Below are 227612 nucleotides of genomic sequence, written 5' to 3'. Positions count from 1 at the left end.
CGGCCTTCTCGACCACGCGAAGCATGGCTTCCTTCGAGCGGGCATACTCGGCAACCGAGCCGCCGAGGATGCCACCCGAGGATTTGACCTGCCGGGCGACGGTGTCGAGCTCGGCCGGGTTCACGAGCGTATCGGGCCCCACGATGGAGACGGCCTGGAGCTCGATGCGGTCGGCCCAGCGCTCCCGCATCTGTTCGAACAGCGTCCAGCTGATCTCATGTTGCGGCGGAGCAGAGTCGAGGTGCGTACGGATGGCCGCCGTACCGTGTGCAAAGGCGCAGCGTAACGCGAAGTCGAAGCGGCGCTCGACGTCGGATGCGGCCCAATTGTGCTCGCGATCGGCGCCGACGGCAAGAAGCGCGCCGAGCCAGGTGCCATCAGGGTTCTGCTTGCGCGGCCAGATGTGGCCCTTGTCGAGATGGGTGTGGATGTCGACGAAGGCGGGAAGGATGAGGCCGGAGTCGAGGTCATAGCTGGCGCCGTCGATGGGCGCTGAGCCGGCGGGACGGATGGCGGCAATGCGGCCGTCATTGATCTCGATGTCGACGGATGCGACGGTGCCGTCGCCGATTTTGCCCATGGCAGCGCTGGGGACGCTCGCGTTCCGGAGGGTAACGGTGCCGGTAGAGAGGGTTGGGGTGCCGTGCATCAGAGGTGCCGACCGCTGGCAGACGGCCCCCTTCCATCCTGCCCCATGAAGGGGGAGGTGAAGAGTCGAGACGGACGCTCGATGGTGCCAAACACTGGATACGGAGCCGCGCCCCTTGTGGGGGAGGATAGGAGCGGGCCGTCTCTCTCAGTCAGCACAATCAATTCTCCCGCTTGAGGGCGCTCTCGTGCCAGCGGTGTAGCAGCAGCCATGAGATGAAGCTGGTGAGGGCGAAGATGGCGACGCCGGTGGCCATCAGCAGGATCAGGGCCGCATAGAGCCGCGGATAGTTCAGGCGATAGCCGGATTCGAGCAGACGGAAGGCGAGTCCCGAGCCGCGCCCGGCCGAACCGACCGCGAATTCGGCCACCACGGCTGCGATCAGCGACAGGCCACCGCCGATGCGGAGTGCCGCGGCGAAATAGGGCAGGGAGGACGGGAGCTTAAGGTAGATCAGCGTCTGCCAGCGGCTCGCGCCATTGAGCTCGAACAGGTTGAGCAGGTTGTGGTCGACGCTCTTCAACCCGGCGACCATGTTCGAGAGGATCGGGAAGAATGCCACGATGAACGCGCAGGTCAGCAGCACCGTCTGCGGGTCCTTGATGTAGATGATCAGCAGCGGCGCGATGGCGATCATCGGCGTGACCTGCAGGATCACCGCGAACGGGAAGATGGCGAGCTCGATCCACTTGGACTGGACGAGGATGATCGCCAGCCCCACACCGCCGATGAGGGCAAGGGCCAGGGCGGTGAGGGTGACCCGCACCGTCACCAGCAGCGACGGATAGAGCGTCGGCCAGTCGGTGAACAGGGTGGTGATCACGTCGGCCGGCGCCGGCATAATATAGCGCGGCACCTGGTTGACGGTGATGTGGAGCTGCCAGAGCCCGATGGCGAGCAGTACCATCGCGATCGGGATCACGACGCGCAGCACTCTCTCGCTCAGGCTGGTCTTGCTGACGACGATGGCGACAGCGCTGTCAGTGCCCGCCTCGGCGGCTTTGGTGGCGGTTGCAGCGTCGGTCATTTGCCAGCCGCTCCGATCTCGATGGCTTCCTGCAGGGCACGCGACACCGTGTCGGTGGTCGAGCGGTATTCCTCGGAAGTCCGGTAGTGGGAGTCGCGCTGGAGCGACGTGTGGAGCGGTAGGTCGGTGTAGACCTGGCCCGGCCGGGCTCGCATCACGACAATGCGGTTGGAGAGGAAGGCGCTCTCGAACACCGAGTGGGTCACGAAGATCACCGTGATCCCGGTCTCGCGCCACAGGCGCAGCACGTCGTCATTCAACTTCTGGCGGGTGATTTCGTCGAGAGCCGCGAACGGCTCATCCATCAGCAGCAGCTTCGGCTTGGTTACGAGCGCGCGTGCGATGGAGACGCGCATCTTCATGCCACCCGACAGCTCGCGCGGATAGGCTTTGTGGAAGTCGGCGAGGCCAACTGCAGCCAGCGCTTCCATGATGAGTGGCCTGGCATCCGACTTCGAGACGCCGTTCAGCCGCAGCGGCAGGTACACGTTGCCGAACACCGTCGCCCACGGCATCAGCGTCGGCTCCTGGAAGACGAAGCCGATGTCGCCCTTGGGCTTACCGCGACTGTCCAGCTGGCTCGACGGCCAGTCGATCTGTCCCGTGCTCGGCTCGCCAAGGCCGGCGATGATACGGAGCGCTGTGGATTTGCCGCAGCCTGACGGGCCGAGCAGTGACAGGAATTCGCCGCGCCGGACGTCGAGCGACATGTCCTTGAGCGCGAGGGTGCCGTTCGAGAACAACTTGGAGACGTTGCGCATCGTCACCACGACTGGGCTCTTGCCCGCGGTGGCGGCTGGCTGCGCGGCAAATGAAGTGTCAGTCAAAATGCTTATGGCCCAGGTTAGGGTCGGAACGGCGCCGACGGAATCGCCGGCGCCGATTGGTCGAATAGCGCGCTTACTTCACGAGGTCTACGCCGAGGCCCTGGCAGACGAGCTCGGTAGTGTAGGCCTGGGTGTAGTCGATGCCGGCTTCATAGACGCCAGCCGCGACGCTCGAGTCGTAGTAGTCCTTCCAGCGTGCGTCGGTCATGCAGCCGATGCCCTTGGTCTCGGCTTCGCCCGAAGTCAGGATGCCGTATTCCTTCATCTTGGCGATGGAGTAGGCGATCTGCTCGTCGGTCATTTCCGGATTGTCGGCCTTGATCAGGTCGTTGCCGGCCTTGTTGTCGCCGTAGAGGTAGTTGTACCAGCCGATGATCGAGGCTTCGACGAAGCGCTTGGCCACATCCTTGTTGGCCTCGTACCAGGGCTTCATGACTTCGATGGTCGTCGAGTAGGGCGAGTAGCCCTGGTCGGCGAGCAGCCAGACGTCGGGCGAGAAACCGGCTTCCTTTTCGATCGAGTAGGGCTCCGAGGTCAGGTAGCCCTGCTGGATGGCGTTCTCGTCGGCGAGGAACGAGGCCGGGTTGAACTGGTACGGCTCGTACTTTTCCTCAACGAACGCCGGGAATGCGGCTTTCAGCCAAGAGAAGTAGGACGAGAGCGCATCCGCGGCGAGGATGTACTTGTCGGCATTGGCCAGTTCGGGGAACGTCTTGAACTTTCCCGGGTGCGAAATCAGGATCTGCGGATCCTTCTGGAAGATCGCCGCCAGCGTGATGGTCGGGATGCCTTCCTTGACGCTGTTGATCGCGCCGGTCGAGCCGCCCATGTAGAACTGCACCTGGCCGGCCACCAGCTGCGGCCGCATCGGGGCCTGCGGGCCACCCTGCGCAATGGTCACATCGAGGCCGTACTTGGCGTAAGTGCCGTCGGCGACGGCCTGATAGTACCCGCCGTGCTCGGCCTGTGCCAGCCAGTTGGTGGCAAAGGTCACTTTGTCCTGTGCCATGGCGCCCGTCACGCCCAGTGCCAGCGTTACCACGCCGGCTGCGACGAGCTTGGTGAAGTCCATCATCGTTAGTCTCCCTGTTAAGGTAGCCGCCAGGCATGTCCCCCGCCCGGCTGGTCGGCAAAATTCCGTGCCTCGCGGGCACACCTAGCCATTCATTCCGCGCCCCTCGGCAAAAGAAAAGCCCAAAAATGCGCCCATCCGGCGAGTTGCTTCCGGATTAGGCAATCGAGGCGAGATTGGGGCTTCCTTTCGCAGTCGTTTGACGCTTAGCTGAGCATACACACCGGGGGTCCTGTGCATAAGCCGCTTTCGCCAACCAGCATCCACCCGCCCTTCGCGCCCTACAGCCCCGGCGTCGAAGTCGCGTCCCGCTCGCGCTTCGTCTTTGTCTCGGGACAACTCGGCATCGCCAAGGACGGCACCATCCCTCCCGATTGCGCGGCGCAGGCGGAGCTCGCGTTCGGCAATATCTTGGCGATTCTGGGCGAGGCCGGCATGGGGCTGAAGGACATCGTCCGCATCAATGCCTATGTCACCGGCCGCGAGCACCTGCAGCCCTACATGCAGGTGCGCAACAAGCTGTTCAGGGAGCCGTTCCCGGCCTCGACACTGATGATTGTCGCCGGTTTCGCGCGGCCCGAATTCGTGGTCGAGATCGAGGCCATCGCCGCGACGCCCGGCTGATTCTTCAGGGACTTATCCATGACGTACCGCAAGATCTGGTGGAACGACTTCTCCGCCTTCGAATTCCACGACCTCGATCCGAACAAGACCATTGCGATCTTCCCGACGGCCGCCGTGGAGCAGCACGGCCCACATCTGCCGGTGGGGACGGATACGATCATCAACCAGGGGCATCTCGACCTCCTCGTGCAGCGCGCGCCCAAGGATCTGGATATCCGCATCCTGCCGGTACAGGCGATCGGCAAGTCCAACGAGCATATCTGGCAGACCGGGACCCTGAGCCACACGGCCACCAACCTTATCGACGCCTGGACGCAGATCGGGCTCGAGATCGCCCGGACCGGCATCAGGAAGGTCGTGTTCGTCAACTCGCACGGCGGGAACGTCTCGATCCTCGACATCGTCGCGCGCGAGTTGCGCGTGAGGGCTGGGATGCTGGCGGTGAAGACCGGCTGGAGCCAGTATTGGCCCAAGGACATCTACTCCGACATCGAGAACCGCCACGGCATCCATGGCGGCGACAGCGAGACGTCGGTGGTGATGCATTTGCGGCCCGAGCTGGTGAATACCGACAAGCTGCAGGACTACCCCTCGGTCGCCGCCCGCGACGAGCAGGGCTACAAGTACATGCGCCCGACAGGGCCGACGAGCTATGCGTGGATCGCGAGCGACATCAATCCGCTGGGAACGGCCGGTGAGGCGCACCTCGCAACGGCCGACAAGGGCCGGATCACGGTGGAAACGGCGGTGGGGGCGTTCATCGAGTTGCTGCGGGAAGTGGAGCGGTATCCGCTGCCGGGGCAGAAGTAGCACTGGAGCGCGGGGCCACCCCCACCCACCACGCTTCGCGTGGTACTCCCTCCCACAAGGGGGAGGGAGACCCGACTGAGATGTCCCGGCTCTGTCGTTTCCTTCCCTTGATGGGGAGGGTAGTGAAGCTTGGCAGCTTGCTGCCTAGCCTAGCTCGGAGGGGGGCGTGACGGCAGGATGCCGCCTTACTTCCCGCTCAAGTCATACCACTCGAGCCCCTTCTTCTCCGCCTCGTCCTTCGACTCCTCGTACCCGGCGTCGGCGTAGCGCATCACGCCCAGCCCGGTGTCGTTGGTGAGTGCGTGCGACAGCCGCTCGTCCGCTGCCGCGGTGCCATCCGCCACCAGCGTCACCCCCGCCGAAGTCATGAAGCCGGCATAGCCGCCGCCGCCCGAGTGGATGACCACTAGGTCCGCCATCGAGGCCGTCAGCAGCATGGCGTCGAGCAGCGGCCAGTCGGCGATGGCGTCGGAGCCGTCCTTCATGTTCTCGGTCATGATGTTGGGATGCGCCATGGCGCCGGCATCGAGGTGATCGCGGCTGAAGGCGACCGGGCCCTTAAGCGCGCCGTTGCGGACCAGTTCGTTGACCCGTAGCGCCAGTGCTGTCCGCTCGCCGTGGCCGAGCCAGGCGATACGGGCCGGCAGGCCCTCGAACGGGATGTACTGGCGGGCGAGCGAGATCCAGTTGGTGACGATCCTGTTTTCCGGGAACATCTCGAGGACGAGATCGTCGATGCGGCCGATATCCTCGGGCTCGCCCGACAGCGCCATCCAGCGGAAGGGGCCGATGGCGCGGGCGAAGAGGGGTCGCAGGTAGGCTTCGGTGAAGATCGGGATATCGAAGGCATTCTCGACGCCGGCTTGCTTTGCCTGCGTGCGGATCAGGTTGCCGTTGTCAAACACCTCGGCCCCCGCATGCTGGAATCCCAGCATGGCGCGGACGTGGGAGGCAATCGAGGCGCGGCTGGCGGCCATCAGCTGGCCCTGGCCATCGACGCGCAGGCGCTTTACCTCATCGAGGCTCATGCCGGCGGGGACGTAGCCATAGACGAGATCGTGCGCGCTGGTCTGGTCGGTGACGATATTGGGGATGATGCCGCGGCGGAGGATCTCGGGATAAACGTCGGCGGCGTTGGCGACGAGGCCGATCGAAGTCGCGCGCTTCTCCTGCACGGCGCTCTCGATCATCGCCAGCGCGGTATCGAGGTCGGGCGCGATGTGCTCGAGATAGCCGATCTCCTTACGCCTGATGGCGCGGGCGGGGTCGACATCGATATCGAGGATCGCGGCGCCGGCCATACGCCCGGCCAGCGGCTGCGCCCCACCCATGCCGCCCATGCCGGCGGTGAGGATGAAGCGCCCGGCGAGCGAGCCGCCGAAGCGCTTCTCGGCAATGCGCATGAAGATCTCGTAGGTGCCCTGGATGACTCCCTGGCTGCCGATATATTGCCAGGCGCCGGCAGTGAGTCCGCCCCAGGCGATCAGGCCCTTCTTCTCAAGCTCGTAGAACACCTCGGCCTTGGCCCACTGACCGACAATGTTGCAGTTCGCCATGATGACCAGCGGCGCCTGCGCATGGGTCTTGAACAGCCCGATCGGTTTGCCCGACTGGATGACGAGGGTCTGGTCCTCGTCCATCGTGGTCAGCGTTTTGACGATCTGCTCATGCGCCGCCCAGTTGCGAGCCGCCTTGCCCAAAGCGGCGTAGACGATGAGTTTTTCGGGGTCCTCGCCGACGCTGAGGACGTTTTCGAGCAAGCGGAGCAGCGCCTCCTGCCGCCAGCCTTTGGCGCGGAGGACAGGGCCGGAGGGAATGGGGAAATTCGGATGGCGGGGATTGGGCTTGGGCATGCGGTGTTTCTAGCGCACACCATTGGCCGAGACGACCCCCTCCCATCCTCCCCCCATAATGGGGGAGGTGCCGGCCAGTGTTCTTGGCACGATCGAAGTCCGAGCCCCGACTCTTCACCTCCCCCCTTTATGGGGAGGATGGGAGGGGGCCGTCTGTTTCAGTCGGGTACCGCTACTCCCAGCCCTTCACGCCGCCGTTCCTCTTCGGTTTCACCCCGTCCAGCGCGTATTTCGCGAGTTCGATGCCCAGCGCTTTTTCCACGGGCGGGAACACGGCTGGCTCGATGACAGAGGTCGAGAGCGGGATGATCTTCTTGCTCACGTGGAGGATGAAGATGAACATGCCGACGCGCAGCTGTCCGGCCGAGAGCGGGGTGCCGGAGGCGTCGAGCGTGGTGATCACGTCGGGAAAGGTGGCGAGGCGATTGCCGCCCGCATCGTCCACTGCCATGTACTCGTTCATGGTGTGGATGGTGATGGCCTTGTCGCCCTCGTTGAGGACGAACTTGCCGACGTCGAAGGCCTCCTTGGTGTAGACGAGGTCCTTCTGCGTCACGGTCCCCTTGGCGAGGATCGAGCCGCCCGTTGTCTTGACGATGGCGTCGATGACGGCCGAGCCGCCCTTCGCTTCCGCCGCGATGATCGCTTCGCCCAGTTCCAGCGCCAGCGAGATGCCGCCGAGCGCTGCGTTGCGGCGGACATACTTCGCACGGACCGGGTTGCGGCACGAGGCGATGAAGCCGCCCGACATGTCGGAGGCAGTGCGGAGGATCGGTGAGATTTTCGCCGTGGCGCCGCGCGTCACCAGCTCGATGTAGCGGTTCTCGGCGCGGTTTCCGCCGACGGCAGTCTGGATCGATTGTTCGGGCGAAGACGCCATGCCGATTGAGCCCATGTCGCCGGTGGGATGGGCGCGGATATCGCCGACGGCGTCGACGACCTTGGTGCCGAGGATGGCGCCAGGCAGCCAGGCATTGAGGGTGGAACTCTTGCCGTTCTGGCCGATCATCAGGCCGGCGAGCGGGGCGCCGAGCGCCTCCTGCAACAGCTCGACGGCTTTCACATAGTCGCGGCCCTGCATCTCCCACGCGGTGGTCGAAGCAGGTGCGCCGATCGCGGCGGAGGTGGCGACCCAGTCCTTGGGGCTCAGCTCTTCGATATCGACCAGTTCAGGCTTTCCGATCGAGGTGGCGGCATAGCCCAGCATGCGGCCATGGTCAGCCCAGCCACCGCCGCCAGCGGCGTAAACGGAGCCACCCTTCACGGCGGGCTCGACATCCTTCTCGGTCAATACGCGACCCATACTACAAGTCCTTGTCCAAGCGCTTCACCGCCTCCAGCAGCACGGCGGCGCCGAGCGCCACGTCTGCCGTTTCCGCATATTCTTCAGGCGTATGGCTGCGTCCGCCGAGGCAGGGGATGAAGATCATCGCTGCCCTGGTGATCCGCGCCATCCAGGCCGTGTCGTGTCCCGCGCCCGAAGCCATGCGGCGATGGCGCGCGCCCACGGTCACGGCTGCCGCGTCCAGTGTATTCAGCACGAAGTCGTCGCAAGGCGTTGGCAAATTGTCGGAAATGGTCAACGGCGGCTCTATCGCGACGCCGGTCTCGGCGGTGACCGCCGCGGTCAGCGCGGTGAGTTCGGCGATGAAGGTTTCCATGTCGGCCCGGCGCTCGGCCCGGGCATCGACGAGCAGGCGTGCGCGCGACGGGACGACGTTGGCTGCGCCGGGCTCGATCGAGAATTCACCGACGGTGGCGGCGAAGTGGAACGGGCCCTTGCTGAGCCGTGTGCCGAGTGCCTCGATGCCGATGACCAGCCGCGCCGCCGTCGCCAACGCGTCCTGGCGCGAGCCCATTGGGGTGGTGCCGGCGTGGTCGGCGCGGCCATCGACGATGATCTCGATGCGGGTAATGCCGGCGATGGCGGTGACGACGCCGATATCCAGGTGCCCGTCCTCGAGCACCGGGCCTTGCTCGATGTGGAGCTCGAGGAAGGCGGCGATGTCCTCGCGCTTCTCGGCCCTGCCCGGATTACCGCCGACTTCGGCGATGCCCTCGCGCAGCGTGAACTGATCCACTTCGCGATCGAGCCAGGCTTCGGGCCGCGCGCCAGCCATGCCACGACTGCCGACGCAGGAGACGCCGAAGATCGAGACCTCTTCGGCGAGGAAATCGACGATCTCAAGGTCGTGCCTGAGGGTGATGCCCTGATCGTGGAGGGCGCGGGCGACTTCGAGTGCGGCCGACACGCCGGCAATGCCGTCGAAGCGGCCACCGTCTGGAACGGTGTCGGAGTGGGAGCCCAGCATGATCGTGCTGCCGCCGACACTGCCGCGACGGCGCCCGATCAGGTTGCCGGAGGCGTCGATGCGGGTTTCGAGGCCGGCGGCCTCGAAACGGCGGATGAGCCATTCGCGGCCGCGCAGGAACATCGGGGTGAAGGCACGGCGGGTGTAGGCGTGGCCGGGGTCGGTGATCTCGGCGAGGGAGGTTATGTCCTCGGCGATGCGGGCGGCTTGGGTGGGGAGGTTGTGGGTCATGGGTGCAGGACCGATAGAGACGGCCCCCACCCATCCTCCTCCTTAGAGTAGGAGGTGAAGAGTTGAGGTTGTGGCTCGATGGTGCCCTGCACACCGGCAGGCACCTCCCCCTTTAAGGAGGAGGAGGGGAGGGGGCCGTCTGCCTCAGTCAGCACCCTCACGGCCGCACCCACCGCCCAAGCCCCGGCTCTACCACCACAGTCCCGTCGAACACCTGCTTGCCGCGCAGCCAGGTCCCCGCCACCGTCCAGGGCAACTCGATCCCGTTGTAGGGCGACCAGCCCACCACGTTGTGGCCGGACCTCGCCGCGTCATAGACTTGTGGCCGGTTCACCAGCACGGTGATATCCGCGTCCTTCCCCGCTTCCAGCGCACCCTTCTGCCCCAGTCGGAAATGCCGGGCCGGGTTGGCCGCCATGAGCTTCGCCGCCCAGGTCAGCGACACGCCGCGCTCCAGCGCGCCCTTGACGAACAGTGGCACCATCGCCTCCAGCCCGGGCACCCCGGAGGCGTTGGCGAGCATGTCGGGATTAGTCTTGCGGTCCTCAGACCAACTGACGTGGTCTGTGGAGACCAGCGTCACATTTCCGGCTGCGACCTGTTTCCAGAGTTTTTCGACTTCAGCGCGGGGCCGAATGGGTGGGTTGATCTTGGCTTTGCCGCCAAGGCGGCGGACATCGTTTTCCTCGTCGAGCGTGAGGTAGTGGATGCAGCATTCGATCGAGGCATGGAAACCGCGGGCTCGGTAGTCGGCCGCGATATCGTAACCCCGGCTGAGCGAGCAGTGCACAACATGCGCGTCTGCCCCGGTTTGCGCCCCGGTTTCGTAGATCTGGAGGGTCGCGAGGAGCTCGGTGAGGGGCGGGCGGCTCAGGCCGTGGGCGCGCCAATCGGTGATGCCGGAGGCCTTTACTTTTGCCATGGCGGCGCGGACGCTCTCGTCGTCCTCGTTATGAACGCCCCCAGTTAGCCCCGTCTTCGCCACCTCGATGAATGTTTCCTGAAGCAAGGGCGGCGAGATGCGCGGAAAGCGGACCGGGTCGGTGCCGAAGGTCGAGAACTTGAATGCGGCGACACCGGCAGCCGCCTGTTCGGCAATGCGGCTTGCACCTTCAGTGGGGTCGATGGTTCCGTAGAGCGCGAAATCGACGCGGGCCTGTGGCGAGGCGTGTTCGACCTTGATGCGGACTGCTTCGGCCGAGCAGACGAGGTTGCCCTCGTCATAGGGCATGTCGACGATGGTGGTGACGCCGCCCGCCGCCGCCGAGCGGGTCGACCAGATGAAATCTTCCTGGTTCTTCTGGCTGAGCGAATGGGTCTGCGCATCGATCGCGCCGGGGAGGATGAGCGCGTTGCCGAAATCGTGCCGCTCGTGAGCGTGCGGCGCTGCGCCTTCGCCGACATGCACCACCTTGCCGTCGCGCACCGCCACATAGCCACCCTCGATGATCATGGAGGGAAGGACGACGGTGCCGGCAATGACGAGATCGAAATCGGACATGTGACCTCCTACGCGCGGCGTTGTCCCGTGCGGCGCATCAGCATGCGCTCGACGGCCGACAGCCCATCATAGATCAGCACGGCCATCACGCCGACCACCAACCCGCCCTGCGCGATGAAAGCGATGTTGTTGCTGAGGAGCCCGGCGATGATGACTTCGCCCAGCGTCCACGCGGCGACGGTCGAGCCGATCGTGGCGGTGGCGACCGAGATCACAACGGAGAGGCGGATGCCGGCGAGAATCACCGACGTTGCGAGTGGCAGTTCCACCTGGGTGAGGCGCTGGCGGTCGGTCATACCGACGCCGCGGGCGGCTTCGGTCACGGATGGGGGCAGGGTGGTGAGGCCGGTGAGGGCGTTCTCGAAGATGGGCAGTAGCCCGTAGAGGAACAGCGCCACCAGCGTCGGCTGCCAGCCGAAGCCGAGGACTGGGACCGCCAGCGCCAGCACGGCGACGGGCGGGAAGGTCTGGCCGATATTGGCGAGCGAACGGCTCAGCGGCAGGAACTCGGCACCGAACGGGCGGGTGACAAGGACGGCGAGGCCGACCGCAATGGCGGTCGCCAGCACGGTCGCGGCGGCGACGATGGCGAGGTGGCTGATGGTCAGGGTGAGGAGCGTGTTCTGCGTGTAGATCGCGGGCTGGCCGTTCTTGGTCAGCGGCTGGAACACAAAGGCAAAAGTCTGCGGCGTGACGACGAAGGCCACGAGGAGGGCGAGGACGACCAGCCGGATGATCAGCCCTGGCCTCATTGCGGCTGCTCGGCCTTATGGGCGATATCGTCGCGGCGGATACGGCCGAGGCTGGCGCCGGTCTCGTCGACGACCGGCAGTAGCTCGCGGCCGCTCCACAGCAGCTCGGCATAGGCGTCGCGCAGCGTGGCATCGGCGGAAATCGGTTCGCCCTGCGCCGGACCGGGCTCGACGAGGTCGCGCACGGTGGTGAGCGACAGCAGCCGGAACGGGCGCTCGCCGGTGCCGATCAATTCGGCGACGAATGGCGTTGCGGGTCGGGCGATGATTTCGGCCGGCGGCGCGTATTGCAGCAGCTTGCCCTTGTCCATGACGGCGATCTTGTCGCCGAGATGGATGGCTTCCTCCATGTCGTGCGTGACGAGGACGATGGTGGTGCCGAAGCGCTTCTGGATGGCGAGCAGGTCCGATTGTGCCTTGGCGCGGATGATCGGATCGAGCGCGCCGAACGGCTCGTCCATCAGCAGGAGCTTCGGTTCGGCGGCGAGGGCACGGGCGACGCCGACACGCTGCTGCTGGCCGCCCGAAAGTCCGCTCGGCATGCGGTCGCGGAATTCCGCAGGTGGCATCTGAAACAGGTTGAGCAGTTCATCGACGCGTGTGGCGATGCGGGACTTGTCCCAGCCGAGCAGGGCGGGGACGGTGCCAATGTTCTGGCCGACGGTGCGGTGCGGGAAGAGGCCGTGACCCTGGATGGCATAGCCGATCTGGCGGCGGAGCTCGAAGGCGGGGACGGACTTGGTATCTTGCCCGTCGATGCGCACGCTGCCTGAGGTGGGCTCGATCAGCCGGTTGATCATACGGAGGAGGGTAGTCTTGCCGGAGCCGGAGGTGCCAACGATGACCGCGATCTCGCCGTCATCGACGGTGAGGCTCACGTGGTCGACCACGGTCAGCTCGAGATAGTCCTTGGTGAGGGACTCGATCTCAATCACGCGGGACCTCCCTTGGTGAAACCAGTTCGACGATGGCGTCGAGCACGACTGCGGCCGCAAACGCCAGTGCCACCGTGGGCACGGCACCGAGCAGCACCAGGTCCATCGCCGTCTGCGCCACGCCCTGGAACACGAACACACCGAACCCGCCGCCGCCGATCAGGGCGGCGATGGTGGCGAGGCCGATGTTCTGGACGAGGACGATGCGGATGCCCGTGAGGATCACCGGGAAGGCGAGGGGGAACTGCACGCCGACCAGCCGCTGCCAATCGGTCATGCCCATGCCCTTGGCGGCATCGTCGGCGGCTGGTGGCACGCTCTCGAGCCCGACTACGGTGTTGGCGACGACCGGCAGCAGCGAATAGCCGAACAGCGCGACCATCGCCGGAGCAGCGCCGATGCCGGAAATTCCGAGCGCCGATGCGCCGGGAATGTTGGCGGCGACCCAGGCGAGCGGCGCGATCAGGAGGCCGAACAGCGCGATCGACGGGATGGTCTGGATGATGTTGAGGACGTTCAGTACCGGCGCGCGCAACGTATCGGAGCGATGGCAGAGAATGCCGACGGGGACGCCGACGATGGTGGCGGCAAACAGCGAACCGAGCGCCAGCGCGACATGCGTCTCGGCCTCGCGCCAGAAGGTCTCGCCGCGGTTGAAATACTCGCGGAGGACCGAAACGTCGTTGAGTGTGCCAGAAGCGAGCAGGACGGCGAAGAAGGCCGCGACCCCGACGAGTACTGCGATACGGGTCCACGGCATCAACTTCAGCCGGGCGATGGCATCGGCAGCGAGCAGGGCGAAGGCGAAGACCAGCAGCCAGAAGCCGCCGCCGGGCGAGACGCGGGCGATCCGATCGCCGGGCGGAGTGAGATTGGTCGCGGCATGGCCGATGGCGACGAAGAGCAGCGCCAGCATCGCGAGGCTGGCGGCGAGGCGCCACAGCGTCGGGGTCTTGAGCAGGGCCAGGACGATACAGCCGACAAGGGCGAGGATGAGGATCGCCGCTTCCCAGCCGGGCAGGGCGCCGAGGATGGACTTGCTCTCGCCGAGCACGATCCGGTTCGCGCGGAAGGCGGCGAAGGGCATGAACGAGGCGACGAGCGCAATGGCGGCGATGAGCACGCCGAGCTTGTCGACGGCGACCGGTAGGCGGCGGGGGACTGTCGCGGTGAGGTCGGTCATGCGGAAAACACTAGGGGTGGGCAGTCGTCCTGCCCACCCCCAAAATGCATGCGCGTGGCGCGGCTTACTTCAGAAAGCCGTTCTGCTTCAGCCAGTCGATGGCGACGTCCTTGGCGGCTTCGCCGCCGACCTGGATGCGGCCGTTGAGCGTCTGCAGCGTGACGAGGTCCAGCTTGTCGAACACGGGCTTCAGCAGATCGGGGATCGTCGGGTTGGCCGTGAGAACCGCCTCGCGGATGATCGGGGCGGGCTCGTAGACCGGCTGTACGCCCTTGTCGTCCTGGAGCACGACGAGGCCAGAGGGAGCGATGCCGCCGTCGGTGCCATAGACCATGGCGGCGTTGACGCCGTTGGTCTGCTGTGCGGCTGCGGCGATCGTCGCGGCGGTATCACCGCCAGAGAGGGTGACGAGCTGCTCGGGCTTCAGGGTGAAGCCGTAGACTTCCTGGAACTTGGGCAGCGCTGCGGGCGAGGAGACGAACTCGGCAGAGGCCGCGAGCTTCACTTCGCCGCCACCGGCGACCCACTTGCCGAAATCGGTGAAGGTGACGAGCTTGTTGGCATCGGCCACGTCCTTGCGGAGCGCGACGGCCCAGGTGTTGTTGGCCGGAGCCGGCGACAGCCAGACGATCTTGTTGGCGTCGAAATCCAGTTTCTTGGCCTCTTCATAGGCCTTGGCCGCATCGTTCCAGAGCGGATCGTCGGCCTTCTCGAAGAAGAAGGCGGCGTTGCCGGTGTATTCCGGATAGATGTCGATCTCGCCGGCCGTAATCGCCTGGCGCACGACGGGGGTGCCGCCGAGCTGGATCTTTTCGGTCACGGCGATGCCGTTGGCCTGCAGCACCTGGCTGATGATGTTGCCGAGCAGCCCACCCTCGGTGTCAATCTTACTGGAGACGACGACCTGAGCGTTGGCAGCGGTCACCGTGAAGGCCAGCGCCGCGACGGCACCGAGCAGTTTCTTGGAAAGCATGATGGTCTCCTTGTCGTTCCGGCCGCTTTGGGATCCCTCGGCCGGAAATTGGCGCTAAACCTATACGGCAGCCGGCGAAAAGTCATACTCGGCAATACTAGGCGACCGGCCCCAGAGCGAAAAACTCGTCCAACGAAGGAATGGGTGCGAGCGAAATCAGTTCCGACATGCTGTGTTCGGAGCCGAGATCGCTTTCAATGATCTCGACTTCCACCGACAGCGGCCGGTCGATGTCGTAATAGGCGGCGTGCTGGCGGACTTTCGAATAGATGAGGCCGGGAACGCCGCTAGGGCGGTCGCCATGAATGTCCATCGCCTGCGCCGCGAGCAGCCCCTCGAGGGCGGCGAGACGGCGGAGCGCACGAACCTGGCGCTCGAACCGCTCGACCACCAGCGGCAGGAATGCGGCCTCGTCCTCGATGCCGGCTGCGACCACCATCGACTGCGCGGAAATCGCTCCGGACATCGAGAGGACGCGCGCGAACAGTTCGCCCGCGAGCTTGATGATTGGGCCGAAACCGGTGGCGATGGCGCCACGCGGCACGAGGTTGATCGGCAGGTCGCGGCGGGTGCCGTTCGAGAGCAACACGCAGCGGTTGAACGAGTTTCGCGCCACATGGGCCAGCGCGATCTGCGCGGCCTGCAGGTAGATGGTCACGTCGAGCGGCAGCGAGCCACCCGAGGTCAGCACCTGGCCTTCCACCACCACCGGATTGTCGTCGGTGCGGCCGGTGGCGGCGAGAATGGTTCGCCCGGCAATCAGCAGGGTGTCGAAGGTGGCGCCGAACACCTGCGCCATCATGCGGAGGCTCAAATTATCCTGGATGTGCGTCGCGTTGGGCCAATCCCAACCCATGCCGTTGCTATACATCCACGCGCCGATCTCGGCCTCGCGCTCGGTGCCGACATGGGCGACGGCCTTCCACGGATCGCGCGAGGCGCCGAGCGCGCCGGCGGTGGTGAGGCTCGTGGCGAGCAGCATGCGTACGGCCGACGCCGCGGAGCGCACGGCTTCCGCAGCGGCGGCAAAGCCGACGGCGTTGACGCTGATCGAGGCGAGGCTGTCGCGCGGCGCCATCCGGGTCGGCTTGAGCCCCGCTTCGGCGAGGGCCGCTTCGGCAGACATGCGCTTGTTCTGATAGACGGCCTCGCCGGCGCCGGTCAGCACCGCGCCGATCTGGCCCATGAGGCCGATATCGGCGGTGCCGATCGAGCCGGTGCGCCTCACCACCGGGATAACATCCTTGCTGAGCAGATCGAGATAGGCATCGACCAAGGTCCGCGAGCAGCCGACGCGGCCGGTGAGCGCGGTGTTGATGCGGATGGCGATGGCGTTGCGGACGACGGAGCTGGGGAAGGGCGCGCCGGTGCCGAAGTGGTGGGCGCGTACGAGACCGAGGTTGAACGTCTCGAGCTGTTCAGGCGACCATTCGACGTCCTTCATCGCGCCGACGCCGGTCGTGGCTCCGTAGACCTGTTCACCGCGGGCGATCTTGTCCTCGACGATCTTGCGCGCGGCGTCGACGCGCGTCATGGCGGCGCTGTCGGCGGCGAGCGATACGGAGCGCTGCCCGATGCGCGCGAGATTGGCGAAGGTGAGGGGCTTGCCGGAGAGCGTAAGGGGGTCGGAGAGCTGCATGAGCAGGGATTACCGGCTCGCGCAGCGGGGTGCAATGGCGCGGTTGTCCTCCCCTGCGGAGCGGGGGAGGGGGACCGCCGGAGGCGGTGGAGGGGGCGGCGGGAAGCGTCGGAGTTTGGGGTCGCCCCCTCCACCAGCTTCGCTGGTCCCCCTCCCCCGTAAAACGGGGGAGGATCAAGGAGAAGTCGGTGCTAGTTCTTGGCCGCGCCGGTCTTGGCGGCCTTGGCTTCGTCGTACCACCAGACGGTGGGGAACCCGATCGAGAACTCGGGCAACTCGTCGGGATGGCCGAAGCGGTCCCAGCGGGCGATGCGCGACTTGCGTAGCGTGTAGGTCGGGGTGACGTAGTGGTGTGCGAGGAGCACCCGGTCGAGCGCCCGTGTCGCCGCAACCAGAGTTTCGCGATCATCGGCGAAGATGATCTTGTCGATCAGCGCGTCCACGCCCGGATCCTTGATCCCGGCATAGTTGCGACTGTCCTCACCTTCGGCGGCAGCCGAGCCCCAGAAATCGCGCTGCTCGTTGCCGGGCGAAAGCGATTGGGCCCAGCCGGTGTAGATCATGTCGAAGTCGCGATTGCCGACCCGCTCGATGTACTGCGGGGAATCGACCGTACGGATCGTCGCATTGATGCCGAGCCGCTTGAGGTTGGTCTGGAAGGCCGTAGCGATCGGCTCGATGGTCGGGCCGTTGAGCAGGATCTCGAAGGCGACGGGCTGGCCGGCCGGGTCGAGCAACTGGCTGCCCTCCAGCTTGTAGCCGGCGCCGGTCAGCAGATCGACCGCGGCCTTGAGGTTGGCCCGGAGCTTGGTCTGATCGCCGCTCACCGGGTTCTTGTATTCGGTGGTGTAGACGCTCGGTGGTACCAGATCCTTGACCGAGTTCAGGATGTCGAGCTCTTCGCCTTGCGGCAGACCCGAAGAGGCGAACTCGGTGCCGTAGAAATAGCTGTTGATGCGGTCGTACTGACCGAAGAAGCGGAGCTTGTCGAGTTCCTCGAAATCAAAGGCGTAGAGGATGGCTGCCCGCAACGCCTCGTTCTGGAACATTGGTTTGCGAAGGTTGGGGACGAAGCCGACGAGGACGCCGGAGTCGCGGTAGTTGTTCTCGAACAGCTCCTTGATCACCTTGCCTTCGGCGACCGCCGGGAAGTCGTAGCCGCCCTGCCAGCGCAGCGCGAGGTTCTCGTCCCACCAGTCGAACTCGTCACCCTTGAAGCCTTCGAACTCGGCGGTGAGGTCGAGGAAATACTCGTACTTGATCGTCTGGATGTTGTTCTGCCCGATGTTGAACGGCTCCTTGATGCCCCAGTAATTCGGGTCGCGCTCGTAGGTGATAGAAGCGCCCGGGCTGAAGCCGGCGAGCTTGTAGGGGCCCGAACCCAGTGGCGGCTCGAGGCTGGGCTTACTGATGTCGCGGGGCTTGCCGTCGGCGCCGGTGCCCTCCCACCAATGCTGCGGCAGCACCATCAGTTGGCCCATGATCAGCGGCAGCTCGCGGTTGCCGGTTTGGTCGAAGCTGAACGTCACCTCGCCGGGGGCTGTCACTTCGGCCTTGGTGACATTGGCGTAGTAGTTCGCCTGGCTAGGATTGAGTTCCATGGTCTTGTTGAACGACCAGACGACGTCCTCGGCGGTAAGCGCTTCGCCATCGGCCCACCTGGCGCGCGGGTTCATGCGGAAGGTGACCGAGGAATAGTCCGCCGGGTAACTGAAGGCCTCGGCGAGGTGGCCGTATTGCGTCGAGACCTCGTCGAGCGATTGCTCGGTAAGCGTCTCGTAGATGAGGCCGATGCCCGCAGCGGGCTCGCCCTGTGGCAGGATGGCATTGAAGGTGTCGAAGCCGCCATCCGCTCCTAGCCGGACCAGGCCGCCGACCGGCGCGTCCGGCTTCACGTAGTCGAACTTCGCGAAGCCTGGGGGGTACTTGGGGTCACCGTGGAAGGCGCCGGCGTGGCGCCAGACCGGCTCTTGCGCGAGTGCCGGAGAGACGGCGAGGAGGGCGGCTGCGAGGGCGAGTGCGGCGAGCTTGGCGGGATGCATGAGGAGCTCCATTCGCGGGAGATGCTTGGGATGAGCTTAGGGACGATTGCGGCGGGAATCGAGTGCGCGGATCATTGCGCCTCGTCCGCGCCGTGGAGGGCCTTGACCTCGAAGGCCGCGGCCATCAGGGCGCGGGTGTAGTCGGTGCGTGGCGACGAGAAGATTTCGTTGGCGGGGCCGTGTTCGACCACCTTGCCGTTGCGCATCACCATCAGTTCGTTGGCGAGCGCGCGGACGACGCGTAGATCGTGCGAGATGAAGAGGTAGGTGAGGCCGTGCCGCCGCTGCAGGTCGCGCAGCAGGTCGACCACCTGGGCCTGGACGCTGACGTCGAGGGCGGAGGTTGGCTCGTCCAGCACGACGAATTTGGGCTCCAGCACCATGGCACGGGCGATGGCGACGCGCTGGCGCTGGCCGCCCGAGAACTCGTGCGGGTAGCGATGCCGGTCAGTCGGATCGAGCCCGACCTCGGTGAGCGCCCGCACGACGCGGTCGTCGCGCTCGGCCAGCGTGAGTTCACGTCGATGCACGCCGAGCCCCTCGGCGATGATCTCGGCAACCGACATGCGCGGGCTGAGCGAGCCGTATGGATCCTGGAAGACGATCTGCAGGTCCTTGCGCAGCGGGCGCATCGCCGACCACGACAGCTTTTCGATGTTGTTGCCGAGGTAAGCGATCTGACCTTCCGACGAGATCAGCCGGAGCAGGGCACGGCCGAGCGTGGTCTTGCCCGAACCGGATTCGCCGACGACCCCAAGGGTTTCGCCACGCCGGATGGAGAAGTAGATGTCATCCACCGCCTTGATGTGCCCGACCGTCCGTCGCAGCAACCCGCGCTTGATGGGGAACCAGACGCGTAGCTTGTCGGCGACGACGATGAGCTCGGCCGAGAGATCGGTGGAGGGTGGGTCGCCCTTGGGTTCGGCCGCCAGCAGCTTCTTCGTGTAGGGGTGCTGCGGGTTCGAGAAGATCTGCTCGGTCGGGCCGTGCTCGACGATCAGGCCCTCGGTCATCACATGGGTCACCGGCGCCATCTTCCGCACGATGCCGAGATCATGGGTGATGAACAGGATCGCCATACCGCGCTTTTTCTGCAGCGCCTGCAGCAGGGTGAGGATTTGTGCCTGCACCGTCACATCGATCGCGGTGGTTGGCTCGTCGGCGATGAGCAGCTCGGGTTCGTTGGCGAGCGCCATGGCGATCATTACCCGCTGGCGTTGGCCGCCCGATAGCTGGTGGGGATAATCGGCGAGGCGCGAGGCCGGGTTCGGGATGCCGACTTCCTCGAGCAGTTCGAGGGTGCGGGCCTTGGCGGCGGCACGGCTCATGCCGCGATGGAGGATCAGCGACTCGGTGACCTGCAGTTCGACCGTGTGCAGCGGATTGAGCGAGCTCATCGGCTCCTGGAAGATCATCGAGATCGCGTTACCGCGCACGGCGCGAATGCCGGCATCGTCGGTCGCCAGCAGGTCCTGGCCTTTGAACAGGATGCGGCCGGCTGGGTAGGTCGCAGTGGGGTGGGGCAGGAGCTTGAGGATCGACAGCGCGGTGACCGATTTGCCCGAGCCGCTCTCGCCCACGAGGGCGACGGTCTGGCCCGGCATGATGTCGAACGACACGCCGCGTACCGCATGGATGTCACGCCCGTCGGCGTGAAAGTCGATCTGCAGGTTTTCGACGCGGAGCAGGGGTTCGGTCATGTCCGCACCGCAAAAGTCTTGCGTGGATCGAAGGCGTCGCGAACCGCTTCGCCGATGAACACGAGGAGAATGAGGATCGCCGCGATCACGACAAAGCTGGTGATCGCGAGCCAGGGGGCGAACAGGTACTCCTTGCCCTGGCTCAGCAGCTCACCCAGCGACGGCGAACCGCTCGGCAGGCCAAAGCCGATGAAGTCGAGCGCGGTAAGCGTAGTGACCGAGCCGGCGACGATGAAGGGCGCGAAGGTCAGTGTCGCCACGGTGGCATTGGGCAGCAGGTGCCGCACCATCAGGGTGACGTTGGAGAGGCCGAGGGCACGCGCGGCGGCAACATATTCGAGATTGCGGGCGCGCAGGAACTCGGCGCGGACGATGCCGACCAGCGACGTCCATGAGAACAGCAGCAGGATGCCGAGCAGCACCCAGAAACTGGGAGCGATGACGCTGGAGATGATCAGCAGCAGGTAGAGCTGCGGGATGGCGCCGTAGATTTCGAGGAAGCGCTGGCCGGTGAGATCGACCCAGCCACCGAAAAAGCCCTGCACGGCTCCGACAGTGATGCCGATGGCCGAGGACAGGACGCTGAGGATCAGGCCGAACAAGACCGATATGCGGAAGCCGTAGAGCACTCGCGCCAGCACGTCGCGGCCCTGATCGTCGGTGCCGAGCCAGTGGAAATTGCCGATATTGCAGTTGGGATCGGTGACGCCGCCGGCGAACAGTCCGCAGCGCACTTCGGCACTCTGCAACCAGGAGGGAGCGGACGGCACCGGCACCGAGAGGGCCTCGTCGACGGTGCGGTAGGAGTAGCGGATCGGCGGCCAGATCATCCAGCCGTTGGCCGTTATCTCGTCGGCGATGAACGGGTCGCGATAGTTGGTTTCGGCGAAGAACCCACCGAACTTGGTCTCGGGGTAGTCGAAGATCACCGGGAACAGCAGCTCGCCCTTGTAGGAGGCGATCAGCGGCCGGTCGTTGGCGACGAATTCCGACATCGAGGTGATGATGAGGAGAACGAGGAAGATCCACAGGGACCAGACGCCGCGCTTGTTGGCCTGGAAGACCTTGAGCCGCCGCTTGTTGATGGGCGACAGAAGCGGGGCCGATCGCGGCGCATCGGCAGGAGCGAAGGCGAGGAACGGCGTGCCGAATCGCAGTGCAGCTGCGTGCATCACACCTTCCGGCTTTCGAAATCGATGCGCGGATCGATCCACATGTACATGAGGTCGGAGATGAGGCCGAGGACGAGCCCGACCAGCGAGAAGATGTAGAAGGTGGCGAAGACCACCGAATAGTCGCGGTTGATCACCGACTGGTAGCCCAGATAGCCCAGCCCATCGAGCGAGAAGACGGTCTCGATCAGCAGCGAGCCACCGAAGAAGGCGCCGACGAAGGCGGCCGGGAATCCGGCAATGACCAGCAGCATGGCGTTGCGGAACACGTGGCCGTAGAGCACGCGGTTTTCGGTCAGCCCCTTGGCGCGAGCGACCATCACATATTGCTTCCTGATCTCGTCGATAAACGAGTTCTTAATCAGCATGGTCGAGGTGGCGAAGGCGCCGAGCGCCATCGCAGTGATCGGCAGCACGATGTGCCAGAGGTAATCGAGGATCTGGCTGTACCAGGGGAGGCTGGCCCAGTTTTCCGACACCAACCCGCGCAAGGGGAATATGTCGAGGAAGTTGCCGCCTGCGAACAGGACGATCAGCAGCACACCGATGACGAAATCGGGCAGCGAGTAGCCGATGATGACTATGGTTGAAGTGGAGACGTCGAAGCGCGTCCCGTCCTTGACCGCCTTGGCGATGCCGAGCGGGATCGAGATGCCATAGCTGAGAATGGTCATCCACAGCCCCAGCGTGATCGAGACCGGCAGCTTCTGGATGATCAGGTCGATGACCGGCACGCCGCGCGAGTAGCTGTCGCCGAAATCGAAGCGCGCGTACTTCCACAGCATGGTGAAGAAGCGCTCGAGCGGCGGCTTGTCGAAGCCGAACTGCTTTTCGATGCGGGCGAGGATTTCGGGCCTGATGCCCTGTGCGCCGCGGTAGGTAGAGCTCTGGTTCTGGTCGCTCGACTTGACGACGTTCTGTCCGGCGAAATCACCCTCGGCATTTCCGATCACGCCTTCCGACACGCTGACCGACTGGCCGCTGATCTGAGCGATGTAGCTTTCGACTGGGCCGCCGGGCGCGAACTGGGTGATGAAGAAGGAGACGACCAGCATCCCGAACAGGGTCGGGATCATCAGCAGCAGGCGTCTCAGAATGTAGGCGCCCAATGGCGACTCCAGCGATCCGTGGTCAGGTCTTCGTTTTCTCGCGAGATCGAACCGGAAAAGTCTGCAACTATTCCTGATCCTGCTTGCAGCTAGCAACGCACCACTGTTGGCCGGAATGCGGCCAATCACCAAGCCTTGATCTCATGGGCGCACCGCGAATGCGATGCCGATCTCGTCGCCGACCGCGAAAATCCTGTCGCGCCCGGTGGCGTAGGCCGGGCCGTCGAGATGCTCGAGCATCAGCGGAACCTCGCGGGGCAACCGGTCCAGCTCGCCGAGGTAGGTGCGATAGTCGAGATTGCCTTCGCCAATCTGCACCTCGTCAAGATGGAGCGCTGCCTCGTCATGGAGGGTGATGTCCTTGGCGTGACACGAGACGATCCACGGCCCGAGCTTGTCGAAGCACTCGCGGATCAGCCGTCCGGTGTTGAAATAGGTGCGCGGCGTCATCACCAGGTTTACCGGGTCGATATGGGCGGCGAACATCGGGCGCGAGATCGCGTTGATGAGTTCGACATAGCTGTCGACGCTGTCGGGGATGGTTGCCTGCATCATTTCTAGCGCGAACTTGGCGCGCTTCGGTTTCACCGTGTCGATGAGGTAGCGCGCCGTCTCGACGGCAGCGTCGAACATCTCGGGGCCGAGATTGCGCGGATCGAGCCCGTAACGGGTGCCGGCGGCGAAGGAGCCGATGAAGCTGACGGCGCAGCCGGCACCGACCGCGTCGGCGATGGCGAGGCGTTCGGCGGCATAGGCGAGCTGGATCTTGCGCTCGGCCGGATCGGGGTCGATCAGGTTGCGCCAGATGCCGATCTCGGCAAGCACCACGTCCTCGGCCGCGAAGGCCTTCTCGATGTCACCGAGCCGCTGTGTGTCCGAGATCGAGACCTCGGGCACATAGGCGGCGCCATAGCCGAAGGCTCGATGGGCGCGGGCGAAGGCATAAGGGTCGTCGCTGCCAACGGGAAGGCCGTGTCCGCCGAGACGGATGGCCATCAGACGTGGTTCCGCCAGCTGTGCTGCGGGTTGTAGTCGAGCAGGCGGCGTGCCTTGTCGATGGAGAGCAGCGTGCCGTTCTGGCTGAGCTCGCGCTTGTGCGGCACGTTCGGGAACACTTCGGCCATCAGCGACATGTTCGAGCGGCTCATCACCGTGTCCTGGTTGGCGATGATGAAGGGTTCGAACCCTTTGAACTCGGCCTCGATGCCGCGACGGACCGCCTGCGCCCCGTCACGCGCATCGATATAGCCCCAGAGGTTCCATTTGCGTAGCTTGGGATCGGCGTCGAAGCTCGGGAAGGCCTTGTAGTCCTCGACATCCATGACGTTCGAGAAGCGCAGCCCGACGATCTTCAGCTCCGGGTCCCAGCGGCAATATTGCGCCGCCATGGTCTCGTCGAGGAGCTTCCCAAGCGAATAGGCAGTCTCGGGACGTGGGAAGTACTCCTCGTCGACCGGAACGTAGGGCGGGGGATTTTCGAACGGCAGGCCGAGCACGGTCTCGCTCGAGGCAAAGACGACGTTCTTGATGCCGGCGAGGCGGCAGGCCTCGAAGACGTTGTACGTGGTCGGTACGTTGTTGGCGACCGTGCGGCTGTTGGCGAAGAGGCCGGGGGCCGGGATGGCGGCGAGGTGGACGACGGCGTCGAACGGCCCCTTCTTTTCATCGATGCCGCCGAGGATCGCAGCGGCGACCTGGCCGAAATCGGTCAGGTCGATTCTGACGCTCGGGCAGATCGGATCACGCGGCAGCACCTGGTCGACATTGAGGACCGAATAGCCGTTGGCGACCAGGTCCTTCAGCACCGCCCTGCCGAGTTTGCCGCTGCCGCCCGTGACCAGAACCTTTGCCATTGCTGTCTCCTCAAGACTGATTTGCCTGAGCCTAGCATGGCTTGGCCCCATTCTGTCACGAGGGTGAACGAACCCGTCAGAGGCGGTTCAAGGCGATGGGCATATCCCGGTTTTCAGCGTCAGGGAGCTGAGGGCTCCCGTCAAAACCATAGGGCGCCCCGCGCCCCCGATATCAGGAGACTGAAATGAACAAGTTCGCATTGGCCGCACTTGCGGTCACCACCATCGCCGCTACCGTCGTCGTCCCCGCGTTCGCCCAGAGCCAGTGTCGCATTCGCTGCGGCTATGACGCCAATGTCGACAATTGCGGCGACCAGCTCGGCTACATGAAGCGCGTCTATCCCGAGCAGGTTCAGGGCGTGGACGACAGCTATCGCGTCTGGGTGACCGAGTTCTGCCAGGGGTCAGAGCTCCTGAGCTCGAACGGCAATGCCGCCTACCTGCGCCCCACCATCGCCCAGAACGACGTGCTCGTTGCTGTGCTCGGCGACAAGGGCTTCTTCCCCGAAGACGTCATCGCGGTTCGCATGATGGGCGACGACACGATCAACCTCTATGTCCACACTGGCTCAGACAGCACCGCCAGCCTGGTGTCGGGCGGTGGCGGCCCAGTGGCTATGGCGAAGTAACCACCCTAGTGTGTCTCTCACAAGGGCGGGAACCGCGGTTCCCGCCCTTGCGCATTCCGGTCACACCGTCGCCGCGGCGATGAATGCTTTCTGAATGGCGGGCTCAGAGGGGGTTCAATCGGGTAGCGGCATATTGGGGACAACAGATCGAGACACCCGGCCCCGAAAGGACGCCAAGCCATGAACAAGACACAGGAAAAGCTGCTGGTTGCGACCCTCGCGGGCCTGATCATCGCCAGCGCCGCCGCCTTCGCCGTCCAGCCCGCTTTCGCCGCCGGCTACGATGTCGAAAGCCCGGCCCATATCGTCGGCGTCAAGCAGTGGGACGTGCTGAACGCCCGCAAATGGCCGGCCTCGTATTCCCAGAAAGTCGGGGCCTTCGAGCCCAAGACCTCCGTTTGGGTGGAGCGCTGCATCGTCTCCCCCCAAGGCGGCTCCGACTGGTGCCTGGTCGAACAGCAGGACACCAAGGGCTGGGTGAACGCCAAGTTCCTCAAGATGGCCTACGACTGGGACATCTGAGTCTCTCTTTCTACCGACGACCCATGCAAACGTGCCTTTGACTGACCTCCGATAGATTGACTTGCCGGCCCGGACGCGTTCCCTAGGGAACCTCCGGGCCCTTTTTCTTTCCGAGACAGTCGTGATCACCGCTTTGGACGCCAACCCCATCCTCATCGAACAGACGCGCGGCACTTACGTGGAGAACCGCCATCGCGGCGCGTTCGTGATCGCGGATGCCGAGGGCAACATCATCGCTTCGGCTGGCGACATCGCGCGACCGGTGTTTCCGCGCTCGGCGATCAAGTCAATCCAGGCGCTGGCCATGGTGACCTCGGGCGCCATCGAGCGGTTCGATCTCACCGACGAGGAATTGGCGCTCGCCTGCGCCTCGCATCACGGCGAGGACGTGCACGTGCTGGGCGTTACCAGCTTTCTCGGTCATGTCGGGCTTAGCGCCACCGACCTAGAGTGCGGGGCGCACCAGCCGACCAACGCCCGGGCCCGCGAGGCCCTGCGTCGCGCCGGCGAGGAGCCGACGGCGCTGCACAACAATTGCTCGGGCAAGCACTCGGGGATGCTGAGCGTGGCGCGGGCGCTGGGTGTCGATACGCACGACTACGCCACGCGCAATCATCCGGTGCAGGTCGCGGTGCGTCGCGCCATCGAAAGGGTGGTTGGCGGACAACTGAGTGAAGATCGCTGTGGCACGGACGGGTGCTCGATGCCGACCTGGGCCGCGCCGCTCTCGGGCTTCGCGCAGGGCTTCGCCCGCATGGCGACGGGAGAGGGGTTGCCGGACGATCTGGCGCGTGCCGCGCACCGCATCTTCGACGCAGCGACCAGCCACCCGCTGCTCGTGGCCGGCACGGGGCATCTCGATACCTTGGTGATGGAAGCGTTCGGTGGGCGCGTCATGCAGAAGGGCGGCGCCGAAGGCGTGCAGTGCGGCGCCATCCGCGACAAGGGCTGGGGCTACGCGCTGAAGATCGACGACGGCAACATGCTGGCAAGCCAGACGCTGGTTGCCAACCTGCTGCTGCAGTTTGCCGATCCGGACGAGACACAACGCGCCGTGCTGGAGAAGTTCGCGCGGCAGACGATCAAGAATGTGCGCGGTCTCGATGTGGGCGAGATGCGGGCCGCGGCGCCTCTGGCCTGATCCTTTCGTTCCTTGTGGTGGAACATCGCGGCGTTGACCGCGCGAGGGGCGATTCCTACGCTCCGCTCCTCACAAGAGGGAGCCACACATGCGCCTGTTCATCGCCACCCTGGGGACCGAGACGAATACCTTCGCCTCGTTTCCCACAGGGATCGACGACTTCAAGGCCTGCATGTGGAACGAGGGCTCGGTGGAAACACTGCCGACCTCGCCCTGGTCGGCGCCTGGGCAGATCTGGTTGAAGCGCGGCCGAGAGCTGGGCTGGGAGGTGGTGCAGAGCCTCTTCGCCTTCGCCAACCCGGCCGGTCCGACGGTTAAGGGCGACTACGAGGCCATGCGGGCGCGCATTCTCGGCGATCTCGCCGCCGCGGGCCCGGTGGATGCGGTGCTGCTATACCTCCACGGTGCCATGGTTGCCGACGGTTATGATGACTGCGAGGGCGATCTGGTCTCGCGCATGCGTGCCCAGGTGGGCAATCGAACCAGGATCGGCATCGAGCTCGACCTTCACGGCCATATCGACAACACCATCGTCGACGCAGCCGACCTCATCGTCATCTACAAGACCTATCCGCATATCGACCACGCCGAGCGCGCCGAGGATCTGTTCGACCTGATGGTCCGGACGCTCAAGGGCGAAATCGAGCCGAAGATGGCGTTGTTCGACTGCAAGTCGATGGGCCTGTTCCCGACCACCATGGAAGGGCCGATGATCGAGTTTTCGGCCGCGATCATCGAGGGCGAGGGGAAGGACGGCGTGCTGTCGCTGTCGCTGAACCACGGTTTCCCCTGGGCCGACGTGCCGCTCGCCGGCGCGAAGATGCTGGCCATTGCCGATGGTGACGTGAAGATCGCCGAGGCAGCGGCCGAAAAGTACGGCAAGTGGTTCTATCGCTTCCGGCGCGAGGCGACGCTGCCCTTCACCTCGTTCGAGGAGGCTATTGCCGAGGCGAAGATCAAGGGCGACAGGCCGCTGCTGATCGCCGATACCGCCGACCAGATCGGCTCGGGCGCCCCGGGTGATACGACCTATGTGCTGAAGGCCTTCATCGACAACGGCATCCGCAATGCTGTGGTGGCGCCACTGTGGGATCCGCTGGCCGTGGGCATCTGCTTCCAGGTCGGAGTCGGGGCGAAACTGCGGCTGCGCATCGGCGGCAAGTTCGAGCCCTACTCAGGGCCGCCGCTCGACGCGGAGGCGGAGGTGCTGTTCCTCAAGCGCAACGCCTACCAGGACCACCTGCCGGGCGAGCGCATCGATATCGGCGATGTCGCAGTGGTGCGGGTCGAGGGCATCGAAGTGATGCTGACGACGCTGCGCACCAACCTCTTCTCGCTCAGCCTGTTCTCGCTGCACGGCATCACGTTCGACGACAAGCAGGTCGTCTCGATCAAGAACCTCTACAAGCACAAGGACCTGTTCGTGACGAACACGCGGAAGCAGTTGTTCGTGGCGACACCAGGGACCAGCAACCCCGACTGGAGCCAGTTGCCATTCAAACGCCTGGCGCGCCCGATGTGGCCGCTGGATGAGGATCCGCTGGGGTTGGAGGGGTAGCGCCACAACGCCAGCTACCGCTTTCATTTGGCACCCCATGCCCGCCTCGCTATAGAGTTGGCCTCAAAGGCGAACCCGAATCCAGCGAGGCGTGATGCTCCTTCCCGACAAGATTTATCTCGGCAACAGCACGCGCCCGGAATATCTCGCGCTTAAGTTCGGCAACCGGCATGGCCTGGTGACGGGTGCGACCGGTACCGGAAAGACCGTGACGCTGCAGTCGATTGCCGAGGGGTTCTCGGCGGCGGGCGTGCCGGTGTTTGCTGCCGACATCAAGGGTGACCTCTCTGGCATCGCCGCCATGGGCAAGATGCTGGATTGGCAGACCAAGCGGGCGACGGAGATCGGCTTCACCGACTACGCCGCGAGCAAGTCCCCGACCATCTTCTGGGATCTGTTCGGCAAGCAGGGCCATCCGATCCGCACCACGATCTCGGAGATGGGGCCGCTGCTCCTGAGCCGTATCCTCGATCTCAACGACACCCAGGAGGGCGTGCTCAACATCGCCTTCAAGTATGCCGACGACAACGGGCTACTGATCCTCGATCTGAAGGACCTGCGCGCACTGCTAGTCGAGATCGCCGGAAATTCGCAAGCGATTTCAACGCAGTATGGCAATGTCGCGACCGCGACCGTCGGCGCCGTGCAGCGGCAGTTGCTCGTGCTCGAGCAGCAGGGCGGGGACAAGTTCTTCGGCGAGAAGGCGCTCGATATCAAGGACTTCATGCGCACCACCTATGACGGCAAGGGCTTCGTCTCGGTCCTCGCCGCCGACGAGCTGATGCGGGCGCCGCGGCTCTACGCGACGTTCCTGCTCTGGCTGCTGTCGGAGCTGTTCGAGGTGCTGCCCGAAGTGGGCGATCCGGACAAGCCCAGGCTCGTGTTCTTCTTCGACGAAGCGCACCTCTTGTTCGATGATGCGCCCAAGGCGCTGGTCGACAAAGTCGAGCAGGTGGTGAAGCTGGTGCGCTCGAAGGGCGTCGGCGTCTATTTCGTGACGCAGAACCCGGTGGACATTCCCGACGCCGTACTGGCGCAGCTGTCGAACCGCGTGCAGCACGCTTTGCGCGCCTACACGCCCAAGGAGCAGAAGGCGGTGCGGATGGCGGCCAAGTCGTTCCGACCCAACCCCGACTTCTCGACCGAGGAAGTGATCACCCAGCTCGGCATCGGCGAGGCGTTAGTCTCAGTGCTGGAGGAGAAGGGTGTGCCCTCGATCGTGGGGCGTACGTTGATCCGCCCGCCATCGGGACAGGTGGGTCCGCTGACGCCCGAGGAGCGGCAGGCGGTCATCGCCAGCTCGCCAGTCACAGGTATGTATGACGAGATGGTCGATCGAGAGTCGGCCTACGAAGTGCTGACCAAGAAGTCCGAAGAGCGCCAGGCGGCGCAGGCGGCAGAGGACCAGGCGGCAGCTCAGGCGAAGGAAGCCGCGGCGCGCGAGAAGGCCGAGCGGGCGGCACTGCCGAGGCGCTCGACAAGGCAGACGCCGGTAGAGGCGGCGATCAACTCGTTCAGCCGCACTATGGCGTCGAGCCTTGGGCGGGCGCTGGTGCGCGGCATTCTCGGCGGGCTGACCCGTGGCCGGTAACGTCGTCTCCGCGCATCCCGCCCTCGCGGTGTTCGCCTCGGACAAGGGGCCGGGCGACGCCGAGCGGGCGCCAATCATGACCCAGGCGGGCACGATCCTCGCGCGGCATGGAGCGCGGCTGATCTGCCTTGCCGACGAAACGCTGGACGCCATCCCGCTGATCACGAGCGCCAGGGCGGCGGGCGGTGAGGTGCTGATCGTTGCCGATGCCGATTTCGTGGCGCCACCGGCGCTGAGCGACGTGCCGGTCGAGCGGATCGATGATCCCGAGGCGCGCATCCGCCGGGTGGGTGAACTGGCGCAGGTGTTCGTCGGGCTCCCCGGCTCGCTGGCTTCGGCGGCGGCGCTTTACCGGACCTGGGTACGCGCCGGGGCCGGTGCCAGCAACAAGCCGGTGGTGCTGCTCAACCATCACCGCGCGTTCGAGGCGATGCGCGGCATGGCGACGGACGTGCTGAGCCATTCGACCAGCCATGCGGATCGGGTCGTGGTGTTCACCGACAATGTCGATGATCTCTGGAACAAGGTGAGCTGGGCGCTGAGTGTGGCGGCCTGATCTGCCTGCCCGGTTTGACCCACCCACTGTTGTCATTCCCGCGAAAGCGGGAACCTAGTGGGATGCCGCCAAGCCCGTGCCTCCTGAGAGGTCGCACCGGGTCCCCGGTTTCGCGGGGATGACGCCGGTGGTTTGGGTAGAGTTCGTGGAGTGGCTATACGGGCCCTACGAGCAACCTCAGTGCTGCGGCAGAGGCCGCTCGCGCGTCCAGAGCGGGATCACGTTGCCATATTGCGCGAAGTCGGGGCGGCGTAGGGTGCTCGTGCGGAGCGGGCGCGGCAGGGCGGCGGCGCGCCGGGCGAGGCGGGACTGGACGCGCTCGACGAGGTACTTCGGCGACATCGGCTTGACGATGACTTCGTCGATGCCCGAGGCGATACAGAGGTCCTTGGTCTCGGGCGAGACTTCGCTGGCAAGCGCGATCACCTGATACTCGCGATTGACGATCGCCTCATCGGCCCGGAGGTCGCGTGTCACCCGGTCGGCGCGCGCATTGGCGCTGTCGAAATCGGTGACGACGACATCGACCGGGGCGAGGTGCATGTAGGTGACGAGGGCGAGTTCCGACTCAAAGGGCCGCACGCGATAGCTGGGCACCGAAGCGAGCACCATGCTGAGGATCGAGCTTAGCGCCGGATTGGCGACAAGGACGGCTATGGTGCGGGACGGCTCGGCCACGGTGTTTCCCCGGCGCTATGGTTAACCAATCGTTACCATTGTGTGACACCGCGGGGAAGCGGGTTTGGCAGGGTGCGCCGCACAAAAGAAAAGGCCCGCCGGAGCGGGCCTTTGAACTCGATGCACGGAAGCTTATTTCGCTTCGTCGAACAGGAACTCTACGTGTTCCCAGTTCACGAGATTGTCGAACCACGCCTCGAGGTACTTCGGACGCGCGTTGCGGTAGTCGATGTAATAGGAGTGCTCCCAGACGTCGACGCCGAGCAGCGGCTTGGCGTTGCCGTGGACCAGCGGCGACTCGCCATTGGCGGTCTTGGTGACCTGGAGCTTGCCGTCCTTCAGAGACAGCCATGCCCAGCCCGAACCGAACTGGGTGGTGCCGGCCGCGATGAAATCGGCGCGGAACTTGTCGAAACCGCCGAGATCGGAATCGATCGCTTTAAGCAGAGCTGCCGGGACCTTGGTGGCACCGCCGCCGCCATTGGGCTTCATCCAGTTCCAAAAATGCACGTGGTTGTAGTGCTGGCCGAGATTGTTGAAGAGCCCCGGATCCTTGCCGAACACTTCCTTGACCTGATCCTCGAGCGCGAGAACCTCAAGGCCTTTGCCCTCGGCCAGCTTGGTGGCGTTGGTGACATAGGCCTGGTGGTGCTTGTCGTGGTGGAACTCGAGCGTTTCCTTGCTCATGTACGGGCCAAGCGCATCATAGGCGTAGGGCAGGGGGGGAAGTTCGTATGCCATTCTGGATGCCTCCTTGAAGGACGGGTCTTAGGATGTGGGCCGCTGGGCTGCGTTCGATATAGGCCCTTTGGCTTTCCTCAACAATTCCCGCTTTTGGTGGATTTATGCCAATCCCACGCATGACAGCGCAAAGGCGTAGCTCAGCGCGGTCTCCTTGAGCTGGTCGAAGCGGCCCGACGCGCCGGCATGGCCGGCGTCCATATGGGTCTTGAGGTACAACGGATTTGTGTCGGTCTTGGTGACGCGGAGCTTGGCCACCCACTTGGCCGGTTCCCAGTAGGTGACGCGCGGATCGGTGAGGCCGGCAAGCGCGAAGATTGGCGGATAGTCGATCGCCGCGACCCGCTCGTAGGGCGCATAGCCGGCGATGCGGTCGTACGCGGCCTTGTCGGTGATCGGGTTGCCCCACTCCGGCCATTCGGGCGGGGTGAGCGGCAGGGTTTCGTCGAGCATGGTGTTGAGGACGTCGACGAACGGCACCTCGGCGATGACACCGGCCCAGAGGTCGGGGCGCATGTTGGTGACGGCGCCCATCAAGAGGCCACCGGCGGAGCCGCCTTCGGCAACGATGCGCTGCTTCGAAGTGTAGCCGAGCTCGATCAGCGTTTCGGCGGCGGCGATGAAGTCGGTGAAGGTGTTCGCCTTGTGCTCGCGACGGCCGTTCTTGTACCAGGCGTAGCCCTTGTCCATGCCGCCGCGGATATGTGCAGTGGCGTAGACGAAACCGCGATCGACGAGGCTGAGCTTCGACACCGAGAAACCGGCGGGCATGGCCATGCCATAGGCGCCGTAACCGTAGAGCAGGGCCGGGGCGGAGCCGTCGAGCTTAAGGCCCTTACGGTAAAGTAGCGTGACCGGCACGCGCTCGCCATCCTTGGCGGTGGCGAAGATGCGCTTGGTCTCGTAGTCGGCCGGGATGTGGCCGGAAGGGACTTCCTGCTCCTTGAGCAGGGTACGCTCGCGCGTGACGAGATCGAGATCGTAGGTGCGCGAGGGCGTGGTCGGCGAGGAATAGGTGAAGCGGATGGTCTTCGTGTCGAACTCGTAGCCGGCGGACATGCCGAGCGCATAGGCCTCCTCGTCGAATTTCACCGTCCACTCGTCGCCATCGTCGAGGTTGCGCACGACGATGCGCGGCAGGCCCTCGAAGCGCTCGAGGCGGACGAGGTGGTGCCGCAACAGGATGATGTCGAGGATGAGCACGCCCGGCCGATGCGGGACGAGATCGATCCAGTTCTCGGCGGCGGGACTATCAGCAGCCACGGTGACGATCTTGAAGTCCTCGGCGCCGTCGGCGTTGGTGAGGATGTAGAAGGTGCCGTCGCGATCCTCGAGGTCGTATTCGCGATCGGTGACGCGGGGGGCGACGAGGCGCGGGGCGCCACCCTTTTCTGCGTCTATCAGCCAGAATTCGGAGGTCTGGTGGTCGTGGGCGTCGATGACGATGTACTTGCGGTTCAGCGTTTCATCGACGCCAACGAAGAAGCCCGGATCCTTCTCCTCGAAGACGATCTCGTCCTCCGCCTGCGGCGTGCCGAGCTGATGGCGGCGCACCCGGAACGGGCGGTGGTTGTCGTCGTATTCGGAATAGTAGATGGCGCTGGAATCGGCGGACCAGACGCCGCCGCCGGCGATGTCCTCGATGAGTTCGCCAGTATCCTTGCCGGTCTCGAGGTCGCGGATGTGGAGCGTGTAGAACTCGCTGCCGGCGCGGTCGGCGCTCCAGGCGAGCCAGCGATGCGATGGGTCGTGATCGCCGCCGCCGAAGCCGAAATAGTCGTCCCCCGCCACGATGTTGCAATCGAGCAGGATCTGCTCGGCGCCACCGTCGCGCGGCGTGCGGATGAGGATCGGGTATTGCTTCCCCTCTTCCATGCGCGAGTTGTAGGCCCAGGGGCCATCGGGCGAGGCGATACCACTGTCGTCCTCTTTGATGCGGCCCTTGATCTCCTGGAAGATCTTCTCGCGCAGCGCCGCGTGCGGCTCCTCGAAGGCTTCGGCGAAATAGGCGTTCTCTGCCTCGATATAGGCGCGGATGTCGGCCGGGAGCGTCTCGGGCTCCTGCATCACCTGCTGCCAGTTATCGGCGCGCAGCCAGTGGTACGGGTCCTGGCGGGTGATGCCGTGATCGGTCGCGGCATGTTGGCGCCGCTCGGCGAGGGGAGGCGTGAGGGAGGGCTTGGTCATGTCGGGGTTCTAGCGGAGGGGTGTGGGGAAGTCATGCAGGGTGATCCTCCCCTGCGGAACGGGGGAGGGGGACCAGCCAAGCTGGTGGAGGGGGCGAGACTGGATTCGGTGCCTGTGGCCGCCCCTTCCACCGCCTACGGCGGTTCCCCTCCCCCGTGAACGGGGACTAAGAGGCCTTCGGCTCGAACTTGAGGCTGGTGCCGTTCATGCAGAAGCGGTTGCCGGTCGGGTTGGGACCGTCCGGGAAGATGTGGCCGAGATGGGCGCCGCAATTGGCGCAGTGAGCCTCGACGCGCACCATGCCATGCGTGCGGTCGATGGTCTGGCCAACCGAGCCCTTGATGGCATCGAAGAAGCTGGGCCAGCCCGAGCCCGACTCGTACTTGGTGTCGGCGGTGAAGAGCTCCGCACCGCAGGCGGCGCAGTGATAGACGCCATCCCGCTTCTCGGTATTGTAGATGTGCGACCACGGACGCTCGGTCGCGTGCTCGCGGGCAACGCGGAACAGCTCGGGGCTGAGCTCGGCGCGCCACTCGTCGTCGGTCTTTTGAACCTTGAAGGTCTCGCTCATGAGGGAATCTCCGTTATGCGCCAAGATATGGCGATTGACGGCGATGTTCGCAAATCCTGCAGCGCTCACAAAGCTGTGGTGCGCAGAGGCGCAACCACCGGTTTGACTTGCGGGGTGGGGCCCACCGGTTAAGGTTCCCAACAGAGCGAATCCCAGCGGGAGGCGGACCCGGGTTGGCGGCGACACCCGACATCGTGGTGTTGATCGTGGTGCTGCTGCCCTTCGTGGCCGCGGTGCTGGCGCCGTTCATTTATCGATATGCGCGGGACTGGACCGGCTGGATCGTCGCGTTCGTGCCGGCCGCTGGCTTTGTCGCGCTGCTGACGCTGGTGGATCAGATCTCGACCGGCGGGGCCATCCGCGTCGCCTGGCCCTGGGCCCCGTCGTGGGGGCTCGACCTGAGCTTCCTCGTCGATGGGCTGAGCCTCACCTTTGCTCTGACCATCGCAGGGATCGGGACGTTCATCCTGCTCTATTCCGGGGCTTATCTCAAAGGCCACAGGCAAGGGTTGTTCCTCGGTTACCTGCTGGCCTTCATGGGGGCGATGCAGGGGCTGGTGCTGGCCGACAATCTCGTGGCGCTCTACCTGTTCTGGGAACTAACCTCGGTCGCTTCCTTCCTGCTCATCGGCTTCGATCACACCCGGCAGGCGGCTCGGCGCGCGGCGATCCAGGCGCTGGTGGTGACTGCGTTGGGGGGATTGGCGCTGCTGGCGGCGGGTGTCGTGATCTACTCGGTGACCGGCAGCTGGAACCTCAGCGATGCCGGGGGGCTAAGGGGAGCGGGCTATCCCTTGCTGGTAGGGCTGGTGCTGCTCGCGGCCTTCACCAAATCGGCGCAGGTGCCGTTCCATTTCTGGCTGCCCAACGCCATGGAGGCACCGACGCCGGTGTCGGCCTATCTCCACTCGGCGACCATGGTGCAGGGCGGCGTCTATCTCGTAGCCCGCATGACGCCGCACCTCGGTGGTGAGCCGATCTGGAACACGACGCTGATGGTGTTCGGCGGCGTGACGCTGCTGTGGGGCGCAGTGCTGGCGCTGCGCCAGACCGACCTCAAGCAGATGCTGGCGCAGACGACGCTGGCGTCACTCGGGCTGCTGATGCTGCTACTGGGCGCAGGCACTGAAGTCGCGGTGACGGCGGCGGTGCTCTATTTTCTCGCCCACGCGCTTTACAAGGCGGCGCTGTTCCTCGTTGCAGGCGCTATCGATCATGGTACCGGCACGCGCGACATCACCGCGCTCGGCGGGCTGCGCGACACGATGACCGTGACTTTCATCGGCACCATCATGGCGACGGTGGCGATGGTCGGGCTGCCTCCATTGCTCGGCTTTTTCGCCAAGGAGGAGATGTACGCGGCGCTGGCGCTGGGGCAGATGCAGCCACTCATCGCGCTTGCCGCGCTGGTGATCGGCAACGCGCTGCTCGGCGCCATCGGGCTCGCCATCCTGATCAAGCCGTTCATGGGCGAGGTCCTGCCGACCCCGATCGAGGCGCATGAGGCGCCGGTGGCGATGCTGGCGGGGCCGATCGTCCTCGGCGCGCTGGGGATTGTGCTGGGGTTCGTACCGACCCTCGCTGGGGAACTGCTGGTGGCGCCGGCAACTTCGGCGATCCTCGCCAATGACGTGGCGACGCACCTCAAGTTCGGCATCGATCTTTTTGGGTGGCCGTTCTGGCTGTCGGTCGCGACTTGGGCACTGGCCCTGGGTGTGTTCCTGCGGCTCGATGTTGGCCGCGCGTTGCTGAGGCGGCTCGAGGGCAGGCTGGGCTGGAACTTCGACAAGGGATTCGACGCGGCCTATTTCGGCATCGTGCGGCTTGCCGGCCTCGTGACGCGGCTGCTGCACCATGGGCGGCTGGAGCTGTACCTGCTGGTGATATTCGTGCTGCTGGCCGCCGCGGTACTCGCGCCGCTTTGGCTGATGGACGGGCTGCCGGCCTGGCCGCGGAGAATGAATCTCACTTTCTACGAATGGGGTGTGCTGGGGCTGGCGGCGGTCGGTGTGGCGACGGTGGTCCTTGCACGGAACCGGCTGTTCGCTATCCTCGCGCTGGGCGTGCAGGGGCTGGCGGTGGCGCTGCTGTTCATCCTCGTCGGTGCGCCCGATCTCGGCTTCACCCAGTTCATGGTGGAGATCCTCTCCGTCGTGATCCTGGCGCTGGTGATGACGCGCCTCGATCTCGATACGACCGACAGGCGGCCGCTCGAGGACTGGGTGCGAGATGGGTCCGTCGCCTTGCTGTGCGGAGTGGCGGTGACCGGGCTGCTGTGGGCGGTGCTGGACTGGCCGCTCGACCTGCGGCTGTCGGACTTCTTCAACGCCAACTCGGTGCCGGTGGCGCATGGGCACAACGTCGTCAACGTCATCCTCGTCGACTTCCGCGGGCTTGATACGCTGGGCGAGATTGCCGTCGTGATGACGGCTGGCATTGCCGCGCTGGCTCTGATCCGCGGTGTGCGACGGAAAGCGTCCGAGCCCGTCGAACCGCCCGCTGCGCCCAAGCGCTCCAGGCGAAAGGCGGCGGCATGAATACGCTGATCTTCCGCACCGTTGCGCCGCTGCTGACCGCCGTGATGCTGGTGTTTTCGGTGTTCGTGCTACTGCGCGGACACAACGAGCCGGGCGGCGGCTTCATCGGCGGGCTGATCGCCGCGTCGGCGCTGGCGATCTACGGCATGGCGATGGGCGAGGAGGCGGCGCGCCGGGCGCTGCGGGTGCATCCGGTCTCGATCGCCGGGTTTGGCCTCGCGCTAGCGGCACTCGCAGGGATGCTGTCGATCGCCTTCGATTTGCCGTTCTTGACTGGGCTGTGGGCGACGCTGCCCATGGGCGACGCCGAGGTAACGCTGTCGACGCCCATGGTGTTCGATATCGGGGTGTACCTGGTGGTGTTCGGGACGATCAGCGCCATTGCGCTGGCGCTCGAGGCGGACGAGGAGGGCGACTGATGGACCATGTCGTTGCCGTTCTCGCCGGATTGCTGATCGCCGCCGGCATCTACATGCTGCTCTGTCGCGCGCTAATCCGCATGCTGCTGGGGCTGACGCTGCTGGGGAACGGCGTGAACCTCGTGATCCTCGTTGCCGGCCGGCTGGGACGGATCGTGCCGCCGATTGCCGAGGGCACGGGCGCGCCGCTCGTCGATGCCGCCAACCCGCTGCCGCAGGCACTGATCCTCACGGCCATCGTCATCGGCTTTGCCATGTTCGCGTTCCTCTTGGTGCTGGCCTATCGCGCCTACCAGTCGCTCGAGGCCGACGACACCGACCGGATGCGCCTCGCCGAGCCGCCGGGCCGGCCCAAGCCGCCGATGAGCTACTGATGCCCGGCGTGCTGCAGGACTTCGCGACTTACCCCATGGACTGGCTAGTGATCCTGCCGGTGATCCTGCCGCTCGCCGGAGCGGCGGTGCTGCTGATGCTGCGCGAGGCGCGAGAGGCGCAGTATGCGCTGGCGCTGGCCGTGGTGGGTGCAGTGCTCGTGTCGGGCATCGCGCTGGCCCTGCGCGTCGGCGAGACGGGGCCCGTGTCGATGACGATGGGGCGCTGGCTGCCGCCCTTCGGCATCAGCTTCACCGCCGATATCGTGAGCGCGGCCTTTGCGCTGGTCGCGGCCAGCGTGACGCTGGCGGTGCTGATCTACATCCGGCTCGACATGCCGGACCGGGCGCGGCGGGATGGCGTCTACCCACTGATCCTGCTGTTGCTCGCCGGTGTGAGCGGCGCTTTCCTCACGGGTGATCTGTTCAACCTCTACGTCTGGTTCGAGGTGATGTTGATCGCCAGCTTCGGGCTGCTGGTGCTGGGCGGGCGCAACATCCAGCTCGACGGCACGGTGAAGTACGGCTTCCTCAACTTCATAGCGACGACGATCTTCCTGCTGTCGCTGGGCCTGCTCTACGGGACACTGGGCACGCTCAACATGGCCGATATCGTGGCCCGCGCGGCGACGGCCGACGTGGCAGTGATGACGTCGATTGCCATGCTGCTGCTGCTCGCTTTCGGCATCAAGGCGGCGGCTTTCCCGGTCAATGCCTGGCTGCCGGCGAGCTACCACGCGCCGCCGGTGGCGATCTCGGCGCTGATGGCGGGGCTGCTCACCAAGGCCGGTGTTTACGCGCTGCTGCGCGTGCTGGCGATGCTGCTGCCGGCGAGCCGAGATATGCTCGAACCGGTGCTCGCGGTTGTCGCGGTGGCGACGCTGATCCTCGGCCCGCTTGGAGCGATTGCCGAGACCAACCTGCGGCGCGCACTGGGCTTTCTCGTCATCGGCGGGATCGGGGCGAGTGTCGCCGGTCTTGCTCTGGCGGACGAGGCGGGGCTGGCGGGTGCGGCAACCTATGTGCTGCACGCGATGCTGACCATGACGGCGCTCTACATGGTGGCGGGCCTCATCGAGGCAGTCACCGGGGAAATGGACACGCGCCGCATGGGCGGGCTCTATGCGGCAGCGCCGGGGCTTGCGGTACTGTTCTTCGTGCTGATGCTGGCCGTGTCGGGCGTTCCGCCCTTCCTTGGCTTCTGGCCCAAGCTGCTACTCGTTCAAGGCGGCATCTCGGCCTGGGGATTGGGGCGTGACGGCTGGGCGCTGGCCTTGTGGATCGCGGTGCTGGTCAATGCGCTGCTGACCCTGATCGCCGGCAGCCGGCTTTGGGCCCATATTTTCTGGCGGGCGGGACACGAGGGCGCGGTGACGGAGGCGCCCAATCCCAATCTGAAGCGGCTGGACCGCCGCGCGGTCTGGCTCGGTCTCGCGCCTGCCGGGGTGTTGACCGCTGCGGTGCTGGTGCTCGGCTTGTGGCCGGAGCCGCTGCTGGCGTTCGGCAAGGCCGCTTCTGCGGCGCTGATGCATCCGGCCGACTACATCGCTGCCACCGGCCTCGAGGGAGCGCGTCCATGAGCGTCATCCTGCTGACCATCGTCCTCGCCCTCGGCTGGGCCGCCGCCACCGGCAGCTTCAGCCTGCCGAACCTGCTACTCGGCGCGGCGGTGAGCGGGCTCAGCCTGTTCGTCGTCCGCCAGTTCGTGTCGTCGCCGCGGCTGTTGCCGCGCGCGGCGCGCTTCGTCGGGCTGGCCTGGACCTTTCTCGTCGAACTGGTGTTGAGCGCCCTGCGGGTGGCGCGGCTGGTGATCCGCCCGGACGTGAACGCGCATATCCGGCCGGCCATCGTGGCGTTTCCGCTGACGGCGAAGACCGATGCCGAGATCACACTGCTCGCCAACCTGATCACGCTAACCCCGGGGACGCTGAGCGTCGACGTGTCGAAGGACTGCCGGTTCCTCTACATCCACGTCATCCACCTGACCGACCGGGACGCCTTCATCCGCGAGCTAGCCTCAGGCTTCGAACGGCAGGTGACGGAGGCGTTGCGATGAGCGGGGCTGTGGCACTGCAAGTGGCGAGCCTCGTCGCCATCGGGCTGCTGGTGGTGGCGCTCTTCCTCACCGTGATTCGTCTGATCCGCGGACCGAACCTCGGCGACCGCATTCTGGCGCTGGATCTGATCACTGTGCTGGGCGCCGGCTTCATCGGCACCATCGCGGTGCTGACTGGCTTTTCGCTCTATATCGACATCGCCATCGCGCTGGCGCTCGTGAGCTTTCTCTCCACCGTGGCGTTGGCGCGTTATCTGTTCCTGCGGGCCAGCCGCAAGCAACAGGGGGAGGGCGGGGCACCATGATAGAGGAACTCGCGAGCTACCTCGCGGCGTTGCTGGTTGTCGCCGGCGCCGGATTCAGCCTGATCGCGGCGATCGGCGTGCTGCGATTGCCTGATCTCTACACGCGCCTCCACGCCGCATCCAAGGCCGGGGCGATCGGCGCCGGGCTGATATTCCTCGCTGTGGCGGTCGCTTCGCTCGATGGCGCGGTCATCCTGCGGTCGCTGCTCGGGATCATCTTCCTGCTGTTGTCCACGCCTGTTTCGGCTCATCTGCTGGCCCGTGCGGCATATCGAAGCGGCGAAGCGCCTACGGCCGCAACGACTGTTGACGATTTGCAGTGATGCCTTTGGCTAATTGCACATTATTGCCGCAAACGAATAGTTATACACAGATGTGGGCGTTGCTATTGCTTTTGCAGTGCAGCGGTTCTACAGAACCAGTCTCCGGCGAGGATGCCACCTCCTTTGCCCGAGTTACCGCAGAAAAGGACCCGAAATGAACGATATCACCAGCGGCAATGCCGTGGCTGACAACGATCTCATCGATCTCAGCGCGGACATCGTCTCCGCCTATGTTAGCCACAATGCCCTGAGCGTCACCGACCTGCCCAAGCTGATTGGCGACGTGCACACGGCGCTGAAGAATCTGCAGTCCAACGTCGTCGTCGAGCCGGCCGAAGAGCTGAAGCCTGCCGTGCCCGTCCGCAAGTCGGTCGCGCCGGACTTCATCATCTGCCTCGAGGACGGCAAGAAGTTCAAGTCGCTGAAGCGGCACCTGCGCACGCACTACAACCTCTCGCCGGAAGAATACCGCGAGAAGTGGGGCCTGCCGGCCGACTACCCGATGGTCGCCCCGAACTACTCGGCGACCCGGTCGCGCCTCGCCAAGGACAATGGTCTCGGCCGCAAGGCTGCCTGACCGATCCGGCATCGATTTTCCTTAAGTGGCCGTCCTAACAGGGGCGGCCACTTTGCTTTTAGCCAGACTTATCCCCGCACCCCCGATTGCCCGATATAGGAATATCGTCCTATGTTGAGGAGGCGGCGATGCGAAGCGTACTGGCACAGGCGGGCGAAGCCCCCGCACCGAGGCGGCGGCCGAATGGCAAGGTTCTGCGGTTCAATCCGCAGCGCGCCGATGCCCGTGGCTGGCGGCTGGTGGAACTGGTTGCGGCGGCGCGAGGGCTGAACGCCACCGCCCTGATGGGGCCGGACCGCGGTAAGGCCGATATCGCGCTGGCCCGGCAACTGGCCATGTACCTGATGCACACCCATTACAGCCGGATCTACTCCGAGGTTGGCCGCTTCTTCGGCCGCGACCGTACGACGGTGTCGCATGCCTGCGGGCTGATCGAGGAGATGCGCGAGGAGGTCGTCTTCGACGCCAGCGTGGCGCAGCTCGAAGCGGAGCTCTCCGGCGAGGCCATGGCGGAGCGGGAGGCCTCTCATGCCGCGCGCTAGCAAGGCGGCCCTGCGCTTCGTCCGCGCCCTGATCGGGGGCGAAGGCGCCGAGAGCGAGGGCGAGGTGTTCGCGACGGTTGCCAATGGTGCGCGGGTGACTCTGCCGGCGCCGGAGGTACGGGACCTCGTGGGTCATGGAGCGATCGACGGCGATGACCGGGCATGCCGCGCCAATACAGCAACGGCGCAATGGCTGAAGCGGCAGTTGCTCGATGCCGATGCCTTTGCGGCGCAGCACCGGGTGGAGGCTCCGGCACCGGACGGCGCCACGCTCAACCTCGCCGAAAGTCCGCTCGCGCGGCTTGCCGCAGCAGGGCCGGAAGGGGAAGCCTTCCTGCGCCCGCACCAGGTCGAGGCCGGCGAGCGCCTCCGCCGCCTCGTCGAACGAGCACAACTGCAACCGCGGCTGACCATGAGTTACTCGGGAGCGCACACGGCCGGCGGCACAGGCGCGAGCCACGCAGCGGAGATCGGCGATATGGCGGCAGAAGCTCGCAGGACGCTGGCCGACCTCTACCGCCAGTTGCCGCGCGATTGCGCCGAGGTCGTGCTGGACATCTGCGGCTTCGGCAAGGGCTTGCAGCAGGTCGAGACCGAGCGCGGCTGGCCGCGGCGCAGCGCAAAACTGGTGCTGCGCATCGGTCTCGACCGGCTGGCCGAGATCTACGGGCTGAGCGAGGCGGCGACCGGAGCGGAAATCACGCGGCGGCGGGCGTGGATGGATGGAGCGCGGGTGGCGATGTTCGGGTGAGGGAGCGGTGGTCGGTCGTTTGCCGGGTGCGCTTCTCGTCTGTGGGGGAGTGCCTGCCACGCGCGAGAAGCGGCCATTGCGCAAGTTCGCAAGGACCGCTTTGCCGGGTGACAGACAACCTCAGGATTAAGGTGGCAGGAACTCGCTGTGAAAGCGGGCGGCGTTGGTGAGTATTATGTTGCGCAGCTCGGCCATTCTCTCCGGGCTCGGTGGGGTCGGTGGCGTTGTGCGACCGGCAAGCGGCTCTCCGGCCAGCTTGAAGAACTCCTCCTGGCCGGCCGGCGTGCAGAAGCACAGGAAGCGGGCCGGGGTGGCTGAGGCGACGCGGAAGACGTGCGGGGCATTGGCGGGGATGTTGATCGACTGTCCGGGTCCGATGCGATGCGCCTCGCCCCGAAACGTAACGTCCAGCTCGCCTTCGAGGATGTAGAACATCTCCTCGAAGTCGTGCCGATGCGGCGGCGGACCGCCGGAGGGCACATACATGTCGATCAACGTGTAGCGTCCGCCCGACTGCTCACCCGAGATCAGGATGGTGTAGGTACCGGCACCGACGCCAAGATGCATGAGGCCGGGGTCGTCGGCGTGAACGATGGTGGCTTTCCGGCTCAGGTCGTCCGGCCGCAAAACCGCGGTGTTGTCGGTCATTCTCAAAGTTCCTTTTCGTCAGGCGAGGGTGAGGTCGGCGACGGCCTTGCCGGGCCCGTGCCCGATACGGTTGCGTTCGACTGCGGCCGGCACGGCAGAGAGGGGAACCGTCTCGGAAATCGTGACCGACAGCTCGCCGGAAGCCGCTGCATCGGCGAGGCGACTGAGCCGGGCGGTGTCGGGCTGCATCATGAACGCGATGCCGCGCCTGCCATCGCTCCGGGGTGCGGCCACGTCGAACCGTGCTGAGCTGACCAGCGCGCCGCCTTCGCGGAGCACCCGCCACGACCGATCCGGAGCATCAGCGCCCGCGAGGTCGATCACCAGATCGGCGTCCTTAGTAATGTGCTCGAACTTCTCGCCGACCCGGTCGATGACGATGTCGACACCCAGCCCGAGCAAATGGCCTCGGCTGCTGGGCGAGGCAGTGGCAATGACCGTCAGTCCAAGTTGCTTGGCCAACTGCACCAGCAGGGTGCCGACGCCGCCCGATGCGCCGTGAACGAGCACGGTCAGCCCCGGCTTTGGCGCGCCCGCCGCATGCAGCATCTGCCAGGCCGTCAGCCCAGCGACCGGTAGGGCGGCAGCGAACTGGTCCGTGAGCACGGCAGGGGTTGGCGCCAGAAGCGCTTCGGGCACCGCCACGTAATCGGCATAGGCGCCCGAGCCGGGTGCAGTGAGACCGAAGACCCGGTCGCCAACAGCGAAACGGCTGCCCGGCGCCGCTGCGTAGACTTCGCCCGCCAGTTCAAGCCCAAGCACGGTCGGGAACACGGTTGGCATCGCGTCCTTGAGGTAGCCTTCGCGGATTTTCCAGTCGAGGCCGTTAATGCCGGCGGACGTCACGCGAACGACGACGAGCCCGGGCTTCGCTTCGGGGATGGGGGTGGATGAAATCTCGAGGGCATCGGCGCCGCCAAACCTGGTGAGGCTAATGGTACGGTTTGTCATGTCGTTTCTCCTTCGACACGAACAAGCTGGTGTGTTTCACTCCTGATATTCAGAGGCCAAAATCGAAACTAGGGGTATCAAATTTGGAACAGATGGATTTGGGGGCTCTGGCTGACTTCGTGCTCGTTGCCTCGCATGGGGGACTTGGCAAGGCAGCGAGAAGCACCGGGCGCTCGAAGGCCACGCTGTCGCGCAAGGTGGCTGAACTCGAGCAGGCCTTGCAGGTTCGGCTGGTCGACCGGGGAGCGCAGCATCTTCGGCTGACCGAGGCAGGCGCAGCGCTATTCGCCAGGACGCGGGGGCTACTCGGCGAAGTTGTCCAGGCCGGCGACGACATCAGGAATGGTGGCGGGCAGCTCTCCGGGCTTCTGCGGATTTCCGCCCCGGTGCTGTTTTCGCACGTCGCGCTCAGCCGGCTCGCGGCGGCGTTCTCGAAGATCCACCCCCGGCTGCAGATCGAGATCAATGCCGAGGACCGCTTCGTGGACCCGATCGAGGAGGGCTACGACCTGGTCGTCCGAACCAACCCCAAGCCGACGGAGGCCATGGTCGGCCGTCGGCTCTTTACCGACGAACTGGTTCTTGTTGCACCGCCGGATACCGAGCGGCCCGAAGATGGCGGCGAGGTCCCGGCCGTCTTGATGAGCCGCGTCGGCGAGGTGCGGCCGTGGCAGGTCGAGACTGACCGTGGTGAAATGACCTACCTACCGCTGCCGGTACTTCGCCTCTCCTCGATCCTCATGGTCCGCGAGGCCGTCAGGGCAGGGGCCGGGGCAGCCATCCTGCCTTTGTCGCTGGTCGGCAAGGATATCGCGGCCGGAACCCTGACCCGTTGGGGCCGCGTGCTCAACCGGCCTGTCGAGGTCTGGATCCTGCACGCATCGCAGCGACTATCGAGCCCCAAGGTGACTGCCTTCGCCGCCTTTCTGGCGGAGCAGTTTCCGAACGGCGTTCTTGAGCTGGACTAGCCGCAGGGAAGCTGGCCGTTACGACTGCCAGCGGGCTAACGCGGACTTCAGGTGCGCCTTCACGTCGGCATTGGCGAAGCTCGCGTCGATGGAGGTTCGTGCAATGTCGCGCAGCGTCTCGTCGCTCCACCCGAAGGCGGTGGCCGCCAGTTCGTATTCGCTTGGCAGATTTGTCAGCAACAGGCTCGGATCGTCGGTGTTGACCGATACTTTGACGCCCGCCTTGCGGAGCTGCTCGATCGGATGGGCTTCGATGGAGGGGTAGAGGTTGAGCGTGAGGTTCGAGGTGGGGCAGACGCCCAGCGGGATGCCGCGTTCCGCGAGCAGCGCCACCACGCCCTCGTCCTCGATGGCGCGAACGCCGTGGTCGATGCGCTCTGCGCCGAGGAGCTCAACGGCATCGCGAACGCCTTCCGGTCCGCTCGACTCGCCCGCATGGACGGTACGCCGCAAGCCGGCATCGGCGGCCCGCCGGTAGGCCTCGGCAAAGCGTGGGCCGGTGCGCCCTGCAGTCGCCTCGTTGCCGTCGACCGACAGGGCAACCACCCGCGGATGGCGCCAGGTGATGAGGTCTTCGACGAGCTCCACCGATTCCGCGGCGGTCTGCGTACGGAGCAGGCTGATGCACAAGCCGACGGGCGGAAGTCCGTCCTGCGCGGCGGCGGTGAACCCTGCATCGAGAGCGTCGATCAACTCCCTGGTGCGGCCCCGCCATGCGGCCCAGTGGGTGGGATTGATGATCAGGTCGGCGTAGCCGGTGCCGTCCGCCGCCAGGTGCTGGCAGAAGCCGTAAGCCATTTCGGCGAGGCGCTCGCGAGTGCTGGCGAGGCCGCAGGCCCAATCGAGAAACTCGAGCATGTCGGCGAGGCTGTTGAAGGCGAAAAGCTGCTCTCGCGGCCGCGGCATCGGAACGCCAGCCTGCTTTGCCCAATTCTCGAGGGTATCCGGCCTGAAGCAGCCCTCGAGGTGAACATGCACCTCCGCCTTGGGCAGTGTACGAAAGGATGCGCCATTATCGGTGCCGTCTCGCCCCATTGGCGTTGCTCCTCGCTGTGGGGGGCGTCGACCTCGTTTCGCCTCTGATCAAGGCGAGGGACGACCGGCGGCCATAATGTCAAACTGGCGCAGGAAAGATACAGCGCGACGACTGCGTTGTTGGTCGTCAAACCTTGGGGCAGCAGTTACCTGCCTGCAGCATCCACATCGGTCAGCAAGTGTCGGCGCAATACCCGTTGGCGACGTGGGCGGCCACAAAGGCATCGGCGACAAGCGAATAGCCGACGTTCGTAAGGTGAACGAGATCGACGCGCAGGGACCGGGGCACGATGCCCTTCGCGATGTCCTTGGCATCTTCCGGGGAGCCGTCTCCAGCCGCCATTAATACGGCCAGAACGTCGACATACTTCGAGCCGTAGATGGTGCGGAGCTTCTCGTTCGTTTCGAGCAGCGCCGCGATCGACTTCGGACTTTGCTCGGCGCTCGTCGTAAACCCCGCGACCAGAAAGCGTCCATCGGGCGCCAACGCGGCTATGGCGGCGATGTCCTCAAAAATCGTACGTCCCGGCGCTGTGCCGTTTCGACCCGCCCAGATCCATTGGGTACGCGTCCGATAGGTCTCAGTCGGAACGAACTGGCACGATGGGGAGCACGTCACCCGATCTCCGCGGCCGCTGCGACGAAATGAGTAGGTGTCGTCCGACGCGCGCACCAGAGCACCCGGAACCCCTCCAAGCTCGCCCTCCAGCTCTTGCCTCCCGAACTTGGTCAGGGGCCCCATCCCGTCAATTCCCGCAATGGACCTGCCGACAATCTCGACAGAGCCGACCTCGAGAATCGCCCCGTCCTTTGGAGCGAGCATAATGGGGAGAGCCCCCGCCCGGCTGGCGATGGCGGTGCTTGTCTGTCCGCCGAAGCCCATGTTGGCGACGAGTACGTGCAGACTGGAGGCGGCAACTTTCGGGTAGGGCGTACGGGCGCCATACCCCATCGTCATGCTATCACCCCAAGCGACAACATTCACCGCATCAACCTTGGCGAGCAGTTCGTCGGCCCGCTTTATGGCGTCCGACAGAGTATCCTCCTGCGCCAGCGCGCAGAACGAGAGCAGCGAGAACAGCGCGGCTAGAAGGACTTTTGGCACGGCACCTCCGAAATCGTGTTGCTGATTGGTGCCACTATCCACGTTCGGAAATGAACTAGGCAAGAGCCTCCGCCATAGTCTACGCCGTGCGGGTGCGGACGACACCCCGCGGTTATGCGCCGGCTCACAGCTTCATGGCGCCGGCAGGACCAGGGTGTTCAGTGGAACGGACGGACCTCGACCGGCGCCCGGCAGGCGACGGCGGCCTTCCGGCCCCAGTCCAGTGCCTCCTCGAAGTTGGCGGCCTCGAGAACCCAGAAGCCACCAATGTGTTCCTTGGTCTCGATATACGGCCCGTCAGTGACAAACAGCTTGCCGTCCGGCCTCACCCGCACCGATTTCGCGCTGCTGGGTGACTGCAGGCCGCCGGCGAAGACCCGTACACCAGCGGCCCGCATCTCGAGATTGAGCGCCTCGATGTCGCTGCGCGTTGCATCGTCCTCGGTGGATGGATCGAAGTCATCGGGGTGGTGAATGGCGACCAGGAATTGCGACATGGCTCTCTCCTCGAACGATCCGGGAGAGCCGTTGCCCTACCCTTTGCAACATAGTCGAACCGCGAAATCGGAGTTCGACAGACCCATGAAAGAAACTTTGGTGGCCGGACGCGGTTCCTCGGCCCCGGATCAGGGCGTCCACTTGACGCTCGCGCTCATCCCGCCGGCCCAGGCGCTGGCCTGGCGCATGGGGTCGGCGATGGCGCGGAGCAGTTGATCCGGCGTGGCGCCGAACTTCTCGACCGGGAATGGCTCGAACACGTAGCGCGGGTCGTCGGTGGGCGAGAGGTCGATGTCGGGACGTTGCAGCGGGTTCAGGAGGCCCAGTTGCGGCATGTAGATGCGCTTGGCCGTCTGCGACAGCCATGCCGCCAGCCAGACGAAACTGCTGACGGAGACGACGATATTCTGCGCGTTCCGGGTGGTCTGGAAGTCGTCGATCCAGTGGTTGCCGGAGAGGAAGCGGGCGTCGGGGAACGACTGCCGCAGGGCGTCGGCGTAAAAGCTGTGACGCGTTTGTCCGGTGAAGACCGGCCGCAGCCCGGTGCGTTCGACCAGGGCACGGTAGTAGGAGATTGGCACCGGGTTGTAGTCGCCGTGGATGCCGCCAAGGGTTTCGCCGGCCCGGACGTGCATGACCAGTTCGTCAGGCTCGGTGAACTGTCCGCCCGTAGTAGTCTGGAACAGCGCCTGGAACATGTCGCGATAGGCGGCGAAATACTCGAGGCGCATCCCGTAATACCCGATAACGACGCCGTCGCAGCCGGGCCTGCCGACCGCATCGACGACGTCGGCGATCTCGACCCTGCCGACGATCGGCTCGAGCTTGACGGGGTTCTCCGGCCGCTCGTCGCTGAGCAGGATCCCCCATTCGGGAATGCTTGCGCCGGTGATCATCGAGTCAGGGATGTGGCGCCGCAGGTGCTCGGCGAACATCATGCGGAACATCAAGTTGCCGGCATTCGCCCGCTCAACGTAGAGCTTCTTCATCGAAATCCCCTGCCCGGGGGCAGTGTTCGACAAATCCCGGCGACGGGCAAGTATTCGTCCGTGGGGAGCGAACTCAGGCGGCGGCCAGCTGCCTCGCTTCGCTCCGCATCCGGTTGACCATGGCGACGAGGCCGTTGGAGCGCTGGGTGGTGAGGTGCTCGCGCAGGCCGAGTTCGTCGAAGATGGCGATCGCGTCGGTTTCAGCGATCTGCTTGGCCGGGCGGCCGGAATAGAGGGCAATCAGAATAGCAACGAGGCCGCGGACAATCATGGCGTCGGATTCGCCGCGATAGCTCAGGTGCGTGCCGTCGTGGTTGGAGACGAGCCAGACCTGCGACACGCAGCCATGCACCTTGTTCTCGGCGTTCTTCTCGCTCTCAGCGAGCGGCGGCAGGGCCTGGCCGAGCTCGATGATGTAGCGGTACCGGTCCTCCCAGTCGTCCAGATAGGAGAGGTTTTCGGCGATTTCGGCGAAGGCGGGTGGATGGCTGGTCATGGGGGATAGATAAGCGCTTTGCCGGCCCCAGCCTAGATGGGCCGGGAGAACTTCGTGGGTGCGAGGAACTGGCTCGAGACGTTGGCGAGGATCGGGCCATCGGCTTCGGAGGCGTTGCGGGCTGCGGTCCATTCCGGATCCGAGACGAAGGCGCCCCAGCGCGCCTCGCGATCGGCCATCGATGCCCAGCGGATCATGTAAGTGAGGTCGTTGTTCGATTCGCCGATGACCGTGGTCCAGAAACCGGCCTGCTCGATCCCGTGCTTGTCCCACAGGCGCAGCGTTGCCTCCTCGAAGCGCTTGATCAGCGCCGGGAGACGGCCGGGCAGGCAGCGATAGACGCGAAGCTCGTAGATCATCGGTTTTCCTCGATTTGCGGTGCGAGAGAAACCATCACGGCAGCCGGCTGGCAAGCGCCCACAAGGTCGAAGGGACGGCCGATAAAGGGGGTGTCCCTCAAGGGGAGCAAAATAAGTGAGCCGCAGTGCGGGGCAGCGCACTGCGGCTCTGGCCAGGGATCGTGCTGGAGTAGCGTCGGGGAAGTGACGCGACCCCTGGACTAACCCATCCTGTCCGGTCTCGGTCGGGGGAGCGGAACCGGGGTATTCGACGTATCCTGCATGGGCATGTCGATGGACGGGAACTTGTTGCCGGCAAGCTCGGTGAGAGCCGCCTTGCCGCCGGCGCATTCGAAACTGCTGCAATCGCTGGCGAGGATCTGTGCCACGATGGCCTTCTGGCCGGCGTCGAGTGCGTCCTGCGAGGCGTCTGCGACACTCTTGCCCAGGTCGTAATCCTTGGGTGCGATGATGAGGAACATCACCGTCAACCAGAATGCTGACCTCAGCAGGAACATCAAACGACGCCTCTTCCCGATCGGCAGACCCGCTGCCGTTGTCAGACGAGGCTAGGCCTGCCGGCTTAAGTGCGGTTTCGGGATTTCGATAAAATTCGATGCAAATGCACCTGAGCCCACGCTTTGGGCAGGTTGCACAAGTTGCGCGGCCCTTCATCTGCGTGGGTGCAACCAAACGTTTACGCTAACCCCAGAAACCCCCGGCGCAACGCTGTGGATCAGGTGCGGAACGCCCCTCGGACCCCTTCCCCTTAAAGCGGCATTAGGCGTTGGAGTGGAAGCTCCAGCCAACAATAAGAAGGACGTCGGGGCGTTTGTTTCGAGTCATGCGTAGCCTTTGGTCATGGTTGAATGGCGTCTTGCGCACGGAGCCCGTCCGTGCCGATGGCGGCCGGCCGGACGCTTTGCGGCGTCAGGCGATAGCGACCAGTGCGCGCTGGATACTGCTCGCCGGTGCCGTCGGCATGCCTGCGGCGCTGTATGGCCTGACGCACATCCTGATCCTGCCCTTCGTACTCTGCGTCATCGGCATCGCGTCCGGCATGCTGGCGCTGGCGCTCTGCCAGCGGGGCCACTACGAGCGTGCCGCGGCGGCGCAGGTCTATGCGACGATGCTGGCCGGCCTGCTACTCACCGTGGCCGATCCGACCGTTGCCGATTTCGGTCTCGCGGTTGCCGTGCTCGGTCCGGTGCATGCCTCGCTGCTGACCCGCACGCCGGTGAAGAAGCGAGCCTGGGCGATCCTCGTCGCGGTGGTCGCCTGCGGCGTGCTTGCCCATCTGGGCATGCTGACCTGGCCGGAGCCGTTCGGCTTCGCCTATGCGCTGGTCGCCGGCCTTGCCTTCCTCGTCACCGCCGTGATCGTCGCTATGTCGGCGAACCGGCTCAACAGCGTGTTCGAGGTCTACGAGAAGGCCCAGATCAACGCTTTCCGCCACCTGATCGAGCATGTGCAGGACGCAGTGATGCGCTTCGCCGCCGATGGAACGGTGCTGTTCACCTCGCGCTCGGCCGAGAAGCTGTTCGGCTGCCGGCGCTTCGAGTTGAGCGGCAATGGCCTCGTTGAGCGCATCCACGTGATGGACCGGCCCACCTATCTTACCGCTTTCGCCGAGGCCAACCAGGACGGCGAGACCCGCCGCGTCGAAATCCGCATGCGCCGCGACGAGCCAGGCCCGTCGGCCGCCGCGCCGAAATTCGTGTGGGTCGAGGCCTCGCTGACGCCCGTGACCGACGAGGACGCTCCCGGTACCCGCAACGAAGTCGTCGTGCTGCTGCGCGATGTCACCGAGCGGCACGACTACATGAACGAGTTACAGCGGGCCCGTAAGGCCGCCGAAGAGGCTTCGAGCGCCAAGTCGCGCTTCCTCGCGACGATCGGGCATGAACTGCGCACGCCGCTCAACGCCATCGTCGGCTTCTCGGAGATGATGACGTCGGGCGTCGTGGGCGAGATGAGCCCGCAGCACAAGGAATATGCGACGCTGATCCAGCAGAGCGGGCACCACCTGATCGACGTCGTGAAGATGCTGCTCGACATGAGCCGGCTCGAGGCCGGCAAGTTCGAGCTGACCACCGAGCCGATCGCCCCCGAATCGCTGGTCGAGCCGTGCCTCAAGATGGTCGACAGCCTCGCGCGCGAGAAATCGGTGCGGCTGATGACCGACATCCCCCGCAGCCTCCCGCTGCTGATCGCCGACGAGCGCGCCTGCCGGCAGATCCTGATCAACCTGCTGTCGAACGCGGTGAAGTTCTCGAACGAGCATTCGGTCGTGACGCTCGCCATGAAGCGGCAGGGCCGCCATCTCGCAATCTCGGTGGCCGACCACGGCATCGGCATGGGCGAGGAATCGATGCTGCGCATCGGCGAGCCGTTCTTCCAGGCCCAGGATGGGCTGGCGCGCCGCTACGAGGGCACGGGACTAGGGCTTTCGATCGTGAAGGGCCTCGTTGAACTGCATGACGGAACGCTGCATGCGTCGTCGTCGCCAGGGGAGGGGACAGTGATGACTGTCTTGCTGCCGATAAACGGTCCGGAAACCAAGGTGGAGGAAACTCGCGCGGTAACGCCCCTTCACCGGGACCCGGCCAAGCAGCAAATGCCCCAATGGCACGACGAAAGAAAAAGAGCTTTATGAGCGCAGCAACCTTTGCGCACCTGCCTTTGCAGGTCGGCGGCGTCGCGTTGGCCCAGGCGGGCCAGGCGGCGCTCTGGGTCATTCAGCGCTATATGCGCGCCCCACTCACCAATTCAGCCATTGCCGCGCTCGTCGTGACATCGGCGATGGCAGGCTCGAATGCCCTCTACGGCCAGCGGCACGACCATCCGGCGCCGCTGTTCGCACCAGTCGAGGAAGTAACGACCGGCTCGATCGATTCGGAACCGGTGATTCCCCGGACGCGGCCGAAGAGCTTTGCCGTGAGCGCGCCCGCTGCGATCAAGCTCGCCAACACCCTGCAGCCGGCAGCATCGGCGGAACGCGAAGGGCCGATCGGCAACAAGGACGTGTTCGAAATCCAGCGCAAGCTGGAGCAGATGCAGTTCTTCACCGGCACCGTCGACGGCTACTATGGGCCGCAGACGGCGCAGGCGATCCGCAAGTTCGAGCAGCGCAGTGGCCTGAAGGTCACGGGCGAGTTGCGCCGTGAAACGATCGAACTGATTCTGGCCGCGCCGCTCACCACACTTGCGCCTGAAGCGGCGGCCCCGATCGCCGTCCCGAAAGTGCGCGCGCCGGAGCCGACGACGATTGTCGTCCCCAAGGCGCAGGCGGCGCCGGTCGAGAACGAGCTTCCCGCCGCAGTGCAGGTCAAGCCGCAGTCGCTGGCGGCCAATGTGAAGCCGCTGCTGCCGGTCAACTCGTCGAACCTCAAGGCAGCCGCCAAGACGACGACGGCCAAGCTTCTCGGCCGGCCCGTGCCGCAGACCCCTGAGCAGGCGCTCGATATGGCCGCCGATACGGCTGGCGACGCCATCGAGACAATCATCGACGGCGTGCAGGCCGTGGCGATGAGCTCGCCGCCGCCGAGGCCCGTATCGCAGCAGTTTGCAGCGCAAGGCAAGGTGCTGAGCACCGCCGAGGCCGCTCCCGCTGTTGCCCTGGTGCCGAAATCGCAGACCGCCAAGGTCGAGCAACTGGCGGCGCTGCCGGACAACCCGCGCGTCGGCGTGCCGCTGAAGATCGAGGAAGAAGCGCCCAAGCCCGGCGACACGATCGCCGTGCTCGATACCGCTGCGACGCCGGACCAGGTGAAGCCGATCTCGGTGACCGATCCCGTGGTGGTTGCCAAAGTCCAGCGAGGCCTTGGCAGCCTGGGCTTCCTGCATGGTCCTGCCGACGGCGTGGCCGGCGAAGCCACCGCCAAGGCGATCCGCAACTTCGAAGTCTACTTCAACTACAAGGTGACCGGCCGGATCACGCCCGAGCTGCTCGACCTGCTGGTCACCAACGGGGCAGTGATCTAGCATCAGGCTCCCGCTCCCCGAGAGGAGAAGGGACGGGGGCGGCTAGCCACGGTCGCGGTTTTGCGGCACAGGTTCGGTATGTTCCGTACCGACCTTTGGGTGTCTGGCTTCGTCAGGCGCCACAACGACATTGGCCATATCTGCGTCATCAGCCGCCGCGGCGATCCCGTGGCAGGACAGATTTTCGTCGAGGTCGATCACCTCAACGGCGAGGTGTCGCTCTTCACGCCCGCGCCCGCGACGAGCCGCATGGACGATACCGAGTCGCGGCTGTTCCAGCTGCGCTTCGACCATGTCGATCCGCTGAAGGTGCGGGAGCGGATCCTGCAGGAGCAGGATTTCGACCCGGATTTGTGGGTGGTGTCGCTCGAGATGCGGAGCGGGGAGTTGGGGTTGGAGTTCGCTTAGCCTCGCCTAGCCGAGAGAGAGACGGCCCCCTCCCGGCCTCCCCCATAAAGGGGGAGGTGAAGAGTTGAGGTTCGTTCTTCGATCGAGCCTGACACACCGGCAGGCACCCTTTTATGGGGGCGGATGGGAGGGAGCCGTCTGCTTCGGCTATCCTTAGCTCGCCGCCCGCGCCCCGATCCGTGCCAAGGCCTCGATGGCCTGATCGACCACGGGGTCGCGGTCGCGCGTCTGCGGCGGGGGCAGGCGGCGGCGGTCGGGGTCGAAGGGCTTGTACTCGGGCTTGGTCATGTCGAGGAGGTTCACCTCGCCGCGCCATGCGCTCATCAGGAAGGCTGTGGCATCGACACTGACCGTGTCGAACAGCGTCGAGAAGCTGGCGAGGGCCTTGGAGCGATCCTCGTCATGCGAGGTGGCATGGATCAGCACCTTGAGGCCGTCCTGGGCGTTGCAGCCGAAGGCGCGGAGCACGACGAACAGGGCAGCGCCCGAAGTGTCGTGAGCGATCTGCCCGCAGCGCACTTCGTCGAGGCCGGTGATCTGATGGAGGAGCTTGGTAACCTCGGGACGGCGGTTCTCCGAGAAGAGCTTCATCAGCGCGCGGGTCAACTCGCTCGTCGCGACCGACAGCTGCTCGAGCGTGCGCTTGATCGGGGCGTCGGGTGTTTCGCGCTTGGCAAAGGCGGTGATCACCTTGAGGCGATCGTTCTCGCCGAGATCGAAGAAGGCGGGGGCAAGCAGCGCGGCGTCGAAATCCTCGCGGGCAGCGAGCGACCAGGCGACCTGGTGATCCATCTGGGCCGAGCGGGCGAGAGCGCTGAGATAGGGGCCGCGCGGCACGATCGCGGTGTTGGTGGCGAGGGCGCGGTAGACCTTGCGGCTGTTCATCTGGAACAGTCGGCCGAGCACGGAGTTTGAGAGCTCGCCGCGACGGGCGATCGCGGCGCCCAGCGTGACGTCACCCGACGACAGCACTTTCAGCATCGTGCTTTCGGACAGGCGCGGGGCGGAGACGAGATAGTCCGGCAGATCGTCGCCGAGGTGCCGGACGACCAGTTCCTCGAGTTCAGGCGAGAGATCTTCGGACCGGCCGAGCGTTGCCGCGGCCTTGGCGCGCGCCGCGGGGGCGGCCGACGGGAAGAGCCGCTGGGCCAGGGCCGCAAACTGTTCCGTTTCGGCACTGGTTGGCCGTCCGCGCCGCGCGAAAGCATCGCAGGCAGCGCAAAGCAGCGTGTTCGTTCGATCAACGCCACCAGTCTCGATGAGGAGCTGGAACGTCTCGTAAGGCTGGAAACCGATCATAATTTGCCCTGAGAGGCCCCACAGATTCGAGCCTCAACCACAGGTGTGATCATTTCCCGAAATCGTTAGCGAACTGTTAACCTTGACGAACTCTTAATGGACCTTGTCGGGCTGAATGCGTCGCGCCCGATTTGCCGACGGAATGGGTCCCCGGCAACGTTTCGCCCACCCGCCGGAGGCAAGGTTGGGAAAGCTGGTTCAACTCCCCAAGCGTGGACGCATCCCGAAAACGCGCTCCCAATCGGCGGGCACGGGCGAAGTCGTGTTGTTCACAGGCATTCGTTATGAGCGGCAGGGCTCGGACCTGCCGGACAAGCCGGTCGGCGCAGCATCAGGCGGCAAGCGGCGACGTGGCTAGACGCAGGGCGGGGGCCCGGATACTTGCGCTGGCGGTAGCGCTGTTCGCGACGCCACTTACGGCGCACGAACTCGGCGATTTCGGCCGGGTGAAGCCGGGCGTACTCAACGACGACATCATCCCCAAGGCCGACAGATTCGGTCGCTGGATAACCGGGCAGCCAGTCTCGGATTTCAACATCACCGACCAGGAACAGGAGATGCACGACCGCGTCTACCGCTTCCTGATTGCGCGCCACGTCAAGGACTGGGCCTTCGATTACGAGCAGGTGGTGATGGTCGCCAGCCTGTTCAGCAAACGGTCGTCGCGCGACGACCTCTACTATATGTGGCTGACGCGGGAGCCCTATGCTTCCTCGCGCGTGCGCTACAACACCATCACCGATGATGTCGGCGCCGATGTGCTGACGCTGCCCTCGACCTTCGTCTCGATCTGCGCGGTGATCGAGGTCGACCGCCAGCGCGCGGTAGCGGCGAGCCAGCTCGATGACATCGGGCCCGAGATGATCGTGCAGATGCAGACGCGGAAGGCGGAGAATGATCTCCACATCGCCCGCTTCGTCCGGGCGCTGCGCTATCGTTACGATTCCTATGCCTATGCGCTCGACCATTTCCTGGTCGAGACGCCGCATATGGAAGCGGTGCGGGTGGATGCGGCGCTAAGCGACTACGCGATCTGGCTCGACCGCGCCGAGGCGGGGACGTTCTGCGTCGATGATGCAGCCGATTGGCTCGATGGCCGCGAGGCCCTGCCGGGCCGGATCCTGCTCGATGCCCCTAGCGAGGGCGAGTACCGGAAATAGCTCAGACGGCGATATTGCCGCATTTGAGGCCCGTCAGCGCCTTCTCGTAGCGCCCCCGCATCTCGGGGTGCGGCGGGGCGAGGCGGACCACGACGACAAGATCGTCCTCATGCGCTTCGACGATCAGCAGGCCTTCGGCGATATCGAGTTTCTGCTCGGCGAGAAGACGGGTCTGGGCCGAATTGAAGACGCCGAGATCGAGCTGGGTGCCGATACCGTCGCGGTTGGTAGTCGAGTAGATCACCGTGCCGGCGCGGCCATAGACGGCGACCGACCAGAAGGCCTGGGGCAGGCTGCCGGTGACTGAGCCCGGACCCTTGCGGAGATCGATCTTGCAGACTGCGTAGGCGAGTTCGGGGTCGAGCCGCAGCGGGTTGGGTTCGCCGGCCCGTGCGGCCGGCAGCACCAAGGGCGCCACGTCGGCGCCGAGCGCTGATACCTGGTCCCACGCCGCCGTGGCGGATAGCGACGGCAGGCTGAGGATGACAGCGATGTGGATGATGCCACCCAGCACGACGCCGCCGAGGATCCAGAGCAGCCACCGGATCATGCGCAGGCCTCGCGGATGATGGCCGGAAGCGATGCGACTTCCGAGCCGACCCCGGAGAGGCTCGACGTGTCGTAGAGGCTCAGCACGAGGCTGAACGGTCCGTCGCCGGCGATCTCGATCCAGTTCTCGGGTGCGAGGGTTTTCGATACGTAGAGAGCCGCCGAGCCGTCGCCGGCGCGGCTGAGGCGGGCGCTGTGGAAATCGAGTTGGCCATCGGGTCGTGCGATGGGCATGCCGTCGTCGGACGATACGGGCACCAGCGTCCAGAACCGAGCGGCGGGGGTTCGGCCGTCGATACGGTAGCGGCAGTTGCGATCGAGTTTTTTGTTGTCGCTGTCGGTACTTGCGATGAACTGGATGCCTTCGGTGGCGCCGAGCTCCAGGGCGCCGGAGCGGGCGATGAAGGCGCGGGTGTAGGGATCGGGATTGGGGACGCCGACATCCTTCCAAGCCTGCCAAGGGCCGATCTGGATGGCGCCGAACATGCGGCCGTCGCTGAGCGCATAATAGCTGAGGCCGAACCCGACCAGCAGGGCGACCACCAGCATCGTCCCGAGTTGAGCGAGAAAGCGCAAGGGCTACAGGCTCTTGGACGGAGTTGCGGGGGCGACGGCGAGCGAGGCTTCGTTGGTGCTGCCCATCGCAGCCTTGAGCATGTCGGCAACGTCGAGCAGCTTCTCGGCCGCGCCCGGCTTCAGCCCGGGCGGGCGTTCGGCGGCGGGCAGGGCGGGTTGCCCTTCGACGGGAGTGGCGTTGGCGATCACGAACGGAGCGGGCTGGAAGTCGACGCCTTCGACCGGCTTGATCTCGATATTGGTGTGCGCATAAGCCATGAACTTCTGCCAGGCGACCGTCGGTAGCGTACCGCCGGTGAGTTCCTTGGTGGCCTGGTAGTCGTCATTGCCGAACCAGACGGCGGCGACATAGTTGCCGGTGAAGCCGCAGAACCACGCATCGCGGTAGGACGAGGTGGTTCCGGTCTTGCCGACGGACGGAACGCCCTCGATCTGCGCGCGCCTGCCGGTGCCGCTTTCGACCACGGCGCGCATCATGCGGTTCATGTAGAGCACCGTCTGCTCGCTGACCACGCGCTCCCGGTTGGCTTCGGGGTCGGCCTCGTACAGCAGCTCACCGGAGAGCGTGGTGATGCGGGTGAGGCCGAAGGCGGTGGTCTTGTAGCCGTGGTTGGCGAACACGGCATAGGACGAGGCCATGTCGATGACGCTTACCGACGCCGCGCCGAGGGCCAGCGAGCGGGTCACCGGGAAATCGTTCTGCAGCCCGATCTTGTGCGCGAAGTCGGCGATCGGCTGGCGGCCCGTCTTGATCGACAGGTTGACCGGCACGGTGTTGATCGACTGCTGGAACGCCGAGATCAGGCTGATGCGGCCAACCGAGTTGCGCGAATAGTTCTGCGGGCACCAGTTGCCGATGCACTGGGTAGCGCCTGAGACGATGGTGTCCGGGTCATATTCCGGGATCATCTCGAAGGCGGTGGCGTAATCGAACAGCTTGAAGGCCGAGCCCGGCTGCCGGTTGGGCACGATCGAGCGGTTGAACTGGCTCTTGCCGTAATCCATGCCGCCGACCATGGCGCGGATGGCGCCGTTGGTGTCGAGGACGACCATTGCCGCCTGGCTGACGCGATAGGCCTCGCCCTGCTCGCGCACGACCGAGGTCACGGCGTCCTCGGCATAGGACTGCAGCACCGGATCGACCGTGGTGCGCACGACGAAGGTGTTCGACGGGCTGCCAGTGGTCTCGATGATCTTCTTGGCCTCCTCGAAGGCGTAATCGAGGAAGTAGTTGGGCGAGTTCGCCTCGGCCGAGCGATCGATCGGCACCGCCGGGTTGCGCCGGGCGGCCGTGACCTGGCCCTCGGTGAGGAAGCCGGCATCGACGAGGTTGGAGAGGACGAGGTTGGCGCGGCCGCGTGCCGCCGCGAGGTCGACATGCGGCGCGTATTTGGTCGGCGCCTTGAACAGGCCCGCCAGCATGGCTGCTTCGGCGAGGTTCACATCGGTGATCTTCTTGCCGAAATAGAACTCGGCCGCGGCCGCTGCGCCGAAATTGCCGCCGCCCATATAAGCGCGGTCGAAGTAAAGCTTGAGGATCTCGTCCTTGGTGTAGTGCCACTCGAGCCAGACCGAGAGGAAGGCTTCCTTGATCTTGCGCTCGAGCGTGCGCTCGGACGAGAGGAAGAGGTTCTTGGCGAGCTGCTGGGTGATGGACGAGCCACCCTGCAGCGATGACTCGCCGCCGGCGTTGGACATCAGCGCGCGTAGCGTGCCCACCACGTCTATGCCCCAGTGCTCGTAGAAGCGCCGGTCTTCGGTGGCGAGCGCCGCCTTGACGAAATAATCGGGCAACTTGTCGAGCGGGTAGGAATCGTCCGACCGGATGCCGCGGCGGCCGATCTCGTTACCGTAGCGATCGAGGAAGGTGACGGCGATATCCTCGGCCTTGTTGACGTGGCCGGTGGCGGTGGCGTCGAACGCCGGGATCGCCAGCGCGGTCATCAGCACGCAGCCGATGGCGAAGAAGCTCAGCCCGTCCGAGAAGATCTCGACGAAGAAACGCTTGATCCCGGACACGCGGAAGCGCGAGAAGAAATCCTCGACATTGGTGAAGCCGCGACCGAGCGACTGCCCGAAATCGTAAAGCGCGGAATCGAGCCAGGCATCCGCGGCCAGCATGCGGGTTTTCTTGCGGCGCTTCTCTTTGTGGTAGAACGGATCCTGCACCGAAAACTCCGCGGGCTCACCGGCCACCTTGAATCTCCCCAATTCGGGGCGCATTGGCAAGGCAGTCGCTCGAATATGATCACAGCGCAGTTTGCGCAAGCGCATTGACGCAACACAGGAATTGCATGCCGTTCTGGGAAGAGAAAACCCTCGAGGAAATGACGCCGGCGGAGTGGGAATCGCTCTGCGACGGCTGTGGGCGCTGCTGCCTGATGAAGCTCGAGGACGAGGACACCGGCGACATCTATGTGTCGGACGTTCGCTGCAAGTTGCTCGACGGCGAAAGCTGCAAGTGCAGCGACTATCCCAACCGGCTCAAGGTCGTGCCCGACTGCATCAAGCTGACGCCTGAGAATGTGCGGACCATCGAGTGGATCCCGGTGACCTGCGCCTATCGCCGCATCGCCGAAGGCAAGGGCCTCGCCTGGTGGCACCCGCTGGTCTCGGGTGATCCCGAAACGGTGCATGCCGTCGGCGTCTCGGTGCGCGGGCGAACCGTGCCGGAACAATCGGTCAAGCCGGGCGAGTGGGAAGAGCACGTGGCGGACTGGCCGAACTGGGAGCCGCCGGAGGAGATTTAGCTGCGGGCGAAGGCGAGGCCAAAAACAGGCCGTGGCCTGTAGTTCTGATGCATAAGTTCAGACTGCAGCCTGTATTATTGGAATTGCTTCACTTAATCGTCGGCGCCTGCCGCGCTGCCTACCATGGCCAATGTCGCTGCTCGAGCAGATGTAGCCGCGGGCCTTGACGCACAGCACTCATCTTGGGGCCTCATTGCCGGGCTTGTCCCGGCAATCCAGCCACTCCCGTCTGCGGAGCGAAGGGAGCCTTTCCACGCGAACGACTTCGCGTGGCTGGATCACCGGGACAAGCCCGGTGATGAGGGGTGACTGGGAGGGTTGCGGTTATGCGGGCTCTTACTGGTTTGCCCAAGCCGCCTCAATCATCGTCGCTCGCCACCGCAGCCAGCAGCTTGCCGCGTCCCCTCAGCCTCAAAACGATCGGCACGACCAGCGCGAGAAACGCCAGCGTCAGCAGCACGGCGGAGATCGGTGAGGTGAACAGCACCGTCACGTCGCCCTGCGAGATGGCGAGCGCGCGGCGGAGTTGTTGTTCGGCCATCGGGCCGAGGATGAGGCCGATGACCACCGGTGCGATGGGGAAGTGGAAGAGGCGGAGGGCGTAGCCGAGGAGGCCGAAGACCAGCAGCATGCCGAGTTCGACCACGGACGGGTTGGCGCCGATGGTGCCGAGCGTCGCGAAGGTGAGGATGCCCGCGTAGAGCCAATGCTTTGGGATCGAGAGCAGGCGCACCCAAAGGCCGACCAGCGGCAGGTTGAGGACGATCAGCATGAAGTTGGCGATCAGAAGACTGGCGATCAGGCCCCAGACCAGCTGCGGGTTGGAAGTGAAGAGCAGGGGGCCGGGCTGGAGGCCATATTGCTGGAAGCCGGCGAGCATGATGGCCGCGGTGGCCGAGGTGGGGAGGCCGAGCGTCAGCAGGGGCACGAGGGTGCCGGCGGCGGAGGCATTGTTGGCGGCCTCGGGGCCGGCGACGCCTTCGATGGCGCCGTTGCCGAATTCCTCGGGATGCTTGGTCAGGCGCTTTTCGGTGGCGTAGGAGAAGAAGGTGCCGATCTCGGCGCCGCCGGCCGGCATGGCGCCGATGGGGAAGCCGATGGCAGTGCCGCGCAGCCAGGGCTTCCACGAGCGGGCCCAGTCCTTGGCAGTCATCCAGATCGAGCCGCGGACCGGCTCGATGCTCTCTGGCGCGCGCTTGCCCTGTGCGGCGACGTAGAGCGTTTCGCCGATGGCAAACATGGCGACGGCGAGGGTGGTGACTTCGATGCCGTCGAGGAGGTCGGGGACACCGAAGGACATGCGGGCCTGGCCGGTCTGCAGGTCGATGCCGACAATGCCGAGGGTAAGGCCGATGAACAGCGACGTGAGGCCGCGCAGCGCAGAATCGCCGAACGCGGCCGAGACGGTGATGAAGGCCAGCACCATCAGAGCGAAGTACTCGCGCGGGCCGAAGGCGAGGGCGAACTTCACCACCCACGGGGCGAGGAAGGCCAGCGCGATGGTGGCGATGAGGCCGGCGACGAACGAGCCGATGGCGGCGGTGGCGAGCGCCGGGCCGCCGCGGCCGGCTTTGGCCATCTTGTTCCCCTCGAGCGCGGTGACGATCGAGGCGCTCTCGCCGGGTGTGTTGAGGAGGATCGAGGTGGTCGAGCCGCCATACATGCCGCCGTAGTAGATGCCGGCGAACATGATGAGCGAGCCGGCCGGATCGAGCTTGTAGGTGACCGGCAGCAGCAGCGCGACGGTTGTGGCGGGGCCGATGCCGGGGAGAACGCCGACGGCGGTGCCGAGGGTGACGCCGATCAGCGCGTAGAGCAGGTTGATCGGCTGGATGGCGACGCCGAGGCCCTGGATCAGGAGGCTGAAGGTATCCATCGCGGTATCAGGCTCCGGTCGCGGGCGGCTTGGCGGTGAGGAGATCGATGATCAGGTGTTCGAGCGGGCCCGCCGGGAGCGTTAGTGCCAGGAGGCGGGCGAACAAGAACCAGATCAGGACGGAGAGAACGAGGCCCGCCGCGAAGGCGAAGGGCAGAGAGACCTTGCCCAGACCGCGCGCAGTCATGGCGAAGAGGATCGCCGTGGCGATCGAGAAGCCGACGAACTTGATGAGGATCAACTGCGCCAGCAGCCCTCCGACGATCCAGAGGACCGGGGCGAATTCCTGTTTCTCGCGCTCGGGGAAATCACCGCGCACGGCCTCGATCACCGTCCATGCGGCGAGGAGGCCGAGGCAGATGGCGATGGCGTAGGGGATCGTCTGCGGGCCGATGCGGGCATAGGCGCCGCCAGCGCCGAGGCGCGAGGCATCCCAGGCGATGACGGCGCCGAGAATGGCCAGCGCCGCTGCGATGATGAGAGCCGCCACATCCGGGCGGCGCTTTGCTTTGTCGGGAACCACGGGCTCGCTCATGGCAGCTCGCTTACTGGACGAGGCCGACTTCCTTGAGGATGGCGGCTGTGGCGGCCTGCTCGGCCGCAAGCTGCGTCTTGAAGTCGTCGCCGCTCAGCCAGGTGTTGTTCCAGCCCTTGGTCTCGAGCGTCTTCTTCCAGCTGGCCGAGTTCACCATCTTCTCGATGTCGGCGGTGATGGCGGTGACCTGCTCGGCCGAGAGGCCCGAACCGGCCCAGACGCCGCGCCAGTTCTGGACGACGAGATCGACGCCGGATTCCTTGAAGGTCGGGCCGTTGATGACCGAGACTTTTTCAGGCGCGGAGACGCCGATGACGCGGAGCGCGCCGGCTTCAACCTGGCTCTGGAACTCGCCATAGCCCGAGATGCCGACGGTGACCTGGTTGCCGAGCACGGCCGCCAGTGCCTCGCCGCCGCCCGAGAAGGCGATGTAGTTCACGAGCTTGGGATCGACGCCGACGGTCTTGGCGAAGAGCCCGGCAGTGATGTGGTCGGTGCCGCCGGCCGAACCGCCGGCCCACGAGACCGAGCCCGGATCGGCCTTCAGCTTGGCGCTGAGGTCGGCGAGCGTCTGGATGTCGGAGGCGGCAGGGACGACGATCACCTCGTACTCGCCGGTGAGGCGGGCGATGGGCGTGACCGCATCGAGCGTCACCGGCGACTTGTTGGTGAGGATGGCGCCGACCATGACATAGCCGCCGACCAGCAGCCGGCTCGGATCGCCATTGGCTTCCTGCGAAAACTGGGCAAGGCCGATGGTGCCGCCGGCGCCGGGGACGTTGACGACCTGCACGTTGCCCGCGATGCCTTCGGCGGTGAGCGCTTCCTGCATGGAACGTGCGGTCTGGTCCCAGCCGCCGCCGGGGGCGGCGGGAGCCATGATGTTGTAATCGGCAGCAAAGCCGGAGACGGGCAGCAAGAGGGCGCCCGCGAGCATGGCCGTCGCGACGAGATGCTTCATGAAATCCTCCTCGTGGTCCCGTAGCGTGGCGAGACCTTTTGACGTTGGCCGTCCTTGGGACGGCGCGTGCATCATGCGATGCAGGCTCGCGCCTCGCAACACTTCACGGATTCGTGAACGAAAATGCGTGTCCGTGACATGTGTCACGACATCGTGAGGTGAACTTTGCGCGCGCCCCCGCCGTTGTCCAAAGGCGGAAATGTGGCAGGTTGAATGCAGGCTGAACAAGGGCGTCGGCAAGTAAGTCAGCGTGCCTGCCATATCTGGGCCCCCTCCGGGCCGCAAAGATGAACGGCAGATGAACGATGCTCTTATCCCATATTCAGCCAAAATCTACCTGTATCCGGCCAATCAGACCCGAACGCTACAGGTCGGGCCCCAAATCGGACACACCCGACCCAGTCCCACGGAGACGCATGACAATGCACCTCACGAAGAAACTCGCTTCGGCCTTGCTTGCCACGCTGCTTGCTATGGCCCCCGTATACGCCCTCGCCGCCGACCCCACCGGCACCTGGCAAGCCGATGACGGCAAGAGCCGCTACAAGATCACCACCTGCGCTGACGGCGCCCTGTGCGCGCGCCTGATCTGGCTCCGCGACAAGGATGACGAGAACAGGCAGTACCTGAACCAGGTCATCGTTCAGGGCACGCAGTCCGACGAGAACAAGTGGACCGGCACAGTCAAGCATGCCGGCGACACCTATGCTGGTACCATGATTATGACCGGCGAGGACAAGTTGAAGGTCAACGGTTGCCAGGGCGTCTTCTGCCAGACAGTCAATCTCAGCCGCGTTTAAGCGCTGCCTTAGAATAGGCAGCCCTCAAGAACTGCCGAACTGTGAAGCCCGCGTCTCCGCCGACGCGGGCTTTTTGCTGTGTGGGGAGGGGGCGTCGCTAGGAAGTCAGCATTGGCGGCATCCGCCTCTCGACCCAGCGGGTCGCGACGTCGTAGGCGTGGGCGATCTCGAGGCATGCCCTCTCGGCGTGGTTGGGCGCCATGATCTGAATTCCCATCGGCAGCCCCGCGTCGCTGAACCCCGCCGGTACGTTGATCGCCGGGCATCCCGCCATCGTCACCGGGATCATGACCTCCATCCAGCGGTAGTAGGCGTCGGTCGTCGGCCTGTCGGCGATCTCCGTCGGGTAGTTGGTCCCTGCGTCGAATGGGAAGACCTGCGCCGACGGCAGGACGAAGTAGTCGTAGGTCGCAAAGAACCGGCGCACCGCCTGGTACCACGCGGTGCGGACATTGCCGGCGGCGGCGACGTCGGCAGCGCTGAGCCGAAGGTACGTCTCCACCTCGAATTGCGCCTCGGGGCTCAATTGCCCGCGCTTGGCCGGATCGTTGTAGAGATCGATCAGCATGTGGCCCAGTTGCCAGGCCCGCAGCACCTGCAGGCTCGCAAACAGCTGTTCGATGGGAAACTCGGGCGCCGCGTCCTCGACGATGCAGCCCAGTTGCTCGAACGTCGCCAATGCCCCGCGGCAGAGCTCGAGCACTCCAGCCTCGAACGGCATGATGCCCGCCAGCAGGTCGCCGCCCCAGGCGATCCGCTTGCCCTTGACCTCGCCCGTCAGCGGAATGGCGAACTGTGCGGGATCCTCATGGATGGAGAGCGGCACGCGCGGGTCATATCCGGCCTGGACGCTCAACAGCAGCGCCAGGTCCGGCACCGTTCGGGCCAGCGGGCCGGCCATGCTCATGCCCGAGTTGAACGCGTCCGCGGCCTCGATGGGCACGCGACCGTAGGAGGGCCGCAGCGCGAACAGGTTGTTGAAGGCGCCCGGGTTGCGCAGACTTCCCGTGTGGTCGGTGCCCACCGCCATCGGCAGCATGCGCAGCGCCACCGCGGCTCCCGCCCCACCGCTCGAGCCACCACTGGTCTTGGTCGGGTCGTAGGGGTTGAGCGTCGTGCCGAACACCGGGTTGTGCGTCTGCGAGCCGAACGCGAACTCCGGCAGGTTGGTCTTGCCGATGATGATCGCACCGGCGGCCCGCATGCGCTCGACAACGATCGCGTCCGCCGGGGCGATGAAGTCCTTGAACAACGGCGAGCCGCGCGTGAAAGGCATCCCCTTCACCGGAATGTTGTCCTTCACCGCGTGCGGAAAACCGTGCATCCGGCCGAGATACTGGCCGCGCCTGAGCTGGGCGTCGCACTCCTCGGCCAGGGCCAGCAGCGCCTCGCGCGGCGGCATCGAGATGATGGCATTGACGCGCGGGTTGAAGACCTCGATGTGATCGAGATACGCGGACATCACCTCGACGCAGGACACCTGCTTCGACTTGATGGCCCGGGAAAGCTCCGTCCCGTTCGTCAGGACCAGACTGGAGATGTGATCGAGTGCCATCTCTCCCTGGTCTCCCCACGCCAACCAAGCACGCACTCGTGCCTGCCTGAGCCGCCCGCGTCTACGATACCCGTCCCCCGCGCACGTGGCGAGCGGTAAGTCCGCTGTTGGGCGCGAGGCAGACCTCAGTGAATGACCGCTTTTGGCCCGAAGCGGACTTTGATGATTGTCTGCTTCTATCTGCCGACGCGCCGATGTTACGACCTATCTAGTCCTCTCGAAGAGTGGTGCATGACCTAATCGAGCTGACCTGATCGAGCACCGGCTGGCGATGCCCCGAAGTCCGGGCTAAGATCAATCGCGGACAGCATCGGTAGAGATCCATGCGTATCTCGGGGCTGGCGGCGTGACAATGGACAGTGTCAGGGCTGCGCTGGGGGGCGGTGCGGCAGGTGTTCTGCTGTTCCTGCAGGCTGCGATCGCTCCGGCAGCGGCGCAAACTGACTGCCTCGCGGAGCTGGAGCCCAATGGTGAAATTGCGTCCGCGCAGGCAGTTGCCGAGGCCTTCTGCCTCGAAGGGCGGTTCGACGCGGGCGAAACCGACCTCTTCGCCTGGAGCTTTGCTCCCACATCGATGGAGTCCGGCTGGTCCGTCAGCCTGCGCGGCGTGTCCGGAGACGAGACCCGGCTGCAGATTCATCGCATCGACCAACCAGTCACGCCGGATGCGGCTGGTGCTGTCGGCCCCCCCGTCTTTGCTCTAACCACGCCTCCCGGAAGCTCGCAGGCGACCTACGGCGACCTCCTCTTGGCTCCCGGCAGCTATGTTTTGGCAGTGGCGGCCCGCAGTGGAGCCGGCGACTACGCCATCGCGTTCAAACGGGCGGTCGCGCAGAAGATCGAGGCGGAGCCGAACGATTCTCTTGACCAGGCAAGCGAACTTGCGCCCGAAACCACCCTTCTCGGCGACCTTGCCGACTCGGATGACTACTACCGGTGGGTGGTTGGGGACAGCGAAGCCAAGCGGCGCTGGATCATCGAGACAAGCGCGCCTCCCGACCAGACGTACTACTTCGCGCTTGAGGACTCGCAGGGTTCTCCACTGCTCAGCAGCACCGTTACCGGATCCATGCAGCTTCCCGACCTCGGGCTAGCGCCCGGCAACTACATCCTGCATTTCTCCCGCACCTCCGACGGACAGCGGCCCTATCTGGTGCGGTTGGCGCCGGCGGGCCGGCGTGTCGCCGGGCGGGAAAGCGAACCGAACGATACGCCGAACACGGCCCGGCCATTACCACTCGGCAAGGAGATCTCGGGCCGGCTCGGCAGGGTGGGCGACACGGACCTCTTCGCCGTGGAGATTGACGAGCAGCTCCAGGGCAAGCGGTTGGAGCTCGCGTTGGAGACCGACGGAGAGCCGACGGGCCCCCTCTGCCTGATAAGTTCCACTGGCAGTACGTTGCAATGCAGGGACACGGCCCCGGTAAGCCTGCCCGATCTGGTGCTCGCACCCGGCCGCTATACCGTATCGATCTCCGGCACTGCCGATCCGGACCGAGGCTACAGGCTCGCGGCTCGCTTGGCCGGCCTCCATAAGGCGGGAAGCGAGGCTGAGCCGAACGATACGGCCGCCACTGCGACGCCGCTCGGGCCCGACGGGAAGGCCGACGGCAGGCTGGTTGGCATCGAAAGGGACGTGTTCGCCCTGCGGGTGGATGGGGTCCCGCAACTCTGGCGTGCGAAGGTGCACGGGTCCGGCGTTGCAAGGGTTGCGATCCTTGACGCGAAAGGGGAACTCGTGGGTGCCTCCCCGGAACCCGCAGGCGATGCCGTGGAGGCATCTGACATCCTTTTGTTGCCCGGTGTTTACTCGGTCGAAGTGAGCGGCGGGGATGCAGACTACGCCCTGGAGGTCGAGGACGTCGGTCTGCCCGATCCGTCCGCAGAGCGCGAGCCCAACCAGCCAGAGTGGGCCGCCCAACGGCTGCGGTTCGAGGAAGCGAGGACAGGCAAGCTCGTCGACCTCGCCGACATCGACTTCTATCGGTTTTCGCTATCCGCCGCGGCGCACGTTGCGCTCGAGGTGACGGCGCCTCCCGGGGGCGAGATCGACTACGCGGTCTCGTCGGGCAACGCTACGACATTCGCCGGGATCGCCGCCGACGTGCCAGCCACCTTCGCGAGTTGGCTGGCACCTGGTGACTATGTCCTGCGGCTGCGCGCCACGCAGCCGGTCGAAGGCCAATACCGGATCAAGCTGTCGTACCGCGATCCCTTCGCGCTGCCGGGCGACCTGGAACCGAACGACCAAGCGGCTCGCGCGTCGCCGCTGCCTGCCTCGCTCAGCGTTTCGGGGGTGCTGGAGCACCGTTACGAGGTCGACTGGTTCGCGCTACCGGATGTGGCCCGCCCGACCCGGGTCGAGGTCGAGATCACGGGGCCGCCGGGCGTCGACGTGTCGGCCTATGACGGGGAAACGCACCTCGCCAGTTCGGATTCGTATAGCCAGACGCCGCTGGTGGCGGAGCTGTCGCCCGGGCAGGCGGTGAAACTCAATGTGCATGGCAGAGAACCCAGCCCTTACGCCATGAAGGTGTCGTTCGAGGATGGGCCGCAACCGGAAGAGCCGAGCGTACCGCCGCTCGACATCGCGGTACACCTCGATGATCGGCCGGTCGCTGCCTTCTGGGTTCGTGGCCAGCGGGTAAAGGGCACGGTCCGCTTAATCAACCAAGGAAGCGAGCCGCTCGATCTCAGTCTCGACGGCCGGTCGAGCGATTTCCAGTATCAGCTGGAACTGTCCAGGTTGAGCCTGCACCTGGCTCCAGGGGGCGAGGAAAGCGTGGCGCTCGACGTCGTGGTGGCACCCGATGCCTGGGGCGACAACCCCGCGCAGATCGCAGTACGAGCTCGCGCCGCCGACGGTGGGACGAAGTCGGCCACGGCGATGCTGGTGGCGGATCCGAACGCGCTGCCGGTAGGAGACGAGCTCTCCTTCGCCATGACCGAGTCGCTTAGGGGGGGCTTCAACGTTGCGGCGGCGGCGTTCGGGGGAAAGTTGGCGGGTCCCAAGGACGAGGCGGTCACGTCCGACGCCGCCTTGCTATTCGACGAGGTTACCTCGTCGGTAGGGTACCTCCGCAGCGCCGAGCAGCTTCCGGCCACGGTTACGGTGTCGTTCGGCGGCGATCGCAGTTGGCCGATTGCAGGTATCGCACTCCATCCGCAGGTCGGCGGAAGCAGCGGCTATCTTCCCGATAGCCTGCGCGACTTCGACCTGCTCCTCTCGGAGGACGGCGTCAACTTCGAGCTCGTGCTCTCTGGGCAGCTGAGCCAAACCCCGGTCGAGCAGGCGTTCGCCCTGCCGGCACCCCGAACCGCTCGCGCGGCCCAGTTGCGGCTCAGGTCCAGCCACTCCGGAGGCCGCTTCATCAATCTCGGAGAATGGAAGGTCATTGCTGTTCCAGGCGAGCCCGCCGGCGCCTCGCTGAACATCGGCGACCCTGCCCGCGGCGGACACGTCGTCTATTCCATGCCGGTGATCGGCAAGGATCACGCCGATGCCCGTGCGCTCTTGGAAGAAGGCGGATCCTCGGTCGAGGTGCCTGCGGGTCCCGCGCCTGAATGGGTGATCGGATTTTGCAACGATCGGGCGGCCCAGATCGTCTCGCTGGAATGGGTGCACGGCGAGTTGCGACGAAAGCCCTTTCAAGCTGTGAAGGTCGCCGTAAGCTTGAACAGCCCGCTCGGCCCCTGGCGGGAGCTCGGAGACTGGTCCCTGGAGGGCGACGGCGGCGTAGCAGTGTGGCCTTTGCCGGAGCCGATCTGGGCCCGCTTCCTCCGCTTCACTGCCTCGACAGACATCCCAGCCGGCGAGGTTTGGCAATACCCGGCTACGATACGGGTGCTCGAGCGTCCGATCGGCGAAGGCTATCTCTCCATTCTCGGGGAGTGGGGATTCCTCGGCAGGGATTCGATCTACGAGGCGACGGTACGCGGGAGCGCGGCAGCGGCGCGGCCCGAGGGCGACGCCAACGACACGCGCGCGACGGCGGAGGCGCTCCGCCTCGGCGACACCGTCGCCGGTGAGGTCGAACTCAACGCCGACGAGGACTGGTATGCCGTGGAGACACCTGCGTCGGTCAACACGCTAACGCTGACGCTTCGGCAGGAGCCGTTTATCGCTGCGGACGCAGTACTGGAGACCGCCGACGGCCAGCCGGTGCCCCTGCGCAGCGTCTCGGATAGCGGCAGCGAGGCGACGCTCGAGGCCCAGGTGGAGCCCAACGCGCGCTACCTGGTTCGGATTGCCGAGCCGGCGCGATCAATCGCCATCGCCTACGACACCAGCACGAGCCTAGCGGGACTCGTTGAGATCATCAAAAAGGGACTGCGTGTCTTCGCCGATGGCATTAAGCCGGGCGAGGAGTTCGTCAACGTGATGAACTTCGAGCAGCCATTCATCCTCGACGAGTGGAGCGACCAGTCCTGGACGGTACAGTCCGCGATTCTGGCCAAGACCGATGATGGCGGCTCCAGCGATCTCGAGAAGAGTGTCATTACAGCGGAGCATGCACTCTCCGAACGCCGCAGCGCGCGCGCCCTTCTCCTTCTGACGGACGCGTCTTCCCCCAGCTACGCTGTCCATGACCAGATGTGGAACACACTGCGTACCTCCCCGCCGCACATCTTTGCGGCGCATGTTGGCGCCGGTGACGGCGATCCCTCGGCGATCGCTGCGCGGTTGGTTGAGAAGCACATCATGCAAGACCTGGCTGCGGCAAATGCAGGCCAGTACACATGGGCACCGACGCAGGCCGCCATGGACGTCATCTTCGACCGGGCGGCGGCTTGGCTCCGCCGGCCGGCGCGGTACCGTCTGGAAGCGCGCGCCGGGATGGCGCCGCCGCCGGCGCCTGGCACCATCGAGGTTGCGGTTGTCCCCACGGTCGACCCCGCCCTCGCCGCCGCCGGTGGCATCCAGCCGACGCCTCGGGTGCCGCGGCAGGCGCCCGCCACCGAGCTCATCCTCGATGCTTCGGGCAGCATGCTGCAGCATCTCGGTGACCGCCGGCGCATCGAGATCGCCCGCACGGTGCTTACCGAGCTGGTGACCGGGACACTGCCGCCCGGCGCGCCCCTGGCCCTGCGGGTGTTCGGGACCGACCGGCCCGACTCCTGCGAGACGCACCTGCCAATCCCCTTGGCGCCTCTCGACCGCGACGCGGTCGCAGCGTTCATTGGCGGCGTTACGCCCGTCAACCTGGCCAAGACGCCGATCGCGGCCTCCTTGCGGGCGGTCGCGGAGGATCTGCGCGGGGCGGTCGGCCCGCGTGTCGTCGTGCTGGTGACCGACGGCGAGGAGACTTGCGGGGGCGATCCGCAGGCGGAGATCGAGGCGCTGGTCGCGCAAGGGGTCGACGTCCGGGTGAACATTGTCGGATTCGCCGTGGAGGACGCGGCGCTCAAGGACACCTTCCGCGCCTGGGCGGCGGCCGGCCACGGCCGCTACTTCGATGCCGCCGACGAGGCGGAACTCGAAGCCGGGGTGGAGGCGGCGGTCAGCGTGACCTTCCGAGTGCTCGATACTGCCGGGGCAGTCATAGCGCGCGGAACCGTCGGAGCTGCGCCGGTCCCGGTTCCTGCCGGAAGCTATCGCGTGGAGATCGGCGACAGCGATCCATCGATCTTCGAGAACGTCGTCGTCGAGCCCGAGCAGCTGACGCGGCTCGACTATTCCGGAGGCTGACGACCTTCTATACTGGCGGTACGAGATGAAGGAGCCCGGCCATGCGCGCTCGAACCTTCCCCGTTTTGCTCCGTCCGGCCCGCGGCCGCCTCAGGAAGGTGATCAACGGCTTCCTGGCCGCCCTCATGGCATTTATGTGGAGCGGGTTGCTTCCGGTCTTGGCCCAGTCGGCCGATGACGAAGAAGGTGCGATCCGCTTTATCCAGCAGGTCTCGCGCAGCCTCGAGGCCATCGAGGACGGTGAGCGCGAGGCGCCCCGCGACCGCTGGGATCCGCAATATGTCGTCGACACGGTGGGCATCGAGCCCGCCCACCTCTACGCCTGGGTCCGGGACGAAGTCGTATGGATGCCCTATCCCGGCGCATTGCGCGGGCCAACCGGCGTGCTCATGGACCGCATCGGCAACAGCCTCGATCAGGCACTGCTGCTGGCCGAACTGCTGCGCCGGGCGGGCCACGAGGTGCGGCTGGCCCGGGCGAAACTGCCGCCGGAAACGGCTCGCACTCTGTGGCAGCGGATGCTTGCGGAGCGTAATCGCGCCACAGCGTCCGTTGACCAGGCGATCGCACCGCAAGGCGGCGCGTCCGCTCTGGACTCTGGCCTCGGCACGGCCGGGTTGCAGCCAGTAGCAGCTGGGGAACCGAGCTCCGAAGGAGCGGAAGCGGTCGAGGAGTTGGGCGAGGACGTGTTCGAGGTGGACGTTCCGACCGATCCCATGGAAGCCGCGGAACTCTACGAACTCGATGCTGAGGCGGTCTCTGGCGAACTCTCCAACGCCGCTGCGCGAGCCGAGCGTATCTCGGTCGGGATGGATACCCGGGTTCTCGACCAGGCGTTGCGGCTGCTCCGTCTCGTCGCGTTGCCAGAAACCGATCCGGCCGAGGTTGCCGAGGCAACGGCCGCGGCGCTCGCCGACTACTGGTGGGTGCAGTTGAATGAAGGTGGCGGTTGGATCGACCTCGATCCGATCGGCGCCGCCGAAATGGGCTCGGCGCTGATACCGGCTGCCGAGACCTTCAACCCCGATGCCCTTCCGCAGGAGATGGAATATGCAGTGACGCTTCGTGTCGCTACCGAGCAGTGGAGGGACGGCGCCACGCAGGAGCACGTCATAGTCGAGCAGACCTTCCGCCCGCGCGACATGATGGGGCGAACCATAACCATCGGCCACATGCCGATGCTGTGGACGGCGGACTGGCCTGAACTCGGCGATGAAACGCTGCAGATCAAGCTCCGCTCGGCCGTGTATGCCCAGCGCGAGTGGCTGCCCTTCATTTCGATAGGCGACGAGCAGCTGGCGCTCTCCAGCGTCCGCGACACCGGTGAACTCAACGAGTTTCCGGCACCGCCCAACCCGTTCGCCGCGGTCGGGGTCCCTGCCGCCGGCATCTTCTCCAAGGCGGGCGATCTGCTGTCGAGCGACGACCAGGGCGCCCAACCGGACACGTCGTCTGTTGCCCCGCGCCCCGAAGGCGAGCTGGTGGCGGAATGGCTCGACTTCGTGGTAACGGGACCCGATGGCACCCGAACGAGCCGCCGCGAGATCTTCGACCTGATCGGCCCCGCCGCCCGCGCCTCCGGCGACATCGGCACACTCACCTTGAGCGATGAAAAGAAGCTCGCCCGCGCCATGGCCATGCTGGCGGAAACGCACGTGGTGCTGTTCTCGGCCCGGCTGGCGCCGGAGTTCATCGTGCATGTTGCGGCGGAACATGCGCTCGCCGGCCGAAGCTTCTTTGAGGAGGTGGGCCGCGATCCCTTCTCGAAGGCTCCCGCCAATGCAGGCGAGATCTTCGCCAAGCTGCCACCGCTTGCGGCTGCCGCGATCGCCGTCGCCGCCACGCGGCTCGACGCCAATCCGCTGGCGAATTCGGTCTATCTGGACCGGCCGAACATCATAGCCGAGCACGCTACGCTGACGCGCGGCAAAGGGGGTGACTTCTTCGTTCGGCACGCCATCGACATCGTCGAGAACGGGGTCGGCATCGACCCAGCGGAGGAAACAGCAACGTCGCTCCGGATGATCCAGGGAATTGCCGACACCAACGCCGAGGCGCTGGTCCTGGGCAACGGCGCAGAGAATTCCGGTACGGCTGATGCCTTCGCCGCAACTCCCATCGACGACAGCTGGACCCTGCTGCGCCCGGGAGACAGCAGCGCCCTGGCTGGCCTTGACCTTCCTCCCGATGTCGCCGCGCGGATCGCGGCGGACCTTGAGGCCGGTAAGCTCGCCATTGTGCCGACCCGGCAGCGCACCGCGGACGGGCAGATTGCGGGGTGGTGGCGCATCGACCCGGTAACCGGCGAAACGCTGGGCATGGGACCGAATGGCTGGGGGGCGGCGATGGTCGAGTATGCCCTCGTCCTTATCGCCCAGACCGTCATCGCCATGCTCGAGTGTCAGATCGCCAAGTCCGTGACTGCCGGCTTGAAAGCCGGCTCCACAAGCGCCGCGCTTCAAAGGCAGGCAGTTCTTACCAAGTCGGAGGCCATCCTTTGCGGAGTGAACGGCGTCCTCAGTGGGTTGCGCGGCATGCTGGTCGGTGCAGTCCAGACCAAGATTTACGAGAAGTACAAGGCCCCAGCGAGCAGCCCAGGATCCGGCACCCCGTCGGCCTCGACCGGCGGCACCGGGACGGGGGCTGCCAATGCGTCGCGCCCCGGCAGCGGAACGGCACCACAAGGCGGCGCGGGAACGGGAGCTGCTCCGGCCCCTGGCGGATCCGGCGCCGGTTCCGGGAACCAGCCTTCGTCGCCTGCCGGTCAGGCTTCCAGTGGTTCCAACTCGCCAGCCGGCTCTGCTGCCAGCAGCAATCCGGGAGCGGCTCCGCCGGCCGCCCCTGCTGCCCAGAGCCAGGCGGCGGGGCCGGCGAGTAAGTCTCAGCCGGCCGCAGCGCCCCCAAGCAACCCAGGGGCCGCTCCTTCCAAGGATCAGGCATATCGAAACGCTGTCGACGCGGCCAGAAAGGAGGGGGAGGCCGTCAGGACCTTTGAGGCGGCCAAGGCCAAGGCCGATCAGCCCGGGGCGACTCCGGCCGACAAGGCGGCTGCCGACCAGGCCCGCCAGCAGGCGCTGGGCGCCGAAGCTTCGGCAAACGCGGCGCGGCAGGAGGCGATCGCACACGGAGTGGACCCAGCGCAGTGGCAAGGCGCCTATCAACAAGGGCTCCAGGGCAGCGGAACGGGGTCAGGTACCGGGGCCGCCAGCAACTCGGGTTGGTCCGGCTGGTCAGGAGGGCAGGGCCCGGTTGCCCCACCGTCTGCCGTGGCCGGCTCGCCCGCGCCTGCGGGCAGCGGCACCCTGCCCGGCCTGGGAGGCCCTGCGCCGGCCAGCGCAGCGCCGGCAAGCACGACGATCCGCGATATGCAGTCGCCTGTCGCGACGACCATGACCGGCCTCGCCGGATTGGGAGGCGCCGGCAGCAATCTCGGCCTGTAGGATTAGTTGTCGCGTTCCTTCTCCAAAAAAGGAGCTTCAAAGTGATCCGCCTCTTTGCGGTTGGGCTTGCCACCCTTTCACTGACCACCTGCGGAAGTCTGGCAGAAGATCTGAGTGCCGACGACCGATACACTGCATGCGTGCTCGGCACGGCGGCGGTGCATCTGAAACTAGCGCAGGAGAACGCCGATCCTTCGATCGCTGCCGACGGTTCGATGTTCACGCCCGAGATCTTCGTCGAAAGGGCCTATGTCGCGTGTGAAGCCCTGAAGCCATCACCCGCGGCGGAGCAGGACCCGGCGAGGCAGGATTTTGTGTTTACCTCGCTCATGAACATGTTCTTCTGCAAGGAATTCTGACGAGGGCTGCTCGGGCAGTCTTGGCAGCTGTTGTGAGCGGATCGACCGGCGGCCTGCCCACCTGGCTCGAAAGCGAGATCGTTTGAAGACAGATACTTGTTCGAGGCTTGGATTGGGCAAGACCAGAACGGCATCGCCGTCAAACGCCCGCTGACGAGGCAAGTCGCACTGGCCGGTGCCCATTCGGCTGGCGACGGGCGCGCCCACAATGACCCGCGGCGCTCATCCGGCAAAGTTAGGGTAGACGAACCGCTTTTGGGCGCGGAGCGAACGCTGGGCCCCCACAGCAATTCCCGCGCCAGTTTGCGCGCGCGGGAATAGGCCGCCTTCTAGAATTCCGATTTGTTAGGTCGAACGATCCGCACACGTCGTCTGAACCGAGACATCGAGGTAGAGACGTCGGCGGCACCGCTACTCTGTCACCACCGATATTCCGGGCAAATCGATCCCAGTGGCCCTTGCGGTCCAAGTCTCGCCCGGACTGACCGACATGGCGAGCGTGAGCGTTCCCGTAGTAATGATCTCACCCGCGGCCAGTGGTGGACCGAACGCCGGATCGTTCACGACGTCATTGAGGTGTCGCAGTGCGGTCAGTGGGCTGCCAAGCACATCCAACCCGCCACCTTCGGTAGACAGCACCCTATTGCGCCACAGTTGAAGTCGGAACGCCGCCAGCCGATCTATCCAGTCTGCCCTACTTGAGACAGCGACACGTTCGCCAATTGCTAGCAAGGCGTGCAGTCCGAAGCCGGCAACTGCGTCGGGGGCTTGAAACTTCCAGTTGGGGTAGATCGACGAGACCAGCTCGAACCCGAGCGCAACCCAATTGATGCAGCCAAGCAGATCTCTTTCATTCATGCCTGCCGCAGGGGCCGCGCTGAGACCAAAGATGACCTCGGGTTCGATCTTGGGATTGGGGAAGCCGTTTACCTTGAGGGTACCGTCGTTATCCTGCACGGAACTTTCGTACATCGCGGCCCAGAAGGGCGCCTTGACGTCATACACCTCCCACATGTGGTGGTTGGTGAATCCGATCTTGCGTCCTATCCAGCGATCACCGCCTTCAGCCTTTCGTTCGCGCACCACCTTGGCAACACGATATGCTGTGGGCAGATCGAGCTGATATTCGTCGGTAAGCCTTTGCCGCTCGCGGCCTGCACGCCACAAGTCGGCCAGTTCTGCTGCTATGCGATCAACGTCTGTCTGCAAGAGCATTCTTTGACCATATTCTTCGCCCTCGGGCTGCTCAAGCAGTGACCCTGGAGCAGGCTTCCAGGAAATTGCAACACTTCCCCACAAGGAGATTGGCACCGGGGCGGCTACTCGCGGCCCCCCTGGGAGCTAACCCCGGTCACTCGTTCGCCAGGCGCCAGTTCTTTAGTTTTGTCGTCTTGCCGATGCCTGGGTTCATGGCATTGGTAGGGTCGAGCCGGCGGTAGAACGCGACCTGAGCAGGCTTGGCGGCGTACTGGTGGCCGACATTGTGCTCGGCCGGATATTGCGCCCCGCGGGCTTCGAGGTGCTCGAGCATGCGCACTTTCAGCGCCGCCACGTCGACTCCCTTCTTGATCACGTAGTTCTGGTGGAACACGTGGCATAGGAAATGTGCGCAGTGTAATTGCGCCTGGAATTTGTCACTGATCTCCGGGGGGAAGAGCGAGTACCACTCGTCGTCGTTGCGCCGCAGGGCCACGTCGAGCGACAAAACACCGGCAATCTCCTTCTGGTGCAAGATGCGGTACCGTATGACGGCCCCGCCAGCAACGAAGCGGTTGAGGAAAGCCCGCTCGCCTTCGTCCTGCGTGCAGCGGAACCACCCGCCGTGATCACCGCCCAGTAGCGCGGCGAGGATGGCCTCCGCCTGCTCGGCGCTCTGCTGCGAAACCTTGAGCATTAGGTGGTGCTCGTACTGGTTGCGATAGGCGCGAACCCGTTTGGGCAACATTTCCGGCCACATGCTCGACAGTGCCTGCGTGGCGCGATCCACAAAGTTGCGCGGCATGAATCTCAATCGGCTAAGACTGGCGTCGAGCGAGCGCTTCAGGGCGAAAAATCGCGGCATGATCTCGGCCCCCAGATAGTGGACTAGCAGGAAAGTGTCGCGGCCGTAGCGCCGGCAGGCATCGAAGTAGGCGCGATTGATATACTCACATTCGATCGGCAGCACCTTCAACTGCGCCAGCAATAAGCGACGCAGGCTGGTCAGCACTGCCGGTTCATTCGTGCCGATGTAATAGACCACCGGGTCGGGGTCGGCGGGAAAGGTGTCGAGCCGGACGGCGAAGACGCAGAGCTTGCCGGCCGAACCCGAGGCTTCGTGCAGATGCGTGGGATCGGCATTGAATCGCCCGGCACTTGGCGCGTCGATGTCGCGCACGCGATCGGCGTACCCGCTGTCGGAGGCGGGGCCGGCCTCAGTCACCACATCCGCCGGGGAGTAGTCTGCATTCTGCAAACGGGTCAGGATTTCCTCGGGTGTATCGCCGAGCCGGATGCCCAAGTGATTGACCAGCTCGAGTTTGCCAGCGGCGTCGACCTGAGCGTAAAGCGAGAGCTCGGTGTAAGCTGGCCCGCGCCGCACCAGCGAGCCGCCGGAGTTGTTGCACACCCCGCCGACAATCGAGGCGCCAACGCAAGACGAGCCGATGACCGAGTGAGGTTCGCGGCCGAGTGGCTTCAACAGCCGCTCGAGCTGGCTGAGCGTAGCCCCAGGCAAGCTTACGATCTGCCTGCCTCCGTCGAGCAGCTGAATGCCATCGAGCCTGAGCGTGTTGACGACAACCACGGGACGGTCGTAGCCGACATCGGGTGTGGCGCCGTCGGTTAGGCTGGTGTTCTGCGCCTGCATGATGACCACGGCGTCGTGTTTTACGCAGGTCTGCAGGACCCGCCAGAGGTCGATCAAGGTTTTCGGCCGAACGACAGCAACTGCCTCCCCGAGAGAGCCGCGAAAGCTCTTACGAAAACGCTCAGTGGAACTGGCAGAGGTCAATACGTTGCGCGGGCCGGCCACGCTACGCAGCTCGGCGACCATGGCGTCCGGATAGTCTTGCCAGCCCGCAACATCGAAACGTTCGACTTTCTCGGAGAGCGCGTCCATCGCGATGACCTCATGCCTGTAAGGTTAAGTTGCATCGGATCGCTGGTTTGGCCCGGATGTAAATTCACTAGCGGGTATACTCTGGCGACGGGTAAGATCGCCGGATGCCTCGTTCCGTCACCGAGACGCGAGAAGAGATCCTGCAGGCCGCCTTTCGGCAGTTTCGCAGGAAGGGCTTCTTTCGCAGCGGCGTTGACGAGATTGCCGAAGCCTCTCACGTAACCAAGCGCACTTTGTACAACCACTTCCCCAGCAAAGATGACCTGCTGGCGGCGGTGCTTGCGGCGCAACACGAACGCGTTTTCATGACGTCCGACCCGTTCGGCATCGGACCTACAGGAAATGCGGAGGCCTTCATCGACGCCCTGTTTCAGGAGTTGGTTGTCTGGTCGTCCAAACCGAAATGGGCTGGATCAGGTTTCACACGCCTTGCGACGGAACTCGCCGATCTGCCGGGGCACCCCGCACGATCAATTGCGCGGCGACACAAGGCCGCTATCGAGAACTACCTCTCGGACGCCCTTGCCACCGCGAGTGTTGAACATTCCAAAGAGCGGGCGCGCGAGTTAATGCTGCTGATTGAGGGAGCCATGCTGATGATCATGGTCCACGGCGATTGCAGCTATGCTGACGCTGCGGCCTCGGCCGCGAAGAGGCTGCTGGCTCACGCACTCGCCACCACAGATTTCGGTCGTCGCAGATGGCACGAGTGAGACGACTCAAGGTTCAGGTGAACAAACCTGAGTGTCCGCTTCTGGCGCGAAGCGGACGATGAGCTCCCGCCTGGAGACAGGGACCGCCGAAGCGATCTGGAACCATCTCTTCACCGGGGGTCGCCGAATGTCTTATGATTGGGATGAGGTTCCCCATGCAGACCCGCCCGTTTCCATCCGCTGCACAGGCCCGTTCCCCCGCAGGGGCGGAGGTCCGTTACCTGATCGGGGGCGACACGGGCGACATGATCCACTCCACCGTCCCACCAGGTCAGGTGAATCGGGCCACCGTCCACGCCACGGTGAGCGAGTTCTGGTACATTCTCTCGGGCGAGGGGCAGATATGGCGGCGCGACGGCTCCGGGGAGCAGACGACCGCTCTGACGACCGGCGTATCCATCGACATTCCGGTCGGGACCGCATTCCAGTATCGCTGCACCGGTACTGACCCGCTCGAGTTCCTCTGCATCACCATGCCCCGCTGGACCGGCGACAAGGAAGCGACGTTCATTGCGGGCCCCTGGACGCCGAATGCTCCCGAAGGTTGGCCATAGGCGCCGCGAGATCGGTGACATCTGCGTTTCGCGCGAAGCCGACCTCATCCGGCGTGCTGCCGGAAATCAAATAATGTCCAAACACTGTTTTGCCAGTCTACCGGCATTCGCGGGCAGTTGCGGCCGGAAACCGGTTTGCAGCGCTTCGCCCGCCTTCAGGATCGGGGACATCGAAGATGAAGATTTCTGGCTTACTGGGCGCTGCCCTGTCGGCGGGGTTCATGCTGATCGCAGCGAGCGGTGCCGCTCACGCGCAGGCCGGCATCTCGCAACTGGCTGAGATAACCACCGCCGAGGCTGCGCAGCGGCTGCTGCGGGATCCCAACGAAGGCGCCGGCCTGCGTGCCGAACTGGAAAAGAACGGCATCGACCCCGACGAAGTCAAGGCAGTGCCGTGGCCGGGGCCCATCTTCAATGCCGAGGGCGGCCCGCTGAAGATCTTCAACTGCACGGGCGGCAGCATCAAGGTGAAGACCTTCAACTCCAACGACGCCGTCACCCTGGTTGCGTATCAGGAGAAGTCCATCGGCAACGGCAGCGCCGCGGGCCTGCAGTGCGCCACCAAGAGCTGCAAGATCAAGATCGGCAACGGCAACGTCTATTCCCCGCTAAGCGGGCTGCAGGTCCTGCTCTCCGGCGCCAAACTGCAGACCACCAACTCGTCAGCCGTCGCCGGCGGCTGCGCGAACTATGTGAAGCCAAAAAGCAATGCGGTGCTGATCCAGGGCACCGACGTCGTGCCGTCGGTCTTCAACTGACCGGTTACCCGCGGTGTCAGGCCGGCCTCCGCTTGTTGGCGGCCGGCCGCGCCTTCACCCGATAGGCCTCGCGCCGCGGCAAATGTAGACGGGATTTATGGCCTGAGCGGTCAGCCGGGGATTCGGCCAGGAAAGGCTCGCTCGATCCGCTCGGCGACCATTTCCTGCATCCGCCACAGCCGGTCGTCGCACAAGCCCAACTGCTCCAGGTGCAGTGCCGTTAGATAGACGTACTGAGCCATCGAGCCCATCATCCCAACCGCCCGGGCGAGCGCATCGGCGACCACTTCGTCAGTGAGATGACCGGCGTATTCCGTGCCCCTTCCCGGGTGGACCAGCGAGATAGCCCGGACCGTTCCCAGCGCCGTCACCACTGTCACCCATTTGGGCGGGAACGGGGGTTCTTTCCGCAGCAGGCCCTCGATGTTCGCAAAGAGGCCTTCGCGTGGCAGTCGATAGACCATGCCTTTGCATTGCCCCCCTCGATCAAGCGAGAGCATGTATCCGGGCGCTTCGGGGTTGCCCCTGAAGCGGGTGTCGGGGCCGAGACAGAAGTCGCGATGCCAGCCGCGGACCACACCCGGCCGCTCCTCAACGGAGGTGAAGCGCTTGTTCCAGAGCAGCGAGCCGAAGGCGAAGAGCCACATATCTCCATTCGACGGCACCGCATCGATCAGCGCCGCGGTGGTCGAGGAGTAATAGCTGTCAGGCGGCGACCCACCGCCGTCATGCGGCGGAGGACGCGGGTCGTCGATCCTGGCCGGAAGGAGAGCCACATGAGCCTCCGTCAACCGCATTTTGCGAATACTTCGCGCCATGGTTATCCCCGTCGCCTCAGCTCAGAGCCTGGATGGCGGTGACGATGACGGAGAGACCGACGCTGACGATGACCAGCCAGTTCAGGATCGCCGGGATCCGGATAGGTTCATAGGTCCGGTCGTCGTCGCGCCGATCCCGGGATCTCAAGTCTTCCAGGGCGGCGTCGGCGTAATAGGCGTCGTGGTAGCTCTCGTGGTAGAAGTACATTTGTCGGTCCTCCCCTCATTCCATTGGATCAACGGGAGGAGTGTTGCCTGGGCGCTGGCTTGGGTATTGAAACTTCGCCGAAATCTCGCCGAATAGTTCCAAAAGCCATTTCGAAGCGGGGCAAATGTCGGACCAGCGGATCATCTGTGGGCCGTTCGCAATCGACGTGGTCGCAGAGCTGGCCACGAAGAACGGCGAGCCATTGCTGGTTGGCCACCGGGGCGTCGCGTTGTTGGCAACCTTATTCAGGCGCCCGGGCGAGGTTCTCACTAAAACCGAACTGATGGATGCAGCCTGGGCCGGGCTCGCTGTCGAGGAAAGCAACCTCTCGGTTCAGATCGCCGCACTCCGCAAGGCTCTCGGGCGCTCGCCCACCGGCGGCGACTGGATCGTAACGGTGCCGCGCGTCGGGTACCGGTTCGTTTCGCCTTCCTCTTCGGCCTCGCCAGCCCGCAATGAGCAGCCCTCGATCGCGGTGTTGCCGTTCGTCAATCTCAGCAGCGATCCCGAACAGGCGTTCTTCGCCGATGGGCTGGCAGAGGAGATCATCGTCGCCCTGGGCAAGCTCCCGGGGCTGGTGGTGATTGCGCGCAATTCGAGCTTTGCCTACCGAGGCGGCGACGTGGACGTGCGTAAGGTCGGCAACGATCTCGACGTACACTACGTACTGTCGGGTAGCGTGCGGCGTGGCGGCAATCGCTTGCGCATGAGCGCGCAGCTCGCCGACGCCGAGAACGGCGCCCACGTTTGGGCAGAGACCTTCGATCGCGAGCTGGCCGACGTCTTCGTCATCCAGGATGAAGTGACCCGGCGGATCGTTGATGTCCTAAAGGTCAAACTGACGCCGGCGCAAACGGCACAGGCGGCCACCGGCGGAACCAACGACATCGAGGCACTGGATCTGCTGATGCGCGCCCGCGCGTTCCTCTCCGGGCCGACCCAGAATGTGGAAGTGTACAAGCGCGCGACCGGTCTGGTCCGTCGCGCCATCGAGCGCGATCCATCCTACGTGGATGCGATGGGCACGCTCGCGCTCGCCCACAATTTGGATTACCTGAACCGGTGGAGCGACGACCCCGACCGCTCGCTCATGGAGGCGAAGCGGCTGGGGGACAGAATGGTCGAGCTTGCGCCGGACCACGCTGGCGGTCATTTCGAATCGGCAATCACAGCAATGTTCGCCCGCGATTTCGACCGGTTTCGCCGTGAGGCGGCGATCGTAGTAGCGCTCAATCCGGATGCTGAGATTGCCAGCAACCTGCAGGGCCAAGTTTGCCTCGTCGATGAGGTGCCGCTCGAGGCTATTCCCCATTTTGAGCGGGCGATGCGGCTCAACCCGTCCCTGGGCACGACCCTTCTGCATCTCCAATTGCTCGGCATGGCTTATTTCTTCGCCGGCCGCTTTGAGACGGCCGCAGCGCTGTTCCGTGAGCGTATCCAGCTGATGCCCAACACCGATTGGTCGCGTGGATACCTTGCCTCCGCCCTGGGCCATCTTGGGAGAACCGAGGAGGCGCGGCAGGTCTGGGCCGAACTGATGGCGATCAATCCAAAATACGTCATGGCAGAGCGGCTCACCCGGAGGGGGGACCAGCCTAGACAGATCGAGATGGTCCTCGATGGCGCACGAAAGGCCGGGCTGCCGGTCTGAGCACTCTCAGCGATCACGTTTCCAGGATGACGCCGGCATCCAGTCGCCGACAGCTCACCGCTGGGCTGAGAATGGCACTGCTGCCGTCAGTATCTGACCGGAATCGTTGAACTCGACCTCGAAGTTCACGGCAATGGTTTCAGGCGCGAGGATGATCGTGGCGCCGATTCGCACGTCGTTGCCGCCGCGGTCGACCTGGCGCTCCCTGAGGTCGAAACTGATCTTGCCGTCGGTCTCACTCCCAACGGCCGACCCCGTGAACCCGGCATTGGAGCTCATCACCGCCTGATAGCGCCCCTTCGCTGCATCGTAGGCGATTGTCCCGCTCACGGAGAGGTTCATGCTAGCAAGGCTGCACCGGCCTGCATAGTTGATCTTTCCCTCGTTCCCGGGAGCGATAGTCAATCGGCAGCGAAATGGCTCAGGTTCTTCGCCGCCAACGAGTGCAGCGGCGCCGCTCCAGGCCCCGATATATGAGCTCAACTTGGCGAACCCGTCCTGTGCGGCACTTGATGGCGTCGCAAGGGCGATGGCTGCTAACAGGATAGATATCGCCGAAAAATTGTACTTTGACACGGTTCTCTCTGCGTGTTGGCTGCAACGGTAGAAGCCGGCATCATGATGTGGTTTCCGTGCGCGGCCACTTTGCTTCGGCTCTCAGCTGTGACAGATCACTCCGTCAAGCTCCGAATCCAGTGATTGAGATTCCAATTTGGACGTCCAGCAATCTAACTCCGTCGTGGCAGTCGAGGACGTTCGATTCGAAGTCGCTACGTCTACGGGAACACTCTCCATTCTTAGCGGAGTATCGCTCAAAGTCGAGGCGTCCCAGGTAGTGGCCATCGTCGGTCCGTCCGGTAGCGGCAAGACATCGCTCCTGATGTTGCTTGCCGGCCTCGAACAGCCCACGTCTGGATCCATAAAAGTCACGGGGCAGCAACTTAACGATCTTACCGAGAATCAACTAGCACTGTTTCGCCGCAGGAACGTCGGTATCGTGTTCCAGAGCTTTCATCTCATTCCGTCGCTCTCGGCGCTGGATAACGTGGCGCTCGCGCTCGAGATCGCATCTCCCGGTCAGAGCCTGGCGGACTGCCGCACCGCGGCGGCGGCGGCGCTGACCTCGGTCGGCCTTGGGGACAGACTGTCGCATCGCCCATCGGCGCTTTCGGGCGGCGAGCAGCAGCGCGTCGGCCTGGCGCGCGCCATGATCGCCGAACCCAAACTGGTGCTGGCCGACGAGCCGACGGGCAATCTCGACCAGGCGACAGGCGCCGTGGTGATCGAGCTGATGTTCGACCTGGCGCGACGCCGGGGGACTGCCGTAGTGCTCGTAACGCATGATCCCGGCCTTGCCGCGCGGGCCGACCGGGTCTTTGCCATGGAACGCGGCGTGCTGACGGAAACCACCGGTAAGTCCTCCTGATGCGTGGCCTTGCCGCAGCGATCCGCATTGGCCTGCTCGACATGCGCGGCGACTGGCGACGCTTCGGGCTGCTGATTTCCTGCCTTTTCCTCGGAACTGCACTGCTCGCGGGTGTCAGTTCCGTCGGCGCCACCATCCGGCAGGCGGTCGACGAGAACGCGGCGCTGCTGATGGGCGGCGACATCGAGATGTCCCGCACCGATCGGCCCGCGGCCGACGACGAAATCGCGGCCCTCGAGACGTTCGGCCGGGTGGCGAGCGTGGTGGACACCAATGTGCGCGCCAGCACGCCAGAGCGGGATGCGTTCGCGGACCTCGTCTCGGTCGGCCCGGGCTATCCGCTGCTTGGGCAGATCAGCGGTTCCGCCATGCCGCCTGACGTGTCGGCGTTCGACCTCCTCGCGCTGCAGGACGGCGCGTTCGGGGCGCTGGTCAGCCCGTTGATGCTCGACCAGCTCGGCATCGGAGTGGGCGACGTCATCATCCTAGGCGGCACGCAGTTCGTGGTCCGTGGGACGCTGACCGGTCTACCGGACAATGTGGTGCGTGGCTTCCGCCTCGGGCTGCCGGCGATGATCTCGACCGACGCACTGGCGGTCCTGTCCGACCGCACTTCGCCGCTGCCGGGCCTCGGCACATTCTTCCGCTACAAGGTTCTGCTCGCCGGAGGGGACAAGGAAGCAGTCCGGAATGCGATGGAGGAGCGCTTCGGGAGCAGCGGATGGACCGTTCGATCGGCCCGCGACGGGCTCGGCCCCATGGTTCGCTACTACGACATGTTCATGCAGTTCCTGGCGATCGTGGGACTGGCGTCGCTGCTGATTGGCGGCGTGAGTGTGTGGACCAGCATTTCGGCCTATATCGCCGAGCGCTCGAACGTCATCGCCGTCCTCCGCAGCCTCGGAGCGACCAGCGGCCGCGTCCTCGTGCACTTTGCGGTCCAGATCGCCCTCCTGACGGCGATTGGCGTCGGGCTGGGGCTGCTGGTGGGCGGGGGCTTCGCGCTGGTGGCGACGCCCATCGTGGGACAAATCATCGGCGTAGGGCTGCCGCAGGGTGTGCATGTCGGACCGCTGGCAATGGCGGCCGGCATCGGCTGCATCATCGCCTTCGTGTTCTCGTACCTGCCGCTGCAGCAGGCGGAGACGATCCGGCCGGTAGCGCTTTTCCGGTCGAAGGGCGTCGGTACCCCTCCGATCGACTGGCGCGCGCTGTTCCGCCCCGCGGTCATCGTGCCGATGGTCCTCGCCATTGCAGCCTTCCTCGTGCTCGCCTCGCTCATGACGAACGCGCCGGTGCTGGTGGGAGCGTTCGCCGTGGTCAGCGTGGTGGCGGCGACCCTGTTCCGGATGGCGATCGTCGCGGCGCGCGGCATTCTCAGCCGCTTGCCGGAGCCGCGCAACCGGCTGGTCCGCGCTGCCCTGCGCGGCATCTCGGCTACGGGATCGAACGCGACATCGGTGGTGGTGTCGCTGGGCATGGCGCTCTCCATGCTGGTCATCGTGCTGGTGCTGCAGCTCAACCTCAGCAACGAGTACCTGGGCGCATCGGCGTTCGACGCACCGACGCTCGTGGCATCCGATCTGTTCGAGGATGAAGTCGCGACGCTTGAGACGCTGCAGGGTCAGGACAGCCCGCTGGCTAGCTTTACGGTGACGCCGATGCTGCGCGGATCGCTTGCGAGCGTGAACGACACACCGGCGTCCCAGCTTCGCCAACGGGGATCGGAAGCGGGCTTCCTGCTCTCGGGCGAAATACCGCTGACCTATCGGCAGGTGCTGCCGCCGACATCCAAGCTCGTCGAGGGCAGGTGGTGGGAGGATCAATATGCCGGCCCACCGCTGGTTTCCGTGCATGAAAGCCTGAGGGCGGGCCTCGGCCTCAGGCTCGGGGACCGGCTGACCTTCGATATCTTCGGCGACCAGCTCGTGGCGGAAATCCGGAACTTCCGCGAGTATTCGTGGCAGGGCGGCATCGATTTTCTCGTGACCTTCTCACCGGGTGTGCTGGAAGGCTATCCATCGACCCTGCTGGCGGCGGTGAACGCCAAACCCGGCCAGGAAGACGAACTGGAACGGCAGCTCGGCAGCGCCCTGCCGGACGTGCGCTTCATCGCCATCGGCGAAACGCTCAAGCTGATCACCATGGCGCTCAGCCAGCTTTCGCTGGCCGCTTCGCTGGTCGGCGGGCTGGCCGTGGCCAACGGTCTGCTTGTGCTCCTTGGCAGTCTCGGCGCCGGGCAGCAACAGCGGCGTGCGGACGTGGTGATCAACAAGGTGCTCGGCGCCACCCATCCCGAGATCGTTGCCGTGATCATGCTGCAGTTCGCGCTGATCGCGGCCTTTGCCGCGGTGCTGTCGGTGATCTTCGGCACCGCCGTTGCCTGGCTGCTGACCCAGGTGTTGCTCGACGTCGAATTCTCGATCAGCCTGCCCACGATCGGTGCGGTGGAACTGGGCGCGGTGCTGCTGACCGCTTTGCTTGGCGCCGCCAGCATCTACCGCTCGCTCTCGACACGAGCTGCCCGCCTGCTGCGAGAGATGGTTTGATGGTGCTGCGGCGCTCACTCATCCACCTCAGGATGATGCGTCGGCAGGTCGGCCCAGTCGCGGGAAGTGAACTGCGCCGTTGGATCGGCGGGGGCTTCGTCGCTGGCGCAGATTTCGGCGAGCCAGTCGGCCAGCCACCGCCGCGCCCGGGACAACAGGCTCGGCTGTTCGGTGAGGAATAGGGCGGTCGGCGTATCGATCGATTTCATCTTCAGCTCCTCGCGTGGTCCGGTGGATTTCACCGGTACGAGCGAGACTGCGGCCCGACCCTGCTTTGTGTCCCAAAGGCGGGGCCAAAATGATCCAAATTCGATTGGAGGCTACTCGGGCAGCCCGGCTTTGCGCAGGCCGTCGATGAGCACGTCGTGCCGCTCGGTGCGGAACGGCTGCGGGAAGCGATTGCCGTTGCGGATCATGCTCGACACCCGCAGGTGCGGCGCCCGTTCGCGGATCGCGGTGACGGCGCCGCGCGCTTCGTCGATGCGGCCGAGGTGGGCGTAGGCCGCAGCCAGCGTCCAGTAGGCGGCGAGCCAGTCGCCATTGGCGGCAACACTGCGGAGCGACCAGTCGGCCGCCTGCTGATACTCGTGCTTGAACAGGTCGGAGAGACCGACCCCGACCAGGAGCTCGTAATTGTCGAGGGCGCCGGGCGAGGCCTGGAACGCCTTGAGATAGAGGTCGCGGGCGAAATCGAGATCGCCGAACATCATGTTGCAGAACGCCGTGAGCGACAGCACGGTGGGGTTGTTAGGATTGGCCGCCACCGCTTCGCCCATCATGGCGAGGCAACGCTGCCACTGCCCGCCGAACGCCATGAGCACCAGCCCGGAGATCGCTCCGACGAGCGGATCGTCGGAGCCAGCGACGAGGGCCGCCTCGGCGAGCTGCAGGCCGCGCGCCCGTTCGGTCGGTGTCGCGCCCAACCCGAAGGTTTCCTGTCGTTCGTAGGCCCAGGCCGCATAGGCGAGCCCGGTGGCAAAGCCGGGATCGAGCCGCACCGATTCTTCGAGGAGCCGGATCGCTTCGGCCCGCACCTCCGCCGAGGTGCCGCGGAACAGCGGCAAGGCCCTGAGATAGTGGTCGTAGGCATCGAGACTGCCGGGGTGCTTGCGCCGCGCCCGCTCGATCTCGGCCTTGCGGATCTCTGGTTCGACAAAGCCGATCACGGCCTCGACGATGCGGTCGAGGAAGGCGAAGAGCTCGGAGCCGTCGCCGTCGAATTGCTGCGCCCAGAGATGGGTCGCCGTCTCCGCCTCGATCAGTTGCACACTGACCCGCAATTGCGGCCCCCGCCGCCGGATAGTCCCCTCGAGCAGGTAGCGCACCCCCAGCGCGGTGATCTCCTCCGGCCCGAGCCCGCGCTCGCGATAGCTGGACGCGGTGTTGCGCGACACCACGGCGAACGTCTTGAAGCGCGACAGGGCCGTGATCAGGTCCTCGACCACGCCATCGGCGAAATAGGCCTGCTCGGCATCGTCGGGCGGGGTGGCGAACGGCAGCACCGCCACGACCGGACGCTGCACCGAGGGCCCGCGCGGAGCTTCGCTGTCCGAGAACCGCGGCAGCCGATAGCCGACCCGGGGCACGGTCGCGATCCACTCCTGCCCATCCGGCCGCTTGCCCAATGCCTTGCGCAATGCGGCGATCTGCACCGAGAGGTTTGCCTCTTCGACGAAGAGGCCCGGCCAGGCCCGGCTCATCAGCGTATCTTTGTCGACCGCCGCGCCGTTCGCATCGGCCAGCGCCGCGAGGAGGTCGAACGCCCTTTGGCCCAGCGGCAAGGGCTGCCCGTCGCGGCACAGCACGCGCGCCGTCCCGTCGAGCACGAAGGGGCCGAAGGTGGTGTGTCCGTCTGGCATGCGAGGACTATAGCCGGTGTCCTGCGGCCGGTCATCGCCCCGTCGTTGGCTCGGAATTTCTCGTTCTAGCTTGCGTGAAGCATCGATCGCCGGCCCCCGAGCAGCCCCAGCCGGCAGGTGAAAACTGGGCAGTGTTCGCAGTTCTGCCATTGTTGCAGGCGATTGGGGCGCCGCGGCGTTCGATTTGGGACTCGGGGGCGGCATCCTGTTTCGGCCGCTAGCGCGCCGCAACAACAACAAGAACACGCCCCGGAGGGAATGTGGCAGAGCCTGAACCCAGAGACCTGGTCCGACGATGGACCAGGATCGCGATCTATGTGGTTATCGTTGCACTGTGTGTCGTCATAGCCATCGCCGGCGCGGTGCAGCATATCTAGCGCCGCCAGTAGTTCTTGAGTTGTCGCGCTTTCGAACCGGAAAAGTCTGCAACTTTTCCTGAAAGCGCTCGCTGATCTCGCCTGTGTGGCGCTTCCGACAGTAGTTTACCCGCGTAGTCTTCCGTGCCAGCGTGGCCGGGGGCTTGAGGGGCTTGGTCGCGCATGGAATGGCTGCTGCTTTTTGTTGTCGCCGGTATCGTGGCGGCCGTTGTTTTCAGCAACAGACTATCGGCGCTACAACGAAGGATCGGCGAGCTCGAGGGACAGGTGGGGCGGGTCGCCAGCCGGCTCGATGCGGTGGCCGAGAGCACCGGGGTCTTCGTTCCGAGAAAAACACCGCAGGCGCCGGCGCCTGAGACCGTCCCGGCATCGATCGAGATACCTGCCGAGTTGAAGCCGGCGGCGGTAGCGGCTGCTGCTGCGGCGGTGGCGCAGCCTGCGGTTTCCGAGGCGATAGAGATCCCGTCCGAACTGCCCGTTGCGCCGAAGGTGCCGACGCGGAAGCCCGCATGGCCGAAGCCGGATCAGGTGACGGCCGAGACGCCGGCAGGCGCCGGTGCGGCAGGCCTGCCACCGCCGGCGACACCGCGCCCGCCGGCGACACCGCGCCCGCCGGAGCCTCCACGCCCGCCACGCGAGCCGGTCGACTGGGAGAAGACGCTAGGCGTCCGGCTGCCAGTCTGGGGTGGCGCGATCATGCTGCTGATCGCCGGGTTCTTCCTGATCAACTGGGCGATCGAGTCGGGCGCATATTTGTTCACGCCGGAAGTACGCGTGGCGCTTTGCGGACTTGCCGCGGCGGGATTGCTGGCCGCGGCCTTCTTCGTCAAGGCGCGCGGAATCGCCAATGGTGAGCGCATCGCTTCGGCGCTGGCCACGGCGGCGATCGCAGTCGGCTATGGCACGACGTTCCTTGCCGCCGCGGTGTTCCACCTCGTGCCGGATGTGGTGGCACTGGCCGGCGCCGGGCTGCTCGCCATTGCGGCGATCGCCATTGCCAGCCAGTTCGGCCAGCGGGTGATGCTGGTCGGTCTGCTCGGTGGCTACCTGTCGCCGCTGTTTGCATGGTCGCCGGAAACATCGAACGCAATGCTGGCCACCTATGTCGTGGTGCTGCTGGCGGTATCGATGTTCGCCATCCGCTGGAACGGCTGGTGGGGGCAGGCAGTCCCCGCGATCGTTGCGCCGGCGCTGTGGGCTTTGGCGCTGTTGCCCAGCACCAATGACACGGTCCTGCTTGCGGTGTTCTACCTGCTGCTGGCCGCGATACCGGCTGCTGCAGCGATATTGCCGTTGCGGCAGGACGGGGGCGTCGAGGGACCCAAGGTCGGTCTCGTCAACCTGGGCTTCCTCGCGGCCTCGGTCCTACTGGCGCTGGCGGTCTATTGGCACGCGTTCGACCTGGCCCTGCTGGTTGCGATCGTGCTTATCGGCGCTGGTGGCGCAACATTGGTGGCGCGCCAGGGGCCGGCTTTGGCGCCGGCCTGGGTTGCCTCGCTCGGCGCCGCATTGTTCGCGCTCGGCGCCTGGGAGCGGCCCGACGGGCCGACGTTCCTGGCGTTCGCCGTCGTCCTCGGCGCGATCCATCTCGGGGCGCTGGTGCTGCAGTTCCGCGCCGGGCCTGACCAGGCGCGGCGCTCGTTCGAGATCGCGGCGCTTTCGGCCCTGCTGTTCGTGATCCTCGTGGTCAAGCTCGATGGCTGGGCGGGCGCGCGGGATGCGCCGTATCTGTGGGCCGCGATAGCGGTGGCGATCGCGGCGGTGTTCGGGTGGCTTGCCGTGCGGCTGCGACAGCCGGCCGAGGGGTATGGGGCGTCGGCCGGCTTTGCCGTCGGCGCCAGCGCGTTCCTGTCGCTGGCGCTTGGGCTGGTGCTCGATCCCGGGTTCTATGCGCTGACGGCGGCCCTGCAGGCGTTCGGGCTATCGCTGCTCTATCTCAGGTACCGGGCGCTGGTGCTCAAGCAGATGCACGTGATCTACGCCGTGCTCTACGGCGTGCTGCTGGCGGTGGGCCAAGTGCTGTCCGCCGGGACGACGATGTTCTACGATATCGAGGCGTCGGGCTGGCTCGACTTCGTCCCGACGGTGGGTTTCAACAACGAGCCGGTGACTCTGCTGCTCCTGCCGGGGCTGCTCTTGCTGGGCGCGGCCACGGCCTTCGCTCGCGTTGCCTATACGGCGGTGCCGCGGGCTCTGGACGTGGTTTCGGTTGCCCTCATCGCGCTGGCCATCCACTTCCTGATCCTGCCCGGGTCGCCTTACGCGCTGTTCGACCGGCCGCTGATCACCGGATCGTGGTGGTTCAACGCCCTGGCGCTGGTCGCGCTGGCGGCGGTCTACGCCGCCTGGAGGACCGGACGTACCGAGCTTTTCCGCGCCGGCGTCGGGGTGGCGGTGGTGGTCGCTGCCGCCATGGTGGTGGCGGTGATGCTGCCGGTGTTCCGGTTCTGGCCGATCATGGATGTCCCCGGTCCGGCGGTGTTCAACGTCGCGCTCACCGGCATCGGGCTGCCCTCGATCCTGCTGCTCGGCATCGCCTGGCTGTCGCGGCGGCTGGGCTGGTTGCAGTTCGCGCGCGGGCTGGCGGCGTTCGGCGGACTGGGCGGGCTCATCACCATCCTCGTCGTCATCCGGCAGGCGATCCATGGGCCGACGCTCATGGGGCCGGGGATCGTATCGGGGCAGCTCGAGCTCTACTCGTACTCGATCGGCATGCTTGCCTATGGCTTCGCGCTGCTCTGGGCCGGCGTCGCCTTCTCGAGCCTAGCGCTGCGCGCCGGATCGCTGGTGGTGGTGCTGGCGACGATCGGCAAGGTGTTCTTCTACGATGTCGGCGGGCTCGAGGGTCTGTGGCGGGTCGGCTCGTTCCTCGGGCTCGGCATTGCGCTGCTGGTCGTCAGCTGGTTCTACGGTCGCTTCGTCTTCGGCATCGGGCCGAATGGGGCGAAGAAGGGTGACGCAGCGCCGACGGGGTAAGGCGAAGGATCAGACGGCCTGCGCCGCGGCATCGTGGACGAGCGCCAGGCCGGAGTGGACGATCTCGACCTTGGTGCCCGGAGCTGCACTGCCGACCCGCACATCGGCCTCGAGCTGGCTGGCGAGTGCTTCGACGATACTGGTGCCCAGTCCGGGCTTGGCGGCTTGTGGGTCCGTCGGCATGCCGATCCCATCATCGAAGACCGACAGGGTCCAGTTGGGACCATGCGCGCCATAATGGACGGTGATCTTGCCCGGGCGGCCCTCGGGGAAGGCGTGCTTGAGGGCGTTGATGACCAGTTCGGTGACGATTAGACCCAGGCTTATCGAGGCTTCGGAGCTGACGACGGCGTCGTCGACGGCAACCTGAATGGAAAGCCTTGCGGGGTCTTCGATCATCGATGCGCCCAGGCTGGAGCAAAGCTGCGTGAAGTAGGGGCGGAGGGACACGTCTCCTTCGGTCGACTGGGCCAGTTGCTGCTGTACCGATGCAATCGACATCACCCGGCTGTGGGCGTCCTTGAGGTGACCGCGCGTCTCTTCGGACTGAACCCGCCGAGCGCTCTGCAAGAGAACGCTGGCAATAATCTGGAGGCTGTTGGCGATGCGGTGCTGGACCTCGCGCAGAAGTATGGCCTTGTCGCGGATCAGGTCGTCCTTGAGCTTCTCGCTGGCTCGCGCCTGCGTGACGTCGGCCACTGCCAACAGCAGCCGCACGTGGACCTTGTCTTCGTAGTCGACTCGATGGGCGTTGAGCACCAGGTGCTGGACACCCAGGTTCGGACGTCGGAGATCGAGCTCGTAGGCGTGGATCTCGGCGGCGCCCGAAGCCGTCGCCATGAGAAGCGAACCCAGCTGCGGCACATTCCATTCCCCGTCACCTATCGCCAGCACAGGCTTGCCCCGAACGGTCGCAGGATCGATGTCGAAGGCGAGGCAGAATGATGTGCTGGCAGCGATGACCGTGAGGTCGCCAGCAAGTAGGAGCAGCGGCGTATCGGAAGTAGCAACCACCGCCAGCATCAAGCTGAGGGCAGCGCTTGCGGGGAACTCGTCGTGGGCGTCCACTGCTGGGGCCCTCCATGCCGGAGGCTCGCAAAGCGAAAGCCATACCCGGCGACAACGGTGTTGTGGCCGTGCAAGTGATCTCTATCACCTATCAGAGCCCGGGAGTCGGGTATTCGCGCGGGTGTGCCAGCTTCGTGAATTGGGGATGGGTTTCCCAGCTCCATATGGCTGCGAACGCGCGGCGGCACCGGTTCGTGCCGACGAACGCGTTCCGGGTCCCGCCGGCCCGCGACTCGTGGCAGGTTGCCCACCCTTGCGCAGATGACAGCGGAGACAGGCAATGACCGGCATGGTGCGGGAGCTTCGGCTCGTTATCACGACGGCGGATTTCGAGCGGGCGCTCGGGTTCTGGCGCGATACGCTGGGGCTCGAGGAGCAGCTGGCCGTGAACTCGCCGGATGGGCGGGTGGCGATCCTCAAGGCAGGAGTGGCGACGCTCGAAATTGGGGACGCGAACCAGGCTCGCTTCATCGATGAAATCGAGGTCGGACGGGCTGGCGTGAGCGGGCAGTTCCGCGTGGCGCTGCGGGTTGACGACACCGCTGCAGCGACGGGCCTGCTGGAGGCGGCGGGCGCGACATTACTTGGCGCGCCGCGGCTGACGCCGTTCAGATCGACCAACTCACGGCTCGAGGCGCCCGACGGGGTGCAGCTGACACTGTTCGATATGGAGTGAGGACGTGACGGAGTATCAGCTCATCGAGCGCATACCGACGATCGAGGAATATCGCGACCTCAGGGCCCGCAATGGCCTCTCGGCGAAGACGATGGAAGCGGCGGCGCGCGGGCTGCCCAACACGATTTATGCCGTGGTGCTCGAGGACGCGGGCCGGACGATCGGCATGGGCCGGGTGATCGGCGATGGCGGCACGGCCTTCCAGGTCACCGACATTGCGGTGCTGGGCGAGTATCGCGGCAAGGGGCTGGGCAAGCGCATCGTCAAGGCGCTGGTCGACTGGCTCGAGGCGAACGCGCCGAAATCGGCCTATGTGAGCCTGATAGCGGATGGGCCGGCCAAGGACCTCTACGCGCAGTATGGGTTCCGGGAGACGGCGCCGGAGTCGGTGGGGATGTATCTGCGGATAATGTGAGGGGCTACGCCCCGCTCTGTCATGCGCGAAGATGACGGCCGGTGGGTATTGCGTCCATCGGCGAGGAATGATCGCGCAAAATCAACCGCTTATCACTTTTTCTGCCTATCTCGTCCCCGCGTGACGGTGGTGTGCTATGTTTTGGCTACGGTCGGAGAAATGGGGTTCGAGGCCCCGTTCGGACTGGGCGAATTCGTAGCCATTGCGGATGTGGGCGTTGAAATAGCGCCCCTTTGACGGTGAGTGGCGGAGCGCGTCGAAGACGACGCTCGGGACTTCGAAATAATCGTAGCGGCGGCCCGACGGACGGAACCAGACGCTGAGCGTCTGGGTCTCCGGGTCGTAAGCCATATCGGCAATGACGGTGGACGGCATGGTCGCCTCCTGCCGCGGATGAACGCGTGGGGGGAGGACGGGGTTGCTGGCTGACGACGACAAGCGGTGGGATTTGGTGAGGCTGCAGGTAAAGGCGGGCGAGATGACCCGCAACCGCATCTGCGCCGAGCACGGGATCACCACACAGCGGCTGGCTCAGCAGATCAGGAAGAACAAGTGGGATGTCGACGAGGATGCAACGGAGCATGACCGCAGGATCATCATTGGCGAACTGTTCCTCGCCACCGAACTACAGGTTCTGCGTTTGCTGGGGGCGCAGATGAGCGAGACAGGTGAGCGCGAGAGCGCCTTGCTCGGACGCCTGACAACAACGCTTGACCGGCTCATCTCCTTGGACGTCAGGGTGACCGGCAAGAAGCCGACGCAGCGCCAGAGCAAGGAAATGACGGAACTCAGGGCCAAGATCGCGAAGCGGCTGGATGAGCTCAAGGTCCGCTAAGACGCTTTTCGCGCAGGTCGCAGACGACGAACTGCCAATCCTGCGTTTCGACTGGGACCTCTGGGCGCACGACGAGCAGCGCGAACCAGCCGGTGACTGGACTACATGGCTGCTGATGGGCGGGCGTGGCGCCGGCAAGACGCTGGCCGGGGCCGAATGGGTGCGGGGCCTCGCCAAGGCCGAGATCGGGCCCATCGCCATTGTCGGTGAGACCATGATCGAAGCGTTGCAGGTCATGGTGCGCGGTCCGAGCGGGATACTGAGGTCGACGCCGCCCGAGGATCGGCCAATCGTCCGGGGGCAGGTATTGCAGTGGCCGAATGGCGTCGAGGGGCTGGTGCTCGGAGCAAGCGATCCGGAACGGTTTCGTGGGCCGCAGTTTGCCGCGGCCTGGTGCGATGAGGTGGGCAAGTGGCCCGATGCCGAGGCGGCGTGGGACATGTTGCAGTTCGGCCTCAGGCTGGGTGATGCGCCACGCCAACTGGCGACGACGACACCGCGTGCGACGCCGCTGATCAGGAGGCTACTCAAGGATCCGCTGACGACAGCTACGCGCATGCCGACCAAAGTGAACCAGAACAACCTGGCACGCAGCTTCTTCTCGGCCATCGTCGCCCGCTACGAGAACACCGTCCTTGGGCGGCAGGAGCTCGACGGGGAGCTGATCGAGGACCGGCCGGATGCGTTGTGGCTGCGCGGGATGTTTCGGGTGGATGAGGGCGCCGAGCTGGGGCGGATCGTCGTGGCGGTGGATCCGCCGGTGACGGGGCACAAGGGTTCGGATGCGTGCGGGATTGTGGTGGCGGCCAAGGCAGGGCAGGGGGCCGTGGTGCTGGCGGACCTCAGCTTTGGCCCCGCACGGCCGGAAGGATGGGCACGGCGGGCAGTGGCGGCGTTCCATGAGTTTGGCGCCGACTGCATCGTCGCCGAGGTGAACCAGGGCGGGGACCTGGTGAAATCGGTGATCGCGCAGGAGGACGCCAACGTGCCGGTGCGGGCGGTGCATGCGAGCCGCGGCAAATGGGTGCGAGCGGAGCCGGTGGCGGCGCTTTATGCCAACGGCCGCGTGGCTCATCGGGCGGGCCTGGCGGCGCTCGAGGACGAGATGTGCGCATTCGGAGCGGACGGCAAGGCGGAGGGACATTCGCCGGACCGGGTGGATGCGCTGGTCTGGGCGCTGACGGAACTGATGCTCGGCGGTGGTGAGCCGCGCGTGCGGGGGATTTGAGGGAGCAACAATGCCCAACTGGTTCACGCGCCTTGGCGCGGTGCTTTCGGCTGCCGAGAGGAAATCGGGCGGGCCGCAGAGTTTGATGACGGTGACGCAGCTGGGCGAGGCCAGCTGGAGCCGGCGGGGTTTTGTGAGCCTCGCCAATGCGGGATATGCGCGCAATCCGGTAGTTTATCGCTGCGTGCGGATGATCGCCGAGGCGGCGACGCGGGTGCCGCTGGTGGCCGAGACGGACGGCAAGCGGCTCAGCGAGCATCCGGTGGTACGGCTGCTGTCGCGGCCCAATGCGCGGCAATCGGGCAGCGAGCTGCTCGAGGTGGTGTATGCCTATCTGCAGACGGCGGGGAATGCCTATCTCACCGCCACGCTGATCGATGGCGAGGTGCGCGAGCTGCACGTGCTGCGGCCCGACCGGGTGCGGGTGGTAGAGGGGCGGGACGGGTATCCGGCGCGCTATGGCTACACGGTGGGCGGCCGGACGCAGGAGCTGCGGCTGGATACGAAGCCGGTGGCGGCGGTGCTGCACATGGCGCTGTTCCATCCGCTCGACGACCACTACGGCATGGCGCCGCTGGAGGCCGCGGCACAGAGCCTCGATATCCACAACGCGGCGGCGGAGTGGAACAAGGCGCTGCTCGACAATGCGGCGCGGCCGAGCGGGGCGCTGGTCTATTCGGGCGGCAGCGGCACGCTGACCGAGGCGCAGTTCCGGCGGCTGAAGGACGAGCTGGAGCAGGGGTTTTCGGGCGCGCGCAATGCCGGGCGGCCGCTTGTGCTCGAAGGCGGGCTCGACTGGAAGGCCATGGCGCTGACTCCGGCCGAGATGGATTTCATGGAACTGAAGCACGCCGCAGCGCGCGAGATCGCGCTGGCGTTTGGGGTGCCGCCGATGCTGCTCGGGATCCCCGGGGACAATACCTACGCCAACTATGCAGAGGCCAACCGGGCGTTCTGGCGCGGCACGGTGGTGCCGCTGGTGCGGCGGGTCGCCGACGACCTGGGCTTCTGGCTGGCGCCGGGGTTCGGCGGAGTGACGCTAGTGCCGGACCTCGACGGGGTGGAGGCGCTGGCCGAGGACCGGGCGGCGCTGTGGGCACGGGTGGGGAGTGCGGATTTCCTCACGGATGAGGAGAAGCGGGCGATGGTGGGGCTCTGACTCCGCCACCCGAAAACTACGACCATCAACTACGGAGGCCACTATGGACGAGCTGACCAAATCGATCGTGACGCGCGGGGATCTGGCGCATCTGGCATTGTTTGCCTGGGCGACGGGGGCGACCGGGTTGCTGGTCTGGACGCTCAGGGAGCTCGTGGCGGCCAATCGCCGGTTCAACGATTTTGTCAAAGAGATTTCGACGCTGAATCAATTGTTTCGCCGGGAGAAATAAGCCTATGGGGGCAAAAGGGAATTCTGGAGACAAGCAGGTCGCGGGGGAGGTGTTCCGGCAGTTTGCCTGGAACCTCGCGGGAACGCTGGCGAAGCCGGCGCGACGGCCGGCGCGGCCCCGGCCGGCGGGGGGCAAGGGCTGATGCAGCCGATCCCCATTGACGAGCGCGGGCGGTTTTCGGGCTATGCCAGCGTGTTCGGACGGCTCGACCAATCGGGCGACCTGGTGATGCCAGGCGCGTTCGCCAAATCGCTGGCGCGGCGCGGCGCGGCCAGGCTGCGGATGCTGTTCCAGCACGATCCGAAGGAGCCGGTGGGCAACTGGGAGGTGGCGCGCGAGGACGGCTACGGGCTCTGGGTCGAGGGCCGCCTAATACCGGGTGTGCCTCGAGCCGATGCTCTGCGCCGGCTGATCGAGCGGCGGGCGATCGACGGGTTGTCGATCGGCTTTCGCACCGAGCGGGCGACCCGCGAGACGCGCAGCGGCAATCGCCGGCTGTGGGAGATCGACCTGTGGGAGATCTCGATCGTGACGTTTCCGATGCTGGCCGATGCCCGCATTTCGCCGGGGCAGGGCGTCCCGGCTGACAGGTCGCTGCGAGCGGCCATTTCGCTACTGAAGCAATAGAGGACCACCAATGACCGAACTGATGGAGCGCCTTGAGAACAAGGCGTCGACGGCGGCTGCCACCGATTCCGAGGCGACGCTGGGCGAACTGATGAGCGCCTTCGAAGAATTCAAGCGCACCAATGACGGGCGGCTGAAGGAGCTCGAGAAGCGCGGCACGACCGATGCGCTGACCGAGGAAAAGCTCGGCCGCCTGAACCAGGTGCTCGATGGCGCCAAGGCGGCGATGGACCGGATTGCGCTGGAGCGCTCGCGTCCGGCGCTGGAGGCGGGGCGGCCCGATCTCGGCGACGAGTACAAGGACGCATTCTCGGCATATGTGAAGCGCGGCGAGGAGAAGGCGCTTTCGATCGGCTCGAACCCGGACGGCGGCTACCTGGTGCCGGCAGAGACCGAGAGCGAGATCCTGAAGCGGCTGACGCAGGTGTCGCCGATCCGTGCCATCGCCTCGGTGCGCAATATCTCGACCGGGCTCTACAAGAAGCCGGTGAGCCTGACTGGCCCGGTGACGGGCTGGGTGGCGGAGACGGCGAGCCGGCCGCAGACCAATTCGCAGACGCTCGACTCGATCGATTTCGCTGCGGGCGAGCTCTATGCGCAGCCGGCGGCGACGGCGGCTTTCCTCGACGATGCGGCGGTGGATGTGGGCCAGTGGATCGCCGAGGAAGTGAACGCGGCCTTCGCCGAGCAGGAGACGGCGGCCTTCGTTTCCGGCAACGGCACCAACAAGCCCAAGGGGTTCCTGGCGGAAACGCAGGTGGCCGAGGGCAGCTGGGCCTGGGACAGCATCGGCTATCTCGCGACCGGCGTTTCGGGGGCGTGGCCATCAACGGACCCGAGCGACAAGCTGATCGACCTCGTCTACACGCTGAAGGCCGGCTACCGGCAGAATGCCAGCTGGGTGATGAACCGCAAGTCGCAGGGCGCGGTGCGCAAGCTCAAGGACACCGAGGGCAACTACCTGTGGTCGCCGGGTGTGACGGCGGGCGCCAAGCCGACGCTGCTCGGCTTCGAACTGGTAGAGGCCGAGGACATGCCCAACATCGGCGCCGGCACGACGCCGGTCGCGTTCGGAGATTTCCGGCGTGGGTATCTGGTGGTGGACCGCACCGGGGTGAACGTGCTGCGCGACCCGTATTCGGCCAAGCCGTATGTGCTGTTCTACACGACGAAACGTGTCGGCGGTGGCGTGCAGGACTTTGACGCGATCAAGCTGCTGAAGTTCAGCGCGAGCTGAAATCCGTGATCCTGGTCGATTGACGCGACCTGCCTGCGCTCCGGTGCTCACGTACCAACGTACGCTCCGCTCCGGTGCTCGACAGGCCGCGCCACTCGACTCAGGCTGACGGATTTCAGTCTCGCGCTGTGCCTCCCTAACAAGTGGACATCCGATGATTTCCTACCTTCTCGCGGGGCCCGCGGAGGAGCCGGTTTCGCTTGCCGAGACGAAGGCTTTCCTGCGGCTCGATGGCGTTGCCGAGGATGGGCTGGTCGCGAGCCTGATTGCGGCGGCGCGGCTGCATGTCGAGGCAGTGACGGGCCGGGCGCTGGTGCGCCAGAGCTGGCGAGTGGTGCTCGACGCCTGGCCGGATGAGCTGCGCGTTCCGGTGTCGCCGGTGATCGAGGTGACGACGGCGCGAGCGTTCGACGAGCAGGACGACGAGCATGAGCTCGATGTCGACGCGATCCAGATCGCGGGGGATCGGCTGCTGCTGCCGGCCACGATGGATGGCATGCAGGTGCTGCGGCCGCGGCTGGGGATCGAGCTCGACTATGTCGCCGGGTTCGGTGACGCCGGGGATGTGCCACCGGACCTGAAGCAGGCGGTGCTGGCGCTGGTGGCGCACTGGTTCGAACATCGCGATCTCGCCGTTGTGGACGCCGTGGCGCCGGCCGGTTTTGACCGGCTGGTCGCGGGCCATCGACAGGTGCGGCTGTGAGCGGGGTGCCGGAGATCGGCAGCCTCACCGACCGCGTGAGTTTTCAGCGGCGCGAGACGACTGGCGAGGACGAGGGCGGGCACATCGCGCTGTTCGTGCCGGTGACCTCGCTGTGGGCCCGGGTGCGGGCGATGAGTTCGCGCCAGGTGAGCGAGGCCGATGCACGTGGGGTGGCGGTGTCGCACAGCGTGGTGGTGCGGTTTCGGAGCGACGTGAAGGCGGGTGATCGTTTCGGCTATCGCGGGCGGTGGTTGAGCGTGGTGTCGGCGGGTGATCTCAACGGGCGGCGGGCCTGGCTGAGTTGCGCGTGCGTGGAGACGAGGGCGGTGGGATGAGCTTCGCGACATCGAGTATGGGGCTTCCCCCACCCACCGGCTTTGCCGGTCCCCCCTCCCCACAAGGGAGAGGGAAACGAAAGAACCGAAGCCTGCAGTCGGATCTCCCTCCCCTTGATGGGGAGGGAGGACCACGCAAAGCGTGGTGGGTGGGGTGGGGCGGTACGCAATGACCCATCCGATTGTATTGCTTCAATCCGCCCTGGTTGCGGCCCTGCGCGATGACCCTGACCTCGCCGGTGTCGGCATTTTCGATGCGCCGCCGCATGGCGCCACGCCGCCATACGTCGCCATTATCAGGCACGACCTGCTGTCGCGCGATGGCGATGCGGCGCCGGGACATGAGCATCGCGTGACTCTGCACGTGTGGGTCGACCAGCCGAGCCGGAAGGCGGTGCTCGCGATTGCCGAGCGGGTGGTGGCGGTGGCCAAAGGGCTGACCGCGACGGGGCTCGCAGTGACGCATCGCCAGCATGAGCGGACCGATACGGCCATCGATGCCGAGACCGGGCAGGCCCGGGCGGCGGTGGCGTTTCGCTTCTTTTCCGAACCCATTTGATGAGGGATTTCCATGGCTGCCCAGAGCGGCAAGGACATGCTGTTGAAGCTCGACCAGACGGGGTCGGGGAGTTTTGTCACGGTGGCGGGGCTGCGGTCGCGTTCGCTGGCGTTCAACGCGGCGACGATCGACGTGACCGATGCCGAGAGTGCCGGGCGGTGGCGCGAACTGCTCGCCGGTGGGGGGATCAAGCGGGCGGCGGTGGCGGGGTCGGGGATCTTCAAGGACCAGGCCTCGGACGCGACGATCCGCGGGCTGTTCTTTGCCGGGACGATCCGGAACTGGCAGCTGATCCTGCCCGATTTCGGCACCGTCGAAGGGCCATTCCAGATCGTGGCGCTGGAATTTTCGGCCGATCACGCCGGTGAGGTGACGTTCGAACTGGCGCTGGAAAGCGCCGGGCAACTCAGCTTCGTGGTGGCGTGATGCCGAACATCCAACGGGGTGAGATCTCGGCCGTGTTCGAGGGCGAGGAGCGGGTGCTGTGCTTGACGCTCGGAGCGCTTGCGGAGCTCGAGGCGCGGTTGCAGGCGGGGGATCTCGTCGGGCTGAGCGAGCGGTTCAGTTCGGGCCGGGTTTCGGCACGGGATTTGACGGCGATCATCGGGGCGGGGCTGCGCGGGGGCGGCAATGCCGTGACCGACGACGACCTGGCGCGAATGTCGATCGAGGGCGGGCTGCGCGGCGCGGCGGAGATTGCGGCGCGGCTGTTGCGGGCGACGTTCGGGGAGGCAGCATGAACGCATTTCCGTGGAGTGAGGCGATGCGGTTCGGGTTCGGGGTGCTGCGGCTCTCGAGCAAGGAATTCTGGGGGCTGACACCGCGCGAACTGGCGGCGGCCTTCGAGGCGCAGGCGGCGCGGGCGCGGGGTGTCGCTCCCGGCCGCGAGGTGCTCGGGCGGCTGATGGCGGCGTTTCCCGATGAGGTGAGGTGATGGCGGATCCGTTTGGCGACCGCCTTTCGGGGCTGGACGATGTATCGGCGGAACTGAAGCGGATTGAAAGCCTCGCGGACAGTGTCGGCAGATCGCTGTCGAGCGCGCTCCGTGGGGCGATCACTGATGGCAAGTCGCTGAAATCGGTGCTGGCCGAGGTAGCGCAGAGCTTTGCCGATTTGGCGCTTAAGGCGGCGCTGCAGCCGGTTTCGTCGCTGGTGAGCGGGGCGATCGAGAGCCTGTTCACCGCGACCAATCCGAGCGTCACCGCCTTTGCAAAGGGCGGCGTGCTGCAGAGCCCGACATACTTTGGCCTGGGGCAGGGGCTTGGACTGGCGGGTGAGGCGGGAGCCGAGGCAGTGCTGCCGCTGGCGCGCGGGTCGGATGGCCGGCTTGGTGTGGCGGGCGGCGGCGGGGCGGTGAACGTGACCTTCAACGTGACGGCGACGGACGCCCGGAGCTTTGCGACGAGCGAGGCGGAGGTGTCGGCGATGCTGCTGCGGGCGGTACGAAGGGGGACGCGGGGATCATGACTTTTCACCCCATTCGCTTCCCCCTCGACATCTCGCTCGGCGCCCGTGGAGGGCCCGAGCGCGCCACGGACATCGTGACGCTCTCCTCGGGTCGCGAGGAGCGGAACAGCCGGTGGGTGCATTCGCGGCGGCGGTACAATGCCGGCTATGGCGTGAAATCGCGGGCCGACATGGCGGCGGTGCTGGCGTTTTTCGAGGAGCGGCGGGGACGGTTTCATTCGTTCCTGTGGCGGGACGGGCTCGACTATTCGTCGAACGGCACGGATGCGCCGACGATGCTCGACCAGGTGATCGGGACTGGCGATGGCGTGACGGTTTCCTTCGCGCTGACAAAGCGATACGGGGCGGCGTTCGACCCGTACTTGAGACCCATCACCAAACCGATCGTGGGCACGGTGGTGATGGCGGTGGCGGGTGCCTCCGTGCCCGCCACCGACTTTTCTCTGGATGAGCTGACCGGCGCGGTGACGTTCGACGTCGCGCCGGCGGATGGCGCGTCGGTGACGGCCGGGTTCCTGTTCGATGTGCCGGTGCGGTTCGATATCGACCGGCTGGACGTGGAGCTGACCAGCTTCGATGCGGCCGAAGTGCCGAGTATTCCGCTGATCGAGGTGCGGGAATGAGGCTGCTGGAGGCGGGGTTCGCCGCGCATATCGCGAGCGGAACGACGACGCTGGCGACGTGCTGGCGGATCGAACGGGCCGACGGGCTGGTGCTGGGGTTCACCGACCATGACGTGGCGCTGAGTTTCGGCGGGACGGATTACCTGCCGGCACACGGCCTCGATGGCGGGGAGCGGACGGGGAAGCTCGGGGCGAGCATCGACACGTCAGAGGTGGTGGGCGTGCTGCATTCCGATGCGATCGATGAGGATGACATCCTGCTCGGGCGGTTCGACGGGGCCGAAGTCACGACCTGGCGGGTGAACTGGCGCGACACGGGCCAGCGCATGCTGGTGAGCCGGACGACGATCGGCGAGATCGTGCGCGAGGACGGGGTGTTTCGAGCGGAGCTGCGCTCGGGGCAGCATACGATCAACGAGCCGAAGGGGCGGGTTTATCAGGCGCTGTGCGATGCGGAACTGGGGGATGCGCGCTGTGGCGTCGACCTCGAGGCTCCGGCGTTTCGGGGCGAGGCGACGGTTGTGGGCGTGCGGGACCGGTTTCGGGTGGCGGTGTCCGGGATCGGCGGGTTCGAAACCGGTTGGTTCGGGTTCGGCATGGCGGCGTGGGGTGCGGGGAAGCGCGAGGGCTTGCGCGATCGCGTGGTGATGCATGAGCGGCTGGGCGGCGTGGACGTGCTGGGGTTCGGCTCGGCGGTGGGGGACTGGGTGATCGAGGGCGATGCGCTGGTGCTCACCGCGGGGTGCGACCGGCGGTTTGCGACCTGCCGCGAGCGCTTCGGCAACGCGGTGAACTTCCGCGGCTTTCCGCACATTCCGGGCAACGACTTTGTGCTGCGCTACCCGAAATCGGGCTCCGAGCTCAACGGGCAGAAGCTCGTCGGATGAGCGCGCCGATCGTTGCGGCGGCGCGGGACTGGGTGGGGACACCCTACCGGCACCGGGCGGCTCTGCGCGGCGTTGGCTGTGATTGCCTGGGACTGCTGGCCGGCGTGTGGCGCGAGGTGACGGGGACCGAGCCACCGGCGCTGCCGAACTATCGGGCAGACTGGCGGGACGGTTCGCACGCGGCGGAGCTGCAGGGACTGGCGGAGCGGTGGCTGGTACCGAGGGAGATTGAACCTGGCGCGGTGCTCTTGTTTCGCATGGGGTCGGCGGCGCTGCCGCGGCATTGCGGGATTGTGGTGGCTGACGGGCGGTTCGTCCACGCGCAGGAGGGGCTGGGCGTGGTCGAGGGCGCGTTGAGCGAGGGCTGGCGGAAGCGGGTGGCTGGGGTGTTTGGGTTTCCGGAGGGGGTGTGAATGGCAACACTGGCACTGTCGGTCGCCGGCCAATTCATCGGCGGCGCGATTGGTGGGCCGATTGGCGCCACCGTCGGGCGGGCGCTCGGGGCGCTGGCGGGGTCGGTAGTGGACCAGGCGCTGTTTGGCGAAAAGCCGGCGGCGACGACCGGGGCAGATATCCGCATCTCCGGATCGTCGGAGGGCGGGGCGGTGCCGCGGCTTTATGGGTGGAGCCGGCTGGGCGGCAACATCATCTGGGCGACGGAACTCGAGCGGCTGAAGAGCGAGGATTCCGGGGCCAAGGGGACCACCGCGGCCGAGGACGAGGAGATCGTCGCGAGCTTTGCTATCGGGCTGTGCGAGGGCGAGGTGTCGCGGCTTGGGCGGATCTGGGCGGATGGGCAACTGCTCGAGACGGCTGGGCTGAACATCCGCTTCTATCGCGGTACCGAGACGCAGGTGGCGGACAGCCTGATCGAGGCTGTGCAAAGCGAGGCGCCGGCCTATCGCGGGCTTTGCTACCTGGTGTTCGAGCGGTTGCCGCTGACCGAGTTTGGCAACCGCATTCCCAACATCACGGTGGAGCTTTGCCGCGTTGTGGGCGAGCTGGAGCCGCTGATCCGGTCGGTGACGGTGATCCCCGGGGCGACGGAGTTCGGCTACGACCCGGTGGCGCGGGTGCGGGTGGTGGGACGCGGTTCGGCCGAGCGCGAGAACGCTCATGCTTCGGCGCTGGTGAGCGACTGGACCCTGTCGCTCGACGAACTGCAGGACCTCTGTCCCAACCTTGAGCATGTGGCGCTGGTGGTGAGCTGGTTCGGCGACGATCTGCGCGCCGGCGAATGCACGGTGCGGCCGAAGGTGGAGGCGGCGTCGCGCTCGGTGAAGGGGGCGGAGTGGGGCGTTGCCGGGCTGACGCGCGACGAGGCCGAGGTGGTTTCGACGCATGGTGACGGACCGGCCTTCGGAGGGACGCCTTCGGATGCGGCGGTGCTGGCGGCGATTGCGGACCTCAAGGCGCGTGGGCTGGAGGTGACGCTCTATCCGATGCTGCTGATGGATGTGCCGGTGGGCAACCCGATGGGGCAGCCGGCCTATCCCTGGCGCGGGCGGATTGCGCCGGTGAGCGATGTGGCGGCGGAGGTGGCGGCGTTTGTCGGCGGGGCGGGGGACTGGGGGTATCGGCGTCTCGTACGGCACTACGCGGCGTTGGCCGAGGAGGCGGGGGCGGATGCGCTGGTGATCGGCTCGGAGATGGTGGGCATGACCACCGCGCGGGCGGCGGGCGGGTTTCCGTTCGTTGCGGCGCTGGTGACGTTGGCGGCGGAGGCGAAGGGGCTCGCGCCAGCGGTGGACCTGACCTATGCGGCGGACTGGAGTGAGTATCACGGGTTCCAGCCTGCGGATGCGCCGGGGGACAAGCTGTTCCACCTCGATCCGCTCTGGGCGTCGCCTGACATCGCGGCGGTGGGGATCGACAATTACATGCCGATCGCCGACTGGCGCGATGGGGAGGATGGGCCGGATGTTGGGGCGGACGGGCCGTATAGCTTGCCGTATCTCGAGGCGGGGATCGACGGGGGCGAGGGGTTCGACTGGCACTACGCCTCGGACGCCGACCGGCTGGCGGGCACGCGCACGCCGATCAGCGATGGCGCGCATGGCGAGCACTGGGTCTGGCGGTTCAAGGATATCGCCGGCTGGTGGGGCAATGCGCATCACGACCGGGTGGGCGGGGTGCGCTCGACTGTGCCGACGGCCTGGGTGCCAGGCGGAAAGCCGATATGGCTGACGGAGCTTGGGTGCGGGGCCGTGGACAAGGGGGCGAACCAGCCGAACGTGTTTCCGGACGGCAAAAGCAGCGAGGACGGGCGGCCGTATTTCTCGTCGGGGGCGCCGGATGGGCTGATGCAGCGGCAGTTTTTGCGGGCGCATCTGAGCCACTGGAAGGGCGACCCGATGGTGGGGCGGATTTCGCTCTGGAGCTGGGATGCACGGCCGTATCCGGCGTTTCCATCTGATGCGGAGAACTGGGCCGATGCGGTGAACCATCCGGCGGGACATTGGCTTACCGGGCGGCTGGGGGCGCTGGCGCCGGACGAACTGGCACGGGCGGTGGCGGCGGATTTCGATTTGGACCTTGGCGTGGCGGACGTGGCGGGGACGCTGGTGCAGGGTGTGGCGATCGAGGGCGTGGTGAGTTGGCGCGATGCGACCGGGTCGGCGCTGGCGGCGGCCGGACTTTCGGTGCGCGATGGGATCGAGGGGTTGGAGCTGGTGCGGCCGGATGTGGTGCCGGCAGTGACCGTGGCGCGGGATGAACTCGTCAAGGACGACGGCCCGCTGACCTCAAGGCGGCGGCCTGATCCGTCGGAGATGGTGGCGCGGTTGGCGGTGGGGTTTGTCGATCGCGAGCGGGATTATCTCGCGGGCACCGTGACGGCGATGCGGCCGGAGGGCGCGGCGGTGGCGGGGGAGAATACCGGGCTGGTGCTCGATGCGGCTGCCGCGCGCGGCGTCGCTGAGCAGTTGTTGCGGGCGGCGGGGACCGGGCGGGATACGCTCGAGTTCGTGCTGCCGCCATCCCTTGCGGCGCTGGAAGTGGGCGACGTGGTGGCGGTGGAAGCCGAGGGCGAGGGGCCGTTCGAGATCACCGAAATTCGCGACGGGCTGGCGCGCAAGGTGACGGCGAGGGCGGTGCCGCCGGTGCTGAAGGCGGCGGTGCTGAGCGACCGGCCGGCGCGGGTGGCGGCGGGGCCGGCGCCGGTGGCGGAGCCGGTGGTGATCGTGGCGCATCTGCCGCCCGATCCGGCGACGCCGGAGCGGTCGCAACTGCTGCTGGCGGCCTATGCCAGCCCGTGGCCGGGTGAGGTGGATGTGCAGCTTGAGGCGACGGGCGCGCGGCTTGTCCGGCTGGCGCGGCCGGCGGCGATTGGCGAGTTGGCGACCCCGCTGACCGTTGGGACCGTGCATGTGCGGGATCGGCGCAGCGTCGAGATCGAGCTGAGCGGCGGACACCTGGCACCCGTAGATTTCGAGGCGGCGTTGGCCGGGGCGAACAGGATTGCGGTCGAGACCGACGCGGGCGAGTGGGAGGTGATCGGCTTTGCCGGCTCCGAACTGGTGTCGCCGGGGCGGTATCGGCTGACGGAACTGTTGCGCGGGCTGGGCGGCAGTGATGTCGCCATGGGGCCGGCGGCGACGGGCAATCGGCTGGTGGTGCTCGATGGCAATGTGGCGCTGCTGCCGGTGGAGGCGGATTGGCTCGGCGGTGAGCTGACGCTGCGGGCGTTTGCCGGGCGGCTCGATGGGACCGGGGCGGCTGTGGCGGCGACGCTGTCGCTGGGGCCGGTGCTGCCGCTGCCGCCGGTGCATCTGCGTGCCGTGCGTGAGGCAGGGGGTGATATCGCGCTCGGCTGGGTGCGGCGGAGCCGGGCCGATGCCGGCGCCTGGGCGATGGCAGAGGTGCCGCTCGAGCATGTGCCGGAGGGCTATCGGGTGACGATCTTTGACGGCGGTGACGCGGTGCGGACGATCGAGGTCGCCGCGCCTGTCGCGACCTATACCGCCGCCGCGCAGCTGGCCGATTTCGGCGCGCTGCCGGCGGCGTTCGATTTCACCGTAGCACAACTGAGCCCGGTGTTCGGCGCCGGGCATGCGGGGGCCGCGACCTTCAATGCGTAAGACCATTTTCGATGGCCTCGGCGAGGCCATCGCCCGCCAGCGGCTCAAGCTGCTGGTGGGCGTCCTGTCATCTCAACTGAGGAGAACGCTCGTGACTTTCGGAATTCTGGACGGCTTCAAGACCTACATCATCGCGGCAGCCATGGTGCTCGCCGCGGTGAGCCAGCTGGTGGGCGTCGACCTGCCCAGCTTCGAGGGGCAATCGGCGGGGCAACTGCTGATGGAGGGGCTGGCGATCTTGTTCTTGCGGAAGGGGATCAAGGGGTAAATCAGCAAGCATACCGGCCGAGAATTGACCTACATGCTTGCTTTCCGCGTCAGCAAGCATAAGGTTCGCACATGCAAGCAAGCATGAGGTGATTCTCGTGACCGACGACACGCCGCAAAGCAAAGGCGGGAAAGCAAGAAAAGCGCTGCTCAGCCCCGAAGAGCGTTCGCGGATCGCGCGAGAGGCAGCTTTGTCCCGATGGGACGGCGACGCGCCCAAAGCCATTTTTGGTGCTCCAGATAAGCCGATCCGCATCGCCGATATCGAGGTACCCTGCTACGTCCTTGAGGATAAGCGCAGGGTCATCTCGATGAAGGGAATGCTGGATACCTTCGCAATGGCCCGCGGCGGCGCCATGGTGAAGGGCATGAACCGATTGGAACTCTTCGTTTCAAGAGATCGGATTAAGCCTTACGTCTCTGAGTCCCTTTTTGAGCGCATCAAACACCCCATCAAATTCAGGATTGGCGGAAGTGTCGCTTATGGCTTCGACTCGGATACACTCATCGATATTGCTGAGGCGGTAATCCAAGCCGACGCGGCCGGGGCGCTGCAAACTCAGCAGGCGGGCATCGCGCATCAGTGTCGGGTTATTACTTCTAGTCTTTCTCGTGTTGGCCTGATCGCGCTCATCGATGAGGCGACCGGGTACCAAACCCGGCGCGAGAGCGATGAGCTACAACAGATTCTGACAGCATACCTGCTTCCTGAGCATCGTCCCTGGCTACAAACCATCCCTGACGAGTTCACCAGCGAGATCTATCGCGTCTACGGCTGGAAGCGGACAACCAACAATCGGGGGCCGAGGTACGCAGGGAAGCTGATCAGACAACTAATCTACGAGAGATTGCCAAAGCCGGTTCTGCCTGCTCTCGATGAGATGAATCCTACGAACACCAAGTACCAGCGGAAGCACAGGCATCATCAGTTTCTGACCGACAAACAGGGGCTGGATCACTTTCGATCGCTCGTCATCACGACAATGACCCTGCTGCGCATCTCAAAGGGAAAGAGCGAGTTCAAACGGCATCTCGAGGCATATTTTGGATCGCAACTCGAGCTGGATTTTGACGGGGAGCACTGACCCCATTCATCCCCCATTCATCCCCTCCGCCTCATAACTCGTTCCATGAACAAGTGTGTGTCGACAGTGCTGGCCGGCGTGATTGCGCTGGGGCTGGGGGTGGGATTTTCCGCTCCGGCTCTGGCGCAGGAATGTCTTGGGCGGCGCGAGATCCAGCAGAAGATCGACAATGGTGAGCTGATCCAGCTCAGCCAGGCGTTGGCGCAGTCTGGGGTCGATGCCAAGATCATTTCGTCGCAGGCGAAAGTCTGCCTCGTTGGCGGCCAGTGGGAATGGCAGGTCAACGTGATGGACGAATATGGCGAAAGCAAACCGGTGAGCTTGCCCGCCCAGTGAGGCCTCACGTAGAATCCGTGCTAGACCGTCCTCGTGCGTAGGGCCGGCTCACGCCGGGCGCGAGGCCCGGTGGTGGCGGCAAAGGGGACGTTAGAATGCGCATTCTCGTCGTTGAAGACGATACAAATCTCAACCGCCAGCTGAAGGAAGCGCTCACCGAGGGCGGCTACGTCGTCGACGTGGCCTTCGACGGTGAGGAGGGCCACTTCCTCGGCGACACCGAGCCTTATGATGCGGTGGTGCTCGATATCGGCCTGCCGCAGATGGACGGGCTTTCGGTGCTCGAGGAATGGCGCCGCGGCGGCAAGAAGATGCCGGTGCTGCTGCTGACCGCGCGCGACCGCTGGAGCGACAAGGTGCAGGGCATCGATGCCGGCGCCGACGATTACGTGGCCAAGCCCTTCCACATGGAAGAAGTGCTGGCCCGGGTGCGCGCGCTGGTGCGCCGTGCCGCGGGGCAGGCGAGCAACGAGATCGTCGCCGGTTCCGTGCGGCTCGATGTGAAGGCCGGGAAGGTCACGGTGGATGGCCATGCCATCAAGCTGACCAGCCACGAATTGCGGCTGCTGAGCTACCTGATGCATCACAAGGGCAAGGTGATTTCACGCACCGAGCTGACCGAGCATCTCTACGACCAGGATTTTGACCGGGACTCGAATACGATCGAGGTGTTCGTCGGCCGGCTGCGCAAGAAGCTGCCCGACGATTGCATCCAGACGGTGCGCGGGCTGGGTTATCAGATCGCCGAGGATTGATACGGCGGCCTACCCGGACTTGACGGCTTCATTGCCTTCTCCCCTTGTGGGACTTCGAGTTGCCCCGAAGGGCAAATCGCTCCAGTGGAGGGATTTGAAGCGAGAAGGCCATGAGAGCTATGCTCGAATGGCTGGGTGCCCGAAGGGCGGATGAGGGGTTGGTTCCGCGCAAGATGCTGCCTGCTGCTATGCTCAGTGTTTGTGGCCGCCCCCTCCACCAGCTTCGCTGGTCCCCCTCCCCCGTGAACGGGGGAGGATCAACACCATGAACCTCTCGGCTTCCATCACCAATCTCTGGGATCGCGCCAGGGCCGTCGTCCAGCGCCGGCCGGTCAGCGACAGCGTACCGCACCGGAAGCGCTCGATCGCCGCGTCGCTGTTCCTGTTGTCGGCCGTGTGGCTGGCGGTGGCGCTGGTGGCGACGGCGTTCCTGCTCACCGAGCTCTATTCGCGGGCGCTGGACAACAGCCTCGTCGAGACGCTGGAGTTCCATGTCGAGACGCTGACCGATCTGAGCCTTCTCGCCGATACGCCGAAATCGGAGCAGATCCGGGTGGGCGATCCGCGCTTCGACCGGACGGGATCGGGTTGGTACTGGGCCATTCGCAGCGATGACGGCGAGCTGCTGAATTTCTCCAATTCCTATGTCGGCATGGTGCTCGGGCCGCTGCCCGGGCCGTTCGACGCGACCAACACCAAGACCGCGATGCTCGACGATCCGTTCGGCATCAAGATCCGGGTGATCGAGCGTGCCGTGACCGTAAACGGGCGGCCGCTGCACATCATGGTGACTGGCTCGCTCGACGAAATCCTGTCGCTGGTCGACGAATTCCGCGGGCAGACGCTGATCGTGCTCGGCGCTGTCGCGATCATGCTTGCGGTGATGTCGACCATCGTGGCGCGCATTTCGCTTCGACCGGTCGGGCAGTTGCGGCGCGAAGTTGAACGGGTGCGTGAGGGCGACGTTGCATCGGTCACCGGGGTCTATCCGGCCGAGATCGCGCCGTTGTCCGAAGAGATCAACGAGCTGCTGCGCGCCAATGCGCAGATCGTTGAGCGGGCGCGCAACCAAGTGGGCAATCTGGCGCACGGGCTGAAGACGCCGATCGCGGTGCTGCGCAACGAGGCGAGCGCCGACAAGAAGAACCCGCTGGCCAAGGTCGTCGCCGGCGAGACCGAGAAGATGAGCCAGCTGGTCACGACCTATCTCGACCGCGCGCGGCTCGCCGCGCGGTCGGCGGTGGTGGGAAAGAAGGCAGATGCCACGCACGTGATGCTGCGGCTGACTCGCGTGATGCAGAAGCTCAACCCCAACATCACCATCGCCATGATGCGGCCGGACGCCTCGCTCCCCTGGTTCCGTGGCGACGAGGGCGATCTCGAGGAGATGGCGGGGAACCTGCTCGACAATGCCTGCAAGTGGGCCAAGTCCTCGATCGGCGTAACGGTGGTGGCCGAGCGGCGCGAGGGGGCGACCAATCTGCTGATCAAGATCGACGACGATGGGCCGGGCCTGACCGACGACGAGGCGACCAAGGTGTTGCAGCGCGGTGTCAGGCTGGACGAGAAGGCACCTGGATCCGGCCTGGGACTGGATATCGTCAAGGAACTGGTTGACGTTTACGGCGGCTCGCTGCAATTGAAGCGCTCGGTGCTGGGGGGCCTGCTTGCCGAACTGCGGCTGCCTGCCGCAAAGGTCGCCGGCTTCCGCACTTTCGCCTCAATACGCAAAGAATAAGGCTTCGGCCTTCCGCCCCGAGTCACCCATGCCCCTGTTCGCCCGCGCCCTCCCTGTTCTCGCCCTGCTCCTGCTTGCCGGTTGCAGCACCGCCCCGAACTATGACATGGCGACGGGGCCGACGCTGCCGCAGCCGAATTCGGCGCTGGCAACTCAGCCGACGATCACGCCGGCGTCGCTGCCGGTCGCCACGGCGACCCAGCCCGCTTCGGTGGCGATGAACGATGTCGGTGCCTTCCTCGACGGCACGATCACCGCGCAGCTGACGGCCAAGGACAAATCCGAGGCGGCAAGCGCGCAGTTCAACGCGCTGACCTTCGGCCGCCCCGGCGCACCGCGCACCTGGACCGGCGACAAGGGCGTGACCGGTTCGGTCACCGTCGGCCCCTATGTGCGGGTCAACAACATCGATTGCCGCGACTTCACCCATACGGTGACGGTTGGCGGCACGCCCTATCCCCGCAAGGGTACGGCCTGCCGCGACATCAGCGGGCAGTGGAGCGTCTCGTAAGAGAGATGTGATCGTTCGGCTAAGTGCCGGATAGTCATTTATTTACCGGCGGCGACTACGGTTCGAGACTACTCTTGAACCCCTTCGCCCACCGGTTTCCATGATCGACAGTAACGCAGCTGCCGCGTCCAATGAAACGGCGCCTTCGCGCCGACAGCGGCAGGCTGTAACGCCGTTTCTCGGCCTCATCGACGCTGTGATCGTGCCGGGGAAGCCGACCTTCGATTTCGATGGGGCGGTGGCCGAGGAACACGCCCGCTCGGTCTGGACCTGGATGGTGCGCGATGTCGCGCCCGACCTGATCGACCCCAACGCTTCCCCCGACGACCCGGCCGCCAGGCAGGCGCTCGACCTGCTGATGCCCGAGCTGCTGCAGCGGGCCCGTGCCACTGTTGCCGGGGCCGCCGGCGAGGCCGACCGGCGGCTGCGCATCCAGATCGGCGGCGACGAGGTGTTCGCCCGCCTGCCGATGATCTTCCACGCGCTCAAGCACCGGAGCCTGTTCGACAAGGCGCAGGCCTTCGGCCGCGCCGCCAACGGCATGGCGGACGATGCGGCGCTGGGGCTGGCGCTCCAATCGATGCCGCTGCAGGATCAGCCGGTGACGGCGCTGTTGTTGCAGGCGGCGCTGGGGCAGGTGACCAATCCGGGCAAGCTGATGGGCGCGGTGATCCGCATCGCCGGCTCGGCAACCGAGCATGCGGTGCAGCGCGCCGGGTTCGGGCCGCTGGTCGACGCCATGCTGAGCCATGCGCAGGCGCAGATCCCGGCGTTGCAGCAGTTTGGCGCCTTTGCCGATATCGACCTGATCTGCCGTTCGGTCGACCGCTATCACCGGCTGATGCGGGCGGTGACAGGCTATGTCGAACTGGGCCGGCTGACGCGCTGGTCGACCGTCATCGCCGGGATCACGACGACCGTGTCGGAGCTGATCGAGCCCAAGCTGCGCGATGTGGGGCCGGACGTGAACCTGGCGCTGCGCCGGCATCACGGCACGGATCGGATCGACAGCGAGCAGGTGCTGTCGGCGCTCAATGGCTGCTACATGCTGGCGACGGTGCGCGAGTGCCGCGACTCGCTAGCGCTCAATGCGCTGTTCGACCAGATCTGGGCCCAGGTCGGCCAGGCGCTCGAAACGCACGTGCAGCGCAATCTCGAGCAGTTCCGGCAGAGCCCGTCCGATCGCGTGATCGGGGCCCGGCTCGATGCGGCGATCAAGATGGCGGGGCTGCGGTTCAACCCCGATTATGCCGATGTGTTGCGGCGGGCTCGCGATGGGGCCGAACGGCGGGCCGCGAGCTAGAGGCTCGGCTTGACCTTCTCCACCAGTCTTGCAGCAACCGCGACACCAGCATCCCGCACGAATAGCTGCTTCACCTCCGGGACGCGTTCGAGCATGGCGATGGCGCCGTGTGTGCCGGGGCGGGGTGGGGCGTAGGTGACGCCGACGGCTTTCAGCGGGTCGGAGGTTTCCGAGTTCTCGAAGATCAGCCCGCCCGGGGTAAAGTTGCGCGCGTCGGCGGCCGCGATGGCCCAGAGTTGCGGCTTGTCGCCGAAGCGGCCGGTGAGATAGCCGGGCGGGGTGGGGACTTCCGGCGCTGTGACGCTTGCTGCTGAGACGTGCCAGCCGGTGTCCGAGATTTCGCCGGCGAGGCCGCAGCGTTCGGCCGCGACCGGACCGGCATCGCGCGGGGCGATCGCACCGATATCGACGGCCGCGGCGATGTCGCCGAGGCTGAGTTGTACGGCACGGGTGGCGATGCCCGAGACGCCGTGCCTGCTCGCGGCGGCAGCGCGGCGTGTGACCAGCGAGGCGCCGCGATCGAGATAGCCGGTGCCTTGCGCGTTCTGGCGGAACGGGGCGATGGACGTGGCGGCGTCGCGGGTTTCGAAGACTTCCTCGATCAGTTCATCGACCACCGGTGGCGCGGCTTTGCCGAGACGCGTGAGGACGGCGGCCTTGCCGCTGGCGCTGGCGGCGGCGGTGCCGCGCAGGCCGGCGGCCGAACCGACGAGCGTGACGGCTGGGAGGGTGCCCGTGGCCCCGAGCCAGCCGCTGGCGGCGTCCCATCCGGCACTGCCGCCGGCTCGGAGCCAGAGCAGGATATCCGGCTGCCAGCCGCCGGCCGCGATCAACTGGTCGGTCTCGATGGCGGTCGAATCCTGCGCGATCCCGTCCATGTTGACCGCAAAGCCGACGCGCAGGCCCGGCAGGTTGCGCTCGAGCGGCTCGGCGTGGCTGGGGGCGAGGGCGGAGGCGAGCGTGACGCCGCTGGCCTTGGCGAAATCGACGAAGCGCGACAGCGGCGAGAGGCGGCTGTCGACGATGCGCTGTACCTCGACGCCGGCATCGGCCGCATGGAGCGCGAGGCGATAGGCGAAGCTGTGTGGCGTGGTGAAGAGCGCGCGGCGGCCGGGCCACACGCCATGACGGCGAGCCCGGAGATAAGCGGCGAGGCTGCCGACGATGCCGGGAGTGCGGTTGCCCGGAAACACCGGCAGCCGCTCCAGCGCGCCGGTTGCGAGGATGATGTGTCCGGCGTCGATGGCGACGACGCGTCCCGCCGGCTTGCCCTTTTCGACCGTGACCTGGTGGACGCTGACGCGGTTGCCGGCGAGCGCGAAAGCCTCGGCATGGGTGAGAATCGTGACGCGGTCGCCAAGCTGGCTGATGAGGGCGGCCACCGCCTCCTCGGGTGCTGCTTCGCCGTCGACGGCGCCGAAGAAGCCGGCCGTGCCGCCGAGACGCTTTTCGCGCTCGATGAGGACGACCGATTTGCCGGCTGTGGCCGCCGTAGCGGCGGCGCTGAGGCCGGCGATGCCTCCGCCTATGATGGCGAAATCGGCCGTGATGGTCTCGGCTGGGGCTGCGAACTGCCACGGCTGCGCGGGCAGTGGCACGTCGCCGAAGCGGTGGTTGAGCGTGCGGGCCGGGCCGACGATACGGTGGCGCAGGGCGCCGAGGATACCGCGTGACGCGATGGGGTCGCGCCGCGCGCCGATGGTGGTGAAATCGACGCCGTCGAGGGCAGGCGTCCGCTCCATCGGCAGCGGCGCGCCGCCGCTCGTGGCGATCAGCGGCGCGAAGGTTTCATCGAGGGCGACCGGGTCGTCACCGTGACGGCCGGCAATCTGGATGCCTGCGGCGAGCGTGGCCGAGAGGACGGTGTCGCCAACATAGCCGGTGATGGCGCGGCCGTTGAGGCGAAAGCTGATGAGGCGCGAGCGATCGATCTCAGCGCCGCCGAGCCCATGCGGCGCGTCGGCCGGGAGACGGTTTGGGGTGTCGCTCAAGCCGGCACCGCGACGTATTCGGCGACCTGCAGCCGCTGGTTGCCGCGCGTCGGCCCGCGGGAGGCGATCCATTGCGCCTCATCGGAGGCGGATTTGCCGGCGAGGTGGCGGGCGAGGAGCGGCGCGAGAAACGGGGCGACGGGGCCGAGGCCGGCGACGATATTGGTCTTGCTGCCACGCGCCGGGCCGATATAGGGCGCGCCGTCGGCAGTGCGGAGCGTCGGATGTGCCATTTCGCCGGCGATACGCAGGGCGCCGGACCGAGCCGAGGCGCTGCCGAGGCGGGCACGGGCCGTAGTCGGATCGCCGCTGACGAGGGCGGAAATGCTGACGCGGCCGTCCTGCTCCAGCATCACGCCACGATCGATGTAGCTGACGAAGGGCGAGGGCAGGGGCTTGCCGCCTTCGAGCAGGAACGAGGCGCCGGGAATGGTCTCGATGCTGCGATCGAGGCTGTCCGCGTCGAGGTATCGGAGGATGGCGCGATCGCCGAGCAGCACGGCCTCTGCGGCGTCGACGGTGCGGCCGTCGTGGGCGATGCGCGCCGTGCCGTCCTTGCGGAGGGTGATCGCCGTCTCCGCGGCGTCGAGATGGCGAACCTCGTGCCGGGCGAGCCAGGTTTCGAGCGCCGGCTCGAGCCGGCCGTGCCCGAGCAGTTGCGCGTCACGCACCTTCAGCAGCAGCGCGCCGGGGAGGCTGCGGTCGGCGACCGGTTCGACGGCGTAGCCGAGGCTGATGGCGAGGTGGCGGAAGTGGCTGAGGGCTGCTGCGCTATCCGGGGTCTCGGCGATGAACAGCGGATCGACCCGGCTCATCAGTCCCTTGCCGATGCTGTTGACGAGCTTGCCGGTCTCGGTGGCCGCACGCTTGATCAGGATCAAGGTTTCGGGCCGCGTTACCGCGGATATGGAGAGGCCGAAATGGCGCTGCAGGCGGAAGGGCGAGAACGGCTCGCCGACGAGGCAAACGCGCTTGCCGTGTTCGATGGCGAGCAGCCCGGCGACGAGGCCGGCCACCGGGGTCGACCCGACGATGAGGTGATCGAGACTGTCCGAGGCCATAGGTCAGCGTACCGCCCTAACGGGACGTCCCCAAGGGACGCCCAAGGGACGCCCAAGGGCTGCGGCAATGCGCCCCCCACACATGATAGTGTGCGGGTGCATATTCTGCCCAAATGCCATTATAGATCGGGCGCGTTTTAGCCCCGTCTCGTGAGGCACTGCCCCGTCCATGCTTTTCTGGTCGCTCGCTATTGTGGTCACAGCCGTCGCCTGCGCCGCGCTCTATTATGCGGGTGCCGGACGGAGGGTCAACGCGACTGCGGACGTTGTAGACAGCCCAGAGATCCAGCACCTGAAACTTCAGCTCCGGGAAATCGAGACCGACGCCGAGAACGGACGACTGGGCGCCGCCGAGGCCGTGGCGGCCAAGGGCGAGCTGGCGCGTGAACTGATGCGCATCAAGGGCGAGAATCGCGCGGCGGTGAAGGCGGGTGGACGCCGTGGCATTGTAGCCGTGGCGGCGCTGGTCACCGCGGTGCTCGCCTTCGGCATGTATGGCGCGCTGGGACGGCCGGACCTGCCGGCGCAGCCGCTGGCCGAACGCACCGATACGCCGCCCGAGGAAATCACGCTGGACGATGCGCTGGCGCGCATCGAGGCGCAGCTGGCGAAGTCACCAGACGATGTTCGCGGCTGGACCGTGATCGCTCCGGCCTACATGCAGCTGGGGCGCTTCGCCGATGCCGAGAAGGCGCTGCGCAAGGTGATCGAGCTCGATGGTCCGACGGCCGATCGCGAGACCGACCTCGGCGAAGCCCTAATGATGCAGAAGGACGGCGATGCCTCGGGCGCGCCGATGGAGCTGTTCCGGAGCGCGGCGGCGCGCGACCCGGCCCACGTCCGTTCACGCTACTACATCGCCAGCGAGGCGACGCGGGAAGGCGATTTCGCGGCGGCCAAGACCGAGTGGGAAGCCCTGCTGCGGTTTGGCAAGGGCGACGAGCCGTGGTTCGAGAGCGCCACGGCCGGGCTCGCGGCGGCCGAAGCCGGGCTCAACGGCGGCACCATCCCCGATGACTCGGCCATATCAGGAATGGTGGAAGGACTATCAAGCCGGTTGATGGACGGCGGTGGTAGTGTCGCCGAATGGACTCGCCTCGTGCGCTCGCGCCTCGTCCTCGGGCAGACGGCACTGGCGCAACAGGCCTATGACGCCGCCCGCAAGGCTTACCCCGACGCGGGCGACCGCGCCGAACTCGACGTTCTCGCGGCGGATAATGGATTGGTAGCAAGCAATTGACCCGTAAGCAGAAACGCCTTGCGATCATTGGGGGACTGGGCGCCGTACTGGCTGTGGCGGCGGGGTTGATCTTCTTCGCCCTGCGCGACCAGATCGTGTTCTTCTATTCGCCCAGCGAAATCCACGAAAAGCAGATCGCCGCAGGGACGCCGATCCGGCTCGGCGGGCTGGTGAAGGAGAACTCCTGCTCCCGCGTCGGCGAGGCGACCGATTTCGTCGTGACCGATGGCGAGACCGAGATGACGGTCGCCTTCGTCGGGCTGCTGCCGGACCTGTTCCGTTCGAACCAGGGCGTGGTGGTCGAGGGCGCGATGAATACGGACGGGACGTTCAAGGCGTCCAACGTGCTCGCCAAGCACGACGAGAATTACATGCCCAAGGAAGTCGTCGAGTCGCTGAAGGCCCGCGGTGAATGGCAGCGCGACGGTGCGGCCGGCGAGATGGCGGCGCCTGCCGATGACAACTGCTCGGCCAAGACGCTGGGTCAGACCGTGGCGGCCACGGGGACCTGACCATGAGCATCGAACTCGGCCATTTCGCGCTCGTCCTTGCCTTCGCCATCGCGGCGGTGTCGGCGATTGTTGGGCTGGCCTTCTGGCGGCGCGAGGCGGTTGCCGGCTACCTGCAGCAGGGGGCGGTGCTGCAGTTTCTGCTGGTGGCGGCGGCGTTTGGGGCGCTGATCCAGGCGTTCGTGGTTTCGGACTTCTCGCTGAAGCTGGCTTTCGAGCATGCGAACGCCGCGCAGCCGCTGCTGTACAAGATCACCGCCGTGTGGGGGAACCACGAGGGCTCGATGGTTCTGTGGGTGCTGATCCTGGTGCTGATGGGCGCCGGTGTGGCGGCGTTCGGGCGGAACCTGCCCAAGGACCTGATGACGCTGGTGCTCTCGGTGCAGAGCCTCCTCGCGGCCGCGTTCCTCGGCTTCACGCTGTTCACCTCGAACCCGTTCCTGCGGCTGGCTCCCGCGCCGTTCGCGGGGCAGGACCTCAACCCGGTGCTGCAGGATATCGGCCTCGCGGTGCATCCGCCGCTGCTCTACACCGGCTATGTCGGCTTCTCGGTCTGCTTCAGCTTCGCCATCGCGGCTCTGATCTCGGGCCGGATCGATGCTGCCTGGGCCCGCTGGGTGCGGCCGTGGACGCTGGTCAGCTGGTGCTTCCTGACGCTCGGCATCGCCATGGGCTCGTACTGGGCCTATTACGAACTCGGCTGGGGCGGCTGGTGGTTCTGGGATCCGGTGGAGAATGCCAGCTTCATGCCCTGGCTCGCCGGCACGGCGCTGCTGCACTCGGCGCTGGTGATGGAAAAGCGCAACGCGCTGAAGATCTGGACCATCTTCCTCGCCATCATCACCTTCTCGCTGAGCCTCCTCGGCACCTTCATGGTGCGCTCGGGTATCCTGACCTCGGTGCACACGTTTGCGTCCGATCCGACGCGCGGCATGGTGATTCTGGCGCTGCTCGCGGCCTTCATCGGCGGGGCGTTCTCGCTGTTTGCGTTCCGGGCCTCGTCGCTCAGGGCGGGCGGGCTGTTCTCCCCGATCAGTCGCGAGGGGGCGCTGATCCTCAACAATCTGTTCCTGATGGCGGCGTTGGTGGCGGTGCTCGTGGGGACGCTCTATCCGCTATTGCTCGATGCACTGGTGGGCGAGACCATCTCGGTCGGCGCGCCGTTCTTCAACCTTACCTTTGGCGCGATCATGGCGCCGCTGCTGATCGTCCTGCCGTTCGGGCCGTTCCTTGCCTGGAAGCGCGGCGACCTGATCGCCGTGACGCAGCGCCTCGCCGGTGCGGCCGGACTGGCGCTGTTCGCCGCGATCCTCTGCTTTGCGCTGACCGGCGCATCGGTATCGCTGGCGCCGCTCGGGTTGCTGCTCGGCTTCTGGGTGTCGTTCGGGGCGCTGGCCGAGCTTATCGACCGGGCGAAGTTCTTCCGCACCGACATCGTGACCTCGTTCCGCCGCCTGTTCGGCCTGCCGCGCACCGCGTGGTCGACGGCGCTGGCGCATTTCGGGCTCGGTATCTCCGTGATTGGCATCGTCGCCGGCAGCGCCTGGCAGTCCGAACTGATCACCACGATGACGCCGGGGCAGGGCGTGGTGATCGCCGATCATCAGGTGACGTTCGAGGGCATCGAGCATGTCGAAGGGCCGAACTTCGTCTCCGACACCGGCAAATTCTCGGTGCGGGCGCCCGGCGGCGAGCTGCGGACGCCCGAGGCTGAGCGGCGGGTCTATGTGCAGAGCGGCCAGCCGACGACCGAGGCGGCGATCGAGACTTATGGCTTCAGCCAGCTCTACCTGCAGCTGGGGGAGCCGCAGACGGATGGCAAGTCGGTGGTACGGCTCTGGTACAAGCCGTATGTGACGCTGATCTGGCTCGGCTGCCTCGTCATGGCCGGGGCCGGCTTCCTGTCGCTCAGCTATCGGCGGCTGCGCATCGGCGCGCCGCAGCCGGCACGGGGCAAGCTCACCGATCAGGCGCCGGCCGAATGAGGGCGCTGCTGGCCATCGTGATGCTGGTGCTGCTGAGCGTTCCGGCGCTGGCGGTGCGGCCGGACGAGATGCTCGCGGACCCGGCGCTCGAGGCGCGGGCACGGGACATCTCGCACGGGTTGCGCTGCCTCGTGTGCCAGAACCAGTCGATCGACGATTCCGATGCCGACCTGGCGCGCGACCTGCGCATCCTGGTGCGCGAGCGGCTGACGGCGGGGGACAGCGACGACCAGGTGCGGGCGTTTCTCGTGGCGCGCTACGGCGAGTACGTGCTGCTCAATCCGGTGATGGCGCCGCATACGCTTATCCTATGGGTGGCGGCGCCGGTGGCGCTGGTGATCGGCGGGATTGTCGTGGTGCTGGGTGCGCGGCGGAAGCGGGCCGTGGGGACGGATGGGGAGCTGAGCGCGGACGAGCGCAAGGCGCTGGAGGAATTGGAGCGGTAGGGGTAGGTCGGCCCGGTGCGTGCGGCCTCCCCCTCCACCAGCTTCGCTGGTCCCCCTCCCCCGCTGCGCAGGGGAGGATCAGGCAGCAATCCTCGGCAACATTACCGATAATTAACACCCGCGACACCCTGCCGAAAGGCGTCGCTCTCCATAAGTCTGGCCATACCTATTGAGCCTGACTGAAGGAGATCATGATGCGCTCTATTCTCAACCCTCGCGCTCGCCGCTGGATCGGGGCTTCGGCCCTGGCGCTCATCGCCGGAATCGGCGGTGGCACGGCGTTCGTGGCGGCTACCGCACCCTCGAGCGCCCAGAGCGCCAAGCTGGTGCCGGCGGCCCAGATTACCGCTCCGGCGGTCACCAATGTCCCGAACTTCGCCGACCTCGTCGAGGCCGTGAAGCCGGCCGTCGTCTCGATCATCGTCGAGGGCGCCGAGAAGGATCAGGGCCGTGACCTGCAGCGCGGCGGCCGCCAGTTCCAGTTCAACTTCCCCGACCTGCCGGACGATCATCCGTTCAAGGACTTCTTCGAGCAGTTCGGCCAGGAATTTGGCCAGGGCGGCCCGGGTGGCCAGGGCAACCCGGCACGCCCGCAGGCGCCGCGCAAATTCATGGCGGCCGGTTCGGGCTTCGTGATCTCGGCTGACGGCTACATCGTCACCAACAACCATGTCGTCGACGGCGCCGACAAGGTGACCGTGGTATTCGATGACGGTACCGAAAAGGAAGCCAAGGTCGTCGGCACCGACGAAAAGACCGACCTCGCGGTCGTGAAGCTCGACGGCGAGACCGACCTGCCGTTCGTCAAGCTGGCCGACACCGAAGTGCGCGTCGGCGAGTGGGTCGTCGCGGTCGGTAATCCGTTCGGCCTCGGCGGCACCGTGACTGCCGGTATTGTCTCGGCCCGCGGTCGCGATATCGCCGGCTCGAGCTATGGCGATTTCCTCCAGATCGACGCCGCGGTGAACACCGGCAACTCCGGTGGTCCGGACTTCAACATGAGCGGCGAAGTGGTGGGTGTTAACACCGCGATCTTCTCCCCCAACGGCGGCAATGTCGGAATCGCGTTCGCCATCCCGGCCAGCGTCGTCAAGCAGGTGACCACCCAGCTGATCGAGAGCGGCACGGTGACCCGTGGCTTCCTTGGTGTCGGTATCCAGGACGTGAACAAGGATATCGCGGACAGCGTCGGCCTCACTGCCGCCGCCGGTGCGCTGGTGACCGAGCCGTCCAAGGACAGCCCGGCCGAGAAGGCCGGTGTGAAGTCGGGTGACGTGATCACTGCCGTCGATGGCAACGCGATCACCGATGCCCTCGACCTGAGCCGTACGATTGCGGGCAAGAACCCGGGCACCAAGGTCGAGCTGACCATCTGGCGCGACGGCAAGGAGCAGAAGATCTCGGTTGAGCTCGGTAAGCTCGACGAGACCAAGGTTGCTGCCGACGACAAGCAGGCCCAGCCCGAGCAGCCCGCTGCTCCGGTGCCGGCTTCGACCAGCGTCGGCCTGACCCTCGTGCCGAACAGCGATGGCCAGGGCCTCCTCGTCCAGGACGTCGATCCGGACTCGGCCGCTGCCGAGCGCGGCTTCGCCGTTGGCGACGCCATTCTCGAAGTGAACAACACCGCCGTGACCTCGGTGGAAGAGTTCGAGAAGGCGATCGCGGCGGTCAAGGAAGCCGGTCGCAACACGGCGCTGGTCAAGGCGCAGCGCGATGGCAACACCCGCTTCATCGGGCTGCCGATCGACGCCAGCAAGTCGTAATGATTGAGGTCCCGGGGCAGCCATGCCCCGGGACTATTTTCTGAGGAATGGTGAGTGGCGAGTGGTGAATGGGAATGCGTACTGATCTCCCCATTCACTATTCGCCATTCCCCATTCACAATGATCCGACTGGGGCCGGTGACATGAAAATTCTGCTGATCGAAGACGACCGCGAGGCGGCGAGCTACCTGATCCAGGCGCTGGACGAGGCGGGGCATGTCACCCACCACGCCAGTGACGGCGAGACCGGCTATGCCATGGCCTCCTCGATGGACTACGACGTGCTGGTGGTCGACCGCATGCTGCCGCGCCGCGACGGCCTGTCGATCATCGAGAGCCTCCGCGCCGAGGAAAACCACACGCCGGTGCTGATCCTTTCCGCCCTCGGCGAAGTGGACGACCGCGTCACGGGCCTGCGCGCCGGTGGCGATGATTACCTGGTAAAGCCTTACGCCTTCACCGAGCTGCTGGCCCGTATCGAAGTGCTGGCGCGGCGGTCATCGCCGGCCGAGGCCGCGACGACCTTCGAGGTCGGCGGATTGCAGCTCGATCGGCTGTCCCGCAAGGTCGAGCGCGACGGCGAGGCGATCCTGCTGCAGCCGCGTGAGTTCCGGCTGCTCGAATACCTGATGAAGAATGCCGGCAAGGTGGTGACCCGCACCATGCTGCTCGAGAATGTCTGGGACTATCACTTCGACCCGCAGACCAATGTCATCGACGTGCATATGTCCCGCCTGCGCGGCAAGATCGACAAGGGCCATGCCAACCCGCTGCTGCATACCATCCGCGGCGCCGGCTACATGATCCGCGACTGATGTTCCGCCTTGCCCAGCTCTGGCGCACGACCACCGTGCGCCTCACCGCACTGTTCATGCTGATCTTCATGATCTTCGCGGCGGGACTATTGGGCCTGATCTTTTGGCAGACCTCGATCCAGCTGCAGAAGCAGCAGGCCGACCAGATCGATCGCGAAGCGACGCAGATAATCAAGCTCGACAGCGACGGCGGCTTCCGCGCCACCATCCTCGCGGTGCAGCGGCTGGCGAGCCAGCCGGGGCCGGGCATCTATTACCTCGCCGATCCGAGCGGCCAGCTGATCGTCGGCAACGTCTCGGACGTGCCGGCCGAGGTTGTGGCGCAGGCTGGCACCTATAGCTTCAACTATTCGCGCCAGCGCCCGTTCGAGGACGAAGCCGATACTGACGCTGCCAAGCAGGGCAACGCCGTGGTGCGGTCCGAGGTGCTGCCGAGCGGGCTGATCCTCGTCGTCGGTCGCGACGTGGTGGAGCGGCGGGGTTTCACCGCCATCATCTTTCAGTGGTTCGTGATCGGTGTCGGCGGCATCCTGCTGTTCTCGCTGATCGCCGGGGGCATCACCTCGGTGCGCGTGCTGCGCCGGATCGACACGATCTCCTCGACCTCGAACAAGATCATGGCCGGCGACCTGTCGGAGCGCGTGCCGGTTACCGGGCGGAACGACGAGTTCGACGGGCTCGCCACCAACCTCAACGCCATGCTCGACCGCATCGAGAAGCTGATGCAGGGCATGAAGGAGGTGACCGACAATGTCGCCCATGACCTCAAGACGCCGCTGACCCGGCTGCGCAACAAGGCCGAGTCGGCCCTGCGCGACAGCCAGAACGAGGGGGCGCGGCGCGAGGCGCTGGAAACGACGATCGAGGAGAGCGACAAGCTCATCAAGACTTTCAACGCGCTGCTGATGATCGCGCGGGCGGAGGCAGGAACGCCATCGGGGGCGCTGAGCGAGATCGATCTCAGCGCGGTGGTGGCGGATGTCGCGGAGCTTTACGGGCCGCTGGCCGAGGATGAGGGGCTTGCGCTCGAGACCGACGTCGCCGAGGGCGTTCGCCTGCACGGCAACCGCGAACTGCTTGGGCAGGCGCTGGTGAACCTGATCGAGAACGCGCTGAAATACTACGAGCCCGAAGAGGGCAAGGCCGGGCTGATCAAGGTGAGCCTCAAGTCCGAGGGCGGGCGCGTGCTGATCACGGTTGCCGACAACGGCCCGGGCATCGCCGAGGCCGACCGGACCAGGGTGATCGAGCGCTTCGTGCGGCTGGAAAAGAGCCGGACGGAGGCGGGCTCGGGGCTCGGGCTATCGTTGGTGGCGGCGGTGGCACAGTTGCATAAGGGCGCGCTGCGGCTCGAGGACAATGCGCCGGGGTTGCGGGCGGTGGTGGAATTGCCGGGGTCTTGATCCTCACCCGTTTACGGGGGAGGGGGACCTTGCGTAGCATGGTGGAGGGGGCGGCCACATGCGCGGACCAATTGTCACCTTCAAGCGGGCGAAACGACTGCGACGGGAAATGTCGTTGCCAGAAGTTCTGCTGTGGCAGCACCTTCGCGGTGGTCAACTCGCTGGGCTGCGATTTCGCAGACAGCACCCGATCGGTCCGTACATTCTCGACTTCTACTGCGCACAGGTCGGCCTCTGCGTCGAGATTGACGGATACTCGCACGACAGCGAGGCGGGCTTACAGCACGACGAGCGGCGTACCTTGTGGCTCGGTGGTCAGAATATTCGGGTGTTTCGCGTGACAGCTGCTGACGTGCTGGCGAGGGATGTATCCAGGGCGTGTTGAATGCTATCGCGCTTGCGGCCGCCCCCCTCCACCGGCTTCGCCGGTCCCCCTCCCCCGTAAACGGGGGAGGATCAAGAAAGACTAGTGCTGCGTCGGCACCGAGGTTTCGCCGACGCCAACTCCCGCGACCTTGCCGCCCTTCAGCACATAGCCGATGTACTGGGCGATGTCGGCATAGCCGCCGGGGCGGTCGTTGCGGTAGGCGATCTTGTTGCCGGAGGCGGCGCCGAAGGTCGCCTTGAGGTCGGCGGTGCTGGCGCCGAGGCCGGGTATGCCGAGATTGGGAAGGGTGAAATCGGCCGGGGCGGCGTCGCAGGACTTTGAAGGCTTGCCGGCTTCGGCGGCGACCATCATCACGAATTCGTAGCCGCCCAGCGCATTGGAGATGAACCAGACATTGGCGCTTTCGCTGCCGTAGCAGAGCCAGTCGGCGCGGCCAGCGCCGTCGCCATCGGTCTGGATGGTGCCGCCGAAGGCCTTTTGGACGTCCTTGAGCTTGGTGCGCTGCAGCTGCACTTTCAGCTTGCCGGCATCGATGGCGCCGACCGGGGCCTGCTGCAGGTTGGCTTTGTCGAAGTTGAAGCCGTTGCCGAAAATGGCCTGGCCCATGCCGCCGAGCGAGGCGGCGTGGACGGGGACGGCGGCAAGGACGAGGGCGGTGATCAGGGCGGCAGACGTCAGGCGCATGCAGGGCACTCGGGGTTTTGGCTGGCGCGCGAAGATAGCTGCGGTTGAAAGGAAATCCACTAGATTTCATGGCTTGCGTTCTATGGGTTTGAATAATCCACCAGATGTCATCCCTGCGAAAGCAGGGACCCATCTTTTCGCTGGCGCCGGCTGATAGTTGGGTCCCAGCTTTCGCTGGGATGACACCGAGTGGGTGGAGGAAAAGGAGCTCCATTTCGGATCAATGACTTCCATTGCAAGGCGCGGTATCGAAGACCCATGACCGTTCCGCTCGAAACCCTCCTCGACTCAGCCCCCTACCTCAAGGAACTCGCCGAGCGGCATGCCGACTGGTTTGCCGCCAGCCAGCGCATCTCGCCCGATATTGCCCTGGCAACGGTGCTCGATGGCGTGCGCGGGGCCGGCGAGACGGCGGCCACCGAGGACGACATCAGCCGCGAGTTGCGCATCGCCAAGGGGCGGGTGGCACTGCTGGCCGCCGTGTCCGAGGTTGCGGGGCGCTGGACCACGGCGCAGTCGACGGCGGCACTGTCCGACCTGGCCGATGCGGCCCTGCAGGCCGGGCTCGAAGTGTTGCTCCGGCTCGCGGCCGCGCGGGGGATCACCAGCCGAACCGCGGCCGACTGTGGTCTGGCGCTGTTCGCGTTGGGGAAGCATGGTGGCAGGGAGCTCAATTACTCGAGCGATATCGACATCGTCGCCTTCTTCGATCCGGAGAAGGCGGGGCTGAGCCATCCTGGCGAGGAGACGAAGGTCTTCACCCGCATCGTCCAGCGGCTCGCCGGGCTGATGCAGGATCGCACGGCGCATGGCTATGTGTTCCGCACCGACCTGCGCCTGCGGCCCGACCCGGGTGCGACGCCGGTGGCGCTCTCGGTCGATGCGGCGATGGCTTATTACGAGAGCCGTGGGCAGAACTGGGAGCGGGCGGCGTGGATCAAGGCGCGGCCCTGTGCCGGTGACCTTGAGGTGGGCGAGCGGTTCATCAGGGATCTCGCGCCCTATGTCTGGCGGCGGCATCTCGATTTCGCGACCATCGCCGACATCCAGGCGATGAAGCGCCAGATCAATATCTCGAAGAATGTCGGCGATGTGCGGGTGGCTGGGCACAACGTGAAGCTCGGGCTCGGCGGCATTCGCGAGATCGAGTTCTTCACCCAGACCCAGCAGCTGATCGCCGGTGGACGCGACGTGACGCTGCGCGTGCGGCCAACGGCGGAGGCGCTGAAGGCGCTGGCGGGGGCGAACTGGATTTCGGTGCGGGCGGCAGATGACCTGACGCGCATCTACTGGTTCCTGCGCGCGGTGGAGAACCGGCTGCAGATGCTGCGCGACGAGCAGACCCATGTGATGCCCGAGAGCGAGGAGGGGATCGCCACGGTGGCGGGCCTGATGGGCATGGATTTGCCAACGTTCGAAACGGTCTACCGGCGCGCCTTGAATCAGGTTGTCGGCTACTATTCGGACCTGTTCGCCGAGGGCGAGACTCTCGCGGTGACCGGCGGCAGCCTGGTGTTCACCGGCACAGATGATGATCCGGAGACGCTCGAGACCCTGTCGGGGATGGGCTTCCGCGAGCCGTCGAGGGCCATCGATACCGTCAAGAAGTGGCACTACGGCAGCTATGCCGCGACCCGCGCTGCCGCGGCGCGAGCGCATCTCACCGAGCTGCTGCCGGCGCTGCTCTCGACCATCGCCGAGGCCGGCAACCCCGATGATGCCCTGATGCGGTTCGACAACTTCCTGTCGCGCCTGCCGTCGGGGGTGCAGCTGTTTGCGCTGCTGCGCAACCACGAGAACCTCCGCAGCCTCCTGGTGGCGCTGATGGCTTCGGCGCCGCGCATGGCCGATGCGGTGATCCACCGCGCCCACGTCATGGACGGGCTGATCGACCCGGCTTTCGCCGACGACGTGCGGCGGCGGGAAATCCTGCTCGGCAAGATCGAGTCGTTCTTCGCCGATGCGCGCGACTACCAGGAGGTGATCGACCGGGCCCGCATCATTGGGCAGGAGCAGATGTTCCTGATCGCCGCCGGGCTGCTGGCCGGCACGATCGATGCGGCACGGGCAGGGGAGCAGTTCACCACGCTGGCCGAGGCGCTGCTGGGCAAGCTGTTCGATGCGGTGCGGCGGGAGTTCGAGAAGCGGCACGGCGTGGTGCCGGGCGCGCGGGTGGCGCTGCTCGCCTTCGGCAAGATGGCGAGCCGCGAGATGACGGCGCGTTCCGACCTCGATTTCATCATGCTCTACGACCTCGATACTGCCGACGAGTCGAATGGCGAAAGGCCTTTGCCGGCAAGCCAGTACTTCGCGCGGTTGACTCAGCGCCTGATCGCGGCGGTGAGCGCGCCGACACCGGAGGGCGTGCTCTACGAGGCCGATATGCGCCTGCGTCCGTCGGGCAATGCCGGGCCGTTGGCGACCGGGTTGCAGAGCTTCATCCAGTATCACCACGACAGCGCGTGGACCTGGGAGCGGCTGGCGCTGAGCCGGGCGCGCGTCGTCTATGCGGACGATGGCCTCGGCGAGGTGATCGAGGCGGCGGTCGCCGAAATCCTGGCCCGGCCGCGCGATGTGAACCAGACTATCGACGATGTGCTGGCCATGCGCGCGCTGATGGCCAAGGAGCGCCCGCCGCGCCATCCGTTCGACCTGAAGCTGACCGCCGGCGGACTGGTGGATGTCGAGTTCATCGCCCAGTCGGCCCAGCTGGTGGCGGGTGAGACGGTGGCGGCGCCGCAGGCGTCGACCGGGGTGGTGCTGCGGCGCCTGGCCGAGACCGGGCTGGTGCCCGAGGGACTGCGGCTGGCCGAGATTCTCGAGGTCTATTCGACTGTGCTGCAGGTGATGAGCGCGGCGCTGGCCGACCCGTTCAAGGACGAGGGGTGGACGCCCGCGTTCCGGGAACTGCTGGCGCAGCGAACGAACATGCCGACGTTCGAGCGGCTGGCGGGGGAGATACGGGAGATGGAGCGCGAGGTGAGCGCGGCGGGCGAGGGTTGGTATCGGCGAGCGCGGTTATCCGCTCCTGCGTAGAGGGGGAGGATCCGGGACGCCGGTGACTAGCTATTGCGCCGCGGCCAGCTGTACTGTGCCGCCCGTTAGCTGGTCCGCTACCCGGATGGCGTTGAGGAAGCTGGCTTCCGAGCCCTGGCCTGTTCCTGCGAGATCGAAGGCGGTGCCGTGGTCGGGGGAAGTGCGGACAATTGGCAGGCCCAGCGTGATGTTGACCGCTTCGTCGAAGGCCACGGTCTTGATCGGGATCAGCGCCTGGTCGTGATACATGGCGATCACGGCGTCGTAGCGCTCCCAGTGTGGCACGTAGAACAGGGTGTCGGCCGGAATCGGGCCTTCGGCCCGGATGCCGTCGGCGTGCAGCTGCGAAACGGCGGGGCCGACGATCTCAAGATCCTCGGTGCCGATCTTGCCCCCCTCGCTCGCGTGTGGATTGAGGCCGGCAAAGCCCAGCAGCGGGTCGGCAATGCCGAAGCGAGTGCGAAGGTCGTGTGCGACGACGCGACCGGTTTTGACGAGTAGATCCTGCGTGATCAGGTGCGGCACGTCGCGGATTGGGACGTGAATGGTGGCTGGGATGACGCGCAGGCGTTCGTGGGCCAGCATCATGACTGGCAGCGGCGGGTTGCCGTCGCGGTCGGTGAGGGCGGCGAGGAACTCGGTATGGCCGGGATACTTGAAGCCGGCGGTGTAAAGCACGCCCTTGTGGATCGGCGCGGTGACGATGCCGCGGCAGCCGCCGGTGATCGTTGCGTCGACGGCCTGGGTGATCGCCTCGATGACGACCTTGCCCGAGAGCGCGGTGGGATCACCCGGCTTGTCGGGCACGAGGCCCTCAATGTTCGCGACCGGTAGCACGGTGGCAAAGTCTCGCACCGCATCGGCGGGTGTCGAGGCTTCGAGGCGGATCGAGAGGCCGAGCCGGGCGGCGCGGGCACGGAGGAAATCGAGATGGCCGAAAACGATGAAGGGCGGCAGGCCCAGCTCGGCGCGGCGGGCATAGAGGCGGAGGATCAGGTCGGGGCCGATGCCGGCAGGCTCGCCCATGCTGATGGCTAGCGGCAGGTTGGTATCGGCCAAGGCGTCCTCGCACTTACGGGGGCGGCGATGGTGCCGCGAACGCTGTCTAGAGTATTTCACCGTTTCGTTGAAACGGAGAAATACTCCGAGTCATATAGTCGTCGCGCTCTCGAACCGGAAAAGTCTGCAACTTTTCCTGAAAGCGCTCTAGCACGCAGTTCCTAACATAATGGGCCGCACGGGCGGCCCATTTATTGCGACGAGGGCAGGTGCTCGTCAGCTGTAGACGATCTTGGCCTTGGACTTCAGTTCCTGCAGGTACTTCTCGGACTCGGCCTTCATGGCCTCGCCGCCCTGCTGGCTGCGCAGCTTGTTCTTGATGAAGCTGGTGTCGCGCGCCGCGTTCTTGGCGCAGATCGCCAGCATCGAAACGCCCGACTCGGTGACGCGCGGCTTGGTGATGCCGCCCACGTTGAGGCCGGCCAGTTCCTTGGCAAGGGCGTCCGGCAGCTGGGTCGCGTGGCGGCGGCCCATGTCGCGCACGGCGGCGTCCGTATAGTTCAGCGACAGCGTTACGGCGCTGTCGCAGCCGGTGAACGCCTTACGATAGGCGTTCGCCTGGCCGGTCCGAGCCGAAGCGTTGCCGGTGGTGCTGATGAACAGCACTTCCTTGAGGATGTAATCGTAGCTCGAATCCGTATCGAGAGCCGCGGCGGCTTCCTTGTCCAGTTCGAGATCGGAAATCTTGACGCGGGTCTGGACGATCATGCCGCTCAGCTGCTGCCAGGCGAGGGCGGCGCGCAGGCGGGCCCGCATGGTGTCAGCACTGACACCGCGGCTCTGCAGGATCTGGCGCAGCTTGTCGCTCGACACCTTGATGTTGCGTGCGACGTTGGTGAACGCGTCGTCGACCTGCGCTTCCGTGATGGTGATGTTGTACTTCTTGGCTTCCTGCAGCTGCAGCTGCTCGTTGATCAGCTGCTCGGTTGCCTTCTGGCTGCCGCCGCCGCCTTCGAGCGCGAGCAGCTTGATGCGCTGGGAGATCTCGATGTCCGAGATCGGCACGCCGTTCACCGTCACCTTGGTCGCGGCATAGGCCGGGGCAATCGAGAGCGTGGCACCGATGAGCAGGGCAGCGATGAGGCGGAGCATGGTCGTCACCATTCTGTTCGTGGAAGGCAGCCGGATCGCCCCCGGCCGAGCCTTCAATGTTGCAAGATTACGGCCAAAATCGGTTAGTAGCCTGAGCCGAACGTGGCTCCCGGGGCCTTGAGTGCGAACTTGACGCCGAAGCTCACAGAATCCGCACTTTCATGGGTCGCGCCGTTGGCTTGGGCGAAGCCCCCGGCAAGGAAGTAGCCGTCGTCGTAGACCAGTTCGCCGCGCGCTTCCAGCCACTGCCCGGCAGCGAGATCCCATGAGAGGCTGCCACTTGCGACCCAGTAGTCGGCCGGTAGCGGCGCTGTCGCGCGCACGGTGACTTCGTGCTGGTCGGCAATGACGCCGGTGTCGGTATCGGCCGGCAGGTAGATGTAGTCGCCGCCGACGGAAAGGTTGTCGCCCAGCTCGTAGTCGCCGCCTAGGCCGGCGCGTGCGATGCGCGGACCGTCGGGATCGACCTGCACCTTGGCGCCGAGAGTCATCCCCTCGTAGGGCGAGCCGCGCGCGCCGAGCACGACGTAGGACGCATCTTCCTCGAGCCCGCTGCCGACGCCGGTATTGGTCGGGTCGGCCTCGTTGAAGCCGTTGGTGCCGGCGAGGTGGTAGCTCTGGCCCGCAATGACCTCGATCCACTGGCCGGCGGAGAAATTGGCGAGGTAGCGCGCACCGACATTGGCGCGGAGCCCGGTTTCCTGGCGGTCCGGCCCACTGAAGCGGTCGTACGAGAAGATGTTGGTATCATCGAGCACGAAGCTGTGCGCGTTGTCATTGGTGATGCCGACGAGGCTGGTGTCGCTGCCGCGATAGACCAGCTGTGCCACCGGCTCGAACAGGAAGCTGTCGGCGCCGTTGTGGGCGATCAGCGGCCAGCGCACGTCGATGGCGGCGATCGGGGTGGCTTCGAAGAGGAACTGATCGTCCGGCTCGCCGAGCGTGGCGGTGTCGCCGCTGTCGTAGTTGGCGATATCGGCGCGCACGCCGAGATAGGGCGTGGCGACGATGCCGCCAGCGGTGATCATCTGATTCTGCCAGCTGACTTCGCCGCTGGCATGGGTCTTCTGGCCCTCGTAACCGAGCGCGTAGTCGACGCCGTTATAGGTCTCGATCGAATCTTCTGCTCGGTAGACGCCGAGCAGGTTGCCATTGGCGCGCACCTGGCCCCAATCGCCGAGATCGTAATAGCCGCTGCCCCGGGCGTTCGGCGCCGTCAGCCCCTGCTGTTCCTGCGCCAGCGTCGCTTGGGCGTCGCTGTCGAACTGGTCGAGCTTGAGGAATTCCTGCAGCCGGATATCGGCATAGAAATCGGTGCTGAGATGGGTGGCGTAGACTTCGTTCACCACCCAGTCACCGGTCTCGAAGTCGTAGTCGTCGAGATATGCCGCGTCGGAGAACTTGCTGTAGGACCAGCCGACCGTCCAGGTCGCGATCGGCTCGAACTTGCCGGCCGTCTGGATGGCGCCGCGCCAGGGCCGGTCGCCGATACCCTCGAACGCGCCCGGATCGAGCTGGTAGAGGCCGGAGGCGCTCACGCTGAACGAGCCGTAGGTGAAGCGCTGCTCGTACTCGGCTGCCATCAGGAAGCCCTGCCGGGTCATCAGCGAGGGCGACAGCAGGATGTCGATGTCCTCGCCGATGGGGATGAGGTAGGGCGCCGTGGCGCGGGCGCCGTACTCAGGCTTGTAGTTCACGCTCGGCAGCTGGAAGCCGGCATTACGCTTCTTGGTCGGATCGGGGAGCGACAGCCAGGGGAGCCAGGCCACCGGGACGCCGAGGATCTCGAGCGAAGGCTGCTCGAAATAGACGGCTTTGGTGGTGGAGTTCTGGACGAGCTTGGCCGCCTTGACGCGCCAGCCGATGCGGCGGCCCTTCTCGTCGATGCAGAGGCCGCAGGGCGAATAGGTGGCGTCGTTGAGGACGGTCTCGAGCGTCGTCGAGTAGGTGACGTCGCGCGCCGTGACCATGGCGCCATCGCTGGTGGTCAGCGTCAGCGACTGGATGAAGGCTTCCTTCATGCCGCCCGTCACTTCGATCCGCTCGGCAGCATACTTGGTGCCGGTCGGGTCGAGCACTTCGGCATTGCCGGCACAGATCAGCCGGCCGCTCTTCTGCTCGTAGCGCAGATCGTCGCAACTGATTGTGTAGCCTGAATATTTCATGATCACGCGGCCTTCGGCGCTGATCACATCGGCAAGGGCATCATAGGCAAGCGTGTTGGCCTCGACCTGCGCCGGAGAGCCTGGCTCGGGGAGCGTCGCGAAGAAATCCTCGGGAAGGTACTGGGCCTGGGCGGGAAGGGCGGCCATGCCGGCGGCAAAGGCGAGCAGCATCGCGGCGCCAAGCTGGCGCAGGCGAGTACTCCCCCTCCGGTCGCGGCGAATAGTGCTCACGTCCGTCCGTCTTCCCTGTTGAGCAGCACCGTCACACCGATGACGATTGCCACCACCGCCGGCCCTGCGACCGCGACGGCGGGGTGCATCACGCCGGCGCCCCCGGCACGTCCCGCCATCTCGGTCACGACATAAACCAAGACACCAAGGACGATACCATAAAGCACCGCCCCACCATACTTATTGGTCCTTCGATAACCGGCCGTAAACGCGAAGGCAATGACGAGGGAGCCACACAAGCTGAGCGGCAAGCCGATTAACCGCAGGAATCGTGTTTCTACCTCAGCCCGCTCACGCGGATCGGTGAGCCGGGATGCGAGCGAGCCGGCGAGTTCCCACACCGTCAGGTCCGAGACCGAGGCAAGGCGCGTGCGCATGTCGGCGGGGGTACGCGAGGTCGGCAACTGATAGTCGGTGACGTGCCGCGACAGCTCCGCCGCGCGATGGACCGTGGCGGACGGCATCAGCCACAGGCCGCCGGAGAGCGTCGCGGATGCGGCCTCGATGCGGTCGCGTGGTTCGTCCATCAGGAACACGGTGACGTCGGTGAGCTGGGTGCCGGATGGGTCCGACGAAGCGGCCTCGAGGATGTAGTGGGGCTCGGCCCGGCGCTCGTCGAGCCACAGCGCCGACCCGCCCGAGCCGTTCGACACCGGCAGCATGGTCCGGTTGAGCCAGACGACGGCGGTGTCGAAGACTAGCGCGACGAGCAGCCCGCCCAGGATGGTCGCGGCGAGCGGGGCGCGCATGACGCGCCAGACCGATTGGCCGGAGGCCTTGATCACCGTCATTTCGCGCGTCGACTGCAGGCTGAGGAGGCCAGCGATGGCGCCGACGAGAAAGGTGAAGGGCAGGGTCTCGATGATCCAGCGCGCCGCCGAGAGCACGATCCCCGCCACGGCGGCGGATGTGCCACCGGCGGCCGAGAGGCGCTCGAACCGTCCAAGGTTGAGCGACTCCGCCAGCAGCAACAGCCCGTAGAGCACGGCCAGCGACAGCCCGACATTGCCGAGCAGGCGCCGCACCACGATCCAGTCGACCCGGTTCATCCGCTGTGTGCTCCCCGAGGCTGGGGGAGGAACAGGCGCAGGCGGGCTGAGAGGATGACGAGGGCGATCACGAGCAGCACCAGCACGCCCATGAAGTGTTGCTGCCAGCCGCCGATCGGCACGTAGCTGGTCATCGCCCGCTCGACGAGGACCGCGGCGAGGACGGTGAGTTCGATCGGGACAAGCGGATCTCGGCGCCGGCCCGACGGGAAGCCGCCGATGGCGACGACGAACAGGCAGAGCGCCACGACGCGTAGGCCGTCGGCGCTACGCTCGGCGATGCGATTGACCCATTCCTCCGGCCACTCGCCCTCGGCGATGGCTTCATTGACCATGGCGAGAGTGCCGAGGTCGCGGCGGCGCTTTTCGTCGTCGACCTCGCCGGTCAGGCGCTCGAGGGCGATGTCGTAGCGGTCGAACGAGATCTCGGAGAACTGGCCGTCCGCGGTGCGATACTGGATCGTGCCCTTTTCGAGCTGCAGCACGTAGCCGAGTTCGTCGCTCGAGATCAGGGCCGAGTCGGCGATGTAGGTGCGGCGCGTGTTGGGGTCGCGATTGTCGTCGGCAAAGAACGAGGTGATCTCGCCGCGTGGACCGCGGCCGCCGACAGTGACGGTGACGCCTTCGCCGAGCTCGGCAAAGCGGTTCGGCACCAGCGAGCGACCCACGAGGTCAGCCGCCGCCTGGGCCTGTAACATATTGGTGGCGCGCTTCGCCGCCGGCTCGATCACGTGCGAGAGCAGCAGCACCAGCACCATGCCGAGTCCGGCATAGATCAGCACGGCGCGGAACAGGCTCGGAACGAGCTGCGAGACATGGATGGTGTGGAGCTCGCGCGAGGCCTGCATGCCGCGCAGGGCGCGGGCAAGGCCGATGGCGATGCAGGTGTAGAGGAAGGCGATGGCCAGTTGCGGTACGGCGAGGATGGTCTGCCAGAACAGGACGCCAAGCCCGCGTTCGCGCACCGTGTCGATGTCGATGATTCTGAGCGTCTGCGCGAGATAGATGATGGTCAATGCGACCCCGAACAGCCCGGTGGCTTCGGCGGCGAAAAGCTTGAGGAGATAGGTGCTTAGCCGATTCATGCCAGACGGGTACCGAGACGCGCCAGGGCCGGGAACGGGTTCCAGGCTCTCGCAATATCGGCAGTTTGCCCGCCCGTTTGAGGCGTTGGCAAGGACAACGCCGTCGCATCCATGCGTTAGCGCCGGTTTGTTGCGGGATTGACGCGGCGGACATAGGGGCTATCTGTCGAACAACATTTGCGCGGCGCCTAACCGCCCCATTGCCCAGAAGGTACCTTTTCCAAATGCCCAGCCGGATCGAGATCAAGACCGCCGCCCTGACCCCCAAGGCGACGGGCACCCTGGTGATCTATGTCACCGAAGGGGCGGGGCCGACGGGTGCCGGGGCAGCGGTGTGGCAGGCGACCGGGCTCGATTTCAAGACGCTGGCGGCTGCCGCGGGGTTCAAGGGTAAGCAGGGCAATGCCTTCGAGGTGCTGGCACCGCAGGGCGTCAGCGCCGACCGCCTGCTGGTGCTGGGCAGCGGCAAGGCCGGGGAGGGCACGTCGCTTGCCGCCTGGACCGATCGGGGTGGCTCGCTGGCCGGCAAGCTGATGGGGGCCAAGGCGACCAAGGCCGGCGTGCTGCTCGATGAAGAGGCGGCGACGCCGGATCGCGTGGCCGAGCTGGCGGCGGGGCTGAAGCTCCGTCACTACCGGTTCGACCAGTACAAGGCCAAGAAGGAGGACAACGGCGACGCTGGCCTCACGGTGACCCTGCATGTCGCCGACCGCGCCGCGACGGACAAGGCCATCGCCGATCGTGATGCGACCGCAAGCGGCACCATTCTCGCCCGCGACCTGATCCATCAGCCGCCCAATGTGCTCGGGACGCTCGAGTTCGCCGCCGAGGCCGAGAAGCTGACGGCGCTCGGCGTCGAGGTGGAGCAGCTCGACGAGAAGGCGATGCGCAAGCTCGGCATGAACTCGCTGCTGGGGGTGGCACAGGGCTCGGCCCGGCCACCGCGGCTGGTCATCATGCGCTGGAACGGCGGCAAGTCGAAGGACACACCGCTCGCCTTCGTCGGCAAGGGCGTGGTGTTCGATTCCGGCGGCATCTCGATCAAGCCCGGCCTCGGCATGGAGGATATGAAGGGCGACATGGGCGGCGCCGCGGCGGTCACCGGGCTGATGCATGTGCTGGCGACCCGCAAGGCCAAGGTCAACGCCATCGGCGTCATCGGCCTCGTGGAGAACATGCCCTCGGGCACGGCGATGCGCCCGGGCGATATCCTCACCGCGATGAGCGGCACGACGATCGAGATCGTCAATACCGACGCCGAGGGCCGTCTCGTCCTGGCCGATGCGCTCTGGTACACGCAGGACCGCTTCAAGCCGCGCTTCATGATCAACCTCGCGACCCTGACCGGCGCCATCGGCGTGGCGCTTGGCAACGATCACGCGGGGTTGTTCTCGAATGACGATGACCTCGCGAGCAAGCTCACGGCATCCGGTCTCGCGACGGGCGAGAAGCTCTGGCGCATGCCGCTCGGGCCGGCTTACGACAAGCTGATCGAGAGCCGCTTCGCCGACATCAAGAACTCGGGCGGCCGTCCGGCCGGCTCGATCACCGCAGCGCAGTTCCTCAAGCGCTTCGTCAACGACGTGCCGTGGGCGCATCTCGATATCGCGGCAGTGGCGCTCGCCTCGCCGACCACCGAGACCAACCAGTCCTGGGCTTCCGGGTTCGGCGTGGCGCTGCTCGACCGGCTGGTGCGGGACTATTTCGAGGCCAAATGACCGAGATCCTCTTCTACCACCTCGAAAGCCAGCCGCTGGAGCGGGTGCTGCCGGTGCTGGTCGAGAAATCGCTCGAGCGCGGCTGGCATGTGGTGGTGGAAGCGGGTTCGGAAGAGCGGGCGGATGCGCTCGACCACGCGCTCTGGACCTATCGCGACGACAGCTTCCTGCCGCACTCGCGCTCGGGGGGCGATGCCGATCACCTGCAGCCGGTGCTGATCACGACACGTCCGCACAACCCCAACAATGCGGAGGTGCGGTTCTTCGTCGATCGCGCCGTGCCGCAGACGGGCGAGGGCTATCAGCGCATCGTCTTCATGTTCTCGGGGCACGACCCGGACGCGGTGACCGAGGCGCGGACCGCGTGGAAGGCCCTGCGGGACGGGAACGAAGTGACGTACTGGCAGCAGGAGCCGGGCGGGCGGTGGGTGAAGAAGGGCTGACGGATTGGTGCAGGAAGACCTACCGACCGCAGCCCGTCACACGCTCTACGAGGACGTCTTCGCCATCCTGATCGGCACGTCGATGGTGGCGCTGGGGATCACGCTGTTCAGCAAGGCGACGCTGATCACCGGTTCCACTGCAGGTATCGCCCTGCTGCTCCAGTATGCGACCGGCGTGCAGTTCGGCATCCTGTTCTTTGCCATCAACCTGCCCTTCTACCTGTTGGCCGCGTTGCGCATGGGCTGGCCATTCACCATCAAGACGATGGCGTCCGTCGTCCTGGTCTCGGCGTTTTCGGCGCTCTTCCCCCAGTGGCTACAGATTTCGGCCATCGAACCGATCTTTGCGGCTCCGATCGGGGGCGTGCTGATCGGCCTCGGTATCCTGTCGCTGTTCCGCCACCGCGCCAGCGTGGGCGGGGTGACGATCCTGTCGCTGTTCCTTCAGGACAAGTTCGGTATCCGTGCCGGCTACCTGCAACTAGGCATCGATGCGGTGATCCTTGCGGCGGCGTTCTTCGTGGTCCCCGTCGATCGCGCCATCCTGTCGCTGTTCGGCGCGCTGGTGCTGAACATGATCGTCGGGCTGAACCACAAGCCCGGGCGCTATGTCGGGTTCAGTTAGCCCGGTTCCCACCCCTCCGGCGCCTGCTCGAACTTGCTGAACTGAAAACCCGGTGAGACCGTGCATCCGACCAGTGACCAGTCGCCGAGGCAGGTGGCGCTCTGCCAGGCGTGGCCCGGGATCACCAATTGGGGACGTTCGCCTGAGCGGAAGTCGCTGCCGAGCTTGTGGTCGGTGACGGACTTGCCGTCGCGCGAGATGCGGAGGGTGAGCGGCGAGCCGGCGTACCAGTGCCAGACTTCGGACGAATCGACGCGATGCCACGCACCCGTCTGGTGATCCGTCAGCAGATAGTAGATCAGCGTCGAGATCGGACGCCCGGTTGGGCCCAGGCTGTCCGCAAAGGTCTGGCGGTAGAAGCCGCCTTCCGGATGCGGTTCGAGCCCGAGCAGGCTGATCAGTTCGGACGCCGTGATGCTGCTCACTGTGCCCTCTCGGCGGCTTCCAGCTCCTCGCTGAGCATGAGCCACTTCTCCTCTGCGCCGGCGATTTCGCCTTCGAACCGTGCCTTGTCCTTGCCAAGCGATATCACGCGCTCGGGGGCGCCGTCATACGTCTTTGGATCAGCGAGGATGCCGTCGACGCGGGCCAGTTCGGTGCGGAGGCGTCCGAGCTTTTGCTCGATGTCTTTGATCGATTTGCGCAGCGGCGCGACTTCGAGGCGCCTGGCTGCCGCATCCTGCCGGACGGCCTTGCGGTCCTCGACGACGATCGGTGCGCTGGCCTTCTTGCCGCCCTTGCCGTTCGAGTTGGATGTGAGCTGGCGCTGGTAAGAATCAAGGTCGTCGTCGAATTCCTCGATCGTGCCGTTCTGCGCAATCCACAGCTTGTCGGCGGTAGCATCGATCAGGTGGCGGTCGTGGCTGATGATCAGCACGGCGCCGGTATAGTCGTTGAGCGCGGCGACGAGGGCGTCGCGGCTGTCGATATCGAGATGATTGGTCGGCTCGTCGAGAATGAGCATGCCCGGGCCGCCGAAGGTGATGAGCCCGAGGAGCAGGCGCGCACGCTCGCCGCCCGAGAGGTTCTTGACCTTGGTGTCCATTCGCGAAGTCGTGAGGCCCATCTGCGCGATGCGCGACCGGCGTTTGGCCTCACTGTCATAGGGCATCAGATCGATGACGTGCTCGAACGGCGTCTGCTCGGGCTTGAGGTGGTCGAGCTGGTGCTGGGCGAAATAGGCGATCTCCAGCCCCTTGCCCTTGCGCATCTCGCCACCCATCGGCTTGAGCTCGTTCGAGAGCAGCTTGGCGAAGGTCGACTTGCCGTTGCCGTTGACCCCGATCAGCGCGATGCGGTCATCCGGATCGATGCGGTTAGTGATGTGGCGTAGGATCACCTTGTCGCCGTAACCCACCGACACGTTGTCGAAGGTCATCATCGGCGTTGCCGGGATCTTCTTGGGCTGCGGGAAGTTGAAGGGCAGGGACGTCTCGTCGAACATTGCCGCCGGCGGCTTCAGCTTGGCGATCATTTTCACGCGCGCCTGCGCCTGGGCGGCTTTCGTGGCCTTGGCCTTGAAGCGATCGACGAATTTCTGCAGGTGCGCGATCTGGTCGAGTGTCTTCTCGCGCGCCTTGTTGTTGAGCTCCATCTGCATGCGACGCGTCTCTTCGAACGTGTCGTAATTGCCTTTGTAGAAGGTGAGCTTCTTGTGCTCGAGATGGGCGATCGAGGTCACGGCCTTGTTGAGCAGGTCGCGATCGTGGCTGATCATGAACACGGTGTAGGGGTAGGTCTGGAGGTACTTCTCCAGCCATAGCGTGCCTTCGAGATCGAGGTAGTTGGTCGGCTCGTCCAGCAGCAGCAGGTCGGGCTGCGAGAACAGCACCGCCGCCAGCGATACGCGCATGCGCCAGCCGCCGGAGAGTTCGGACGTCGGCCCAAGCTGGCGGTCCTTCTCGAAGCCGAGGCCCTTGAGGATGGTCGACGCGCGCGCTTCGGCGGTGTGCGCGTCGATCTCGGCGAGGCGGGTGTGGATATCGCCTATGCGGTGCGGATCGGTCGCCGTTTCGGCTTCGGCGAGGAGCGCGGTACGCTCCTTGTCGGCCATCAGGACGACGTCGAGGACCGTGACTTCGCTCGCCACCGCTTCCTGCGCCACCGAGCCGATGCGGGCCTTCTTGTTGACTTCGATGGTCCCGGTCTCGGGCGCCAGCTGACCCTGGATCAGATGGAACAGCGTGGTCTTGCCCGTACCGTTCTTGCCGACGAATCCGGTCTTGGACCCGTCGGGTAGGACCAGCGAGGCATTCTCGAACAGGGGCCGGCCCTGGATGCGGTAGGTTAGGTCGTTGATGGTGAGCATATTCGTCGTTCCTCGCAGCGAGCGGGGAACCTCGCGTCTTGATCATGTGGTTGTTGCTGGTGCCAATAGAGCGAACAAGGAGACAAGTCCAATGATCCGGCCGATTGCCAGCCTTGCCATATTGCTGGCCCTTGCGGCGCCCGCGCTCGCCGAGGACCCCGCATTCACGACGCTCACCGCATGCCGGCTCGATCCCGAGCGCATCGCCCTGACCTATGCCTTCGACGGCGGTGCCTGCCAGAAGGTGGGCGAGATCACCGCCGCAGAGCCGCGTGGCACGATCGCCGCGGTGACCATCCCGACCAGCAGGACTTCGGAGATGTGCACCATGCAGATCGTCAGCATAGAGGGCCACGCAGTGCTGCGCCTGCCGGAACCGGTGTTCGACCTCGATGTCGAGGTGCTGCACCCCGACAACCGCGTGCAGGCGGCGGGGGTGATCGAGCTGGATGAAGACGGTGAGTGCGTGGAGCCGGCGCAGTAGGGTGTGTAGGTCGACTGCCCAACCCACTGGCTGTCACGCCTGCGAAGGCAGAGGGCCAACTCTCAGCCGGCGCTGGTGGCGCGATGGATCCCAGCCTTCGCTGGGATGACAGCGGTGGATAGGGCGGACCATACACCCCCAATCTACCTGCGAACGCCCGTCTTGCGCGCGTCACGCCTTATCGGTAGAAGGCCGCACTCCAATTCAGACCTACTCCAAGGACCAGACACATGGCCATCGAGCGCACCTTCTCCATCATCAAGCCCGATGCGGTTCGCCGCGACCTGATCGGCAACATCCTTGCCGTGTTCGAAAAGAACGGCCTGCGCCCCGTCGCGCTGAAGAAGATCAAGATGACCCGCGCCCAGGCCGAGGGCTTCTATGCCGTCCACAAGGATCGCCCCTTCTTTGGCGAGCTGGTCGAGACCATGACTTCGGGTCCTGTCGTCGTGCAGGTGCTCGAAGGTGAGGGCGCGATCCTTAGGAACCGTGAAGTGATGGGCGCCACCAACCCGGCCAACGCCGCCGAGGGCACTATCCGCAAGCTCTACGCCCTGTCGGTTGGCGAGAACTCGGTGCACGGTTCGGACGCTCCCGAGACCGCCGCGCAGGAGATCAAGTTCTTCTTCAACGACGACGAGATCGTCGGCTGAACTGCCCGATAGTCCGATTACCGAGGGCCGCCTCCGGGCGGCCCTTTTGTTTTGCCACAAGACCGGCACTGCGCCGCGGGTGTATGAACATCCGCATACAAGCGAAAGCGACCCCGTGAACCTGCCCGACACTATCCATCCTGCGCTTGCAGCAGCCCTTGCCGAGCGCGGCTACGAGACGCTGACCCCGGTGCAGCTGAGCGTGCTCGCGCCCGAGGCGGCGGAACGCGACCTGCTGGTGTCCGCGCAGACCGGATCCGGCAAGACCGTGGCCTTTGGCATGGCAATTGCGCCGACGCTGCTGGGCGGCGAGGCCAAGTTCGGCCATGCGACGACGCCGCTAGCGCTGCTGATCGCGCCGACGCGCGAACTCGCCATGCAGGTGCAGCGCGAGCTCGAATGGCTCTATGCCGGCACGGACGCGCGCATTGCGGCGGGCGTCGGCGGCATGGATATTCGCACCGAGCGGCGGGCGCTGGAGCGTGGGGCGCATATCGTCGTCGGCACGCCGGGGCGTCTGCGCGACCATATTTCGAAGGGCGCGCTCGATCTCGGCCAGGTTCGCGCTGTGGTGCTGGACGAGGCCGACGAGATGCTCGATCTCGGTTTCCGCGAGGATCTCGAGTTCATCCTCGAGGCCGCCCCAGAGGAGCGGCGGACGCTGCTGTTCTCGGCCACGGTGCCGCGCGCCATCGCCGATCTCGCCAAGACCTTCCAGCGCGATGCGCTTCGGCTCGTCGCGACCAGTGCCGGCGAACAGCATGCCGATATCGAGTACCAGCAGATCGTCGTGCGCAATGACGAGAAGGAGCACGCGGTCATCAACACGCTGCTGCTCCACGACAGCTCGAACACGATCGTTTTCTGCCACACGCGCGAGTCGGTGAAACACCTTACCGCGCGTCTCGCCAACCGCGGCTTTCCGGTGGTGGCGCTGTCGGGCGAGCTGACCCAGGCCGAGCGTACCAATGCGCTGCAGGCGATGCGCGACGGCCGGGCCCGGGTGTGTGTCGCGACCGACGTCGCTGCGCGCGGTATCGACCTGCCAAATCTTGACCTCGTCATCCACGCCGACATCCCCTCGAACCCCGAGACGCTGCTGCACCGCTCCGGCCGCACCGGCCGGGCAGGGCGCAAGGGCATCTGCGCCCTGATCGTGCCGATGCACCGCCGCAGCGCCGCCGCACGCGTGCTGCGTGCCGCCAATCTCGACTCGACGACGCGCGGCGCTCCCACGATTGCCGAGATCGAGGCACGCAATCGCGAGCAGATCCTTGCTGCTGCGGGCGAGACGGCGACTGGGGACGATATCGATGCCGGTTTCGTCGCCGAACTTCTGCAGCGCGTGACGCCCGAACAGCTCGCGGCCGCCTATATCCGCCGCGAGCTCGCCTCACGGCCGGCGGCCGAGGAAGTGGCCGATGCTCCGATCCAGGCCTTCCAGGAGAAGGCGCCGCGTCGCGACAAGCGCTTCGTCGATGAGGAGGGCCCGAAGGGCCGGCCGGAGCCGATGACCGATGGGCGCTGGTTCACGCTCTCCATCGGCCGCAATCGCCGCGCCGATCCAAAATGGCTGCTGCCGCTGATCTGCAAGGCGGGCGACGTCACCAAGCGCGACATCGGCTCGATCAAGATCTTCGACACCGAGACCCGCTTCGAGATCGCCGCCGACAAGGCCGACGCCTTCGCGCGGACTGTTGCCAGCAATGGCAGCAGCATCGAGAACGGGGCTGACATCCAGCCGTCGAGCGCGCCCGGGGCGCAGCAGCGCAAGAGCTTCAGGCGCGATGATGGCCCGCCGCGTCAGTACAAACCACGCGGCGACGATGCGCCACGTCGGGAATACAAGCCGCGCCGCGAAGAGGATGCACGGCCCGCTCGTGACGACGGTCCGCGTTACAAGGTGCGATCAGACAAGGGTGCCAAGCTCGCCACCAGACCGGCCCGCGAGATTACCCCGCCCGTGGCTCAGGAAGCTGTGCGCGAGCGTCCGGCGCCGGATCACAAGCCTAAGGCGGCCAAGTTCAACCCCAAGGACAAGGGCAAGCCGAAGTACAAGAACCGGGTCAAGCACGACCCGCCGGCAGGGGCCGGTGCTGCCCCGCGCAAGGCCAAGAAGGGCTACGAACCGCTCGATTGACGAACGTACCTCCGCTGCAGCATCCTCCGTGTACTCTTGGAGGAGAAACAACGACATGCCTTACGTCCGTATCGAGATCACCGACGGCGCAACTTACGAACAGAAGTTGCAGATTTACAAAGAGACCACGGAGATGCTGGTCCGGATTCTGAACAAGAAACCGGAATACACATTCGTCGTCATCGAAGAGGTCGACAACAAGAACTGGGGCCACATGGGTACGTCGGTGGCCAAGATTCGCGAGGCCGAGGCCAAGGAACGCGGCAAGGCGGCTGGCAAGAAGGCCGCATCCAAACAGGCCGCTCCAAAGAAGGCCTCGGCCAAGAAGGCCTGACGCAGTGCCCGAAATCCTCGTTCACATCGTCGAAGGGCGCTCGGTCGCCGCGAAGAAGGCACTGATGAAGGACATCACCGAAGCGGTGGTGAAGAACTTCAACGTGCCTCCCGGGCGTGTCGTCGTCCAGATCGTGGAAAGCCCCAGGGACAGCAAGTCGAGGGGCGGAGTGCCCTTCGACGAGATGTGACCGAGGCTACTGCGAGCTGCAGCCGTAGGGGTACTCTCCGCAGCCGTCGTCTTCGTCCCCATCGCCGGCGCCCTGGCCTTGGATCAGGCTGGGTTCCGGCGGCTGGCGCAGGCCGCGGTTGAAGCAGGCGAGCGCTTCCTCGAAGCGAAACTCGCCGAGCAGCGGCATCTGCGTCCGAGCGTAGAGGAAGGACTGGCGCAGGTCGTTGCGCTCCTTGCCGAAGATGTCGTCCACGTTGCCGACGATCGTTGACTGTGAGGGCTCGATGGTTCCCACGTCGCAGGTGCTGGTCAGCGAGACGCACTTGTTGTCGAAGTTACAGAGTGCCACCGCGCCATTGTAGAGAATAACCTTGGTCAGGAGGCCGAGGACGGTAAAGTCGAACTCGGTGCCGCGGACGCCGATGGTGCCAGTGGGCGTCTTGATGATGTATTTGTCATGGTCCGCCTCGCCGGTGGCGAAGCGGAACGTGCCGGCGAGCGCGTTGATGGCCAGTTTGCCAGCCGACTGATCGTCGCGCAGCAGGTAATCCTCGATCAGCAGCGCCGAGTTGGGGCCGACCACCAGCTCGGTATTGTCCGAGAACTTGATCTGCACCTGGCCCTTGGGGCCGGTCGTGACATTGTCGCCGATGAAGATGTCGGCGCCGACAGTGAGCACGCGCACTTCGCCTGCCTTGTCGGCTTCGGCCGCCGGCTTGACGCCCAGCGCCGTACCGCTGGCTGCCCAAGCCGAAACGGCGCCTGCAACGATGAGTGCCGCCCCCAAGGCGGCCGCAATACGAAGTCCTGACATGGTTATCCTCACATCCCCAACGAAACCCGCCCTCGTGATCCCCGGGCGGGCCTTCGCGCTATTGCTCAATTCGTAACATGATGATTTAGTTTGCTTATGCCGTAGGCATTCCAGAGTCAATTGTATGCAACAAGTCGATCTTCGGGTGCCTAGTCTGACGCCCAGGGAACTGCCCGTGTGGCAGTACCTAAACGATCTGTATGACCGGCATTTGCCAAACCGTAGTGGAGACCTCGCGAGCTATATCCCGGAGCTCGCGGCAGTTGATCCAGACCAGTTCTCGATCGCCTTTGCAACGACCGACGGGTTTGTCTACGAAGTCGGCGATGCGAATGCGCTTTTCACGATACAGTCGGTATCGAAGGCGGTCATCTATGCGCTGGCGCTCGAGGATCATGGCCGCGAGGACGTGCTGAAGCATATCGGCGTCGAGCCATCGGGTGATGCCTTCAACTCGATCACCTTCGACGAGGTCAACAATCGGCCGTTTAACCCAATGGTCAATGCCGGCGCGATCGCTGCGAGCGCCATGATCAAGGGTGCCAACCACGCCGAACGCTACCAACGCATCCTCGACATCTTCGAGCGCTTCACCGGGCGCGTGCTCGACCTCGATGAGGCCGTGTACCGCTCCGAGGCCCTGACCGGCAACCGCAACCGCGCGATCGCCTATCTCGAGCTCAACTCGGGGATGATCGACGGTGATGTCGACGAACATCTCGATCTCTACTTCCGCCAGTGCTCGCTGCTGGTCACCGCGCGCGACCTCGCGCTGATCGGGGCCACCTTCGCCAATGGCGGCATCAACCCGCTGACCCGCCAGCGCGCCATCTCGACGGAAAATGTGCGCTCGGTTCTTTCGGTGATGAACACCTGCGGCATGTACGACTATGCCGGCGGCTGGCAGTTCAGCGTCGGCCTACCGGCCAAGAGCGGAGTAGGGGGCGGGATCACCGCCGTGCTGCCGGGCCAGCTCGGTATCGGCACCTTCTCGCCGCGGCTCGATGCCGTGGGCAACAGCGCCCGCGGCGTGCAGGTGTGCGAAGACATCTCGGCCAACTTCCGCCTGCATCTGTTCGAGGATCGCGGCGCCGGGCTGGTGCCGTTGCGCCGTGTCTATCGCGCCGACGAAGTGCATTCCAAACGCGTTCGCCGCCCGGACCAGACGCGCCTGCTCGATCGATTCGGCCACCTGGTCGTGGTCTACGAGCTGCAGGGAGAACTGAGCTTTACCGAGGCGGAGCGGGTGACGCGCCGCATGGTGGAGGACATGGGCAGCGCCTACTTCGTGGTGGTCGACCTGACGCGGGTTCTGCGCATCGACGGGGTCGCCATCACGCTGTTCAACACCGCCCGCAAGAGCCTCGCGGCGGCCGGCAAGGGCTTCGCGGTGGTCAGCATCTCAGACGACCTGCCTTCGTCCTTCGAACAGGACATGCACTTTCCCAGCATCGACTTCGCGCTCGAATACTTCGAGGATCGCCTGCTCGAGCGCGCCGGCAGTTCGCTCAGCGAAACCGCCATTCCGCTGGAGCAGTTCGACGTCCTCGCTGGTCTCGATGCGCAGAAGCTGTCGCAGCTGACGCGCCGGCTGCGGATGGTGCCGTTCGAGCGGGGTATGACGCTGATTTCGACCAACGCCCGGGCGGACGAACTGTTCTTCCTCACCGAGGGGCATGTCGACATCGCGGTGCGCGTGGGCAACGGGCCGAGCCATCGCGTCAGTACGGTCGAGGCCGGGACGGTGTTCGGCGAACTCGCGCTGTTCGGCAATGGCCCGCGCACCGCCGATGTGATCGCTGCGACCAAAGGGGCGGCCATGGTGCTCGACCGCGACGCGCTCGACGACCTGCGCGACAATGCTCCCGAGGCACACGCGGCGCTGCTGCTGGCCGTGGGCGCCAGCCTCGCCGACCGCCTGCGGCGGGCCAATGCCGAAATCCGGGCGCTATCGCGGTAGGCCTTCTGCCTGCCACCACCCCGCCGTCATCCGCGGGTCAAGCCCACGGATGACGACTGAGAGCGGGGGCCGACCAAAATCGGCAATGGCGGTCGGGTCGCCTAGTGGTTGTCGTCGGGGATGTTCAGGACGTGCCCGCAGGCCTTGCAGTGCACCGCATCCGGCTCGTGCCGCTGCAGCCCGCATTGCGGGCAGGGGAAGTACACCTTGTGCGGCCGGAACAGAGACTGGGCCAGCCGGACGAACAGGGTAATGCCGATGATCATCACCGCGATCGAGGTGAGCCGGCCGGCGGTGCCCGGCAGGGTGATATCGCCATAGCCGGTCGTCGTCACCGAGGTGACGGTGTAGTAGAGCGCATCGACATAGCCCTCGATGCCGGAGTCCGGGCTGCCGAAGAAGGTGAGCACGAACCCGGAAACGAGGAACAGGAACGTCACGATGTTGACGATCGCCTCGCCCTGCTCGCGATACTGCGTGAGCTTCAGCTTCTTGAGCGGCCGCCACAGCGCACCGCCCTGCGACAGGGTCCAGAGCCTGAGGATTCGCAGGAAACCGAAATTGGCGAGCCAGGCCGGCAGCAGCAGGGTGACTAGGATGAAGATGTCGACAATGGTCGTCGGCTGCCGGAGCCAGCGCAGCGGATCGGTCGAGGCGAGGCCGCGCGCGACGAGATCAGCAATCAGCAGCACCGCAACGGCGACATCGATCCAGATGTAGCTCGGTCGGTCGCGCAGGAGCGGCGTGGCGATGAAGAAGGCGATGATGGCGAGATCGACCAGCAGGACCGCGAACTGGAAGCGTAGCGCTACGGTCGAACTGCCGTGGTAGAGCAGCCGCAGGGTGGATCGGAGGCGATCGATGCCCTGCGGCTCGGTGTTATCGGTGCTCAGAGTCCGGAACTCCTGTCGGGAACGGATAGTTGCAGGCTAGCGCAACGACGCTCCGTCCACGACTACCAAAGCGCCTATTAGTCGCAACTGTCCTTGCACTCACAGCCGTCGCAATTGTCCTCAGGCTTGCCTGCGTCCGGATTGGAGATGAGGCTCTGCACGGGTGGAGCCGCGGCGCTGGTGCGTTCGAGGCACGGGCGGGAGTGGTTGAAGCGGAAGCGGCCGATCAGTGAGCCCTGCGATACCGCGTAGGGGAACTCGCCTTTCAGCGCCTCGCGATCCTGTCGCGAAAAGTCCTGCGTGTTGCCGACGAGAATCGACTGGCTGGTATCGGCGAGGCCGAGGTCGCATTGGTCGCTGAGCGTGACGCAACTCTTGCCCGTGTTGCAGAGGTCGAGCGCCCCACCATAGAGCATAACGCGCAGCTTTTCCGCGTCGGAATTGAAATCGAACTCCGTGCCTCGGACACCGATCGTGCCGGTCGGCGTCTTGATCTCGTAGAGATCCTTTGCCGCGCGGCCAGTCGAGAAGCGGAACGTGCCGGAGAGTGCGTTGATCGCAAACTTGCCGACGGACTGATCGTCGCGCAGCAGGTAGTCCTCGAGCAGCAGCGCCGAGTTTGGTCCGACCACGAGTTCGGTGCGATCGGAGAACAGGATCTGTACCTGACCCTTGGGTCCGGTGACGATCCGGTCGCCGATGAAAACATCGGCGCCAACGGTCAGCGTCCGGCTTTCGACCTCGGTTTCGGCCGCGGCGGCGGGGATGACGCCGAGCGCCGTGCCGCTGGCAGCTTGCGTGGTTGCAGTGAAAGAAAGCAGACCCAGCGCTATCAGCGCCGCGGCGAGGGGGGCTCGCCATATCAAGTTAAGCATCGCGTCCTCGGCTTTGCATTTGACATGAACATCGCCCGGCCCCCCGGCGGGGACGACTACGGGTTTCTACACCGACTCTGCTTGCGGGCGCCAGTCCCTGGTGGACCAATTCCATTCCGGACCATCGGATATGCACCGGGGGCACTTCACTCGCGCGTTTCGCGGCCCTATCTGAAGCGTGTCAGGGACGGCCCTGACAAAAATCACTCAGACATCGCGGGACGACCCGGCAACTGGAGTTATTCCAATGGCCTGGGTTTACCTTGCCGCAGCTGGCCTGCTCGAAATCATCTGGGCAATCGGTCTCAAATACACCGAGGGCTTTACCCGCCTGACCCCATCCGTGATCACCATCGTGGCGATGGTGGCGAGCGTGGCGCTGCTCGGCATCGCACTTCGCGACCTGTCGGCCGGTACCGGCTATGCCGTGTGGACCGGTATCGGCACCGTCGGTACGGCCATTCTCGGCATGATCATCTTCAACGAGCCGGCGACCGCTTTGCGGCTGGCCAGCATCGGCTTGATCGTTGCCGGCATCGTCGGACTCAAGTTGATAAGCTAGGGCACTGGCACGTGTGACGGCCTGACGGCACGGGGGCTGTTGCTTCCGTGCCAGCCCGCCGCAACAAATTCACCAATGACGAAAAAGTTGATGGAACCTTTTTCCGATTTGCGTAACCTGAGCCGCAGGGGGCCCGTACTCGGGGCTATTCCGCGCCGAGCGTCAGCGCATCATTGTTGGAAAAGGTAAAGGGGAGCCATGCTGTTCCGCTTCGCTGAGGTCGTGACCGTCCTCGTGCTCGTCGCTAATTTGCTTATTGCCAAGCATATCCCGTTCGTCAACCAGCTGCCGCTGGCGCAGATCACCGGGATCGTCTGTTTCTCCTTCGCCATCTTCCTCAGCCTGCGTATCTACCAGGCCGAGCTGCGCCGCATCCGCGCCGAAGAGTAGCGCGCTAGAAGTCCATCGCCGTATCGGTTTCGGCGAGGAAGTCTCCGCGGATCGCTTCGATTGCTGCGCGGCAGGGCTCGGATAGCTTTGTGACGTTGTCACGGATGCACTGGGCGAGACGACCGTCGCCCGGCTTCTGTTCTCCGCAAGCCGCCTTGAAATCGGCTTGGCAGGCGTGTTGCAGCTGCAGCTTTTCGGTGAGGCTGAGCTGGGCTGCCTGGCTTGTGCCGGCTGCCGTCAGGGTGATCGCGAATGCGATTGCTCGGAGCATGATCGGTCCTTGCTGAGTGGAAACGGAGCGGGACAACCGGGCGGGTGGGGCTGCTTCGGGGATTTGCCCCGCTCCACGGCCGACTTGGCCGATCAGTATACGGTGACGTGGACGTGGCGCGTCCGGCTGTTCCCGGACGGGCCGGTCACGGTGCCCTTGCAGTCCCATCGCCTGTGGCCAACGGACACGCACATCCCCGAGCTACGCAGGGTGTTGCCGTTGACGCCGGTGATTTCGGCTTCGCGGTAGCACGCGCCGTGGAAGCAGTAGACCTCGGCCGACCCGGTGACCGTGCCGCGATTGGTGTTGACGGTCACATTGCGTTCCCAGGCGGATGCAGCTCCCGCTGCACCGATAGTGACGGCGGTAGCGAGGGCGAGGGTGGCAATCAGCTTGTGCATTTCGGTCTCCCGTTTTCGATGGGGAGAGCCTCGCCGCTTCGCGTTGCGCCGATGTTGCAGGATCGGACGATTGTGTAACGATTTGTAACAGCAGGCAGGCGGCGATTGCCCGATGGCCTGTGCCACCGCTAGAGCCGCTATATGGACCAGGTCCGACTGCTCGTCATCGAGGACGACCCCGACATCCGCGCACTTCTCGCCGAGTTTCTGTCGCGCGAGGGCTATGAAGTGCGCGGCCTCGACACGGGCAGGCAGGCGACGCAGACGGTAGCCAGTTTCGCGCCCGCGCTCGTCATCCTCGACATCATGCTGCCGGGCGAGGACGGACTTTCGGTCTGCCGCCGCATCAGGGCAGAAAGCATGGTTCCGATCATCATGCTCACTGCCAAATCCAGCGACATCGACAAGATCCTCGGGCTCGAGATCGGTGCGGATGACTACCTCGGCAAACCCTTCAATCCGCGCGAACTGCTCGCCCGCATCCGGGCCCAACTGCGTCGGGCCTCGGGTGGGTCCATGGTGCACACGACGGCGTCCCGTCGCCTGATGGCGGGCGAGATCGTGGTGGATATCGACGGTCGGGCGGTCTCGACCCGTGCCGGTGTCGCGGTATCACTCACTACCGCTGAGTTCGACCTGCTGGTCTGCCTGCTCGAGCGACCGCGCCGCGTCTTGTCGCGCGAGCAACTGCTGGACTGGACAAGGGGGCGCTCCGCTGAGCCGTTCGATCGCACCATCGACGTCACCGTGTCGCGGCTGCGCAGCAGGCTTGCCGATGTGGCCCCCGACGTGGTGGCGGCGATAACGACGGTCCGCAATGGCGGCTATCTCTTCGCGATGCCGGTCGAGGATCGCTGATGCGCCGGCTTTCGCTATCGATGCGCCTTGTGCTGATTGTCGCCGGCGCGGTGTTCCTGCTCCAGATCGTCGCCTTCGCCGTGCAGGTGACGCGCGACGATGGCTTCACGCTGGGAGGCATACGGCCATCTTTCGCCCGGCAGGTGGCAAGCCTCACGAGGCTTTTCGACCGTCTTCCGCCGGTGCGGCAGCAGCTGGCGCTTGATCTTCTCAACAACGCCCGCTTCGACGTCGCCATAGCCAATCAGCCGCCCCAGGCCGATCCCGGCGGCGTTCTGCTGGGCTGGAGCGCGCGGATCACCGCCGAGCGCATCGCCGCCGAGGGGGTGGGCTTCGACCGCATCGAGGTCAGCAACATTCGCGCCGCGCGACCCGAAGGCGGGCCGCTTGCCCGGCTTGTCGGCCGGCACCTTCGCATCACCATCGCGCTGCAGAATGGCCAGTACCTGGTCATCAATCCCGCAAGCGAAGTCGATTCCTACGTCTACGGGGGGATACTTGCCGCGCTGGCGGGGCTGGTGGGGCTGCTCATTCTTGGCGCCGCCGTGGTCTTCGTGCTGCGCGAAACGCGGCCCCTCACGGCCCTGACTGAGAACATGGAGCAGTTCGCGCGTACCGCGGTGCCGCGGGAACTCGATGAACGTGGTGCGTCCGACCTGCGCTCGCTGATTGGCGCGACGAACCGCATGCAGCATCAGATCGCGGCGCTGATCCGCAACCGGGCGCTGATCCTGGCCGGCATGTCCCACGACCTGCGCACGCAGGTGACCAAGCTCCGCCTGCGACTCGAACTGATGGCGCCGTCTCCGGGGCGTGACCAGGCCATCGCAGATATCGAGGCGATGCAGGCCCTCGTCGAGCAGGCGCTGGAGTTCGCCGCATCCACCAATAACGGGGAGGGTGGTCGCACCGACGTCGCGGCGTTGCTCGACGGCATGCTGGCCGATCACCCCCAGATGAGCTGGGCCGGGCATGGCCCGGTGCGGCTTGCCATCGGGGAGGCCGCGCTGCGGCGCGTGATCGACAACCTTGTCGGCAACGCTATCGCCTATGGACAGCGCGCCGACGTCACGGTGTCAGCCACCGAGAGCGAGGCCAGCATCGCCATCGCCGACCGTGGTCCAGGCGTTCCGATGGGGGAGCGGGAGCTTATCTTCGAGCCGTTCTACCGCCTTGAAGGCTCGCGCAGCCGCGAGCATGGCGGAACGGGCCTTGGCCTCGCGATCGCCCGGCAGATTGTCGACCGGCACGGCGGACGGATAGGGGTGACTGATCGTCCGGGTGGCGGTGCCGTGTTCACGGTGACGCTCCCGCTCGCAGCTTGACCGTACTACTCGTTTTTCCGGTCATTCGTTCGTGCTATTGGAGCGCCATGAACGCCATTACCGCCCCGCGCACTGCGCGCTCAGTCTGCCCGCATGATTGCCCCTCGACCTGCGCCCTCGATGTCGAGGTGATCGACTCGCACACGATCGGCCGTGTGCGCGGCGCCAAGGACGATCCGTATACGGCCGGCGTCATCTGCGAGAAAGTGGCGCGCTATGCCGAGCGGATTCATCACCCGAACAGATTGACTCATCCCCTTCGCCGGGTTGGCAAAAAGGGCGCCGGCGAGTGGCAGCAGATCAGCTGGGACGAGGCATTCGACGAGATCGTCGCGCGCTGGCTCGAGATCGAGCGCACCGACGGGCCGGAGGCGATCTGGCCATATTTCTATGCGGGCACGATGGGGCACGTGCATCGTGACGGCATCGAGCGCCTGCGCCATGCCCGCGGCTACTCGCTGCAATACGACACCATTTGCACCGGCACGGCGTGGCCAGGCTTCATCGCCGGCACGGGCAAGCTGACGGGGCCCAATCCCGAGGAAATGGCCGAGAGCGACTGCATCGTCATCTGGGGCACTAACGCCGTGGCGACGCAGGTCAACGTGATGACCCATGCCATGAAGGCGCGGAAGACGCGCGGCGCCAAGGTCGTCGCCATCGACATCTACCAGAACGCCACCATGGAGCAGGCCGATATGGCGCTGGTAGTGCGGCCGGGCACCGATGGCGCGCTGGCCGTTGCGGTGATGAACATCCTCTTGCGCGACAACCTCGCCGACCGTGACTACATGGCGCGCTATACCGACTTCTCGCCTGAGCTCGAGGCGCATCTGGCTACCCGCTCGCCGGAGTGGGCTGCGGAGATCACGGGCCTCACGGTGGCGGAGATCGAGGCGTTCGCGCGGCTCGTGGGCACAACGCCGCGCACCTATTTCCGGCTGGGTTACGGCTTCACCCGCCAGCGCAACGGCGGCACCGCAATGCACGCGGCGTTGTCGATCGCGGCGATGACCGGTGCCTGGCAGCATATCGGGGGAGGGGCTTTCCACTCGAACTCCGGCTCGTGGAAGCTCGACAAATCGCTGATCTATGGCCGCGATCTCGGCCCGGGTGGCCGCGAACTGGACATGAGTGAGATCGGCAAGGTGCTGACCGGGGATCCGGCGGCGCTGAAGCAGGGCGGCCCGGTCAAGGCGCTGTTCATCCAGAACACCAATCCGGTGAACATAGCACCGGAACAGGGGCTGACGCGCGCCGGTTTTGCTCGCGAGGACCTGTTCACCGTCGTGCACGAACAGTTCATGACCGATACGGCCAAGATGGCCGACATCGTGCTGCCCGCGACCATGTTCCTCGAGCACAACGACTATTACCGCCGGGGCGGGCACACGCGGCTGCTCTACGGCCCCAAGTTGGTCGAGGCGCCGGGCGAGTGCCGTTCGAATTTCGAGGTGGTCAACGAGCTGCTGCGCCGCCTGGGCACCGACCATGCCTCAATGCACCTGACCGATCGCGAGATGGTCGCGGAGACCTTCCGGCGGTCCGGCTTCGGCGAGCTCGACGAGATCGAGGAGACCGGCTTCATCGAGAGCCCTCAGCCGGTCTCGAAGGCCCATTTTGCCGACGGTTTCGCCTGGCCGGATGGCCGCTATCGGTTCGAGCCAAATTGGCTGGGTGTGGCGGCCCAGGGTGGCTACACGTGGGTCTGTGATCCCGAGGAGATGCCGCGCTTTGCCGACCATTGGGATGTCACCGAGCCGGCAAATGCGGAGACGCCGTTCCGGCTCGCCACCAGCCCCGCGCGCGCTTTCCTGAACTCGAGCTTCTCCGAGACGGCCGGCAGCCAGAAGCGGCATCCGGAGCCAGCAGTGTTCATCCACTCGGCGGATGCGACGGAACTCGGGATCGCCGACGGCGACATGGTGCTGCTCGGCAATCGCAGGGGCGAAGTCCCGCTCAAGGCGAGCTATTTCGACGGCATGCAGCGCGGCGTGCTCATCGCCGAGGGCATCCATCCGAACGCGGCGCACCGGAACGGCGCTGGTATCAACACGCTGATCGGGTCAGATCCGGTGAAGCCGTTTGGCGGCGCGGCGTTTCATGATACGACGGTTTGGGTGCTGCGGGGTTAGGGGCACCGCCAGGATCCTCATCCCCGCCGGATGTCATCCCTGCGAAGGCAGGGATCCAACTATCCGCTGGCGCAGGCTGTGAGATGGATCCCTGCCTTCGCAGGGATGACATCGAGGTTTGGGCAGGGCTGGGCCCTTCTCTATCGTTCAGCTGAAATACGCCGACCAGAAGAACCAGCAGGTGAGCGCCAACCCATAGACGATGACGAGGCCGCGGATCAACCGCTGCGGGATGCGCTTGGCGACGCGGGCCGCGAGGTAGCCGCCGATGGTGACGCCGACGAGCGCGATCGAGCCGTGATACCAGTCGATGGCGCCGGAGAAGGCGAAGCGGATCACGCAGACCAGCGCGACGAGCGTCGAGATCCAGAGCTTCAGGCCGTTCATGGCGTGAATGTCGGCGAAGCCGGCGAGTGCGAGGAAGGCGAGCAGCAGCACGCCGAGGCCGGCGTTGAAGAAGCCGCCATAGACGCAGATCGCTGCCAGCAGCACGAGGAGTAGCGCAGCGCCGACATGGCGGCCGCGCCCGCCGTCACCGGCCTTGGCCCGGACGAAGGTGTTGATGCGGCCGCCGAAGGCGAAGAGCACGACAGCGAACAGCAGTAGCCATGGCACGACCAGCACGAACGTCTCGTTGGAGACGTGGAGCAGCAGTTCGGCGCCGGCATAGCCGAATACCAGGGAGGCGATCGAGTAGGGGATCAGCTTGTCGCGGTTGGCCGCGATCTCGCGCCAGAACCCGACGGCGCCGCTGGCGTAGCCGGGGAAGCTTGCATAGGTGTTCGACGCGTTGGCGATTACCGGCGGCACACCAGCGAGGATCAGCGCCGGAAACAGCACGAACGAGCCGCCACCAGCCAGTGTGTTGATGGTGCCGGCGATGAGGCCGGCAACGAGGAGCATCAGTTCGGTCAAGGCACTGGTCCGGTTGGTCGGGCGCTTAGCTACAACCTCCGGCTGACAATCGCCAACGCAAAGCGTTGATGTGAGGCATCATCGGGGGTGATGGGGTGATCCCTCCGTGAACGTGGGAGCATCACGGAGAGCCCGGCGGGCATCTCCCCAAGTTGACAAACCGCCGCCCATCCCTCACATGTCCGCGCGTGCTGCTGGCGCCTGCCGCTCGCCGGGGAGACCCGATGGTGAAGTCCAGCCGCGGAATGTTCCGCGCCCTTACATGATCGCTCCCTTAGCAGGCGGTTCATGGCAATGCGGGCCCCATGAAGACAATCCGCCTCTGCTCAAGAGGAACGACATGACTTTCTCCCTCGATACCCTCAGCACGGCCACGCTCAAGGCCGAGGCCAAGGCTCTGCGCGCCGAGCGCACGCTCACCGGCACGCCAATTGCGCACGGCGCCGCGCTCGAAGAAGTCGCCCGCCGCCACGGCTACCGCGACTGGAACACCGCCGCCGCGGCCGTGCCCGAGCGGGTGGCGACGCCCGTGCAGGTTGGCCAGCGCGTCAGCGGCACTTACCTGAGCCAGCCTTTCGTGGGTCTCGTGATCGGCGTACAATTGCTCGCCGACATGGCGCACTACGAAGTGACGGTGAAGTTCGACCATCCGGTGAACGTCTCGAAATCGGAACTGATGGGGCCAATCTGGCGCCAGCGGGTGCGCGCGACCGTCGACCTGCGCGGCGTCTCGTCGGCACGAACCAGCGACGGCGAACCGCATATGCGCATCAGGCGCGTTTGATGGAACGTCATTTCAACGGCGGGCCTTGTCCCGCCGTTGTTGTTCCTGTCGTCGGGTTGTGTTCCATCGGCATCTGCCGATAAATGGCACTTTCAATCCTATGGTGGCGTCTCGTCACCACCCCCTGCAGCAGCGGACAGACAGATGACCACCCAGACTCTGCCGATCGATCTCTATTACGCCGGCACCCCGAACGGCCGGAAGATCACCATTATTCTCGAGGAACTGGGACTGCCCTACGGCATCTACCCGATCAATATCGGCCGCGGCGACCAGTTCAAGCCGGACTTCCTCGCCATCTCGCCCAACAACAAGATTCCGGCGATCGTCGACCCGGAAGGGCCGGACGGCAAGCCGATCTCGATCTTTGAGTCCGGTGCGATCCTCAAGTACCTCGCCGAGAAATTCGGCCAGTTCTACGGCACCAACTGGCGCGAGAGGGTCGCGATCGACGAATGGCTGTTCTGGCAAGTCGGTGGCTTCGGCCCGATGCTTGGGCAGAATAACCACTTTTCGCGCTACGCGCCCGAGAAGATCCCCTACGCCATCAAGCGCTACATGGACGAGGCGCATCGGCTGTATCGCGTGCTCGATACCCAGTTGCAGAAGCAGAAGGCGGCGGGCAAGCACTTCGTCGCCGGGGACTATTCGATTGCCGATATGGCGATCTTCGATTGGTCGCGCGGCTCGGATAACCACGGCATCGACATCGCCGAGTTCCCGACGTTCGCCGAGTGGCGCCAGCGCGTGACCGATCGTCCGGCGGTGCAGCGCGCCCTCGCGATTACTCTCGATCAGTCGCAGCAGATCAGCGCGGCTACGGACAAGGAAGCGCAGCGCGTCCTCTTCAATCAGCGCTGACCGTGGTTCCCGCGGGTGGGGCTAAGAGCCCGACCCGCGCCCACTCCTGCTCTTGGCAGAGCACGTAGAGCACGCAGCCCTTGAGCTTGATGGCGTCGTCGCGCAGCACCTCGACCGAGCCCGCGTAGACGTTGCCGTCCTCGGGGTTATAAATCTCGCCCTCGTAGTAGTAGGGATTATCAGTCGGCCTGAGCGTCAGGATCTGCAGCCCCTGGATGGGCCGGCTCTTGAGGTTGGGATCCTTGTTGTTGACGTCGGTATAGCTCGCCGGATCGATCGACGTCAGCTCGGCGCCATACTGCGCGTTCAGCCGCTCCGGCACGACGATCTTGGTGATGTAGCCGCAAAAGCCGGTCGGGCAGGCCGCGATCGTCAGCTCGGTCTCGTCGTTGGTCAGCCAAACGCCTTCGACAATCGACAACGGCACCGCCGACGCGGCGGAACCCAACGTGCCGGCCATCAACCCGACAGCGCCCCGCCAAAGCCAATTTCTCAGCCAGGACATCGGAATCTACCTCAACCGCCGCCGTTACGAATCGAGGCCGATACCGGCCCGATCTGACACTTTGCAATGTTGGAGCGGCTTTTGGCCAAATCCACGGCAATCTAGTGCAACAACGCAAAGCGATCGATGCCCGCGACACTTATGCACCACCTGCGGTTGTTCAGTCAGCAAGCCGCCGCCAGCATGAGCGGCCACCCACTAGCCGCGTTCTCCGCTCCCGTCCAAAACCCCCTTGCCCATCCGGGCGATTGCCCCTATCAGGGGCCGCGACGGAGAGGTGGCCGAGTGGTCGAAGGCACACCCCTGCTAAGGGTGCAGACGGGGAACCGTCTCGTGGGTTCGAATCCCATCCTCTCCGCCACTCCCCCTTTTGGCTACTGCGTTGTTTTAGCGGGAGAAAGCCTTCGACGACTGGATCGCACCCTAAAACGCGCCCTACCAGTTTGGCTTGACGGCTGAGAAGGTTGAGAGGGGTCATCACGCACCTGTGAAGCGCCAAAATCACCGCGCTTCCGAAAGTCTTCCGCGCAACAGTTCGGATGCCAGCCGACTAATGGCGTCCGGATCGTACTCGTTGCCCGCTGCGTTCTGTCGAGACCACGGCCCATCAATTCCGACATATCCTCAGGTCGCTCGTACCGATAGGTCCAGAAAGTCTGCCCCGTCGGGGAACTGCCAGTGAACCTCATGATCTGCTGAATAGCTCCAACTGCGCCGTCGCAGGACGAGTTGGAGCCAGAGTCACGAGGCTGCCGGACGGGGATGCTTTGGATTGGGGGCTCGGCCACCCAGTCTGATAGGCGAGGAAGTGCGACTCCGAGACCGTGACATCGTCGTGACCCGCAAGTCAGCGCTTACCGAAACCTCACCATTATGGGTGATTGGCCTCGGAGCACTTGAAGCAAAGCCGCCAGGTTGATGATCACACCCAACATTTCCAAGAGTTCTTCGAGGGCGAGGATCCGGGTCCAGTTCAGCCAAGACGGAAACCGAGTGGCTCCCTCGGCAATGGCCGCGCTGTACATTTCCACACCCAGTGCTCCAGCAAGGAAAACAAGCGCGGCCACAACAAATGTTGCAGCGGTTGCGATCGGCAGCGTCAAAATGAACCGGCCGAAGACCGCCGCTACCAGCGTGAAGAGCAGTGCACCGAAGAAAACCCAAGACCACGCGAGGGCGCCGTGCATGTGAATAACAAGATCCAGAACGTATCCGATATTTTCGTGCAGAGATGCCGCCTCGTCCAGCGAGAGCAGGGCGAACACCGATGCAAGACCGAGCCAGTGCCACATGGCCCGACCTGCCTGCCGGTCGCCGATAGCGGCAAGAATGGCCAGAGCCGACGAAAGCAGCCAGAGTGCTGAACTGAACCAGGATGGGATTGTCCCCTCTCCATTTATGTCAAACATTTGCAGCCAGTAGCGCACCACCTCATTGTCGTTCGGCAAGAACCGGCTGGTGACGAAGTATGCGGCCGTCAGCGCGACCGCCCCAAGTACCAGCGCGAATATGAACGCGACGGATGGCAGGGTCAGTATGCGGTCGGAACGAATTCCGACAGGCGTCGCGAGTCCATTTTCCGAACTCATCCTCACCCCGAACGGGACGACGTCCCGCTTACGTGTCGCAAATGACCTCCGAGGTCTTCGGCGGTCTACATTTTGCGAGTGGGCGCTCGCTGTCCTTACGGCACCAGCTCAACGCGGCATCAGTGATAGATACAGACCCTTTAGTGCCCTATCGATACGGACCTTAGTCCCCTCGACAACCGTGACACTCGGTCGGCGACGTTGGGGAAGTGAACAGGATCGCGAAGGCGATGATCCAATCGATTTACCGGCTTCACCGTTTTTTGTGTAGGAGAGGCCGCCGCTAGGCGACCTTCGTTCGTATTGTGGGAGCCCACTCAACGCAGGCACGCTTCGCCGTCGCGTCGGTTCTTGCCGCGACCGCTCCACGTTTTTGCGAAGTCCACTAACCCGGCCGAGGCATACATCGGCATGGCAATGGGTTCGTGAGGGTCGACGGTGTTGCTACCGTGCATCCATAGGCATCGGCTACTGAACCAGATGGGCTATCACGATCCGCTTATGGTGGGTGGCGAAGAACGAGTGCAGGAACACGCGAACAATCTAGGTAAGGCGGCGAGGCTACGGCCGGACGAAGCGTCAGCCTACCAATCTCTTTTCATCGGCGGCCGCGGATGATTTTATTGAGCGAACTCCACGGTTTTGTGGGGATCAAAGCAGTTTTCTCGCGCACCATAACATCCGCCCTACTGAAAGCAGTCCGCCAGGTTGCCCCCCGTTCACAGGCGAACTCGGGCCGAAGCGAAACGCTCAGGAACCAAGGTCTCGCCGACATCCTCTCCGCCCCACCTCTCACGGCTCGCTATTCCGCCCGCCGCCTCGCTGAATCGCTGCTGGCGTCAGAACGCGTTGTTGCGTTGGGTGATGAGCGAGATGGGGGTCAGGAGCACAATCTTCAGGTCGAGCCAGAGCGACCAGTTCTCGATGTAGTAGAGATCGTGGGTCACGCGCTGCATAATCTTGTCGACGGTGTCGGTCTCGCCCCGCCAGCCGTGGATCTGCGCCCAGCCGGTCATGCCGGGCTTGACCCGGTGACGGGCGAAATAGCCTTCGACGGCCTCGTAATAGAGCTGGTCGTTGGCCTTCGCGGCGAGGGCGTGCGGGCGCGGACCGACGATCGAGAGTTCGCCGACAAGCACGTTGAAGAGCTGCGGCAGCTCGTCGATCGAGGTCTTTCGGATGAAACTGCCGACCCTCGTCACCCGCGGGTCGTTTTTGCTGACGAGCTTGGTGGCATTGGCGTCCAGCGCGTCCACCCGCATCGAGCGGAACTTCCAGATCTCGATCAGCTGATTGTTGAAGCCGTGACGCTTCTGCCGGAAGAACACCGGGCCCTTGCTCTCGAGCTTGATGGCAACGGCGGTGGCAATCATGATCGGCGAGAGGAGGATCAGGGCGCTGACCGCGACTACCTTGTCGAACAGCCATTTGAAAACGAGGTTCCAGTCCGAGATCGGCAGGTCGGCCATGTCGAACACCGGGATGCCGCCGATATAGCTGTAGGCCTTGCGGGTGAACTTCAGCTTGCTCATGTGGGCCGAGAGCCGGATATCAACCGGCAGCACCCAGAGCTGGCGCAGCATGTCGAGCACGCGATGCTCCGCCAGGAGGGGCATCGAGACGATCACCAGGTCGACACGCGTGCGGCGGGCGAACTCGATGAGTTCGGCAACCTTGCCAAGCTTCTGGACGCTGGCAACGGATTCAGGGGACCGCTCGTCTTTGCGATCGTCAAAGAGGCCTAGAAGGACGAAGTCGTCCTTCGCCACCATCATTGACGCGATGAGCGGTTCCGCGTCCTTGCCACCGCCGACGATGACGGAGCGGCGGCGGAACTTCCCGGCCTTGCTCAAATGGACCACCAGCAGATGCAGCGCGGCGCGCCACACTAGCCCTGCCACGAGGCCGGCGGCCCAGAATGCGGCGACGAACGTGCGGGAGAGGGCTTCGCTGCGATCGAACAGCAGCACTATCAGGGAGAGAACAGCGAAGGCGGCGGTCCAGGCGAACGCAAACTTCCACATCTGGTCGGCGCCGATGCGATAGGCGGAGAGGCCGTGCAGTTTGAGACCCGACATGATGGCCTCTGCGACAGCAACGACACCCAGCGCCGTGAGCGCGCTGAGGAGGGTGTCGCCGCCGTTCACGCTGAAGACGACGAGGCCGGTGACGACCAGCAGCACGATCTCGACCGCCCGGGCGACCCCGGTGAAGACCGTGTCGGAATAGACCCGGTCGCCGGGTTGATCGGCGATCGCAGCCGCGAGATCGCTCAGTACGCCCGGCGGGCTCGCCGGGGGCTTAACGACGTGCTGGAGGACGGCCTGCGTTGGGTCGAGGTGGAACATGGCACCTGAGCTACCTGCCTATCTATACCCTGGCGGAGCAGGGTGAAGATTGCATTGAGACGGCAGGTTGCTTTTGCCCGCCGACTGTCTCCAGGGTCGGGTTTCCACCGTTTGGCGCGCGTGATGCTATGCCTCGAGTTCGAGCATCTGCGCTACGTTGTGGCGGTGCACCGGCTCATAGGCGGGATAGTAGTCGATGGCGCCGGTCGCCAGCGCTTCGCGCGCGAACATCTGCAGGTCCTGCTGCCCCAGCCCCGGTTCGTCGGGCAGCCGCTGCAGCTTCTCGACATAGAGCCGCGTGGCCTCGATGAATTCGCGCGGATAACCGCCGGCGGCGATGCGTTCGGGCGAGCCGTGGTTGGGCAGGATCCTGTCGAACTTCCATTTCGACAGGCGTTCGAGATCGGCGAGATGGTAGGCCAGCCGCTCCGGTTCGGTGACGTACGTGCAGGTGTCTTCCAGCGTATCGCCGGCAAAGAACAGGCCCTGGGCGGGGAGCAGCATTACCGTCTCGTCGTAGCTGTGGATATCGAGGTGGCGGAGTTCCACCACGGTCGATCCGACTTTGAGCCGCATCTGGTTCTCGAAGGTGCGGTTGGGCATGACGATCGGCTTGATCGGCGGGTCGTTGGTCTCGAGCCATTCGCGATTGGCCTCGAGGGCGGCGACGGTCAGCGTATTGCCGATGATCTCGCAGTCGGCGAACGCCTCGTTGCCGGCCACGTGGTCCGTGTGCCAGTGGCTCTGCACCACCCGCATTTGGGTAACGCCCTTGTCGGCCAGCGTCTTGCGGATGATTCGCGCGTGCACTAGCGACATGTGCGTGTCGTAGACCAGCGCCTCCTCGCCTTCGACGATGGCGTAGGACGCGGTGCCGAGCGTGAAGGCCCCGTCGTCGAGCCAGTTCGGCTCCGGTGAGTGGGCGCGAACACCGGGGATGCGGCCATCGTAGAAGGCCAGCACGTTGGGGTAGGGCCGCAGCACCCGCATCGTCGAGCCCAGGTCGAACGTCATCCAAAAGTCTCCAGAGTGGCAGGGGACCAAAGTCCCCATTGAATTGGCTGCGCATCAGGCAGGAACTCGCATCCCGTCCCTTAGTGCAAGTGAGGAGGCGCCAGTGCCACAGATTCGCCTGACCATGAACGATCCGGCCCAGGAGGAAGTTTTGGTCAACAGCGAGCACATTGTCTACGCGAGGCCAACGCGCGGCGGCGGAATGGGAACAACCATCTTCTTCGCCTCGAGCGCCAATCACGGCCACCTCGTATCGATCGACGTCGTCCAGCAGTTGGACCGGATCGAGGCAATGATCGGGTTCGCGCATCACTTTGACCATCCTCCCCCTGGCCTCGGCCACTGACAAGCGGCCATGTCCGCGCACCGCCCGCACGGTAGCCGGTTCAGTAGTCCACACGTCGGGCATGGTCTGGGTGTTGCCTGTGCGACCGGCAGCGAAACGTCCGACCTCGCGCGATTGGTGTGGATGCGGCGTGAGGTCGCCTTGGCTCGAATGAGCCATGGCCGTATCCTCAAATGATATTAGCCGCCGCCATCCAAACGGGTCTGTGCGTCGAGCCTCAAGTTTTTGAGTTAAGAATGATTTTCGCAACCGTTGCCGCATTGGTGGCAGTGGCTGCCATTGCGGCGTTGGCTGCCCTGCTCCTGTGGAGAAGGCGTCTACCGCCCCACTTGTCAGCCGCATGGACCGACAAGCCCGACCCGCCAACAGCCAGAAACAGGGAGGCTGCGCAAGAACTTGTCGACCTTATCGAGGACGACCAGTGATGAGCCCGCGCGGCATCGTTTGGTTGGTAGCCATCGTGCTCTGCGGCATCATCATCTGGTTTGTTGCGACCTACGTGGGCTGGTAATGCCCTGGACGGCTAGTTCTCGCGCAAGGCGTGAGCCATGCGATCGCTGAAGGGCCGCAGCAGGTAGTCGAGGAAGGTGCGAGGAGCCTCCGAGATGAAGGTTTCGACCGGCATCCCGGGCACAAGCGCGACACCGTCGAGCTTCGCGATCTCGCCGCTGTCGATGGCCAGCGTCACCGGATAGTAGGAGAGACGGGTAGCGGGGTCCTCGGTCAGATCGGCGCCGACGACTTTCACCGTCGCCTGGAGGTCCGGCGTGGTCGCATGGACGAGGCCCGGGAAGCGGATCGAGGCGGCTTGGCCGACTGCCACCATGTCGATGTCGGTGGGACTGAGCCGGGCCTCGATGTTGAGCTCTCCGGTGGTTGGCACGACGCTCGCGATCACCTCGCCGGCGCCGATGACACCGCCGACGGTGTGGATGGCGAGCTGATAGACAACGCCGTCGACCGGGGCCTTGATCTCCAGCCGCTTGAGCTGTTCCGCCGCCGCGAGGCGCCGCTGCGACAGTTCGGCGATGGTGCTCGTGGTATCGCCCAGGTCACGCCCGGCCTCGGCAATAGCGCCCTGGTCGACGCCGAGGATCTGCAGCCGCGTCTCGGCGATACGGCCGCCGAGTTCGGCGATCTGTGCTTCGATCTCGCCCTGTTCGCCCTCGAGGCGCGCGAAGTCCCGCTCGAGAGCGTTGACCTGCGCTTTGGTGGCGACACCCTTTTCGAGCAGCTCGCGTCCAGCGACAAGGTCGCTACTGGTCAGCTCGATCTGGCGGGCCTTGGCGGCTTGCTGCGTCCTGAGGCCCACGATCTGGCTGTCGAACTGGTCGATGCGCGCCGCGAGCTGGTCCTTCTGGCCGTTGCGGGCGGCCAGGCGCACCGCGAACAGGCGCTGCTCGGTGGCGATCAGCGCCGCGACACCCGGCTCGCCGGTGCGACCGGCAAAGAAAGCGGGAAGCTCGATGGCGTCCAGACCGTCGCGCTCGGCCTTGAGCCGCGCTGCGGTGATCCAGAGTTCGTCGAGCTTGTTGGCGACGATATCCAGCGCCGCCTGGGCCGTGGTCGGATCGAGTCGGGCAATGACCTCCCCCTCGGTGACGTGTTCGCCCTCCCGAACGAGAATCTGTGCGACGGTGCCGCCGGTCTCGTGCTGGACGCGCTTGATGCTGCCGTCGACTTCGACGCGGCCGCTAGCGATGACGGCAGCGGAGAGCGGAGCAGTGGCACCCCACACTCCGAAGCCGACGCCGAACGCCGCGATCAGCGCGAGGCCGACGAAACGGTACTTCGCAATCGACTTGGCGTAAGGCGATACGACGGGGGCAGGAAGGGCGAGGCTGGTCATTTGGTGCGCCCTCCACTGACGACCTGCATCGTCCCGTTCCGCTCGGGGGTGGCCGGAGCGGCGAGCTGCCGAAGCACCTCGTCGCGTGGGCCGCATAGCTTGATGGCTCCATCCATCACCAGCGCGACCTGGTCGACCGAGCTGAGGGCGGACGGCCGGTGGGTAACGACAATGGCGATGCCGCCGCGCTCGCGTACTGCGGCAATGGCGCGAGTCAGGGCCTCGTCGCCCTCCGCATCGAGATTGGAGTTGGGCTCGTCGAGCACCACGAGGAACGGATCGCCGTAGAGCGCGCGGGCGAGGCCGAGACGCTGGCGCTGGCCCGCCGAAAGCAGCGTGCCACCGTCGCCGATGCGCGTGGCGTAGCCATCGGGCAGGGAGACGATCAGCTCATGCGCACCCGCGGCGCGGGCGGCCTTGATGACATCGTCGGACTTGGCCGCGGGATCGAAGCGGGCGATGGTCTCGGCGATCGTGCCGTCCGGCAGCGCCAGATCCTGCGGCAGGTAGCCGATGTGGCGGCCAAGCCGCTGGCGGTCCCATTGGCCGATCGCGGCGCCGTCGAGCCGGACATCGCCCTTGGTCAGCGGCCAGAGCCCGACCAGCGCGCGCGCCAGCGACGACTTGCCCGAGCCGCTCGGACCGATGATCGCGAGACCGGCGCCGGCGAAAAGCTGCAGGGAAGCATCGACGAGGATCGGCTGTTCGCGACCGGGAGCGCTCACAGTCGCCGCCTCGAGCCGCAGCGACGATGTCGGTGGGGGCAGGGCCACGGTGGCCGGTTCGGCAGCGATGGCGAGCGACGTATTCAGCCGCCGGTATGCATCGCGAGAGGCGACGAAGCCGCGCCAGTTGGCGATCGCCGTCTCGATCGGTGCGAGCGCGCGCGAGGCCATGATCGACGCAGCGATCATGGCGCCGCCGGAGATCTCCTGCTGGATCGCGAGGTATGCGCCGAGGCCGAGGATCGCCGACTGCAGGACGAGGCGGAAAATACGGGCGACGCCGCCGAGGCTGCCCTGCGTGTCGCTGGCCGCGAGTGCCGCGTTGCGCGCCGAATCGGTAAGGAGCCGCCAGCGCTCGGCCATCGGCGTGCCCATGCCCATGACGTCGATGGCTTCCGCGTGGCGGCGGGTCGCATCGACGAACACCTGCCGGCGCATGCCGATCGAGTTCGCTTCGCCGGCGCGGCCACGCACCACGAACTCGGTCAGCGTGGTGAGGCCGATGATGATCGCTGCGCCGCCGACTGCGACCCAGCCGAGCCAGGGATGAAGCAGGAAGCAGCCGGCGACGAAGATCGGGATGAAGGGGATATCGAACAGCGCCGACGGGCCGTTGCCGCCGATGAAGCTGCGCAGCTGGTCCGCATCGCGCACCGGCTGCAGCGCTTCGGCTGCCGATGCGCCCTTGAGGGGCAGTTCTCTCGCGGCGCGGAAGGCGAGTGGTGAGATTTCCTCGTCGATGCGGGCTCCGATCCGCGCCAGGATGCGCGACCGAAGCACATCGAGCGCGCCTTGCAGCGAAAAAGCCATGAGCGCGATGAGCGAGAGGACGACCAGCGTCTCGACGCTGCGGCTCACGAGCACGCGATCATAGACCTGCAACATATAGAGCGAGCCGGTGAGGGTGAGCAGGTTCAGCGCGCAGGAGAACACGCCAACTGAAGCGAGGTCACCAAAGCGCCGGCGCAAGGCTAGGCGGGCGGGTGCGCCCGCTGCGCCGGTGTCCAGCTTGCTGTCGACAGCCCAGGCTGCCTCGTCCTTGTTCACGCTTTCGGCCCCCATGCATGCTGGGTACCGTCGCAGCCGACTGCTAAGCGAGAAGCAGGAAGTCGGCTGACGTCAATCCCAGGCCCTTTGACAGCGTCGCAATCTGTTGCTGCGCCACGCCGCCAATACCATCCGGGTCATAGTAGAGGGCGCCGGTTGACGAATTGTAGATAAGCCGGTCGCTCGCATCGGCCGCCGCCGAACCCTTGTAGAACGCGTCGGCGGAAAGCGTGCCGAGCGCGAGGCCGGTATAGACCGAGGCGCTGAGGGCGATCGTGTCGTCGGCGACGTTGAAGTCGATGATTCTGTCGATATTCGTCGACCCGCGGGCGGTGTCGAATACGAAGGTGTCCTTGCCGGAGCCGCCCGTCAGAATGTCGCTGCCGAGCTTGCCATAGAGCGTGTCGCTGCCGTCGCCGCCCGACAGCGTATTAGCGGCGCTGTTGCCGGTGAGGCTGTTGGCAAGCGAATTGCCGGTGCCGTTGATGGCGTTCGAACCGGTCAGCACCAGGTTCTCGATATTGGAGCCGAGCGTGAAGCTGATGCTCGACTTCACGGTATCAGTGCCGGCATTGCTGGCCTCGGTTATGGTGTCGCCGGTGCTGTCCACGACATAGGTGTCGTTGCCCGTGCCGCCCGACATCCTGTCGCTGCCGGTGCCGCCATCGATTGTGTCGTTGCCGGCCTGGCCGCTCAGCGTGTCGTTGCCGCCCAGCCCGTTGATCGCGTCATCGCCGCTGGTGCCGGTGAGGGTGTTGGCGGAGTACGTGCCGTTGAGGGTGGTCGGGGTCGACGTTTCCGCTTCCGCCACCGCGGCAGCCTGCGTTGTCGTCAGCGCCGCCGCTGCATAGGCTCCGTCGGCGACGACGACGAAGTCGGCCGACGTCAGCCCCAGGCTCTTCGCCAGCGTCGCAATCTGCTGCTGCGCCACGCCGCCCTTACCATCCGGATCATAGTAGAGGGCGCCGGTTGACGCGTTGTAGATGAACCGGTCGCTGGCATCGGCCGCCGCGGTACCCTTGTAGAAGGCGTCGGCAGAAAGCGTGCCGAGCGCGAGTCCGGTGTAGATCGACGAGCTCAGGGCGATCGTGTCGTCGGCGACGTTGAAGTCGATGATCTTGTCGATATTCGTCGAGCCGCGGGCGGTGTCGAACACGAACGTGTCCTTGCCCGACCCGCCGGTGAGGGTGTCGTTGCCGAGCTTCCCGGACAGAACGTCGTCGCCGCTGCCGCCTGAAAGCGTGTTGGCGGCGCTGTTGCCGGTGAGGTTGTTGGCGAGCGTATTGCCCGTGCCATTGATGGCGCCCGAACCGGTCAGCACCAGGTTCTCGATATTGCTGCCGAGCGTGTAGCTGATGCTCGACTTGACCGTGTCGGTGCCGGCGCCGCTGGCTTCGGTCACGGTATCGCTGGTGCTGTCGACGATATAGGTGTCGTTCCCTGTGCCGCCCGACATCTTATCGCCGCCGGTGCCGCCATCGAGTGTGTCATTGCCGCCCTGGCCGCTCAGCGTGTCGTTGCCGCCGAGGCCGTTGAGGGAGTCATCGCCGCTGGTGCCGTTCAAGGTATTGGCCGAGGACGTGCCGTTGACGGTGGCCGAGGTGATCGCGGCGACGGTGCCGAAGGTGGACGCAGCAACGGTGCCGTCGAGGAATGTGAAGTATTCGACGTTCGAGACGGTATCGATGCCCAACGCGGCGCTCTGCAGCACATATTTAGCTGTGGCGCTGTCGTAGACCACCGTGCAGTCGGCGCGGTTGATGGCGAGCACGCAGTAGTCCATGCCGTTGCCGCCGTTGATAGTGTCGTTGCCGGCGCCACCGGTGAGGGTGTCGCTGCCGTCACCGCCAATGAGGGTGTCGTTGCCCTCGAGCCCCGACAGCGAATTATTGCCGGCATTGCCCGTGAGGACGTTCGCGGCCGAATTTCCGAGGCCGTTGATGTTGGCCGTGCCCGTCAGCGTCAGATTCTCGATCGTCGGGAAATGCGCCAGGTCCCGGGTTATGCTCGATGTGACGGTGTCGATGCCGCCCAGGTCGATGATGCTGGTGGCCGCGCTGGTGAGGGCGAACGTCGTGTTCGCGGTATCCCCCTGGAGGATGACAGCATCGCCTTCGCCGGCCTCGAGGCTGGCGACCGCGATGCGGAAAGCTTCCGAGGCATTGGGGTACTGGTTGTTGTCCAGCTGCCCGGTGAAAGCGCTATTGGAGTTCCAGTACCCCCAGTACGCCACGTCGTGGGTTTCGAACCAGGCGATCGCCTTGGCGATGAACGGGCCAGCCGTATCCGAGTTGACACCCCACTCCGGGTAAGCGGTCTGCTTGCCGTGCGCGTCGGCAAAGTCCTCAAGCCACTGCAGGCCGTACTTCCGGTTGACAAAATAGTCCCAGGCGGCGTTCGGATCGGCCTTGTCCCACTGGATATTGTAGTAAAAGTCCATCGAGATGATATCGACGTAGTCGTCGCCGGGATAAGAGAGGGCCGGATCGGCGGTGCCGCCGATGTTGACGTTCCAGTCGAAGACGAAGCGATCGGAAACGGACCGGAAGGCATCGACGAAGTTCCGGTAGGCCTCGATATACTCGGTCTCCATCCCTGCGGAGGCCCACGGCTGCCAGTCTCCGTTGAACTCCCAACCGGTCCGGATGTAGATCGGACCGTCGCCCGCCGCTGCGATCAACGTCTTCGCCGCCTGCACATAGTAGGCATCATAGTCGCCCGCGGCGGCCGCTACCAGGTTGCCTTCATTGGCGAACAGGGGAATGGAGAACTGCTTTTTGACGTCCGTTACGTCCTTCCAGAGGTTGGCAGCCCAGCCGATGGAACTTTGCCAGTCTGCCCAGCCGTTGCGTCCGGAGTGAACGAAGAGGAAATCGAGGTCCGCGCCGAGCCAGTTTTCGAACTGGCCCAGGCTGGCTGTGCTGGTACCGACAAATGCCCCGATCAACTGCAATCTCCACTGAGTGTGAGAGTTGCAGTATCGCGGTCGGGGGCAACGAAACGCTGCCGTTTTTGATCGGCGTTTGTCTCAACTTGCGGGGCGGGGTTTTACCTGCTGGAAACCAACCGGGGCGCCGCCTCAGGACGCCTTGTCGCTGAGGAGGGCATCGAAATAGGCGACGGTCCTCTCGAGGCCCTGACGAAGCTGGACGTTGGGCTCCCACCCAAGCGTTTCCCGCGCGAGCGTGATGTCTGGCTTGCGTTGCTTGGGGTCGTCCTTGGGAAGCGGGCGGCTGACTAGCTTGGAATTCCCCCCGACAATGTCGAGCACCAACTCGGCAAGCTCGCGGATGGTGAATTCGTTCGGATTGCCAAGATTGATTGGTCCTGTCACCTCGTCGGGTGTCGCCATGAGGCGGAGGAAGCCCTCGATCAGGTCGTCGACATAGCAGAAGGAGCGCGTCTGGCTGCCTTCGCCAAAAATGGTGATGTTGTCGCCGCGCAACGCCTGCACGATGAAGTTGGAGACCACGCGCCCGTCGCTGGGGTGCATGCGCGGGCCATAGGTATTGAAGATGCGGACGACCTTGATCGTCAGGTTGTGCTGCCGCCGGTAGTCGAAGAACAGGGTTTCCGCGCAGCGCTTGCCTTCGTCGTAGCAGGACCGGACGCCGATCGGGTTCACGTTGCCCCAATAGTCCTCGGTCTGCGGGTGCACGTGGGGGTCGCCGTAGACTTCCGAAGTAGACGCCTGAAGGATCGGTACCTTCAGGCGCTTGGCCAGACCGAGCATGTTTATGGAGCCGACCACGCTTGTCTTGGTCGTCTGCACTGGATCGAACTGGTAGTGCACAGGCGACGCCGGGCAGGCGAGGTTGAAAATCTCGTCCACTTCGACATAGAGCGGAAACGTGATGTCGTGGCGCATTAGCTCGAAGCGCTTGTGGTCCAGCAGGTCTTCGATATTGGCGCGCGTGCCGGTGAAGAAGTTGTCCACGCACAGCACCTCGTGCCCCTCATCTAGGAGCCGGCGACTGAGATGCGATCCGATGAACCCGGCGCCCCCCGTAATTAGGATCCGCTTGGGCATTACGCTACTGCTGGCCATCGGCCGTCTCCCGCTTTGGTCGCCAGGACGACGGTTTGGCCGAACCCGCTACCGATCAACTGTCCGAGGCGCGCGCCAGTTCGCTTGTCCTCGAACCCACTGGTCCCCGTCGTTCGCGGGGCCTTGCAGCGGAAAACGGAACGCCCAGGATCCCATCAAGTCATAGATCAGCCCGTCATGCGCGTCGAGGAAGTCACCGAAGAAATCGCGGCGGATGTTTAAGAACAGAGACGGCTCGCAACAGCGCCGGCGATGCAGGTCTTGTTATCCGCGACGGGAATACACGAGCTGATTAGCTTGAGCTTTGCCCCAGCGCCAAGAAAAGTGCCGGACCCGTAAAATTGTCGTCAATGGCATCACAAGGGCTAAAGCGGCACTGGCGCAACTTCTCCGGCAGACATCCGGAGAAGCACAATGTTCCACTTCTGGTCTCGATCTCCACGGCGCCACCATGGCTGGGCGGCGGCGGTTCTCGTCGGAATACTGGCTGGCGCGAGCGTTGTGCCAGCCGTGGCCGCGCCTATCGCCGCGCCGATCGGCTTTTCACTGATGTGCCTGAAGTCGCCGCGCGAGTGCCAGGGAGGCGGCGCGTCGCGGGTAAGCGCAACGGGCGATCTGATGAAGACCCTGAGGAGCATAAATACCCGCGTCAACCGGGCGATTAGGCCCCGCAATGACCGAGGCGATGTTTGGAGCGCCAGCGCCGGGGCAGGGGACTGCGAGGATTACGTCCTCGCCAAGCGCCGCGCGCTGATTCGAACCGGCGTGCCCTCAAGCGCGCTGAGAATTGCGTATGTCAGGACGAAGTCCGGCGTGGATCACGCCGTCCTTGTTGTTCGTACCAACAACAAGGACATGGTGCTCGACAACCTGACCTCAGCAATCAAGCCGCTGAGCCAGACGGGCTACAGGGTGATGTCAGTGTCCAGCGCCAACCCCATGAAATGGAGTTAGGCGGGCGCCATTTTACACGGCGTCCAGGCTCTCGATTTCCTGAATCGCTGCCGTGGTGACCTGCTGGCAGCCGCTGATGGCGAGGAAGATGTTGTGGATGGCAGCCAGTTGCACTTCATCAGTCGTGTAACTCTTGGCCGTATTGATAGCCAGCGGCAGTTCCGTCTCCGCGACCAGGCAATCCTGAGGACGATAGAGCTTCACCAGCTCCTCAACGACAAGCGCGACTGTCGCCTGGATTTCTTCTTCGGTCTTGAGCGTCGGGATGACAGCCTCAAGGTAGGCCTTCGCGGCGGCAACACACTGCCCCCAGCGATCCATATCCTTGTTGTACTGCTCATCGATGATCGGAGCGCAGATGGTGATCATCTCACCAACCGTTGCCGGCGCGGCGCTCTGGCTGAATGACGTTGAACTGGCGACTAGGAGGCCTGCGCCAACAAGCGCCCGTACGAACTTCCAAGTGAACACTTTTGCCATCTCCTACCAGTACCGCGTGCCATCGATAGCATTGGGTGGGGGAATCTGCAATTAACAAATCATTTACGTTGTTGGAATGATGAATGGCAGTATCCGTGTGGCGATCATTGGCCCGGAAAGCGATCCCAGCAGTGCTGGTTTTGTTACTCGCTGCCGCCTCGGGGCAGGCGGCTCTGGCAGAATTGGGTCCGATACTGCGCGATCCCCAATCGCCCCAGCTGCGGCAGGTCAGCTTGACGGATGGTTCCGTGAGCCCCGCCTATTCAACAGCGTCGCATAACACTGTCCTTCGCCTTTGCCTCCAGACCATCACCTCCGTTCACGTCAGGATGCTTCCAACGTCGGCGCGCACCGCCTTGCTCGATGCCTGTGGAGACGATGTTCAAGTTGTGCTGGCCCTGACGCCTGCGAATGGCTTCGCTCGCTACATGGCCGGCTTCCTTGCGGTCCAGCGTGGCGACTGGGAGCAGGCGATCGCGGAGCTCAAGACCTCCTTTGCGGTCGCTCCGAACGAATATTGGCTGGCGCGGCTGCGCAGCGATCTGGTGGAGGACCATTTTGACGTGCTGGGCGACGCGCTCGCAACTGAGCAGACGGCCGACATCGCGGTCACGCTGCAAGGTGAGCCGGGAAGAAGCGAACTGGCCCAGCGCTACTGGCTCGATCGAACCTCCTCCGAGCGCATAGTCTCGATCGCCGAGGGGCTTAGCCCTGAGCAGCAGCGGTTGTTCCTGTGGGCGGTTCAGCGTTATCGGCCGCGCGATGCCCAGTAGGCGGGCGGCAGGAAGCCTAGGGGGGCGGCTGCTCACCTTGTTTGTGCTGGTAGTGGTGGGCCTCGCACCCCTGATATTCGGCTCCAACAACGCCTCCACCCAGATGGTGGAGACTTTCCTGATCGCGGTCGTTGCGCTGCTTTACATCACGCTCTCCGGCAACAGCCTGCCCGCCGGCTGGTGGCAGCCGACAGCGGTGGCTGTGCTGTCGGTACTGACGTTGATGTACGTGGCGTTTCAGCTATTGCCGCTGGGATTGGAAGGGCGATCGGTGAATGGCCTCGCGGCTCCCGGCACGATAAGCATCGCACCTGGTGACACCTGGATAGGGCTGATCAACCTTTGCGGGTTTGCCCTGTTCGCGCTGCTGGTTCGGTTCGCCAGCCGGCACGAGAAGCGCCGGATGTTCCTGTTCTCGAGCGCCTTTGTCCTGGTTGCGCTGTATGCGGTGCTAGGCCTCGCGCTACTTCGCATGGGCGATACCCTGCTCTTCATCGAGAAGACGGCGTATCGCGGCGTGACCACGGCGACTTTCGTGAACCGGAACTCGTACGCCACCTTCCTCAGCATGGGTTTTGTCGTTGGGCTCGCCTGGTTGGGCGGCCGTTTCGGCCGGCTGGCGACGCCGCAACCCGCAGGCTCTCGCTGGTCAACCGCGCTGGCTGTCGTAGGCCTGCTGGCAATACTGGCTTCATTGATCGCGACGAACTCGCGCATGGGGTTGGTTGCGTGCGCTGCCGGCACGGTGATGGTCTTTGTTCTCTGGGTAACGAGTTCCGCCCGTGGCGTGCTGAGCATCGTACTCCCGCTGGTGGCCGCCGCGGTGGCGGCCTCGGTCTTGTTCGTGACGCTGGGAACAGGGCTGGTCACCCGGCTCATTTCGACCGAGGACGATTTTGGCCAGCGCCTCGAGCTCTACAGGCAGGTTGCCCGTATGATTGAAGCCCGGCCAATAACCGGCTTCGGCCTCGAGGCGTTCGAGGTGGCGTTTCCCCTGTTTCACCAGCTCCCGCTCGCCATCGACTCCACGATCAGGAACGCACACTCCACCTATCTGGCGCTATGGACAGAGCTGGGCCTCGTCGCGGGAACGCTGCCAATGCTGATTTTCGGGCTCTGTCTGATCGGAGCCGTGGCGCGGGCGCTGCGGCCTCATCCAGGGTGGCCCATCGCCGCAGCGGGCGCGGGGGCAATGGTGGTGGCGGCAGTGCATTCGACGGTCGACTTCAGCCTGGAGATTCAGGCCAATGTCTACTTCCTCATCTTCGTCGTCATGTTGCTGCCGCCGCGCGATGACCGCCGGGCAGCGAAGGCCGAACCGGAACCTTCGCGTCAGCCGTCGGTGTAGTAGCCGCCGCCATACTGCTTGACGTTGCGGTCATCGCCTTGCGCCTGCTGCAGCACGCCAATCACTTCGACCTCCGGCCGCTTGGCGGTGTTGAGGGCAGAGATGGCCCGTCGCGCATCCGACTGACGCGTCGCCGCCCACTTGACTACGAACACGGTCGCATCGACGAACCGCGACAGGTAAAGCGCATCCACCACCGGGCCGATCGGCGGTGTGTCGAGGATCACGATGTCGAACGCCCTGGTCGCGGCCGCCAGCAAGCGCCCGAACGTCTCGCCGGCGACCAGCTGATCGGTCGGCGAGGAGCTGGTGCGGGCGCCGATTGCGACGGCCACCCCGCCAAGCTTGTCCTCGGCGAGGATGGAGGAGATCTGTGGGGCATTGTCGCCGCGGCGAAGGTAGTCGAGCAGGCCGGTGGAGGGCTCGATGCCCAGGTGCCGGTGGAGGCGCGGGTTGCGTAGATCGGCGTCGATCAGCAGGGTCCGCTTGCCCGAGACGGTGAAAACGCGGCTTAGCGCCAGGGAGAGCGTGGTTTTGCCCTCGTTGGGGTTTGCCGAGGTCACCATAATGATCATGCCGCGCTTCTCGCCGCCCTTGGCATCCATGGCGCGCTGCGCGGCAAGCTCTGCCGACAGCCGGACGCGACGTATGCTCTCGGAATAGGCCGATAGCGGCGCCGTGATCACCAGATCGGCGTGGCTGTACGACTTGTCCGGCAATTTCTGTCGCTGGAACGGTACCGACGACGCGAACGGCAGGTGGAGCACGGCACTGGCCTGTCCCTCGCTTGTAAACCCGCCGAGGAAGTTCTCATAGACAAAGGCAAGACCGACGCCGAGCAGCAGCGCCGCCATGCCGGCCAGGGTGAGAATGAGCCGCGGGTTCGGAAACGAGGCGTACGAAGGCGGCGAGGCGAGCGTGACGATACGGCTGTCCGGAAGCTGCAGGAAAGTCTGGGTTTCGAGATCGCTGAGGCGGTTGACCAGGTTGTCGTACTGGGACCGAGCAATCTCGGTATTGCGCTGCAGCTCGTAGATCTGCGTCAATGTATTCGCTGGCAGGTTGGAGCTGACGAGGGCTGTCCGCAACTGCTGCTGGAGGCTCTCGGCCTGTTGTTGCGAGCTGGCGACGCGCTCACGCAGGTCAGCGATGCCCTTGTCTGCGGCCGTGGAAAGGTCGGTCTCGAGGGCCGAGAGCCGGCCGCGAAGGTCGATCGCGAGGGGCGAGCCTTCCGCTGTGCTGTTGAGGCGCTCTTCGAGAGCGACGCGCTGGGCCTCGAGCTTACTCAGAGATTCCGACTGCAAAGACCGTGCAACGGCATCCCAGTCGTTGGCGCCACGGCTGGCTGCGGCGACGTCGGCGACCGCTTGCAGCTGGGACGCATCTGCAGTCAGTTGATCGTGCTGGCGACGTAAGTCGAGAAGTGCGGCATTGCCCGAATTGTCGACTGTGTCCGCGAGGAACCTGTCGAACGCCTGCTCCGACGCTGTTATAGCCCCACTCGCGCCGGCGATCCGTGAGCGCAGCATATCGCGCGACGCCTCTACGGCGTTCACTTTCGATTCCAGCTGCCCCCGCACATAGGCATTTGCCAGGGCATTGGCGACCTTTGCAGAGGTCTCGGGATCGCCGGTCGTAGCCTCAATCGAGATGAGGTAGGTCGAGTCCCACCGCCACACTGAGGTCGCGGCATCAAGGTTATCCAGGACGATCTGCAGTGCTGCTTCGCCTGTCGGCAGACTCGCAGGGCGAATCTTGAGAAAAGCTAGTAATTCCGTCTGCCAATCCAGTTTCGGTCCGAACTCGGGGTTGTCGATAAGCTGTTCGCTCTGCACCACGCTCAGCAGAGTGTCCCGCGACTTCACAAGTATGACCTCGCTGTCGACGCGTGTGCTTTCGGACGATGCGCCTCCTGATGAGGTATCGGGATTGAGCAGGTTCTTCTGCGTCGGATCGACAAGAACCAGCGCGTAGGCAGTATATTCTTCTTTAAGGACGAGAGTGGCGACCAGCGCGCCGCCCATAATAGTCAGAAAGACAAAAACAATCAGACGTAGTTGCCGGCGCAGCAATGCGAACACGCCGCGCAAGTCGATGGGTTGGCCGTCCATACTGGTCCCGATCACGAACATGGGGCCAAACGGGGCCCGACTTCATAGTCACTTTCGCGCATAGGATGCCTCAGTTCGCTGGTGCACGCAAATGGCGTCGACGCAAGAACAGCCCATCGGCCGGAAGGCCGGCCCGGCGGTTGCCGAGCCTGCCGCAAGACGCCGGGAAATGGTCAATCTGGAGTCGGATAGTCTGTTATTCGGATCACGGGGACTTGTCGTCCCCGGTCACGCCTTAACGATAACGGAAGGATTACCAGCCATGCGCCAGCCGCTACTTGCGCGGGAGGGCAGTATCTGTTTTTCTCCGCGGAATTAAGGATTTGTAAACCAAGGGTTAGGCATGTCCGTCGGTGAAGATCTCGGTAGGGCACACACCCTAGCAGAGCAGGCGAACGTGCCGGTTGGCGGGCGCCTGAAGCGATTCGTGGATCTTGTGGCCGCGGCGCTGCTGCTGACCTTCTTTTCTCCACTGTTTGTCGTTTTGGTCGTGGCCGTGCGCCTGAGCGGACGTGGGCCGGTCATATTCGCGCACAAGCGGCTTGGCGCCGGCGGCAAACCGTTCGACTGCTACAAGTTCAGGACCATGGTGCCCAACGCGCAGGACGTTCTGGACAGGCTGCTGGTCGAGGATTCCGCGGCGCGCAGCGAATGGACGACGACGCAGAAGCTGGCCAACGATCCGCGCATAACCAAGGTCGGCCGCATTCTGCGCATGACCAGCATGGACGAGCTGCCGCAGCTGCTGAATGTCCTTATTGGCGAAATGAGCCTGGTCGGGCCTCGTCCCATAGTGGAGGACGAGCGGCGGCACTACGGCACGCAGTATCGCGCCTATACGGCGGCAAGACCCGGGATAACCGGCCTGTGGCAGGTCAGTGGGCGGAGTGACACGACCTATCAGACCCGCGTGGCGCTCGATGCCGAATACGTGTCCGGCTGGTCGTTCGGACTCGACCTGAAGATCCTGCTCCGAACCATTGTTGTGGTGCTGTTCATGCGCGGCAGCAGGTAGCATTTGCCGACGCGGTCCCTTGATCGGTAAGGCGTCGTCCGGTTCGAGGTTCGGCGACGACATTTGATACGCTTGACACCTGGCGCGCAGAGCAACTTGATGGTGCCGCACGCGGGCTGTCACGGAAGTGGGCTGCGCAACGAATGCCTGCACACCATGCCTTTGCCGACGGCCGGGAGGCATGGCAGCCTGCCTTGATCCGATCTGATGCCGCAGCCACCAAGGGGGCACGGTACGTCCCTGCGACCTGGAAGTGGCGAAAGTGAAGCTGGCATATCCAAAAGAACGGATGGCGACTTTAGCAATGCTCTTGCTGAAGGGCCTGAACCTGGTGTCGAACGTCGCCTACACGTTCCTCATCGTGTACGTGATGATTAGAGCGACCCCGCACGAGGTGTATCCGGTTCTCGTGATATTCCTCGCGGCATCCAACTACGTCTCGCTGTCGGACTTTGGCTACACCAACATAGTATACGCAGACCTGAGGAGGGCGAAGGTCAACGGCGCGCAAGTGCCCGATGCGGTTGTGCCGGCTAGCACGTTGTACGCATACATCGTCGCGCTTGCCGCAGTCGTAGGTGTGGTGGTCCTCCTGTGGCTCGACATCAGCCCCGACCTAAAGCTCGCCCTTTGGTTGCTGTTCCTCGCCAGCTGCCTGAACCTGCCCTGGAACCTGCTTAAGAAAACTGCCGCCGCGCTCGACCTCTATCTGCAGATCGAGGTGCTCGACGCTGTGCGCCGCATCCTGGCCGTGGGGGCCTTGGCCTCGACCCTGCTCACGTCCTCGGTCCTGGCGACCGGCGTCATTCAGATTTTCATCTGGATCGCCGCCTATCTGGCCGGCGCCGTGATTTTGAGACGGGAGGGGCTGCGCCTGTTCTCCTCGGGGCCGACGGTCGTGCTCGGCCACCTGCGGCGGCATATCCAAGCCATCAGAGTCTCGGGAGCGCTATGGGCGCTCGAGTTCGTCGTCTACAATTTCCCCTATGTCGCCCTTCCTCTCCTCTACCCGGGAGATCTGAGGCCGGTTGTTGTCTTTGACCTGTTCTACAAGGTTATGAGATTTGCCGGAGCGGTTTTCACCGTGCCCGCGGAGTCGCTGCTGCCCCAACAGACCCAGGCCTACCATCAGGGGGACATGCTCCGAGCCCGGCGCCAGGTTCACATAGCCGCCGGCATCGGCCTTGTCGGGCTGTCTGTCGCGATCCCGCTGCTGCTGGTAGCTGGACCGGCCCTGTTCACGGTGCTGCTTGATGGCAGGATACAAATCTCGCCCTCGATCCTGTTCTCGATGGCCGCGATGATCGCGCTGATCTGGGTCGTCGCCACGGCGGGCACGTTCCTTCTCGGCGTCGGTCGCCTCGCGGCGATGACCAGATCGTCGATGCTGGCGGTGACCGGCTTCGCGATAGCGACAGCCTTTGTCGCGGTACTCAAGCTTGGTTATGAGTCCTTCTTCGTCGGGTATGTGTGCGTCTATGCGCTCAATACGATCCTGTATTACCGGATCTACAGGGTGGTCATCCAGGGCGAGTCGCCGAAGGGCGAAGATGTGATCTGACCGCCATGTAAGCATTGAAGATGGGTGGCCTTACGACATGCCACCAGAACAGAAACGTCGTCTGGAATGCCGAGATAATCCACCTGGTTTCGGCTAGCCGCTCCCTCGAGCGGTATTGCTCGTAGTACTTGTCGAGGAAGTACTCGTTGTAGTGCACGGACCACATGAATTTTGAGAGCGGGTTGACCCGCTGGCCTCCGCGACGAACCTCGCTCATGGGCAGGTGAATGCTGTGTACGTCCGGGGCGACGAGTATCTCGTAGCCGGACAGGTAGAGGTTCAGCTGGAAGTCGCTCTCTTCGCGATATCCGTTGCCGCGCGAGTAGTAGCTGTCGAAGCCGAACTGCAGCACGAGGTCGCGGTGGGTCAATATGATCGCGTTGGTGAACGGCAAGCTTTTGACGTCACGGAATCGCGCTCCGTTGACGAGCTGCATCATTCGCCGATCGAACGGCGCACGGTTGCGAACGCCGTCGCCGAATCTGAGAACCGCCTGCTCGGGCGTCTCCTTGCCGCGCATGTAGACGCGTCGTCCTGAGACGGCGCCGACGCCGGTCCTTGTAAGCAGGTCACGGCACCTCGATGCGTAGCCGGCTTCGAGATACTCGTCGTCATCGCAGAAGAGAATGTAGGGGTTGCTCGCCGCGCGAGCACCCGCCTGCCGGCTGTATGCCGCGCCCATCCGTTCGGCATTTGTGATGACACGAACAGGTGTGCCGGGATGGCGAGCGCTGGCCCGTTCGATCACGGCGGCGGTATCGTCTTCACCCGCGTCGTCGACCAGGATGACTTCGCTCACATCATCCTGAGTCAGGTAGGACGTCAGAACCTTCTCCAGCGTATAGCCGCGATTGCGGGTGGGAACGACCAGAGTGATTGTCATCGTGACGGGACGTCCTGAGTTGCAGCCGGGGGCACAGGGTCGGTCTTCGCAGCAACGAATGCGCCGGCGAGAAGCCACAGCAGATAAGTGTTGATGGGCACCATAAAGCCACCCTGGACGAACTCATACTGGGCGAGCAGTGCCAACACGAGGACAAGCGGCGCCCGGGAGGAAAATGCGATCGCGTGGAGCCAGATCATGAACGCAAGCGAGCCCACAATACCATAGTCGGTGATTGTCTTGGCGAGCGGGTTGGGGACGTCCTGAAGGTAGCCTAGCGCCGGGTTCACAACTCCCGGTCCGTAGCCGAGGAAGAAGCTAGGCAGGTCGGTGGCAATCGTCTGCAATATGATCCTGTACGAAGCGAGGAACCTGCCGTTGCCGCTTGTCCCCTCTTCACCGAACTCACTTATGCGTCCCACCGCGTAGTCCACCAGGCCGAGAGCTGTTCCGAACAGGACAATCAGGACGACCAGGGCGAGGGCCGGCATCACAAGTCGTCTTCCGGCGAGAAACGGCAGAAAGAGAAGCCCGAGAACGAGGATGAATATCCCGGTCCCAGCTAAGGTTGCCAGCGAACCGGCGGTCAATATCAAGAATAGTTTTAGGCGCCTGAAGATGTAAAGCTCGACGATTGCGCCAATAGCGAGCAGCTGCGCCGCATTTGATGCTTCCAGGCAGAAGAAGCCGTTTGGCTTATAATACTGGCTATAAAAGTTGATCTTCTGCACGTACACGTAGGTCTTGAACAGCATTTCTCTCGGAACGAAATCCTCGAGATTGATCATCCTCATTCCGATGAGCTGCTGCGCCCATTGGAAGAAGACCAACGCGCAGATGACCAGGCAGAACGACGAGAATATGCGCAGCAACCCCTCGTAAAACGCTTTCGAAACCGGAAAGAACAGAACCAGCGGCACGTGAACCGCTATCGCGAATGCGATGGACTGAACGGAAATGGCGTTGTGCGCCGCCGAAAAGCTGGCGGCTGCAGCGAAAAGGAATGCCACCAGGATAAATGATACGGAGCGCAGGCCAAATCGGGCAAGCCCGAGCTGCAAAGTGAAGAGGCAGTACAGGACCACGACGATGAACGACAGTTCGATATTGCCGGGCAGCGCAAATTTCTGAAGGAAGATGACGCCGCCAAGGCAGAACGCCGCCGCTCTCAGATGGATACGCTCCTGGTCGGCCGCAGCGAGCGTCGATGGCGGCTGGGAGCTGGAAGCGGTCGCTGTTACGGACTGCACGGGCGCGGCTCCTGGAGGCACGCGGCCAAGCGATTGTGTGCCTCGACTGCGTCCGGCATACGATCCCGAGTGGGCCCGACCGCGTGCTTCGCTGCCATCGTCAAGATGCCCTCAAGTGTTCGGCCAGCCTCAACGCGAGTGCTACAATTGTAAGGGTGGGATTTGCCTGGCCGGACGTCGCGAATGTCGATGACCCCGCAATGTAGAGATTGCTCATATCGTGCACGCGGCAGTTCAGGTCGACAACCCCTTCCTGCGGGTTGGCGCTCATGCGGGTCGTGCCAATGTGATGCCCGCCGACCACGCTGCCGACTTCTAGGCGCTGCCGAAGACTTGCCTCGTCGAATGTCAGCGCGCCCGCTCCGGATCGCTCGAGCTGGGCGCGGAGCAGGGCATGTGCGCCCACCATCTGGTCCACGTCTCTTTCGCCCAGGTGCCAGTCGACCCTGAGTTTCGGGAGGCCCATCGCATCGAGCGAGCTGCTCAAACCGATGCGGCTATCCCGAACCGGCGACTGCTCGGCGTGGTATTCCAGCGGGTACTGACCCTGCGGGCTGGGCAGGACGACAGAGGGCAGTTTTCGTTCGGCCAGGATTCGCTTGCGGATCCACTTCGTGCTGAAGCCCAGCAGCTGGGGCGCCCCAAGAATAACGTTGCGCGCATGTTGCACCTGCGTGCCCCAGCCGGCCTCCGGGTTGCCGAAGCCCCGGCTGTACTCGTACTTCACGAGGTGCTTGGCAAAGTACATCGCCGACATCACGCCGTTGTGGTGCGCGGGATTGCCGACCGCCGGAAGGTGCGTGCGGAACGTCACGTTCAGAAGGTGGTGCTGACGCTGGGCGGCTTCGTTGATCCAGAGCCGGCGGCGTAGGTAGATCCCGTCTCGGTCACGGCTGTAGTCGTAGGCCAGCCGGTCGGGCGCCGCGCTGAGAATGGCCTCGGTGGCGCAGAGATGCGTCATGTAGTACCGGCCAACATTGTCGTGGGTGTTCCCAAAGGGAGCATTCTGCCGGAGGGACGACAGGAGCAGCAGGCGCGGCGTCTCCTGCCCGCCGGTGCAGACGACCACGCGTTTCGCCGTGACAAGAACTTCTTCGCCCGCGGGTGAGCGAACCAACGCCCCCGTCGCCGCTCGCCCGCCCTCGTCACAGAGGAGCGTGGCCACCGGACAATCGAGAAAGGTGCTGACATTAGTGGAGACTGCGAGCGAGCCCTTGAGTTTGCGCCAAACGTTAGTTGGTTTGCTGAACCGTTCGAGCGTGGTCGTGATGGCGTCCCCATCGAGGCCCGCCACCAGTTCAGCCGGTTCGTCCGGCAAGCTGACGGCCGGATCGAAGCTGAAGTCGCCGGCATCGAGCAACTGGTTCGCGAGCGGATAGTAGGGGGCAAGGTCGTCATAGCCGATGGGCCAGCCGGAATTGTCGATCCAGTCGCGCTTCTCGAAATCTATGCGATCGAAGGGGATGCAGCGGCCGCCCCACACCCAGGACGTCCCGCCCGCCGCCCGGACGCGATAGCGGGCCGTGCCAGGATGAATGCGGGGCTGCATCACCTCGCCCTCGTAGAGGCGGCGTGAAGCGGCTGTCGGCCGGTTTCCGCCCGCCTCCAGCAGGCCGACCCGGAGCGGGGACTTGTCCAGCGCATTGGCGATGATGAGCCCGGCAACGCCGGCGCCAACTATGAGCAGGTCAAAGTCCGGCGCTGACTTCAGGTCTTGGATCGAGCCCAGCATCTTGTTCCGACGTTTACAGTTGGGGCACGGTGGCAGCCGCGGGATCGCGGCCAGTGAGCGTCAGGGAAAATTTGGCCAGGTCGGTCCCGCGATCGTCCCACTTGAAGCGGTCGGCGCAATGGGAGAAGGCGTTGTTCTGCAGCTCATTCAGCCGGTCTACATGGCCAATCAGGTGGTCGATCTGCGTGACGAGGTCGGTGATATCGGCCGCGTCGGCATAGTCGACCTGCGGACGCAGAGTTGAGCCGTCTATCGCCTTGCGAAGACCCAACATCGGAACGCGATGGAAGACATGGGTCAGGAGCCGGAGTTTGAAGCCGCCGCCCACTTCGTCGGGTATTAGACCGAGGCGGACGGTCGAGAGGTAGTCCGAGATACTTTCCACGTAGCCGAGAAAATTGATCCCCGACACTTCGAAGCCGGATGCCTCGCCGCTGCCGACGACATCGACGATGTAGCGTTGCGGTATGCCCTGCCGGACGAGCTCGCGGAGGATGAGCCGAAGCACCATCTTCTTGTGCAGGGCACCCCGTCCACCGAGCACACAGATGCGGAGGTCGGTGCCCTCGTCGATGCGGCGCTCGGGTACCACGGGCCCGTCGTAACCCGGCATCACCAGCAGGTTTGCTGTTTCGGGCGCGAGCTGCGTGAACTCCGCCTGGTCGGTCGTCGAGATGGCGGTCAGGCCATCAGCAAGCAGATTTGCCCGGCGTTCGAGCGCGGCCGCCTTGCCCGCGTCGAAGCGAAGCACAAGCCGGGTGAGCGGGTTACTGGCGGCCGCAGCCATGTCTTTCCGCAGCGCCGCCTCGTGGTCGTGGTTCACCACCACGATACGCGGAGACTTCGCCGAGGCTCTGGTGCGTGCCAGGATGGGCACGATCCAGAACAGGCCGATATGGTCGACGAACACCGTATCGACGGTTGCCGCGAGTTCCAGCGCCTTGCGGGTGAACTCGGACTGGGCATGCCTGTAGGCGACGTCGGGGAGGGGAGAGAGCAGACCGGCGATGCGACTGTGGTGCTGCCGGGGCACATGATGCCACCTGGCTCCATACGTCCCAGGCTCGATCGCCACATCAGAAAAGCACAGGACTTCAACTCTGGTCTGCTTCGCGACGGCCTGGATCAGGTTTCGCGAGTACTGCGCGTCGCCCCCGTTCGCCGGCGGCAGCGGGGCATAGCGGGCTAACCACAATATGCTCACTGCACCCTCGAACGCTCTAGCTGGGGCAGGTCCCCGGCAATCTCGGCAAGATGGGCCGGATTGGTCGTGCCGACGACAACGGTCGTTACGGAAGGCGGCTCGGACGCGGCGGCGATGGCTTGTGCGACGGATTGATCCGGAGCGCGAGACCGCAGCACTTCGCGCACCATCACACCGATGCCCCTCGCGTGTGCCTGCTGCAGCAGCCCGGACTGCTGGGCCCCCGCAAGGTCCGCGGCACTGATCTGCACGAGGGTAATATGCGGCAGCTGGACGGCACTGGCCATGCCGGCGAGGTCCTCGACCGACACTCCGACGTGGCGCGCCCAACCTTTGTCACGGATGCGGGCCAGTTCGTCCTGGAGCCTCGGATCGTTCATGTGCTCAGGCGATGGGCCATGCAGAAGCAGACCGTCGAGCGTATCGCGGTTCAGGCGTTGCCTCGAGCGATCAACCTCGACGGCAAGCTGGCTGGGATCGAGCGTGTAGGCGGTGGCACTGGAGCGCCGCGCAAGCACCACGCGTCGTCCGGCGGGGGAAAGTTGCGCGACCAACCGCGCCAGCGGTTTCAGGAGCGAGACACGCTGGGCCCATCGCGGAAACTGCTTTCCAACCTTGGTGACGATCGTGACTTCGGGCCATGCGGCAAGCAGCCGGCCGAGTTCGCGTTCGCTATCGCCCTGTCCATAGATATTCGCGGTATCAAATACGGTAATGCCGTATTCGAGCGCCGTCTGGACGACCCGTTCTACTGTTGCGCGCGAAACTGTCGACGATACGGATCCGATCCGGCTCCCTCCGAGCGCTAGAAGAGACAGAGATGCTGTCCCGTCGTCGAATTTCCTACGTTCCACGTATCGTTCCTGCCGGAGATCACTTTTCAGCCGCCTGCGGAAGTGTAATCGTATTGCGTCTGGGCACAACCCACTGGCTAGAATGGGAGTCCGCATCGTGAAGTCGCTTATCGGTATTGCATTGGCGCTGTTTGGCGCCATCGGGTCGACGCAGGCCGTCGAGATTACGGTGTATGCTTCGGGTACAGCCGTCGGCGATGCAGGTCCCCAGTTCAGGGTAGATCTCGACGGCACCGAGATCGGCAATGGAACTGTTCCGGCGGAAAACTCCCGAAAGAGCGCGTCCTATAGCTTCGAAGTCGACGATGCACTGTTGAAGGCCGATTCAGTCGTCGGAGTCGTGTTCCTCAACGACGAAAAGAGCGATGGGGCGGATCGCAACCTGTACGTCCACCAGATCAAAGTTGGCGCCAGACTGGTTGAGGCAACCAACCTTGCCGCGGTCAACAAGGAGAAGGCGATTAAGAGACCGGTCAACTACGGCTATATCGAGCTGTGGAACACTGGCGACGAGGCAGTCGCCTCGGCGCCCAACGGAAACTGGCTCAATACCTGCGACGCTACGGCGTCGGTTTCGTTCCCCAACGGAATTTTCACAGTGGAGGGCGAGCAGCCTGCCTTGCAGCCCCTCGTCGAGCAGGCAAAGCTCAATCAATGCGTGTTGCGCGTCCGTGGCTATTCCTCGGTCTCGGGCGATGAGGAGACGAACAAGGCGATGTCGGGTGCCCGCGCCGAGGGCGTGCGGAACTATCTGCTCGGCCTTGGGCTGAAATTCTCGAGCGTCGCCGTCGAGGCCATGGGTGAAACCTCCACATTCGGCCCGGCTGAGCGCGACAATCGGATCGCCGTTATCACGCTGGAAAGCCCCTAAGCAGGCGGCCGGGGGTGTCAGGACTGGCCGTCGGCTGCGCCGGCGGCCGATCGGCTCGTCGGCGCCGCCGACCAGGTTTGATAGCGCTTGCCGCGCAGGGACTCGACCACGCCCCATGAGGTAGCGAGCATCATCTCGAGCCCGTGCGCCACTGAAGTAAGCGGGCCGAGCGGACGCCATCTCGCGACGAGCAGGACGGCGGCACCCAGGACGAGCAGGGCGAGCAGCCAAGTCTGCTGCGACGAGAGGCTCCAGAGGGCGAGGAAGACTGTGGCGAGGACCAGCCAGAAGCCGCTGAGCCAGCGCAGCAGTTTGTGCGAGACGTAGCAGAACACGAAACTGGCCGGCATCCGCCAAATCTGGGGCGAGAGCAGCCGGTGACAGTTGAAGGCGCGGCAGGCGATGCGGACCTTGCGGCGAAACTCTTCGGCGTTGCGCGTCGTGGAGCGTTCAGTGGCGCTGAAATCCAGCGCCTGGACGATGCGGTGACCGGCGAGTGCGATCGACATCGACGTGAACATGTCGTCGATAATGTCGGACGGCACGGTACGGAAAAGCTTGGTGCGGATCGCAAACAGCGCCCCATCGGCTCCCATGGCCGATCCGATCTGCGTTTCGAGGTGCTTGAGGCGCTCTTCGCCGCGCCAATACTGCGCGCCCATCTCGGCGACGTTGCCCTCCTGCGTATTGGTATAGTTCAGGTTCCCGCAGACGCACCCGACGCTGGGGTCGGCGAAATAGCCCCACAGGCTGCCGAAGGTCGCCTCCGTGATCATCACATTTGCGTCAGTGAAAACCACGATGTCTCCGTCGCATCGTTCGAGAAGCGTGTTCATGCCTACGCTCTTGCCCTGCCGCTGGGTGGAGATCACGGCATCGATCCGGTCGCCGAAGGACTTCAGGATGCTGGCGGTCCCATCGGAGCTGCCGTCGGAGTAGACGTGGATACGGATGTCCGGGTACGCGGCCGCGATGCGGAGGCAGTTCTCGACCTTTTCGCCGATGCACACCTCTTCATTGTAGGCACAGATCACGATGTCGGTGCGAAGGGACAGGTTTGCCGAGGTCTCCAGCGGCGGCCGGAGGGCCAGCATCGCCAAGGCCCTCAGGAGAAGCGGGTAGATAACGAACGGATAGACCAGGGCCAGCAGAAAGAGCAGGGCCGCCAACAGAAGCAGTGTGGTCATGTACGAGGGTATCCGATGATCGTGAACTAGCCGGCAGTGCCGGGAGGGCTGCAGCAAGACTCTCGTGCCGCCTGTTGATGACAGCGGCGCTCGGCAGGCACGGCCGACCGTCTGTCCGTGGCCGGCCGGCTACTATTGGCTCCCGATGGGTATTCTTGCAAGCGCGCCACAAAGAAGGATTCCTTCAGGCTTGCGGGTTAAGCTTGACGCCTAGTCGTCCTTGCCCTGCGGCGGTAGTAGGCCTAATCTTCCGTGGGGCGGCACGTATAAAAGAACGCACAGCGAGCAGTGCAGGGAAAAGTGCCAGTCGTATCGGTCGTAATTCCGGCGTATAATGCCAGCCGCTGGATAGCGAAGACTGTCGCTTGCGTTCAATCGCAGACGATAGAGGACATCGAGATCATCGTCGTTGATGACGGGTCAACCGACGATACGTGGCGCATCGTGACTGAGCTGGCCGCGGCCGACCGCCGGATCGTCCCCGTTCAGCAGGCAAATGGCGGTGTGGCGCGGGCGCGGAACGCCGGCCTCGCACTGGTTCGCTCCCCATATGTAGCGCTGTTGGACGCCGATGACCTTTGGCATCCCACTCGCCTCGAAGCGCATCTCAAGGCGTTCGCCCAGAGCGATGATTCAGTGGGGATCGTCTACTCGCCTTACGTCAACATCGACGAGAACGACTACGTCATCTCCGGCGTGCGCCTGCCGCTTCTCGAGGGATGGGTCTTCGATCGGCACCTCTACTTCAATCCCGTCGCCAATGGCAGCGGCATAACCGCAAGGACAGCGGTGCTTCGCGAGGTCGGAGGGTACTCGTCGGCGCTCAGGGAGGCGGACGCACAAGGGTACGAGGACTGGCTGATCCAGCTCAAAGTCGCGGTCAAGTACCGTTTCAAGGTCGTTCCGGCCCCGCTCGTCGCATACCGCAAAGCACCGGGGAACATGACCGGCAACTTCCTCACCATGCGCCGATCAAATGGAGCCGCGATCTACGAGCTCGCCAATTACATCGACCCCAGTTGGCGGCCGCTGCTCTGGATACCGGCCGCCACGGCCGCCAGCTGGCAGGTCCTTGTTCAGGGCAAGGCGCATCGCTGGGGGTCTCTGGTCACGACGATGGTCAGTGAGACGGCCAGGGAGCCCCTCGTCATCATCGTGCTCCCCATCGTGCTTGTGAACTGGGTCACGAGGAAGGTCCGGGGCTGGCTTCGCAACACCTTCGGCGCGAAATCACCCTTCGACGGTGTGACGTTCGACCGTTTGACGCCGGCGATGCTCGAGTATCACCAGCCCACATTGGCAGCGAGGGCCTGGCTGGTCATTGCCGACTGGATGGGCCGGCTGGTGCGCGGGGGCGCAAGCCTGCCGGTTGCCACGAGCAAGCTTCAGAAGAAGGGGCATTGAGCATGGCGTCGGCACTTGTTGCAGGAGGGCTGGGATTCCTTGGGTCGCACCTGACCGAGGCCCTGCTGCACCGCACGGACCTGGAGAAGATTGTCGTGGTCGACAATCTCTGGACCGGATCCCGGGACAATGACGAATTCATGCGCGATCCCAGGGTGTCGATCGCCATATCCGACATCGAAGCGTTTCGCTCGGAACAGAGCTTCGACGAAGTTTATCACCTCGCATCCCCGGCAACGCCGGACAAATACTCCGTGCAACCGGCGCGTACTATTTCCGCAAACGTCATTGGCGCATTCCGGATGCGCGATCTCGTCAAGCCGGGCGGCCGGTTCTGCTATATTTCGACGTCGGAAGTGTATGGCGATCCACTGGTCTCGCCGCAGCCGGAATCCTATCGAGGTTCCGTCGACTGTACCGGACCTCGGGCATCGTACGATGAATCGAAGCGTTGTACCGAGGCGTTCCTGTTCGAGTGCAATCGGACGGAGGGTTTGGATGTCCGGGTGGTCCGGCTGTACAACGCCTATGGGCCGCGGACGCGTTGGGACGATGGGCGGGCCGTCTCGAATTTCATCAGCCAGGCCTTGGCGGGCAAGCCCCTGACCGTCTTCGGCGATGGCCAGCAGTCTCGTAGCTGGGGATACGTCGACGACCTGATGGAGGGCATCGTCCGGCTCTTCTGGCGCGATCCGATTGACTATGTCGGGCCGGTCAATATCGGCAACGACCGTGAAGTGTCGGTGCTCGGGATCGCGGAATACGTCGCGAGCCTCGTCCCCGGGGCGAGGATCGAGTTCGCCCCTCCCGTGGCTCAGGACCCGACCAGCCGCAGGCCTGACCTCACGCTGGCGCGGCGCCTGTTGCCCGGATGGGACTGCAGGATCAGCTATGAAGAGGGGATCGGGCGGACGCTGGACTGGTTCGCCCAGCGCTACGGCCACCTTGCGCAGGCGCCCGCCGAGGCGCGATCTTGAACGTCATGCAGGTCGCGAGTCAGCAGAACACGGTGGTGGCACCGACTGTCGCGGTGGTCATCACCACCTTCAACCATGCTCGGTTTCTCGGGGAAGCGATCGACAGCGTGTTGGCGCAAACGCGCCCGGTCGATCACATCATCGTCGTCGACGACGGCTCGACTGATGACCCCCATCAGGTGGTGTCCGGCTATGCCGGGGTGACGTTCATCCGGCAAACCAACCAAGGCCTCTCTGCCGCCAGAAACACCGGGCTCAAGGCTGCTGGCGACGACTATGTGCTGTTTCTCGATGCCGATGACCGGTTGACCCCGCTTGCCGTTGAAACGCACCTGCGGAGCTTTGCGGAAAAGCCGCAGGCAGTGTTTGCCTACGGTGCCTACCGCTTCATCGATGCGGAGGGGCATGAGACCGTATTGGTGCCGCTGCAGGACATTTCGCTGGATCCATTTGGCAGCCTCCTGGGCGGAAATCGCATTGGGATGCACGCGACCGTGCTTTATCGCCGGCAGGCACTCGTCGACGCCAAGGGCTTCGATACCTCCCTCAAGGCGGCGGAGGATTACGACACCTACCTGCGTATCAGCCGTGCCAGCGAGGTGGCCGTTGCTGATGAGATCGTGGCTGAGTATCGGCGGCATGGGGCGAACATGTCGCTGAATGCGCCCTTCATGCTCGACGCGGTGCTGAAGGTCCTTGGCCGGTACAAGCCGCCGGTGGACGAGGATGAGGCGCTCGCGCTGTGGACTGCTGGAACGAGACAGTGGTCAGAATTCTACGTTGGTCAAAGCGTCTATCGAATCCGCGACGCCTTTGGCGGCGATCGGTTCTGGGCCGCATGCCGGCAGAGCGCCGGCCTGATCGCGACCCATCCATTGGCGGCGGCCCGCTGGGGCGTTGCGACACTGACGGATAAGGTCAAACCTGCCCTGAGTCCTCTGCGGAAGAGGCTGAGGGCTATCCTCGCAGGGCCGTCTGGTATTGGACGGGTGCGCATGGGCCAGCTCCGCCGCACCACGCCAATCAACGACAATTTCGGCTACAATCGCGGCAAGCCTGTCGACCGCCATTACGTAGAACAGTTCCTCGCGACCCACTGTGCAGACATAGCGGGCGATGTCCTCGAGATCGGGGATAGCTCATACACGCGCCGATATGGCGGCAGTGCGGTGTCGAGGGCATTCGTGTTCAACCGCTACCGGGGTGCGGGAACCGACTTCGTGGGCGACATCGCAGGGGAGCACGATTTACCGGAGGCCTCGTTCGATTGCATCGTGCTGACCCAGACCCTCCACCTGGTCTATGAAATGCCGAAGGCCGTAAACACGCTCTGGCGGGCATTGCGCCCCGGCGGCGTGCTGCTTGTGACGGTTCCCTGGGTCACCCCTATAGATCGCCGTGAGTGGGGTAGCAGTTGGTACTGGTCGCTCACGCCGGCCGCCCTCCGACGTCTGCTCTCCGACGCTTTCGGGGAAAGGGCGGTGCAGGTGGAAAGCTACGGAAATACCCTCGTGGCGACGGCATTCCTCTATGGCCTCGCGGAGCACGAGCTGAGCCAGGCCGAGTACGATGCCCACGATCCGTATTGTCCCGTGATCGTGGCGGGACGTGCAGTGAAGTGATCAACATCCGATCACGCCTGGCAAGTGGTGTTCGCCGCGTGCAACGAGCGTTCGGGATCATTCATCCTGCCATCCTCATGTACCACCGGGTTGCCGAGCCCATCGCCGATCCGGGCCGGCTCGCGGTAAGCCCAGATAACTTCGAACAGCAACTGCTCCTGCTGCGAGAGCATGCCACGGTCGTACCGCTGTCTTTTCTGGCCGAGCGCCACGAACGGGGTGTTTCGAGTCGGGGCATGGTCGCCATCACATTCGATGACGGGTATCCCGATGTGCTGGAAGTGGCGCTGCCGCTGCTGCAAAAGCATCAGTATCCGGCGACGGTATTTCTCCCAACCGACTACATGATGGACCAGCGGCCGTTCTGGTGGGACGTCCTGGCCCATGTATTTCTGGAACTGGCCGACCTGCCACAGGAGCTTGATCTCGAGTTTGAGGGACGACGGCATCAATTCACATTGAACTCGCCGGATGCTCGGCGCGCCGCTCACGGCCAGATCTGGGCCGCCCTAAGGCTCAGCGATGAGCCTCCGCGCCGCGAAGCGATCGCCAGGATCGAGGAATGGGCTGCCCTGAGCGATCTCCAGTGGAACTCCGCCCACCGATGCATCACCGCGGACGAAGCTATGAGGGCTCACCAGCCAGGATTCTTCGACATCGGTGCACACACGAAGTCGCATCCGAGCTTGCCGACGCTCCCTCCGCACCGGCAGCGCGAGGAGATAGCAGGCGGGGTTTCCATCCTCAGGGAAATGCTTGGGGGCGATGTGAGCAGCTTCGCCTATCCCTATGGTGACTACGACAAGCAGGTTGTCGATATCGTCAGGGCTGCCGGCATCCGATACGCCTGCACGACACACCACCGCAGGATTGGACGTCGAGCTGCGCCACTGGAATTGCCCAGGCTCAATGTGACGAACCTGAACGTGTCCCGCTTCAGGAGCAAGATACTGGCCCATGGCTGACGTTCCGCCGTTAGTTAGCGTCGTCATGATCTGCTACAACGGACAGGCATTCATTGCGGCTGCAATCGAGAGCGTGTTGTCTCAGACATTCCAATCCTGGGAGCTGGTCGTCGCGGACGACGGATCGACCGACGCAAGCCGAGAGATTGTTGAGGAATACTGCTCTGAGCATCCCGACCGTATCCGGTTGGTCCGCCATCCCGACGCGAAAAATCACGGCATGAGCGCGACGAGAAATCTCGGAGCGAACTCGTCGCGCGGCGAATACCTGGCCTTTCTCGATTGCGACGATGTGTGGCTTCCCGAGAAACTGGCGGAACAGGTTGCCGTACTGGGTCAGTATCCCGCGGCGGGCATGGTCTATGGACGTACCCTGATCTGGCACTCGTGGAATGCGAAGGCAGGGTCCGAGGACTTCTTCTATGATCTGGGAGTCCCCCCCGGACAGCTATATGCGCCGCCGTCCCTGCTGCTCGTGCTGCTGAAGAACGCCGCCCAGACGCCGACGACGTGCAACGCTATTGTCCGTCGCAGCATATTTGACCGGGTAGGGGGGTTCGAGCCCTCATTCAGGGGTATGTTCGAGGATCAGGTGTTCTTCGGGAAAGTGCTGCTGGAAACGCCGACCTATGTCGCCGATCAGTGCTGGGCCAAGTACCGCCAGCATTCCACCAGCCACTCTGCGATGTCTGCACAGGGCAACGCCGATTGGCGGTCGCGCCTGCGGTTTCTGACTTGGTTCGGCCGTTACGTGCTGCGGACCTCTGCCGGCCGCCTCGAAGTATTGGCGGCTGTTGCCAGAGAGGTCGCGGTGTCGGTGCTCCGACAGGCAAAGCGGTCAGTCAAAGGGGGGGCGCGCAAATGGCTCGCGTAAGTGTCGTCGTTCCCTTTCATAATGCCGAGCAGTACCTGGCTGAGGCCATCGCCAGCGTGCGCGCCCAGACCTTTGAGGACTGGGAACTGCTTCTCGTCAACGATGCCTCGAGCGACACCAGTCCTCAAATCGCATTGGCCGCGTCGGTAGCCGACCCGCGCATCCGCCTCCTGACGGCAGGAGCCGGAACCCCGGTGCGCGCTGCCGCCGCCCGGAACTGCGGGATCGAAGCCGCATCAGGCGAGTTCGTGACGTTTCTCGACGCTGACGACCTGTATCTCCCCGAAAAGCTGGCTCGCGACATCGAGCTACTCGACCGCCATCCTGATGTCGCGATGGTCTACGGCCCTACCGAGTGGTTCTGGGACGACGCCAACTCCGCGTCGGTGAAGCGCGAGAACATGCGGCGCGAGGCTGGCGTAACCCACGACCCTGGTTCCCTGCTGTCGCCCGTGCTGCTGTGGAACGAGTGGCAGGTGCCGTGCACATGCAGCGTCGCCCTTCGCCGGGCCGACTTGCTGGCGGCAGGAGGCTTCGAGGAGCAGTTTGCCCTATACGAAGACCAGACCCTGTGGGCCAAGGTTTTCGCTAGCTTTGCGGTCTACGTCCACGGCGACACTCTGGCGCGCTATCGCCAGCACCCCCGTTCGTCCTCGGCGATGGCTGCCGCGGCCGGTCAGTATCAGTTCTCCGGGGCGCATCCGTCCCGGGCGAAATTCTTGGATTGGCTGGCTGGCTATCTTGCGCTGACGAGGCCCGGCGACGAGCGACTGGCCAAGGAAGTAGCTATGGTGTGCGCTCCCTACTTGCCCGGAGGACCGGCCCGCCTGGCTGGGATGGTCCGCTTCACCATCCGGAAGACCGGTAAGCGGCTGCAAAGGCGCGCCGATGGACTCTATCACCGTATCCGCGGCCGGAGGGCCAACGTCTGATGCAGCCAGCGAACCCAGACGATGTATTGGTGACAGCGCTCATCATTACCTACAACCACGAGCGCTACATCCGGGGGGCGATCGAAAGCGCCCTGATGCAGGAGACGACGTTCAAGGTCGAGATTCTGATCAGCGAAGATGCATCGACGGATGGCACGCGCCAGATCGTTCGCGACTACGCCGAGAAATACCCTGACCGCATCAGGACGATACTCTCGGAGGTCAACCTGAGGAGCAACAGAACCGTCGCGCGGGGGCTGGATGCCGCCAGGGGCCGGTTCGTATGCCTGCTCGATGGCGACGACCTCTGGACCAGTCGATCAAAGCTGCAAATGCAGGCCGACTACCTGCTGGCTCACCCGGAGACGGCAGCACATTTCCTCAATGCCACCATCATCCAGGGCGAGGAGGTCACCGATCGTCTGTGGACGCCGGTAAGCCAGCCGCGGCGGCTCGACATGGCGGCGATCTGGGAGGGGAACCCGTTTGCGACCGCCGGCGGGATGATGCGAACCGAACTCGTTCGAGGCGTGCCGGAATGGTATGATGGCTTCTTCCCTCGAACGGATTGGCCGCTCTACATCCTCTGCGCCATGTCGGGTTACCTCGATTTCGATCCCGAACCGGCAGCGCAGTACCGCCTGCACGGTGGCGGCCTCTACAGGCCGCTGGGGGAAACGGAGAAGTTTCGCAGCACAGACGCATTCTATCGGCGGATGGATGAGTGCCTCGAAGGGCGCTTCCGAAACGAGGCAAAGATCGGCAGCGCCAGGTTCTTCTTCGATTGGTCGGCCACGCACCTTGCCGCTGGACGGCTAGGTCTGGCCTGGGATGCATGGCGGCGCAGTCTGTGGGGCACGGGGATCAAAGGCGGCATCTCGCGCCGCCGATCCGCACGCCAGGCGCTGCGTTTGATCGGCGAGGGAGCACGGTTTTGGTAGGCTCCGGAGACTGGAAGTTCCGCAGCCCCGTGCCGGCCGTTGCCGCAGGCATCGCGCGCCCGGCGTGGTCGGTGATGATACCCATCCACAACGCGGCCAAGTTCCTTGGCCAGACGCTGCGGAGCGTCCTTGCACAGGATCAGGGCTCCGAACGCATGCAGATTGTTGTGGTTGACGACGCTTCCGATGCGGACGACCCGGAGGAGATCGTCAGTAGGGTGGGGGGCGGCCGAGTGCAGTTTGTGCGCCAGCCCAGGAACGTCGGGCTTATTGCCAACTTCCAGACGTGCCTCGAGCTTGCCAGCGGGGAGTTCGTGCACCAGCTGCATGGCGACGACTGGGTGGAGCCAGGCTTCTATGAAGCCATGGAGCGCGGCTTTCTCGCCGGCGCCGGCGCTGCCTTTTCCGCCAGTCGCTATGTCGACGACGACGGTATCGAGGTCGGTCGGACTCCCCCTCTTTTGTCCACTCCCGGTTTCCTGACCGAACCCTCGGCTCTGCTCGCCCGAGAGCAGGTGATCATGACCCCGTCCATGGCCGTGCGACGGTCGGTCTATGAGGCCCTGGGTGGGTTCGACAGACGGCTTGCCGCATGCGAGGACTGGGAAATGTGGGTGCGGATATCGTCTCAATTTGCCGTCTGGCACGATCCCAACTATCTCGCGTGCTATCGAATGCACAGGAACTCAAGCTCGGCAGCGAAGCTGCAGTCCGGCGCGGACATGGCATACGCGCGCCGCGTGATATCAATGATGGCAGAATATGTGCCTGCGGATGTCCGAGCTTCCGTGCAGCGAGACGCTCGGAGAACCTACGCCTATTCAGCGCTGGGAGTCGCGCGGCGAGAGCTAGCGGCTAATCGTGCTGCCGTGGCTCGGGCGCAGGCGCGTGAGGCAGTGCTCACCTACGCGACCCCGACAGTGCTAGCGAGGGCAGCCAGCATTGCCATCAAGTCTTTTTTGCGCGGTTTCCGGTCGTGACAAGAACGAGCCCCACTCCTGCCGGTGACGGTTACGCAATTCGAGTGCAGGGACTCGGGAAGCGCTACCGGCTGGGCACATCGGGGGACGCCCTGCCGACCTTGCGGGACAGCATATCGCGGCTCGGGCGCCGCGAGCCTCGTCCTGAGCGCGACGAGGGGTTCTGGGCACTTCGGGACATAAGCTTCGACGTGATGCCGGGCGAGGTCCTGGGCATCGTCGGCAACAATGGAGCGGGAAAGAGCACGCTCCTCAAGATCATGTCGAGGATCGTGGAGCCGACTGAGGGCAGCATCGTCGTCAGGGGGCGGCTCGGGGCGTTGCTGGAGGTTGGAACGGGCTTCCATCCAGAATTGACCGGGCGCGAGAACATCTATCTCAACGGCTCGATCCTGGGGATGTCGCACGCCAACGTGCGGGCGCGCCTTGATGAGATCGTCGACTTCTCGGGGGTAGGCAAATTCCTCGATACGCCGGTCAAGCGATATTCCAGCGGCATGCACCTGAGGCTGGCGTTCGCGGTGGCCGCATTCATTGACACCGATATCTTGATTGTCGATGAGGTCCTGGCCGTAGGCGACGTAGAATTCCAACGAAAGTGTATCGGCAAGATTGGGGATATCGCATCGAGCGGAAGGACGGTGCTGTTTGTAAGTCACCAGCTTGCTACGGTGCAGAGACTAACATCGCGCACGATACTCCTTCACCGTGGAGCGATAGTGGCAGATGGTCCTCCCGATCAGGTTATTGCGAGATACCTCAAGGACATGGACGCCAGCGCCGATCTTGCTCTGCCGCAGAATCGAGTTGGACGCGGAGCGGTCCGCATAAACTCGGCAACGGTGGTGTCTGAGGATGGAGTAGCCATTGTTGGTCGCCCCGCAGCGCTGAGGTTTGGCGTGGTCGGTGAGGAAAGCGCGTATTGCGCTTTCACCATTTACGACGAGTGGGGACAGGCGGTGGTGTCGCTCGATTCTGAGGAGCACGTCGTCGGTGACGAACTGGGATCATATTTCGAGTGCCATTTCCCGGAGCTCCTGCTCCGCCCCGGGCGGTACAGAGTGCATGCCGGCCTCTACTCGCCTGGCGGTGTGGTCGAGGACCACATCGAGGGCGCGCTGGTGTTCGACGTTCACGAAGGCGCGTTCCAGGGGCGCTCGGTTTCGGCCTTGCGGGGACAGGGTCCCGTGACGTTTCCTCACCACTGGGTCCGTCCCGGGGCCTAGATGCTAACTTTCGGCACCACACCATCGGGTTGGCTCGTTTCAGGGACAGTTCACTGATGTCGACCGTCGACCATCCGCCTGAAGCCAAGCCGCGGCAGTTGCACGAGATCACGATTGCTCGTCGCCGTCGCGCGTTCCCGGATCTGATTGAACTCTGGCAGCACCGCGAGATTGTCTATTTTCTGGCCCTGCGCGACATCACCGTCAGGTATCGCCAGGCGGTGCTCGGAATCCTATGGGTGGTCATCCAGCCCCTGGTATCGATGGGGGTGTTCACCCTCGTCTTCGACAACGTCGGAGGAATAACCACGGGCACTACGCCCTATCCGTTGTTCGTCCTGGCTGGATTGGTGCCCTGGTCGTTCTTTGCGAGATCCGTGACCGGAATGACGGGCAGCCTCACATCGAATGCCGCGCTGGTGGGCAAGGTGTACTTTTCGCGGCTTGCCATTCCGCTAGCGGTGATTATGGGCGCCGGCGTCGATCTGGCGGTCGGTTGTGTCGTCCTCTTCGCAGCCATCCTTATCAGCGGTCAGCCCATTTCGCCTGCGATAGCGGTGCTGCCGGTGTTCCTGGCGCTGTTGGCTATAGGCACGACCGGGGTGGGACTCCTGATGGCGGCAACCAACGTGCGGTTCAGGGATGTTGGGCACATGGTGCCGTTTGCCCTCCAGACCTTGTTGTTTCTCACACCGGTCATATACCCCGCGAGTCTGCTGCCCTCGGTCCTCCAGCCCTTCGCCGCGCTCAACCCGATGTTCGGCGTTGTCGAGGGGATGCGCTGGTCGGTGCTCGGAATCGTTCCTGATTGGTCCGGCGTCGCGATATCGGCCATATCGGCCGTTGTGTTTGTTGTAGCTGGGCTTTTCGTCTTCGCCCGGGTGGAACGGACGTTCGCCGACATCGTCTAGCGAAGCCGCCGACCTCGCCCGCCCAGTCCGCATGGAGTGATAACGCTACCGTGACGCGACGCTAACGGCCCATGGGTATGCTGGCACCGTTACAACTTCCGGGATTACGTAGATGTTGGTGCCTCCGAACAGAGAGTATCGACTGCAGCGCTTGCCGAGCGTCAGAGGGTGGATCTGGCTCGGTACGACGGCAATGCTGTTCCTGTCATGGGGCCTGCTGGCGGCCTTCGTCTTCGGCTAATAGGCCGAGCAAGTCGCCTTCACGCGGTCGAATTTGTGCGTCCCTGCCAGGGCCTTGGCGGGGCCATCGGCGTTTTGCCCGTCTTGACACGTCAAGAGCGGTGGATGGAAACCAGCCCTTAAGGGGTTGTGTTGGAGTCTTGGCAATCAAACAGAGCCACGGTGGCCTATGCCCGACCAGTCAGGATCGATAGCACAGCTTTCGTTGCCGAGCGCTCGCGGCTGGGCTTGGCTGTTTGCGGTCGTCGGCTGCTTGGGCGTGTGGGTACTGACGTTACTGTCACTCGTTTCCTGACGTCGCCCGGCCGTCGCTGATCTGCGCCGGAGCCGTCGTTCGCGCAGTAGCTAGGCGGGCAAGGGTAGTCCGAACCGCTGCCGCAGTGTGTCGCCCGCGTACCCCCGCCTGAACACGCCGCGCTCCTGCAGAATGGGGACGACCTTGTTGACGAAGAGCTGGATGTCGTCGGGTGCCCGCGGCGGCTGGACTACCCATCCATCCACGCTGCCATCCTGCCAGAAATCAATCAGGCCATCGGCGATATCCTCCGCTGTGCCGAGCAGGAGTCGGTGGTGGTACTCGGTGCGCCGCACCGCCTGACGCGCGGTGACCCGTTCGTATTTGATCAAGTCGGTGAGCCCCATCTGCATGCCCACCGACGCGCCGCGGCTCTGCTTGGGCACGAAGTCCTCCGGCGTCAGCACGGCATCCGGGTCGAACGTATCGGCATCGAGCCCGTTCTCAGCCACGAAGCGCTTCAGCAGCCCGTCCTCGGAGCCCGTGCCGCTCCATAGCTCGTGCTTGCGCAGCGCCTCGTCGCGGCTGTCGGCGATGATCGGAACGACGCCCGGCAGGATGCGAATCGATGCGGGGTCGCGCCCGATGTCGGCGGCCTTGTCGCGAATCTTGCGGCCGAACTCTCGTGCGGCTTCGCGAGTCAGCATCGAGCAGTAGACGAGCTCGGCGTGGCGAGCCGCAAGCTCGATACCGCTGTCCGATCCGCCCGCTTGCGCCAGTACGGGATATCCCTGTGGGCCGCGCGGCACGTTGAGTGGTCCACGTACGACCTGATAGGCGCCCTTATAGTTGATCGACTTGGCTGTTTCAGGGTTCCAGTAGAGGTCGTCGGGGACTTCGGCGCGACGCGGGTCCCAACTGTTCCAGAGCCCCTTGCACACCTCGATGAACTCGGTGGCGCGCGCATAGCGCTCCTCGCGCGGCGGCAGCGGGTCGGCACTGTAGTTCGCAGCCGACAGTGGGTTGAACGTCGAGACGACATTGAGCCCGAGCCGGCCGCCGGACAGGAGGTCCGCCGACTGCGTGCTGCGCGCCAGATTGTAGGGCAAGTTGTAGGTCGTCGAGACCGTGGCGATAGCACCGATATCCGGCACCTGCGCGAGGATCGCAGTCGACAGGGTCAGCGGATCGAGCGTGTGGAAGGGCCGGCCCTTAGGCTCGACGCTGAGCGCCGGATTGTCGGAGAGGAACACGGCATCGAACCGGCCGCGATGGGCGAGGTGTGCCAGCTGCTGGTAATAGGCGAGGTCGAAGATGTCCGTCTTCGTGCCGGTTCGATACGGCCAGGCATAGGTGAGGTAGCCGGTCGTATTGAAGCCGATGCAGAGGTTGAGCTGACGTTTGGTGGACATGTTCTTTCGGCCGCCCGCTGCGCCAATTCGCAGTGGGCGGAGTAGGCCCCAGCGACGGGGCTCGGGCAATCCCCTCAGGGCATTTCCACCCGCTTCTCACCGGCTTCGATGCGGAAAGGCAGCACGTTCTGCGGTGGGGGGAGTGGGCAGACGGCATGTTCTGTGAAGGCGCAGGGCGGGTTGATGGCCTTGTTGAAGTCGAGGACGATGGTGCTGTCCGTGACGTCCTCGCCATAAACAAAGCGGCAGGCGCCGTAGGTCGAGTCCTTTGAGGTGAGATCGCGGATGACGAATTGTGGTGCGGCGGGCGTGCCGTGGGTGGCGATCAGCTCGTAGGTTTTGCCCTCGTGGGTGAACACGGCCTTGTGCGTCGCGACCACGTCGGTGGGGATGTTGTGCGAGGTGTTGACCGTCAGTTCCTGCTCGAACGGCACCCAGTCGGCGACGATCCGCCACGAGGGCTCGGCGGGGAAATACTCGATGCCGGGGAAGTTCGACGGGCCGTCCGATAGCTTGTCGCGGACGCGGAGCGCGTTCTCGCCGTTCATCGTCGTGACCTCCAGCAGCAAGCTATCGACGTCGAATTGAGGCGGCTTGTTCTTGCTGAGCGCAAGGCGCTTTGGCGCGCCGCCATCGGCAGGGGTGAAGGTGACGCCGGTCTCGTCCTCGGTGACCGTGCCCACATGGGCTGGGCCGGCCGTGAGTACGATGTCGTTGTCGGTGGCAGTTCCCACGGTGACCGAACCCAACTCGAGCCAGTAGCGCCCGATAATGTTGAGCCAGCCGTTCGGCGCCTTGAGATTGGTCAGGCGGCGCAGTTTCCAAGCGTCGAGCGAGGCGAGGTAGTCCGTCGGGGTCGTCATGGAGTCGGTCCTTGGATGGGTCAGGCGGGCATGCGCGGCACGCTGGCGAGCAGAGCCTGCGTGTAGGGATGTTGGGGCGCGTCGAGGATTTTGCGAGTGGGGCCGGCTTCGACGATGCGGCCCTGGTCGAGGATGACGATCTCGTCGCAGAGCGCGGCGACGACGCCGAGATCGTGCGAGACGAACACCAGCGTCATATCGGCGGCGAGCCGTTTCAGCAGTTCGACGATGCGGATGCGGGTCGATAGGTCGAGCGCGCTGACCGCTTCGTCGGCGAGCAGCAGTTTTGGCTGGGCGACGATGGCGCGGGCGATGGCGATGCGCTGGCGCTGGCCGCCCGAGAACTCGTGTGGATAGCGCTGGAGGATGCTGGCATCGAGCCCTACAGAGTCGAGCGCCGCGGAGACCAGAGCGCGCCGATCGCCGGTGATGCCGAGGGAGCGGAGGGGCTCGGAGATGATGGAGAGGACGTTCTGGCGCGGATCGAGCGAGGAGTAGGGATCCTGGAACACTGCCTGCACCTGCCGGCGGTAGCCGCGCATGAAGCCGGCGTTCCGCGGATCGAGCACGGCACCGTCGAAGTGGATTGTGCCGCTGTCCGGTCGTGCCAGGCCGAGGAGCAGTCGCAGCACGGTGGTCTTGCCCGAGCCGGACTCGCCCACGAGGCCGACGCTAGCGCCGGGCTTCACTGTGAACGACACGCAGTCCAGCACCTGCCGTCCGCGTGCGTAGCCGAAGGTGACATTGTCGACCGAGATAAGGCTCACGCTGCCCCTCCCAGTGCTACGTCGAGGGAGCGGGCGGCAGCGACGAGCGACTTCGTGTAGTCGTGCTGTGGGGTTGCGAACACGGTCTTGACCGGACCTTGCTCGACCGTCTCGCCGCGGCGGAGGACGATCACCCGGTCGACGAGCCCGGCAACCACGGGCAGGTCGTGGCTGATGAAGAGAAGGGCCATGTTCCGTTCGCGGACAAGGCTGTCGAGCAACTTGATGATTTCGGCCTGCGTCGTGACGTCGAGGGCGGTGGTGGGTTCGTCGGCGATCAGCAACTGCGGGCGGCAGGCGATGGCGATGGCGATGGCGACGCGCTGGCGTTGGCCGCCGGAGATTTCGTGGGGGTAGGCGCGAGCGATCCGCTCTGGCTGAGGCAGGGCGACCTGCTCGAGCAGGTCGATCACGGCGCGGTCGAGGGCAGTGCCGCTGAGGTCTGTTCCATCGCGCCGGGAACGGCGCTTGAGCGGCTCGGCGACCTGGCGGTCGAGGCGCATCAATGGATCGAGCGCTGTAAGCGGTTCCTGGAAAACGACGGCGGAAACCGTGCCGCGCAACATGTTCAGGGCATGATCTGATGCCCCGATCACCTGGGTGCCGTCGAGGCGAACGGAGCCGCTGGCGGTGATCGATCTCGGCAGCAAACCGGTTGCGGCCATGGCCGTAAGCGACTTGCCCGAGCCGGACTCGCCGATCAGGCCGAGGCGTTCGCCCGGTGCGATAGTGAGCGACAGGTTCAAGACGAGGGGCGTCGCGGCGGCGGAGAGGGTCAGCCCGTTGATGTCGAGAAGGTCGGTCATCGCAACACCCTCCTCGTCGGGTCCGCGATGTCGCGCAGACCGTCGGCCAGCAGGTTGACGCCGATCACGAGCGACACCAGCGCGATGCCGGGGGCGATGGCGCCGATTGGTGCGGTATAGACCGTGCCCTGCGCCTCCTGCAGCAACCGTCCCCATGAAGCGTTCGGCGGTGGCGCGCCGAGGCCGAGATAGGAGAGCGAAGCTTCCGCGATCACCGCGAGCCCGAACTGCAGGGCGAAATTGACAGAGAGGGTCGGCCAGATGTTTGGCAGGACATGGCCGAAGACGATCCCGGGCCACGACGTCCCGGAGGTTCGGGCGGCGGTGATGTAGTCCATCAGCAGCACGCGCTTGGCGAGGATACGGGTCAGCCGCGCGACGATTGCCGAGAGGGCGATGCCGAGCGCGAGGACCGCTGTGCCGAGGCTGGCGCTATCGCTGGCGGCGACGACCAGCATGGCGATGAGCAGGGTGGGAAAGGCGATGAGGATGTCGAGCGTCGCCGCCAGCGCGTCATCGAGCAGCTTGGTGGCAAAGGCCGCCAGAACGCCGAGCGTCACGCCGATGGCTGCGCCGATCGCCACGGCGCTGATGCCCACGATCAGCGCAATGCGCGAGCCGATCATGATCTGGGTGAAGAAGTCGCGTCCCAGCCGGTCGGTACCGGCCCAATGGGCGAACGATGGCGGTTCCAGCCGCCCACCGGCCATGGCGGCGGGATCGTATGGCGTCCAGACGAGGGTCAGGAGGGCGACGACGACGTGGAGGCTGACGAGGATCGCCCCCACCCACAGGCTCAGCGAATGGTCGCGCCGCAGCGGTGCTGCCTGTTCGAGCGTGGTCACGATTGGCTGCGCCCCCTCAGCCGCGGGTCGACCAGCCGCTGCAGCAGGTCGGCGGCGAAGCCGATCAGCAGGACCAGCAGGGTGGAGATGAACAGCACGCCCTGCACGTTGGGATAGTCGCGCTGCTGGATGGCGAGGAGCAGCATCGAACCGAGACCGGGCAGAGCGAAGACCTTCTCCACCACGACAGCGCCGAGGAAGGTCGTCGCCAGTTCGATGCCGAGAATCGAGATCACCGGGACTGCGCCGTTGCGGATCCCGTGCCGGATCAGCGCCTCGGGGAAGCTGGAACCGTGCGCTCGCGCGGTTCGGATGAAATCGCTGCCGATCACGTCCTGCGTCGCCGAACGGACGTATCGCAGCAGCGATGCAGCGATCACCAGCGCCACCGTGAGCACCGGCAGGACCATGGCGGTCGCCGCCTCGCCGAAATTGGCCCAACCCTTCAGCGGGAATCCGCCGGAAGGGAATATCCGGAGGTTGATGGCAAAGATGGTGACGATGAGGATACCCAGCCAGAACACCGGTATGGCGATGCCAAGCTGGCTGACCACCGAGATGGCGGCCCCGTACCACTTGTCGGACTTCACGGCCGACACGATACCGAGCGGCACTGCGAGGACGATGGCGAGGATGAAGCCGAGGATGGCCAGCGGCAGCGTGACGCTCATCCGGTTGCCGATCTCGTCGAGCACCCCCGCCTTGCTGACGAAGGACTGGCCGAGGTCGAAGCGGACGAGGTTGCCAATGAAGCTGGCGAACTGCATCCACAGTGGCTGATCGGATCCGACCTGCGCCCGCGCTGCGGCGATCTGCTGTTCCGTCGCCCCGACGCCGAGCAGGGCGTTGGCTGGGTCGCCCGGCAGGAGACGCAGGAGTACGAACAGCACGACCGCCGCGATCAGCAGCGACAGCAGCAGGATGGCGAAGCGCCGGAGGAGGTAGGTGAGAATGGTGGCAGGCTTTCGGAAAGCAACGGTCGCCGCACTCTATCGCGCGGCGCCCGCATCGTCATGGGTGGTCGGCGCTTACTGCGCCTTCTTAATCCCGTAGGCGAAGAACTGCGAGTTGAGGCCATTCACCGGATAGCCGGTGACGTTCGCGGACGAGACCACGATCTGCGGGTAGAGATAGAGCCAGTTGCTGGCGGCGTCCTCGGCGATGAGCTTGTTCGCCTCGGTCAGCTTGGCGACCTGGTCGGCCTCGCTCGCGGCGCTTTCGCTATCGGCGATCAGCTTCACTACCTCGGGGTTGTTGTAGCCCCAGTAGAAGTCCGGGTTGCCGTAGAACACGATGTCGCGGTGGTTCACGTGTTCCTGCAGCGTGGCCTGGAAATCGTGGGCCTTGTAGATCTTCTCGTACCACTCGTTGGCGGTGATGATGTTGATGTTCACCTTGACGCCGACCTTGGCGTACTCGGCCTGCAGGAACTGCGCGACGATCGGGTGCGGGTCGTAGTCCGGGGTATCGAGGGTGAACTCAAAGCCGTCGGGGTAACCAGCTTCGGCGAGGAGGGCCTTGGCGGCGTCCACGTCATAGGCATCGACGCCGGTAAGGTCGACGTACCAGGGATCGGTCGGAGGCACGAACGAGCCGATCAGCGTGCCGTAATCGCCCCAGATCGAGTTGAGGAGCTTGGCCTTGTCGGTCGCCCTGGCCAGGGCCTTGCGCACCTTGACGTTGTCGAAAGGAGCGACGCGATCGTTGTAAGCGAGCAGCTCCTTCGTGGTCGAAGCGCCTTCGGTCACGGTGTAGGCCGGGTTGCCGCTGAACTGGGCCAGCGAGTCGGGGCTCTGCACCGAGGTGATCACGTCCACGGCGTTGGTCAGCAGCGCGTTGTTCAGCGCGGTGGCGTCGGTGAAGTAGGTGTAGATCACCTCGCCATTGGTGGGAACGGTGCCCCAGTACTTGTCGTTGCGGGCGAGCGCGAGGGCCGAGCCGCGCCGCCATTCCTCGAGCGAGTAGGGGCCCGTGCCGTCTTCGGTGGCTGTGATGTCGGTCGCCGCGTCGTTGACGATCCAGACGTAGCTCAGGTTGTAGGGCAGGGAGATCGAGCGGGCCGAGAGGGTGATGACGACCGTCGAGTCATCCGGGGTCTCGATCCCGGTGATGGTCGAGAGGCTCTTCTTGCGCGAGCTCTTCGAGGCCTCGGCCGTGACGCGCTCGATCGAGTATTTCACGTCGGCGGCGGTGAGCGGGTCACCCGAGTGGAAGGTGACGCCCGGCTTCAGCTTGAACGTGTAGGTGAGGCCATCCTCGGAGGCGGTGTAGCTATCGACGAGCTTCGGCTCGACCGTGCCGGCATCGGTGAGCTGGAACAGGGCCTCGTAGACGTTGCCGTTGAAGGCTTCGTTGATGCCCTGGCCGGCGCCCGCCGTGTTGTCGAGGTTCTGTGGCTCATAGAGCGAGCCGATGCGGATCGTCGCGTTGGCGTCGAACTCCTGCGCCATGGCGAGCGGCGCGAAGGCGACGCTGCCGAGCAGGGCAGCCGCGAGCAGCGCGCGGTGATTGATGAGGGACATGTTTGCTCCGTTCTTTTTGGGCTAGGCGAGACGCCGCCGCGCCGGGTGAAACCATACTGGCTCCGGTTGGCACGATTGATACCGCGTCGATCGGGTTTGCCCTATCCTCGCACCAGACTAATCCTGCCAATGCAACTGGTTCGCGTGAAACGCAATTTGCCCTTCGCACTCAGATGCAGAAACCGGTTCCACTTCCCGGAAACGCCACCGTCGGTCGCCGTTGCGATGGATCGCAATCGTTCGACAGTAATGAAAATTGCACCCTTTGCGTAACCGCCATTTAAGCGGGTGAGTGAGACGCTCCCCTTGAAATTGGGGGTGCCTAGAATGGGCGTAAGTGTATTGGCGTGCCTGCTGGCCGGCGGTCTTGGGCTGCTCGCCGGCGGTTACTATTCCGTGCTTGGTTGGGCAGTCGTAGGGAGCCTGTTGTTCCTGACCACCATCGCCGCGTTGATCGTCGCAGGAGCGTCGATTGTGGCAGCGCTTGGCTGGATTGCATTGACCCTGGTGACGTTTAACGTTGGCCTGATGGCTGCCCTGGTGCTCCGCACCGGCCTGCAGCCGCAGACCGTGTGAGGGCGCAATTTGCATAAAGTTTTAGCGAAAGCCTGAACGCCGCAGCAAATCGGCTAAGGCAGGATTCGTCCACGGTGCAGAATGCGCCAGGGGGTTCGAAATGCGTATACCCAGAAGGGGCTCGACGGCCTTCGTGTCGCTCATGGCCGTTATCATGCTCGCTTGTGCCGTGCCGGCGAATGCCGGTGGCCAGGCTCCACTAGGCTACCAGCTGATGTGCCTCAAGGCTCCGCAGGAGTGCAAAGGCGGCGGCAAAGCCAAAATCACAGTCACCACTGACGTTATGGCAACGCTCAAGCGCGTCAACAGCCATGTCAACCGCACGATCAAGCCGCGCTACGATGCAGCGGGGGCCGACGTGTGGAGCGCCAGTGCGACCTCGGGCGACTGTGAAGACTACGTCCTCGCCAAGCGCCGCGCTCTGATCAAGGCGGGTATCCCGTCCAGCTCGCTGCGCATCGCCTATGTCAAGACGCGTAAGGGCGAGGGCCATGCGATCCTCGTCGTCAAGACCAACGGCAAGGACCTGGTGCTCGACAACCTGACGGCGACGATCAAGCCGTTGAGCCAGAGCGGCTACCGCATCCTCTCCATGTCGGGCGCAAATCCGCTCAACTGGAGCTGATCCGCCTCTCAGGCCGGCGTTGCGCCGGCCTTTGGTGCGGTCTGCAGGACATGGTTGAGCAGCTCCTCGTGTCGCTCGAACAACCCGAAACCCTCGGGAACGGTGCGATAGCCCTCGGTGAGGGCTCGGATCTGTTCGACCTCGGTCAGGATCGGCAGCACGTCCGCGCCTTCCTCGATTGACGCGAGGAGGCGTCGGCGCAGGTCGTCCAGCCGGACGAGCGTGTCGTTGGCGTACACGTCTTCCGCCTTGTCGGTCGGGAAGATCGCGCCGCCAACCTGCACCAGATAGCTCAGCGAGACGATGTAGTAGCTCGCTTCGGCCAGCAGCTGCTGATCGATATCGGCGATCTCCGCCGCCGATGGAGGCGCGCCCTCCCAACGCACGGCCTGTGCATCGAGTTCGGCGCCGAGCTCATCGCGCGAAACGACGTCGAAGGTCGCGCGCACCATTTCGAGCGACAGATAACGCGACAAAGCCTCGCGCACGCTCACCGGCGCGGGATCGATCGCCGCCATGGGCGCAGAACTGAGGTCCGCCGCGAATACCGGCAGGCCAAAAGGTAAGAACACAAGCATCCCCAGCACGGGGAGAATCTTCATTGCAGAACGCAACCCGACACCTCTCAATCGAAGCGGTGCCCCCACCTACCAGCAGTCCACTCAAATGCGGTCGATAACCTCTAAGTAAGGATAACGCCGCGGCTCACTCCCCGGGTTCCAGCGCAGCCGGGTCCTCCACATCACGCAGCAGAGCCTCGCGACAGGCCGCGCTACGCGCATTCATTCGGGCTGTTGTCTCCTGTCGACGCATGCGCTTCAGGTGCTGCGCGACAAACTGCGGCCCTTCAGGCAGCTGTCCGCCGTGGCGCATAGCGTCCTGAATCATCGATAGCCCTCGTCCCACGATGCGACGCACGCCCGAGTCAGGTGTCGCCATCAACATCTCCCATTTGCAGGGTCGGTCGGTTAATTTGTCATGCTGTCTGATGATGCCAGCCATGCAAGGGCCGCGTTACTTGCATCAACAGCTCAATTGTGGCCGCCGGAGCGATTGCCAGAAATCTCCCGGCAATGTGCGCCTGACACGGTTTCCTCACAGGCGGTGCTGTTGCTCCGAACTGCGGCCCAGACAGTTTTATCGAACTGTCCCCAGCCGCGGATTGATGAACGACGTGTTGACGGTAACTGATCCCTTATCTACCGTTGAACCGAAAGCTATCCAAAGGGTCGAGAAAATGCTGAAGCAAATCGGACTTGCCATTGCGCTGACAGTCATTGCGACTCCGGCGTTCACAGTGTCGGTATTGGCACAGGATGTGGCTCCGCCCATCGCGCTGCCCGCCGTTTCGCAGGACGCTGTCCTCGCGGCGTGCACCGCTGAAGGCGCAACAGAAGCAGGCTGCAAGGCAGTCATCGCGGCGTACTTCGCCTACCTCGAATCGCAGGGCATCGTCGGGGCTGACCTCGAAGCGGCCATCGCAACTCTCGTCGTGGCTCTGGCCGAAGCGCCGGTTTCCGCAGCAGTCCAGGCGATCGTCGTCGCTGCCATCGAAGAAATCGGCACGACCTATGCCACCGGCGAGCAGGCCGCTGCGATCCTCCAGATCGCGCAGGCCGTCGCAGCCGGCGAGCCGATCCAGACTGGCGCACTTGGCATCAGCGGGGCCTGATAGGCCTCCAATCTATAACCATCGATCTGGTGCGTACTGGTGGCGGCGAGTAAGCAGACGGCCATTGCAGTAGCCGTAGCTGGAGCATTGCTCGCTGTCGTCTCGACGGTCGAGGCCTTTGGGGAGATCGTCCCCTATTTCGCGAGCGGAGTTGGAGACCGTCAGAAGTTCGAAGCCATCGTCACCGGTGCCTTCGAGCCTGCCAGCTCCAAGTGGTCTCGAGACCTGTACCTCGACGATTGTCTCGCGGTTCCTCGGTCCATCTATGCGTTGGCCCAGCCTACAGCGATGCGCAAGCGGATGCTGGAGATCTGTCGTGACAACGCGCGGCAGGTGCTGCAAACTACGCCCAACGCTTCAAATGCGTGGCTGGTGCTGGCGACGACATCGGCTGCCCTGAAGGACTTCCCGACCATGCGATCGGCGCTAGCCATGTCAAGGCGGACCGCGCCCAACCTGCAATGGCTGGCGGACCGTCGCAGCCGGCTCGCCGAAGCAAACGTGGCAGAGCTCGACGACGCCGGCCGCGCCGACTACGAGCGCGATATCGAGGTGCTGGTCAGCGGGGACCTCGGCATTGCCGTGCTCGCACAGCGCTATGCGCAGCACCGTGAGGTGCGGGACACCTACATCCGCATCCTCGATACGGCGTCTCCGGAGCGAAAACAGCTGTTTCTCGCCAAGGTCAAATCCGAGATGGCCTCATGACCATCGCCGGGGGTGACAGAGCGGTGGACGGGGCGCAGCCATTCGGGGGCGGAACGGCCACAGCGCGCTTGGTTCCGCGACCCACCGCCAAGCCGACGACGCTGCGACCGGACTCTGCCGTTCACCGGTTGAATGCCATCACGGCGGGGGCGATCCTCGCTTTCCTGCTACTTACGCCCATTCCGCTCGGCAGCAACCGGCCGGCCTTCTGGATGGTGTGGTCGGCCGTTGTCGGCTGCATGGCATTCGCCTACGGCGTCGTGCTCTTCTGGCTCCGCGCCCAGCCCCGGTTCCGGCTCGGCGAGTTCGCTCCCGAGATCGTGGCCCTTCTGACGCTCTGCGCATTCATTGTCGTGCAGATCCTGCCACTTGCCGGCTGGTTTCCCGATCTGGTGCAGGGCAACAACGCCGCCGGCGCCAGCCCCAGGACGCTCAGCCTCGATCCGGGCAGTTCTCGCCTCGTCCTGATCCAGTTCTTCACCTTCGGGCTGCTGCTGTTCCTTGCAATACAGATCGCCGCCAACCGGCGTCGTGCCCGCCGAATGCTCACGGGTATCCTGGTGATCATCGCGGCATTCGCGGTTGTTGGCCTGCTGAGCTTGACCCAGTGGGGCGACACGCTGCTCGGGTTCGAAAAGCAGATCTACCAGGGCTATGCCACCGGCACCTTCATCAATCGGAACTCGTTCGCGACGTTCCTGGCCGTGGGCCTGACCCTGGGCGCTGCCCTGCTGGTCGCGACGGTGGCAGAGCGTAAGGGAGGCACGATTGGGCAGCTACTGGGGCGGTTCGGCCTCGTCATCGGCTGCATCATCGTTATCGCCGCCGCATTGCTGGCCACCGGCTCGCGGATGGGAACCGTGGCAGGTCTGGCCGGGGCGACAACCGCCGTCGTCCTCGGCGTACTGATGTTCCGGGGCATCGGGAAGGCGGGGGTGATCTCGGTGATCGTTGCCCTCGCTATTGGCGCCGTTGCGCTGGTTGGCGTTTTCGGCGCGACGCTGGTCGAGCGCCTGGTTCTGACCCCCGGTGTCGACCAGCTTCGCGTGGAAGCACATCGCATCATCTGGTCCGCGATCCTCGAGCGTCCATGGTTTGGCTACGGCGCCGGCAGCTTCCCCACCGCATTCCAGATGTTCCAGGCGCCGCCGCTCTCGCCGGAATTCGTCTGGAACAACAGCCATTCGACGTATCTGGCGCTGTGGTTCGAGCTGGGTCTGATCGCCGGCTCAATCCCGCTCGTGATCATCGCACTCCTGGGCTTCCGCGCGGTACGCGCCGCGCGCGATCCATCCAGCACCACGACGTCGATCGCAGCCATCGGCACAATTGTGGTGTTCGCGGTGCACTCCCTACTCGATTTCTCGGCCGAGATCGAAGCCAACGCCTTCCTGTTTACCGTCATTCTGGCCCTAGGCGCCGCCGGTGGTGTGGTTCGCCGGCCGATGCATGGCTCGAGCTAGGCCGGCGTGATGGGGCAGGGGTGGCTTGAGCGTTGGAGGAGTTTGCGGAGCCGTCTCGGCGGGCGGCCGGGCAGCGCCCTGCAGCGCCTTGCCGTCGATGCCGAGCCGGCGGCAATCTACGCAATCGGCGACGTGCATGGCTGCCTCGATCTTCTTCTTGCCCTAGAAGCGATCATCGTTGCCGACGCGGCCGAGATAGAGGGCGAACGCTGGATCGTGATGCTGGGGGATGTCGTCGACCGCGGTGAGCGCTCGGCACAGGTGCTGGACCATATGCTCGAGCCGGCTCCGGGCGAACTGCGGCGCTTCAGCCTCATGGGCAACCACGAAGCCATGATGCTCGACTTCCTCCGCCGCCCCTCGCCGAACTCAGCATGGCTGGAGTTCGGCGGGCGCGAGACGTTGCTCTCCTATGGCGTACCGCTGGAAGCCCTGATGCATAGCCGCTTCGGCGCGCGCGAGGCCCGCCAGATTGTCGATCTTTACATTCCCGGCGACCACATCGAGTGGCTCGAAGAGCTGCCGGTGATGATCGAAACGCCTTCGACGGTGCTGGTTCACGCCGGGATTCAGCCCGGTATCGGGTTGAGCGAGCAGGCCGATCTCGACCTCTTCGGTTATCGGGACAACTTCGAGGCCAGCTACGAGGATCTGGGCCGGACCGTCGTCCACGGCCACACGATCCGCGAGGAGCCGCTCGTTACGGCGAACCGGATCGCCATCGATACCGGAGCCTACTTTACCGGGCGGTTGACGGCCGTTCGCATCGTCCCTGGTCAGCCGCCCGTGCTGTTCTCGTCAGGCTCCTCCCGCCCGCAACAATCCACAACGGCTATGAGTTGACCGTGTCGCTTTGCCGTGCCCAACTAACCGGGGGTCACCAGTCTCCGGTCCGACCTCCAGCCCATCCAGGATCGCCGCATGGACTCTGAAGCCGATACCCTCGACTTGAGGAGCATTTTCGATCTGTTGAGACGCCGAATCTGGCTCATCGTGCTGGTGACGGCGATGGCCGTCGGCGCGGCCGGCATAGCGCTGCTGGCGCTGCAGCCGGTCTACACGGCGACTGCACTGGTTCTGGTTGATCCCAGCAAGAAGAACCTTCTCGATCCCGACGCCCAGATTACCGGTTCGAGCTCGGATGCCCTGCGCGTCGACAGTGAAGTGGAACTGGTGAAGTCCGAGACGACGCTGCTTTCGGTGGCGCAACAGCTCGATCTCGCCAATGATCCGGAGTTCGGCCTGAGCCTGGGCATGCGCGACATGCTGCTGGCCTTCTTCCGGATCGCCGAACCGCAATTGCCGACCGGCCAGGACGCCCTGTCTTCCATCATCGGCAACCTGCGCGAAGCAGTGACCGTCCAGCGGCGCGGCCTCACCTATCTGATCGCGGTCAGTGCCAGGTCGGGACGCCCGGAATTTGCCGCTGCGATGGCCAACGCGGTGGCGCGCACCTACATCGCCCAGCAGTTGCAGGCCAAGATCGATTCCACCCTCGAATCCGCGAAGACCCTCAAGAGCCGCATGGCGGATGCGAGCCAGACCGTAGCTCAGTCGGAGCGGGCGTTCGACGACTTTGTCGACACCAATATCCAGGCGATCAGCGAAGCAACCGGCCGCACCGACTTCTCCCAGATGCGCGACGAAATCACCTCGTTGAACGACTTCCGTACCCAATCGTCCTCAGTGGCCGGGGCTGCCGAGCAAAGTCTCGCGCGGCAGGACTGGGATGCGCTGGCCTCCAGCCTTAAGGACGAGGCCGTCAGCAACCTGCAACGCCAGCGTGTCGCCTTGCTCGACCAGATTGCGGGCGTGACAACAGGAACGCAGGCCGACGTCGACCTGCGCACCAGCCTCGCCGAGGTGGAAAACGAAATGGGAGCCGCCGCGACGCAGGCCGTCTCGGGGCTCAAGGCCGACCTGGCGCGTTCACAGGGTCGCGTCACCGAGCTTCGAAACCAGCTCCGGCAGCAGATCCTCACCAGCGATTTGCCCAGCGAGATGCTCACCAGCATCTACGAATTGCAGCAGTCCGCGGAAGTTGCGCGCGCACAGTACCAGACCCTGCTGACGCGCCAGAAGGATCTCGATACGCAGGCCTACCTGCAGGTGGCCGACAGCCGCATCGTCTCCGAAGCGACCGCGCCGGCGCAGCCCTCGTTCCCCAACCCGCGCTTCATCCTGTTGCTTGCCGGCCTTGTCGGCCTTGGTCTCGGCGTCGCGCTGGCGTTCCTGATCGAGAATTTCGTCGGCGGCTTTTCGAGTGAGGCGCAGGCGGAAGCAATCCTCAAGGCACCGGTCGTATCGGCCATTCCGCGCCAGCGTGCCGCCAAGCGTAACGGCGGGGAGGCCTCGGTCGCGGATTCGTTGATCCTGTCACCGCTCTCGGTGTTCTCGGAGGCCATCAGGCGCGTCCGAGTCGGCATCGACCAGTCCGTGCGCAAACGCCGGAGCGAGACGCCGGGCACCGAGGGTGAGGGCATGGTGATCGTCGTCTCGTCGGCCGCGCCGAACGAAGGCAAGACCACCGTGTCGCTGGCTCTGACCAGGGCCTATGCCCTTGCCGGCATGTCGACGCTGCTCATCGACTGCGACCTCAGAAAGCCGAGCGTGCACAAGCAGTTGGGCATCCAGGCCTCGGAAGGCCTGCTGGAGTATCTGGCCGGCGACTCGGGCGCCTCCGAGCTGAAGTCGATCCTCACGGTCGACACCGGCAGCGGCGCGCAGATCGTCGTCGGTTCGCGGCGCAGCGACGTTGCCACCGACCAGCTCATCGCAGGCAAGACCTTTGCCCGCCTGATCGCTGCCGCCAAGAAGAACTTCGATGTCGTCGTGCTCGACACGCCGCCGGTCGGTCCGGTCGTCGATGGCCTCTATCTGGCCGGCATGGCTGATGCTATCGCCTTTGTGGTCAAGTTCTCGAGCACACCGCAGCAGGAGGTGAAGGCTGCAGTTGCCGCCCTCGCCAATGCCAAGCGCGAGGACGTGGCTATCTTGACCGTACTCAACCAGCAAACCAGCAATCCGGCCGCCTATCGAGGCAAGTATGCCGGGTACTATGCCGAGGCCTAATCATGACTGAAGCCGCCGTGATCGTGCCTGTGGTGCTCGCGGGAGGGCAGGGGACGCGGCTGTGGCCGATGTCCCGCGCCGCGCGCCCCAAGCAGTTCCTACCTCTGACCGGACCGACGTCGCTCTACCAGCAGACCCTGCTGCGGGTGGGCGACGGCTCGCGCTACACGGCGCCGATAGTGGTCACCAACTCGGAATACCGGTTCCTGGTGGCCGAGCAGGCACAGGAGACGGGGATCGTGCCGGCCGCAGTGTTGCTCGAGCCGGTGGCACGGAACACCGCGGCGGCGATCGCGGCTGCCGCCTTGCACGCCAAGGCCGCGTTCGGTGCCGATGCCGTCATTCACGTCCTCGCATCCGATCATGCGGTTGTCGTCGACGAGAACTACTGGTGGAGCGTCGACGCGGCCGCTGCCGCCGCGCGGGCAGGGCGCCTCGTGACCTTCGGCATTACGCCGACGGCTCCCGAGACCGGGTACGGCTATATCGAAGCCGGCGCGGATCTAGGCGGCGGCGTCAAGGCCGTCGCTCGCTTCGTCGAGAAGCCTGATCGCGACAACGCCGAGAAGATGCTGGCGGCCGGCGGCTATTACTGGAATTCCGGCACGTTCATGCTGGGCGTCGAGAGCTTCCTTGCCGAAGTGCAGGCGCTGGCACCCGACACATACGCCGCGGCCGAGGCAGCGGTCGACGCGGCCAAGGCCGATCTCGATTTCATCCGCCTCGACGAGAAGAGCTTCGCCGCGGCGCCCAATATCTCCGTCGACTACGCGATCTTCGAGAAATCGAAGGCAGTGGCGCTGGTACCTGTCACCTTCTCCTGGTCGGACCTAGGTGCGTGGGACGCGGTCTGGAAGGTCTCCGGCAAGGATGCGGCCGGCAACGTCGTGATCAACGGCAACGCTACGCTGTCCAACACGTCCAACTCGCTTGTGGTGTCCGAGAAGGCGCATATCGCCGTCGAAGGGCTGACCGACGTCGCCATCGTCGCCTCCGAGGACGCCATCTATGTCGGCAAGTTGTCCGAGGCCCAGCGCGTCGGGCCGATGGTGAAGGCTCTCCGCGCCAATGCCGCGACGCAGGGCCTGACCGAAATCCATCGCACGGCATACCGGCCCTGGGGCGGCTATTCGTCAGTTCTCAACGGCGAGCGCTTCCAGGTGAAGCGCCTGTTCGTGAAGCCCGGTAAGAAGCTGAGCCTCCAGAAGCACCACCATCGCGCCGAGCACTGGGTCGTCGTCACGGGTACGGCGGAGGTCACTGTCGACGGCAAGGTGAGCATGCTGACCGAAAACGAGTCGATCTACCTGCCGCTCGGCTGCGTGCATAGGCTCGCCAACCCGGGCAAGATCCTGCTCGAGCTTATCGAGGTTCAGACGGGCTCCTATCTCGGCGAGGACGACATCATTCGCATCGAGGACGAGTTCGGCCGGGCCTGATACGACGCCACTTATCCCCTCGCTTACGTGCCGGCCTTAGACTCTGGCTCCAATTTCATGGAGCTGAGCATGACGGAGAAGTATTCAGGCAGGGCGGAGAGCATCGCGGCGCCGGCCGCCGGCGGATTCGCGATCACGGCCAACGATGGGGCCGACCTCGCCGCCGAGACCCGCGCAATCTATGTCGGCGGGGCCGGCACCCTGGCCCTGGTGCTGGCATCGGGCGATACGGTGACGTTCACCGGGCTCACTGCCGGCACTCTGCTGCCGGTCCGTGCCACCCGGGTCAAGGCCACCGGTACCTCCGCCACTCAGTTGGTGGGGCTCCATTGATGTTTCGACTCGAGCGGGCGGACCGCACGATCCAATGCCGGTACCTGCGGTGGCGCGACCCTATCCGCGCCGGCGAACGGAGACTTGAAGCGAAATGCAGGGCTTTCGACCGACGCGCCGGGGTGTTGTGATGGGGGGCCTTGCGATCGGTGTAGGCTTCGGCCTCGGCTATCTTGTCGACCGGCCGGCTTGGTGGGAGGCCAACGCTATCCTTGACGCCGACTTTGCCAATTCCAGGTTCCGTTGGGATTGGCAGACGTTCGGCAGCGAAGCGTCTTTCCTGGCGGCCATCGGGGGCGTCGGTGCCGGCGGTGTCCGCACCATCGGCCCCTATGTTGCGCCCAGCGCCGCCGAACTCGTCGTCAACGGCAACTTCGATACCGACCTCGCCGGCTGGACGAGCGTTCTCAACGGAACGTCGAGCGCTGCGGTGATTTCGCAGGCCGCCCGCCTGACGTCGGACGGCACGACGGGCATCGGATTGGGCGGCGCAGGGATCATCCAGTCGTTTGCCACAGTGCTCGATCGGGCCTACAGGCTGCTGTACACCGTCCTGCCGTCGCTGACGCCAAGCGTGGCTGTCGGCAACGCGCTCTACGCCAACAACAGCTTCAGCGCGACCCGGGCGCCGGGGGCGACCTACACGGACACGTTCAGCGCCGATGGAGCGACGTCGCACCTCTACTACTTCCGGGGCGCGGCCGGCGGCGCGGTGAACGTCGACAGCGTCAGCGTCAAGGAATGCCTGCCCTTCAAGAACTTCGATCCTTCCGGGCTGACAGTCGAGATCCAGGCGACTGTGCCCGCCTCGGCGGTACTCAAACCGCTGTTCTCGGTCTATTCGGCCGGTCCGAACGACGAGGCCAACATACGCCTGAGCGGCACCGGTCATCTGATCGTGCAGGCCAACTACGGCGCGGCAACGGTGGGGGTCATCGACCTCGGGCTCGTGGCGTCGGGGCAGAACATCAAGGTGCGGGCCGGCTGGAGGAAGGATGCGTTCTACGGCCAGCTCAACGACGGTCCGATCCTGTCGGACACCTCCGGCGGCTTCCCCGGCGTCGGCGTCATGCGGATCGGCTCGGACAGTCAGTCGGCGGTATGGGATGCCGCCATTGCCCGGGTAACGGTCTGGGGCGGCGGCGGTCTATCGCAGTTTCTCGGCGAGATCGACGACCTGATTCATGCCGAAGGCGACAGCTTCATGGGCGGCGCCTATGGCGTAGTGCTGCCGTCGGGCCTGAACACGCTGATGGCTCGCACCGTCTACAACACGGGTGTTGGCGGCAACTCGCTGGACCAGATCAGTGCGAGGCTAATTTCCGCGCCGGCAGAGGTGCGGTCCAAGACAACGGTCATGTGGGATGGCGATCACAACGGCTTCACCACCCTCAGTGCCTATTGCGATCTCATGGCGGCCGCCCTTACGGCACTCGGGCACCACCGTTTCGTCGTCATCCCGCCCTGCGTGAACTACGGGCAAGCGAACGTGTCGGTAGAGGCTGCGATCCGCGACGAATTCGTGGCGCGCTGGCCGAACAACGTGCTCGACTGGCGCAACGTACTGACCCTGGATGGAAACGGCGTGCCGGTGGCGTCGATGTACTACGACAGCGGGACCGACACGACGCATCTCAGCCAGGCAGCGATGGATCTGATGGCGCCAGCAATCAAGAACTTCATCGAGGCCAGGGGATGGTGACGGCCAAGCCGCGGACCGGCCTCTAACTGCCCTGATAGTGCTCGCGATACCATGCGACGAAGCGGGCGACTCCGTCATGGACATCGACCTTGGGCACAGCACCCACGAGGTCATGCAGCAGTTCGGGGGACGCGTGGGTATCCACGACGTCTCCCGGCTGCATCGGCAGGAAATTCTTGATCGCCCGCTGCCCGAGCGCGGCTTCGATGGCCTCGACATAGGTCATCAGTTCAACTGGCTTGCCGCCGGCGAGGTTGACGGCCCGGTAGGGTGCTACCGGGCTGAGGGAGTCGCTCGGGCCCCTCGCGCGCGCGTCGGGTAAGACATCGATCAGCCCGACTGTGGCGTCGATCAGATCGTCGATGTAGGTAAAGTCGCGGCGCATCCGACCTTCGCCATAGATGTCGATCGGCTCGCCGGCCAGCATCTTGCGCACGAAGGTGAACAGTGCCATGTCCGGCCGTCCCCAGGGACCGTAGACGGTGAAGAATCGCAGCGCCGTCGTCGGGATGCCGAACAGGTGCGCATAGGAATGGCACATCGCCTCGCCCGACTTCTTGGTCGCGGCATAGAGCGACATCTGGAAGTCGGTACGGTCGGTTTCGCGTGACGGCCCATCGGCGTTGCCGCCGTAGATCGAACTCGTCGAGGCGAAGAGCAGATGACGAGGCGGCTTCGTTTTGAGCAGTTCCAGCAGGTTGAACGTGCCGACCACATTCGATTGCAGGTAGGCCTCCGGCGCTTCGAAGGCGTAGCGCACTCCAGCCTGGGCGGCGAGATGGATCACGACATCCGACTGGGCGGCATCGAGCGCGGCCTTGAGGGCAGGCCGATCCTCGAGCATTCCCTCCGTGAATGTGAAGCCGTCGGCGGCTGCGAGCCGGGCCAGGCGCGCGCGCTTCAGCGACACGTCGTAGTAGCTGGTCATACCGTCGAAGCCGACCACGGAATGGCCTAAAGCGAGCAGCCGCGCCGCGACGTGGTAGCCGATGAACCCGGCGGTGCCAGTGATGAAAATTGTCATCCAGGGGGTCCTCGCCCAACTGCCCGAGAACGCTCCTCTGGGACATTTGAGGGAGAAACGCCAGGCGGCGCAGCACTTTAGTCGCTGGCTGCGACGCCGTCATCTCCATTGACATGCGTATCGCGAATGCCGGCTGCGCTTCGTGGGCAGTGACATTTCGCGGCGTTTCATGGTGAAATACTTGCCGTTATTTCAGCGGTGAGAAGAGCGATGCAACCGAGGATATTGCTAGGACTGTGCGTTGCTACGACGGCGTTATCTGTTGGCGGGGGCAGCCTGGCCCAGGATAGCCAGGGGCTCCTCGATTTCCTGCCGGACGATCCCAACGCATTCGTCCGCACCGTACAGGAGCGGCTCGCGGGAGCAGGCCAGTTTGAGGGGGCGGTGAATGGCCAGCTCGATCGCGCAACCATCTCGGCCATCAATTCGGCTTGCCGCGACGCAGGGGTGCTGGCCGACTGCCAACTCGGCCCGTTAAGCCCCGAGGGCGCGGCGGCAGTCGTGACCGCTATCGGGAAGTTAGCCGGTGAGCCAGTCCCAGCCGAATCGGAGGCAACTGCGGCAGCGCCCGAGTCGCCGGCGGTGGAGCCCGCAGAGCTCGCCGCTGCCCCGACCGAGTCCGTCGCGACACCGACGGAGCCGGACGCCGCACCAACCGAGCGGGCTGCCGCGCCCGTCGACTCAGCCGCTGCTCCGGTCGAGCTGCTTCCGGAAAAGCTGCCACCTCCCGAGGCGCTGGTTGCACCGACGGCCGCAGGCGAACAGGTAGCTGCGGAGGATTGGCAAAGCTCTCCGAGTTTCGGGCTGAGCGCTGTTCCGTCGCAACAGGATGGAACAAGCGTCGTATTCGACATTGCGGGAACCGCCGAGGAACGGGGATGGGTGAACATCTACGCTGGCGGGAGGCGGCCGGCGGTGCCGGGCACATCTTGGACCTTCGTGGTCGATGGCGCCTTCAGTTCTGAGAGTGCCGCGAACTCGGTGGTGCGTCTCGCCAGCCAAAGGGCAGATGGAAGCTATCTGGGCGAAATTGCCCTCGGCACTGCCATGGACGGTACCGGTAGCTTTGTAGCCAATGGCGTGGCGCCCGCCGATACCGCGTTCGTCGTCCCGTACATTCAGGTGACCTATCCGGTCGGCACCGTGGCCAGCGGGACATTGCAGATAAAGGGCGCCTTGCTGCAGAGCGACGCGAACTAGCCGCGGCCGCCCAGGCATTCGCGTCGGACATTTCGAAGCCTGGCGCGAATGCCGAGATTGGCCGTCAAGCGGCGTATTGTTGCCGCAGCCACGCCAGCGTGTGCCCGACGCCCGCGTCGAAATCGATGCTCGGGGGCCCAACCACATCGAAGGTCGGCTTCAGATCGATCTTGCTCGCCGTGCTCATGCGGAAAGCGCGCCCGGAATCGATCGGGCTCGGTAAGCCAACCGCCTTCACCAGATCACCGGCCATGCCTAGCGTCTTGAGCGCGAAAACCGGGATCCGCTTGGCCGGGCGGCCGGTCAATCCCACTGAGAAGGCATCGGCCCAGCTGTCGTAGTTGATGCTGGCGTCCCCGAGGTAAAAGACGTGCCGGGCGGGATCGGGATCGGCCAGCAGCGAGAAACTCACCATCTGTTCGGCCACATTCGTCACGTAGCCGAAAGTGCGCACAATGGGCCGCGAGGAAACCGGGTGCAGATAGCGGCCGGTTCGCATGTGCCGGAAAATCTGCGTGGCGAACGAGGGGTGGTAGGGGCCCCAGATGATGGTGGGGCGCAGGATGTACCAGGGCACGGTGAGATTGGCAGCCCACACCGCCTGCTCGGTCAGCGCCTTCGCCTCGCCGTAGATCGTGTAGGGGTCGTAGTGGCGCTCGCTGGTCGGTTCGACGCCCGGCTTGACCACGAACTGCGTGGACGTGTGGACGAAGCTCTTCAGGGACTGCGCACGGGGCAGGGCGGCCAGCACGTTCGAGGTGCCGTTGATCGTCGTCTTGAACTCTTCAAGGGTCCGGATGTTGACGTCGATATCGCTGGCGAGGTGCAACACGCGATGCGGGTCGAACTCCGCGACCGCGGCGCTCACCGCCGCCGCATCCCGGATGTCGACCCGCCGCCATAGCGGCTTATGTTGCTCGGCCCGCGGCTCGGCGATGTCGAGATTTCGAACCTCGAGGCCGGCTTTCAGCGCCAGGGAAACAACCTCGGCCCCGATGAAGCCCGAGCCGCCGGTGATTAGGAGCCTGTCCGGCATATCAGTACCTCAGTTCTCGTTTTTGGCGTTGCCAGCGTCGACGACGCTGGACGGTGAGCGCTTGCGCAAGGGCTGTGCCGGGTTGCCGGTGTAGACGGTCCATGGCTCGAGATCCTTGAAGGCCACGCCGCAGCCGCCGAGGACCGCGCCTTCGCCGACAGTGACGCCCGGTCCGACAAAGGCATTGGAGGCGATCCAGGCGTGGCGGCAGATGCGGATCGGCCGCGTGTAGAGCTGGAATGTCGGGCTGTCGATGTCGTGGCTGCCCGTCACCAAGTGCACGTACTGCGCCACGTTCGCGTACTCTTCGAGGACCACCCGTCCCTGGCTGTAGCAGTTCACCCGCCAGCCGAGGACCGAGTAGTCCCCCATTTCGAGGTTGGGCGGATACCAGATCCTGGCGCTGCCATAGATCCGGGTGTGGCGCCCGATCTTGGCGCCGAACAAGCGGAGCAGGAAACGTCGCCACGCATGCAACGGGGGAGGCGTCCACGCGGCGAAGAGGAGCCAGGTCATGTTCCAGACGGCCCGGAACAGGCGGTGCTGCAGCGAGAAGTACGCGCCGCCACGGACGCCCCCGCTATCGCCGGCGTCCAGAATGCCCTCGGACGTTGAGTAATGCTTTGTCATTGGTTCTTGTCGCCGATCTCGAGCAATACGGCCTCCAGGTCAGTGGCCGCGGCCTCGAGGCCAAACTTCTCTTCGTAGCCGGCACGCGCGCGCTGCCGCATCGCGGCCCGTTCGGGTGGCGATAGCGCCAGATAGTTTCTCATAAGCGCATAGGTGCCTTCAACGGTGTCAGGCTCGACCAGGCCCGCGCCGGTCTCCTCGACCTCGCGCCAGATGTTCACCTTGTTCGAGATCAGCGCAGGTGTCCCGCAGGCCATCGCCTCCGCGACGACGATGCCGAAATTCTCCTGGTGAGATGGGAGGATGAACGCCTCGGCGCCACGAAATGCGCCCCACTTGGCCGATCCTTGCAGCATCCCGGCAAAGTGCACTCGGCCGGATACCCCGCCTTTTCTTGCCGCCGTCTCCAGGGCTGCCTGCTCGCCGACCTGATCCGGTCCGGCGATGACAATGTGCAGGTCTGGCACCTCGGACGCCAGCATAATGAACGCCTCCACCAGCATGTCGCAGCCCTTCTTGGGATGGATACGGCTGAGGAACAGGATGTAGGGCGCGTCACCAAGCCCGGGCACATTTGCGCGAAACCCGGCAGGGTCATCGGTTCCGGCCGGAGGTGGCTCCTCCACGCCGAACGCCACCACGCGTTCCCTATAGCGCGGTCCGACAAAGGCTCGCCGCGCAAGCGTGCGCTCCTCTTCGCAGGTGAACAGCACCGTTCGCGCGTCGACGAGGACCCAGCTCTGTGCCGCCAGCCAGAAGAGCTGCTTGGCCCAGCGCTTGACCGGCTGCACGCTGTTGAACCAGGGGTCGAGCATTCCGTGGGTGAAGACGACGTACGGAATCTTCGCCTTCAGGAGTGCGGCGCGGCCCCCGATCGAGCTGTGATTCCACAGGCCGTGGATGATGGCGACGTCGAACCTCTCCTTGTTCGCCTCGATCCACTCGGCCAGCTTCGGCGTATAGCCATACTTTGCCGGGACCGGTCCGACCCCGGCCGCATCGATGACGAAGTCCGTGACGTAGGAAGCGTCGGGGGTATCGAGAGAAACGACCTCCAGTTCGTGTTTACGCTGCTTGAGAGCCACGGAAACACTGCGGATCGCTTCCGCCGGACCGCCGGTGCGTGGATCAATGCTGGAGACGATGTGGAGAATTCTCATCGGCAACCGTCGTTACCAGCGCAAGTGCCAAGGATATTCACAGCATGACCATTGGTGTGTTGAGTTTGTATGTCATCTGGGGCGCGCATGGCGCACTCAGGTCACCGAGCGGGGTGTTGCCCGCACATTGGTCAAACAGAGATCGATCTGCTTGTTGAGCTGACGGCGCAGCGGAGACTCGACCAGCAGGAAGCTCACGGCGGCGGCGATCAATGCCAGCGGCAACAGCATCATGTGCTGCATAAAGCTCTGACCCACCTGAGCGAAGGGCTGCTGCCACAGGTAGAGCGAATACGAGGCAACACCCGTCACGACCAGGAATCGGGAAGCGAGCACGGTTCTGACGAAAGCTGGGGCGTCGGTTATCGAGTACGCGGTCACCGCGAGTAGCGCGGATCCGACGCTGTATTTGATCGGATCGGGCACCAAGTTGACGTTCAGCCCGATTGCCAGCAATCCGCAAACGACCGCCAGCATGCCGCTTACCCGAGGCGGAAACGCGCACTGCCGCATAAGGAGGAAAGCAGCCGCGCCAAGGAGGATGGAAGCGCCCCGAACGTCGGTCCGCCAGTACACCGCGTAGTAGTCGAGCCCCAGCGCGTAGGACTGCACAAAGCCGTTCAGGATGAAGGCGATCGCCAGTGCCAGGATGATCGTGGGAGCAGGTGCACCGAACCGGCGGCTCCCAAAGGCGATGATACCGAGGACGATGTAGATGTGCTCCTCAATGCATAGCGACCACAGGTGGTCCATGAACGGCGAGCGGAGGCCAGAGGCCCCGACGTAGTTGTATACGAAGGTCAGTGACGACAGCGCGGCCATCCAGTCTACGGCAAATCCCGGAAGCAGTTGGGACGCGAGCGTCGTGACAACGACAAATACGAAGAGTGCCGGATAAACGCGGGCAAAGCGGCGGAGATAAAATCGGGGCAGCTCTGCGCTTCTGACAAACAGAATCTCGGCCATCAGGCGGCCGCTCAGAACGAAGAAAAGCTCCACGCCAAATCGGCCGAGATTGATGCCCTGGATGGTGACGAAGTGGCCGAACAAGACGCCCAATACGGCAACGCCGCGCCAGCCATCGAGGACCGGCATGTGCGAGGGGGCAGCGCTTCTGGGCGGCGTTGTCATGAGGCTACCTCGCAATCGGGGGGGGCATTCGTGCTCGCGCCGGCCGCGCCTTCGTGGAAGCGGTGGCTTGCCCCGCGGAAGCGCCGCGTCGGGCCCGGAGTAGCGAGGAGAGGCCGGCAGCCACCAACAGTGGGGTGCCGGAATAGAAGATGTAGAACAATAGGGTAGCGGAATCCGACAGGATCGAGCGGAACGCTACGAGGGCCGACAGGAAGGAAAGGAGCAGAACGCTGATTGCGTTGGGGTTGTTTCGGATGCGCCCGTCTATCCAGCGGCTGGCCCGGCCCAGGAGAAAGTACACGACTCCGATGCCTGGAATACCGAAGTTCAGGTAAAGCTCGGCGCTCAACCCAGGCACGATGTAGAACCGCGAGAAGTCGCCGTACAGTACGCGGCTAGGGATATCCGTGGAGACAAGCAGATTGCCTCCGATGCCTCCAAGGCCGATCAACCCGAGCAGGGGATTGAACACATTCGCTAGGCCGGCAATCAATGTCTCGCCGTACAGGAAGCCGTTGGACCGTACGTATTCGAAGGAGGTGCCGATTATCGAGAAGCGGCCCCATTCCCAGTCGAGCCAGTTGCCAAGGTTGACGCCGGCCCCTGCGGTCAAGCTGGCCGAGCGGATGTCCGAGACGACAATCGCGTAGATCGCCGCGGCGACGGCGCCGAACGCCAGCGCCGGTATTTGAATGGGCTTCATCCTGGGCAGAGCGTAGAGGACCAGGGGCATGGCCATCAGCAGAATGATCGAACGTCCTCCCGACCAAAGCAGTGCACCTGCAATGAGGACGACGCTCACCGCCACGGTGAGGAAGACAGCGCCTGAGTTTCGAGAGTTGAACCGCTCGAGCACAAGAGCAGCGCCCAGCGTTACGATGAAGGTGAACCAGTGCGACAGGAACGCGAAGCGGGCCGTCCCGCCATCGAGGCCGATGATGCGCGTTGACCCCATGCTCGCGGCGATCTCGCTGACCTGGAGCACTCCGTACAGCGCCGGCGCGCCCATTATCACGATCAACAGAAGGGTTAGTCGCTTGTCGACCAATGTGAAATGCGGGACCACTGCTGCGCCCGGCGTCGCCCGGCGTCCGCCGCTCGCGCCGAGCACCAGCCCGACGATGGCGACAACAACCCCGAGCGTGGCTGTTGCCGCGTACTCGATGGGGTAGTTCAGGAGGTCGATATAGCCGCGCGTTGCGCCCAGGTGCATGAGATGCACCACACCTGAGATCGGTTGAACAACGACGAAGTTCGCCAATAGCATTGTCTTTGTATTGGCGAACGTTCCCGATGTTCTCGTGAAGTGCACGCAATAGAACAGGCCGACGCACGCCACGGCGATCAGGACGACGACGCAAACCGCAATTTCGAGACCGGATTCCATCTCAGCGCAGTGAGTTGGAGCTGTCGGTTGCCATGATGGCGCTGAAGGCACGCTTCATTGTCAGCTCCTTGCAGCTTCCAGGGTCTGGGTCAGGATTCGCTCCATCGTCGGCTCCGTCCAATGCTCGCTCGCGGCGACCCGCCTGCGGCCTGCATCAGCAATGCGCGCGATGCGATCCGGGTCCTTGAGGAGCGCAAGGCAGATATCCGCGCACTCTTCGGCCGAGGACCAGAACACGGCCTCCTCGCCCTCCGTGTACATGGCGAGGTGCTCGGACGTTCGCTCGGCGCAGAATAGGACGCCCATCGCCGGGATTTCCAGCGATCGCGCCGTGTGCAGGTCCGCGTTCCCCTTCGATAGCATTGCGATCGCGATGGACGAGCTGCGCACCGCCGCAGAGTACTCGCGAGGGTTGAGATAGCCCGGCAGTACGACATGTTCGAAGGTCTTGTAGTTGGCGGCCCGCGACCAGCGGTGCCCGACCACCTTTAGGGGCACGCCACGTCGCACAAGCGTCTCGATGAAGGGGCCGCGCTCGGGAAACCATGTGCCGACAAACGATACGGGCGCCCCATACTTCGCCTGCTCCTCAGCGGTTGGCTGCTTTGGCTGGTGCAGCATCTCATCGGCGAAGAGCGTCGTATGCATCACGGACCTGGCTCCGCGTGATGTCGCTTCCTGAGCCGTCGACGTTCGCCGGGTGACGAAGAGGTCGTAACGAGGCAGGGCGGCCAGCAGGGTCCGCCACCTGAGGCCGTCCCGCGGTACAAACGGATTGTCGCGCAGGAACAGCGAGACGCCGGTGGAGCGCGACTTGAGGAAGTCGACAGTTCGGGGACTGATTACCTCACCATTATCGACAAGTGCGACATCGAAGTGTCCATCCCCGACATCTCTCCGTACCGTCTGCTCGGCAAGCAACGAGGTGCCGAGGGCTCCCGTGTGCCATGACCAATACTCGACCAGCCTGTTCTTGGTGATCTCGGCGTAGGGGTCGGTGTGCAGCACCTGGTGGCCGCGTCTCTCGATGGCTTCGGCCATGAGACGCGACTGACCGTGCTTCGGACCGACATAAAGAACCTTCAACTAGCTGTATCCCATCTCGATTCTGCAGACGACCATCAGGACAACTCGCGATGACCTAGCCGGTGTATTTTGTTCCGGACAACTCAACCTCGGCTGCGCCGGGGAACCCACCTTGCGACACTCGCGAGTACGGCTCTCGAACCCGCGACATCCCCCACTGCGAGCAGCGCCAGGTACACGAGGCCGAGGCCAGCGGACAGCAGGAGCGCATGGAAGGGGCCAATCGTGGCGGCGAACAGCCACGCCGGCAGCGTCACAAGAAGCGCAGCAGCAAGCGTCAGCCATAGATCCCTGAACGGCCACGGTACCTTCGCTGTCGCAACGAGACAGAAGATGGCCGCGGCAGTTCCGACAACGGACGCAGCCAGTAGCGCCGTCATGGTGATGGCCGTTGAGGGGTGCAGCAGCGTCACTGCCGGGGCAGCTGCGATCAGCAGGGCCAACGTCGTGACCGCCCCGACAGGGGCAAGCAGAGAGCGCCCGAACACCACGAACAGGCTGTCGATCGAATACTGACGGACGGTCATGACAAAGATGGCGAGCATCAGCAGCAGACCACTGGTACCGAAGCCGCCTCGGTAGGATTCGGGGAGGAAGGAACCGCCCAGGATCTGCGGCGCAAGCGTCAGGTAGCAGAGGACGAACGGAAAGCCGGAGGCAGCGAGCAGCACCAGGTGCGGGCGGAGGGCATCGTGCAGGCGCTCAGGGCGGTCGGATATGTGGGCGCGAATGGCGTTCTGCACGGTGACCACGTTGATCGACGTGCCAATGGTCGAGAATGTCCGCTGGGCCAGGTCGACGATCAGCAGCAGCCCACCGGCCTCGCCG

At 64.9% G+C, this 227612-nt stretch carries 212 protein-coding genes and 1 tRNA gene (2 of these 213 cut by a window edge); 115 read left to right on the top strand and 98 right to left on the bottom strand.

The features are described 5' to 3' along the window. From ACOYW5_RS07285 to ACOYW5_RS07270, 4 genes are all read right to left on the bottom strand, one after another. Positions 1-649, bottom strand: partial view of a cytosine deaminase gene (locus ACOYW5_RS07285; RefSeq protein ID WP_423068585.1) — the start only. It extends 668 nt beyond the left edge of the window; only the first 649 of its 1317 coding nucleotides appear in the window; its start codon is at positions 647-649; the stop codon falls past the left edge of the window. A 160-nt stretch (positions 650-809) separates the two neighbouring features. Then, positions 810-1676 carry an ABC transporter permease gene (locus tag ACOYW5_RS07280; RefSeq protein WP_423068584.1) on the bottom strand — a complete coding sequence of 289 codons (867 nt, stop codon included), beginning with the start codon at positions 1674-1676 and terminating at the stop codon, positions 810-812. Next, entirely contained in the window at positions 1673-2437 is a 765-nt protein-coding gene (locus ACOYW5_RS07275) for an ABC transporter ATP-binding protein (RefSeq protein ID WP_423069422.1), read from the bottom strand. The genes ACOYW5_RS07280 and ACOYW5_RS07275 overlap by 4 nt, the downstream gene beginning before the upstream one ends. Positions 2438-2576: 139 nt before the next feature. After that, positions 2577-3578 carry an ABC transporter substrate-binding protein gene (locus tag ACOYW5_RS07270; RefSeq protein WP_423068583.1) on the bottom strand — a complete coding sequence of 334 codons (1002 nt, stop codon included), beginning with the start codon at positions 3576-3578 and terminating at the stop codon, positions 2577-2579. 231 nt (positions 3579-3809) lie between these two features. Here ACOYW5_RS07270 and ACOYW5_RS07265 point away from each other — a divergent pair, with 231 nt between their 5' ends. After that, positions 3810-4199, top strand: coding sequence for a RidA family protein (locus tag ACOYW5_RS07265; protein ID WP_423068582.1), 390 nt, complete (start codon positions 3810-3812; stop codon positions 4197-4199). Positions 4200-4217: 18 nt separating this feature from the next. Next, on the top strand, positions 4218-5009 hold the full coding sequence (locus ACOYW5_RS07260; RefSeq protein ID WP_423068581.1) for a creatininase family protein: 792 nt from the start codon (positions 4218-4220) through the stop codon (positions 5007-5009). Between the two features lie 185 nt (positions 5010-5194). Here the strand turns inward: ACOYW5_RS07260 and ACOYW5_RS07255 are convergent, their stop codons facing one another. From ACOYW5_RS07255 to ACOYW5_RS07185, 15 genes are all read right to left on the bottom strand, one after another. Continuing rightward, positions 5195-6862: a urocanate hydratase gene (locus ACOYW5_RS07255; protein ID WP_423068580.1), complete on the bottom strand. Its 1668-nt coding sequence runs from the start codon at positions 6860-6862 to the stop codon at positions 5195-5197. 172 nt (positions 6863-7034) lie between these two features. After that, positions 7035-8165, bottom strand: coding sequence for a DUF917 domain-containing protein (locus tag ACOYW5_RS07250; protein ID WP_423068579.1), 1131 nt, complete (start codon positions 8163-8165; stop codon positions 7035-7037). Position 8166: 1 nt separating this feature from the next. Then, on the bottom strand, positions 8167-9405 hold the full coding sequence (locus ACOYW5_RS07245; RefSeq protein ID WP_423068578.1) for a Zn-dependent hydrolase: 1239 nt from the start codon (positions 9403-9405) through the stop codon (positions 8167-8169). Between the two features lie 157 nt (positions 9406-9562). Then, positions 9563-10906: a dihydroorotase gene (locus ACOYW5_RS07240; RefSeq protein WP_423068577.1), complete on the bottom strand. Its 1344-nt coding sequence runs from the start codon at positions 10904-10906 to the stop codon at positions 9563-9565. An 8-nt stretch (positions 10907-10914) separates the two neighbouring features. After that, positions 10915-11658: an ABC transporter permease gene (locus ACOYW5_RS07235; RefSeq protein ID WP_423068576.1), complete on the bottom strand. Its 744-nt coding sequence runs from the start codon at positions 11656-11658 to the stop codon at positions 10915-10917. Then, on the bottom strand, positions 11655-12593 hold the full coding sequence (locus ACOYW5_RS07230; protein ID WP_423068575.1) for an ABC transporter ATP-binding protein: 939 nt from the start codon (positions 12591-12593) through the stop codon (positions 11655-11657). The genes ACOYW5_RS07235 and ACOYW5_RS07230 overlap by 4 nt, the downstream gene beginning before the upstream one ends. Continuing rightward, positions 12586-13776, bottom strand: a complete 1191-nt coding sequence (locus tag ACOYW5_RS07225; RefSeq protein WP_423068574.1) for an ABC transporter permease — start codon at positions 13774-13776, stop codon at positions 12586-12588. The genes ACOYW5_RS07230 and ACOYW5_RS07225 overlap by 8 nt, the downstream gene beginning before the upstream one ends. Positions 13777-13840: 64 nt before the next feature. After that, a complete protein-coding gene (osmF, locus tag ACOYW5_RS07220) occupies positions 13841-14749 on the bottom strand; it encodes a glycine betaine ABC transporter substrate-binding protein OsmF (RefSeq protein WP_423068573.1) in 909 nt (302 codons plus the stop codon). A gap of 97 nt (positions 14750-14846) precedes the next feature. After that, a complete protein-coding gene (locus tag ACOYW5_RS07215) occupies positions 14847-16388 on the bottom strand; it encodes an aromatic amino acid ammonia-lyase (RefSeq protein WP_423068572.1) in 1542 nt (513 codons plus the stop codon). 191 nt (positions 16389-16579) lie between these two features. After that, complete coding sequence (locus ACOYW5_RS07210) at positions 16580-18430, bottom strand: extracellular solute-binding protein (protein WP_423068571.1); 1851 nt, start codon at positions 18428-18430, stop codon at positions 16580-16582. A 71-nt stretch (positions 18431-18501) separates the two neighbouring features. Next, the gene (locus ACOYW5_RS07205; protein WP_423068570.1) at positions 18502-20130 is read right to left on the bottom strand and encodes an ABC transporter ATP-binding protein; all 1629 of its coding nucleotides are present in this window, start codon (positions 20128-20130) and stop codon (positions 18502-18504) included. After that, positions 20127-21302, bottom strand: coding sequence for an ABC transporter permease (locus tag ACOYW5_RS07200; protein WP_423068569.1), 1176 nt, complete (start codon positions 21300-21302; stop codon positions 20127-20129). Before ACOYW5_RS07200 ends, ACOYW5_RS07205 begins: the two co-directional genes overlap by 4 nt. Beyond that, on the bottom strand, positions 21302-22411 hold the full coding sequence (locus tag ACOYW5_RS07195) for a microcin C ABC transporter permease YejB (RefSeq protein WP_423068568.1): 1110 nt from the start codon (positions 22409-22411) through the stop codon (positions 21302-21304). The genes ACOYW5_RS07200 and ACOYW5_RS07195 overlap by 1 nt, the downstream gene beginning before the upstream one ends. Before the next feature lie 141 nt (positions 22412-22552). After that, a complete protein-coding gene (locus tag ACOYW5_RS07190; RefSeq protein ID WP_423068567.1) occupies positions 22553-23407 on the bottom strand; it encodes a sugar phosphate isomerase/epimerase family protein in 855 nt (284 codons plus the stop codon). Beyond that, positions 23407-24264 (bottom strand): NAD-dependent epimerase/dehydratase family protein, encoded by an 858-nt coding sequence (locus ACOYW5_RS07185; protein WP_423068566.1) that lies wholly within the window; start codon positions 24262-24264, stop codon positions 23407-23409. Before ACOYW5_RS07185 ends, ACOYW5_RS07190 begins: the two co-directional genes overlap by 1 nt. Positions 24265-24449: 185 nt before the next feature. Between ACOYW5_RS07185 and ACOYW5_RS07180 the strand changes: the two genes are divergently transcribed. The 6 genes from ACOYW5_RS07180 (at position 24450) to ACOYW5_RS07155 (ending at position 30261) form a co-directional block, all read left to right on the top strand. After that, complete coding sequence (locus ACOYW5_RS07180; RefSeq protein ID WP_423068565.1) at positions 24450-24893, top strand: hypothetical protein; 444 nt, start codon at positions 24450-24452, stop codon at positions 24891-24893. Positions 24894-25073: 180 nt separating this feature from the next. Beyond that, positions 25074-25415: an SH3 domain-containing protein gene (locus tag ACOYW5_RS07175; RefSeq protein ID WP_423068564.1), complete on the top strand. Its 342-nt coding sequence runs from the start codon at positions 25074-25076 to the stop codon at positions 25413-25415. A 121-nt stretch (positions 25416-25536) separates the two neighbouring features. Next, positions 25537-26556 carry an asparaginase gene (locus tag ACOYW5_RS07170; RefSeq protein ID WP_423068563.1) on the top strand — a complete coding sequence of 340 codons (1020 nt, stop codon included), beginning with the start codon at positions 25537-25539 and terminating at the stop codon, positions 26554-26556. An 88-nt stretch (positions 26557-26644) separates the two neighbouring features. Further along, a complete protein-coding gene (locus tag ACOYW5_RS07165) occupies positions 26645-28114 on the top strand; it encodes a M81 family metallopeptidase (RefSeq protein ID WP_423068562.1) in 1470 nt (489 codons plus the stop codon). A 94-nt stretch (positions 28115-28208) separates the two neighbouring features. Further along, a complete protein-coding gene (locus tag ACOYW5_RS07160) occupies positions 28209-29705 on the top strand; it encodes a helicase HerA-like domain-containing protein (RefSeq protein ID WP_423069421.1) in 1497 nt (498 codons plus the stop codon). After that, positions 29695-30261: a hypothetical protein gene (locus ACOYW5_RS07155; protein ID WP_423068561.1), complete on the top strand. Its 567-nt coding sequence runs from the start codon at positions 29695-29697 to the stop codon at positions 30259-30261. Before ACOYW5_RS07160 ends, ACOYW5_RS07155 begins: the two co-directional genes overlap by 11 nt. Before the next feature lie 177 nt (positions 30262-30438). Here ACOYW5_RS07155 and ACOYW5_RS07150 read toward each other — a convergent pair whose 3' ends face one another. The 4 genes from ACOYW5_RS07150 to msrB all read right to left on the bottom strand — a co-directional run bounded on the left by ACOYW5_RS07150 (position 30439) and on the right by msrB (position 34438). Then, positions 30439-30939 carry a hypothetical protein gene (locus ACOYW5_RS07150; RefSeq protein WP_423068560.1) on the bottom strand — a complete coding sequence of 167 codons (501 nt, stop codon included), beginning with the start codon at positions 30937-30939 and terminating at the stop codon, positions 30439-30441. A 132-nt stretch (positions 30940-31071) separates the two neighbouring features. Further along, on the bottom strand, positions 31072-31680 hold the full coding sequence (locus ACOYW5_RS07145) for a superoxide dismutase (protein ID WP_423068559.1): 609 nt from the start codon (positions 31678-31680) through the stop codon (positions 31072-31074). A gap of 102 nt (positions 31681-31782) precedes the next feature. Next, positions 31783-33867 carry a S9 family peptidase gene (locus ACOYW5_RS07140; RefSeq protein WP_423068558.1) on the bottom strand — a complete coding sequence of 695 codons (2085 nt, stop codon included), beginning with the start codon at positions 33865-33867 and terminating at the stop codon, positions 31783-31785. Positions 33868-34033: 166 nt separating this feature from the next. Next, the gene (gene msrB / locus ACOYW5_RS07135) at positions 34034-34438 is read right to left on the bottom strand and encodes a peptide-methionine (R)-S-oxide reductase MsrB (RefSeq protein WP_423068557.1); all 405 of its coding nucleotides are present in this window, start codon (positions 34436-34438) and stop codon (positions 34034-34036) included. A 173-nt stretch (positions 34439-34611) separates the two neighbouring features. Between msrB and mbhE the strand changes: the two genes are divergently transcribed. The 10 genes from mbhE (at position 34612) to ACOYW5_RS07085 (ending at position 42319) form a co-directional block, all read left to right on the top strand. Beyond that, positions 34612-36975: a hydrogen gas-evolving membrane-bound hydrogenase subunit E gene (mbhE, locus tag ACOYW5_RS07130; protein WP_423068556.1), complete on the top strand. Its 2364-nt coding sequence runs from the start codon at positions 34612-34614 to the stop codon at positions 36973-36975. After that, on the top strand, positions 36972-37394 hold the full coding sequence (locus ACOYW5_RS07125) for a Na+/H+ antiporter subunit B (protein ID WP_423068555.1): 423 nt from the start codon (positions 36972-36974) through the stop codon (positions 37392-37394). The genes mbhE and ACOYW5_RS07125 overlap by 4 nt, the downstream gene beginning before the upstream one ends. Beyond that, on the top strand, positions 37394-37768 hold the full coding sequence (locus ACOYW5_RS07120; RefSeq protein ID WP_423068554.1) for a Na+/H+ antiporter subunit C: 375 nt from the start codon (positions 37394-37396) through the stop codon (positions 37766-37768). Before ACOYW5_RS07125 ends, ACOYW5_RS07120 begins: the two co-directional genes overlap by 1 nt. Beyond that, on the top strand, positions 37768-39345 hold the full coding sequence (locus ACOYW5_RS07115) for a proton-conducting transporter membrane subunit (RefSeq protein ID WP_423068553.1): 1578 nt from the start codon (positions 37768-37770) through the stop codon (positions 39343-39345). The genes ACOYW5_RS07120 and ACOYW5_RS07115 overlap by 1 nt, the downstream gene beginning before the upstream one ends. Then, positions 39342-39821: a Na+/H+ antiporter subunit E gene (locus tag ACOYW5_RS07110; RefSeq protein WP_423068552.1), complete on the top strand. Its 480-nt coding sequence runs from the start codon at positions 39342-39344 to the stop codon at positions 39819-39821. The genes ACOYW5_RS07115 and ACOYW5_RS07110 overlap by 4 nt, the downstream gene beginning before the upstream one ends. Continuing rightward, positions 39818-40126, top strand: coding sequence for a monovalent cation/H+ antiporter complex subunit F (locus ACOYW5_RS07105; RefSeq protein ID WP_423068551.1), 309 nt, complete (start codon positions 39818-39820; stop codon positions 40124-40126). The genes ACOYW5_RS07110 and ACOYW5_RS07105 overlap by 4 nt, the downstream gene beginning before the upstream one ends. After that, entirely contained in the window at positions 40123-40449 is a 327-nt protein-coding gene (gene mnhG / locus ACOYW5_RS07100) for a monovalent cation/H(+) antiporter subunit G (protein ID WP_423068550.1), read from the top strand. The genes ACOYW5_RS07105 and mnhG overlap by 4 nt, the downstream gene beginning before the upstream one ends. A gap of 154 nt (positions 40450-40603) precedes the next feature. After that, positions 40604-41026: a MucR family transcriptional regulator gene (locus ACOYW5_RS07095; protein WP_423068549.1), complete on the top strand. Its 423-nt coding sequence runs from the start codon at positions 40604-40606 to the stop codon at positions 41024-41026. Between the two features lie 128 nt (positions 41027-41154). Next, complete coding sequence (locus ACOYW5_RS07090) at positions 41155-41568, top strand: helix-turn-helix domain-containing protein (RefSeq protein WP_423068548.1); 414 nt, start codon at positions 41155-41157, stop codon at positions 41566-41568. Continuing rightward, entirely contained in the window at positions 41555-42319 is a 765-nt protein-coding gene (locus ACOYW5_RS07085; protein ID WP_423068547.1) for a DUF6456 domain-containing protein, read from the top strand. Before ACOYW5_RS07090 ends, ACOYW5_RS07085 begins: the two co-directional genes overlap by 14 nt. Positions 42320-42445: 126 nt before the next feature. Here the strand turns inward: ACOYW5_RS07085 and ACOYW5_RS07080 are convergent, their stop codons facing one another. Both ACOYW5_RS07080 and ACOYW5_RS07075 read right to left on the bottom strand, forming a co-directional pair. Then, entirely contained in the window at positions 42446-42967 is a 522-nt protein-coding gene (locus ACOYW5_RS07080) for a cupin domain-containing protein (RefSeq protein WP_423068546.1), read from the bottom strand. Between the two features lie 18 nt (positions 42968-42985). Then, positions 42986-43918: an NADP-dependent oxidoreductase gene (locus ACOYW5_RS07075; protein WP_423068545.1), complete on the bottom strand. Its 933-nt coding sequence runs from the start codon at positions 43916-43918 to the stop codon at positions 42986-42988. A gap of 92 nt (positions 43919-44010) precedes the next feature. Here ACOYW5_RS07075 and ACOYW5_RS07070 point away from each other — a divergent pair, with 92 nt between their 5' ends. After that, entirely contained in the window at positions 44011-44886 is an 876-nt protein-coding gene (locus ACOYW5_RS07070) for a LysR family transcriptional regulator (protein ID WP_423068544.1), read from the top strand. 18 nt (positions 44887-44904) lie between these two features. On the opposite strand, the gene add is transcribed toward ACOYW5_RS07070, so the two are convergent. The 7 genes from add to ACOYW5_RS07035 form a co-directional block, all read right to left on the bottom strand. Beyond that, positions 44905-45921: an adenosine deaminase gene (gene add / locus ACOYW5_RS07065; RefSeq protein WP_423068543.1), complete on the bottom strand. Its 1017-nt coding sequence runs from the start codon at positions 45919-45921 to the stop codon at positions 44905-44907. 172 nt (positions 45922-46093) lie between these two features. Next, entirely contained in the window at positions 46094-47026 is a 933-nt protein-coding gene (locus tag ACOYW5_RS07060) for a hypothetical protein (protein WP_423068542.1), read from the bottom strand. Between the two features lie 158 nt (positions 47027-47184). Further along, positions 47185-47523, bottom strand: a complete 339-nt coding sequence (locus ACOYW5_RS07055; RefSeq protein ID WP_423068541.1) for a YciI family protein — start codon at positions 47521-47523, stop codon at positions 47185-47187. A gap of 129 nt (positions 47524-47652) precedes the next feature. Further along, positions 47653-48513 carry a hypothetical protein gene (locus tag ACOYW5_RS07050; protein WP_423068540.1) on the bottom strand — a complete coding sequence of 287 codons (861 nt, stop codon included), beginning with the start codon at positions 48511-48513 and terminating at the stop codon, positions 47653-47655. A gap of 73 nt (positions 48514-48586) precedes the next feature. After that, positions 48587-49009: a SufE family protein gene (locus ACOYW5_RS07045; RefSeq protein WP_423068539.1), complete on the bottom strand. Its 423-nt coding sequence runs from the start codon at positions 49007-49009 to the stop codon at positions 48587-48589. A gap of 32 nt (positions 49010-49041) precedes the next feature. Continuing rightward, the gene (locus tag ACOYW5_RS07040) at positions 49042-49368 is read right to left on the bottom strand and encodes an NIPSNAP family protein (RefSeq protein WP_423068538.1); all 327 of its coding nucleotides are present in this window, start codon (positions 49366-49368) and stop codon (positions 49042-49044) included. Positions 49369-49568: 200 nt separating this feature from the next. Continuing rightward, positions 49569-49865, bottom strand: a complete 297-nt coding sequence (locus ACOYW5_RS07035; protein ID WP_423068537.1) for a hypothetical protein — start codon at positions 49863-49865, stop codon at positions 49569-49571. Positions 49866-50224: 359 nt separating this feature from the next. On the opposite strand from ACOYW5_RS07035, the gene ACOYW5_RS07030 reads away from it, so the two are divergent. The 3 genes from ACOYW5_RS07030 (at position 50225) to ACOYW5_RS07020 (ending at position 53739) form a co-directional block, all read left to right on the top strand. Then, on the top strand, positions 50225-52003 hold the full coding sequence (locus tag ACOYW5_RS07030) for a PAS domain-containing sensor histidine kinase (protein WP_423068536.1): 1779 nt from the start codon (positions 50225-50227) through the stop codon (positions 52001-52003). Further along, a complete protein-coding gene (locus ACOYW5_RS07025) occupies positions 52000-53331 on the top strand; it encodes a peptidoglycan-binding protein (RefSeq protein ID WP_423068535.1) in 1332 nt (443 codons plus the stop codon). Before ACOYW5_RS07030 ends, ACOYW5_RS07025 begins: the two co-directional genes overlap by 4 nt. Before the next feature lie 78 nt (positions 53332-53409). Next, positions 53410-53739 carry a DUF1491 family protein gene (locus ACOYW5_RS07020; RefSeq protein ID WP_423068534.1) on the top strand — a complete coding sequence of 110 codons (330 nt, stop codon included), beginning with the start codon at positions 53410-53412 and terminating at the stop codon, positions 53737-53739. A 153-nt stretch (positions 53740-53892) separates the two neighbouring features. Here the strand turns inward: ACOYW5_RS07020 and ACOYW5_RS07015 are convergent, their stop codons facing one another. Next, positions 53893-55038, bottom strand: coding sequence for a DUF2336 domain-containing protein (locus ACOYW5_RS07015; protein WP_423068533.1), 1146 nt, complete (start codon positions 55036-55038; stop codon positions 53893-53895). A 350-nt stretch (positions 55039-55388) separates the two neighbouring features. On the opposite strand from ACOYW5_RS07015, the gene ACOYW5_RS07010 reads away from it, so the two are divergent. Beyond that, positions 55389-56198, top strand: a complete 810-nt coding sequence (locus ACOYW5_RS07010; RefSeq protein WP_423068532.1) for a hypothetical protein — start codon at positions 55389-55391, stop codon at positions 56196-56198. A gap of 1 nt (position 56199) precedes the next feature. Here the strand turns inward: ACOYW5_RS07010 and ACOYW5_RS07005 are convergent, their stop codons facing one another. Genes ACOYW5_RS07005 through ACOYW5_RS06995 form a run of 3 tightly spaced genes read right to left on the bottom strand, consistent with a single transcriptional unit; the run spans position 56200 to position 59519 of the window. Beyond that, on the bottom strand, positions 56200-56748 hold the full coding sequence (locus ACOYW5_RS07005; protein ID WP_423068531.1) for a DUF1254 domain-containing protein: 549 nt from the start codon (positions 56746-56748) through the stop codon (positions 56200-56202). Continuing rightward, positions 56745-57323, bottom strand: a complete 579-nt coding sequence (locus ACOYW5_RS07000) for a DUF1214 domain-containing protein (RefSeq protein ID WP_423068530.1) — start codon at positions 57321-57323, stop codon at positions 56745-56747. The genes ACOYW5_RS07005 and ACOYW5_RS07000 overlap by 4 nt, the downstream gene beginning before the upstream one ends. 3 nt (positions 57324-57326) lie before the next feature. Continuing rightward, entirely contained in the window at positions 57327-59519 is a 2193-nt protein-coding gene (locus ACOYW5_RS06995) for a transglycosylase domain-containing protein (protein WP_423068529.1), read from the bottom strand. A gap of 98 nt (positions 59520-59617) precedes the next feature. On the opposite strand from ACOYW5_RS06995, the gene ACOYW5_RS06990 reads away from it, so the two are divergent. Continuing rightward, complete coding sequence (locus ACOYW5_RS06990; protein WP_423068528.1) at positions 59618-60073, top strand: YcgN family cysteine cluster protein; 456 nt, start codon at positions 59618-59620, stop codon at positions 60071-60073. Positions 60074-60431: 358 nt separating this feature from the next. On the opposite strand, the gene ACOYW5_RS06985 is transcribed toward ACOYW5_RS06990, so the two are convergent. The 3 genes from ACOYW5_RS06985 to ACOYW5_RS06975 are packed head-to-tail and all read right to left on the bottom strand — an operon-like array spanning position 60432 to position 63445. After that, the gene (locus ACOYW5_RS06985) at positions 60432-61949 is read right to left on the bottom strand and encodes a tripartite tricarboxylate transporter permease (protein WP_423068527.1); all 1518 of its coding nucleotides are present in this window, start codon (positions 61947-61949) and stop codon (positions 60432-60434) included. 7 nt (positions 61950-61956) lie between these two features. Continuing rightward, entirely contained in the window at positions 61957-62484 is a 528-nt protein-coding gene (locus ACOYW5_RS06980) for a tripartite tricarboxylate transporter TctB family protein (RefSeq protein WP_423068526.1), read from the bottom strand. 10 nt (positions 62485-62494) lie between these two features. Further along, positions 62495-63445 carry a Bug family tripartite tricarboxylate transporter substrate binding protein gene (locus ACOYW5_RS06975; RefSeq protein WP_423068525.1) on the bottom strand — a complete coding sequence of 317 codons (951 nt, stop codon included), beginning with the start codon at positions 63443-63445 and terminating at the stop codon, positions 62495-62497. 422 nt (positions 63446-63867) lie between these two features. Between ACOYW5_RS06975 and ACOYW5_RS06970 the strand changes: the two genes are divergently transcribed. Next, positions 63868-64245: a DUF2147 domain-containing protein gene (locus tag ACOYW5_RS06970; RefSeq protein ID WP_423068524.1), complete on the top strand. Its 378-nt coding sequence runs from the start codon at positions 63868-63870 to the stop codon at positions 64243-64245. A 97-nt stretch (positions 64246-64342) separates the two neighbouring features. On the opposite strand, the gene ACOYW5_RS06965 is transcribed toward ACOYW5_RS06970, so the two are convergent. After that, on the bottom strand, positions 64343-65800 hold the full coding sequence (locus ACOYW5_RS06965) for an amidase (RefSeq protein ID WP_423068523.1): 1458 nt from the start codon (positions 65798-65800) through the stop codon (positions 64343-64345). 352 nt (positions 65801-66152) lie between these two features. On the opposite strand from ACOYW5_RS06965, the gene ACOYW5_RS06960 reads away from it, so the two are divergent. The 3 genes from ACOYW5_RS06960 to ACOYW5_RS06950 all read left to right on the top strand — a co-directional run bounded on the left by ACOYW5_RS06960 (position 66153) and on the right by ACOYW5_RS06950 (position 75288). Further along, on the top strand, positions 66153-71489 hold the full coding sequence (locus ACOYW5_RS06960; protein ID WP_423068522.1) for a VWA domain-containing protein: 5337 nt from the start codon (positions 66153-66155) through the stop codon (positions 71487-71489). Positions 71490-71587: 98 nt separating this feature from the next. Next, positions 71588-74929 (top strand): hypothetical protein, encoded by a 3342-nt coding sequence (locus ACOYW5_RS06955; RefSeq protein WP_423068521.1) that lies wholly within the window; start codon positions 71588-71590, stop codon positions 74927-74929. A 41-nt stretch (positions 74930-74970) separates the two neighbouring features. Then, the gene (locus ACOYW5_RS06950) at positions 74971-75288 is read left to right on the top strand and encodes a hypothetical protein (protein ID WP_423068520.1); all 318 of its coding nucleotides are present in this window, start codon (positions 74971-74973) and stop codon (positions 75286-75288) included. Positions 75289-75699: 411 nt separating this feature from the next. On the opposite strand, the gene ACOYW5_RS06945 is transcribed toward ACOYW5_RS06950, so the two are convergent. Together ACOYW5_RS06945 and dld are read right to left on the bottom strand one after the other, a co-directional pair. Beyond that, positions 75700-76503: a 2-keto-4-pentenoate hydratase gene (locus ACOYW5_RS06945; protein ID WP_423068519.1), complete on the bottom strand. Its 804-nt coding sequence runs from the start codon at positions 76501-76503 to the stop codon at positions 75700-75702. Positions 76504-76639: 136 nt separating this feature from the next. Then, a complete protein-coding gene (dld, locus tag ACOYW5_RS06940; RefSeq protein ID WP_423068518.1) occupies positions 76640-78388 on the bottom strand; it encodes a D-lactate dehydrogenase in 1749 nt (582 codons plus the stop codon). A 104-nt stretch (positions 78389-78492) separates the two neighbouring features. Here dld and ACOYW5_RS06935 point away from each other — a divergent pair, with 104 nt between their 5' ends. From ACOYW5_RS06935 to ACOYW5_RS06925, 3 genes are all read left to right on the top strand, one after another. After that, positions 78493-79101 (top strand): TetR/AcrR family transcriptional regulator, encoded by a 609-nt coding sequence (locus ACOYW5_RS06935; protein WP_423068517.1) that lies wholly within the window; start codon positions 78493-78495, stop codon positions 79099-79101. Between the two features lie 155 nt (positions 79102-79256). Next, a complete protein-coding gene (locus tag ACOYW5_RS06930) occupies positions 79257-79655 on the top strand; it encodes a cupin domain-containing protein (protein ID WP_423068516.1) in 399 nt (132 codons plus the stop codon). Between the two features lie 176 nt (positions 79656-79831). Continuing rightward, entirely contained in the window at positions 79832-80413 is a 582-nt protein-coding gene (locus tag ACOYW5_RS06925) for a hypothetical protein (RefSeq protein ID WP_423068515.1), read from the top strand. A 110-nt stretch (positions 80414-80523) separates the two neighbouring features. On the opposite strand, the gene ACOYW5_RS06920 is transcribed toward ACOYW5_RS06925, so the two are convergent. After that, positions 80524-81231: a gamma-glutamylcyclotransferase gene (locus ACOYW5_RS06920; protein WP_423068514.1), complete on the bottom strand. Its 708-nt coding sequence runs from the start codon at positions 81229-81231 to the stop codon at positions 80524-80526. A 16-nt stretch (positions 81232-81247) separates the two neighbouring features. Beyond that, the gene (locus ACOYW5_RS06915; protein WP_423068513.1) at positions 81248-81439 is read right to left on the bottom strand and encodes a hypothetical protein; all 192 of its coding nucleotides are present in this window, start codon (positions 81437-81439) and stop codon (positions 81248-81250) included. 124 nt (positions 81440-81563) lie between these two features. Here ACOYW5_RS06915 and ACOYW5_RS06910 point away from each other — a divergent pair, with 124 nt between their 5' ends. Continuing rightward, positions 81564-83090 carry a winged helix-turn-helix domain-containing tetratricopeptide repeat protein gene (locus ACOYW5_RS06910; RefSeq protein ID WP_423068512.1) on the top strand — a complete coding sequence of 509 codons (1527 nt, stop codon included), beginning with the start codon at positions 81564-81566 and terminating at the stop codon, positions 83088-83090. A gap of 54 nt (positions 83091-83144) precedes the next feature. Here ACOYW5_RS06910 and ACOYW5_RS06905 read toward each other — a convergent pair whose 3' ends face one another. Further along, complete coding sequence (locus ACOYW5_RS06905; protein ID WP_423068511.1) at positions 83145-83432, bottom strand: hypothetical protein; 288 nt, start codon at positions 83430-83432, stop codon at positions 83145-83147. Positions 83433-83829: 397 nt separating this feature from the next. On the opposite strand from ACOYW5_RS06905, the gene ACOYW5_RS06900 reads away from it, so the two are divergent. Further along, entirely contained in the window at positions 83830-84516 is a 687-nt protein-coding gene (locus ACOYW5_RS06900; protein WP_423068510.1) for an ABC transporter ATP-binding protein, read from the top strand. Next, the gene (locus ACOYW5_RS06895; RefSeq protein WP_423068509.1) at positions 84516-87065 is read left to right on the top strand and encodes an ABC transporter permease; all 2550 of its coding nucleotides are present in this window, start codon (positions 84516-84518) and stop codon (positions 87063-87065) included. Before ACOYW5_RS06900 ends, ACOYW5_RS06895 begins: the two co-directional genes overlap by 1 nt. Before the next feature lie 14 nt (positions 87066-87079). On the opposite strand, the gene ACOYW5_RS06890 is transcribed toward ACOYW5_RS06895, so the two are convergent. Both ACOYW5_RS06890 and ACOYW5_RS06885 read right to left on the bottom strand, forming a co-directional pair. Beyond that, positions 87080-87274, bottom strand: coding sequence for a hypothetical protein (locus tag ACOYW5_RS06890; RefSeq protein WP_423068508.1), 195 nt, complete (start codon positions 87272-87274; stop codon positions 87080-87082). Between the two features lie 111 nt (positions 87275-87385). Further along, positions 87386-88924 carry a winged helix-turn-helix domain-containing tetratricopeptide repeat protein gene (locus ACOYW5_RS06885; protein ID WP_423068507.1) on the bottom strand — a complete coding sequence of 513 codons (1539 nt, stop codon included), beginning with the start codon at positions 88922-88924 and terminating at the stop codon, positions 87386-87388. A 539-nt stretch (positions 88925-89463) separates the two neighbouring features. On the opposite strand from ACOYW5_RS06885, the gene ACOYW5_RS06880 reads away from it, so the two are divergent. Next, a complete protein-coding gene (locus ACOYW5_RS06880) occupies positions 89464-92277 on the top strand; it encodes a DUF2339 domain-containing protein (protein WP_423068506.1) in 2814 nt (937 codons plus the stop codon). A 9-nt stretch (positions 92278-92286) separates the two neighbouring features. Here ACOYW5_RS06880 and ACOYW5_RS06875 read toward each other — a convergent pair whose 3' ends face one another. Continuing rightward, the gene (locus ACOYW5_RS06875) at positions 92287-93300 is read right to left on the bottom strand and encodes a sensor histidine kinase (RefSeq protein ID WP_423069420.1); all 1014 of its coding nucleotides are present in this window, start codon (positions 93298-93300) and stop codon (positions 92287-92289) included. Between the two features lie 325 nt (positions 93301-93625). On the opposite strand from ACOYW5_RS06875, the gene ACOYW5_RS06870 reads away from it, so the two are divergent. Then, positions 93626-94021 (top strand): VOC family protein, encoded by a 396-nt coding sequence (locus ACOYW5_RS06870; protein WP_423068505.1) that lies wholly within the window; start codon positions 93626-93628, stop codon positions 94019-94021. Positions 94022-94025: 4 nt separating this feature from the next. After that, on the top strand, positions 94026-94436 hold the full coding sequence (locus tag ACOYW5_RS06865; protein WP_423068504.1) for a GNAT family N-acetyltransferase: 411 nt from the start codon (positions 94026-94028) through the stop codon (positions 94434-94436). A 105-nt stretch (positions 94437-94541) separates the two neighbouring features. On the opposite strand, the gene ACOYW5_RS06860 is transcribed toward ACOYW5_RS06865, so the two are convergent. Then, positions 94542-94811 carry a KTSC domain-containing protein gene (locus ACOYW5_RS06860; protein ID WP_423068503.1) on the bottom strand — a complete coding sequence of 90 codons (270 nt, stop codon included), beginning with the start codon at positions 94809-94811 and terminating at the stop codon, positions 94542-94544. Positions 94812-94854: 43 nt separating this feature from the next. Here ACOYW5_RS06860 and ACOYW5_RS06855 point away from each other — a divergent pair, with 43 nt between their 5' ends. From ACOYW5_RS06855 to ACOYW5_RS06740, 24 genes are all read left to right on the top strand, one after another. After that, the gene (locus ACOYW5_RS06855; RefSeq protein WP_423068502.1) at positions 94855-95271 is read left to right on the top strand and encodes a hypothetical protein; all 417 of its coding nucleotides are present in this window, start codon (positions 94855-94857) and stop codon (positions 95269-95271) included. Beyond that, positions 95252-96499, top strand: a complete 1248-nt coding sequence (locus ACOYW5_RS06850; protein WP_423068501.1) for a DNA-packaging protein — start codon at positions 95252-95254, stop codon at positions 96497-96499. The genes ACOYW5_RS06855 and ACOYW5_RS06850 overlap by 20 nt, the downstream gene beginning before the upstream one ends. 10 nt (positions 96500-96509) lie before the next feature. Beyond that, positions 96510-97658 carry a phage portal protein gene (locus tag ACOYW5_RS06845; RefSeq protein ID WP_423068500.1) on the top strand — a complete coding sequence of 383 codons (1149 nt, stop codon included), beginning with the start codon at positions 96510-96512 and terminating at the stop codon, positions 97656-97658. Between the two features lie 43 nt (positions 97659-97701). After that, on the top strand, positions 97702-97890 hold the full coding sequence (locus tag ACOYW5_RS06840) for a hypothetical protein (RefSeq protein ID WP_423068499.1): 189 nt from the start codon (positions 97702-97704) through the stop codon (positions 97888-97890). A gap of 141 nt (positions 97891-98031) precedes the next feature. Beyond that, positions 98032-98517: an HK97 family phage prohead protease gene (locus tag ACOYW5_RS06835; RefSeq protein WP_423068498.1), complete on the top strand. Its 486-nt coding sequence runs from the start codon at positions 98032-98034 to the stop codon at positions 98515-98517. Positions 98518-98527: 10 nt separating this feature from the next. After that, on the top strand, positions 98528-99754 hold the full coding sequence (locus ACOYW5_RS06830; protein ID WP_423068497.1) for a phage major capsid protein: 1227 nt from the start codon (positions 98528-98530) through the stop codon (positions 99752-99754). 154 nt (positions 99755-99908) lie between these two features. Further along, entirely contained in the window at positions 99909-100457 is a 549-nt protein-coding gene (locus tag ACOYW5_RS06825) for a head-tail connector protein (RefSeq protein WP_423068496.1), read from the top strand. Beyond that, the gene (locus tag ACOYW5_RS06820) at positions 100454-100792 is read left to right on the top strand and encodes a phage head closure protein (RefSeq protein ID WP_423068495.1); all 339 of its coding nucleotides are present in this window, start codon (positions 100454-100456) and stop codon (positions 100790-100792) included. The genes ACOYW5_RS06825 and ACOYW5_RS06820 overlap by 4 nt, the downstream gene beginning before the upstream one ends. 169 nt (positions 100793-100961) lie before the next feature. Further along, positions 100962-101351, top strand: a complete 390-nt coding sequence (locus ACOYW5_RS06815; protein WP_423068494.1) for a DUF3168 domain-containing protein — start codon at positions 100962-100964, stop codon at positions 101349-101351. Positions 101352-101363: 12 nt separating this feature from the next. After that, the gene (locus tag ACOYW5_RS06810; RefSeq protein ID WP_423068493.1) at positions 101364-101777 is read left to right on the top strand and encodes a phage major tail protein, TP901-1 family; all 414 of its coding nucleotides are present in this window, start codon (positions 101364-101366) and stop codon (positions 101775-101777) included. After that, a complete protein-coding gene (locus tag ACOYW5_RS06805) occupies positions 101777-102091 on the top strand; it encodes a gene transfer agent family protein (RefSeq protein WP_423068492.1) in 315 nt (104 codons plus the stop codon). Before ACOYW5_RS06810 ends, ACOYW5_RS06805 begins: the two co-directional genes overlap by 1 nt. Continuing rightward, positions 102088-102285: a rcc01693 family protein gene (locus ACOYW5_RS06800; protein WP_423068491.1), complete on the top strand. Its 198-nt coding sequence runs from the start codon at positions 102088-102090 to the stop codon at positions 102283-102285. The genes ACOYW5_RS06805 and ACOYW5_RS06800 overlap by 4 nt, the downstream gene beginning before the upstream one ends. Next, positions 102285-102818 (top strand): phage tail tape measure protein, encoded by a 534-nt coding sequence (locus ACOYW5_RS06795; RefSeq protein ID WP_423068490.1) that lies wholly within the window; start codon positions 102285-102287, stop codon positions 102816-102818. The genes ACOYW5_RS06800 and ACOYW5_RS06795 overlap by 1 nt, the downstream gene beginning before the upstream one ends. Further along, a complete protein-coding gene (locus tag ACOYW5_RS06790) occupies positions 102815-103441 on the top strand; it encodes a phage distal tail protein, Rcc01695 family (RefSeq protein ID WP_423068489.1) in 627 nt (208 codons plus the stop codon). The genes ACOYW5_RS06795 and ACOYW5_RS06790 overlap by 4 nt, the downstream gene beginning before the upstream one ends. Beyond that, positions 103438-104328: a DUF2163 domain-containing protein gene (locus ACOYW5_RS06785; RefSeq protein WP_423068488.1), complete on the top strand. Its 891-nt coding sequence runs from the start codon at positions 103438-103440 to the stop codon at positions 104326-104328. Before ACOYW5_RS06790 ends, ACOYW5_RS06785 begins: the two co-directional genes overlap by 4 nt. Beyond that, positions 104325-104741 carry an NlpC/P60 family protein gene (locus ACOYW5_RS06780; RefSeq protein ID WP_423068487.1) on the top strand — a complete coding sequence of 139 codons (417 nt, stop codon included), beginning with the start codon at positions 104325-104327 and terminating at the stop codon, positions 104739-104741. The genes ACOYW5_RS06785 and ACOYW5_RS06780 overlap by 4 nt, the downstream gene beginning before the upstream one ends. After that, on the top strand, positions 104742-108407 hold the full coding sequence (locus tag ACOYW5_RS06775) for a baseplate multidomain protein megatron (RefSeq protein WP_423068486.1): 3666 nt from the start codon (positions 104742-104744) through the stop codon (positions 108405-108407). Further along, positions 108400-108675: a hypothetical protein gene (locus ACOYW5_RS06770; RefSeq protein ID WP_423068485.1), complete on the top strand. Its 276-nt coding sequence runs from the start codon at positions 108400-108402 to the stop codon at positions 108673-108675. The genes ACOYW5_RS06775 and ACOYW5_RS06770 overlap by 8 nt, the downstream gene beginning before the upstream one ends. A gap of 97 nt (positions 108676-108772) precedes the next feature. Then, a complete protein-coding gene (locus tag ACOYW5_RS06765; protein WP_423068484.1) occupies positions 108773-109759 on the top strand; it encodes a P63C domain-containing protein in 987 nt (328 codons plus the stop codon). 45 nt (positions 109760-109804) lie between these two features. Continuing rightward, the gene (locus ACOYW5_RS06760) at positions 109805-110095 is read left to right on the top strand and encodes a hypothetical protein (RefSeq protein ID WP_423068483.1); all 291 of its coding nucleotides are present in this window, start codon (positions 109805-109807) and stop codon (positions 110093-110095) included. 95 nt (positions 110096-110190) lie between these two features. After that, the gene (locus ACOYW5_RS06755) at positions 110191-110850 is read left to right on the top strand and encodes a response regulator transcription factor (RefSeq protein WP_423068482.1); all 660 of its coding nucleotides are present in this window, start codon (positions 110191-110193) and stop codon (positions 110848-110850) included. 265 nt (positions 110851-111115) lie between these two features. Then, entirely contained in the window at positions 111116-112588 is a 1473-nt protein-coding gene (locus ACOYW5_RS06750) for a sensor histidine kinase (RefSeq protein ID WP_423068481.1), read from the top strand. A gap of 28 nt (positions 112589-112616) precedes the next feature. Then, the gene (locus ACOYW5_RS06745; RefSeq protein ID WP_423068480.1) at positions 112617-113099 is read left to right on the top strand and encodes a hypothetical protein; all 483 of its coding nucleotides are present in this window, start codon (positions 112617-112619) and stop codon (positions 113097-113099) included. A gap of 100 nt (positions 113100-113199) precedes the next feature. Beyond that, positions 113200-114402, top strand: coding sequence for a hypothetical protein (locus ACOYW5_RS06740; protein ID WP_423068479.1), 1203 nt, complete (start codon positions 113200-113202; stop codon positions 114400-114402). Here the strand turns inward: ACOYW5_RS06740 and ACOYW5_RS06735 are convergent. Continuing rightward, positions 114399-116393: an FAD-dependent oxidoreductase gene (locus ACOYW5_RS06735; RefSeq protein WP_423068478.1), complete on the bottom strand. Its 1995-nt coding sequence runs from the start codon at positions 116391-116393 to the stop codon at positions 114399-114401. The genes ACOYW5_RS06740 and ACOYW5_RS06735 overlap by 4 nt on opposite strands. Beyond that, positions 116390-117454, bottom strand: a complete 1065-nt coding sequence (locus ACOYW5_RS06730; protein WP_423068477.1) for a hypothetical protein — start codon at positions 117452-117454, stop codon at positions 116390-116392. The genes ACOYW5_RS06735 and ACOYW5_RS06730 overlap by 4 nt, the downstream gene beginning before the upstream one ends. Positions 117455-117623: 169 nt before the next feature. Between ACOYW5_RS06730 and ccmI the strand changes: the two genes are divergently transcribed. The 8 genes from ccmI (at position 117624) to ACOYW5_RS06690 (ending at position 126000) form a co-directional block, all read left to right on the top strand. Continuing rightward, positions 117624-118694, top strand: a complete 1071-nt coding sequence (gene ccmI, locus ACOYW5_RS06725) for a c-type cytochrome biogenesis protein CcmI (protein ID WP_423068476.1) — start codon at positions 117624-117626, stop codon at positions 118692-118694. Then, a complete protein-coding gene (gene ccmE / locus ACOYW5_RS06720; RefSeq protein WP_423068475.1) occupies positions 118691-119206 on the top strand; it encodes a cytochrome c maturation protein CcmE in 516 nt (171 codons plus the stop codon). Before ccmI ends, ccmE begins: the two co-directional genes overlap by 4 nt. 2 nt (positions 119207-119208) lie before the next feature. After that, positions 119209-121188: a heme lyase CcmF/NrfE family subunit gene (locus ACOYW5_RS06715; RefSeq protein ID WP_423068474.1), complete on the top strand. Its 1980-nt coding sequence runs from the start codon at positions 119209-119211 to the stop codon at positions 121186-121188. Further along, a complete protein-coding gene (locus tag ACOYW5_RS06710) occupies positions 121185-121634 on the top strand; it encodes a cytochrome c-type biogenesis protein (protein WP_423068473.1) in 450 nt (149 codons plus the stop codon). Before ACOYW5_RS06715 ends, ACOYW5_RS06710 begins: the two co-directional genes overlap by 4 nt. Positions 121635-121825: 191 nt before the next feature. Next, positions 121826-123397, top strand: a complete 1572-nt coding sequence (locus ACOYW5_RS06705; RefSeq protein WP_423068472.1) for a Do family serine endopeptidase — start codon at positions 121826-121828, stop codon at positions 123395-123397. Between the two features lie 143 nt (positions 123398-123540). Further along, the gene (locus tag ACOYW5_RS06700) at positions 123541-124212 is read left to right on the top strand and encodes a response regulator transcription factor (RefSeq protein WP_423068471.1); all 672 of its coding nucleotides are present in this window, start codon (positions 123541-123543) and stop codon (positions 124210-124212) included. Then, positions 124212-125615, top strand: a complete 1404-nt coding sequence (locus tag ACOYW5_RS06695) for an ATP-binding protein (protein ID WP_423068470.1) — start codon at positions 124212-124214, stop codon at positions 125613-125615. Before ACOYW5_RS06700 ends, ACOYW5_RS06695 begins: the two co-directional genes overlap by 1 nt. Before the next feature lie 58 nt (positions 125616-125673). After that, positions 125674-126000, top strand: a complete 327-nt coding sequence (locus tag ACOYW5_RS06690; RefSeq protein ID WP_423068469.1) for an endonuclease domain-containing protein — start codon at positions 125674-125676, stop codon at positions 125998-126000. 81 nt (positions 126001-126081) lie between these two features. Here the strand turns inward: ACOYW5_RS06690 and ACOYW5_RS06685 are convergent, their stop codons facing one another. Further along, on the bottom strand, positions 126082-126687 hold the full coding sequence (locus tag ACOYW5_RS06685) for a hypothetical protein (protein WP_423068468.1): 606 nt from the start codon (positions 126685-126687) through the stop codon (positions 126082-126084). Between the two features lie 258 nt (positions 126688-126945). Between ACOYW5_RS06685 and ACOYW5_RS06680 the strand changes: the two genes are divergently transcribed. Then, positions 126946-129723, top strand: a complete 2778-nt coding sequence (locus ACOYW5_RS06680; RefSeq protein WP_423068467.1) for a bifunctional [glutamine synthetase] adenylyltransferase/[glutamine synthetase]-adenylyl-L-tyrosine phosphorylase — start codon at positions 126946-126948, stop codon at positions 129721-129723. Positions 129724-129753: 30 nt separating this feature from the next. On the opposite strand, the gene pdxA is transcribed toward ACOYW5_RS06680, so the two are convergent. From pdxA to ACOYW5_RS06655, 5 genes are all read right to left on the bottom strand, one after another. Beyond that, on the bottom strand, positions 129754-130782 hold the full coding sequence (gene pdxA / locus ACOYW5_RS06675; protein ID WP_423068466.1) for a 4-hydroxythreonine-4-phosphate dehydrogenase PdxA: 1029 nt from the start codon (positions 130780-130782) through the stop codon (positions 129754-129756). A gap of 216 nt (positions 130783-130998) precedes the next feature. Next, positions 130999-131874: a peptidylprolyl isomerase gene (locus ACOYW5_RS06670; protein ID WP_423068465.1), complete on the bottom strand. Its 876-nt coding sequence runs from the start codon at positions 131872-131874 to the stop codon at positions 130999-131001. 83 nt (positions 131875-131957) lie between these two features. After that, positions 131958-134270 (bottom strand): LPS-assembly protein LptD, encoded by a 2313-nt coding sequence (locus ACOYW5_RS06665; RefSeq protein ID WP_423068464.1) that lies wholly within the window; start codon positions 134268-134270, stop codon positions 131958-131960. Then, complete coding sequence (locus ACOYW5_RS06660) at positions 134267-135319, bottom strand: LptF/LptG family permease (protein WP_423068463.1); 1053 nt, start codon at positions 135317-135319, stop codon at positions 134267-134269. Before ACOYW5_RS06660 ends, ACOYW5_RS06665 begins: the two co-directional genes overlap by 4 nt. Next, entirely contained in the window at positions 135316-136404 is a 1089-nt protein-coding gene (locus tag ACOYW5_RS06655) for an LptF/LptG family permease (RefSeq protein ID WP_423068462.1), read from the bottom strand. Before ACOYW5_RS06655 ends, ACOYW5_RS06660 begins: the two co-directional genes overlap by 4 nt. A gap of 224 nt (positions 136405-136628) precedes the next feature. Between ACOYW5_RS06655 and ACOYW5_RS06650 the strand changes: the two genes are divergently transcribed. The 3 genes from ACOYW5_RS06650 to ACOYW5_RS06640 are packed head-to-tail and all read left to right on the top strand — an operon-like array spanning position 136629 to position 139190. Continuing rightward, complete coding sequence (locus tag ACOYW5_RS06650) at positions 136629-138122, top strand: leucyl aminopeptidase (protein ID WP_423068461.1); 1494 nt, start codon at positions 136629-136631, stop codon at positions 138120-138122. Continuing rightward, a complete protein-coding gene (locus ACOYW5_RS06645) occupies positions 138119-138565 on the top strand; it encodes a DNA polymerase III subunit chi (protein ID WP_423068460.1) in 447 nt (148 codons plus the stop codon). Before ACOYW5_RS06650 ends, ACOYW5_RS06645 begins: the two co-directional genes overlap by 4 nt. Before the next feature lie 7 nt (positions 138566-138572). Then, positions 138573-139190 (top strand): YitT family protein, encoded by a 618-nt coding sequence (locus tag ACOYW5_RS06640; protein WP_423069419.1) that lies wholly within the window; start codon positions 138573-138575, stop codon positions 139188-139190. On the opposite strand, the gene ACOYW5_RS06635 is transcribed toward ACOYW5_RS06640, so the two are convergent. Further along, positions 139187-139606, bottom strand: coding sequence for a cupin domain-containing protein (locus tag ACOYW5_RS06635; protein WP_423069418.1), 420 nt, complete (start codon positions 139604-139606; stop codon positions 139187-139189). The two genes, ACOYW5_RS06640 and ACOYW5_RS06635, sit on opposite strands and share 4 nt — an antisense overlap. Before the next feature lie 5 nt (positions 139607-139611). Further along, on the bottom strand, positions 139612-141498 hold the full coding sequence (locus tag ACOYW5_RS06630; protein WP_423068459.1) for an ABC-F family ATP-binding cassette domain-containing protein: 1887 nt from the start codon (positions 141496-141498) through the stop codon (positions 139612-139614). 91 nt (positions 141499-141589) lie between these two features. Between ACOYW5_RS06630 and ACOYW5_RS06625 the strand changes: the two genes are divergently transcribed. The 5 genes from ACOYW5_RS06625 (at position 141590) to ACOYW5_RS06605 (ending at position 145299) form a co-directional block, all read left to right on the top strand. After that, positions 141590-141982, top strand: coding sequence for a hypothetical protein (locus ACOYW5_RS06625; RefSeq protein ID WP_423068458.1), 393 nt, complete (start codon positions 141590-141592; stop codon positions 141980-141982). Positions 141983-142212: 230 nt separating this feature from the next. Then, a complete protein-coding gene (gene ndk, locus ACOYW5_RS06620; RefSeq protein WP_423068457.1) occupies positions 142213-142635 on the top strand; it encodes a nucleoside-diphosphate kinase in 423 nt (140 codons plus the stop codon). Between the two features lie 115 nt (positions 142636-142750). Beyond that, entirely contained in the window at positions 142751-144775 is a 2025-nt protein-coding gene (locus ACOYW5_RS06615) for a DEAD/DEAH box helicase (RefSeq protein WP_423068456.1), read from the top strand. Between the two features lie 55 nt (positions 144776-144830). After that, positions 144831-145109, top strand: a complete 279-nt coding sequence (locus ACOYW5_RS06610) for a tautomerase family protein (protein ID WP_423068455.1) — start codon at positions 144831-144833, stop codon at positions 145107-145109. Between the two features lie 4 nt (positions 145110-145113). Continuing rightward, entirely contained in the window at positions 145114-145299 is a 186-nt protein-coding gene (locus ACOYW5_RS06605) for a tautomerase family protein (RefSeq protein ID WP_423068454.1), read from the top strand. Between the two features lie 6 nt (positions 145300-145305). On the opposite strand, the gene ACOYW5_RS06600 is transcribed toward ACOYW5_RS06605, so the two are convergent. Beyond that, positions 145306-146094 (bottom strand): FecR family protein, encoded by a 789-nt coding sequence (locus ACOYW5_RS06600; protein ID WP_423068453.1) that lies wholly within the window; start codon positions 146092-146094, stop codon positions 145306-145308. A 175-nt stretch (positions 146095-146269) separates the two neighbouring features. On the opposite strand from ACOYW5_RS06600, the gene glsA reads away from it, so the two are divergent. After that, positions 146270-148054 carry a glutaminase A gene (gene glsA / locus ACOYW5_RS06595; protein WP_423068452.1) on the top strand — a complete coding sequence of 595 codons (1785 nt, stop codon included), beginning with the start codon at positions 146270-146272 and terminating at the stop codon, positions 148052-148054. 101 nt (positions 148055-148155) lie between these two features. On the opposite strand, the gene ACOYW5_RS06590 is transcribed toward glsA, so the two are convergent. Together ACOYW5_RS06590 and ACOYW5_RS06585 are read right to left on the bottom strand one after the other, a co-directional pair. Beyond that, complete coding sequence (locus tag ACOYW5_RS06590) at positions 148156-148947, bottom strand: ion channel (protein ID WP_423069417.1); 792 nt, start codon at positions 148945-148947, stop codon at positions 148156-148158. Between the two features lie 77 nt (positions 148948-149024). After that, positions 149025-149822 carry a FecR family protein gene (locus ACOYW5_RS06585; RefSeq protein ID WP_423068451.1) on the bottom strand — a complete coding sequence of 266 codons (798 nt, stop codon included), beginning with the start codon at positions 149820-149822 and terminating at the stop codon, positions 149025-149027. Between the two features lie 247 nt (positions 149823-150069). Here ACOYW5_RS06585 and sugE point away from each other — a divergent pair, with 247 nt between their 5' ends. Both sugE and ACOYW5_RS06575 read left to right on the top strand, forming a co-directional pair. Beyond that, positions 150070-150384 (top strand): quaternary ammonium compound efflux SMR transporter SugE, encoded by a 315-nt coding sequence (gene sugE / locus ACOYW5_RS06580; protein WP_423068450.1) that lies wholly within the window; start codon positions 150070-150072, stop codon positions 150382-150384. Between the two features lie 198 nt (positions 150385-150582). Continuing rightward, entirely contained in the window at positions 150583-150774 is a 192-nt protein-coding gene (locus tag ACOYW5_RS06575) for a hypothetical protein (RefSeq protein ID WP_423068449.1), read from the top strand. Positions 150775-150778: 4 nt separating this feature from the next. On the opposite strand, the gene ACOYW5_RS06570 is transcribed toward ACOYW5_RS06575, so the two are convergent. Continuing rightward, positions 150779-151045 (bottom strand): hypothetical protein, encoded by a 267-nt coding sequence (locus ACOYW5_RS06570; protein ID WP_423068448.1) that lies wholly within the window; start codon positions 151043-151045, stop codon positions 150779-150781. Positions 151046-151137: 92 nt separating this feature from the next. Beyond that, positions 151138-151446 (bottom strand): hypothetical protein, encoded by a 309-nt coding sequence (locus ACOYW5_RS06565; RefSeq protein WP_423068447.1) that lies wholly within the window; start codon positions 151444-151446, stop codon positions 151138-151140. Between the two features lie 141 nt (positions 151447-151587). Between ACOYW5_RS06565 and ACOYW5_RS06560 the strand changes: the two genes are divergently transcribed. Genes ACOYW5_RS06560 through ACOYW5_RS06550 form a run of 3 tightly spaced genes read left to right on the top strand, consistent with a single transcriptional unit; the run spans position 151588 to position 155764 of the window. Next, positions 151588-152304 (top strand): response regulator transcription factor, encoded by a 717-nt coding sequence (locus ACOYW5_RS06560; protein WP_423068446.1) that lies wholly within the window; start codon positions 151588-151590, stop codon positions 152302-152304. Beyond that, positions 152304-153629, top strand: a complete 1326-nt coding sequence (locus ACOYW5_RS06555) for an ATP-binding protein (protein WP_423068445.1) — start codon at positions 152304-152306, stop codon at positions 153627-153629. The genes ACOYW5_RS06560 and ACOYW5_RS06555 overlap by 1 nt, the downstream gene beginning before the upstream one ends. 47 nt (positions 153630-153676) lie before the next feature. Beyond that, the gene (locus ACOYW5_RS06550; RefSeq protein WP_423068444.1) at positions 153677-155764 is read left to right on the top strand and encodes a molybdopterin-containing oxidoreductase family protein; all 2088 of its coding nucleotides are present in this window, start codon (positions 153677-153679) and stop codon (positions 155762-155764) included. A 147-nt stretch (positions 155765-155911) separates the two neighbouring features. On the opposite strand, the gene ACOYW5_RS06545 is transcribed toward ACOYW5_RS06550, so the two are convergent. Continuing rightward, entirely contained in the window at positions 155912-156679 is a 768-nt protein-coding gene (locus tag ACOYW5_RS06545) for a sulfite exporter TauE/SafE family protein (RefSeq protein WP_423068443.1), read from the bottom strand. A gap of 340 nt (positions 156680-157019) precedes the next feature. On the opposite strand from ACOYW5_RS06545, the gene ACOYW5_RS06540 reads away from it, so the two are divergent. Further along, a complete protein-coding gene (locus tag ACOYW5_RS06540) occupies positions 157020-157463 on the top strand; it encodes a glyoxalase superfamily protein (protein ID WP_423068442.1) in 444 nt (147 codons plus the stop codon). 144 nt (positions 157464-157607) lie between these two features. Next, positions 157608-158324, top strand: a complete 717-nt coding sequence (locus tag ACOYW5_RS06535; RefSeq protein ID WP_423068441.1) for a glutathione S-transferase N-terminal domain-containing protein — start codon at positions 157608-157610, stop codon at positions 158322-158324. Here ACOYW5_RS06535 and ACOYW5_RS06530 read toward each other — a convergent pair. Then, the gene (locus ACOYW5_RS06530; RefSeq protein ID WP_423068440.1) at positions 158311-158784 is read right to left on the bottom strand and encodes a DUF2147 domain-containing protein; all 474 of its coding nucleotides are present in this window, start codon (positions 158782-158784) and stop codon (positions 158311-158313) included. The genes ACOYW5_RS06535 and ACOYW5_RS06530 overlap by 14 nt on opposite strands. 316 nt (positions 158785-159100) lie before the next feature. Between ACOYW5_RS06530 and ACOYW5_RS06525 the strand changes: the two genes are divergently transcribed. Then, positions 159101-159190: transfer RNA gene (locus ACOYW5_RS06525), tRNA-Ser, on the top strand. A 493-nt stretch (positions 159191-159683) separates the two neighbouring features. Here the strand turns inward: ACOYW5_RS06525 and ACOYW5_RS06520 are convergent. From ACOYW5_RS06520 to ACOYW5_RS06510, 3 genes are all read right to left on the bottom strand, one after another. Beyond that, a complete protein-coding gene (locus ACOYW5_RS06520; RefSeq protein WP_423068439.1) occupies positions 159684-160418 on the bottom strand; it encodes a hypothetical protein in 735 nt (244 codons plus the stop codon). 839 nt (positions 160419-161257) lie between these two features. Continuing rightward, on the bottom strand, positions 161258-162766 hold the full coding sequence (locus ACOYW5_RS06515; RefSeq protein ID WP_423068438.1) for an undecaprenyl-phosphate glucose phosphotransferase: 1509 nt from the start codon (positions 162764-162766) through the stop codon (positions 161258-161260). Between the two features lie 126 nt (positions 162767-162892). Continuing rightward, positions 162893-163780, bottom strand: coding sequence for an MBL fold metallo-hydrolase (locus tag ACOYW5_RS06510; protein ID WP_423068437.1), 888 nt, complete (start codon positions 163778-163780; stop codon positions 162893-162895). A gap of 124 nt (positions 163781-163904) precedes the next feature. Between ACOYW5_RS06510 and ACOYW5_RS06505 the strand changes: the two genes are divergently transcribed. Further along, entirely contained in the window at positions 163905-164126 is a 222-nt protein-coding gene (locus ACOYW5_RS06505; RefSeq protein WP_423068436.1) for a hypothetical protein, read from the top strand. A 523-nt stretch (positions 164127-164649) separates the two neighbouring features. Here ACOYW5_RS06505 and ACOYW5_RS06500 read toward each other — a convergent pair. The 4 genes from ACOYW5_RS06500 to ACOYW5_RS06485 all read right to left on the bottom strand — a co-directional run bounded on the left by ACOYW5_RS06500 (position 164650) and on the right by ACOYW5_RS06485 (position 171777). Then, complete coding sequence (locus tag ACOYW5_RS06500; RefSeq protein ID WP_423068435.1) at positions 164650-165975, bottom strand: HlyD family type I secretion periplasmic adaptor subunit; 1326 nt, start codon at positions 165973-165975, stop codon at positions 164650-164652. Continuing rightward, positions 165972-167747, bottom strand: a complete 1776-nt coding sequence (locus tag ACOYW5_RS06495) for a type I secretion system permease/ATPase (RefSeq protein WP_423068434.1) — start codon at positions 167745-167747, stop codon at positions 165972-165974. Before ACOYW5_RS06495 ends, ACOYW5_RS06500 begins: the two co-directional genes overlap by 4 nt. Positions 167748-167790: 43 nt before the next feature. Then, positions 167791-170694, bottom strand: a complete 2904-nt coding sequence (locus tag ACOYW5_RS06490; protein ID WP_423068433.1) for a glycosyl hydrolase — start codon at positions 170692-170694, stop codon at positions 167791-167793. A 132-nt stretch (positions 170695-170826) separates the two neighbouring features. Then, complete coding sequence (locus tag ACOYW5_RS06485; protein ID WP_423069416.1) at positions 170827-171777, bottom strand: UDP-glucuronic acid decarboxylase family protein; 951 nt, start codon at positions 171775-171777, stop codon at positions 170827-170829. A gap of 432 nt (positions 171778-172209) precedes the next feature. Here ACOYW5_RS06485 and ACOYW5_RS06480 point away from each other — a divergent pair, with 432 nt between their 5' ends. Then, positions 172210-172749 (top strand): transglutaminase-like cysteine peptidase, encoded by a 540-nt coding sequence (locus ACOYW5_RS06480; RefSeq protein ID WP_423068432.1) that lies wholly within the window; start codon positions 172210-172212, stop codon positions 172747-172749. A 12-nt stretch (positions 172750-172761) separates the two neighbouring features. On the opposite strand, the gene ACOYW5_RS06475 is transcribed toward ACOYW5_RS06480, so the two are convergent. Continuing rightward, positions 172762-173220 carry a hypothetical protein gene (locus ACOYW5_RS06475; RefSeq protein WP_423068431.1) on the bottom strand — a complete coding sequence of 153 codons (459 nt, stop codon included), beginning with the start codon at positions 173218-173220 and terminating at the stop codon, positions 172762-172764. A gap of 92 nt (positions 173221-173312) precedes the next feature. On the opposite strand from ACOYW5_RS06475, the gene ACOYW5_RS06470 reads away from it, so the two are divergent. Both ACOYW5_RS06470 and ACOYW5_RS06465 read left to right on the top strand, forming a co-directional pair. Continuing rightward, a complete protein-coding gene (locus tag ACOYW5_RS06470) occupies positions 173313-174002 on the top strand; it encodes a tetratricopeptide repeat protein (protein WP_423068430.1) in 690 nt (229 codons plus the stop codon). Positions 174003-174045: 43 nt separating this feature from the next. Continuing rightward, positions 174046-175350 carry an O-antigen ligase family protein gene (locus ACOYW5_RS06465; protein WP_423069415.1) on the top strand — a complete coding sequence of 435 codons (1305 nt, stop codon included), beginning with the start codon at positions 174046-174048 and terminating at the stop codon, positions 175348-175350. Here ACOYW5_RS06465 and ACOYW5_RS06460 read toward each other — a convergent pair. Next, positions 175335-177482 carry a GumC family protein gene (locus tag ACOYW5_RS06460; protein ID WP_423068429.1) on the bottom strand — a complete coding sequence of 716 codons (2148 nt, stop codon included), beginning with the start codon at positions 177480-177482 and terminating at the stop codon, positions 175335-175337. The genes ACOYW5_RS06465 and ACOYW5_RS06460 overlap by 16 nt on opposite strands. 322 nt (positions 177483-177804) lie before the next feature. Between ACOYW5_RS06460 and ACOYW5_RS06455 the strand changes: the two genes are divergently transcribed. Then, positions 177805-178476 (top strand): sugar transferase, encoded by a 672-nt coding sequence (locus tag ACOYW5_RS06455; protein ID WP_423068428.1) that lies wholly within the window; start codon positions 177805-177807, stop codon positions 178474-178476. A gap of 262 nt (positions 178477-178738) precedes the next feature. Continuing rightward, positions 178739-180037, top strand: coding sequence for a hypothetical protein (locus tag ACOYW5_RS06450; protein WP_423068427.1), 1299 nt, complete (start codon positions 178739-178741; stop codon positions 180035-180037). On the opposite strand, the gene ACOYW5_RS06445 is transcribed toward ACOYW5_RS06450, so the two are convergent. From ACOYW5_RS06445 to ACOYW5_RS06425, 5 genes are all read right to left on the bottom strand, one after another. Next, a complete protein-coding gene (locus ACOYW5_RS06445; RefSeq protein ID WP_423068426.1) occupies positions 179997-180920 on the bottom strand; it encodes a glycosyltransferase family 2 protein in 924 nt (307 codons plus the stop codon). The two genes, ACOYW5_RS06450 and ACOYW5_RS06445, sit on opposite strands and share 41 nt — an antisense overlap. After that, positions 180917-182170 (bottom strand): hypothetical protein, encoded by a 1254-nt coding sequence (locus ACOYW5_RS06440; protein ID WP_423068425.1) that lies wholly within the window; start codon positions 182168-182170, stop codon positions 180917-180919. Before ACOYW5_RS06440 ends, ACOYW5_RS06445 begins: the two co-directional genes overlap by 4 nt. Positions 182171-182270: 100 nt before the next feature. Further along, on the bottom strand, positions 182271-183902 hold the full coding sequence (locus ACOYW5_RS06435; RefSeq protein ID WP_423068424.1) for a GMC oxidoreductase: 1632 nt from the start codon (positions 183900-183902) through the stop codon (positions 182271-182273). Positions 183903-183915: 13 nt separating this feature from the next. After that, positions 183916-185106, bottom strand: coding sequence for a hypothetical protein (locus ACOYW5_RS06430; protein WP_423068423.1), 1191 nt, complete (start codon positions 185104-185106; stop codon positions 183916-183918). After that, positions 185103-185960 carry an aldo/keto reductase gene (locus ACOYW5_RS06425; RefSeq protein WP_423068422.1) on the bottom strand — a complete coding sequence of 286 codons (858 nt, stop codon included), beginning with the start codon at positions 185958-185960 and terminating at the stop codon, positions 185103-185105. The genes ACOYW5_RS06430 and ACOYW5_RS06425 overlap by 4 nt, the downstream gene beginning before the upstream one ends. A 121-nt stretch (positions 185961-186081) precedes the next feature. Between ACOYW5_RS06425 and ACOYW5_RS06420 the strand changes: the two genes are divergently transcribed. Next, entirely contained in the window at positions 186082-186831 is a 750-nt protein-coding gene (locus tag ACOYW5_RS06420) for a carbohydrate-binding domain-containing protein (protein WP_423068421.1), read from the top strand. A gap of 17 nt (positions 186832-186848) precedes the next feature. Here ACOYW5_RS06420 and ACOYW5_RS06415 read toward each other — a convergent pair whose 3' ends face one another. Continuing rightward, complete coding sequence (locus ACOYW5_RS06415) at positions 186849-188000, bottom strand: glycosyltransferase (RefSeq protein WP_423068420.1); 1152 nt, start codon at positions 187998-188000, stop codon at positions 186849-186851. A 306-nt stretch (positions 188001-188306) separates the two neighbouring features. Here ACOYW5_RS06415 and ACOYW5_RS06410 point away from each other — a divergent pair, with 306 nt between their 5' ends. The 10 genes from ACOYW5_RS06410 to ACOYW5_RS06365 are packed head-to-tail and all read left to right on the top strand — an operon-like array spanning position 188307 to position 198850. Beyond that, positions 188307-189422: a glycosyltransferase family 2 protein gene (locus tag ACOYW5_RS06410; protein ID WP_423068419.1), complete on the top strand. Its 1116-nt coding sequence runs from the start codon at positions 188307-188309 to the stop codon at positions 189420-189422. Between the two features lie 2 nt (positions 189423-189424). Further along, positions 189425-190399, top strand: coding sequence for an NAD-dependent epimerase/dehydratase family protein (locus ACOYW5_RS06405; protein ID WP_423068418.1), 975 nt, complete (start codon positions 189425-189427; stop codon positions 190397-190399). 5 nt (positions 190400-190404) lie between these two features. After that, on the top strand, positions 190405-192021 hold the full coding sequence (locus tag ACOYW5_RS06400) for a glycosyltransferase (RefSeq protein WP_423069414.1): 1617 nt from the start codon (positions 190405-190407) through the stop codon (positions 192019-192021). Beyond that, positions 192018-192986 carry a polysaccharide deacetylase family protein gene (locus ACOYW5_RS06395; RefSeq protein ID WP_423068417.1) on the top strand — a complete coding sequence of 323 codons (969 nt, stop codon included), beginning with the start codon at positions 192018-192020 and terminating at the stop codon, positions 192984-192986. Before ACOYW5_RS06400 ends, ACOYW5_RS06395 begins: the two co-directional genes overlap by 4 nt. After that, on the top strand, positions 192979-193860 hold the full coding sequence (locus ACOYW5_RS06390) for a glycosyltransferase family 2 protein (protein ID WP_423068416.1): 882 nt from the start codon (positions 192979-192981) through the stop codon (positions 193858-193860). The genes ACOYW5_RS06395 and ACOYW5_RS06390 overlap by 8 nt, the downstream gene beginning before the upstream one ends. After that, positions 193848-194792 (top strand): glycosyltransferase family 2 protein, encoded by a 945-nt coding sequence (locus ACOYW5_RS06385; RefSeq protein WP_423068415.1) that lies wholly within the window; start codon positions 193848-193850, stop codon positions 194790-194792. Before ACOYW5_RS06390 ends, ACOYW5_RS06385 begins: the two co-directional genes overlap by 13 nt. Further along, the gene (locus ACOYW5_RS06380; RefSeq protein WP_423068414.1) at positions 194792-195733 is read left to right on the top strand and encodes a glycosyltransferase; all 942 of its coding nucleotides are present in this window, start codon (positions 194792-194794) and stop codon (positions 195731-195733) included. Before ACOYW5_RS06385 ends, ACOYW5_RS06380 begins: the two co-directional genes overlap by 1 nt. 29 nt (positions 195734-195762) lie before the next feature. After that, on the top strand, positions 195763-196713 hold the full coding sequence (locus ACOYW5_RS06375) for a glycosyltransferase family 2 protein (RefSeq protein ID WP_423068413.1): 951 nt from the start codon (positions 195763-195765) through the stop codon (positions 196711-196713). A 44-nt stretch (positions 196714-196757) separates the two neighbouring features. Next, positions 196758-197939 carry an ABC transporter ATP-binding protein gene (locus ACOYW5_RS06370; protein ID WP_423068412.1) on the top strand — a complete coding sequence of 394 codons (1182 nt, stop codon included), beginning with the start codon at positions 196758-196760 and terminating at the stop codon, positions 197937-197939. Between the two features lie 56 nt (positions 197940-197995). Further along, positions 197996-198850 (top strand): ABC transporter permease, encoded by an 855-nt coding sequence (locus tag ACOYW5_RS06365; protein ID WP_423068411.1) that lies wholly within the window; start codon positions 197996-197998, stop codon positions 198848-198850. 585 nt (positions 198851-199435) lie between these two features. Here the strand turns inward: ACOYW5_RS06365 and ACOYW5_RS06360 are convergent. From ACOYW5_RS06360 to ACOYW5_RS06330, 7 genes are all read right to left on the bottom strand, one after another. After that, positions 199436-200737: an NtaA/DmoA family FMN-dependent monooxygenase gene (locus ACOYW5_RS06360; RefSeq protein ID WP_423068410.1), complete on the bottom strand. Its 1302-nt coding sequence runs from the start codon at positions 200735-200737 to the stop codon at positions 199436-199438. A 74-nt stretch (positions 200738-200811) separates the two neighbouring features. Continuing rightward, on the bottom strand, positions 200812-201600 hold the full coding sequence (locus ACOYW5_RS06355; protein WP_423068409.1) for a DUF1684 domain-containing protein: 789 nt from the start codon (positions 201598-201600) through the stop codon (positions 200812-200814). A gap of 20 nt (positions 201601-201620) precedes the next feature. Then, on the bottom strand, positions 201621-202367 hold the full coding sequence (locus ACOYW5_RS06350) for an ABC transporter ATP-binding protein (RefSeq protein ID WP_423068408.1): 747 nt from the start codon (positions 202365-202367) through the stop codon (positions 201621-201623). Next, positions 202364-203173: an ATP-binding cassette domain-containing protein gene (locus ACOYW5_RS06345; protein WP_423068407.1), complete on the bottom strand. Its 810-nt coding sequence runs from the start codon at positions 203171-203173 to the stop codon at positions 202364-202366. Before ACOYW5_RS06345 ends, ACOYW5_RS06350 begins: the two co-directional genes overlap by 4 nt. Further along, positions 203170-204018: an ABC transporter permease gene (locus ACOYW5_RS06340; protein ID WP_423068406.1), complete on the bottom strand. Its 849-nt coding sequence runs from the start codon at positions 204016-204018 to the stop codon at positions 203170-203172. The genes ACOYW5_RS06345 and ACOYW5_RS06340 overlap by 4 nt, the downstream gene beginning before the upstream one ends. Beyond that, complete coding sequence (locus tag ACOYW5_RS06335; protein WP_423069413.1) at positions 204015-204971, bottom strand: ABC transporter permease; 957 nt, start codon at positions 204969-204971, stop codon at positions 204015-204017. The genes ACOYW5_RS06340 and ACOYW5_RS06335 overlap by 4 nt, the downstream gene beginning before the upstream one ends. A 75-nt stretch (positions 204972-205046) precedes the next feature. Continuing rightward, a complete protein-coding gene (locus tag ACOYW5_RS06330; protein WP_423068405.1) occupies positions 205047-206540 on the bottom strand; it encodes an ABC transporter substrate-binding protein in 1494 nt (497 codons plus the stop codon). Between the two features lie 327 nt (positions 206541-206867). Here ACOYW5_RS06330 and ACOYW5_RS06325 point away from each other — a divergent pair, with 327 nt between their 5' ends. Further along, a complete protein-coding gene (locus tag ACOYW5_RS06325; protein ID WP_423068404.1) occupies positions 206868-207116 on the top strand; it encodes a hypothetical protein in 249 nt (82 codons plus the stop codon). 100 nt (positions 207117-207216) lie between these two features. Next, on the top strand, positions 207217-207741 hold the full coding sequence (locus tag ACOYW5_RS06320; RefSeq protein WP_423068403.1) for a transglutaminase-like cysteine peptidase: 525 nt from the start codon (positions 207217-207219) through the stop codon (positions 207739-207741). Between the two features lie 8 nt (positions 207742-207749). Here the strand turns inward: ACOYW5_RS06320 and ACOYW5_RS06315 are convergent, their stop codons facing one another. Both ACOYW5_RS06315 and ACOYW5_RS06310 read right to left on the bottom strand, forming a co-directional pair. Beyond that, a complete protein-coding gene (locus ACOYW5_RS06315; protein WP_423068402.1) occupies positions 207750-208343 on the bottom strand; it encodes a hypothetical protein in 594 nt (197 codons plus the stop codon). A gap of 103 nt (positions 208344-208446) precedes the next feature. After that, positions 208447-208743, bottom strand: coding sequence for a hypothetical protein (locus ACOYW5_RS06310; protein ID WP_423068401.1), 297 nt, complete (start codon positions 208741-208743; stop codon positions 208447-208449). 163 nt (positions 208744-208906) lie between these two features. Between ACOYW5_RS06310 and ACOYW5_RS06305 the strand changes: the two genes are divergently transcribed. The 8 genes from ACOYW5_RS06305 (at position 208907) to ACOYW5_RS06270 (ending at position 218130) form a co-directional block, all read left to right on the top strand. After that, positions 208907-209413, top strand: coding sequence for a hypothetical protein (locus ACOYW5_RS06305; RefSeq protein ID WP_423068400.1), 507 nt, complete (start codon positions 208907-208909; stop codon positions 209411-209413). 87 nt (positions 209414-209500) lie between these two features. After that, positions 209501-210121, top strand: a complete 621-nt coding sequence (locus ACOYW5_RS06300) for a hypothetical protein (protein ID WP_423068399.1) — start codon at positions 209501-209503, stop codon at positions 210119-210121. Then, positions 210118-211584 carry an O-antigen ligase family protein gene (locus ACOYW5_RS06295; protein WP_423068398.1) on the top strand — a complete coding sequence of 489 codons (1467 nt, stop codon included), beginning with the start codon at positions 210118-210120 and terminating at the stop codon, positions 211582-211584. Before ACOYW5_RS06300 ends, ACOYW5_RS06295 begins: the two co-directional genes overlap by 4 nt. A gap of 42 nt (positions 211585-211626) precedes the next feature. Next, positions 211627-212427 carry a metallophosphoesterase gene (locus ACOYW5_RS06290; RefSeq protein WP_423068397.1) on the top strand — a complete coding sequence of 267 codons (801 nt, stop codon included), beginning with the start codon at positions 211627-211629 and terminating at the stop codon, positions 212425-212427. A 78-nt stretch (positions 212428-212505) separates the two neighbouring features. Then, positions 212506-214656 carry a GumC family protein gene (locus tag ACOYW5_RS06285; RefSeq protein ID WP_423068396.1) on the top strand — a complete coding sequence of 717 codons (2151 nt, stop codon included), beginning with the start codon at positions 212506-212508 and terminating at the stop codon, positions 214654-214656. Positions 214657-214658: 2 nt separating this feature from the next. Next, positions 214659-216095 carry a mannose-1-phosphate guanylyltransferase/mannose-6-phosphate isomerase gene (locus tag ACOYW5_RS06280; RefSeq protein ID WP_423068395.1) on the top strand — a complete coding sequence of 479 codons (1437 nt, stop codon included), beginning with the start codon at positions 214659-214661 and terminating at the stop codon, positions 216093-216095. Between the two features lie 69 nt (positions 216096-216164). Continuing rightward, positions 216165-216428 carry a spike base protein, RCAP_Rcc01079 family gene (locus ACOYW5_RS06275; protein ID WP_423068394.1) on the top strand — a complete coding sequence of 88 codons (264 nt, stop codon included), beginning with the start codon at positions 216165-216167 and terminating at the stop codon, positions 216426-216428. 130 nt (positions 216429-216558) lie between these two features. Then, on the top strand, positions 216559-218130 hold the full coding sequence (locus tag ACOYW5_RS06270; RefSeq protein WP_423068393.1) for a hypothetical protein: 1572 nt from the start codon (positions 216559-216561) through the stop codon (positions 218128-218130). A gap of 22 nt (positions 218131-218152) precedes the next feature. On the opposite strand, the gene ACOYW5_RS06265 is transcribed toward ACOYW5_RS06270, so the two are convergent. Continuing rightward, a complete protein-coding gene (locus ACOYW5_RS06265) occupies positions 218153-219154 on the bottom strand; it encodes an NAD-dependent epimerase/dehydratase family protein (protein WP_423068392.1) in 1002 nt (333 codons plus the stop codon). Positions 219155-219364: 210 nt separating this feature from the next. On the opposite strand from ACOYW5_RS06265, the gene ACOYW5_RS06260 reads away from it, so the two are divergent. Then, positions 219365-220354, top strand: a complete 990-nt coding sequence (locus ACOYW5_RS06260; protein WP_423068391.1) for a hypothetical protein — start codon at positions 219365-219367, stop codon at positions 220352-220354. A 64-nt stretch (positions 220355-220418) separates the two neighbouring features. On the opposite strand, the gene ACOYW5_RS06255 is transcribed toward ACOYW5_RS06260, so the two are convergent. From ACOYW5_RS06255 to ACOYW5_RS06225, 7 genes are all read right to left on the bottom strand, one after another. After that, positions 220419-221390, bottom strand: coding sequence for an NAD-dependent epimerase/dehydratase family protein (locus ACOYW5_RS06255; RefSeq protein WP_423068390.1), 972 nt, complete (start codon positions 221388-221390; stop codon positions 220419-220421). A gap of 9 nt (positions 221391-221399) precedes the next feature. Beyond that, positions 221400-222020, bottom strand: a complete 621-nt coding sequence (locus ACOYW5_RS06250) for a putative colanic acid biosynthesis acetyltransferase (RefSeq protein ID WP_423068389.1) — start codon at positions 222018-222020, stop codon at positions 221400-221402. After that, positions 222017-223180: a glycosyltransferase gene (locus ACOYW5_RS06245; protein ID WP_423068388.1), complete on the bottom strand. Its 1164-nt coding sequence runs from the start codon at positions 223178-223180 to the stop codon at positions 222017-222019. The genes ACOYW5_RS06250 and ACOYW5_RS06245 overlap by 4 nt, the downstream gene beginning before the upstream one ends. A gap of 96 nt (positions 223181-223276) precedes the next feature. After that, a complete protein-coding gene (locus ACOYW5_RS06240) occupies positions 223277-224275 on the bottom strand; it encodes an acyltransferase family protein (RefSeq protein WP_423068387.1) in 999 nt (332 codons plus the stop codon). 40 nt (positions 224276-224315) lie between these two features. Further along, entirely contained in the window at positions 224316-225698 is a 1383-nt protein-coding gene (locus tag ACOYW5_RS06235; RefSeq protein ID WP_423068386.1) for an O-antigen polymerase, read from the bottom strand. 60 nt (positions 225699-225758) lie between these two features. After that, positions 225759-226739: a CgeB family protein gene (locus tag ACOYW5_RS06230; RefSeq protein WP_423068385.1), complete on the bottom strand. Its 981-nt coding sequence runs from the start codon at positions 226737-226739 to the stop codon at positions 225759-225761. Between the two features lie 128 nt (positions 226740-226867). After that, positions 226868-227612: the 3' portion of a hypothetical protein gene (locus ACOYW5_RS06225; protein WP_423068384.1), read on the bottom strand. It continues 728 nt past the right edge of the window; 745 of the gene's 1473 nt are visible here — the last part of the coding sequence; its start codon lies off the right edge, out of view — the gene reads right to left on this strand; the stop codon is at positions 226868-226870.

This window comes from Devosia sp. CN2-171 (assembly GCF_049354815.1).
Classification (GTDB): domain Bacteria; phylum Pseudomonadota; class Alphaproteobacteria; order Rhizobiales; family Devosiaceae; genus Devosia_A.
The sequence above is the reverse complement of the archived record's forward strand: the minus strand, read 5'-3'. Positions and strand labels throughout refer to the sequence as shown.

Excerpts from the sequence above, each read along its gene's own strand:
- ACOYW5_RS07280 (WP_423068584.1), bottom strand. The coding sequence starts at position 1,676 with ATGACCGACGCTGCAACCGCCACCAAAGCCGCCGAGGCGGGCACTGAC.
- ACOYW5_RS07275 (WP_423069422.1), bottom strand. The coding sequence starts at position 2,437 with ATGCGCAACGTCTCCAAGTTGTTCTCGAACGGCACCCTCGCGCTCAAG.
- ACOYW5_RS07270 (WP_423068583.1), bottom strand. The coding sequence starts at position 3,578 with ATGATGGACTTCACCAAGCTCGTCGCAGCCGGCGTGGTAACGCTGGCA.
- ACOYW5_RS07260 (WP_423068581.1), top strand. The coding sequence starts at position 4,218 with ATGACGTACCGCAAGATCTGGTGGAACGACTTCTCCGCCTTCGAATTC.
- ACOYW5_RS07255 (WP_423068580.1), bottom strand. The coding sequence starts at position 6,862 with ATGCCCAAGCCCAATCCCCGCCATCCGAATTTCCCCATTCCCTCCGGC.
- ACOYW5_RS07250 (WP_423068579.1), bottom strand. The coding sequence starts at position 8,165 with ATGGGTCGCGTATTGACCGAGAAGGATGTCGAGCCCGCCGTGAAGGGT.
- ACOYW5_RS07245 (WP_423068578.1), bottom strand. The coding sequence starts at position 9,405 with ATGACCCACAACCTCCCCACCCAAGCCGCCCGCATCGCCGAGGACATA.
- ACOYW5_RS07240 (WP_423068577.1), bottom strand. The coding sequence starts at position 10,906 with ATGTCCGATTTCGATCTCGTCATTGCCGGCACCGTCGTCCTTCCCTCC.
- ACOYW5_RS07235 (WP_423068576.1), bottom strand. The coding sequence starts at position 11,658 with ATGAGGCCAGGGCTGATCATCCGGCTGGTCGTCCTCGCCCTCCTCGTG.
- ACOYW5_RS07225 (WP_423068574.1), bottom strand. The coding sequence starts at position 13,776 with ATGACCGACCTCACCGCGACAGTCCCCCGCCGCCTACCGGTCGCCGTC.
- osmF (WP_423068573.1), bottom strand. The coding sequence starts at position 14,749 with ATGCTTTCCAAGAAACTGCTCGGTGCCGTCGCGGCGCTGGCCTTCACG.
- ACOYW5_RS07215 (WP_423068572.1), bottom strand. The coding sequence starts at position 16,388 with ATGCAGCTCTCCGACCCCCTTACGCTCTCCGGCAAGCCCCTCACCTTC.
- ACOYW5_RS07210 (WP_423068571.1), bottom strand. The coding sequence starts at position 18,430 with ATGCATCCCGCCAAGCTCGCCGCACTCGCCCTCGCAGCCGCCCTCCTC.
- ACOYW5_RS07205 (WP_423068570.1), bottom strand. The coding sequence starts at position 20,130 with ATGACCGAACCCCTGCTCCGCGTCGAAAACCTGCAGATCGACTTTCAC.
- ACOYW5_RS07200 (WP_423068569.1), bottom strand. The coding sequence starts at position 21,302 with ATGCACGCAGCTGCACTGCGATTCGGCACGCCGTTCCTCGCCTTCGCT.
- ACOYW5_RS07190 (WP_423068567.1), bottom strand. The coding sequence starts at position 23,407 with ATGGCCATCCGTCTCGGCGGACACGGCCTTCCCGTTGGCAGCGACGAC.
- ACOYW5_RS07185 (WP_423068566.1), bottom strand. The coding sequence starts at position 24,264 with ATGGCAAAGGTTCTGGTCACGGGCGGCAGCGGCAAACTCGGCAGGGCG.
- ACOYW5_RS07180 (WP_423068565.1), top strand. The coding sequence starts at position 24,450 with ATGAACAAGTTCGCATTGGCCGCACTTGCGGTCACCACCATCGCCGCT.
- ACOYW5_RS07175 (WP_423068564.1), top strand. The coding sequence starts at position 25,074 with ATGAACAAGACACAGGAAAAGCTGCTGGTTGCGACCCTCGCGGGCCTG.
- ACOYW5_RS07165 (WP_423068562.1), top strand. The coding sequence starts at position 26,645 with ATGCGCCTGTTCATCGCCACCCTGGGGACCGAGACGAATACCTTCGCC.
- ACOYW5_RS07160 (WP_423069421.1), top strand. The coding sequence starts at position 28,209 with ATGCTCCTTCCCGACAAGATTTATCTCGGCAACAGCACGCGCCCGGAA.
- ACOYW5_RS07145 (WP_423068559.1), bottom strand. The coding sequence starts at position 31,680 with ATGGCATACGAACTTCCCCCCCTGCCCTACGCCTATGATGCGCTTGGC.
- ACOYW5_RS07140 (WP_423068558.1), bottom strand. The coding sequence starts at position 33,867 with ATGACCAAGCCCTCCCTCACGCCTCCCCTCGCCGAGCGGCGCCAACAT.
- msrB (WP_423068557.1), bottom strand. The coding sequence starts at position 34,438 with ATGAGCGAGACCTTCAAGGTTCAAAAGACCGACGACGAGTGGCGCGCC.
- ACOYW5_RS07125 (WP_423068555.1), top strand. The coding sequence starts at position 36,972 with ATGAATACGCTGATCTTCCGCACCGTTGCGCCGCTGCTGACCGCCGTG.
- ACOYW5_RS07120 (WP_423068554.1), top strand. The coding sequence starts at position 37,394 with ATGGACCATGTCGTTGCCGTTCTCGCCGGATTGCTGATCGCCGCCGGC.
- ACOYW5_RS07115 (WP_423068553.1), top strand. The coding sequence starts at position 37,768 with ATGCCCGGCGTGCTGCAGGACTTCGCGACTTACCCCATGGACTGGCTA.
- ACOYW5_RS07110 (WP_423068552.1), top strand. The coding sequence starts at position 39,342 with ATGAGCGTCATCCTGCTGACCATCGTCCTCGCCCTCGGCTGGGCCGCC.
- ACOYW5_RS07105 (WP_423068551.1), top strand. The coding sequence starts at position 39,818 with ATGAGCGGGGCTGTGGCACTGCAAGTGGCGAGCCTCGTCGCCATCGGG.
- mnhG (WP_423068550.1), top strand. The coding sequence starts at position 40,123 with ATGATAGAGGAACTCGCGAGCTACCTCGCGGCGTTGCTGGTTGTCGCC.
- ACOYW5_RS07095 (WP_423068549.1), top strand. The coding sequence starts at position 40,604 with ATGAACGATATCACCAGCGGCAATGCCGTGGCTGACAACGATCTCATC.
- ACOYW5_RS07090 (WP_423068548.1), top strand. The coding sequence starts at position 41,155 with ATGCGAAGCGTACTGGCACAGGCGGGCGAAGCCCCCGCACCGAGGCGG.
- ACOYW5_RS07085 (WP_423068547.1), top strand. The coding sequence starts at position 41,555 with ATGCCGCGCGCTAGCAAGGCGGCCCTGCGCTTCGTCCGCGCCCTGATC.
- ACOYW5_RS07080 (WP_423068546.1), bottom strand. The coding sequence starts at position 42,967 with ATGACCGACAACACCGCGGTTTTGCGGCCGGACGACCTGAGCCGGAAA.
- ACOYW5_RS07075 (WP_423068545.1), bottom strand. The coding sequence starts at position 43,918 with ATGACAAACCGTACCATTAGCCTCACCAGGTTTGGCGGCGCCGATGCC.
- ACOYW5_RS07070 (WP_423068544.1), top strand. The coding sequence starts at position 44,011 with ATGGATTTGGGGGCTCTGGCTGACTTCGTGCTCGTTGCCTCGCATGGG.
- add (WP_423068543.1), bottom strand. The coding sequence starts at position 45,921 with ATGGGGCGAGACGGCACCGATAATGGCGCATCCTTTCGTACACTGCCC.
- ACOYW5_RS07055 (WP_423068541.1), bottom strand. The coding sequence starts at position 47,523 with ATGTCGCAATTCCTGGTCGCCATTCACCACCCCGATGACTTCGATCCA.
- ACOYW5_RS07050 (WP_423068540.1), bottom strand. The coding sequence starts at position 48,513 with ATGAAGAAGCTCTACGTTGAGCGGGCGAATGCCGGCAACTTGATGTTC.
- ACOYW5_RS07045 (WP_423068539.1), bottom strand. The coding sequence starts at position 49,009 with ATGACCAGCCATCCACCCGCCTTCGCCGAAATCGCCGAAAACCTCTCC.
- ACOYW5_RS07040 (WP_423068538.1), bottom strand. The coding sequence starts at position 49,368 with ATGATCTACGAGCTTCGCGTCTATCGCTGCCTGCCCGGCCGTCTCCCG.
- ACOYW5_RS07035 (WP_423068537.1), bottom strand. The coding sequence starts at position 49,865 with ATGTTCCTGCTGAGGTCAGCATTCTGGTTGACGGTGATGTTCCTCATC.
- ACOYW5_RS07025 (WP_423068535.1), top strand. The coding sequence starts at position 52,000 with ATGAGCGCAGCAACCTTTGCGCACCTGCCTTTGCAGGTCGGCGGCGTC.
- ACOYW5_RS07020 (WP_423068534.1), top strand. The coding sequence starts at position 53,410 with ATGTTCCGTACCGACCTTTGGGTGTCTGGCTTCGTCAGGCGCCACAAC.
- ACOYW5_RS07015 (WP_423068533.1), bottom strand. The coding sequence starts at position 55,038 with ATGATCGGTTTCCAGCCTTACGAGACGTTCCAGCTCCTCATCGAGACT.
- ACOYW5_RS07005 (WP_423068531.1), bottom strand. The coding sequence starts at position 56,748 with ATGATCCGGTGGCTGCTCTGGATCCTCGGCGGCGTCGTGCTGGGTGGC.
- ACOYW5_RS06990 (WP_423068528.1), top strand. The coding sequence starts at position 59,618 with ATGCCGTTCTGGGAAGAGAAAACCCTCGAGGAAATGACGCCGGCGGAG.
- ACOYW5_RS06985 (WP_423068527.1), bottom strand. The coding sequence starts at position 61,949 with ATGGATACCTTCAGCCTCCTGATCCAGGGCCTCGGCGTCGCCATCCAG.
- ACOYW5_RS06980 (WP_423068526.1), bottom strand. The coding sequence starts at position 62,484 with ATGAGCGAGCCCGTGGTTCCCGACAAAGCAAAGCGCCGCCCGGATGTG.
- ACOYW5_RS06975 (WP_423068525.1), bottom strand. The coding sequence starts at position 63,445 with ATGAAGCATCTCGTCGCGACGGCCATGCTCGCGGGCGCCCTCTTGCTG.
- ACOYW5_RS06970 (WP_423068524.1), top strand. The coding sequence starts at position 63,868 with ATGCACCTCACGAAGAAACTCGCTTCGGCCTTGCTTGCCACGCTGCTT.
- ACOYW5_RS06965 (WP_423068523.1), bottom strand. The coding sequence starts at position 65,800 with ATGGCACTCGATCACATCTCCAGTCTGGTCCTGACGAACGGGACGGAG.
- ACOYW5_RS06960 (WP_423068522.1), top strand. The coding sequence starts at position 66,153 with ATGGACAGTGTCAGGGCTGCGCTGGGGGGCGGTGCGGCAGGTGTTCTG.
- ACOYW5_RS06945 (WP_423068519.1), bottom strand. The coding sequence starts at position 76,503 with ATGCTCTTGCAGACAGACGTTGATCGCATAGCAGCAGAACTGGCCGAC.
- dld (WP_423068518.1), bottom strand. The coding sequence starts at position 78,388 with ATGGACGCGCTCTCCGAGAAAGTCGAACGTTTCGATGTTGCGGGCTGG.
- ACOYW5_RS06935 (WP_423068517.1), top strand. The coding sequence starts at position 78,493 with ATGCCTCGTTCCGTCACCGAGACGCGAGAAGAGATCCTGCAGGCCGCC.
- ACOYW5_RS06930 (WP_423068516.1), top strand. The coding sequence starts at position 79,257 with ATGCAGACCCGCCCGTTTCCATCCGCTGCACAGGCCCGTTCCCCCGCA.
- ACOYW5_RS06925 (WP_423068515.1), top strand. The coding sequence starts at position 79,832 with ATGAAGATTTCTGGCTTACTGGGCGCTGCCCTGTCGGCGGGGTTCATG.
- ACOYW5_RS06920 (WP_423068514.1), bottom strand. The coding sequence starts at position 81,231 with ATGGCGCGAAGTATTCGCAAAATGCGGTTGACGGAGGCTCATGTGGCT.
- ACOYW5_RS06915 (WP_423068513.1), bottom strand. The coding sequence starts at position 81,439 with ATGTACTTCTACCACGAGAGCTACCACGACGCCTATTACGCCGACGCC.
- ACOYW5_RS06910 (WP_423068512.1), top strand. The coding sequence starts at position 81,564 with ATGTCGGACCAGCGGATCATCTGTGGGCCGTTCGCAATCGACGTGGTC.
- ACOYW5_RS06905 (WP_423068511.1), bottom strand. The coding sequence starts at position 83,432 with ATGAACCTCTCCGTGAGCGGGACAATCGCCTACGATGCAGCGAAGGGG.
- ACOYW5_RS06895 (WP_423068509.1), top strand. The coding sequence starts at position 84,516 with ATGCGTGGCCTTGCCGCAGCGATCCGCATTGGCCTGCTCGACATGCGC.
- ACOYW5_RS06890 (WP_423068508.1), bottom strand. The coding sequence starts at position 87,274 with ATGAAATCGATCGATACGCCGACCGCCCTATTCCTCACCGAACAGCCG.
- ACOYW5_RS06885 (WP_423068507.1), bottom strand. The coding sequence starts at position 88,924 with ATGCCAGACGGACACACCACCTTCGGCCCCTTCGTGCTCGACGGGACG.
- ACOYW5_RS06880 (WP_423068506.1), top strand. The coding sequence starts at position 89,464 with ATGGAATGGCTGCTGCTTTTTGTTGTCGCCGGTATCGTGGCGGCCGTT.
- ACOYW5_RS06875 (WP_423069420.1), bottom strand. The coding sequence starts at position 93,300 with ATGCTGGCGGTGGTTGCTACTTCCGATACGCCGCTGCTCCTACTTGCT.
- ACOYW5_RS06870 (WP_423068505.1), top strand. The coding sequence starts at position 93,626 with ATGACCGGCATGGTGCGGGAGCTTCGGCTCGTTATCACGACGGCGGAT.
- ACOYW5_RS06860 (WP_423068503.1), bottom strand. The coding sequence starts at position 94,811 with ATGCCGTCCACCGTCATTGCCGATATGGCTTACGACCCGGAGACCCAG.
- ACOYW5_RS06850 (WP_423068501.1), top strand. The coding sequence starts at position 95,252 with ATGAGCTCAAGGTCCGCTAAGACGCTTTTCGCGCAGGTCGCAGACGAC.
- ACOYW5_RS06845 (WP_423068500.1), top strand. The coding sequence starts at position 96,510 with ATGCCCAACTGGTTCACGCGCCTTGGCGCGGTGCTTTCGGCTGCCGAG.
- ACOYW5_RS06840 (WP_423068499.1), top strand. The coding sequence starts at position 97,702 with ATGGACGAGCTGACCAAATCGATCGTGACGCGCGGGGATCTGGCGCAT.
- ACOYW5_RS06835 (WP_423068498.1), top strand. The coding sequence starts at position 98,032 with ATGCAGCCGATCCCCATTGACGAGCGCGGGCGGTTTTCGGGCTATGCC.
- ACOYW5_RS06830 (WP_423068497.1), top strand. The coding sequence starts at position 98,528 with ATGACCGAACTGATGGAGCGCCTTGAGAACAAGGCGTCGACGGCGGCT.
- ACOYW5_RS06825 (WP_423068496.1), top strand. The coding sequence starts at position 99,909 with ATGATTTCCTACCTTCTCGCGGGGCCCGCGGAGGAGCCGGTTTCGCTT.
- ACOYW5_RS06815 (WP_423068494.1), top strand. The coding sequence starts at position 100,962 with ATGACCCATCCGATTGTATTGCTTCAATCCGCCCTGGTTGCGGCCCTG.
- ACOYW5_RS06810 (WP_423068493.1), top strand. The coding sequence starts at position 101,364 with ATGGCTGCCCAGAGCGGCAAGGACATGCTGTTGAAGCTCGACCAGACG.
- ACOYW5_RS06805 (WP_423068492.1), top strand. The coding sequence starts at position 101,777 with ATGCCGAACATCCAACGGGGTGAGATCTCGGCCGTGTTCGAGGGCGAG.
- ACOYW5_RS06800 (WP_423068491.1), top strand. The coding sequence starts at position 102,088 with ATGAACGCATTTCCGTGGAGTGAGGCGATGCGGTTCGGGTTCGGGGTG.
- ACOYW5_RS06795 (WP_423068490.1), top strand. The coding sequence starts at position 102,285 with ATGGCGGATCCGTTTGGCGACCGCCTTTCGGGGCTGGACGATGTATCG.
- ACOYW5_RS06790 (WP_423068489.1), top strand. The coding sequence starts at position 102,815 with ATGACTTTTCACCCCATTCGCTTCCCCCTCGACATCTCGCTCGGCGCC.
- ACOYW5_RS06785 (WP_423068488.1), top strand. The coding sequence starts at position 103,438 with ATGAGGCTGCTGGAGGCGGGGTTCGCCGCGCATATCGCGAGCGGAACG.
- ACOYW5_RS06780 (WP_423068487.1), top strand. The coding sequence starts at position 104,325 with ATGAGCGCGCCGATCGTTGCGGCGGCGCGGGACTGGGTGGGGACACCC.
- ACOYW5_RS06775 (WP_423068486.1), top strand. The coding sequence starts at position 104,742 with ATGGCAACACTGGCACTGTCGGTCGCCGGCCAATTCATCGGCGGCGCG.
- ACOYW5_RS06770 (WP_423068485.1), top strand. The coding sequence starts at position 108,400 with ATGCGTAAGACCATTTTCGATGGCCTCGGCGAGGCCATCGCCCGCCAG.
- ACOYW5_RS06760 (WP_423068483.1), top strand. The coding sequence starts at position 109,805 with ATGAACAAGTGTGTGTCGACAGTGCTGGCCGGCGTGATTGCGCTGGGG.
- ACOYW5_RS06755 (WP_423068482.1), top strand. The coding sequence starts at position 110,191 with ATGCGCATTCTCGTCGTTGAAGACGATACAAATCTCAACCGCCAGCTG.
- ACOYW5_RS06750 (WP_423068481.1), top strand. The coding sequence starts at position 111,116 with ATGAACCTCTCGGCTTCCATCACCAATCTCTGGGATCGCGCCAGGGCC.
- ACOYW5_RS06745 (WP_423068480.1), top strand. The coding sequence starts at position 112,617 with ATGCCCCTGTTCGCCCGCGCCCTCCCTGTTCTCGCCCTGCTCCTGCTT.
- ACOYW5_RS06740 (WP_423068479.1), top strand. The coding sequence starts at position 113,200 with ATGATCGACAGTAACGCAGCTGCCGCGTCCAATGAAACGGCGCCTTCG.
- ACOYW5_RS06730 (WP_423068477.1), bottom strand. The coding sequence starts at position 117,454 with ATGGCCTCGGACAGTCTCGATCACCTCATCGTCGGGTCGACCCCGGTG.
- ccmI (WP_423068476.1), top strand. The coding sequence starts at position 117,624 with ATGCTTTTCTGGTCGCTCGCTATTGTGGTCACAGCCGTCGCCTGCGCC.
- ACOYW5_RS06715 (WP_423068474.1), top strand. The coding sequence starts at position 119,209 with ATGAGCATCGAACTCGGCCATTTCGCGCTCGTCCTTGCCTTCGCCATC.
- ACOYW5_RS06710 (WP_423068473.1), top strand. The coding sequence starts at position 121,185 with ATGAGGGCGCTGCTGGCCATCGTGATGCTGGTGCTGCTGAGCGTTCCG.
- ACOYW5_RS06705 (WP_423068472.1), top strand. The coding sequence starts at position 121,826 with ATGATGCGCTCTATTCTCAACCCTCGCGCTCGCCGCTGGATCGGGGCT.
- ACOYW5_RS06700 (WP_423068471.1), top strand. The coding sequence starts at position 123,541 with ATGAAAATTCTGCTGATCGAAGACGACCGCGAGGCGGCGAGCTACCTG.
- ACOYW5_RS06695 (WP_423068470.1), top strand. The coding sequence starts at position 124,212 with ATGTTCCGCCTTGCCCAGCTCTGGCGCACGACCACCGTGCGCCTCACC.
- ACOYW5_RS06690 (WP_423068469.1), top strand. The coding sequence starts at position 125,674 with ATGCGCGGACCAATTGTCACCTTCAAGCGGGCGAAACGACTGCGACGG.
- ACOYW5_RS06685 (WP_423068468.1), bottom strand. The coding sequence starts at position 126,687 with ATGCGCCTGACGTCTGCCGCCCTGATCACCGCCCTCGTCCTTGCCGCC.
- ACOYW5_RS06680 (WP_423068467.1), top strand. The coding sequence starts at position 126,946 with ATGACCGTTCCGCTCGAAACCCTCCTCGACTCAGCCCCCTACCTCAAG.
- ACOYW5_RS06670 (WP_423068465.1), bottom strand. The coding sequence starts at position 131,874 with ATGCTCCGCCTCATCGCTGCCCTGCTCATCGGTGCCACGCTCTCGATT.
- ACOYW5_RS06660 (WP_423068463.1), bottom strand. The coding sequence starts at position 135,319 with ATGAACCGGGTCGACTGGATCGTGGTGCGGCGCCTGCTCGGCAATGTC.
- ACOYW5_RS06655 (WP_423068462.1), bottom strand. The coding sequence starts at position 136,404 with ATGAATCGGCTAAGCACCTATCTCCTCAAGCTTTTCGCCGCCGAAGCC.
- ACOYW5_RS06650 (WP_423068461.1), top strand. The coding sequence starts at position 136,629 with ATGCCCAGCCGGATCGAGATCAAGACCGCCGCCCTGACCCCCAAGGCG.
- ACOYW5_RS06645 (WP_423068460.1), top strand. The coding sequence starts at position 138,119 with ATGACCGAGATCCTCTTCTACCACCTCGAAAGCCAGCCGCTGGAGCGG.
- ACOYW5_RS06630 (WP_423068459.1), bottom strand. The coding sequence starts at position 141,498 with ATGCTCACCATCAACGACCTAACCTACCGCATCCAGGGCCGGCCCCTG.
- ACOYW5_RS06625 (WP_423068458.1), top strand. The coding sequence starts at position 141,590 with ATGATCCGGCCGATTGCCAGCCTTGCCATATTGCTGGCCCTTGCGGCG.
- ndk (WP_423068457.1), top strand. The coding sequence starts at position 142,213 with ATGGCCATCGAGCGCACCTTCTCCATCATCAAGCCCGATGCGGTTCGC.
- ACOYW5_RS06610 (WP_423068455.1), top strand. The coding sequence starts at position 144,831 with ATGCCTTACGTCCGTATCGAGATCACCGACGGCGCAACTTACGAACAG.
- ACOYW5_RS06600 (WP_423068453.1), bottom strand. The coding sequence starts at position 146,094 with ATGTCAGGACTTCGTATTGCGGCCGCCTTGGGGGCGGCACTCATCGTT.
- ACOYW5_RS06585 (WP_423068451.1), bottom strand. The coding sequence starts at position 149,822 with ATGCTTAACTTGATATGGCGAGCCCCCCTCGCCGCGGCGCTGATAGCG.
- sugE (WP_423068450.1), top strand. The coding sequence starts at position 150,070 with ATGGCCTGGGTTTACCTTGCCGCAGCTGGCCTGCTCGAAATCATCTGG.
- ACOYW5_RS06575 (WP_423068449.1), top strand. The coding sequence starts at position 150,583 with ATGCTGTTCCGCTTCGCTGAGGTCGTGACCGTCCTCGTGCTCGTCGCT.
- ACOYW5_RS06570 (WP_423068448.1), bottom strand. The coding sequence starts at position 151,045 with ATGCTCCGAGCAATCGCATTCGCGATCACCCTGACGGCAGCCGGCACA.
- ACOYW5_RS06565 (WP_423068447.1), bottom strand. The coding sequence starts at position 151,446 with ATGCACAAGCTGATTGCCACCCTCGCCCTCGCTACCGCCGTCACTATC.
- ACOYW5_RS06560 (WP_423068446.1), top strand. The coding sequence starts at position 151,588 with ATGGACCAGGTCCGACTGCTCGTCATCGAGGACGACCCCGACATCCGC.
- ACOYW5_RS06555 (WP_423068445.1), top strand. The coding sequence starts at position 152,304 with ATGCGCCGGCTTTCGCTATCGATGCGCCTTGTGCTGATTGTCGCCGGC.
- ACOYW5_RS06550 (WP_423068444.1), top strand. The coding sequence starts at position 153,677 with ATGAACGCCATTACCGCCCCGCGCACTGCGCGCTCAGTCTGCCCGCAT.
- ACOYW5_RS06540 (WP_423068442.1), top strand. The coding sequence starts at position 157,020 with ATGACTTTCTCCCTCGATACCCTCAGCACGGCCACGCTCAAGGCCGAG.
- ACOYW5_RS06535 (WP_423068441.1), top strand. The coding sequence starts at position 157,608 with ATGACCACCCAGACTCTGCCGATCGATCTCTATTACGCCGGCACCCCG.
- ACOYW5_RS06530 (WP_423068440.1), bottom strand. The coding sequence starts at position 158,784 with ATGGCCGGCACGTTGGGTTCCGCCGCGTCGGCGGTGCCGTTGTCGATT.
- ACOYW5_RS06520 (WP_423068439.1), bottom strand. The coding sequence starts at position 160,418 with ATGAGTTCGGAAAATGGACTCGCGACGCCTGTCGGAATTCGTTCCGAC.
- ACOYW5_RS06515 (WP_423068438.1), bottom strand. The coding sequence starts at position 162,766 with ATGTTCCACCTCGACCCAACGCAGGCCGTCCTCCAGCACGTCGTTAAG.
- ACOYW5_RS06510 (WP_423068437.1), bottom strand. The coding sequence starts at position 163,780 with ATGACGTTCGACCTGGGCTCGACGATGCGGGTGCTGCGGCCCTACCCC.
- ACOYW5_RS06505 (WP_423068436.1), top strand. The coding sequence starts at position 163,905 with ATGAACGATCCGGCCCAGGAGGAAGTTTTGGTCAACAGCGAGCACATT.
- ACOYW5_RS06500 (WP_423068435.1), bottom strand. The coding sequence starts at position 165,975 with ATGACCAGCCTCGCCCTTCCTGCCCCCGTCGTATCGCCTTACGCCAAG.
- ACOYW5_RS06485 (WP_423069416.1), bottom strand. The coding sequence starts at position 171,777 with ATGCCCAAGCGGATCCTAATTACGGGGGGCGCCGGGTTCATCGGATCG.
- ACOYW5_RS06480 (WP_423068432.1), top strand. The coding sequence starts at position 172,210 with ATGTTCCACTTCTGGTCTCGATCTCCACGGCGCCACCATGGCTGGGCG.
- ACOYW5_RS06470 (WP_423068430.1), top strand. The coding sequence starts at position 173,313 with ATGGCAGTATCCGTGTGGCGATCATTGGCCCGGAAAGCGATCCCAGCA.
- ACOYW5_RS06460 (WP_423068429.1), bottom strand. The coding sequence starts at position 177,482 with ATGTTCGTGATCGGGACCAGTATGGACGGCCAACCCATCGACTTGCGC.
- ACOYW5_RS06455 (WP_423068428.1), top strand. The coding sequence starts at position 177,805 with ATGTCCGTCGGTGAAGATCTCGGTAGGGCACACACCCTAGCAGAGCAG.
- ACOYW5_RS06445 (WP_423068426.1), bottom strand. The coding sequence starts at position 180,920 with ATGACAATCACTCTGGTCGTTCCCACCCGCAATCGCGGCTATACGCTG.
- ACOYW5_RS06435 (WP_423068424.1), bottom strand. The coding sequence starts at position 183,902 with ATGCTGGGCTCGATCCAAGACCTGAAGTCAGCGCCGGACTTTGACCTG.
- ACOYW5_RS06405 (WP_423068418.1), top strand. The coding sequence starts at position 189,425 with ATGGCGTCGGCACTTGTTGCAGGAGGGCTGGGATTCCTTGGGTCGCAC.
- ACOYW5_RS06400 (WP_423069414.1), top strand. The coding sequence starts at position 190,405 with ATGCAGGTCGCGAGTCAGCAGAACACGGTGGTGGCACCGACTGTCGCG.
- ACOYW5_RS06390 (WP_423068416.1), top strand. The coding sequence starts at position 192,979 with ATGGCTGACGTTCCGCCGTTAGTTAGCGTCGTCATGATCTGCTACAAC.
- ACOYW5_RS06385 (WP_423068415.1), top strand. The coding sequence starts at position 193,848 with ATGGCTCGCGTAAGTGTCGTCGTTCCCTTTCATAATGCCGAGCAGTAC.
- ACOYW5_RS06380 (WP_423068414.1), top strand. The coding sequence starts at position 194,792 with ATGCAGCCAGCGAACCCAGACGATGTATTGGTGACAGCGCTCATCATT.
- ACOYW5_RS06365 (WP_423068411.1), top strand. The coding sequence starts at position 197,996 with ATGTCGACCGTCGACCATCCGCCTGAAGCCAAGCCGCGGCAGTTGCAC.
- ACOYW5_RS06360 (WP_423068410.1), bottom strand. The coding sequence starts at position 200,737 with ATGTCCACCAAACGTCAGCTCAACCTCTGCATCGGCTTCAATACGACC.
- ACOYW5_RS06355 (WP_423068409.1), bottom strand. The coding sequence starts at position 201,600 with ATGACGACCCCGACGGACTACCTCGCCTCGCTCGACGCTTGGAAACTG.
- ACOYW5_RS06345 (WP_423068407.1), bottom strand. The coding sequence starts at position 203,173 with ATGACCGACCTTCTCGACATCAACGGGCTGACCCTCTCCGCCGCCGCG.
- ACOYW5_RS06330 (WP_423068405.1), bottom strand. The coding sequence starts at position 206,540 with ATGTCCCTCATCAATCACCGCGCGCTGCTCGCGGCTGCCCTGCTCGGC.
- ACOYW5_RS06325 (WP_423068404.1), top strand. The coding sequence starts at position 206,868 with ATGGGCGTAAGTGTATTGGCGTGCCTGCTGGCCGGCGGTCTTGGGCTG.
- ACOYW5_RS06320 (WP_423068403.1), top strand. The coding sequence starts at position 207,217 with ATGCGTATACCCAGAAGGGGCTCGACGGCCTTCGTGTCGCTCATGGCC.
- ACOYW5_RS06315 (WP_423068402.1), bottom strand. The coding sequence starts at position 208,343 with ATGAAGATTCTCCCCGTGCTGGGGATGCTTGTGTTCTTACCTTTTGGC.
- ACOYW5_RS06310 (WP_423068401.1), bottom strand. The coding sequence starts at position 208,743 with ATGGCTGGCATCATCAGACAGCATGACAAATTAACCGACCGACCCTGC.
- ACOYW5_RS06305 (WP_423068400.1), top strand. The coding sequence starts at position 208,907 with ATGAACGACGTGTTGACGGTAACTGATCCCTTATCTACCGTTGAACCG.
- ACOYW5_RS06295 (WP_423068398.1), top strand. The coding sequence starts at position 210,118 with ATGACCATCGCCGGGGGTGACAGAGCGGTGGACGGGGCGCAGCCATTC.
- ACOYW5_RS06285 (WP_423068396.1), top strand. The coding sequence starts at position 212,506 with ATGGACTCTGAAGCCGATACCCTCGACTTGAGGAGCATTTTCGATCTG.
- ACOYW5_RS06280 (WP_423068395.1), top strand. The coding sequence starts at position 214,659 with ATGACTGAAGCCGCCGTGATCGTGCCTGTGGTGCTCGCGGGAGGGCAG.
- ACOYW5_RS06275 (WP_423068394.1), top strand. The coding sequence starts at position 216,165 with ATGACGGAGAAGTATTCAGGCAGGGCGGAGAGCATCGCGGCGCCGGCC.
- ACOYW5_RS06270 (WP_423068393.1), top strand. The coding sequence starts at position 216,559 with ATGGGGGGCCTTGCGATCGGTGTAGGCTTCGGCCTCGGCTATCTTGTC.
- ACOYW5_RS06265 (WP_423068392.1), bottom strand. The coding sequence starts at position 219,154 with ATGACAATTTTCATCACTGGCACCGCCGGGTTCATCGGCTACCACGTC.
- ACOYW5_RS06260 (WP_423068391.1), top strand. The coding sequence starts at position 219,365 with ATGCAACCGAGGATATTGCTAGGACTGTGCGTTGCTACGACGGCGTTA.
- ACOYW5_RS06255 (WP_423068390.1), bottom strand. The coding sequence starts at position 221,390 with ATGCCGGACAGGCTCCTAATCACCGGCGGCTCGGGCTTCATCGGGGCC.
- ACOYW5_RS06250 (WP_423068389.1), bottom strand. The coding sequence starts at position 222,020 with ATGACAAAGCATTACTCAACGTCCGAGGGCATTCTGGACGCCGGCGAT.
- ACOYW5_RS06245 (WP_423068388.1), bottom strand. The coding sequence starts at position 223,180 with ATGAGAATTCTCCACATCGTCTCCAGCATTGATCCACGCACCGGCGGT.
- ACOYW5_RS06240 (WP_423068387.1), bottom strand. The coding sequence starts at position 224,275 with ATGCCGGTCCTCGATGGCTGGCGCGGCGTTGCCGTATTGGGCGTCTTG.
- ACOYW5_RS06235 (WP_423068386.1), bottom strand. The coding sequence starts at position 225,698 with ATGGAATCCGGTCTCGAAATTGCGGTTTGCGTCGTCGTCCTGATCGCC.
- ACOYW5_RS06230 (WP_423068385.1), bottom strand. The coding sequence starts at position 226,739 with ATGGCCGAAGCCATCGAGAGACGCGGCCACCAGGTGCTGCACACCGAC.